The 228432-nt window shown below is 64.3% G+C and carries 233 protein-coding genes, 2 tRNA genes, 1 pseudogene and 1 riboswitch (2 of these 237 running past the window's edge); of the genes and pseudogenes, 126 read left to right on the top strand and 110 right to left on the bottom strand.

The window, feature by feature from the left end:
- Positions 1–803 carry the 5' portion of a hydrolase gene (locus tag PF049_11590; GenBank protein ID WBY16226.1) on the bottom strand. Its footprint begins 409 nt before the window's first position, so 803 of the gene's 1212 nt are visible here — the first part of the coding sequence; its start codon is at positions 801–803; its stop codon lies beyond the left edge, outside the window.
- A gap of 124 nt (positions 804–927) precedes the next feature.
- On the opposite strand from PF049_11590, the gene PF049_11585 reads away from it, so the two are divergent.
- Positions 928–3039, top strand: a complete 2112-nt coding sequence (locus tag PF049_11585) for a malate synthase G (protein ID WBY16225.1) — start codon at positions 928–930, stop codon at positions 3037–3039.
- A 39-nt stretch (positions 3040–3078) separates the two neighbouring features.
- Here PF049_11585 and PF049_11580 read toward each other — a convergent pair whose 3' ends face one another.
- From PF049_11580 to lptD, 5 genes are all read right to left on the bottom strand, one after another.
- Positions 3079–3591 carry an SRPBCC family protein gene (locus tag PF049_11580; protein WBY16224.1) on the bottom strand — a complete coding sequence of 171 codons (513 nt, stop codon included), beginning with the start codon at positions 3589–3591 and terminating at the stop codon, positions 3079–3081.
- Between the two features lie 203 nt (positions 3592–3794).
- Positions 3795–4613 carry a 16S rRNA (adenine(1518)-N(6)/adenine(1519)-N(6))-dimethyltransferase RsmA gene (gene rsmA, locus PF049_11575; GenBank protein WBY16223.1) on the bottom strand — a complete coding sequence of 273 codons (819 nt, stop codon included), beginning with the start codon at positions 4611–4613 and terminating at the stop codon, positions 3795–3797.
- Positions 4606–5658, bottom strand: a complete 1053-nt coding sequence (pdxA, locus tag PF049_11570) for a 4-hydroxythreonine-4-phosphate dehydrogenase PdxA (protein WBY16222.1) — start codon at positions 5656–5658, stop codon at positions 4606–4608. The genes rsmA and pdxA overlap by 8 nt, the downstream gene beginning before the upstream one ends.
- Before the next feature lie 34 nt (positions 5659–5692).
- The gene (locus PF049_11565; protein WBY16221.1) at positions 5693–7054 is read right to left on the bottom strand and encodes a peptidylprolyl isomerase; all 1362 of its coding nucleotides are present in this window, start codon (positions 7052–7054) and stop codon (positions 5693–5695) included.
- A 181-nt stretch (positions 7055–7235) separates the two neighbouring features.
- Positions 7236–9719, bottom strand: a complete 2484-nt coding sequence (gene lptD, locus PF049_11560; protein WBY16220.1) for an LPS assembly protein LptD — start codon at positions 9717–9719, stop codon at positions 7236–7238.
- A 175-nt stretch (positions 9720–9894) separates the two neighbouring features.
- On the opposite strand from lptD, the gene PF049_11555 reads away from it, so the two are divergent.
- The 6 genes from PF049_11555 (at position 9895) to PF049_11530 (ending at position 13649) form a co-directional block, all read left to right on the top strand.
- A complete protein-coding gene (locus tag PF049_11555; GenBank protein ID WBY16219.1) occupies positions 9895–11355 on the top strand; it encodes a leucyl aminopeptidase in 1461 nt (486 codons plus the stop codon).
- A 17-nt stretch (positions 11356–11372) separates the two neighbouring features.
- Entirely contained in the window at positions 11373–11552 is a 180-nt protein-coding gene (locus PF049_11550) for a DUF2256 domain-containing protein (protein WBY16218.1), read from the top strand.
- Positions 11549–11986: a DNA polymerase III subunit chi gene (locus tag PF049_11545; protein ID WBY16217.1), complete on the top strand. Its 438-nt coding sequence runs from the start codon at positions 11549–11551 to the stop codon at positions 11984–11986. The genes PF049_11550 and PF049_11545 overlap by 4 nt, the downstream gene beginning before the upstream one ends.
- Complete coding sequence (locus PF049_11540; GenBank protein WBY16216.1) at positions 11968–12588, top strand: hypothetical protein; 621 nt, start codon at positions 11968–11970, stop codon at positions 12586–12588. Before PF049_11545 ends, PF049_11540 begins: the two co-directional genes overlap by 19 nt.
- A gap of 107 nt (positions 12589–12695) precedes the next feature.
- Positions 12696–13118, top strand: coding sequence for a nucleoside-diphosphate kinase (gene ndk / locus PF049_11535; protein ID WBY16215.1), 423 nt, complete (start codon positions 12696–12698; stop codon positions 13116–13118).
- Between the two features lie 96 nt (positions 13119–13214).
- Complete coding sequence (locus tag PF049_11530; protein ID WBY16214.1) at positions 13215–13649, top strand: nuclear transport factor 2 family protein; 435 nt, start codon at positions 13215–13217, stop codon at positions 13647–13649.
- On the opposite strand, the gene purN is transcribed toward PF049_11530, so the two are convergent.
- Both purN and purM read right to left on the bottom strand, forming a co-directional pair.
- Positions 13615–14589 (bottom strand): phosphoribosylglycinamide formyltransferase, encoded by a 975-nt coding sequence (purN, locus tag PF049_11525; protein ID WBY16213.1) that lies wholly within the window; start codon positions 14587–14589, stop codon positions 13615–13617. The genes PF049_11530 and purN overlap by 35 nt on opposite strands.
- The gene (gene purM / locus PF049_11520) at positions 14582–15700 is read right to left on the bottom strand and encodes a phosphoribosylformylglycinamidine cyclo-ligase (protein WBY17915.1); all 1119 of its coding nucleotides are present in this window, start codon (positions 15698–15700) and stop codon (positions 14582–14584) included. Before purM ends, purN begins: the two co-directional genes overlap by 8 nt.
- 69 nt (positions 15701–15769) lie before the next feature.
- On the opposite strand from purM, the gene PF049_11515 reads away from it, so the two are divergent.
- The 4 genes from PF049_11515 to PF049_11500 all read left to right on the top strand — a co-directional run bounded on the left by PF049_11515 (position 15770) and on the right by PF049_11500 (position 18863).
- Positions 15770–17080 carry a heavy-metal-associated domain-containing protein gene (locus PF049_11515; protein WBY16212.1) on the top strand — a complete coding sequence of 437 codons (1311 nt, stop codon included), beginning with the start codon at positions 15770–15772 and terminating at the stop codon, positions 17078–17080.
- Positions 17081–17091: 11 nt separating this feature from the next.
- Complete coding sequence (locus PF049_11510) at positions 17092–17712, top strand: DnaA/Hda family protein (GenBank protein ID WBY16211.1); 621 nt, start codon at positions 17092–17094, stop codon at positions 17710–17712.
- A 63-nt stretch (positions 17713–17775) separates the two neighbouring features.
- Positions 17776–18510 (top strand): serine O-acetyltransferase, encoded by a 735-nt coding sequence (locus PF049_11505; protein ID WBY17914.1) that lies wholly within the window; start codon positions 17776–17778, stop codon positions 18508–18510.
- Positions 18510–18863, top strand: coding sequence for a DUF2794 domain-containing protein (locus PF049_11500; GenBank protein ID WBY16210.1), 354 nt, complete (start codon positions 18510–18512; stop codon positions 18861–18863). Before PF049_11505 ends, PF049_11500 begins: the two co-directional genes overlap by 1 nt.
- 121 nt (positions 18864–18984) lie before the next feature.
- Here the strand turns inward: PF049_11500 and PF049_11495 are convergent, their stop codons facing one another.
- Both PF049_11495 and PF049_11490 read right to left on the bottom strand, forming a co-directional pair.
- The gene (locus PF049_11495; protein ID WBY16209.1) at positions 18985–19914 is read right to left on the bottom strand and encodes an SDR family NAD(P)-dependent oxidoreductase; all 930 of its coding nucleotides are present in this window, start codon (positions 19912–19914) and stop codon (positions 18985–18987) included.
- 150 nt (positions 19915–20064) lie between these two features.
- Positions 20065–20739: an HAD hydrolase-like protein gene (locus tag PF049_11490; protein ID WBY16208.1), complete on the bottom strand. Its 675-nt coding sequence runs from the start codon at positions 20737–20739 to the stop codon at positions 20065–20067.
- A gap of 74 nt (positions 20740–20813) precedes the next feature.
- Between PF049_11490 and glmU the strand changes: the two genes are divergently transcribed.
- Together glmU and PF049_11480 are read left to right on the top strand one after the other, a co-directional pair.
- Entirely contained in the window at positions 20814–22172 is a 1359-nt protein-coding gene (gene glmU, locus PF049_11485) for a bifunctional UDP-N-acetylglucosamine diphosphorylase/glucosamine-1-phosphate N-acetyltransferase GlmU (GenBank protein WBY16207.1), read from the top strand.
- Positions 22169–22759 carry a hypothetical protein gene (locus PF049_11480; GenBank protein ID WBY16206.1) on the top strand — a complete coding sequence of 197 codons (591 nt, stop codon included), beginning with the start codon at positions 22169–22171 and terminating at the stop codon, positions 22757–22759. Before glmU ends, PF049_11480 begins: the two co-directional genes overlap by 4 nt.
- 79 nt (positions 22760–22838) lie before the next feature.
- Here PF049_11480 and PF049_11475 read toward each other — a convergent pair whose 3' ends face one another.
- The 7 genes from PF049_11475 to PF049_11445 form a co-directional block, all read right to left on the bottom strand.
- On the bottom strand, positions 22839–23096 hold the full coding sequence (locus PF049_11475; GenBank protein ID WBY16205.1) for an ATP synthase F1 subunit epsilon: 258 nt from the start codon (positions 23094–23096) through the stop codon (positions 22839–22841).
- Between the two features lie 27 nt (positions 23097–23123).
- Positions 23124–24581: a F0F1 ATP synthase subunit beta gene (atpD, locus tag PF049_11470; GenBank protein WBY16204.1), complete on the bottom strand. Its 1458-nt coding sequence runs from the start codon at positions 24579–24581 to the stop codon at positions 23124–23126.
- Positions 24582–24638: 57 nt separating this feature from the next.
- Positions 24639–24977, bottom strand: coding sequence for a hypothetical protein (locus PF049_11465; GenBank protein ID WBY16203.1), 339 nt, complete (start codon positions 24975–24977; stop codon positions 24639–24641).
- A 65-nt stretch (positions 24978–25042) separates the two neighbouring features.
- Positions 25043–25915, bottom strand: coding sequence for a F0F1 ATP synthase subunit gamma (locus PF049_11460; protein ID WBY16202.1), 873 nt, complete (start codon positions 25913–25915; stop codon positions 25043–25045).
- 9 nt (positions 25916–25924) lie between these two features.
- Entirely contained in the window at positions 25925–26218 is a 294-nt protein-coding gene (locus PF049_11455) for a putative quinol monooxygenase (GenBank protein ID WBY16201.1), read from the bottom strand.
- A gap of 7 nt (positions 26219–26225) precedes the next feature.
- A complete protein-coding gene (gene atpA / locus PF049_11450) occupies positions 26226–27755 on the bottom strand; it encodes a F0F1 ATP synthase subunit alpha (protein WBY16200.1) in 1530 nt (509 codons plus the stop codon).
- A gap of 11 nt (positions 27756–27766) precedes the next feature.
- Positions 27767–28321 carry a F0F1 ATP synthase subunit delta gene (locus tag PF049_11445; protein WBY16199.1) on the bottom strand — a complete coding sequence of 185 codons (555 nt, stop codon included), beginning with the start codon at positions 28319–28321 and terminating at the stop codon, positions 27767–27769.
- Between the two features lie 196 nt (positions 28322–28517).
- Here PF049_11445 and PF049_11440 point away from each other — a divergent pair, with 196 nt between their 5' ends.
- Complete coding sequence (locus tag PF049_11440) at positions 28518–29345, top strand: TauD/TfdA family dioxygenase (protein ID WBY16198.1); 828 nt, start codon at positions 28518–28520, stop codon at positions 29343–29345.
- Between the two features lie 28 nt (positions 29346–29373).
- Here PF049_11440 and PF049_11435 read toward each other — a convergent pair whose 3' ends face one another.
- Positions 29374–30999, bottom strand: a complete 1626-nt coding sequence (locus PF049_11435) for a trypsin-like peptidase domain-containing protein (GenBank protein ID WBY16197.1) — start codon at positions 30997–30999, stop codon at positions 29374–29376.
- 78 nt (positions 31000–31077) lie between these two features.
- Between PF049_11435 and PF049_11430 the strand changes: the two genes are divergently transcribed.
- Complete coding sequence (locus tag PF049_11430) at positions 31078–32130, top strand: methylated-DNA--[protein]-cysteine S-methyltransferase (protein WBY16196.1); 1053 nt, start codon at positions 31078–31080, stop codon at positions 32128–32130.
- Positions 32131–32142: 12 nt separating this feature from the next.
- On the opposite strand, the gene PF049_11425 is transcribed toward PF049_11430, so the two are convergent.
- The 4 genes from PF049_11425 to PF049_11410 are packed head-to-tail and all read right to left on the bottom strand — an operon-like array spanning position 32143 to position 36713.
- Positions 32143–32274, bottom strand: a complete 132-nt coding sequence (locus tag PF049_11425) for a hypothetical protein (GenBank protein ID WBY16195.1) — start codon at positions 32272–32274, stop codon at positions 32143–32145.
- Between the two features lie 23 nt (positions 32275–32297).
- The gene (locus tag PF049_11420; protein ID WBY16194.1) at positions 32298–33869 is read right to left on the bottom strand and encodes a cryptochrome/photolyase family protein; all 1572 of its coding nucleotides are present in this window, start codon (positions 33867–33869) and stop codon (positions 32298–32300) included.
- 19 nt (positions 33870–33888) lie between these two features.
- Positions 33889–34533, bottom strand: a complete 645-nt coding sequence (locus tag PF049_11415) for a glutathione S-transferase (GenBank protein WBY16193.1) — start codon at positions 34531–34533, stop codon at positions 33889–33891.
- 14 nt (positions 34534–34547) lie between these two features.
- Positions 34548–36713 carry a primosomal protein N' gene (locus PF049_11410; protein ID WBY16192.1) on the bottom strand — a complete coding sequence of 722 codons (2166 nt, stop codon included), beginning with the start codon at positions 36711–36713 and terminating at the stop codon, positions 34548–34550.
- A gap of 55 nt (positions 36714–36768) precedes the next feature.
- Here PF049_11410 and PF049_11405 point away from each other — a divergent pair, with 55 nt between their 5' ends.
- The 6 genes from PF049_11405 to PF049_11380 all read left to right on the top strand — a co-directional run bounded on the left by PF049_11405 (position 36769) and on the right by PF049_11380 (position 43160).
- The gene (locus tag PF049_11405) at positions 36769–37470 is read left to right on the top strand and encodes a DUF4197 domain-containing protein (GenBank protein ID WBY16191.1); all 702 of its coding nucleotides are present in this window, start codon (positions 36769–36771) and stop codon (positions 37468–37470) included.
- A gap of 95 nt (positions 37471–37565) precedes the next feature.
- The gene (gene fsa, locus PF049_11400) at positions 37566–38219 is read left to right on the top strand and encodes a fructose-6-phosphate aldolase (protein WBY16190.1); all 654 of its coding nucleotides are present in this window, start codon (positions 37566–37568) and stop codon (positions 38217–38219) included.
- A 6-nt stretch (positions 38220–38225) separates the two neighbouring features.
- Positions 38226–40049 carry a cobaltochelatase subunit CobT gene (cobT, locus tag PF049_11395; protein ID WBY16189.1) on the top strand — a complete coding sequence of 608 codons (1824 nt, stop codon included), beginning with the start codon at positions 38226–38228 and terminating at the stop codon, positions 40047–40049.
- A gap of 1 nt (position 40050) precedes the next feature.
- Entirely contained in the window at positions 40051–40713 is a 663-nt protein-coding gene (locus tag PF049_11390) for a nitroreductase (protein ID WBY16188.1), read from the top strand.
- Positions 40714–40743: 30 nt separating this feature from the next.
- Positions 40744–42225, top strand: coding sequence for a cysteine--tRNA ligase (gene cysS / locus PF049_11385; protein WBY16187.1), 1482 nt, complete (start codon positions 40744–40746; stop codon positions 42223–42225).
- The gene (locus tag PF049_11380) at positions 42222–43160 is read left to right on the top strand and encodes a D-2-hydroxyacid dehydrogenase (GenBank protein ID WBY16186.1); all 939 of its coding nucleotides are present in this window, start codon (positions 42222–42224) and stop codon (positions 43158–43160) included. The genes cysS and PF049_11380 overlap by 4 nt, the downstream gene beginning before the upstream one ends.
- 10 nt (positions 43161–43170) lie before the next feature.
- Here PF049_11380 and PF049_11375 read toward each other — a convergent pair whose 3' ends face one another.
- Both PF049_11375 and PF049_11370 read right to left on the bottom strand, forming a co-directional pair.
- Complete coding sequence (locus PF049_11375; protein ID WBY16185.1) at positions 43171–43572, bottom strand: hypothetical protein; 402 nt, start codon at positions 43570–43572, stop codon at positions 43171–43173.
- Positions 43562–43750 (bottom strand): hypothetical protein, encoded by a 189-nt coding sequence (locus PF049_11370; GenBank protein WBY16184.1) that lies wholly within the window; start codon positions 43748–43750, stop codon positions 43562–43564. Before PF049_11370 ends, PF049_11375 begins: the two co-directional genes overlap by 11 nt.
- A gap of 101 nt (positions 43751–43851) precedes the next feature.
- Here PF049_11370 and PF049_11365 point away from each other — a divergent pair, with 101 nt between their 5' ends.
- Together PF049_11365 and PF049_11360 are read left to right on the top strand one after the other, a co-directional pair.
- A complete protein-coding gene (locus PF049_11365) occupies positions 43852–44523 on the top strand; it encodes a S24 family peptidase (GenBank protein ID WBY16183.1) in 672 nt (223 codons plus the stop codon).
- Positions 44524–44601: 78 nt separating this feature from the next.
- Positions 44602–45243 (top strand): MBL fold metallo-hydrolase, encoded by a 642-nt coding sequence (locus PF049_11360; GenBank protein ID WBY17913.1) that lies wholly within the window; start codon positions 44602–44604, stop codon positions 45241–45243.
- 48 nt (positions 45244–45291) lie between these two features.
- On the opposite strand, the gene PF049_11355 is transcribed toward PF049_11360, so the two are convergent.
- Positions 45292–45690: an MAPEG family protein gene (locus PF049_11355; GenBank protein ID WBY17912.1), complete on the bottom strand. Its 399-nt coding sequence runs from the start codon at positions 45688–45690 to the stop codon at positions 45292–45294.
- Positions 45691–45920: 230 nt separating this feature from the next.
- Between PF049_11355 and rpmF the strand changes: the two genes are divergently transcribed.
- From rpmF to PF049_11330, 5 genes are all read left to right on the top strand, one after another.
- Positions 45921–46100 (top strand): 50S ribosomal protein L32, encoded by a 180-nt coding sequence (rpmF, locus tag PF049_11350; GenBank protein WBY16182.1) that lies wholly within the window; start codon positions 45921–45923, stop codon positions 46098–46100.
- Positions 46101–46163: 63 nt separating this feature from the next.
- Positions 46164–47225 (top strand): phosphate acyltransferase PlsX, encoded by a 1062-nt coding sequence (plsX, locus tag PF049_11345; GenBank protein ID WBY16181.1) that lies wholly within the window; start codon positions 46164–46166, stop codon positions 47223–47225.
- A complete protein-coding gene (locus PF049_11340) occupies positions 47222–48187 on the top strand; it encodes a ketoacyl-ACP synthase III (protein ID WBY16180.1) in 966 nt (321 codons plus the stop codon). The genes plsX and PF049_11340 overlap by 4 nt, the downstream gene beginning before the upstream one ends.
- A gap of 127 nt (positions 48188–48314) precedes the next feature.
- A complete protein-coding gene (locus PF049_11335) occupies positions 48315–48614 on the top strand; it encodes an integration host factor subunit alpha (protein ID WBY16179.1) in 300 nt (99 codons plus the stop codon).
- Between the two features lie 19 nt (positions 48615–48633).
- Positions 48634–49155, top strand: a complete 522-nt coding sequence (locus tag PF049_11330; GenBank protein WBY16178.1) for a MerR family transcriptional regulator — start codon at positions 48634–48636, stop codon at positions 49153–49155.
- A gap of 33 nt (positions 49156–49188) precedes the next feature.
- Here PF049_11330 and PF049_11325 read toward each other — a convergent pair whose 3' ends face one another.
- From PF049_11325 to PF049_11310, 4 genes are all read right to left on the bottom strand, one after another.
- A complete protein-coding gene (locus tag PF049_11325) occupies positions 49189–52611 on the bottom strand; it encodes an AAA family ATPase (protein WBY16177.1) in 3423 nt (1140 codons plus the stop codon).
- A gap of 9 nt (positions 52612–52620) precedes the next feature.
- Complete coding sequence (locus PF049_11320) at positions 52621–53361, bottom strand: thioredoxin domain-containing protein (GenBank protein ID WBY16176.1); 741 nt, start codon at positions 53359–53361, stop codon at positions 52621–52623.
- A 120-nt stretch (positions 53362–53481) separates the two neighbouring features.
- Positions 53482–54234, bottom strand: coding sequence for a thioredoxin domain-containing protein (locus PF049_11315; GenBank protein WBY16175.1), 753 nt, complete (start codon positions 54232–54234; stop codon positions 53482–53484).
- Positions 54235–54239: 5 nt separating this feature from the next.
- Positions 54240–54848: a DciA family protein gene (locus tag PF049_11310; protein ID WBY16174.1), complete on the bottom strand. Its 609-nt coding sequence runs from the start codon at positions 54846–54848 to the stop codon at positions 54240–54242.
- Positions 54849–54877: 29 nt separating this feature from the next.
- Here PF049_11310 and PF049_11305 point away from each other — a divergent pair, with 29 nt between their 5' ends.
- A complete protein-coding gene (locus tag PF049_11305) occupies positions 54878–55927 on the top strand; it encodes an A/G-specific adenine glycosylase (protein WBY16173.1) in 1050 nt (349 codons plus the stop codon).
- 15 nt (positions 55928–55942) lie between these two features.
- Here the strand turns inward: PF049_11305 and PF049_11300 are convergent, their stop codons facing one another.
- Positions 55943–56167, bottom strand: coding sequence for a hypothetical protein (locus PF049_11300; protein ID WBY16172.1), 225 nt, complete (start codon positions 56165–56167; stop codon positions 55943–55945).
- A gap of 104 nt (positions 56168–56271) precedes the next feature.
- Here PF049_11300 and PF049_11295 point away from each other — a divergent pair, with 104 nt between their 5' ends.
- From PF049_11295 to PF049_11285, 3 genes are read left to right on the top strand one after another with little or no spacing between them, the layout of a single operon-like run.
- Positions 56272–57621 carry a serine hydrolase gene (locus PF049_11295; protein WBY16171.1) on the top strand — a complete coding sequence of 450 codons (1350 nt, stop codon included), beginning with the start codon at positions 56272–56274 and terminating at the stop codon, positions 57619–57621.
- Positions 57622–57635: 14 nt separating this feature from the next.
- A complete protein-coding gene (gene nudC, locus PF049_11290) occupies positions 57636–58547 on the top strand; it encodes an NAD(+) diphosphatase (GenBank protein ID WBY16170.1) in 912 nt (303 codons plus the stop codon).
- Positions 58544–59254, top strand: coding sequence for a DsbA family oxidoreductase (locus tag PF049_11285; GenBank protein ID WBY16169.1), 711 nt, complete (start codon positions 58544–58546; stop codon positions 59252–59254). The genes nudC and PF049_11285 overlap by 4 nt, the downstream gene beginning before the upstream one ends.
- Positions 59255–59352: 98 nt before the next feature.
- On the opposite strand, the gene PF049_11280 is transcribed toward PF049_11285, so the two are convergent.
- A complete protein-coding gene (locus tag PF049_11280; protein WBY16168.1) occupies positions 59353–59598 on the bottom strand; it encodes a hypothetical protein in 246 nt (81 codons plus the stop codon).
- A 148-nt stretch (positions 59599–59746) separates the two neighbouring features.
- On the opposite strand from PF049_11280, the gene PF049_11275 reads away from it, so the two are divergent.
- Entirely contained in the window at positions 59747–60679 is a 933-nt protein-coding gene (locus PF049_11275; GenBank protein WBY16167.1) for a phosphatase PAP2 family protein, read from the top strand.
- Between the two features lie 28 nt (positions 60680–60707).
- On the opposite strand, the gene PF049_11270 is transcribed toward PF049_11275, so the two are convergent.
- Positions 60708–61097 carry a DUF1489 domain-containing protein gene (locus tag PF049_11270; protein WBY16166.1) on the bottom strand — a complete coding sequence of 130 codons (390 nt, stop codon included), beginning with the start codon at positions 61095–61097 and terminating at the stop codon, positions 60708–60710.
- Between the two features lie 48 nt (positions 61098–61145).
- Positions 61146–62603: a magnesium transporter gene (gene mgtE / locus PF049_11265; GenBank protein WBY16165.1), complete on the bottom strand. Its 1458-nt coding sequence runs from the start codon at positions 62601–62603 to the stop codon at positions 61146–61148.
- 135 nt (positions 62604–62738) lie between these two features.
- On the opposite strand from mgtE, the gene PF049_11260 reads away from it, so the two are divergent.
- Positions 62739–63200: a peptidylprolyl isomerase gene (locus PF049_11260; protein WBY16164.1), complete on the top strand. Its 462-nt coding sequence runs from the start codon at positions 62739–62741 to the stop codon at positions 63198–63200.
- A gap of 4 nt (positions 63201–63204) precedes the next feature.
- Entirely contained in the window at positions 63205–64131 is a 927-nt protein-coding gene (locus tag PF049_11255; GenBank protein ID WBY16163.1) for a hypothetical protein, read from the top strand.
- Here PF049_11255 and PF049_11250 read toward each other — a convergent pair.
- The 12 genes from PF049_11250 to PF049_11195 form a co-directional block, all read right to left on the bottom strand.
- Entirely contained in the window at positions 64128–65012 is an 885-nt protein-coding gene (locus tag PF049_11250) for a LysR substrate-binding domain-containing protein (protein ID WBY16162.1), read from the bottom strand. The genes PF049_11255 and PF049_11250 overlap by 4 nt on opposite strands.
- Before the next feature lie 93 nt (positions 65013–65105).
- The gene (locus PF049_11245; protein WBY16161.1) at positions 65106–66038 is read right to left on the bottom strand and encodes a hemolysin family protein; all 933 of its coding nucleotides are present in this window, start codon (positions 66036–66038) and stop codon (positions 65106–65108) included.
- A gap of 11 nt (positions 66039–66049) precedes the next feature.
- Positions 66050–66550: an rRNA maturation RNase YbeY gene (gene ybeY, locus PF049_11240; protein WBY16160.1), complete on the bottom strand. Its 501-nt coding sequence runs from the start codon at positions 66548–66550 to the stop codon at positions 66050–66052.
- Positions 66551–67582 (bottom strand): PhoH family protein, encoded by a 1032-nt coding sequence (locus PF049_11235; GenBank protein WBY16159.1) that lies wholly within the window; start codon positions 67580–67582, stop codon positions 66551–66553. It lies immediately after the preceding gene.
- A gap of 149 nt (positions 67583–67731) precedes the next feature.
- Positions 67732–69072, bottom strand: coding sequence for a tRNA (N6-isopentenyl adenosine(37)-C2)-methylthiotransferase MiaB (miaB, locus tag PF049_11230; protein WBY16158.1), 1341 nt, complete (start codon positions 69070–69072; stop codon positions 67732–67734).
- A 46-nt stretch (positions 69073–69118) separates the two neighbouring features.
- Complete coding sequence (locus tag PF049_11225) at positions 69119–69946, bottom strand: lysophospholipid acyltransferase family protein (GenBank protein WBY17911.1); 828 nt, start codon at positions 69944–69946, stop codon at positions 69119–69121.
- Positions 69947–70064: 118 nt separating this feature from the next.
- Positions 70065–70487, bottom strand: a complete 423-nt coding sequence (locus tag PF049_11220) for a Fur family transcriptional regulator (protein WBY16157.1) — start codon at positions 70485–70487, stop codon at positions 70065–70067.
- Positions 70488–70622: 135 nt separating this feature from the next.
- Entirely contained in the window at positions 70623–71063 is a 441-nt protein-coding gene (locus PF049_11215; protein WBY16156.1) for a MucR family transcriptional regulator, read from the bottom strand.
- Positions 71064–71217: 154 nt separating this feature from the next.
- Positions 71218–71649 (bottom strand): GNAT family N-acetyltransferase, encoded by a 432-nt coding sequence (locus PF049_11210; protein ID WBY17910.1) that lies wholly within the window; start codon positions 71647–71649, stop codon positions 71218–71220.
- A gap of 77 nt (positions 71650–71726) precedes the next feature.
- Positions 71727–72377 (bottom strand): tRNA (adenosine(37)-N6)-threonylcarbamoyltransferase complex dimerization subunit type 1 TsaB, encoded by a 651-nt coding sequence (tsaB, locus tag PF049_11205; protein ID WBY16155.1) that lies wholly within the window; start codon positions 72375–72377, stop codon positions 71727–71729.
- Between the two features lie 91 nt (positions 72378–72468).
- Positions 72469–73089, bottom strand: coding sequence for a malonic semialdehyde reductase (locus PF049_11200; protein WBY16154.1), 621 nt, complete (start codon positions 73087–73089; stop codon positions 72469–72471).
- A 29-nt stretch (positions 73090–73118) separates the two neighbouring features.
- The gene (locus PF049_11195) at positions 73119–73700 is read right to left on the bottom strand and encodes a NifU family protein (protein ID WBY16153.1); all 582 of its coding nucleotides are present in this window, start codon (positions 73698–73700) and stop codon (positions 73119–73121) included.
- 79 nt (positions 73701–73779) lie between these two features.
- Between PF049_11195 and PF049_11190 the strand changes: the two genes are divergently transcribed.
- The 7 genes from PF049_11190 to PF049_11160 all read left to right on the top strand — a co-directional run bounded on the left by PF049_11190 (position 73780) and on the right by PF049_11160 (position 85935).
- Complete coding sequence (locus PF049_11190) at positions 73780–76743, top strand: insulinase family protein (protein ID WBY16152.1); 2964 nt, start codon at positions 73780–73782, stop codon at positions 76741–76743.
- A 138-nt stretch (positions 76744–76881) separates the two neighbouring features.
- A complete protein-coding gene (locus PF049_11185; GenBank protein WBY16151.1) occupies positions 76882–78255 on the top strand; it encodes a 3-deoxy-7-phosphoheptulonate synthase class II in 1374 nt (457 codons plus the stop codon).
- Positions 78256–78473: 218 nt separating this feature from the next.
- Positions 78474–79715 carry an ergothioneine biosynthesis protein EgtB gene (egtB, locus tag PF049_11180; protein ID WBY17909.1) on the top strand — a complete coding sequence of 414 codons (1242 nt, stop codon included), beginning with the start codon at positions 78474–78476 and terminating at the stop codon, positions 79713–79715.
- Positions 79715–80701, top strand: a complete 987-nt coding sequence (egtD, locus tag PF049_11175; protein ID WBY16150.1) for an L-histidine N(alpha)-methyltransferase — start codon at positions 79715–79717, stop codon at positions 80699–80701. The genes egtB and egtD overlap by 1 nt, the downstream gene beginning before the upstream one ends.
- Positions 80701–81645, top strand: a complete 945-nt coding sequence (locus PF049_11170; GenBank protein ID WBY16149.1) for an NAD(P)-binding protein — start codon at positions 80701–80703, stop codon at positions 81643–81645. The genes egtD and PF049_11170 overlap by 1 nt, the downstream gene beginning before the upstream one ends.
- A 92-nt stretch (positions 81646–81737) precedes the next feature.
- Positions 81738–82412: a TIGR02281 family clan AA aspartic protease gene (locus tag PF049_11165; protein ID WBY16148.1), complete on the top strand. Its 675-nt coding sequence runs from the start codon at positions 81738–81740 to the stop codon at positions 82410–82412.
- 199 nt (positions 82413–82611) lie between these two features.
- Complete coding sequence (locus tag PF049_11160; GenBank protein WBY16147.1) at positions 82612–85935, top strand: autotransporter domain-containing protein; 3324 nt, start codon at positions 82612–82614, stop codon at positions 85933–85935.
- A 115-nt stretch (positions 85936–86050) separates the two neighbouring features.
- On the opposite strand, the gene PF049_11155 is transcribed toward PF049_11160, so the two are convergent.
- Both PF049_11155 and PF049_11150 read right to left on the bottom strand, forming a co-directional pair.
- Complete coding sequence (locus tag PF049_11155; protein WBY16146.1) at positions 86051–86443, bottom strand: I78 family peptidase inhibitor; 393 nt, start codon at positions 86441–86443, stop codon at positions 86051–86053.
- A gap of 56 nt (positions 86444–86499) precedes the next feature.
- A tRNA-Gln gene (locus tag PF049_11150) sits at positions 86500–86574 on the bottom strand.
- Between the two features lie 59 nt (positions 86575–86633).
- Between PF049_11150 and argE the strand changes: the two genes are divergently transcribed.
- On the top strand, positions 86634–87788 hold the full coding sequence (argE, locus tag PF049_11145; protein WBY16145.1) for an acetylornithine deacetylase: 1155 nt from the start codon (positions 86634–86636) through the stop codon (positions 87786–87788).
- 3 nt (positions 87789–87791) lie between these two features.
- Here argE and yghU read toward each other — a convergent pair whose 3' ends face one another.
- A complete protein-coding gene (gene yghU, locus PF049_11140; protein ID WBY16144.1) occupies positions 87792–88643 on the bottom strand; it encodes a glutathione-dependent disulfide-bond oxidoreductase in 852 nt (283 codons plus the stop codon).
- A gap of 104 nt (positions 88644–88747) precedes the next feature.
- Here yghU and PF049_11135 point away from each other — a divergent pair, with 104 nt between their 5' ends.
- Together PF049_11135 and PF049_11130 are read left to right on the top strand one after the other, a co-directional pair.
- On the top strand, positions 88748–89776 hold the full coding sequence (locus PF049_11135; protein ID WBY16143.1) for a DNA topoisomerase IB: 1029 nt from the start codon (positions 88748–88750) through the stop codon (positions 89774–89776).
- 48 nt (positions 89777–89824) lie between these two features.
- Positions 89825–91888, top strand: coding sequence for an NAD(+) synthase (locus PF049_11130; protein ID WBY16142.1), 2064 nt, complete (start codon positions 89825–89827; stop codon positions 91886–91888).
- A 41-nt stretch (positions 91889–91929) separates the two neighbouring features.
- Here the strand turns inward: PF049_11130 and PF049_11125 are convergent, their stop codons facing one another.
- Both PF049_11125 and PF049_11120 read right to left on the bottom strand, forming a co-directional pair.
- Positions 91930–92523, bottom strand: coding sequence for an NAD(P)H-dependent oxidoreductase (locus PF049_11125; protein ID WBY16141.1), 594 nt, complete (start codon positions 92521–92523; stop codon positions 91930–91932).
- A 23-nt stretch (positions 92524–92546) separates the two neighbouring features.
- Complete coding sequence (locus tag PF049_11120) at positions 92547–93281, bottom strand: pirin family protein (protein WBY16140.1); 735 nt, start codon at positions 93279–93281, stop codon at positions 92547–92549.
- Positions 93282–93390: 109 nt separating this feature from the next.
- Between PF049_11120 and PF049_11115 the strand changes: the two genes are divergently transcribed.
- On the top strand, positions 93391–94293 hold the full coding sequence (locus PF049_11115) for a LysR family transcriptional regulator (GenBank protein WBY16139.1): 903 nt from the start codon (positions 93391–93393) through the stop codon (positions 94291–94293).
- 18 nt (positions 94294–94311) lie between these two features.
- Here PF049_11115 and PF049_11110 read toward each other — a convergent pair whose 3' ends face one another.
- The 4 genes from PF049_11110 to PF049_11095 form a co-directional block, all read right to left on the bottom strand.
- A complete protein-coding gene (locus PF049_11110; GenBank protein ID WBY16138.1) occupies positions 94312–94986 on the bottom strand; it encodes a glutathione S-transferase in 675 nt (224 codons plus the stop codon).
- Positions 94965–95960 carry a rhodanese-related sulfurtransferase gene (locus PF049_11105; protein WBY16137.1) on the bottom strand — a complete coding sequence of 332 codons (996 nt, stop codon included), beginning with the start codon at positions 95958–95960 and terminating at the stop codon, positions 94965–94967. The genes PF049_11110 and PF049_11105 overlap by 22 nt, the downstream gene beginning before the upstream one ends.
- 4 nt (positions 95961–95964) lie before the next feature.
- On the bottom strand, positions 95965–97044 hold the full coding sequence (locus PF049_11100) for a branched-chain amino acid aminotransferase (GenBank protein WBY16136.1): 1080 nt from the start codon (positions 97042–97044) through the stop codon (positions 95965–95967).
- A gap of 661 nt (positions 97045–97705) precedes the next feature.
- A complete protein-coding gene (locus tag PF049_11095) occupies positions 97706–98293 on the bottom strand; it encodes a hypothetical protein (protein WBY16135.1) in 588 nt (195 codons plus the stop codon).
- A gap of 34 nt (positions 98294–98327) precedes the next feature.
- Between PF049_11095 and PF049_11090 the strand changes: the two genes are divergently transcribed.
- From PF049_11090 to PF049_11065, 6 genes are all read left to right on the top strand, one after another.
- A complete protein-coding gene (locus PF049_11090; GenBank protein WBY16134.1) occupies positions 98328–99065 on the top strand; it encodes a TlyA family RNA methyltransferase in 738 nt (245 codons plus the stop codon).
- Between the two features lie 118 nt (positions 99066–99183).
- A complete protein-coding gene (locus PF049_11085) occupies positions 99184–99738 on the top strand; it encodes a tryptophan-rich sensory protein (protein WBY16133.1) in 555 nt (184 codons plus the stop codon).
- Positions 99739–99822: 84 nt separating this feature from the next.
- Positions 99823–100071 (top strand): accessory factor UbiK family protein, encoded by a 249-nt coding sequence (locus tag PF049_11080; GenBank protein WBY16132.1) that lies wholly within the window; start codon positions 99823–99825, stop codon positions 100069–100071.
- A gap of 18 nt (positions 100072–100089) precedes the next feature.
- Complete coding sequence (locus PF049_11075) at positions 100090–100710, top strand: recombination protein O N-terminal domain-containing protein (protein ID WBY16131.1); 621 nt, start codon at positions 100090–100092, stop codon at positions 100708–100710.
- An 18-nt stretch (positions 100711–100728) separates the two neighbouring features.
- The gene (leuB, locus tag PF049_11070) at positions 100729–101787 is read left to right on the top strand and encodes a 3-isopropylmalate dehydrogenase (protein ID WBY16130.1); all 1059 of its coding nucleotides are present in this window, start codon (positions 100729–100731) and stop codon (positions 101785–101787) included.
- 24 nt (positions 101788–101811) lie between these two features.
- Positions 101812–102900, top strand: coding sequence for a glycosyltransferase family 2 protein (locus PF049_11065; protein ID WBY16129.1), 1089 nt, complete (start codon positions 101812–101814; stop codon positions 102898–102900).
- 25 nt (positions 102901–102925) lie between these two features.
- On the opposite strand, the gene PF049_11060 is transcribed toward PF049_11065, so the two are convergent.
- Complete coding sequence (locus PF049_11060; GenBank protein WBY16128.1) at positions 102926–104197, bottom strand: glycosyltransferase family 39 protein; 1272 nt, start codon at positions 104195–104197, stop codon at positions 102926–102928.
- Between the two features lie 237 nt (positions 104198–104434).
- Between PF049_11060 and PF049_11055 the strand changes: the two genes are divergently transcribed.
- Positions 104435–104668, top strand: a complete 234-nt coding sequence (locus PF049_11055; protein ID WBY16127.1) for a hypothetical protein — start codon at positions 104435–104437, stop codon at positions 104666–104668.
- A gap of 126 nt (positions 104669–104794) precedes the next feature.
- Entirely contained in the window at positions 104795–106012 is a 1218-nt protein-coding gene (locus tag PF049_11050) for an aminotransferase class I/II-fold pyridoxal phosphate-dependent enzyme (GenBank protein WBY16126.1), read from the top strand.
- On the opposite strand, the gene PF049_11045 is transcribed toward PF049_11050, so the two are convergent.
- On the bottom strand, positions 106009–106431 hold the full coding sequence (locus PF049_11045) for a hypothetical protein (protein ID WBY16125.1): 423 nt from the start codon (positions 106429–106431) through the stop codon (positions 106009–106011). The genes PF049_11050 and PF049_11045 overlap by 4 nt on opposite strands.
- Positions 106432–106587: 156 nt before the next feature.
- On the opposite strand from PF049_11045, the gene PF049_11040 reads away from it, so the two are divergent.
- The 8 genes from PF049_11040 to PF049_11005 all read left to right on the top strand — a co-directional run bounded on the left by PF049_11040 (position 106588) and on the right by PF049_11005 (position 114445).
- Positions 106588–107187, top strand: coding sequence for a 2-hydroxychromene-2-carboxylate isomerase (locus tag PF049_11040; GenBank protein WBY16124.1), 600 nt, complete (start codon positions 106588–106590; stop codon positions 107185–107187).
- Between the two features lie 89 nt (positions 107188–107276).
- Positions 107277–108539 (top strand): Glu/Leu/Phe/Val dehydrogenase, encoded by a 1263-nt coding sequence (locus PF049_11035; GenBank protein ID WBY16123.1) that lies wholly within the window; start codon positions 107277–107279, stop codon positions 108537–108539.
- Positions 108540–108601: 62 nt separating this feature from the next.
- Positions 108602–109282: a hypothetical protein gene (locus tag PF049_11030; protein ID WBY16122.1), complete on the top strand. Its 681-nt coding sequence runs from the start codon at positions 108602–108604 to the stop codon at positions 109280–109282.
- The gene (locus PF049_11025; protein ID WBY16121.1) at positions 109201–110142 is read left to right on the top strand and encodes a prolyl oligopeptidase family serine peptidase; all 942 of its coding nucleotides are present in this window, start codon (positions 109201–109203) and stop codon (positions 110140–110142) included. Before PF049_11030 ends, PF049_11025 begins: the two co-directional genes overlap by 82 nt.
- The gene (locus PF049_11020; GenBank protein ID WBY16120.1) at positions 110127–110753 is read left to right on the top strand and encodes a prolyl oligopeptidase family serine peptidase; all 627 of its coding nucleotides are present in this window, start codon (positions 110127–110129) and stop codon (positions 110751–110753) included. Before PF049_11025 ends, PF049_11020 begins: the two co-directional genes overlap by 16 nt.
- A 105-nt stretch (positions 110754–110858) precedes the next feature.
- Complete coding sequence (gene apaG, locus PF049_11015) at positions 110859–111257, top strand: Co2+/Mg2+ efflux protein ApaG (protein ID WBY16119.1); 399 nt, start codon at positions 110859–110861, stop codon at positions 111255–111257.
- Complete coding sequence (locus PF049_11010; GenBank protein ID WBY16118.1) at positions 111258–112844, top strand: DUF2868 domain-containing protein; 1587 nt, start codon at positions 111258–111260, stop codon at positions 112842–112844. It abuts the gene before it with no gap.
- Positions 112844–114445, top strand: coding sequence for a DUF3482 domain-containing protein (locus PF049_11005; protein WBY16117.1), 1602 nt, complete (start codon positions 112844–112846; stop codon positions 114443–114445). Before PF049_11010 ends, PF049_11005 begins: the two co-directional genes overlap by 1 nt.
- On the opposite strand, the gene PF049_11000 is transcribed toward PF049_11005, so the two are convergent.
- A complete protein-coding gene (locus PF049_11000) occupies positions 114426–115034 on the bottom strand; it encodes a hypothetical protein (GenBank protein WBY16116.1) in 609 nt (202 codons plus the stop codon). The two genes, PF049_11005 and PF049_11000, sit on opposite strands and share 20 nt — an antisense overlap.
- A gap of 88 nt (positions 115035–115122) precedes the next feature.
- Here PF049_11000 and PF049_10995 point away from each other — a divergent pair, with 88 nt between their 5' ends.
- Complete coding sequence (locus PF049_10995; GenBank protein WBY16115.1) at positions 115123–115848, top strand: hypothetical protein; 726 nt, start codon at positions 115123–115125, stop codon at positions 115846–115848.
- A 170-nt stretch (positions 115849–116018) separates the two neighbouring features.
- On the top strand, positions 116019–116810 hold the full coding sequence (locus PF049_10990; GenBank protein WBY16114.1) for a LysR substrate-binding domain-containing protein: 792 nt from the start codon (positions 116019–116021) through the stop codon (positions 116808–116810).
- Here the strand turns inward: PF049_10990 and PF049_10985 are convergent.
- A complete protein-coding gene (locus PF049_10985) occupies positions 116787–117533 on the bottom strand; it encodes a hypothetical protein (protein ID WBY16113.1) in 747 nt (248 codons plus the stop codon). The two genes, PF049_10990 and PF049_10985, sit on opposite strands and share 24 nt — an antisense overlap.
- 393 nt (positions 117534–117926) lie before the next feature.
- Between PF049_10985 and PF049_10980 the strand changes: the two genes are divergently transcribed.
- The 39 genes and pseudogenes from PF049_10980 to PF049_10790 all read left to right on the top strand — a co-directional run bounded on the left by PF049_10980 (position 117927) and on the right by PF049_10790 (position 147052).
- Positions 117927–118424, top strand: coding sequence for a TIR domain-containing protein (locus PF049_10980; protein ID WBY16112.1), 498 nt, complete (start codon positions 117927–117929; stop codon positions 118422–118424).
- Positions 118390–119880, top strand: coding sequence for an SIR2 family protein (locus tag PF049_10975; GenBank protein WBY16111.1), 1491 nt, complete (start codon positions 118390–118392; stop codon positions 119878–119880). The genes PF049_10980 and PF049_10975 overlap by 35 nt, the downstream gene beginning before the upstream one ends.
- 546 nt (positions 119881–120426) lie before the next feature.
- Entirely contained in the window at positions 120427–120798 is a 372-nt protein-coding gene (rpsL, locus tag PF049_10970) for a 30S ribosomal protein S12 (GenBank protein WBY17908.1), read from the top strand.
- A 253-nt stretch (positions 120799–121051) separates the two neighbouring features.
- Complete coding sequence (rpsG, locus tag PF049_10965) at positions 121052–121522, top strand: 30S ribosomal protein S7 (GenBank protein ID WBY16110.1); 471 nt, start codon at positions 121052–121054, stop codon at positions 121520–121522.
- A gap of 133 nt (positions 121523–121655) precedes the next feature.
- Positions 121656–123791, top strand: a complete 2136-nt coding sequence (gene fusA / locus PF049_10960; protein WBY16109.1) for an elongation factor G — start codon at positions 121656–121658, stop codon at positions 123789–123791.
- A 91-nt stretch (positions 123792–123882) separates the two neighbouring features.
- On the top strand, positions 123883–125058 hold the full coding sequence (gene tuf, locus PF049_10955) for an elongation factor Tu (protein ID WBY16108.1): 1176 nt from the start codon (positions 123883–123885) through the stop codon (positions 125056–125058).
- A 332-nt stretch (positions 125059–125390) separates the two neighbouring features.
- Positions 125391–125702 (top strand): 30S ribosomal protein S10, encoded by a 312-nt coding sequence (gene rpsJ / locus PF049_10950; GenBank protein ID WBY16107.1) that lies wholly within the window; start codon positions 125391–125393, stop codon positions 125700–125702.
- A gap of 270 nt (positions 125703–125972) precedes the next feature.
- On the top strand, positions 125973–126854 hold the full coding sequence (gene rplC / locus PF049_10945; GenBank protein ID WBY17907.1) for a 50S ribosomal protein L3: 882 nt from the start codon (positions 125973–125975) through the stop codon (positions 126852–126854).
- Between the two features lie 2 nt (positions 126855–126856).
- Positions 126857–127480 carry a 50S ribosomal protein L4 gene (gene rplD / locus PF049_10940; protein WBY16106.1) on the top strand — a complete coding sequence of 208 codons (624 nt, stop codon included), beginning with the start codon at positions 126857–126859 and terminating at the stop codon, positions 127478–127480.
- On the top strand, positions 127473–127781 hold the full coding sequence (locus PF049_10935) for a 50S ribosomal protein L23 (GenBank protein ID WBY16105.1): 309 nt from the start codon (positions 127473–127475) through the stop codon (positions 127779–127781). The genes rplD and PF049_10935 overlap by 8 nt, the downstream gene beginning before the upstream one ends.
- A 14-nt stretch (positions 127782–127795) precedes the next feature.
- On the top strand, positions 127796–128632 hold the full coding sequence (gene rplB, locus PF049_10930; GenBank protein ID WBY16104.1) for a 50S ribosomal protein L2: 837 nt from the start codon (positions 127796–127798) through the stop codon (positions 128630–128632).
- Positions 128633–128637: 5 nt separating this feature from the next.
- Complete coding sequence (gene rpsS / locus PF049_10925) at positions 128638–128913, top strand: 30S ribosomal protein S19 (GenBank protein WBY16103.1); 276 nt, start codon at positions 128638–128640, stop codon at positions 128911–128913.
- Positions 128913–129290 (top strand): 50S ribosomal protein L22, encoded by a 378-nt coding sequence (rplV, locus tag PF049_10920; GenBank protein ID WBY16102.1) that lies wholly within the window; start codon positions 128913–128915, stop codon positions 129288–129290. Before rpsS ends, rplV begins: the two co-directional genes overlap by 1 nt.
- A gap of 1 nt (position 129291) precedes the next feature.
- Entirely contained in the window at positions 129292–129987 is a 696-nt protein-coding gene (gene rpsC / locus PF049_10915; GenBank protein ID WBY16101.1) for a 30S ribosomal protein S3, read from the top strand.
- A 22-nt stretch (positions 129988–130009) separates the two neighbouring features.
- Positions 130010–130444, top strand: coding sequence for a 50S ribosomal protein L16 (rplP, locus tag PF049_10910; protein WBY16100.1), 435 nt, complete (start codon positions 130010–130012; stop codon positions 130442–130444).
- Complete coding sequence (rpmC, locus tag PF049_10905; protein WBY16099.1) at positions 130444–130656, top strand: 50S ribosomal protein L29; 213 nt, start codon at positions 130444–130446, stop codon at positions 130654–130656. The genes rplP and rpmC overlap by 1 nt, the downstream gene beginning before the upstream one ends.
- Before the next feature lie 10 nt (positions 130657–130666).
- Positions 130667–130948, top strand: a pseudogene (gene rpsQ / locus PF049_10900) (30S ribosomal protein S17).
- 150 nt (positions 130949–131098) lie between these two features.
- Complete coding sequence (rplN, locus tag PF049_10895) at positions 131099–131467, top strand: 50S ribosomal protein L14 (protein WBY16098.1); 369 nt, start codon at positions 131099–131101, stop codon at positions 131465–131467.
- A complete protein-coding gene (rplX, locus tag PF049_10890) occupies positions 131467–131787 on the top strand; it encodes a 50S ribosomal protein L24 (GenBank protein ID WBY16097.1) in 321 nt (106 codons plus the stop codon). The genes rplN and rplX overlap by 1 nt, the downstream gene beginning before the upstream one ends.
- Positions 131780–132358: a 50S ribosomal protein L5 gene (gene rplE / locus PF049_10885; protein ID WBY16096.1), complete on the top strand. Its 579-nt coding sequence runs from the start codon at positions 131780–131782 to the stop codon at positions 132356–132358. The genes rplX and rplE overlap by 8 nt, the downstream gene beginning before the upstream one ends.
- Before the next feature lie 42 nt (positions 132359–132400).
- Positions 132401–132706, top strand: coding sequence for a 30S ribosomal protein S14 (gene rpsN / locus PF049_10880; GenBank protein WBY16095.1), 306 nt, complete (start codon positions 132401–132403; stop codon positions 132704–132706).
- Between the two features lie 11 nt (positions 132707–132717).
- The gene (gene rpsH / locus PF049_10875) at positions 132718–133113 is read left to right on the top strand and encodes a 30S ribosomal protein S8 (protein ID WBY16094.1); all 396 of its coding nucleotides are present in this window, start codon (positions 132718–132720) and stop codon (positions 133111–133113) included.
- Complete coding sequence (gene rplF / locus PF049_10870) at positions 133113–133646, top strand: 50S ribosomal protein L6 (protein ID WBY16093.1); 534 nt, start codon at positions 133113–133115, stop codon at positions 133644–133646. The genes rpsH and rplF overlap by 1 nt, the downstream gene beginning before the upstream one ends.
- A gap of 1 nt (position 133647) precedes the next feature.
- Complete coding sequence (rplR, locus tag PF049_10865) at positions 133648–133992, top strand: 50S ribosomal protein L18 (protein WBY16092.1); 345 nt, start codon at positions 133648–133650, stop codon at positions 133990–133992.
- Positions 133992–134831 carry a 30S ribosomal protein S5 gene (gene rpsE, locus PF049_10860; protein ID WBY17906.1) on the top strand — a complete coding sequence of 280 codons (840 nt, stop codon included), beginning with the start codon at positions 133992–133994 and terminating at the stop codon, positions 134829–134831. Before rplR ends, rpsE begins: the two co-directional genes overlap by 1 nt.
- A 6-nt stretch (positions 134832–134837) precedes the next feature.
- Positions 134838–135014, top strand: coding sequence for a 50S ribosomal protein L30 (gene rpmD, locus PF049_10855; protein WBY16091.1), 177 nt, complete (start codon positions 134838–134840; stop codon positions 135012–135014).
- Positions 135011–135298: a hypothetical protein gene (locus tag PF049_10850; protein WBY16090.1), complete on the top strand. Its 288-nt coding sequence runs from the start codon at positions 135011–135013 to the stop codon at positions 135296–135298. Before rpmD ends, PF049_10850 begins: the two co-directional genes overlap by 4 nt.
- Before the next feature lie 28 nt (positions 135299–135326).
- Positions 135327–135863 (top strand): 50S ribosomal protein L15, encoded by a 537-nt coding sequence (gene rplO, locus PF049_10845; GenBank protein WBY17905.1) that lies wholly within the window; start codon positions 135327–135329, stop codon positions 135861–135863.
- Between the two features lie 107 nt (positions 135864–135970).
- Positions 135971–137335, top strand: coding sequence for a preprotein translocase subunit SecY (gene secY, locus PF049_10840; protein WBY16089.1), 1365 nt, complete (start codon positions 135971–135973; stop codon positions 137333–137335).
- A 50-nt stretch (positions 137336–137385) separates the two neighbouring features.
- Entirely contained in the window at positions 137386–138030 is a 645-nt protein-coding gene (locus tag PF049_10835) for an adenylate kinase (GenBank protein WBY16088.1), read from the top strand.
- A 60-nt stretch (positions 138031–138090) separates the two neighbouring features.
- Positions 138091–138840, top strand: coding sequence for an SRPBCC family protein (locus PF049_10830; GenBank protein WBY16087.1), 750 nt, complete (start codon positions 138091–138093; stop codon positions 138838–138840).
- A 335-nt stretch (positions 138841–139175) separates the two neighbouring features.
- On the top strand, positions 139176–139544 hold the full coding sequence (rpsM, locus tag PF049_10825; protein WBY16086.1) for a 30S ribosomal protein S13: 369 nt from the start codon (positions 139176–139178) through the stop codon (positions 139542–139544).
- 51 nt (positions 139545–139595) lie between these two features.
- Positions 139596–139985: a 30S ribosomal protein S11 gene (rpsK, locus tag PF049_10820; GenBank protein ID WBY16085.1), complete on the top strand. Its 390-nt coding sequence runs from the start codon at positions 139596–139598 to the stop codon at positions 139983–139985.
- A 122-nt stretch (positions 139986–140107) separates the two neighbouring features.
- Entirely contained in the window at positions 140108–141163 is a 1056-nt protein-coding gene (locus PF049_10815; protein ID WBY16084.1) for a DNA-directed RNA polymerase subunit alpha, read from the top strand.
- A 90-nt stretch (positions 141164–141253) separates the two neighbouring features.
- Positions 141254–141676: a 50S ribosomal protein L17 gene (gene rplQ, locus PF049_10810; GenBank protein WBY16083.1), complete on the top strand. Its 423-nt coding sequence runs from the start codon at positions 141254–141256 to the stop codon at positions 141674–141676.
- A gap of 91 nt (positions 141677–141767) precedes the next feature.
- Positions 141768–143138 (top strand): serine hydrolase, encoded by a 1371-nt coding sequence (locus PF049_10805; protein ID WBY16082.1) that lies wholly within the window; start codon positions 141768–141770, stop codon positions 143136–143138.
- A 64-nt stretch (positions 143139–143202) separates the two neighbouring features.
- Positions 143203–145383 (top strand): prolyl oligopeptidase family serine peptidase, encoded by a 2181-nt coding sequence (locus PF049_10800; GenBank protein ID WBY16081.1) that lies wholly within the window; start codon positions 143203–143205, stop codon positions 145381–145383.
- 157 nt (positions 145384–145540) lie between these two features.
- On the top strand, positions 145541–146128 hold the full coding sequence (locus PF049_10795; GenBank protein ID WBY16080.1) for a hypothetical protein: 588 nt from the start codon (positions 145541–145543) through the stop codon (positions 146126–146128).
- 147 nt (positions 146129–146275) lie between these two features.
- Complete coding sequence (locus PF049_10790; GenBank protein ID WBY16079.1) at positions 146276–147052, top strand: hypothetical protein; 777 nt, start codon at positions 146276–146278, stop codon at positions 147050–147052.
- Positions 147053–147076: 24 nt separating this feature from the next.
- Here PF049_10790 and PF049_10785 read toward each other — a convergent pair whose 3' ends face one another.
- The 15 genes from PF049_10785 to PF049_10715 form a co-directional block, all read right to left on the bottom strand.
- Entirely contained in the window at positions 147077–147760 is a 684-nt protein-coding gene (locus PF049_10785; protein ID WBY16078.1) for a trimeric intracellular cation channel family protein, read from the bottom strand.
- On the bottom strand, positions 147757–148449 hold the full coding sequence (locus PF049_10780) for a PepSY domain-containing protein (protein ID WBY16077.1): 693 nt from the start codon (positions 148447–148449) through the stop codon (positions 147757–147759). Before PF049_10780 ends, PF049_10785 begins: the two co-directional genes overlap by 4 nt.
- Positions 148450–148509: 60 nt before the next feature.
- On the bottom strand, positions 148510–149844 hold the full coding sequence (locus PF049_10775; GenBank protein ID WBY16076.1) for an amidase family protein: 1335 nt from the start codon (positions 149842–149844) through the stop codon (positions 148510–148512).
- Positions 149845–149881: 37 nt separating this feature from the next.
- Positions 149882–150310: a VOC family protein gene (locus PF049_10770; GenBank protein ID WBY16075.1), complete on the bottom strand. Its 429-nt coding sequence runs from the start codon at positions 150308–150310 to the stop codon at positions 149882–149884.
- On the bottom strand, positions 150307–151140 hold the full coding sequence (locus PF049_10765; protein WBY16074.1) for a hypothetical protein: 834 nt from the start codon (positions 151138–151140) through the stop codon (positions 150307–150309). The genes PF049_10770 and PF049_10765 overlap by 4 nt, the downstream gene beginning before the upstream one ends.
- A 7-nt stretch (positions 151141–151147) precedes the next feature.
- Complete coding sequence (gene lpdA, locus PF049_10760) at positions 151148–152554, bottom strand: dihydrolipoyl dehydrogenase (GenBank protein WBY16073.1); 1407 nt, start codon at positions 152552–152554, stop codon at positions 151148–151150.
- Positions 152551–152847: a hypothetical protein gene (locus tag PF049_10755; GenBank protein ID WBY16072.1), complete on the bottom strand. Its 297-nt coding sequence runs from the start codon at positions 152845–152847 to the stop codon at positions 152551–152553. The genes lpdA and PF049_10755 overlap by 4 nt, the downstream gene beginning before the upstream one ends.
- Positions 152848–152897: 50 nt before the next feature.
- The gene (gene odhB / locus PF049_10750; protein ID WBY16071.1) at positions 152898–154160 is read right to left on the bottom strand and encodes a 2-oxoglutarate dehydrogenase complex dihydrolipoyllysine-residue succinyltransferase; all 1263 of its coding nucleotides are present in this window, start codon (positions 154158–154160) and stop codon (positions 152898–152900) included.
- A 2-nt stretch (positions 154161–154162) separates the two neighbouring features.
- Entirely contained in the window at positions 154163–157012 is a 2850-nt protein-coding gene (locus PF049_10745; GenBank protein WBY16070.1) for a 2-oxoglutarate dehydrogenase E1 component, read from the bottom strand.
- Between the two features lie 103 nt (positions 157013–157115).
- Positions 157116–158006: a succinate--CoA ligase subunit alpha gene (gene sucD, locus PF049_10740; GenBank protein WBY16069.1), complete on the bottom strand. Its 891-nt coding sequence runs from the start codon at positions 158004–158006 to the stop codon at positions 157116–157118.
- A gap of 48 nt (positions 158007–158054) precedes the next feature.
- The gene (locus tag PF049_10735; protein ID WBY16068.1) at positions 158055–158309 is read right to left on the bottom strand and encodes a hypothetical protein; all 255 of its coding nucleotides are present in this window, start codon (positions 158307–158309) and stop codon (positions 158055–158057) included.
- A gap of 13 nt (positions 158310–158322) precedes the next feature.
- A complete protein-coding gene (gene mdh / locus PF049_10730; GenBank protein ID WBY16067.1) occupies positions 158323–159297 on the bottom strand; it encodes a malate dehydrogenase in 975 nt (324 codons plus the stop codon).
- 316 nt (positions 159298–159613) lie between these two features.
- Complete coding sequence (locus PF049_10725) at positions 159614–161593, bottom strand: EAL domain-containing protein (GenBank protein ID WBY16066.1); 1980 nt, start codon at positions 161591–161593, stop codon at positions 159614–159616.
- Positions 161594–161680: 87 nt separating this feature from the next.
- A complete protein-coding gene (locus PF049_10720) occupies positions 161681–162004 on the bottom strand; it encodes a hypothetical protein (protein ID WBY16065.1) in 324 nt (107 codons plus the stop codon).
- 147 nt (positions 162005–162151) lie between these two features.
- Positions 162152–163360 (bottom strand): cell wall hydrolase, encoded by a 1209-nt coding sequence (locus PF049_10715; GenBank protein WBY16064.1) that lies wholly within the window; start codon positions 163358–163360, stop codon positions 162152–162154.
- Between the two features lie 183 nt (positions 163361–163543).
- Positions 163544–163750: riboswitch (cobalamin riboswitch) on the top strand.
- 97 nt (positions 163751–163847) lie between these two features.
- Here PF049_10715 and PF049_10710 point away from each other — a divergent pair.
- From PF049_10710 to PF049_10695, 4 genes are read left to right on the top strand one after another with little or no spacing between them, the layout of a single operon-like run.
- On the top strand, positions 163848–165749 hold the full coding sequence (locus tag PF049_10710; protein ID WBY16063.1) for a TonB-dependent receptor: 1902 nt from the start codon (positions 163848–163850) through the stop codon (positions 165747–165749).
- An 11-nt stretch (positions 165750–165760) separates the two neighbouring features.
- Positions 165761–166594, top strand: a complete 834-nt coding sequence (locus PF049_10705) for an ABC transporter substrate-binding protein (GenBank protein ID WBY16062.1) — start codon at positions 165761–165763, stop codon at positions 166592–166594.
- Positions 166591–167553, top strand: coding sequence for an iron ABC transporter permease (locus PF049_10700; protein WBY16061.1), 963 nt, complete (start codon positions 166591–166593; stop codon positions 167551–167553). Before PF049_10705 ends, PF049_10700 begins: the two co-directional genes overlap by 4 nt.
- On the top strand, positions 167553–168278 hold the full coding sequence (locus tag PF049_10695) for an ABC transporter ATP-binding protein (protein ID WBY16060.1): 726 nt from the start codon (positions 167553–167555) through the stop codon (positions 168276–168278). Before PF049_10700 ends, PF049_10695 begins: the two co-directional genes overlap by 1 nt.
- Before the next feature lie 12 nt (positions 168279–168290).
- On the opposite strand, the gene PF049_10690 is transcribed toward PF049_10695, so the two are convergent.
- Positions 168291–168596, bottom strand: a complete 306-nt coding sequence (locus PF049_10690; protein WBY16059.1) for a hypothetical protein — start codon at positions 168594–168596, stop codon at positions 168291–168293.
- Between the two features lie 119 nt (positions 168597–168715).
- On the opposite strand from PF049_10690, the gene PF049_10685 reads away from it, so the two are divergent.
- Positions 168716–169051 carry a GCN5-related N-acetyltransferase gene (locus PF049_10685; GenBank protein ID WBY16058.1) on the top strand — a complete coding sequence of 112 codons (336 nt, stop codon included), beginning with the start codon at positions 168716–168718 and terminating at the stop codon, positions 169049–169051.
- Positions 169052–169070: 19 nt separating this feature from the next.
- On the opposite strand, the gene PF049_10680 is transcribed toward PF049_10685, so the two are convergent.
- The 3 genes from PF049_10680 to PF049_10670 form a co-directional block, all read right to left on the bottom strand.
- Entirely contained in the window at positions 169071–171356 is a 2286-nt protein-coding gene (locus PF049_10680; GenBank protein ID WBY16057.1) for a M3 family metallopeptidase, read from the bottom strand.
- Positions 171357–171509: 153 nt separating this feature from the next.
- On the bottom strand, positions 171510–172226 hold the full coding sequence (locus PF049_10675; GenBank protein WBY16056.1) for a hypothetical protein: 717 nt from the start codon (positions 172224–172226) through the stop codon (positions 171510–171512).
- Complete coding sequence (locus PF049_10670) at positions 172204–172911, bottom strand: lysozyme (protein WBY16055.1); 708 nt, start codon at positions 172909–172911, stop codon at positions 172204–172206. Before PF049_10670 ends, PF049_10675 begins: the two co-directional genes overlap by 23 nt.
- Positions 172912–173465: 554 nt before the next feature.
- On the opposite strand from PF049_10670, the gene uvrA reads away from it, so the two are divergent.
- Positions 173466–176408 carry an excinuclease ABC subunit UvrA gene (gene uvrA / locus PF049_10665; protein WBY16054.1) on the top strand — a complete coding sequence of 981 codons (2943 nt, stop codon included), beginning with the start codon at positions 173466–173468 and terminating at the stop codon, positions 176406–176408.
- A gap of 63 nt (positions 176409–176471) precedes the next feature.
- Positions 176472–178568: an AAA family ATPase gene (locus tag PF049_10660; GenBank protein WBY16053.1), complete on the top strand. Its 2097-nt coding sequence runs from the start codon at positions 176472–176474 to the stop codon at positions 178566–178568.
- Between the two features lie 697 nt (positions 178569–179265).
- Here the strand turns inward: PF049_10660 and PF049_10655 are convergent.
- Entirely contained in the window at positions 179266–179502 is a 237-nt protein-coding gene (locus tag PF049_10655) for a hypothetical protein (protein WBY16052.1), read from the bottom strand.
- A gap of 215 nt (positions 179503–179717) precedes the next feature.
- Here PF049_10655 and PF049_10650 point away from each other — a divergent pair, with 215 nt between their 5' ends.
- On the top strand, positions 179718–180323 hold the full coding sequence (locus PF049_10650) for a hypothetical protein (GenBank protein WBY16051.1): 606 nt from the start codon (positions 179718–179720) through the stop codon (positions 180321–180323).
- 252 nt (positions 180324–180575) lie between these two features.
- Here the strand turns inward: PF049_10650 and PF049_10645 are convergent, their stop codons facing one another.
- The 11 genes from PF049_10645 to rlmN all read right to left on the bottom strand — a co-directional run bounded on the left by PF049_10645 (position 180576) and on the right by rlmN (position 189988).
- Positions 180576–181148 carry a septal ring lytic transglycosylase RlpA family protein gene (locus tag PF049_10645; protein ID WBY16050.1) on the bottom strand — a complete coding sequence of 191 codons (573 nt, stop codon included), beginning with the start codon at positions 181146–181148 and terminating at the stop codon, positions 180576–180578.
- 204 nt (positions 181149–181352) lie between these two features.
- A complete protein-coding gene (locus PF049_10640) occupies positions 181353–181691 on the bottom strand; it encodes a hypothetical protein (protein ID WBY16049.1) in 339 nt (112 codons plus the stop codon).
- A gap of 291 nt (positions 181692–181982) precedes the next feature.
- Positions 181983–183203 carry an argininosuccinate synthase gene (locus PF049_10635; protein ID WBY16048.1) on the bottom strand — a complete coding sequence of 407 codons (1221 nt, stop codon included), beginning with the start codon at positions 183201–183203 and terminating at the stop codon, positions 181983–181985.
- A gap of 69 nt (positions 183204–183272) precedes the next feature.
- Positions 183273–184532, bottom strand: a complete 1260-nt coding sequence (locus PF049_10630; GenBank protein ID WBY16047.1) for a class I SAM-dependent methyltransferase — start codon at positions 184530–184532, stop codon at positions 183273–183275.
- 27 nt (positions 184533–184559) lie between these two features.
- Positions 184560–185300 carry a molybdopterin-dependent oxidoreductase gene (locus tag PF049_10625; protein WBY16046.1) on the bottom strand — a complete coding sequence of 247 codons (741 nt, stop codon included), beginning with the start codon at positions 185298–185300 and terminating at the stop codon, positions 184560–184562.
- On the bottom strand, positions 185297–186004 hold the full coding sequence (locus tag PF049_10620; GenBank protein WBY16045.1) for a cytochrome b/b6 domain-containing protein: 708 nt from the start codon (positions 186002–186004) through the stop codon (positions 185297–185299). The genes PF049_10625 and PF049_10620 overlap by 4 nt, the downstream gene beginning before the upstream one ends.
- Positions 186001–186777, bottom strand: coding sequence for an SDR family oxidoreductase (locus PF049_10615; GenBank protein WBY16044.1), 777 nt, complete (start codon positions 186775–186777; stop codon positions 186001–186003). Before PF049_10615 ends, PF049_10620 begins: the two co-directional genes overlap by 4 nt.
- Positions 186778–186963: 186 nt before the next feature.
- The gene (locus tag PF049_10610; GenBank protein WBY16043.1) at positions 186964–187368 is read right to left on the bottom strand and encodes a glycine zipper 2TM domain-containing protein; all 405 of its coding nucleotides are present in this window, start codon (positions 187366–187368) and stop codon (positions 186964–186966) included.
- Positions 187369–187500: 132 nt separating this feature from the next.
- Positions 187501–188178, bottom strand: coding sequence for an MOSC domain-containing protein (locus PF049_10605; GenBank protein WBY16042.1), 678 nt, complete (start codon positions 188176–188178; stop codon positions 187501–187503).
- A complete protein-coding gene (locus PF049_10600; protein WBY16041.1) occupies positions 188148–188753 on the bottom strand; it encodes a class I SAM-dependent methyltransferase in 606 nt (201 codons plus the stop codon). The genes PF049_10605 and PF049_10600 overlap by 31 nt, the downstream gene beginning before the upstream one ends.
- Positions 188750–189988 (bottom strand): 23S rRNA (adenine(2503)-C(2))-methyltransferase RlmN, encoded by a 1239-nt coding sequence (gene rlmN, locus PF049_10595; protein WBY16040.1) that lies wholly within the window; start codon positions 189986–189988, stop codon positions 188750–188752. Before rlmN ends, PF049_10600 begins: the two co-directional genes overlap by 4 nt.
- 208 nt (positions 189989–190196) lie before the next feature.
- Here rlmN and PF049_10590 point away from each other — a divergent pair, with 208 nt between their 5' ends.
- Positions 190197–190868 carry an outer membrane beta-barrel protein gene (locus PF049_10590; GenBank protein ID WBY16039.1) on the top strand — a complete coding sequence of 224 codons (672 nt, stop codon included), beginning with the start codon at positions 190197–190199 and terminating at the stop codon, positions 190866–190868.
- A 57-nt stretch (positions 190869–190925) separates the two neighbouring features.
- Here the strand turns inward: PF049_10590 and PF049_10585 are convergent, their stop codons facing one another.
- Genes PF049_10585 through PF049_10575 form a run of 3 tightly spaced genes read right to left on the bottom strand, consistent with a single transcriptional unit; the run spans position 190926 to position 193906 of the window.
- Entirely contained in the window at positions 190926–191429 is a 504-nt protein-coding gene (locus PF049_10585; GenBank protein ID WBY16038.1) for a hypothetical protein, read from the bottom strand.
- Positions 191426–191938: a GreA/GreB family elongation factor gene (locus tag PF049_10580; GenBank protein WBY16037.1), complete on the bottom strand. Its 513-nt coding sequence runs from the start codon at positions 191936–191938 to the stop codon at positions 191426–191428. The genes PF049_10585 and PF049_10580 overlap by 4 nt, the downstream gene beginning before the upstream one ends.
- Before the next feature lie 9 nt (positions 191939–191947).
- Positions 191948–193906 carry a lytic transglycosylase domain-containing protein gene (locus PF049_10575; protein ID WBY17904.1) on the bottom strand — a complete coding sequence of 653 codons (1959 nt, stop codon included), beginning with the start codon at positions 193904–193906 and terminating at the stop codon, positions 191948–191950.
- A gap of 92 nt (positions 193907–193998) precedes the next feature.
- Between PF049_10575 and dapA the strand changes: the two genes are divergently transcribed.
- Positions 193999–194880 carry a 4-hydroxy-tetrahydrodipicolinate synthase gene (gene dapA, locus PF049_10570; GenBank protein WBY16036.1) on the top strand — a complete coding sequence of 294 codons (882 nt, stop codon included), beginning with the start codon at positions 193999–194001 and terminating at the stop codon, positions 194878–194880.
- Positions 194880–196193 (top strand): hypothetical protein, encoded by a 1314-nt coding sequence (locus PF049_10565; protein ID WBY16035.1) that lies wholly within the window; start codon positions 194880–194882, stop codon positions 196191–196193. Before dapA ends, PF049_10565 begins: the two co-directional genes overlap by 1 nt.
- Before the next feature lie 24 nt (positions 196194–196217).
- On the opposite strand, the gene PF049_10560 is transcribed toward PF049_10565, so the two are convergent.
- From PF049_10560 to PF049_10550, 3 genes are read right to left on the bottom strand one after another with little or no spacing between them, the layout of a single operon-like run.
- A complete protein-coding gene (locus tag PF049_10560; protein ID WBY16034.1) occupies positions 196218–196727 on the bottom strand; it encodes a prolyl oligopeptidase family serine peptidase in 510 nt (169 codons plus the stop codon).
- A 19-nt stretch (positions 196728–196746) separates the two neighbouring features.
- Positions 196747–197088, bottom strand: a complete 342-nt coding sequence (locus PF049_10555; protein ID WBY16033.1) for a hypothetical protein — start codon at positions 197086–197088, stop codon at positions 196747–196749.
- Positions 197089–197601, bottom strand: a complete 513-nt coding sequence (locus tag PF049_10550) for a hypothetical protein (protein ID WBY16032.1) — start codon at positions 197599–197601, stop codon at positions 197089–197091. It lies immediately after the preceding gene.
- Between the two features lie 275 nt (positions 197602–197876).
- Here PF049_10550 and smpB point away from each other — a divergent pair, with 275 nt between their 5' ends.
- The 6 genes from smpB (at position 197877) to alaS (ending at position 206480) form a co-directional block, all read left to right on the top strand.
- Complete coding sequence (smpB, locus tag PF049_10545; GenBank protein ID WBY16031.1) at positions 197877–198359, top strand: SsrA-binding protein SmpB; 483 nt, start codon at positions 197877–197879, stop codon at positions 198357–198359.
- A 157-nt stretch (positions 198360–198516) separates the two neighbouring features.
- Positions 198517–199104 carry a DUF2062 domain-containing protein gene (locus PF049_10540; protein ID WBY16030.1) on the top strand — a complete coding sequence of 196 codons (588 nt, stop codon included), beginning with the start codon at positions 198517–198519 and terminating at the stop codon, positions 199102–199104.
- Positions 199104–201563, top strand: a complete 2460-nt coding sequence (locus tag PF049_10535) for a response regulator (protein ID WBY16029.1) — start codon at positions 199104–199106, stop codon at positions 201561–201563. Before PF049_10540 ends, PF049_10535 begins: the two co-directional genes overlap by 1 nt.
- A 119-nt stretch (positions 201564–201682) precedes the next feature.
- Positions 201683–202750, top strand: a complete 1068-nt coding sequence (gene recA / locus PF049_10530) for a recombinase RecA (GenBank protein WBY16028.1) — start codon at positions 201683–201685, stop codon at positions 202748–202750.
- Between the two features lie 172 nt (positions 202751–202922).
- A complete protein-coding gene (locus PF049_10525; protein WBY16027.1) occupies positions 202923–203756 on the top strand; it encodes a methyltransferase domain-containing protein in 834 nt (277 codons plus the stop codon).
- Positions 203757–203831: 75 nt separating this feature from the next.
- On the top strand, positions 203832–206480 hold the full coding sequence (gene alaS, locus PF049_10520; GenBank protein ID WBY16026.1) for an alanine--tRNA ligase: 2649 nt from the start codon (positions 203832–203834) through the stop codon (positions 206478–206480).
- 2 nt (positions 206481–206482) lie between these two features.
- Here alaS and PF049_10515 read toward each other — a convergent pair whose 3' ends face one another.
- The 8 genes from PF049_10515 to PF049_10480 form a co-directional block, all read right to left on the bottom strand.
- A complete protein-coding gene (locus tag PF049_10515; protein ID WBY16025.1) occupies positions 206483–206662 on the bottom strand; it encodes a hypothetical protein in 180 nt (59 codons plus the stop codon).
- Positions 206663–206728: 66 nt separating this feature from the next.
- Entirely contained in the window at positions 206729–208489 is a 1761-nt protein-coding gene (locus PF049_10510) for a cation:proton antiporter (GenBank protein ID WBY16024.1), read from the bottom strand.
- Positions 208490–208541: 52 nt separating this feature from the next.
- Positions 208542–210179 (bottom strand): GNAT family N-acetyltransferase, encoded by a 1638-nt coding sequence (locus tag PF049_10505; protein WBY16023.1) that lies wholly within the window; start codon positions 210177–210179, stop codon positions 208542–208544.
- Positions 210180–210209: 30 nt separating this feature from the next.
- Positions 210210–211424 (bottom strand): NADP-dependent isocitrate dehydrogenase, encoded by a 1215-nt coding sequence (locus tag PF049_10500; GenBank protein ID WBY16022.1) that lies wholly within the window; start codon positions 211422–211424, stop codon positions 210210–210212.
- Between the two features lie 91 nt (positions 211425–211515).
- The gene (locus tag PF049_10495; protein WBY16021.1) at positions 211516–212205 is read right to left on the bottom strand and encodes an NAD(P)H-binding protein; all 690 of its coding nucleotides are present in this window, start codon (positions 212203–212205) and stop codon (positions 211516–211518) included.
- 271 nt (positions 212206–212476) lie between these two features.
- On the bottom strand, positions 212477–213598 hold the full coding sequence (locus tag PF049_10490) for an acyltransferase (GenBank protein WBY16020.1): 1122 nt from the start codon (positions 213596–213598) through the stop codon (positions 212477–212479).
- A 410-nt stretch (positions 213599–214008) separates the two neighbouring features.
- Positions 214009–214083 (bottom strand) — tRNA-Val (locus tag PF049_10485).
- A 90-nt stretch (positions 214084–214173) separates the two neighbouring features.
- Complete coding sequence (locus PF049_10480) at positions 214174–214566, bottom strand: response regulator (GenBank protein ID WBY16019.1); 393 nt, start codon at positions 214564–214566, stop codon at positions 214174–214176.
- 96 nt (positions 214567–214662) lie between these two features.
- Here PF049_10480 and PF049_10475 point away from each other — a divergent pair, with 96 nt between their 5' ends.
- Complete coding sequence (locus PF049_10475) at positions 214663–215589, top strand: N-formylglutamate amidohydrolase (protein ID WBY16018.1); 927 nt, start codon at positions 214663–214665, stop codon at positions 215587–215589.
- A gap of 242 nt (positions 215590–215831) precedes the next feature.
- On the opposite strand, the gene PF049_10470 is transcribed toward PF049_10475, so the two are convergent.
- Entirely contained in the window at positions 215832–216617 is a 786-nt protein-coding gene (locus tag PF049_10470; GenBank protein WBY16017.1) for a SapC family protein, read from the bottom strand.
- A 127-nt stretch (positions 216618–216744) separates the two neighbouring features.
- Positions 216745–218181 (bottom strand): FAD-binding oxidoreductase, encoded by a 1437-nt coding sequence (locus PF049_10465; protein WBY16016.1) that lies wholly within the window; start codon positions 218179–218181, stop codon positions 216745–216747.
- 166 nt (positions 218182–218347) lie between these two features.
- Between PF049_10465 and PF049_10460 the strand changes: the two genes are divergently transcribed.
- A complete protein-coding gene (locus PF049_10460; GenBank protein ID WBY16015.1) occupies positions 218348–218905 on the top strand; it encodes a hypothetical protein in 558 nt (185 codons plus the stop codon).
- A gap of 132 nt (positions 218906–219037) precedes the next feature.
- Positions 219038–220432: a DEAD/DEAH box helicase gene (locus PF049_10455; protein WBY16014.1), complete on the top strand. Its 1395-nt coding sequence runs from the start codon at positions 219038–219040 to the stop codon at positions 220430–220432.
- Between the two features lie 72 nt (positions 220433–220504).
- Here PF049_10455 and PF049_10450 read toward each other — a convergent pair whose 3' ends face one another.
- Positions 220505–222811 (bottom strand): UvrD-helicase domain-containing protein, encoded by a 2307-nt coding sequence (locus tag PF049_10450; GenBank protein WBY16013.1) that lies wholly within the window; start codon positions 222809–222811, stop codon positions 220505–220507.
- 140 nt (positions 222812–222951) lie between these two features.
- Between PF049_10450 and PF049_10445 the strand changes: the two genes are divergently transcribed.
- On the top strand, positions 222952–223518 hold the full coding sequence (locus PF049_10445; GenBank protein ID WBY16012.1) for a hypothetical protein: 567 nt from the start codon (positions 222952–222954) through the stop codon (positions 223516–223518).
- Positions 223519–223609: 91 nt separating this feature from the next.
- The gene (locus tag PF049_10440) at positions 223610–224008 is read left to right on the top strand and encodes a GFA family protein (protein WBY16011.1); all 399 of its coding nucleotides are present in this window, start codon (positions 223610–223612) and stop codon (positions 224006–224008) included.
- 24 nt (positions 224009–224032) lie between these two features.
- On the opposite strand, the gene rsmD is transcribed toward PF049_10440, so the two are convergent.
- From rsmD to PF049_10425, 3 genes are read right to left on the bottom strand one after another with little or no spacing between them, the layout of a single operon-like run.
- Positions 224033–224575 carry a 16S rRNA (guanine(966)-N(2))-methyltransferase RsmD gene (gene rsmD, locus PF049_10435; protein WBY16010.1) on the bottom strand — a complete coding sequence of 181 codons (543 nt, stop codon included), beginning with the start codon at positions 224573–224575 and terminating at the stop codon, positions 224033–224035.
- Positions 224572–225354 (bottom strand): pseudouridine synthase, encoded by a 783-nt coding sequence (locus PF049_10430; GenBank protein WBY16009.1) that lies wholly within the window; start codon positions 225352–225354, stop codon positions 224572–224574. Before PF049_10430 ends, rsmD begins: the two co-directional genes overlap by 4 nt.
- 45 nt (positions 225355–225399) lie before the next feature.
- The gene (locus PF049_10425) at positions 225400–226566 is read right to left on the bottom strand and encodes an aromatic ring-hydroxylating dioxygenase subunit alpha (GenBank protein ID WBY16008.1); all 1167 of its coding nucleotides are present in this window, start codon (positions 226564–226566) and stop codon (positions 225400–225402) included.
- Positions 226567–226658: 92 nt separating this feature from the next.
- On the opposite strand from PF049_10425, the gene PF049_10420 reads away from it, so the two are divergent.
- Positions 226659–228413, top strand: coding sequence for an MFS transporter (locus PF049_10420; GenBank protein ID WBY16007.1), 1755 nt, complete (start codon positions 226659–226661; stop codon positions 228411–228413).
- Between the two features lie 13 nt (positions 228414–228426).
- Here PF049_10420 and PF049_10415 read toward each other — a convergent pair whose 3' ends face one another.
- Positions 228427–228432, bottom strand: the 3' portion of a protein-coding gene (locus PF049_10415) for a bifunctional folylpolyglutamate synthase/dihydrofolate synthase (protein ID WBY16006.1). The gene runs 1302 nt beyond the window's last position; 6 of the gene's 1308 nt are visible here — the last part of the coding sequence; its start codon lies off the right edge, out of view; the stop codon is at positions 228427–228429.

The following is a 228432-nucleotide window of genomic DNA, read 5'->3' as shown; positions in this document are numbered from 1 at the left end:
GCATGGTCGGGCACGACGTTGTTGGCTGCTCCGCCCTCGATTTTCGCCGGGTTGACGCTGATGTCGTCGCGCTGCAATTCCTTGAGCCGCACCGCCAGCGTGGCGGCGGCGACGATGGCATTGCGCCCGTCGCGCGGATTGCGCCCGGCATGGGCGCTCCTGCCCGTGACGGTCAGTGCGTAATTCCCGCTACCGCCGCGCGCATGCGCCAGCGTGCCTTCCGGCGTGGCGGCCGGTTCATAGGTCAGGGCAGCGTATTTCCCCTTCGCCAGCCGTTCGATCAGCGGGGCGGAGGAGAGCGAGCCTGTTTCCTCGTCCGCATTTATCATCACGTCGTAGCCGACGTCCTGCCACTCGCTCAGCCCCTCCAGCGCGATGAGCGCGTGGAGCATGACCGCGATCCCGCCCTTCATGTCCGCCGTGCCGGGGCCGTTCAGGGTCTCGTCGTCCAGCCAGGTCAGCGCCTGGAACGGGTGGTCGGCGGGGAAGACGGTGTCCATGTGTCCGGTCAGGATAAACCGCCGCGCCGCATCGGGGCGTACGGAGCAGACGAGGTGCTTGCCGTATTCGACCTCGTATTCCCTGCCGCCGGCATCCACCTGCGTGACGGGGGCGGGCTCTTCCAATGTGATCTCGCCCGGCAATACGGAGAACGCATCCGCCAGTTCTCCCGCCATTTCGCGCAGGCCATCCAGATTGCCTGTGCCGGAATTGATCGCCGCCCAGCGTTCCACCTGCGCCAGCATGGCGGCGCCGTCGATGGACTGGGTGGCGGTGGCGAGCGGACCTTCTATCGGTTTCATCCGCAACCGCTTAGCGGCAGGGCGGCAGCTATCCAACCCGTTGCAAATGGAGCGCAGCTATCGCATAGGCGCACACGTCCTCCCCAGACATCTGCAATCGCCGTTATTCTGTGTGAGGAATCTCTTGTCCCAATATGTCGTCAAAAACCGCCTGAAGGTCGATTCCGCGCTGGCCGCTTTCATCGAAAGCGAAGTCCTGCCGCCCATCGGGATGGAAGCCGATGCGTTCTGGCGCGGCTTTACCGGGCTTGTCGAAACCTTCGCGCCGCGTAACGCCGACCTGCTGGCGAAGCGGGACAATCTGCAATGGCAGCTGGACGACTGGCACCGCGAACGCCGGGGCAAGCCGCACGACAAGGACGCCTATCGCGCGTTCCTGGAAGAGATCGGCTATCTCGTCCCGGAACCGGGCGACTTCACGGTCGACCCGAAGAACGTCGATCCGGAAATCGCGCGCATGGCCGGTCCGCAGCTGGTGGTCCCGGTCCTGAATGCGCGCTTCCTTCTGAACGCTGCCAATGCCCGCTGGGGCAGCCTGTACGATGCATTCTACGGCACCGACGCGCTGGACGCCCCGCCGGCGAAACCGGGCGGCTACGACCCGGTTCGCGGCGACGCGGTAATCGCCGAGGCGAAGCGTTTCATGGACGAAGCCGTGCCGCTGGCGGATGGCAAGAGCTGGGCCGACCTTGAAAACGTGGAAGGTCGCGACATCCCGCTGGCCGATCCGTCGCAATATGTCGGGCGGAACGACAAGGCCGCCTTGTTCAAGCACAATGGCCTGCATATCGAGGTCGTGTTCGATTCCGATCATCCGGTCGGCAAGACCGATCCTGCCGGCATCGCGGACATCAATCTCGAAGCGGCGCTGACCTCGATCGTCGACCTGGAAGATTCGGTCGCGGCGGTCGATGCCGAGGACAAGCTGCTGGCCTATGGCAACTGGCTGGGCATCATTCGCGGCGACCTGACCGAAAGCTTCGACAAGGGCGGCAGGATCATGACCCGCGAACTGGCGGGCAACCGGACCTATACCGACAGCGAGGGACAGGAATTCACGCTGCCGGGCCGCAGCCTGCTGTTCGTGCGCAATGTCGGCCACCTGATGACCAATCCGGCCATCCTGCTGGAAAACGGCGAGGAGATTCCCGAAGGCATCATGGACGCGGTGCTGACCAGCGCCATCTCCACTCAGGACGTGCGCGGCCTGACGAAATACGGCAACAGCCGCGAAGGCAGCATCTACATCGTGAAGCCCAAGATGCACGGGCCGGAAGAATGCGCTTTCACCAATGACCTGTTCGACGCGGTGGAGGACATGCTGGGCCTCGACCGCCACACGATCAAGGTCGGCGTGATGGACGAGGAACGCCGCACCAGCGCCAATCTGGGCGCCTGCATCCATGCGGTGAAGGACCGCATCGTGTTCATCAATACCGGCTTCCTCGACCGCACCGGAGACGAGATCCACACCTCGATGCAGGCCGGCCCCATGATGCGAAAGGGCGCGATGAAGGACAGCGCCTGGCTGAAGGCTTACGAGGCACGCAATGTCGGCATCGGCCTCAGGCACGGCCTGTCGGGCCGCGCGCAGATCGGCAAGGGCATGTGGCCCGCGCCCGACCTCATGGGCAAGATGATGCTGGAGAAGATCGGCCACCTGAAGGCCGGCGCGAACACCGCATGGGTCCCTTCGCCGACCGCAGCGACCCTGCACGCGATCCACTATCACCGCGAAGACGTGTTCGGCGTGCAGAAGGGTCTGGGCGAGGTGCCCGGCCTCGAGCCGCTGCTGACGATCCCGCTGGCCGACGGTGCGAACTGGTCGGAAGACGAGGTGCGCGAGGAACTGGATAACAATGCGCAAGGCCTGCTCGGCTACGTCGTGCGCTGGATCAATGCAGGCGTCGGCTGTTCGAAAGTGCCGGACATCAACGATGTCGGCCTGATGGAAGACCGCGCCACGCTGCGTATTTCCAGCCAGCACATGGCCAACTGGCTGATGCACGGCATCGCCACCGAAGACCAGGTGATGGACAGCCTGAAGCGCATGGCGGTCAAGGTCGACGAGCAGAATGCAGGCGATCCCGATTACGAGCCGATGGCCGGCAACTGGGATAGCAGCATCGCCTTCGAGGCAGCCTGCGATCTCGTGTTCAAAGGCGCGGAGCAGCCCAGCGGTTATACCGAACCGCTGCTGCACAAATGGCGGCTGGCGAAGAAAGCTGCCGGCTGACTTCGGCCAAGGGGCAGGGCGGGGACTGGAGGGCGCGCGCTAGATCAGCGCGTTGTTCTCCACCGCCTTGGTCGCGGCCGCGCCGTGCTCTGCCTGCAGCTTCAATTTCTGTAGCGCGCTGTGGGTCGACGTTGCCATCATGGCGGTTTCGTGCCGGTATTCGCGCTTGCCGAGGCCGGGACGCAGCTCGACCGTATTGGTCAGCGTCAGGCGGCAGGCAGCCTCGTTCAGCGGTTCCAGCTCGTAAACCTCGTTCGACCGGACGAGATTGGGTAACGCGGGCTCGATGATGCAGTCGAATTCGTAATGCCGGGCGGGCCTGGCCTCGCGCACGTCGAATACGAAGGTCAGGTCCGGAAGCGTCTCCATGATCATCTGGAACCGGCCCTTGCCGATCTCCCGCACATCGTAGCCGAGCGCGCGCTTGGCGTTCCGGGGATCGGCAAGGTCGAGCAGGGCGTAGACGTCTTCGCACGGCTTCTCGATCTCGACCTCCCCTATATAGCGAACCGGCTCCTTCGGGCGCGGGGCAGACTTGAACAGTCCGAACATATTTCCCTCCGCCAGCCTGCCTGGCAGGGAGGAATTGCCGAACCCTTTAAAAAAATCTTCCACGTATTGAACCGGCTGGCGGGTCGCCGCGACCTGTGTGTGCGACCCGAACCTGCCAGCAATGGCAGGAACCTCGAGAGGGGTCGGAGGCGTCTTCGGACCCCCCGGCCCCCATTTTTTGCCTGAGGTCCGGACGTTGCGGGTCAGGACAGGACGCGGGCGAGGGCGACGAATTCGTCGACCGACAGGGTTTCCGCGCGGCGCGTTTCCTCGATGCCGACGCTGCACAGTGCCGCGACCGCGCCGGGCACGGATTTCAAACTCTGGCGCAGCATCTTGCGCCTTTGCCCGAACGCGGCCTCCGTCAGCCGCTCCAGCATCCGGGCGGAGACGCCGCCGGGCATCGCTGCGGGCGTTACGTGCACGATGGCGCTCATGACCTTGGGCGGCGGGGTGAAGGCGCTGCGATGCACCTTCATGGCCAGCGCCGCAGCGCTGCGCCACTGCGCCAGCACCGCCAGCCGCCCGAAGGCGGACGTGCCGGGCCGCGCAACGATGCGCTGGGCGACTTCCTGCTGGAACATCAGGGTGAGCGAGGTCCACAGCGGCGGCCAGTCTTCGCCGCCCAGCCACCTTACGAACAGCGCCGTGCCGACATTGTAGGGCAGGTTGGCCACCACCGCATGGGGCTCCTGCATCAGTTCGCGGTGATCGATCTTCATGGCATCGCCCTGGATCACGGTCAGCTGGCCGGGAAAGGCGGCTTCCAGTTCGGCAAGGGCGGGCAGGCAGCGGCGGTCCATCTCGATCGCGGTCACGCGGGCCCCAGCCCGCAGCAGGGCGCGGGTCAGGCCACCGGGGCCGGGCCCGATTTCCAGCACGGCGCGACCCTGCAGGTCACCGGGCAATGCCGCGATCCGGTCCAGTAATTGCTCGTCGAACAGGAAGTTCTGGCCCAGCGCCTTCGATGCAGAAAGACCGTGGCGCGCGATGACCTCGCGTAGAGGAGGCAGGTCAGCCATCGGCCCCGCCTGCGTCCTGCCTGCGGGCGGCGATCTCGCCTGCCATGACCAGCGCGGCGAGCGTTGCGCCCGGATCCGCCCGGCCCGTGCCCGCAATGTCGAACGCGGTGCCGTGATCGGGGCTGGTGCGCACGATGGGCAGGCCCAGCGTGACGTTGACGCCCTGATCGAAATCGAGCGCCTTGACCGGGATCAGCGCCTGGTCGTGATACATGCACAGCGCCGCGTCGAAGTCTGCTCGGCTGCGCGGGGCGAACAGGGCATCGGCCGGGTGCGGCCCGCTCGCCTCCACGCCTTCTGCGCGCAACGCCTCGATGGCGGGGGCGATGATCTCGATCTCCTCGCGCCCGAATGCACCGACTTCTCCCGCATGGGGGTTCAGGCCGGTGACGGAGAGGCGGGGGCGCTGGATGCCGTAATCGCGCCGCAGGGCATTCGCGACGATCCGTCCGCGCCGCACGATAAGGTCCACCGACAGGCGGGCCGGCACGTCTGCCAGGGCGCAATGCACGGTCAGCGGCACCGCCTTGAGCGAGGGACCGGCCAGCATCATGACCGAGGCACCGGGCGGCAGGTCGCAGGCAGCGGCGAGAAATTCGGTCTGCCCGGGATGGGCGAAGCCGATGGCGGCCAGCTGCGCCTTTGCCACCGGCAGGGTCACTATCCCCGAAGCCTTGCCCTCATAGGCCAGCCTTGCCGCATCCTGCAGCGATGCGAGGGCCAGCAGCGCTCCGTCGCCACCGGGCGCGCCGGGGGTATAGGGACCATCCGCCTGGCCCAGGACCGGCAAGGCATGGCCGAACACCGCGCCGGCTTCGGCGGGAGCGGCAATTCGCTCGAGGGGCGTATCCAGTCCGAGACGTTCGCTGGCAGCACGCAGCACTCCGGCCCCGTGCATCGCGAAGAAAGGCGGGAGGGGCTGCGCGGCCCCGCGTCCGTCCCGCGCGTGCCAGACAAGGATGGCCAGTTCCGGACCGATACCGGCCGGATCGCCGATCGAGAGGGCGAGCGGCAGCGCGGGTTTCGGCGGGGCGGGGGCAACCATGGTCACAAGGTCGCCCCCGCCATCACGGCCGAACTCAGTTGTACTGGATGTAGGCGTCGTTGCGCAGGTCGCGCAGGAAACGCTGGGCACGCTTGCTGACGCGGTCTTCGGTCAGCTGCGCCATCATCTCGTCACGGCTGGGACCGCTGGTATCCTGCGGATCGTCGCGGCCGCACAGGAGCAGGACGCGCACCCCGTCCTGCACCGAGCCGAACGGCGGCGTGGCCTGTCCGACCTGCAGGTTCAGGATCGTCGCCTGCAGCGCCTCGGGCAGGGCGCGGGCGCGCAGGTCGTTGGAGACGACATCGGCATTCACCGTCGCCGCCGCCCGTTCCGCATCGCCACAGCCACGAATGGATTCGACCATATTGCCGAATTCGGTCACGCGGGCATCGGCCTGCGCCTGCGACATTCCTTCGGGGAAGGTGATGGCGATCTGCTTCAGGCTGAGGACAGCGTCGCGCGGATCGGCGGTCAGCACCTGCTTCTTGTCGATCAGGTAGAGGATGGAATAGCCGCCGGGGACCGAAATCGGGCCGATCAGCTGACCGGGCTGCATTTCCTGCGCCACGGTCGAGAGTTCTGCCGGAAGCTGGCCGAGCCGCACGAAGCCCAGGTCGCCGCCCACGGCAGCGGTCGAGGCTTCGGAGAACTGGCGGGCATAGGCGACGAAACTTCCGCCGGCGCGCAGCTGTTCCATGATGCGGACGCCGTTCTGCTCCACCGCGGCAGCCGTTTCCGGCGTTGCCGACAGGTAGATTTCGCCAAGCCGGTATTCCGCCGTGCCCCGCGAAGCCTCCAGCCGGGCCATCATGTCCTCGACCTCTTCGTCGGAGACGTTGATGAACGGCTGGACGTTGCGGCGCAGCAGGCGCGACCAGGCAATCTCCGCCTCGATCTGGCGCTTGAGCGAATTGACGGAAGAGCCCACGCCGGCGAGATATTCGTCCATCTTGGCGATGTCGGTGCCGAAGTTCTGGGCGGCGACGCGCTGGTACTGGGCATCGACCTCTGCCGCGGCAACGGGCATTTCCTGCGCTTCTGCGGCCTGGATCTGCAGCGTCTCGTCGATCAGGTTGCGAAGGACCTGCATCTTCAGCTGGCCCAGATCCTCGTCGCTCAGCTGCACGTCGCTGCCATTGGCAGCCAGCGTCAGGGCCACGCGGTGATCGACATCGGTGCCGGTGATGACATCGCCGTTCACGCGCGCGGTGGCGCGGCGCATGTTGGGATTGGTCTCGCCCAGGAGCTGGATGTTGTCCGGGAGGTTCAGGGGGTTCGCTGCCGGGGCCGCGCCCGTGGCCTGTGCCTGCGCGGCGATTGGCGCGGCGACGAGGCCGAAGGCTGCGCCGGTCATGGCTGCCGCGGAAAGGAAGCTGGAAAGTCTGGTGGTCATGTATCGTCCGAATGATGCGACCTGCGCCTGCAGGCCTTACCGTGATGCGACAATTGCCCGGAAGCGGCTGAACCTTGTCTGAGCGGCGACCTGTTAGCGCACCGCGCCCGCGCTGCCAACAACCGCGGGCCCGGCAGCTGTGCACGCCTTTTTCGCTTCGATGCAGGCGGGCTGGCAGGGGTTATCGGAAACCCAGATTGCGGAGCGAGAAATAGACCTGGAAGGTGTTGCCGCGTTCCGCATCGCCCTGGTCGGTGAAATCACGCCGCCAGGTCAGTCCCATCTCCAGGCAGTCGTCCTGATAGGCGACGCCCAGCCTCGTGCGCAGCGGCTGGAACCCGTCCGACGACAGGGTGGGGTCTTCTTCCCGGTCGGTCAGGTTGAAGATGCCCGAACCGAAGACGGACCAGTAATCGGCAAAGGCGATGCGGGCGGCGGCGCGCAGTTCCTCGCGGTCCTGCAGGTCTTCCAGCCCGAATTCGCTGATGTCGCGGTCGAGCCTGAGATAGCCCAGCTCCACATAGGTGCGGCGGCTGCCGATGGTGGTGTCGATCTCGTTCCGGCGGACGGCGAGATTGTCCTTGTCCAGCCGGAATCGGTGGGTGAACGACACGAAATCCTTGTAGCGGACTTCGGTGCGGCCGACGAAATCCGACACGCGTTCGGACAGGCCGGTGCCGTCGACCAGGATGTCGCGGTCCGTGTCGAGGCGGTAGGACTGGCCCACCGTCGTCTTCACCCGCCAGCCGGGGCGGTTCAGCTGCCAGTCGAGGCCGTAGGTGATGCGTACCCCGTCCTCGATCCGGTCGTAGCCCGGAAAGCGATTGAGCGCGAAGAGGTTGGAATCCTCAAGGTCGATGGCGCGCGCATCCTCGTTCGGGACGGCCAGGTTCTTGATCCCCGGACTGGCGACGACCTGGACCCGCGGTGTCAGGACCTGCGTGCCGCCGAGCAATTCGCCGGCAAAGGGCCATTTCACGTCCACTGCGGCGAGGCCGATGCCGCGCGTCTGGAATCCCGGATCGCCGCGATAGAGGACGGACGGCGTCAGCGCGTTCTCGTCCGAATGATAGACATCGCCCCGCGCCAACGCGCTGAACTGCACCACCTGTCCCATCTGCGTGATGCGGCGAAGATCCCACTGCGCGCGGACGAAGGCGCGCTGCGTGTCCTGCCCTTCGTCGCGGAAGATGGCAAGCGAATTGGCCTGAACCTCCAACTGTCCGCCCAGCACCGGGTCACGCAGGCGGCGGCGATAGTCGATCGCCGGCAAGGCCAGCGGGACCTGCCCCTGGTCGCGGCCAAGGATGAGCGTCTGCGCCGAATAGCCGGCCACCAGCAGGTAGCTGTCGGCATCGATCCGCTCCAGCTCGACCAGCGACCGCAGGCGATCGTCCCGGCTGATGTCGTAGCGGCGCAGGAAGGTGCGGTCGCTGGCGACACGCAGCGATCCCGTCAGGCTCCAGTTCGGGTCGAACTGCGCCTTGCCATTGGCAAAGACATAGCCGCGAAAATCGTCTTCCGTGGTGGGCACGCCGGTAAAGTCGGAAATGCGGCTGCTATAGGTGCCGTAGCCGGTGATCTGGAACGCCCCGCGTTCGTTCAGCGCGCGGTACTGCGCGCTGACCATCGGCGCAGCCTCGGTAAAGACATAACCGCTGATCGTCGCATCCTGGTTCGGTGCGAGCCGGGTATAGTAGCTGCCCGATACCTCCACCCCGTTGGATTCGGAGATGCGCAGGTCGGGGACGAGGAAGCCCGACACCGGTCCGCCATCGGTACGCACGGCAAGGCCGGGCAGGGGGACGATGCGGCGACCGAACAGTTCCAGATAGGCGCCGGAGAACCGGACGCGGTCTTCCTGCGGGGAATAGACGACTTCGTCCGCGGTGATGCGCCAGCTGGGCTTGCGGTCGCAGCCTTCGGGATCGACCACGGCGCACCCGCTATAGGCAGCGCGGGTGAGGACGATGCTGCCATCCTGGCCGCGTTCGCCCTGGACGGCTGCCAGACGGCCCCCGGCGCGCAGGGCCAGCAGCAGGTCGTCCATCGACCCTGCCTGGAATTCCTCGGTCAGCTCGATCCTGCTGGTGTAGAGCTGGTTGCCGTCCTCGTCGACGAAGCGCACATCGCCCGTGCCGGTGATGCCGCCCGTATTGCGGTTCCAGACAACGCGATCGGCGCGCACGGAGCGGTCGCCCTCCGACAGCAGCACATCGCCCGTGCCCACGATTTCGCCGGTATCGGGCGTCCATACGACTTCGTCGGCCGTAACCGTGCGCGCGCCGTTTCGCAGGATGACATTGCCGGTGGCGGTGACGCTGTCGTCGTTGGAATTGTAGCGCAGCGTGTCCGCCTCGAACGCGACCTCGTCTTCCGGAACGGGGGGAAGGGCGGGCGGCGCGTCCTCGCCGGGCAGGCGGGCGACAACCACGGGTTCGCCCCCTTGCGGAAAGCCCGTTTCCTGCTCGCCGGCATAGACCGGATCGCGGGCATCGGGCACTTCCACAGGCTCGTCAGCGGTGGCCATTCCCGGCGCGGCGCCTTCCTGCGCGGCCAGGGGCGCGGCGGGCAGCGCAATCAGGGCGGCAATCGCGCAGCCATGCGGCAGGAAGCGCGCGGCGCCATGGGGGCGGCCGAGCGGCAGGCCATGCGCTGTGGACACGGCTTCGGCGCGAAGGGCTTGGTTCGCTTCGCTGCAAGGACGGGTGCGGACGGGGGGCATGGCTTGCCTATCGCACCGTGCCCGCCTAATCGCAATCGGGTTTGAAACCGCGCGTGTCGAAGCGCGTTCAGCAGGGGAAAACCTGCAACATCCCGACGATTTTTCCGGAGTACCCATGAACATCACTTTCGCCGACAGCCTTCCTTCCGACATCAGCCTGCTCGCCCGCGTGGTGGAGCATGGCAGCTTGCCCGGCGACCTCGAGCGAACCGTTACCGAAGGCGCGCAGGCCGCGCGGTTCCGGGGCGGAGCCGGGCAGGTCTTCGAAAGCTTCGTGGAACGTGATGGCAAGGTCGTGCGACTGGCGCTGTCCGGCGCGGGCAAGGCGGATGCGGACGACCGCATGGCCAACCTGGAGAAGGCGGGCGCTGCCCTGGCTGCGAAATATTTCGCCAGCGGGGTGGAAACGCTGGTCCTCGACGCCGGCAATTCGCCGCTCGATGCGGCAGGGCTGGGCGCAGTACTGCTGGGCCTGCGCCTGCGCGCATGGCGGTTCGACGAACATCGCACCACGATGAAGAAGGAACAGCAGCGCAGCCTGATGAACGTCGTGGTGGTGGGCGCACCCCATGGCAGCGATGCCGCGCTGGCCGATGCCGCTGCCGTGGCGGAAGGGGTCGAGTTCACCCGGATGCTGGTGACCGAACCTGCGAACAAGGTGTATCCCGTCAGCTTCGTCGAGAAGGCGAAGGCCGCGTTCGAAGGCACGGGCGTGGAACTTACCGTGCTCGACGAAGGGGCGATGGACGAACTCGGCATGGGCGCGCTGCTGGGCGTGGGCCGCGGGTCGGAGCGCGAATCGCGCCTGCTCGCGATGCAGTGGAACGGCGGCGAGAAAGGCGCGCGCCCGACGGTCTTCGTTGGCAAGGGCGTCACCTTCGACACCGGCGGCATCTCGATGAAGCCTGCCGCGGGCATGGAAGACATGAAGTGGGACATGGGCGGATCGGGCGCCGTCGCAGGCGCGATGCTGGCGCTGGCCAAGCGCAAGGCGAAGGCGAATGTCGTGGGCGTCGTGGGCCTGGTCGAGAACATGCCCGACGGCCGTGCGCAGCTGCCGGGCGATGTCGTCACCTCCATGTCGGGCCAGACGATCGAGGTCATCAATACCGACGCCGAGGGGCGGCTGGTCCTGTGCGACGCGCTGCACTGGGCGCAGGAACAGTACGATCCGGCTGCCATCGTCGACTTCGCCACGCTGACCGGCGCCATGATCATCGCGCTGGGCAGCGAGCATGGCGGCGTCTTCTCCAACGACGACGAACTGGCGGACAAGCTGCAGGCGGCAGGCGCAGCCGTGGGCGACAAGCTGTGGCGCTTCCCGCTGACCAGCGAATACGACAAGCTGATCGACAGCCCGATCGCCGACATGAAGAATGTCGGCCCGCGCGGAGCAGGCTCGATCACGGCGGCGCAGTTTCTCCAGCGCTTCATCACCGATGACCGCCCGTGGGCGCATTGCGACATTGCCGGCATGGTCTGGGCCGACAAGCCGGGCCGTACCTGGGGCAAGGGTGCAACCGGCTATGGCGCGCGGCTGATCGACCGCTACGTGCGCGACGTTCTGGAAAGCTGATCGGACGCTCGCAGGCCATGGGAAAGATGCGCAGGAAAGGCGACTTGCCGAGCAAGATCTGCGCGTCCTGCGGCCTGCCGTTCAACTGGCGCAAGAAGTGGGAGCGTGACTGGGACAATGTGAAATATTGCTCCGAACGCTGCCGCCGCTCCGCCAAGTCGGGCACTTCGTCGGCGGCTTCGGAGGCCGGATCGTGAGGGTGGACTTCTACCTGCTGGATGCCGATCCGGTGACCGCCGTCGTCCCCCTGCTGGCGCGAAAGACGCTGGAGGCGGGCAAGCGCCTGTCCATCGCGGCGCGGGACGATGTCTTGCGCACCGCGCTCGACCGCGCCCTGTGGGAACGGGAGGGCGATGCTTTCCTCGCCCACGGTTTCGCATCGGACAGCAATGCAGCGCGCCAGCCGATCCTGCTGGGCGAAGAGCCGACGCAGGCGAACGAGGCCGGTTTCGCGATGCTGGCCGACGGCATCTGGCGCGAGGATGCGCGCGCGTTCGAGCGCGTGATGCTGCTGTTCGGGGAAGAACGCAGGCAGGCCGCGCGCGAATTGTGGAAGGCGTTCTCGACCGAGGACGGCCTGGAAAAGAATTTCCTGAAGCAGGAGGGCGGCCGGTGGCAACGCCTGGGCTAGCCCGCCCGATCGCGCTGCTTGCAGCGGGCGCCCTCGCTCTGGCCGCGTGCGACGGGGTAGAGGAACCGGCCCCCCGGACCGGGACTTACGAAACCGATCCCGAAACAGGGGAGGTGCGCGCATCCGCACCCTTGGGAGACGGGAACGCGACCATGCTGTCGGGCCCGGCCATCGCTGCGCCGCTGCCGGTCGATCTTCCCGTCATGCCAGGCGCGGAGGTGACGCAGGCGACCCATGTGTCCTCTCCCCGCGGTCTCGAAATCGCATTGATCGAGATGGTCACGGACGAAAACCCTTCGGCGGTCGCCGCCTTCTACCGCTCGGCCGCTGGCGAAGCCGGCCTGGAAAGCGCGTTCGACATGGGCGGTTCGGCAGCCGTCACCTATATCGCGCTGGGCGAGGGGCGGGAACGCCTGACCATGCACGCGGCCCGGGCACGGGTCGCACCCGACGGCAGCCGCGCGCCGATCGTGGATGCAGGTGACGAGGGAGCGCCCGGCAATCGTTCCGATGGGTCCACCGTCACCTACCGCGACGCAACGGCGGTGCAATTGCACATCGTCGGCGATGCTGCGGCAGACGAGGCTGCGCCCGGTTCCTGACCCGCCCGTGCGCCATTCGCCAAGAACGCTTGCCCGAATGGCGCCCCGGCGCTAATGGCGCGGCCCATATCTCCCCCGACAATTCAACCAAGCCCAAGGAAATACTCATGGCGGTTACCCGCACCTTTTCGATCATCAAGCCCGATGCCACGCGCCGCAACCTGACCGGCGCCGTCACCAAGATGCTGGAAGAAGCCGGCCTGCGCGTCGTCGCTTCCAAGCGTATCCACATGTCGAAGGAACAGGCCGAAGGCTTCTACGCGGTCCACAAGGAACGCCCCTTCTTCGGTGAACTGGTCGACTTCATGATCAGCGAGCCGGTCGTCGTGCAGGTGCTGGAAGGCGAAGACGCCGTGACCCGCAACCGCGACATCATGGGCGCAACCAACCCCGCCGAAGCGGACGAGGGCACCATTCGCAAGACCCACGCGCTGTCCATCGGCGAAAACACGGTCCATGGTTCCGACTCGGAAGAAAATGCCGCTACGGAAATCGCGTTCTTCTTCGACGACAGCGAAATCGTCGGCTGATTGGCCGGACAGCATATCAAACGATATAGGGGGAATGGCGGAAATCCGCCGTTCCCCGCATTCGCGTGAACGCAGCCTTTCTGCTAGGTTCTCCTCATGTTCGGGAGGTCCAGGAAAGAGAAGGCGAAGCGCATCATCGCGGCTGTCACAGGCGGCGATGTCGAAGCCGTGCGCCGGCTTGTGACCGAGGATTTCGTCTTCGTCGATTCAAGGCAGGTCGAACTGCGCGGCCGGGATACCTTCCTGCAATTCGTCGAACGCTTTGCAAAACTCGATCTGGATGTCCGGATCGAATATGGCGAACTTGGCGTGTCCGGTGACCAGATCCTGATGTCGGGCGACCAGACGGCCCGCGACGAACGCCTCACCTGCCGGATCCAATGGCAGATCAGTTTCCGCCGGTCGCGCGTCTGCCGCATCCAGACGTTTCGCGGTGACGAGCCCGTTTCGATCGTTCGCGCAGTCGAGAAATACGGCGACGGTCCGCACCCCTCCGTCAATACGCCTCAGGCTCCCGCCCGGGCTGTGTAGCCGCGAGCCGTTTGGGCGCGACGCTGCGCCAGCTTCGCTCCAGCCAGTATTCGACCTGGCTCCAGTCCACATCGGCGCGGTTCAGCACGATGCCCACCCACCCGCTCGCGCCGTAATAGGCAGGCTTGTAGAACGTGGCCGGGTCGCGTTCGCACAACTGCGCCAGCTCTTCCTGCCCGCTGGTCTTCGCCAGGACCGCGATATGCTGAACCCCGTGATGGCGATCGCTAAAATGGGCGAAGAACTTGCCCGACTTGCCCGCCAGCTTGAAGGCAGGTGAGCCGTGACTGGTCGTTTGCTCCGTCCCCGGCAGGGCGAGAGCAAGCGCGGCAACCCGTTCCAGCAGGTAATCGGCATCGTACCCGCGCGACACGTATTCCGACAGCACGCGGGGATAGAGCTGGTGCTCGGCAATCTTCACCCGGCGTGCGAGCGTATCGGGCGTGTCGTCCGCGCCGATGGCGACGCGTACCTGTCCCAGAACCTCGCCGGCGTCCAGTTCCGGAATGACAAGGTGCACCGATGCCCCGCCATGCGTGTCGCCGGCCGCAATCGCGCGCGCATGGGTGTCGAGACCCGGATAGAGCGGGAGGAGAGAGGGATGGATGTTCAGCATCCGGCCTTCCCATTTACGCGCCATCTCGTCACCCAGGATGCGCATGTATCCGGCCAGTGCGACATGGGTCGCGCCCGCGTCCCTGATCTCTGCGTCCATCGCGGCGTCGTGATCGGCCCGTGTCATGCCCCGGTGGGAAAGCGCGAAGGTCGGGATGCTCTCTGCCCCGGCAAGCGCCAGCGCCCCGGCCTCGGGGTCGTTGCTGGCGACCAGAACGATTTCGTAGGCGGCACCGGGCAAGCGGCTGGCATAGAGCAATGCGGCCATGTTCGTGCCGGTCCCGGAGACCAGCACCGCCACCTTCGCCCGGGGATTGTCAGCCAAGATGCGTCGCTTCCCACGCTGCGCCTGCGGACCACGTGCCCTCGCTCCCGCGGACGGTGCAACCGGACTGCCCCTCCACGATCTCGCCGATCCGCACCACCGTCTCGCCGGAGCCGGACAGGCGCTGCGTCACGGCATCCACATTGGCCGGCGTAACGGCGAGGACCATGCCGATGCCGCAATTGAAGGTGCGGGCCATTTCTTCAGGCGCGATGCTGCCCTGTTCCTGCAGGAACGCCATCAGGCCGGGCTGCTGCCAGGCGTCCGCATCGACGACGGCATGGGCATTGGCGGGCAGGACGCGGGGGATGTTCTCCAGCACGCCGCCGCCCGTGATGTGGGCCAGCGCATCGATCTCGCCTGCGCGGATCGCAGGCAGCAGGCTGGCCACGTAGAGGCGCGTCGGCGCGAGCAGCGTGTCGATCAGCGCGCGCTCTGCATCGAACGGGGCGGGCGCTGCCAGATCCCAGCCCTTGTCCGCAGCCAGCCGCCGGACGAGCGAGAAACCGTTGGAATGCACGCCGGAGGACGCGAGGCCCAGCAGGACATGGCCGGGGGCCACACGCTGGCCGGTCAACTGCTCGCCGCGCTCCACCGCTCCGACGCAGAACCCGGCGAGGTCGTAATCGCCCGGGGCATACATGCCGGGCATCTCTGCCGTTTCCCCGCCGATCAGCGCGCAGCCACTTTCCTTGCAGCCGCTGGCGATGCTGGCGACCACACGCTCCGCCACGCCGTTTTCCAGTTTTCCGGTCGCGAAATAGTCGAGGAAGAAAAGCGGTTCCGCGCCCTGCACGATCAGGTCGTTGACGCACATCGCGACGAGGTCGATTCCCACCCCTTCATGCCGGTCGTGGTCGATGGCGAGCTTCAGCTTGGTCCCGACGCCGTCATTCGCGGCAACGAGAAGCGGGTCCGTGTAGCCAGCCGCCTTCGGATCGAAAAATCCGCCGAAGCCGCCGATTTCCGCGCCTGCACCGGGGCGGGCGGTCGCCTTTACCAATGGGCCGATCGCCTTCACCAGGGCGTTGCCGGCCTCGATCGAGACCCCTGCCTGCGCGTAGGTGTAGCCGTCCTGGCGGCTTTGCTTGTCTGGATTGTCCCCGGTCATGTCCACGCCCATACGCATTCGCGCTTGGAATCGCACGGCCCTTTCGGCAAAAGGCTGGCGATTTTCCCCATGACACGGTCCATCGCCCTTCCATCCGTCCCGATGACGCCCCGACTGCGAGCCTTCGCGCTTGCCGGGCTGTCCGCGATGGCCGTGGCCGGCATTGTCGCGGCGAGCTGGGGTCCGGGCTTCGTCAACGCGCAGGTAGAGGGCGACCGCGGCATTTCCGCGGTGGTGGCGAGCAACGATATCGATGTGGGCGGGATCGAGGTCGACGTGACCGGCGATTCACCGGAAGATGCGCGCAGCGAAGGCTGGCGAGTGGCGCAGCGCGAGGCTTGGGCCAAGATCGGCGGCCCGACGCTATCCGATGGCCAGTTGCAATCGCTCGTTTCCGCCATCGTGATCGAGCGTGAGCGTGTCGGTCCCCGGCGCTATGTCGCCACGCTGGGCGTCATTTTCGACCGGGCGCGCGCCGGCGGTTACCTAGGACGCGGCGACCGGCGCGCCCGTTCCGCGCCGCTGCTGCTGCTGCCGATGACGGTTACCGGCGGATCGCAGCTGATCTACGAACAGCGCAATCCATGGCAGCGCGCATGGGCGGAATACCAGGCCGGATCCAGCCGGATCGACTATGTCCGTCCGTCGGGCGCGGGCGGCGATTCCCTGCTGATTACCGCGGGCCAGTTGAACCGGCGCAGCCGAGCATGGTGGCGCAATATCCTGAACCAGTTCGGCGCATCGGACGTGATCGTTGCCATTGCCAGGCTGGACCACGAATATCCCGGCGGCCCCGTTAGCGGGCACTTCATTGCACGCCACGGTCCCGACAACGAGTATCTCGATAGCTTCACCCTGCGCGTCGGCAATCCGCGGCAGATCCCGGCCATGTACGAACAGGCGATCGAGCGGTTCGAGACGATCTACGAAAAGGCGCTGGCCGACGGCGTGCTGAAGCCCGATCCCACGCTCAACCAGACCGGCGGGCGCATCGATCCCGCGATCCAGCAACTGATCGATGCCGGCCGGCGGGCAGAGCAGGAAGCCGCCGCCACACGCCGCGCGGCAAAGGCTGCGCGCAACCGGGAAGCGCAGGCGGATACGCCTTCGGACGAACCGACAGCGGCGCCGGAACCGGTAGCCGCCGCGTCCTATGTCGTCTATTTCGCGACGCCCGATGCGGGCTCTATCGACGCCTCGCTGGCCGGGGTCCGCTCCACTCCGGGCGTGCGCGGCGCGGCGACGACCTCGCTGGCCATCGGGGGCACATCGGTGATGAGCGTGACCTATACGGGATCGCTGTCCGAACTGGCAGCGGCGCTGCGGGGCCGCGGCTTTGCGGTTACGCAGGGTTCGAACGCGCTTTCCGTCAGGCGCTAGGCCGGCGGCTGATGGCTGCCCCTTCCCAGATCGCGCTCCCGCTTGCGCCCGGCGCCGACGGACAGGCCGACCGGATCATCGTCGGGTCCGCCAACCGCAAGGCCGTCGATGCGCTGGCCGATCCCTCGGCCTGGCCCTACCGCACCGCCATCCTCACCGGACCTGCACGCTCGGGCAAGTCGCTGCTGGCGCGCTGGTTCGAACTGGCGGGGAAGGGCGCGGTTATAGACGGCGCGGATACAATCGACGAAACGGAGCTGTTCCACCGCTGGAACCGGGCGCAGGAAGAAGGCGAGGCGTTGCTCCTGGTCGCCGGGGACGAGGCGTGGGACATTGCGCTGCCCGACCTCAGGTCCCGTCTCGGCGCAGCGCTTCACATCGGCATCGGCCAACCCGACGATGCCATGCTGGCGGAGCTGATCGAACTGCACGCGGCGCGCCATGGCTTGGCATTGGGCGAGGGCGCTCTTACCTATCTCGTGCCGCGCGTAACCCGCAGCTTTGCCGAGATAGAGCGGGTAGTGGCAACGATCGACCGGCTGAGCCTCGAGCGCAAGGCACCGCCGACCATGGGCATCTGGCGCGACGCGCTGGAGGCCGTGCAGGGCCCCGAACAGGCCCGCCTGTTGTGAGGTCCTGCGGCGCAGCTTGCGCCGGGGGTGAAAAAGTGGGAGATTCCGGAGGATGAGACGCCCATGCTGAATGGCCTGATCCGTTATCTGGACTCGGTTCGCGCGCGCGATCCGGCCCCGCGCTCGCGCTGGGAAATCCTGCTGTATCCCGGCGTGCTCGCCCTTGGCCTGCACCGCGTGGCGCACTGGCTGTTCGAGGCGAAGCTGTATTTCCTCGCCCGCTTCGTGAACCATTTCTCCCGCTTCCTGACCGCGATCGACATTCATCCCGGCGCGAAGATCGGGAAGAACCTGTTCATCGACCACGGCTTTACCGTCATCGGGGAAACCGCCGTGATCGGCGACGATGTGACCATCTACCAATGCGTGACGCTTGGCGGGACGAACCCCACCAACGGCATTGGCGGCAAGCGGCACCCGACCATCGGCGACAGCGTCATCATCGGTTCCGGCGCGCAGGTCATCGGCCCCATCACGGTGGGCCGCCGCGCGCGTATCGGGGCCAATGCGGTCGTCACCGACGAAGTGCCGGAAGGCGCGACGATGATCGGGCTGAAGGCGCGCAGCACGCTGATCCCGGCCGAGGAATGGCTGCGCGAATTCCTCCCCTATGGCACGCCCTGCGACGATCCGTGCGAAGAGCAGTTCGGGGAGAAAGTCGCCGAGGGCAGTCGCCGGGTCGAGGTTATGGAGGCCGACCTCGCCGCCTTGAAGGCGGAGCTGGAGGCGCTGAAGGCCGAACGCCTGCCGCCACCAGCCGATGGGGGCATCGGCCGCCGTAGCGGGACTGCCGACTGATGGTACCCAGCCCCGGCGCAAAGATTGTCGCCTTCCCTGCCGCCCGCGCAAACCAGGTCGGTTTCCAGCGCGACGAATTGCAGCGCATCCTCGACCTTTACGGCCGCATGGTCGCAGCCGGCGAATGGCGCGACTACGCAATGGATTTCACGAAGGATGCCGCCATCTTCGCAGCCTTCCGCCGCGCGGCGGAACGCCCGCAGGCGCGGGTGGAGAAACGACCGTCGCTGCGCAACCGGCAGGGGATGTGGACCCTGTTCGGCGAGCATGGCCAGGTGCTGAAGCGCGGGCACGACCTCGCCGGCGTTCTGGCCCCGATGGAACGGCGCCTGCTGAAAGCGGTCGACGACTAGGCCTGTAACAAGGCGCAGCACTGCGAACGCGTTGCCGCCACGAAAAAGGCCCGCGCTCCCTTCCAGGGGGCACGGGCCTTTCTCTTTAAGTGGGTCCCTGCCGGTCAGGAACCGGCGGGCCTCAGCCCCGTGCGCTGTCGGGACCGGTGCCGGTCACCTTCTGCATGGCGGTCAGGATCGCGCCCGACTGCTCGTTACCGGATTTCGGCGCCTTGAGGTTGGAGAAGTCGCTGATCTTGTCCCAGTTCTCGGCGAAACCTTCGACCGTACGCTCGCCGTCGGGCAGCCAGACGGCGTCGTTCATCACGGTCCAGCTGGAGTGGAAGCCACCGGCGCCTGCGCCGACGATGGCGTTGGACGGGCTGTCTTCACTCACCAGGAACAGCGCAGCGGGGACGACATTGACCGGGTCGAACAGCTTGAACGCTTCTTCGGGGAACAGGTCCTGCGTCATGCGCGTGCCGGCGACGGGCGACAGGGTGTTGACCTTGATGTTGTACTTCGCACCTTCGAGATACAGCGTCTTCGTCAGGCCGGCGAGGCCCAGCTTGGCCGCGCCGTAATTCGCCTGGCCGAAATTGCCGAACAGGCCAGTGCTGCTGGCGGTCATCAGGATGCGGCCATAGGCCTGCTCTCGCATGGTTTCCCACACGGCCTTGGTGGCGAACGCGCTGCCGGTCAGGTGGACCTTGACCACGAATTCGAAGTCTTCCGGGCTCATCTTGGCGAAGCTCTTGTCGCGCAGGACGCCGGCATTGTTGATCAGGACGTGGACGCCGCCCCACTTCTGCTTGGCATCGGCGACCATCTTTTCCATCTGGTCGAATTCGGTGACGCTGCCGCCATTGGCCATGGCTTCGCCGCCGGCCTTTTCGATTTCCTCGACAACCTGCGCCGCCGCGTCGGAAGAACCGGTTCCGTCGCGCGAACCGCCCAGGTCGTTGACGACGACCTTCGCACCGCGGCGGGCGAGTTCGAGGGCGTATTCCTTGCCCAGGCCGCCGCCTGCGCCGGTGACGATGGCGACTTTGTCTTTGAACGAAATGCTCATGGGGTGTCTCTCCACTTGAGGGTGATAAATGGCTTGAGCGCGTGCCTTACGCACACGTCAATCGCCGGCACGGGTGGCAGGTTCCATGCTGCGTTGCAACAGCGGAAAGACGGGGCCTGCTTGCCGTAAGGTCAGGCCGCGCGGGGCGTGTTACAATGCTTCAAGCGCGGGCAACAAATCCTCGAATCGCTCGATTACGGCGTCCGCCCCCAGCTCGGCTGGCGGCTTGTCGCAATAGCCATAGGCTGCCGCGACGACCGGCACGCTTGCCGCCTTCGCCGCGTTCACGTCGTATGTGCTGTCCCCGACAAAGGCGAAGCGGGCATCCGGTGCGCCGCACGCGCGCCGCGCCTCGATCACCGGGTCGGGCCTGGGCTTCGCATTGCCTTTCCCCATCGTATCGCCGCCGATGATGGCGACGAAGCGGTCCGCCATGCCAAGCTGGGTCAGGACAGAGCGGGCGAACGCTTCGAACTTGTTGGTCACGACGGCCATGGTCACGCCCTTGGCCGCCAGCGTGTCGAGCGTTTCCAGCACGCCCGGATAGGGCCGGGAATGGACCGCGTTGTTGTCGGCGTAAAAGGCCAGCATCTGCTTGTAGAGCGCATGGAATTCGTCGTCCGCCATGCCGCCCTGCCGGTCCACCGCGCGTTTCAGCATGATCTTCGCGCCCCCGCCGATCAGGTCCTTGCTGCTGTCCACGGGCACGGGCGAGAAGCCGCCGGCTTCCAGCGCGTGGTTCACCGCCGCCCCCAGGTCGCGGAAGGTGTCCAGCAGCGTGCCGTCCAAATCGAAGCCGATTGCGGCGAAAGGAAAATCGTTCATGCGCGCTGGCCTGACGCAAGCTTCTTCATTCCGCAAGGAAAGGGTGGCAAAGGGAGCAAAATTCAGGAGTTCGCATGACCGATTTCGCCGCCGTCATCCTCGCCGCGGGCAAGGGCACCCGCATGAAAAGCGACCTGCACAAGGTTCTGCACCCGATTGCCGGGCGCTCCATGCTGCATCACCTGATGGCCTCGGTCGACACGCTGTCACCGGCACGCAAGCTCGTCGTCGTCGGGGCCGGGCGCGAACAGCTGGAGGCGGCGCTGGGGGACGATGCGCAGACCTGCCTGCAGGAACCGCAGCACGGCACGGGCCACGCGGTGCAGCAGGCGCGCGAGGCGCTGTCCGGCTTCACCGGCGCGGTGCTGGTCATGTATGGCGACGTGCCCTTCGTGCGGCCGGAAACGATGCAGGCCATGCTCGACCGACTGGAGGAAGGCGACGCCCCCGCCGCGGTCGTCCTGGGCTTCGAGCCGGAGGATGCGGGCGCCTATGGCCGGGTGCTGACCGATGACGAAGGCCGCATCTCCAAGATGGTCGAATACAAGGATGCGAGCGAGGAAGAGCGCGGCTGTACGCTGTGCAATTCGGGCCTGATGGCGGCGAAGGCGGACGACCTGTTCGCGCTGCTCGACCGGGTGGGCAACGACAACGCGCAGGGCGAATACTACCTGCCCGACATCGTGAATATCGCGCTGGCCGACGGTCGGACCTGCGCGGCGGTGACCACCGACAGCCCGGACGAGGTGCAGGGTATCAACAGCCGCGCGGAACTGGCGCGGGCAGAGGCGCAGTGGCAGGACGTGCGGCGCGAGGATGCCATGGCCGACGGGGTCACGCTGAAGGCACCGGAAACCGTGTTCTTCAGTTACGATACGCGGCTGGGCCGCGATGTGGTCGTGGAACCGAATGTCGTCTTCGGTCCTGGCGTCAGGATCGCGGACAAATGCACGGTGCGCGCCTTCAGTCACCTGGAGGGCGCAACGCTGGGCGAGGGCTGCGAGGTCGGCCCCTATGCCCGCCTTCGCCCAGGCGCGGTTCTGGAAAAGGGCGCGAAGGTCGGCAATTTCGTCGAGATGAAGAAGGCGGTGCTGGGCGAGGGCGCAAAGGCGAACCACCTGACCTATCTCGGCGATGCCACGGTGGGTGCTGGCGCGAATATCGGTGCAGGCACCATCACCTGCAATTACGATGGCTATTTCAAATACCAGACGAAGATCGGCGAGCGGGCCTTTATCGGATCGAACAGCGCACTCGTCGCCCCGGTATCGATCGGCGCGGATGCCATCGTCGCGGCCGGCAGCACGGTGACGCGGGACGTGGACGACGGAGAACTGCGGATGGAACGGGCGGAACAGGCGGTAAAGCCGGGCTGGGCCGACAGGTTCCACGACGCGATGAAGAAGAAAAAAGCAGCCGCGGCGAAATCGTGAAGCGGCTCTGCGGCATCGGGGCGGTCCTGGCGCTGGCCGCCTGCAGCGATCCTGGACCGGAAGCTGACCGTGCGGACGCCGCACCGGGCGCAGTCGTGGAAAATGGCGAAGGGGCGGAGCGCCCTGAGCGCGGCATTGCAAAGACGGCCGGTGTCCAGACATCAGTGTCTCAGCAAGTGGCTTGCAGCCAGTCGGAGCAGACGATCTTTTCCTGCGAAACCCCCGGCGGGCGGACCATTGCCGTGTGCGGCAGCGAAGGCGAGGTCCAGTACCGGTTCGGCGAACGCCTGGCGGAGATCGTGCTCACCGGCGGTCGCTTCGCGCAAGTGCCCTATGCCAGCAGCGGCGAGGCGCAGGTCGCGTTTACCAATGGCGAGACGCGCTACATCGTCTTCAGCCGGATCGTCCGGACCAATTTCGAACCGGGGGAGCCGAACCATCCGAAGATCACCGACGGCGTGATGGTGGTTCGCGGCGGCAAGATTATCGCGGAACGGATCTGCAAGGCCGAGACGGTCGACAGCATCGATGTCGCAGCAGGGGAGACTTACGGCGGAGTGTCGCGGGAAATCTTCATTCCGGACTGACCGGCTACGTCCTCATGCCCCCTTTCAGGCGAGAGCGAAGGGCGGCTATCGGGAGAGGCCACAGCCAAGGCCGACTTCCTCAGCCGTCGACATGTTCCGCAAGCACGGTCAGGCCCTTGTCGCCGACCTCGGCAAAGCCGCCGCGCACGGCGATTTCCTCGGGCGCAGCGCCTTCGCTGCGATAGACCTGCACCGCGCCGTCACGAATGACGGACATGAAGGGAGCATGCCCCTCCAGCACGCCGAAATCGCCATCCGCACCGGGAACGACCACCATGTGGACTTCCTCGGAACGGACCTGCTTTGCCGGGGTGACGAGTTCGAAATGGAGGGGCATGTCGCTTGGTTTCCAGTTGCGGAGTGCTTAGGCTTCGTCAGCCATCTTCTTGGCTTTCTCGACCGCCTGGTCGATGCCGCCGACCATGTAGAAGGCGTTTTCCGGCAGGTGGTCGTATTCGCCGTCCACGACTGCCTTGAACGACTTCACCGTGTCTTCAAGCTGGACGAACTCGCCCGGAATGCTGGTGAAGACTTCGGCCACGTGGAACGGCTGGCTGAGGAACTTCTGAATCTTGCGCGCACGGGCGACGGTCAGCTTGTCCTCTTCCGACAGCTCGTCCATCCCGAGAATGGCGATGATGTCCTGCAGCGACTTGTACTTCTGCAGCGTTTCCTGGACCTTGCGAGCGGTCTCGTAGTGCTCCTGGCCCACGACGCGCGGCTCCAGCACGCGGCTGGTGGAATCGAGCGGGTCGACGGCCGGGTAGATGCCCAGCTCCGAAATCGCGCGGTTCAGCGTCGTCGTGGCGTCGAGGTGGGCAAACGAGGTTGCAGGCGCCGGGTCGGTAAGGTCATCGGCGGGAACGTAGATGGCCTGCACCGATGTGATCGACCCCTTGGTGGTGGAGGTGATGCGTTCCTGCAGATTGCCCATGTCGGTCGACAGCGTCGGCTGGTAGCCCACGGCCGAAGGAATACGCCCGAGCAGGGCCGACACTTCCGAACCGGCCTGTGTGAAGCGGAAGATGTTGTCGACGAAGAACAGTACGTCCTGGCCTTCCTCGTCACGGAAATATTCCGCCATGGTCAGGCCCGAGAGAGCAACGCGGGCACGTGCGCCCGGAGGTTCGTTCATCTGGCCGAAGACGAGGGCCACCTTGGACCCTTCGGGCGTTGCGACGCCGTTCGCGTCCTTCTTGATGACCTCTGCATCGAGGAATTCGTGGTAGAGGTCGTTCCCTTCACGGGTACGCTCACCCACGCCGGCGAAGACGGACACGCCGCCGTGACCCTTCGCGATGTTGTTGATCAGTTCCTGAATGAGAACGGTCTTGCCGACGCCGGCGCCGCCGAACAGGCCGATCTTGCCGCCCTTTGCATAAGGGGCGAGAAGGTCGATCACCTTGATGCCCGTTACCAGGATGGCCGCTTCGGTCGACTGGTCGATGAAGGCCGGGGCTTCGGCGTGGATCGGCATCGCCTTTTCCGCGCCGACGGGGCCCAGCTCGTCGATCGGCTCACCGATGACGTTCATGATACGGCCCAGCGTCTTGGGACCGACGGGCACGCTGATCTGCGCACCGGTGTTGATCACTTCGCTGCCGCGCGTCAGGCCTTCGGTCGCGTCCATCGCGATGGTGCGGACGGTGTTCTCGCCCAGATGCTGCGCGACTTCGAGGACCAGCGTGTTGTCGCCGTTCTTCGTTTCGAGAGCGGTGAGGATCGGCGGCAGTTCGCCTTCGAACTGCACGTCGACGACGGCGCCGATGACCTGGGCAATCGTGCCGTTGGTGGTCTGGTTGAGTACGGGTGCGGTGGCCATTGGTTCAGTCCTGCCTGGCAATTGATGGGCGGATAAGGGGCGCTTCAGCGGAAATGGTTACTGGGCGCAAACAGTTTCGGGATCGGAGAGCGTCCACTCGTCTTCGCCCGGGGTGAGAGTTGCGGAATCGCGGAGATATTCATCGTCGCCGAGACCGTATTCGCAGATGACGTCTTCGCTGCCGATGCCGGCGCGCTTGCAGACGGCCGTGTTGACCGATTCCGCTTCGGGGCAGGCTTCTGCAAAAACCGTGGTGAACAGGGCTTGGTCGGGTGCGGGCAGCGTGTTCACCGGCTCGGGCGCGACCGTTTCGGCCGGGGCCGGTTCGGCAGCAGGCTCTTCGCCGCAGGCTGCGAGAAGGAATGCGGGGGCGAGGATGAGGGCTAACTTGGTCACGGTGGTATCTACGTCCTGTAATCTTCGTGTTGGTCGGGCCGTCCCGGGGGAGGGCGGCCCGCTGGTTACAGCGCCTCGGCGCCTGCGATGATTTCGATGAGTTCCGTCGTAATCGCGGCCTGGCGGCTGCGGTTGTACTGGATTGTGAGATCGTTGATCAGGTCGCCGGCATTGCGCGTGGCGTTGTCCATCGCGGTCATCGACGCACCCTGTTCGGACGCCTCGCGTTCCAGCAATGCGCCGAAGATCTGCGTCTTCACATAGCGCGGCAGCAATTCCTCGAGGATTTCTTCCTCGCCGGGCTCGTATTCGACCACGGCATCGCTCGCCGCCGTTTCCTCGGGCGAGGGGACGGGGATCAGCTGGTCGACCGTCGGATCCTGCGCCAGTGCCGACTTGAACACCGGATAGACGAGGTGGGCGACGTCGAATTCGCCTTTCTCGAAGCGTTCGATCAGGTCGTCCGCGATGCCTTCCGCCTCGTCGAAGCCGGGGGTCTTCACTTCGCTGGTGTCGAAATGGCCTTCGATGCGGTCCGCGTAATCGCGGCGGATCGGGGCACGGCCCTTCTTGCCGACGAGGTAGAACTGCACGTCCTTGCCTTCTGCCAGCAACGCCTTCGCCTTGGCCTTGGCAGCCTTCACGATGTTGGAGTTGAGACCGCCGCACAGGCCCTTGTCGGTGTTGACGACGACCAGCAGGTGACGCTTGTCGCTGCCGGTTCCGGCCAGAAGCCGCGGCGCGCTGTCGCCGCCGCCGACCTTGCCCGCGAGCGAGGCCATGACGTCCGACAGACGTTCGGCATAGGGGCGCGCAGCTTCGGCAGCGGCCTGCGCCCGGCGAAGCTTCGCCGCCGCCACCATCTGCTTGGCCTTGGTGATCTTCTGGGTCGATTTGACCGACCCGATCCGATCTTTCAGTTCCTTGAGGCTTGCCATGTCCTGCCTTTAACCTTCCAGCGGCTTCACTTCGACGAGTTCGGGCTCTGCGGCGAGCCAGTTCTCGTATTTCGCGAAGACGTCCTTGGTATAGTCCTGAGCGTGGTGGAAATCGAATGCAGCTCGATCCGCCCACTCCTCGAAAATCATGATCGTGCTCGACCCGTCCGCCGCGCGGCGGGGTTCGAACCGTTCGCAGCCGGCTTCGCCACGGGTCGCGGGCACGATGGCGGCCACCGCTTCGCAGGCGGCCTCCATATGCTCCGGCTTGACCGGGATCGTGGCGAAGACGGTGTAGCTCACTGCGCGATCAGGCGAATTGCTTTGCGAAGGTGTCGAGCGCCTTCACGGTTGCATCCTTGGTGTCGCCTTCGAACTTCTTGCTCGTGCGGATGTCCTTCAGGATGTCGGCATGTTCGTTGCGCATGAAGCTGAGCATGGCGGTTTCGTATTCCGTCACCCGGTCGACCGCGACATTGTCGAGATAACCGTTGGTGCCGGCGAAGATCGAGACGGTCTGCTCTTCGAACGGCATGGGCGAGAACTGCGGCTGCTTGAGCAGTTCCGTCAGGCGCGCACCGCGGTTCAGCAGTTTCTGCGTCGATGCGTCGAGGTCCGAACCGAACTGCGCGAAGGCCGCCATTTCGCGGTACTGCGCCAGCTCCAGCTTGATCGAGCCGGACACCTTCTTCATCGCCTTCGTCTGGGCGGCACCGCCCACGCGGCTGACCGAGAGACCGACGTTAATGGCCGGACGCACGCCCTGGTAGAACAGGTCGGTTTCGAGGAAGATCTGGCCGTCGGTGATCGAGATCACGTTGGTCGGAATGTAGGCCGACACGTCGCCCGCCTGCGTTTCGATGATCGGCAGCGCCGTCAGCGAACCGCCGCCATTGTCGTCGTTCATCTTCGCCGCACGCTCCAGCAGGCGGCTGTGCAGGTAGAAAACGTCGCCCGGATAGGCTTCGCGGCCCGGGGGACGACGCAGCAGCAGGGACATCTGGCGATAGGCCACGGCCTGCTTCGAAAGGTCGTCGTAGACGATGACGGCGTGCATGCCGTTGTCGCGGAAGAATTCACCCATCGCGCAGCCGGTATAGGGCGCGAGATACTGCAGCGGAGCGGGCTCCGACGCGGTGGCGGCGACGACGATCGAGTATTCCATCGCGCCGTTTTCTTCCAGGCTCTTCACGATCTGCGCGACGGTGGAACGCTTCTGGCCCACGGCGACGTAGATGCAGTACAGCTTCTCGCCCTCGTCGTCGCCCTGGTGGGCTTCGCGCTGGTTGATGAAGGTGTCGATGGCAACGGCCGACTTGCCGGTCTGGCGGTCGCCGATGATCAGTTCGCGCTGGCCGCGGCCGACCGGGACGAGGGCGTCGATGGCCTTCAGGCCCGACTGCACCGGCTCGTCGACCGATTTACGCGGGATGATGCCCGGCGCCTTCACCTCGACGCGGCGACGCTCGACATTCTCGATCGGACCCTTGCCGTCGATCGGGTTGCCGAGGGCATCGACCACGCGGCCCAGCAGGCCCTTGCCGACGGGAACGTCCACGATGGTCTCGGTCCGCTTGACGCTGTCGCCTTCCTTGATCTCGGCGTCGGAGCCGAAGATCACGACGCCGACATTGTCGGCTTCGAGGTTGAGGGCCATGCCCTGCACGCCATTGGCGAATTCGACCATTTCACCGGCCTGGACCTTGTCGAGGCCGTGGATGCGGGCGATGCCGTCGCCCACGCTGAGCACGGTACCGACTTCGCTGACTTCGGCCTGGGTGCCGAAATTGGCGATCTGGTCCTTGATGACCTTGGAGATTTCTGCGGCGCGGATTTCCATGGGTTCGTCCTTTAGGCCTTCATGGCTTGTGCAAGAGAATTGAGGCGGGTGCGGATCGAGCCGTCGATGCGCTTCGACCCCAGTGTAACGACGAGACCGCCGAGCAGGTCCGGGTCGACACTGTGCGACAGCTTGACCGTGCGGCCTTCGCGGGCGGTGAGTTTCTGGCGCAGCGTTTCGAGCTGCTCGTCCGTCAGCGCGTGGGCGCTGGTGACCTCTGCGGTGACTTCGCCGCGCTGTGCCGCCGCGATGATGCGGAACGCGCGGATCATGCCGGGCAGGGCCGACAGGCGGCGGTTCTGCGCCAGCACGGCGAGGAACTTCTTCGTGAGGTCCGACAGGCCCAGCACGGTGGCCACGCCTTCGATCGCCTGGCCCTGCTGGGCGCGGCTGATCTGCGGATTGCTGGTGACGGCCCGCAGCTCGCCCGATTCGGCGAGAGCGGCGTCCAGCTTGTCGAGATCGGATTCGACTGCGGTCACGACTCCGTCTTCGGCTGCCAGATCGAACAGCGCGGAAGCATAACGGCCTGGCAGGCTGGCCTGAATACCGGCGGAAATCTCCACTGGGCGAAGTCCTCTCGGAAAAGCGGGAATAACATTGCGAACGCCTGCGCACCGGGCACGGGTGACGTGTCCTTGCGAAGCTGGCGCGCGCCTAGCAGCCCCCCCACCGCGATGCAAGGTGCGAGCGGGGACATCTTCCCTGCCCGAGCGAAAAGGCGTAGGCACAGGGCCGGGATTATACGGGAGGAGAGGACCGATGAAGCTGACCCCGATGGCGCCCCGATGCGGCGTGGAGATTTCCGGCGTGACGCTGGCGCAGGCCGAGGGCGACACGCTCGATTCGATCAGGCAGGCAATCTGGGAACACGGTGTGGCGGTGTTTCGCGATCAGGATTTCTCGCCCGACGATCACATCGCCTTCGCCCGCCGCTGGGGCGGGATCGACGTGAACAATTATTTCCCCCTCCATGGCGAACAGCCGGAAATCGCCATCGTGAAGAAGGAAGCCGACGAGTCGACCAATATCGGCGGGGCGTGGCATACCGACCATTCCTACGACCAGGTGCCGGCCATGGGATCCATCCTGGTGGCGCGCGACCTTCCCCCGCAAGGCGGCGATACCGAATGGGCGCATATGGGCGCGGCCTATGACGCGCTGCCGCAGGACCTGAAGGACGAGATTGAGGAGCTGGAGGCGTTCCATACCGCCGACCATGTCTACAAGGCGGACGGGATCTACGCGAAGACCGACATGGGCAAGAATTTGCGCGGACAGGACCTGAAGACGGGAGCCGTTCACCCGGTGGTGGTCCGCCACCCGCAAACGGGGCGCAAGCTGCTCTACGTCAATGGCAGCTTCACCATCAATTTCGTCGGCCGGACGCGCGAGGAAAGCCTGCCCCTGCTGCAGAAGCTGCTGGATGCGGCGCTGACCGGGGACAACCAGTGCCGCCTCCAATGGCGGCCGGGCACGGTCGCGATCTGGGATAATCGCACGACGTGGCACAACGCGCTGAACGATTACCAGGGCCACCGGCGCGAGATGCACCGGATCACGCTGAGCGGGGAACCACTGGCGGCCTGAGCGCTTCGCAGCCCGCCAGTCCGCCCGCTTATCGGCTGCCGATCTCGCACTGGTAGACCAGCCGTTCGTTGGGCCTTTGCGGCAGGCTGGCGATGACCGCGCCCTGCAGGTCGCCAAGGCGCGAGGATGCCCCCTCGGCCTCGCAGGACGGGGTGGAGTAGGCACCGCGTGCCTCGCGCGCGGCGGCCATGTCGTTCCGGGTCAGCAGGTACCGGTCGACGCGGTAGGTCCGGCTGCCCGGGGCATAGCTGTTGACCGAGACGACCGCTTCCTCGTTCGGGACGAAGACGCGGCTCCATTCGCCGGAGGTCTGCCCGTATTGCGTTCGCCCGTTGACGCAGCCATCCGGGGTCCAGCTGAATTCGACCGTTTCTGCAGGAGCGCCGGTGATGCGGCTTCGCTCTGGCTGGAGGCGGCAGCTCAGCGTGATTTCACCCTCGGGCGTTGCCGGACCTGCCTCGCCGCTATCACCGTCCTGCCCCTCGGCCATGGCGGCGGCGACGCGGCGATCCACCGCGTCGAGACCGGGCCGCGTGAACCAGAGGGCGAGCGCCGCAACCAGCAGGGCAGCGGCCGCGACGGCGAGCGCGATGGCGATGCCGTCGCGCGGCGGGTCGGCTTCGTAGGTGCCCTCATCAATATCGGTGTCCGTCTGGAGGCTCGGGATGCCTTCCCGGCGCGCAGCCGAAGACCAGCGCTGCCAGGCTGCGAAACCGCAGGCCACGCCTGCCAGCAGAAGGACCAGCGCCAGCGCCATACGGTCTTCGCGTTCGGCCTGGACTTCCTGCGTCGCTTCAAGCTGCGCGCGGGCGAGGCGTTCGCGCTGGGCCTCGCTCCTGTCTTCCAGCTCCGCCTGCGCCAGCATCTGCTCGCGCGCGGCCCGTTCGCGTTCCTCCGCATCCAGATCGGCGAGACTGCGGCAGGGGCTGGCATTGACGCGCGGCGAGATGTCCGCTGCCGAGAGGAAAGGAAGCAGCTCGCGGTTGGACACGGCGAAATAAAACTCTCCATCCGCACCTTCGCTGTCCGCCCCGAAACTGTTCACGCCGAGCACGCGGCCACACGCATCCAGCAGCGGTCCGCCCGAATTGCCCCGCGCGATGGGCGCTGTATGCAGCAGCGTGTCGAATTCGCGGCTGGGCCGCTCGCCCGACAGGAAGCCCCGGCTTTTCACCGGCGGCTGGCTGCGGATGATGTCGCCGATGTCGAGGCCCTGCGCGCGGTCGACATTCATGGGATAGCCCACCGCCGTCGCCTCGCCGCTGCCCGGGCGCTGTCCGGCCAGCGTCAGGGGCGGCAGGCGCAGGTCGCCGGTAATCTCGATCAGGGCGAGGTCGGCGCGCGGGCTGAAATGGACGAGCCTGGCATAGGTGCTTTCCGCCCCGTCGCCCGGCACGATGCCGATGCGAAGCTCCGGATCGGCCTGCGCCTGCATCACGACATGGGCATTGGTCACGATCTGCGTCGGACTGACCGCAAAGCCCGTCCCGTGGCTGATCGGGCGCGGTGCGTCATCGGGGTAGCCCTCCGTCCCTTCCAGGATGACGACACGGACCACGCCGCGCGCCGCAGCTTCGATATCGGCAGGCTCTGCCAGCGCCGGGGCCAGTGGCGCGGCCAACAGGATCGCGAACAGCGCGAAAAGTCTTTTCATGCCCCCGCTTCTATCGCCGCGCGCTTTGACCGCAAGCTTCGGGATGCCACGCGTGTCTCGCTGCGCTAGGGAAGGGGCATGACGCAGGACACGCATGAACAGGCCGAAACGGACGATGCGCGCTGGGCCGCCGTACTGCGCCGCGACCGAGCGATGGACGGCCGGTTCGTCACCGGCGTGCTGTCGACGGGTATCTATTGCCGCCCGTCCTGTGCCGCGCGCCATCCTGCGCGCAGGAATGTGCGCTTCTTTGACGGTGGAGCGCAGGCGCGCAAAGCCGGCCTGCGCGCCTGCAAGCGCTGCCTGCCCGACGACGTCGCCCGTAACGAGGCCGCCGTGCTGGCGGCCCTCGAGACGATCAGGCAATCCCGCTCACGCACGTCGCTGGCGGAACTGGCGGCGGCATCGGGCTATTCCCCCGGCCACTTCCAGCGCCTGTTCAAGCGGGCGACGGGCCTGTCGCCTGCCGCCTATGACCGGGCGTTGAAGGAAGAGCGGGCGAAGGATGCGCTGGGCAAGGCGGAGCGGGTGAGCGACGCAATCTACGATGCGGGCTACGAGGCCCCCAGCCGCTTCTATGCAGCGATGGAGGACAGGATGGGCATGACGGCTAGCGACTGGCGGAACGGCGGCAGGGGCCGCGTCATTCACTGGAGCGTGGTGGATACCAGCATCGCCCCCATGCTGGTTGCCGCGACCGAGATCGGCGTATGCTGTCTCAGCTTCAATGAAGGCGAAGCGGATTTGCGCGCCCGTTTTCCCAATGCCGAACTGCGCGAAGGAAGCGAGGCGTTTCGCAACTTGTTCGAGCGGGTGGCAGAGGCGGTCGAGTGGCCCGGCAGCGGCGCGGACATCCCGCTCGACGTGCGCGGCACGGCCTTCCAGCAGCGTTGCTGGCAGGCCTTGCGCGAAATCCCTGCCGGCGAGACGCGCAGCTACGGCGAACAGGCAGCCATGCTCGGCAATCGGAAGGCAAGCCGCGCGGTCGGCAGCGCCAATGGCGCGAACAATATCGCGGTCCTGATACCCTGCCACCGAGTGGTGCAGGCGGATGGTTCGATCGGCGGTTATGCTTACGGGCCGGAGATCAAGGCCGAATTGCTGAGGCGCGAGGGTGCAGGGGCGGACTGAAGCCGGATACGGTCAGTCTTCTGCCCGTTCATCCTCGATCTGCGCGGCCTGTTTCTCCATCGGGATGTCGAGATGGATGATGGTCCCCGAACTGCCGCGGATCACGTTCAGCTTGCCTTGCAAGCCATCGACCAGTGTCGTCACGATGCGCGCACCCAGATTGCCCTCTAGTCGGTACGCGCCCAGCGACTGTCTGCAGGCGTCAGCGTGTCCAGAAATGCCTCGGCCCGGTCGAGATACGCCTGCCGCTTGTCCTCGTCCATCCGGTCCCAGTTGGAATAGATGCGCCCGATGCGCGGATTGCTTTCCAGCCGGTCGCGGTGACGGTCCATGAAGCGCCAGTAGAGTGAATTGAACGGGCAGGCATCCTCCTCGGTCTTCTTGCTGACCGAGTATTTGCAGTCCGAGCAGTAATTGCTCATCTTGTTTATGTAATTCCCGCTCGCAGCATAGGGCTTCGTCGCCAGTTTTCCGCCATCGGCGTAGAGGATCATGGCGGCGACATTGGGCAGTTCGACCCATTCATAGGCGTCGGCATAAACGACCAGGTACCAGTCCTGCACTTCGCGCGGATTGATCCCGGCGATCAGCGCGAAATTGCCCAGCACCATCAGGCGCTGGATATGATGAGCGTGGGCATTGTCGCGGGTGGATCGGATTGCGTCGGCGAGGCAGAGCATGTCGGTCTCGCCGGTCCAGTAGAATTCGGGCAAGGCGCGCTGGGCGTTCAGAGCATTGTCGCTTTCCAGCCCCGGCATGAAGCGCCAGTAGAACCCGCGGACATATTCGCGCCAGCCGATCAGTTGGCGGATGAAACCTTCGACCGAATTGATCGGCGCCTTGCCGTCTTCATAGGATTTCTGCGCCCGCTCGCACAGTTCCAGCGGGTCGAGCAGGCCCAGGTTGATGCTGGTCGAGAGCATCGAGTGGAAAAGATCGTCCTGCCCGTGGACCATCGCGTCCTGGTAGGGGCCGAACTTCTCGATCCGCTCGGCAAAGAAGGCATCGGCGGCCTTTTCCGCCTCGCCGCGGGTGACGGGCCAGCGGAAGGTCTCGAGGCTGCCGAAATGATCACCGAATTTCTCCTCGACCAGGGCGATGCATTCCTGCGTGATCTCGTCGGGTTCGAACAGCGGACGCTGCGGAGACACCAGTCCTTCCCTTGGCGGCTTGCGGTTCTCGCTGTCATAGTTCCAGTCGCCGCCTTCGGGCTCCTTGCCGTTCATCAGAAGGCCGGTCTTGCGGCGCATTTCGCGGTAGAAATTCTCCATCCGCAGCGTCTTGCGATCCTCCGCCCATTCGTTGAATTCGGCGAGGGTGCAGACGAAACGGTCGTCGGTCAGGATCTCGACTTCGCAGTCGAACTTGTCCGGCCATTCCTCAATGGCCTGCTGCACGCGCCATTCGCCCGCTTCGACAACATGGATGGCGCGCGGGCCATGACGCTCCACGGCGCGGGCGACTTCGCCGGTGAAGCTGCCGGCATTGTCATCGTCCGTCAGCTTCACGTAGTCGACCTGCCAGCCGGCATCTTCCAGCTCGGCAGCGAAATGGCGCATGGCGGAGAAGATCAGCGCGATCTTCTGCTTGTGGTGCTTGACGTAGGTCGCCTCGTCCCGGACCTCCATCATCAGGATGACGGTGTCATTCTTCGTCCGTCCGCGCAGGGACGCGAGCGTGCGGGTCAGCTGGTCGCCGAGGATGGGAACAAGGATCGGGCCGGAACTGTCGTCGCTCATGCGCCCCTAACGCAACTGCCTAAGAAAGGTTCGGCTCCACCCCCGGTTCGCACTTGGCCCACATCCGCCGATAGGCCTCGCGCTCGCCGATGCGCTTCAGATAGGCTCGCGTGTTCGGCTTGTCGTCCAGCGTGGTGCCGCGCATCATGCGGGCGGTGGTGAGGCCATAGACCATCATGATGTCGGCCAGCGTCAGCTGCTTGCCCCCGAAGAATTCCGCCTCGCCCAGCCGCTGTTCGACCTGGTCCCAAGCCTTGGCCGTGCGATCGGCCACGAAATTGCCGGGCATCGGGTTCTGCGCGTCGGCCATGGACAGCATCAGCTGCATCATGCCGTTCGTCATGAAGGTGCCGTTGGTGTAGTGGAACCAGAACAGGTGGTCCGCGAAATCGGGGTGCTCGGGCCGCAGGCAATGTTTCTCCGCGCCGTATTTGCGATCGACATATTCGCAGATCGCTCCGCTTTCGGCGAGCACGAGGTCGCCGTCCTGGATGACCGGTGCCATGCCGGCCGGGTGCAGCGCCTTCAGCTCGTCCGGCGCGAGGCGATTGTCCGCCCGGCGGTCGTAGCGCTTGAACTCATAGTCGATCCCCAGCTCCTCGCACAGCCAGACGACGCGCTCGGACTGCGAAATGCCGAGATGGTGGACGGTCAGGGTGCTCATGGATGGGGGTCCTCTCAAACGAAGCTATAGGGATCGATGTCGACGCTTACGCGCACGCCGCGGGGCAAGTCCAGCGGGTCCAGCCAGCCGCGAATGGCCTTCTGCACATTGGCGGAACGCCGTGCATTGACCAGCAGGCGGTAGCGGTAGCGGCCACGCAGCAGCGCCATCGGAGCAGGCGCGGGGCCGAGGATGGCGACATCTGGCAGGTCGGGCCTTGCATGGCCGATGGCCTGCGCCGCCTCGCGCGCTTCCTTCTCGTCCTCGCTGGAAATGATGATCGCCGCCCAGCGTCCGAAGGGCGGGGCGCCTGCATGGCGGCGGGCATCGGTTTCCGCCGCGTAGAAGGCATCGCGGTCGCCCGCTTCCAGCGCGGCGATGACCGGCGCATCGGGGTGGCGGGTCTGAATGATCACCTCGCCCGGTTTCGCTCCGCGTCCGGCACGCCCCGCGACCTGCGCGACCTGCTGGTAGGTGCGCTCCGCCGCGCGCAAATCGCCGCCTTCCAGCCCGAGGTCCGCGTCGACCACGCCGACCAGCGTCAGTTCGGGGAAGTGGAAGCCCTTGGTCACCAGCTGCGTGCCGACAATGACGTCGATCGCGCCGCTCTCCGCCTGCGCCACGAATTCCGCCGCGCGTTCAGGGCTGCCGAGCGTATCGCTGGTGACGAGCGCGACGCGCGCTTCGGGCAAGATTTCGCGTACCTCGTCGGCGATCCGCTCGACCCCCGGCCCGCAGGCGACCATGCAATCGGGCTCGCCGCAATCGGGGCAGGTTTCGGGCGGGGCGGTATCGTGGCCGCAATGATGGCAGGCGAGGCGCTGGGTAAAACGGTGCTCGACCAGCCAGGCGCTGCAATTGGGGCACTGGAAGCGATATCCGCAGTTGCGGCACAGCGTCAGCGGCGCGTAGCCGCGCCGGTTGAGGAACAGCAGCGATTGCTCCCCTTTCTCCAGCCGATCGGCCACCGCATCGGCGAGGCGGGGGGCAAGCCAGCGGCCGCGTTCGGGCTTTTCCTGCGTCAGGTCGAGGAGCTGGATGTCGGGCAGTTCCGCCCCGCCGAAACGGCTCGGCAGCTCCAGCTTCCGGTAGATGCCGCTCTCCGCCATCTGCAGGCTTTCCAGCGCCGGGGTGGCGCTGGCCAGCACCACGGGGATCTGTTCGAAATGCCCCCGCATGACGGCGACATCGCGGGCATTGTAGCGCACACCGTCATCCTGCTTGAAGCTGACTTCGTGCGCCTCGTCCACGACGACCAGCCCCAGATTGGCGTAGGGCAGGAACAGGGCGGAGCGTGCGCCGACCACCACCTGCGCCTCGCCCGTGCTGATGGCGCGCCAAGCCCGCCTGCGCTCGGTCGATTTCAGGCTGGAATGCCACACGACGGGCGGGGCGCCGAAGCGGTCCTCGAACCGGCGCAGGAACGCCTCGGTCAGCGCGATTTCGGGCAGAAGGACCAGCACCTGCCGATCGGCGCGCAGGGCCGCGGCGACCGGTTCGAAATAGGTTTCTGTCTTGCCCGATCCGGTCACCCCGTCGAGCAGGATGGGCGCGAATTGCCGCGCCTCGACAGCCTCCACGATGTCTCCCGCCACTTCCTGCTGGTCGGGGGACAGCACCGGTTCGGCAAAGTCTGCGTTGGCACGGGGATAGGGGCGGTCGATATCGACCTCCACCGGCTCCAGCACCCCCTGGCTCACGAGGCCGCGCAATACGCCGTCGGACACGCCTGCCATCTCGGCCAGTTCGCGAATCGTCGCCTGTTCGCCTTCCAGCCGCTCCATCGCCCGTTCGCGTTGCGGCGTCATGCGTTCGGGCATTCCCCCCGTCAGCCGGTATTCGGTCATTGTCGCAGGGCCGCGCAGCGCGCCGCCGCTGGACAGGACCATGCGCGCGACCGAGCTCATCGGGGCACAGTAATAATCCGCCGTCCACTCGATCAGGCGCCTGAGTTCCGGGCGAAGCGGCGGGACCGGCACGACGTCCAGCAGCGGCCGCAACTTCGCATCGGGAACGGACTGCGATGGCAGAGCGTCCTCTTCCCAGACCACGCCCAGGATCTGGCGCGGACCGAGCGGGGCGACCACGACGCTGCCCGGCCCGACCCGGATCCCCTCGGGCACACGGTAATCGAGGACGCTCAGCGCGGCGTTGAAGACAAGAAGGCGGACGCGGTTCATGCGCCTGCCATATGGGAGCCGCAATGGTGGGGCGGCAAGATGGAGTATCCCTGAAATGACCGAGCTTTTGACGAAAACCACCGGACGCCGTGCCTTTCTGGGCGGAATCGGCGTCGCATCGGGCGGCCTGCTGATGTCCGGCTGCACCACCGGGCTGGGCGGGTTCGGCATGGTCGACGCGGTGCGCCGCCTGCTGTTCCTTTCCAGCGAGCAGGCCTTCGCCCGCCTGACCGCGCCGGGCGGGTACTGGGACGATCAGGTCGCGCAGATCGGGCTTGGCAATCTGCTGGGCGCACGCGGCGACGTTCTGTCGAACATCCTGACCTCCGCCCTCTTCAAGTCGCGGCTGGAACGCGAATTTGCAGGCTTCGCGCTCGAGGCGAGCGACCGGGCGGCGCCCATCGTGCTCGATACCGTGCGCACGATCGGGTTCCAGAACGCGATCGACCTTGTGCGCGGCGGACCCAGCGCGGCGACGTCCTACCTGCGCGGGAATACGGGAACGCGCCTGATCGATGCGATGGTGCCCGAACTGGGCGATGCAATGCGCGTCGCCAGCGATCCGCTGGTGGGGCAGGCGATTGCCGCCCTGTCCGGCGTCGATATCGGCGGCGTGGCGACCCGCGTCGCCAATGGCATCGACGATGCGATCTGGGGCGAGATCGGGCGCGAGGAAGCGGCCATCCGCGCCAATCCGCAGGCGACCCGCGATCCGCTGATCATCGGCGTGTTCGGCGCGGCGGACCGCCTGCTGTGATCCTGCACGCGGGGATGGACCACAGGACCACCTAGCCCGCGCTGGTCCGCCCCGCTAAGGCTGGCAGGGAATCGCCATCCGGAGCACGCACGCACATGAAATTCTTCGCCGACACCGCAGAAATCGACGCCATTCGCGAGCTGGAGGAAACCGGCCTGCTGGATGGGGTGACGACGAACCCGTCGCTGATCCACAAGTCGGGCCGCGACTTCATCGAGGTGACGAAGGAAATCTGTTCGATCACCGATGGGCCGGTCAGCGCCGAAGTGGTGGCTCTCGACCATGCGACCATGATGAAGGAAGCGGACAAGCTGCGCGCGATTGCGGACAATGTCTGCATCAAGGTTCCGCTGACGATCGACGGGCTGAAGACCTGCAATGCGCTCACCCGCGATGGCACGATGGTCAATGTGACGCTGTGCTTCTCGGCCAACCAGGCGCTGCTCGCGGCAAAGGCCGGGGCAACCTTCATTTCGCCGTTCGTCGGGCGGCACGACGATAACGGCACCAACGGAATGGACCTCATCCGCGACATTCGCCAGATCTACGACAATTACGCCTTCGACACCGAAATCCTCGTCGCCAGCGTGCGCCATGTCGGCCATGTCCTCGACAGCGCGCTGATCGGGGCCGACGTGATGACCGCGCCGCCCAAGGTGATCATGGCGCTCGCCAATCATGTCCTGACGGACAAGGGGATCGAGGGCTTCCTGAAGGACTGGGAAGCGACGGGGCAGAGCATCCTGTAATCCTGCATGAGTGAAGAGACCCCTCTCGACCTGTTCAAGCGGGCGCTGACCGGCAGCGCCCGTGCCATCGCGCGCGAGCCGGAAGTCGAAGTCGCGTGGAGCGCGGACAGCCCGTCATCGGTTGGCAACAATTTCCGCGTTCCGCTGCCGGGCCGCTCGCTCCCGCCCGAACAGGCGACCGAGGCGCGCGGATTTGCCGACAGCTTCGCACTGAAACTGCGCCACCACGACGTGGCGCTGCACGACCGGCAGGCCCCGTCCGAACCGATCGCCCGCGCCGTCTATGATGCGGTCGAGCAGGTGCGTTACGAGGCATTGGGCTCCAACCGTTTCAGCGGGATCGCGGCCAATCTCGATGCGGCGGTCGAACTTCGCACCGCCTCCGATCCCATCGCCCGCGCGCAAAGCGAGAGCGAGGTTCCGCTCCAGACCGCAGTCGCCCTGATGCTGCGCGAGGCATTGACCGGGCGCGCCGTGCCGCAGCGCGCAAAGGCGGGCGTCGACCTGGTCCGCAATTTCATCGAGGAGCGTGTAGGGGGCGACTTCGCCGATCTCGCTTCGCAGGCGGGCGACCAGAAGGCGTTCCAGTCGCTGGCGCTCGACATGTTGAAGAACCTCGAGCTGACGCGTCCCGAGGATGCGCCCGACCAGTCCGACGACGATGATGGCGAGGACGAGGACGGCCAGGAAGAGGACGAAGGCGAAGACGAGGAAAGCGGCGGCGAGGACCAGCCCAACCCGGCGGAAATGGCGGGCGAGATGGAAGAGGGCGAGGATAGCGGCGAAGGCGAGTCCGAACTGTCCGGCGAAGAGGAGATGCAGGACGGCGACCTCGGCGACGAGGGCGAGGAGGGCATGCAGCCCGTTCGCCCGAACCGCGCGTGGACCGATATCCCCGACAGCTTCGACTACACCGCCTTCACCGACAAGTTCGACGAGGAGATCGAGGCGCCCGAGCTGTGCGATGCCGAGGAGCTGGACCGGCTTCGCGCCTATCTCGACAGCCAGCTGACCGGCCTGCAATCGGTGGTGACGAAGCTCGCCAACCGCCTCCAGCGCCGCCTGATGGCGCAGCAGAACCGCAGCTGGGATTTCGACCAGGAAGAAGGCCTGCTCGACGCAGCCCGCCTCGCCCGCGTGGTCATCAGCCCGGGCCAGTCGCTGAGCTACAAGACCGAGCGCGATACCGAGTTCAAGGACACGGTCGTCACCCTGCTGATCGACAATTCGGGCTCGATGCGCGGGCGGCCCATCTCCATCGCGGCAATCAGCGCCGACATCATGGCGCGCACGCTGGAGCGCTGCGGCGTGAAGACCGAGATCCTCGGCTTCACCACCCGCGCATGGAAGGGCGGGCAAGCCCGAGAAGCATGGCTGGCAGACGGCAAGCCGCAGGCACCCGGCCGCCTCAATGATTTGCGCCACATCCTCTACAAGAAGGCCGACGAGCCATGGCGCCGCGCGCGCCGTAATCTCGGCCTGATGATGCGCGAAGGGCTGCTGAAGGAAAACATCGACGGCGAGGCGCTGCTCTGGGCCCACGACCGCCTGCTCCGCCGCCCGGAGGACCGCCGTATCCTGATGGTGATTTCCGACGGCGCGCCGGTCGACGACAGCACGCTCAGCGTGAACAGCGCCGGCTATCTCGAAGCGCACCTGCGCAAGGTTATCGAATGGATCGAGAAGCAGTCACCCGTGCAACTCGCCGCCATCGGCATCGGCCACGATGTGACGCGCTACTACAGGCGCTCGGTAACGATCATGGACGTCGAGCAACTCGGCGGCACGATCATCGAGCAGCTGGCGGATCTGTTCGAGGTGGAGAAATAGAATGAACGTCACCGAAGCCGTCACCACCCGCCGCTCGATCCGCGCCTTTACCGACCAGCCGGTCGAGTACGAGACCATCCGCCGCGTCATGGACACGGCGCGCTGGGCGGCTTCGGGGTGCAATTACCAGCCGTGGGAGGCGACGATCCTGACCGGCGAGCCGCTGGCAGAACTGCGCGGCATCCTGGGCGAGGCGCCGATGGGGCAGGCGGAATACGACTGGACCGCGCCGGGGCAGGTAGAGGAATACAAACAGCGGCTCAATGCGGTCTCGAAGGGCATGTTCGGCGCGCTCGGCATTGCGCGCGACGACCATGCCGGGCGGCAGGAGGCGATGCTGCGCAATCGCGACAGCTGGGACAGCCCGGCGCTTCTGCTGTGCTATTTCCCGCGCCTGATGAAGGAGGCGCAGTGGTCGGACACCGGCATGTGGCTCCAGACCGTTGCCCTGCTGCTGCGCGAGGAAGGGCTCGATTGCTGCTTCCAGGAGTTCATGGCGCTCTACGCAATGCCGATCTGCGATTTCCTCGGCCTCGACCACGAGAAGACCATGTTCTTCTGCGGCATGGCCATCGGCTACCGCGACCCGGACGCCCCGGTGAACAATTTCGAGCGTGAGCGCGTTACGCTGGACGAGCAGGTGAAGTTTCTCGGCTGGGATTGACTGTAACTGCCAGCTTGGCAAAGCCGGGGCATGACCACGCCCCCGCTCAAACTGTTCAACTCGCTCACCCGGCAGGTGGAGGAATTCACCCCGATCCACGCAGGCGAGGCGCGCGTCTATAGCTGCGGGCCGACGGTCTATAATTACCAGCATGTCGGCAACATGCGCGCCTATGTCTTCGCCGATACGCTGGGCCGCACGCTGAGCTGGGCGGGCTACGACCTCACCCATGTCGTCAACATCACCGATGTCGGCCATCTGACGAGCGACGCCGATGCGGGCGACGACAAGATGGAGAAGGCCGCCGCCAGCGCAGGGAAAAGCGCGTGGGACATCGCGGCCTATTACCAGCGCGTGTTCGAGGACGATCTGGCGCGGCTTAACATTCGCAAGCTGCAGCATCCCAAGGCCACCGATTACGTCGAGGCGATGATCGAGTGGGGCAAGGGGATCGAGGACAAGCACTGCTATCGCCTCGAAAGCGGGCTTTATTTCGACGTGACCACCGTGCCGGAATACGGGCGATTGGCGCGCGCCGTCACCGAAGAGGGGGAAGCGCGGATCGAGAGCGTCGAGGGCAAACGCAACGCCGCCGACTTCGCCATCTGGCGCTCCACCTCGCCGGGTGAGGATCGACAGATGGAATGGGACAGCCCGTGGGGCCGCGGCGCGCCGGGTTGGCATATCGAATGCAGCGTGATGAGTGCCGAACTGCTGGGCCATCCATTCGATATCCATACCGGCGGGATCGACCACCGCGAGATCCACCATCCGAACGAGATTGCCCAGAACCAGGCGCATAATTGCAGCGAGAAATCGGGTGCAAATATCTGGATGCACAACAATTTCCTCGTCGACCGACGGGGCAAGATGTCGAAGTCGACCGGCGACTTCCTGACGCTGCAGGCACTGGTCGATCGCGGTTATCACCCGCTCGCCTACCGGATGCTGTGCCTGCAGGCGCATTACCGCAGCGAGCTGGAGTTTACCTGGGAGGGTTTGGGCGCGGCGCTGGTGCGGCTGAAGCGGCTGGTCATGGGTCTGAGGCAAGCACAGGACCAGTGGTCGCAGGAAGCAGGCCTTGCTCCGCCGCCGCCGACGCGCGCCGACGGTTTGCGCGCGCAAGTCACCCACCCGAAGCTGGCACCGCTGCTCGAGAAGTTCGAGAACGCGCTGGCGGACGATCTCAATACCGCCATCGCCCTGACCGCGCTGGAAGAGGTGCTGGCGACCAGGAAAGTGCCCAAGGACCAGAAGAGCATCCTGGCACTTGGCATGATGTGGCCGCTGGGCCTGATGATCTTCCCGCGCGAGGAATTGCGCCTGCGGCCGGCAGGCGCGCAAGTGACCGAAGCCGAGATCGAAGCCGAACTCGTCCGCCGCAAGGAAGCGCGCGCCGCGAAAGACTTCGCGCTGTCCGACGCCATACGCGACGACCTCGCCACGAAGGGCGTCGAGGTCATGGACGGCGACCCGCTCGGCTGGGACTGGAAACTGGAGCATTTCGCATGACCACCGCCCTCCTGTCCGCCCTCATTCGCCCGATGCTGGAGGCGCGGCTGCCCGACTGGGTGGAGCCGCACTGGTTCGCCTCGAAGGAGGAAGCGCTGGAGAAGGCGCCGCTGGCGGAAATCGGCTGGTTCGATCTTAACGAGAAGGAGCCGATGGCGGCGATCGCGAAGGCTGCGACGAAGCTGAAATGGCTCAATTCGATCTATGCCGGGCTCGATTTCATGCCGCTTGGCGCGTTGCAGGAGCGCGGCGTCGTCGTGACCAACGGGGTCGGCATCAATGCCATTACCATCGCCGAATACGTGGTCATGATGATGCTCGCCCATGCCAAGGGCTACCGCAAGGTCGTGCGCGCGCAGGACCGGTACGAATGGCTGCTCGACAGCCCGGGCAAGCGCGAACTGGCGGGCGAGCGGGTCCTGCTGCTCGGCATGGGGGCCATCGGCAGCCTCGTGAAAACGCGGCTGGAGGCGTTCGACATGGAGGTCGTGCCCGTGCGCCGCTCCGGCGCGGACGGCGCATTGACGCCCGAGGAATGGCGCGGGCGGCTTGGCGAATTCGACTGGGTCATTCTGGCCGTGCCCGCCACCGACGAGACGCGCGGCATGATCGGCGCGGACGAGCTTGGCGCGATGAAGGACACGGCCGTGCTGGTGAATGTCGCGCGCGGGGATGTCGTCGACCAGGATGCGCTGGTGTCAGCGCTGGACGCGAAGAGCATCGAGGCGGCCCTCCTCGACGTGACCACGCCCGAACCGCTGCCGCAGGATCATCCGCTGTGGTCGCTGGAGAACGCGCAGGTCACCATGCATCTGTCGGGCCGGGCGCAGACGAAGATGTTCCAGCGCAGCGTCGACCGGTTCGTCCTGAACCTGGAGCGGTGGCACCGGGGCGAACCGGTCGAGCCGCGCATGGACCTCGCACTCGGCTATTGAACACCGCCGCCTAGGCGTCTTCCAGCAGGAGCAATTCGCAGGCCACCTCCATCCGCGGGGCAGGGAGCAGCGTGTGGTCGACCGCGGTAACGATGGCATCGGCCGCCAATTGGCGGGGTATGGCGAATTCGTGGGTCGGTAGGTCGGCAACCAGGGACTCGCCGGCCTCGACCGCCTGCGCGCCGTCGAACACCAGCAGCATTTCGTGCCGCGTCCCGGTAAAGGTGATGCTGGCCCAGGCTTTCTCGGTGTGACGTTTCACGGACCCGTGGCCATCAGCCAGAGCGAGCACGGCATCGCGCAGGCGGTCCGACAGGGTCCGGCGTACCTTGCGGCGCGGCGTCCCCTCTGCCCCGGCGCGTTCGTCGGCACGGGCGTCGGCGCGGGCGGGTATGATCGCTTCAAGCTGCATGCATCGCCTCCCGGTATCCGCGGATGAAGGCGTCGCAGCGCATTTCCATCATCGGGCGCGGCTCGCGGCCATTGCGCAGGTCCAGCACGAAACGCGGATCCTGCGCCGCCAGGCGACCGAACTTGGTTGGCGGCATATCCGTGTCGCGGAGGAATTTTTCGATACGTCGGATGAGCATTTATGACCCTCAATTCAGCAAGTGATTCGCTATCCCTGAGACCATTGGTCGAACGTGAAATCCTACTTGTCTAGGAAAAATCTTTCGTCTAGGTAGGAAAAATGCCCAACGCATCCTTTGATAATCCGGCCTCCGATCCGCGGGGTCGCCTGCTCCAGCTGGCGGAGGAGCGGGACGCGAGCCTGTCCTCACTTTCTGCCTTTATCGGTCGTAATGCCAGTTACTTGCAGCAATTCATACGGAAGGGCAGCCCGAAGAAGCTGGAGGAGGGCGACCGCCGAAAACTGGCGGAATTCTTCGGCGTGCACGAATCGGAGCTGGGCGGGGCAGAGGAAAAATCCTATGCATCCTTCGCGGCGCTGCGGGACGACGATTTCATCGCGGTCCCGCGCCTGCCGGTCAGCGTGGCGGCCGGGCCGGGGCAATTCGCAGCCGGCGAGACCCCGTTCGACAATTTCGGGTTTTCCGGCCGCTGGCTGCGCGACAACGGCCTCGATCCCAAGATGCTGAGCGCGGTAACCGTCGAGGGCGACAGCATGGAGCCGCTGCTGCGCGCAGGGGACGAGGTCCTGGTCGACCGCACGCCGCGCCCTTTTCGCGATGGGGTCCATGTCGTGCGGATGGGCGACACGCTGCTGATCAAGCGGATCGCCAGTCCGGGCAAGGGGCGCCTGACCCTGCTGAGCCAGAACCTGAGCTATCCGCCGGTGGAGGTGTCGATGGACGAGGTCGAGATCATCGGCCGCGTCGTGTGGAAGAGCGGGCGGATCTGACGCTTGCGAAGCCGCGCTGCAGGCTCCACATCACGGGTCATGACCGATACGCCCAGCACCGACAAGCCTCTACCGCCGATGAAGGCGGGCATCATTCCCGTGACCCCGCTCCAGCAGAATTGCTCGCTGATCTGGTGTACCGCCACGAACAAGGGCGCGCTGGTCGATCCCGGCGGCGATTTGGACAAGCTGAAGGCAGGCGTGGCGAAATCCGGCGTCGAGCTGGAGAAGATCCTCATCACCCATGGCCACATGGACCATTGCGGCGAAGCGGGCGTGCTTGCGAAGGAACTGGGCCTGCCGATCGAGGGCCCGCACGAGGCTGACCGGTTCTGGATCGCGCGTCTGGAGGAAGACGGTGCGCGCTACGGCATGAATTCGCAGGTCTTCGAACCCGATCGCTGGCTGGTCGATGGCGACACCGTGACGGTCGGCGACCTGACGCTGGAGGTCATCCATTGCCCCGGTCACACGCCGGGCCACGTGGTCTTCTTCCACCGGCCGAGCAAGTTCGCAGTGGTGGGTGACGTGATCTTCCAGGGCAGCATCGGGCGCACCGATTTCCCAATGGGCAATCACCAGGACCTGATCGATGCCATCACGCAGAAGCTGTGGCCGCTGGGCGACGATGTAACCTTCATCCCCGGCCACGGCCCGACCAGCACGTTCGGTCAGGAACGCAAGACCAACGCCTTCGTCAGCGACGCCGCCCTGTCGTAACCGGGCTGTCCTGATTGCCGCAAGCCCGCATGTCGGTGTGGCGGGTGCTCAAATAATCCGCATCGCGATCAGCGCGGCGAAGATGCCGAGGCCCAGCTGCACCAGCAGCGTGACGATCGTACCGACCATCCGGCCCCATTGCAGTCCGCCGCCATCCATGCCGAAACCGTGCAATACGCGTCCCAGCGCATAGGCGAGCGCGACCCAGGGCAACCAGACGCCGCCCTTCGCGGTCAGTTCGATCGCGGCGACCAGCACCAGGACCAGCGGGGTGTTCTCCGCGAAATTGAGTTGGGCCCGCATGCGCCGCGACAGGGCCTCGTTCCCGCCATCGCCGACGGAAATCGCGTGGGCGCGCCGCAATGCGGCGATGCGGATCGACAGCCAGATATTGGTCAGCGCAGCTGCTGCGGCCAGCGCAAGCGTCGTTGGCAGGATGAAGCCCATGATCACGATACCCCCGTATTTCCCGCGAGTGCCCCGCGGTGATTGCACCGCGGCAGGCCTAGATGGCGCGGGCAGAGGTTGCAACGCACGGCAATTGCGCTATAGGCCGCGCCTTCGCCGCATTACCGTCGGGCCATTCCGCATGCATCCTTTCCGGGTTGTGTCGGTGCGGTCCTTCACCTACATGCGGCTCCGCAACAGTTTGATAGATTTCGAGGAACGGTGCCGAGATGGCTGTCCCCAAAAGAAAAGTATCCCCGCATCGCCGTGGCAATCGCCGCGCTCACGATTCGCTGAAGGTCGAGGCACACCACGAGTGCAACAATTGCGGCGAGCTGAAGCGCCCGCACAATCTGTGCCCGCATTGCGGTTTCTACAACGGCCGCGAAGTCCTCGCGCCCAGCCTGTAGCTTGCCCTTGAAATCCGCCAGTATTTCGGGCGGATTTTCGATTCAGTCCAGCCGGAGACCGTCATGACCCTGCCTCGTATCGCCGTGGATGCGATGGGCGGGGACGAGGGCGTGCGCGTCATGATCGAAGGCGCCGCCGAGGCGCGCCGCCGGCATGACAGGTTCAAGTTCCTGCTGGTGGGCGACAGCGCCCGGATCGAAAGCGCACTGGACGCGCATCCCAATCTCAGGTCCGCCAGCGAAATCCTGCATTGCGACGATGTCGTGGGCGGCGACGAGAAGCCGACTCAGGCACTGCGCCGGGCCAAGACCACGTCGATGGGGCTCGCCGTCAATGCCGTGAAGCAGGGCGATGCCGGTGCCGCGGTCAGCGGCGGGAATACCGGCGCGCTGATGGCCATGAGCAAGTTGGCGTTGCGGACCATGCCCGGTATCGACCGTCCCGCGCTCGCCGGTGTCATGCCGACGCTGGAGGATGACGACGTCGTCATGCTCGACCTCGGCGCCAATACCGAAGCCGATGCCCGCAACCTGGTGCAATTTGCGGTGATGGGGGCGGCCTATTCGCGCATCCTGACAGGCCGTGCCCAGCCGCGCGTGCGCCTGCTCAATATCGGTACCGAAGAGATCAAGGGCACGGACGCCCTGCGCGATGCAGCGACCCAGCTGCAAGAGGCGACCGCGCTCGAAATGCGGTTCGACGGGTTCATCGAAAGCGACAAGATCAATCGCGGCGAAGTGGACGTCGTCGTGACCGACGGGTTCTCCGGCAATATCGCGCTGAAGGCGATCGAGGGGGCGGCGCGTTTCGTGACCGACCTCCTGAAGACAGCCTTCACCAGCTCGATCCGGTCCAAGGTCGGGTTCCTGGTATCGCGCCCCGCGACGGAATTGCTGCGCCACCATCTCGATCCGAACAACCACAATGGCGCCGTCTTCCTCGGCCTGAACGGCGTCGTCGTGAAGAGCCACGGCAGCGCTTCGTCGGCCGGCGTCGCCAATGCAGTGGCGGTGGCTGCGCGGCTGCTGGAAGACAAGCTGACAGAACGGATCGTGCACGACCTGGGCGAGCTCGATGCGCGCATGTGGGCCGGCAGCGGCCGAGACGGTTCGCCGGCCAAATGATTCGCTCGGTGTTCCGGGGCAGCGGGTCCGCATTGCCGGCGAAGGTCGTTTCCAATGCCGAATTGTCGAAGACCGTCGATACCAGCGACGAATGGATCGTGGAGCGCACCGGCATTCGCCAGCGCTATATCGCGGGCGAGGACGAGACGACTTCCACGCTCGCCATCGGCGCGGCGCGGGCGGCACTGGACGATGCCGGGATCGATGCAAGCGAGATCGACCTGATCGTCCTGGCCACGGCGACGCCCGACAACACGTTTCCCGCGACCGCCACGAAAGTGCAGGCCGCGCTCGGCTGCACCGGCGGCATGGCGTTCGACGTCCAGGCCGTCTGCTCGGGCTTCCTCTATGCTCTCGCGACCGCCGATTCGCTGCTCAAGTCGGGCATGGCGAAGCGGGCGCTGGTGATCGGCGCGGAAACCTTCAGCCGGATCCTCGACTGGGAAGACCGCGGAACCTGCGTCCTGTTCGGTGACGGCGCAGGGGCTCTGGTGATCGAGGCGGAAGAGGGCGAGGAAGCGAATCGCGGCGTCATCGCCTCTCGCCTGCACGCCGATGGCGACCAGCACGACCTGCTCTATGTCGATGGCGGTCCATCCACCACGCAGACCGTCGGCCATTTGCGGATGAAGGGGCGCGAGGTTTTCCGCCACGCGGTGGTCAACCTGTCCTCGGTCCTGCGCGAAGTCATCGAAGATGCTGACATTGCGGCGGCCGATATCGACTGGGTCGTGCCGCACCAGGCCAATGCCCGTATACTGGATGCAACGGCGCGCAAGCTTGGCCTGCCCGCGGAGAAGGTCATCGTGACCGTCGACCGCCACGCCAATACCTCCGCCGCTTCGGTGCCGCTGGCCTTCGATACTGCGCGCAGGGACGGTCGGATCAAGGACGGCGATCTGGTCATGTTCGAAGCGATGGGCGGCGGTTTCACATGGGGCGCCAGCCTGATGCGGCTCTGACCCCGGACGGTCCCGAGAGACGCTTCGGGCCTTTTATCCTGCGCGGATTGCGCCGAATGCGGGAAAAGGCTATCTTTTCAGATACTGACGCACCCCGGGTCGCACCGATGTGATGAAGGAGAACGGCATGGCGCGTAATGTGGGAACGCTGACCCGTGCGGACCTGGCGGAAACGATCAACCGCAAGATGGGCTTCAGCCGGGCGGAATCGCTTGGTCTCGTGGAATCCATCCTCGCGCATATGTGCAGCGCGATGAGGGATGGCGAGAACGTGAAGATTTCCGGCTTCGGCAGCTTCGTCCTGCGCGACAAGAAGGAGCGCGTGGGCCGCAATCCGAAGACCGGGGTGGAGGTTCCGATCACGCCGCGCCGTGTCATGACGTTCCGTGCCAGCCAGATATTGAAGGACAGGATCGCGAAGGGTTGATCTTCGCCATGGAGCAGGGATGAGCGGGACTTTCGAAGATGGCAAGGACGACGGCGCTCTGCGCACGATCGGCGAGGTCGGCAAGGCGCTCGGCCTGAAACCGCATGTCCTGCGCTATTGGGAAGAACAGTTCCCGATGCTCGAACCGCTCAAGCGTAGCGGCAACCGGCGCTATTACCGCCCCGGCGATGTGGCCCTGATCGAGACGATCAACCGTCTGGTGAATGTCGAAGGCTATACCCTGAAAGGTGCGCGCACGGCCATAGAAGACGGCCGCGCCGCGGTGGAGGCCGCGTCGGATGCGCCGGTTTCCGAAGCACCCGTTCTTCCGCAGGACGCGCCGCCCGATGGCGGGGATGGCGTAGCCAGCGAAGCTGCACCGGAGACGGGCCCGGACATGGGCACGGTTCCGGTCGCCGGAGCGCCGGAGAGGGCGCCTCGCTCTGCCGCAGCCAGCGTCGAGGCGCGCGGCGTGCCGAGCGAGCTGATCGCCGAACTCAAGGATATTCGCGCGCGCCTGCAGGCTGCCATCGCCGAGTGATCCTCCGCTGCCGGTCGGTGCCCGCGGCGCGGCCTATTCGGCGGCCAGGAGTTCCGCCTCGCCAAGGTCCACGCTGACCAGGCGGCTGACCCCCCTTTCCACCATCGTCACCCCGAACAGTCGGTGCATGCGGCTCATCGTCACCGCATTGTGCGTCACGATCAGGTAGCGCGTATCGGTCTCGCGGACCATCGAATCGAGCAGGTCGCAGAAGCGATCGATATTGGCATCGTCGAGCGGGGCGTCCACTTCGTCCAGCACGCAGATCGGGGCCGGATTGGTCAGGAACAGCGCGAAGATCAGCGCCGTGGCCGTCAACGCCTGCTCCCCGCCGGACAGCAGGGTCAGCGATTGCAGTTTCTTGCCCGGCGGCTGCGCGTAAATCTCTAGGCCAGCCTCCAGCGGATCGTCGCTGTCGATCAGGGCGAGATGCGCCTGGCCGCCCTCGAACAGCTTGGTGAACAATTCGCGGAAATGGCTGTCGACCTGTTCGAACGCCGATCTCAGGCGTTCGCGCCCTTCGCGGTTGAGGTTCCCGATACTGCCGCGCAGGCGATTGACCGCCTCCGCCAGTTCCTCCTGCTCCGCCGCACTTGCGCCGTGCTCCGTCTCTATGCGCTCCAGTTCCTCGGCAGCGACGAGATTGACCGGCCCGATACGCTCGCGGCTGGCGGCAAGCGTTTCCAGGCTCCGCGTTTCGTCCTCCTGCGGCCCGACGTCGCCCGCATCGAAGCCCAGCTTCTCGGCCAGCAGGGGCGGGGGGCACTGGAAACGCTCACCCGATTCCCTCGCCATTTCCGCGCGGCGCGTCTCTTCGTTTTCCGCGCGGGCAGTCAGTCCGGCACGGTTCTCGCGCGCCTGGGCCAGCGTCTCGCCTGCCTCGGCCACGGCGCGCTCGGCGGCGCCGGCTGCGGCCTCGGCGGAGGCGACCGACGCTTCTGCTTCCGCGAGAGCCGTGCCAAGACGCTCTCGCACGGCATCGCCCTGTTCGATTTCGCGCATCAGCCCCTCGGGCTTGGCAGCGATTACGGCGCGCTCGCCCGCTATTTCCTCGAACCGCTGGTCCATTCCGGCCAGCCGGCGGGCGGCCTCGCCAGAGCGGGCCTGCCAGTTCGCCATGTCGCCGCGCTGCGCGGCAGTCCGCTCGCGTGCCACGGCAAGCGCTTGGTCGTGCGCTGCCAGCCGGGCCATGGCCGCCTGCATGGCGGAACGTGACGCCTCGCTATTGGCCTGCACGGCCTCCAGCTTTGCGCGGCCCGCTTCCGGATCGGTCAGGGCGCTGCGTTTTTCCTTCGCGTCTGCGAGGTCGGCATCGGCCTGTCGGCGCTGCCCCGCCAGATCGGTGAAAGCGTTCTCCAGTTCTTCGAGCCGGGCCGCGATGCGCTCACGCGCGGCCTCTGCCTGGTCCAGCGCACGCAGGGCCTGCCGCTCCAGCTCCGCAGCTTCGCCGAGGGCCCGTTCCGAGGCGACGAGGCTGCGTTGCAATTCGGAGAGGCCGGCCTGCGCCGTGTCCTGCGCCGCCTTTGCCGCTTCGCGCTCCTCGCGCCGTGAGGGCAGGAGGGCTTCCAGTTCGGTAATCCTGTTGGCCGCTTCCAGCCTTGCAGCCTCTGCCGCGCCCTGACCCCGCGCGACGAGGCCGTCCCATCGGCGCAGGGCTCCGCCGGTCGTCACCATCCATTCGCCGGGAGCCAGAACGCGGCCGTCATCGCTCTCAGCGACGTGGACCAGCGCGACGCGGGCGGCGAGCTGTGGCGGGCAATCGCGTATATGGGCGGCCAGCGAACCGGCCACCGGGGGCGGGGCATCGCGTCCGGTCCAGAAACGGCCTTCGGGATCGCCCTCGGGCTTGCCGAGCGGGGCCTTCGCATCCCGTCCCAGCACGGCGGCGAGCGCCCGCTCGTACCCGGGCGCGACGTTGACCCTGTCGAGTGCAGCGGGCAGTCCCTCGCGGCCCTTCGCCTGTTTTTCGCGGGCTTTCCGGTCGCGGTCCAGCGCCTGGTATTCGCGTTCGATCCCGGCCAGTTCCGCCATGGCGGCCGAGAGCGCGCTGGCCGCCTCGTCGCGTTCGGACTGGAGCGCTTCCTTGCGCGCCCGGTCTGCATCGAGCGCGGTGCGAAGATCGGACAGGCGGGCCGTCGCGGCATCCACGTCCGCGCGCGCCCTGCCGACCGCTTCGTCCGGATCGGCGCCGCCCAGCAGGGCAGCCTTCGTTTCCGCATGCCGCGCAGATTCTGCGTCCAGGCGCGCAATCCGGGTTTCCGCCTGCTCGATCGCCGCCGCGGCAACGCGCCATTCCGCCTCGACACCCGCATGGTCCGCCGTGGCCTGCGCCAGCGCGAGTTCGGCGGCGCGCGCCCCGCGTTCGCTGTCTTCCAGTGCAGCGGCAAGGGCAGGGCGCTCCTCCTCGTCGCGGGCCAGCGCCGCCTCGTTCGCGGCAAGGTCCTTCTCCAGCCGGGCCAGTGCCTCGGCCGCGTCCCGGGTCAATCGGTCCGCTTCGCCGCGATCCTCTTCCAGGCGCTCCTTCTGCCGGTCGAGATCGGCCAGCCGCTGCTCTGCCGCTTCGAGCTGGCTGGTGAGCGCGGCCATGCGGTGACCGTGGGCGGAGGCATCGTCGCGCCGATCGGCCAGTTCCTCTCGCGCGGCGGAGAGGGCAAGGGCTGCCTCTCGCTGGCGCGCCTGCGCGGTGTCGGCCGCTTCCTTCAGTTCAGCGACCTGCGCGTCTGCGGCCTGCGCCTGCTCGCGCGCGGCCTTTGCTGCGGCAGCGGCATCGCGCCACCGGGCAAACAGGACGCGGCCTTCCGCGATGCCGATCTGGTCCGACAGCTTCGTATAGCGTTCCGCCTGCCGCGCCTGCCGCTTCAGACTGGCGATCTGGGTGTCGAGCCCCGCCATCAGGTCTTCCAGCCGGGCGAGATTGGCCTCGGTCTGGCGCAGCTTGCCCTCGGCATCGCGGCGGCGGACATGCAGGCCGGCGATCCCCGCCGCCTCTTCCAGCATCTGCCGCCGCTGCGTCGGCTTGGCGGCGATAACCTGCGCGATCTTGCCCTGGCTGACGAGGGCAGGGGAATGCGCGCCTGTGGCCGCATCGGCAAAGGTCAGCGATACGTCCTTGGCCCGGACATCGTTGCCGTTCACGCGGTAGGCGCTGCCCGCGCCGCGTTCGATCCGGCGGGTGACGTCCAGTTCCTCGCCGTCGCTGTCCACGGCCTGCAGCACGACTTCCGCGAAATCGCGGGGCGGACGCGACTGCGTGCCTGCGAAGATGACGTCTTCCATCCCGCCCGACCGCATGGACTTGGGCGAATTTTCGCCCATCACCCAGCGGATGGCCTCGAGGAGATTGGATTTACCGCAGCCATTCGGGCCGACCACGCCAGTCAGCCCGGGCTCGATGCGCAGTTCTGCAGGCTCTACGAAGCTCTTGAAACCACTGAGCTTGAGCCTGCGTATCTGCATCCGGCTGCCTTACCGGGCCCCGGCTTCCTGCAGCGCGACCTCGAGCTGGTCCCAGCCCCTGGCATCGGTCTGCTGGCCGTTGATGAAGAAGGTCGGCGTGCCGGTCACATCGTTCTGGCTGGCCTGCGTATTCGAATTTTCCGCAATGCTCTGCACCTTGTCGGTATCGGCAAGGCACTGCCGCGCCTGGTCGCGGCTCAGCCCGCGGGAAGCGAAGAAATCAATGAGACCGACCGCCTCGGCCACGCCGACCAGACGCTCGTCCTCAGGCCCGGTCATGGCCGCTTCGATGGCCTGCCCGTTCGCCTGCGCGCCGCCCATGATGGTCTGGAAATTGCGCCACACCTGCTCGGACAGCGGGTGGAAGCTTTCGGGGCTGCCGCAACGGGCCAGCACCGCCACCGACAGGTCGATGGGATCGCGGACCAGATTGCGCAATTCGTAGGAGACGCGCCCGCTTTCCACATATTCGGACTTCAGCGGTTCGACGCCGGTTTCGATGAAGTTGGCGCAGGCCCCGCAGGTGTAGGACGCATATTCGATCAGCTTGATCGGTGCGTCGGGATTGCCGACGATATACCCATCGGCATCCGACACGGCGACCGTATCGAGCCAGGACTGGCCTTCCGGCGCGGGAACTTCCGCGACAGGCTCTCCCGAGAGCGAGCCGGCGGTTTCGGCCTCGTCACCGCAAGCCGCCAGCGCAAGAGCGAGGGGAAGGGCGATCAGCGTGGTGCGAAAAGGGTTCATCGTTGTCCTCTCCTGAAAGGGGGAAGTTAGCCCGTTACGGGCAGGGAAGGGATGGCAGGCGCCGCGGTTTTGCACAGCCTGCGAGCGGGTTTGGCGGCGAGTTATGCAGTCCTCCGGCCGCTACTCAAGGGAAAAGGCGCTGTCGGTGGAAAGTTCGCTCGATTCGCCGAGCCCGTCGTCTTTCCCCTGCTTTCCGTCCAGCCGCGCCTGGATTTGCGGCTGCAGCGCGTCCCAGCCATGCACCCCGTCCAGCAACGCGCCGTCGATGGCGAAGCTGGGCGTACTGCGCACACCGTACTCCGCCGCGTCCGAACCCGTCGCCGCGACCAGCGCTCCCATCCGCTCGGTATCGGCCAGGCACTGGTCCAGCGCCGGCCGGTCATAGCCGCGCTGCTCGAAAATTTCGTAAAACCCCAGGTCGCTGGCGATATTGCGCAGCCGCTGCGGAATGGGCCCGTTGACCCAGCGCTGTTTCTGGGCCGCGGTCGCAGTGCCCGCCTTTTCCAGCCAGTCGTCCTGGGCGAACATCAGGGCCGCGTGATTGCGCAGGAACTTGTCCTTCGGCCCGCACCATGCCGCCATCGCCGCGGCAAGGTCGATGGGATTGCGGATGACGTGCCGCATCTCGACCCGTGTCTTGCCCGATCCGACATAGGCCAGCTTCATCACCTCGCCGCCCGTGCGCGCGTAATGGCCGCAATGCGAGCAGGTGTAGCTGGAGAAATCCGCGACGGTCATCCCGGCATCGGGATTGCCGACCGTATGGAACGCCTCGCCGCGCTCTATTGCCTGCGTCCAGTTCTGGCCCGCGCCCATCATGGCAAGGGCTGCGACAGCCAGCAGGGATGCGCCCGTGCGTCGACCGATTTTCATGGGAATTACCTGTCCTGTTCCTGATCCGCCTTGCGCCCGTCCCCGAGGCTGCGAGCCAGCCCTTCGAGCACGGCGCGCAGTTCGGGATCACCGACATCGCGCAGGCTTTCCCCCAGTTCCATCGGGATCGGCTTGAGCGAGGGCGGGGCCTTCGGCTTGTCTCCAGCACGCGGTGGCTGAACGTTGCCTTGCCGTATCTTGACCCGGGCCACCGCCTTGTAGCCGAAGAAGCGGTTCACCCGCTCGATGATCTCGGGAATGACGTGCTGGATCAGCGGCGCGTGGGCCGGCATCACGACCAGTTGCAGGATGCCTTCCGCCCGTTCGCCGGGGGGGAAGCGAATGGCTTCCGGAGAGCTGACCTGCGCATGGGCATTGCCCACGATTTCCGGCCAGCGGGTGACGATATTGGATTGCACGAAGCCGAAGCGGCGAAACGCGGTGCGCCCGACCTGCGGGGTCAGGTCGCCGATTGCCTTCGCCCCGCGTCCGCGCGGCCTTTCATAGGGCCGCGCCTTGGCGCGCGGTTTCGCAGGCGTCTTCGCCCGCGCGCCGGCGGCTTTGCCGGACGGTTTCGTGCCCTTGCCGGAGGTTTCGTCAGCATGCCGTTCCATCGTGCGAAAAGCCATGCCATAGGCACCGCGTGACCGCCACCGGCAAACAGGACTTGCGCGCAATTCCGGACGCGCTGCTGGAATGGTACGATGCCAATGCCCGCGACCTCCCCTGGCGCAGCCCGCCGGGCGACGCGCCCCCGGACCCGTACCGCGTCTGGCTGTCGGAGGTCATGCTGCAACAGACGACCGTTGCGGCGGTCAAACCCTATTTCGAGAAATTCACGGCGACCTGGCCCAGTGTCGACGCCCTGGCAAAGGCGCAGGATGCCGATGTCATGGCGGCGTGGGCGGGGCTGGGCTATTATTCGCGGGCCCGCAACCTGGTGAAGGCGGCGCGGGCCGTGGCGCAGACGGGCGCGTTTCCGGGCACGGAAAAGGGCCTGCGCGCGCTGCCGGGCGTGGGCGAATACACCGCCGCCGCAATTGCCGCGATCGCTTTTGGCCAGCGGGCGGTGGTGGTCGATGCGAATGTCGAACGCGTTGTCGCCCGCCTGTTCGCTATCCGCCAGCCCTTGCCCGCTGCGCGCATGGCAATCCGGGCAGCGACGGACCGGATTACGCCGGACGAGCGGCCGGGCGATTTCGCGCAGGCGATGATGGATCTGGGATCGTCCCTCTGCACGGTGCGGGCTCCGAAATGCCTTTTATGCCCGCTTGCCGCCGCGTGCGAAGGACGGGTGCAGGATCCCGAAACCCTGCCGGTAAAGGCCCCGAAGAAGGCGAAGCCCGTCCGGCGCGGACAGGCTTACTGGATCGAGCGGGATGACCGGGTCTGGCTGGTTGCGCGGCCCGGCACGGGGATGCTCGGCGGGATGCGGTCGCTGCCGGACGACGGATGGAATGCAGGCGGCGACGGGTCGGGCATCGCTCCGCTGGATGCGAAGTGGACCTCGTTGGGCACGGTATCCCACGGCTTCACGCATTTCGCGCTGGAAATGGACGTGCTGGCGGCCACGGCCGAAACCGATCCCCCGGGGCAGGGCACATGGTGGCCGGTGGCGCAGCTGGACGATGCCGGACTGCCGACGCTGTTCGCGAAGGCGGTGCGGCTGGCCCTGTCGGACGCCAGAAGCTGACCGCCCGGATCGAGGTCAGATGATACCGCCGCCGATGCTCAGCCGGATGGCCGCAATGATGCCGACGACGATGCAGAAATTGCGCCCGGCATTCCCGTTGCTCGACAATTGTCCGGCCACGATGCCCAGTACCAGGACGGGCAGGGCAAGCCAGTTCGCCCAGCCGAGGAAGGGGATGGTCCCCAGGATGACGATGGGCAACACGAGCACGCCCAGCAAGATTGCAATGATGTTTCCCATGTGTGTTATATGGGTAAAGCACCGCGCCTTTTCAAGAGCAGATTGACCGTGCAGTCCCCATGCCGCAGGAAGCGTATCGAAAAGCGATGAGAGAGGAATTGCCAATGGCTTACCGGACATTCGACGACGGCTTCGATCAGGCGCAGGTCAGCCGCCGGGCCCTGCTTCGCGGCGGGGCGCTGGCCGGGGCCGGTGCGCTGCTGGCCGGTATTCCGATGTGGCGCGCGGCGCTTGCCCACAATCATGCAGGCGGGGTGATGCACACGATGGCGTGGCCCGGCGTGACCGAGGAAGTCACCGGCTATGTCGCGCAGGGCAAGGTCGCCAACATGCTGGCGACCTTCGGCTGGGGAACGGGCGATGCGTTACAGACAGTGGGCGGCGGGAAACTGACCATCGGCCAGCCTGCGATGGCCGACGCGGACAGCCTGTATCGCATCTATTCCATGACCAAGCCCGTGACCGGCATGGCGACGATGATGCTGATCGATGACGGCAAGCTCGGCCTCGACCAGCCGCTGGCCGAAATCCTCCCGGCCTATTCCGACATGATGGTGCAAAAGACCTATGACGGGTCGATCACCGATCTCGTCCCGGCAGAGCGGCCGATCACGATCCGGCAATTGCTGACCCATACGGCAGGGCTTGGCTATGGCATCATCCAGAAAGGTCCGATCTCCAAGGAATACGAACGGCTCGGGCTCGTGCCCGGAGAGGTCAGCCGTATCCCGATCCCGGGCATCGGACGGGCCAAGCCGGTGGAGGGTCTTGCCAATTTCGCCGACCGGCTGGCCGAGGTGCCGCTGGTCCTGCAACCGGGCACGAAATGGAGCTATTCGGTCAGCCTCGACCTGCTGGGCCGCGTGATCGAGGTCGCCAGCGGCACCGATTTCGCCAGCTTCCTGCAGGACAATATCTTTACCCCTGCCGGCATGGACAGCACGTATTTCCAGGTGCCGCGCAGCGAAGTCGGGCGTTTCACGACCAATTACGGCATCCTCAACGGCACACCCCTGCCGATCGATCCGGCGGCGGCCTCGATCTATCTCGACGAACCGGCCTTCCCGTTCGGCGGCGCAGGCCTGGTCAGCAGCCCGCGCGACTATGACCGTTTCCTGCGGATGCTGCTGGGTTACGGCAAGATCGACGGCAAGCGCGTGATGGGCGAGCTGGCCGTGCGGGTCGGTACGCGCAACATTCTGCCTTCCACCGTCCGGACAGAAGGGACGTGGATCGAAGGGCAGGGCTTTGGCGCAGGCGGCCGCGTGACGGGTGGCGCGTTCGGCTGGGGCGGCGCTGCAGGAACGGCGGCATTTGCCGATTTCGGCAGCGGCCTTCGCGCGCAGCTTTATACCCAGTACATGCCGAGCGAGAGCTATCCGATCCAGAACCAGTTCCCTGATCTTGTGCGCGCAGACCTCGCCGCCATGACCGGCAAGGGCGGGGCCGAGTGAACGGTCCTGATACCATGACGAACAAACCTGTTGCTTTTACCGGTTCGCGGCTCGACCGGGCAGACAATTTGCGCGCCGATCCCGATGCGCTGGCGGGAATGATGAACTGGAAGGCGCGGCTGCTCGCGCTCGACGGTCTCATGCCGCAAATGGACGATGCCGGTGGCCTTCTTTGGGGTTCACTGGCCGACGCGCCGGAGGATGCGGAACTCGTTTTCCTCGGGCTCGACCCGGCGGGCGACGGCCCGGCGAAGCCCTGTTTCGCCGCCGTCCCGCAGCAGGGTGATGCGGCCCCGCGCATCAGCAACCCGCGCGTATGGGCCGCGATGATGGCGCTGTCGGCCGACGATCTCGCCATTTACGGCGGCGCGCGCAGCATCGTGAACTGGCACGCAAGGCACCGTTTCTGCGCCCAGTGCGGCAAACCGACGCGCATTGCCAAGGGCGGCTGGCAGCGCGATTGCCCGGCAGAGGCGGGCGGATGCGGAACGCAGCATTTCCCGCGCACCGACCCCGTCACCATCATGCTGGTCGAACGGGACGGGGAACTCATGCTGGGCCGGGGAAAGGGCTGGCCGGAGAAAGCCTATTCCGCGCTTGCCGGGTTCGTGGAACCGGGGGAAAGCATGGAAGAAGGCGTCGCCCGCGAAGTGCTGGAGGAATCCGGCATCGTCGTCCATTCCGTCAGCTACATCGCCAGCCAGCCCTGGCCGTTCCCCTCGCAGCTGATGATCGGCTGCCACGCGCTGGCAGAGCCGGGCGACATCGATGTGGACACCACCGAGCTGGAGGATGTGCGCTTCTTCACCCGCGAAGAGGTGCAGGCCGCGATGAACGGGGAAGAAGGCGCCCCGTTAGGCGCGCCTCCGCCGCAGGCCATTGCCAATCACCTGCTTGGCTGGTGGCTGGAAAGGACAGGATCATGACCGAAACCGACACCAAAGGCGATACCGGCAATGCCCGTCGGATGACCATCGACATCTGGTCCGACGTGATGTGCCCATGGTGCCTCGTCGGATGGGGAAACCTGTCGCAGGCGCTGGACCAGCTTGACGGCGAGATCGACGCCGACATTCGCTGGCACGCGTTCGAGCTCAATCCCGACATGGCGGAGCAGGGCGAGGACCGCACCGCGCATATCGCCCGCAAATACGGCCGCACGATCGACCAGTCGAAACAGGTGCAGGGCCAGATGCGCGAGGCGGCGCAGGCAGCCGGCGTGTCCCTCGATTACGAAGGCGAGGAGCCGGCGCCCGAAGCGATGATGTGGAACACCTTTGCCGCGCACCGCCTGCTGTCGTGGACGCTGCAGAACCGGGGCGCGGAAAAGCAGACGGAACTGAAGCTCGCGCTGTTCAAGGCGCATTTCAACGAACGCCGCCGCATCGGTGATCGCGACGTCCTGCTGGATGTGGCCGAAGGCGTCGGGCTCAGCCGGGAAGACGCCCTGTCGGCCTTTGCCGACGATACAACCGCCGCGCAGGTCCGCTCGGAAGAGCGGCAGGCGTTCGAGGCGAATATTACCGGCGTCCCCGCCATGGTGATCGAAGGCAAGTTCCTGGTGCCCGGAGCGCAGCCACCCGAAGCCTATGTCAATGCGCTGCGCCGCGTGGCGGCAAAAACCGACGCCTGACAATTCGCGGCAGGAGCAACGCACAATAGAAAGACGCCTCGCAATCCATCGATTGCGAGGCGTCTTTCACGTGTGATCGCGGTGATTTCGGTTCAGGGTCAGTCCTGATTGCCGCTCTTGATCGCGGACATCGTCTTGGGACCCTTGCGCGCGTCCTGTTCGGGATTGTCGGAGCCGATTTCCGGCTCGCGGTTGTCCGGATCGGTCGCGCGGTTGTGCTCGTCGCGTTTGCCGACGCGGACATTCACGCCGCCGCCCGAACTGCTGCCCTGCGAAGGGGTCGGCAGGTCGGTCATCTCGTCGATCAGGTCGTTGTCGGGGTGCGTGCTCTGGCGTTCGGGCATATGGTTTCTCCTTTCCCCACCAACGGTTCCGGGCGGGGCAGGGTTCCGAGAAGAGGGAAGGGTTCGCGTGCGTCGGGCCCTTCCCGCCGGCTGATCTACACCGCTTGTTAAGCGCGTTTTCCTACGAAGCGGCATGTTCGCGAGAAACATGACAATCAGGCTGGATCGCCTGTCGGGAACGGGCGCTGTCCCGCGACTGGATTCAGGCACGCGCCTTTCCGCGCTGATGGCCGCCGCGCTCGGATCGTCCATGATCGCGCTTGCCGTCATCACCGCGAAGACCGGCATCCGGTTCCACTCGGAATTCCTGGGCATCGCCGGCCTCGCCGTGGTGACGGCGGTCCTGTCGCTCTATTGCGATTTTCGCGGGCTCGGCTGGCGCATTGCCGACCTTGCCAGGCTGATGACTTTCTTCATCGCCAGCCTCCTGCTGTGCGGCCTCGTGTCGAATGGCGGACTGGGCCTGCGGATGCCCGTGGCGGACCCGTTGCTGGCAAGCCTGGACGCGTATCTGCCGCTGGACAGCCGCAGCATGGTCTATTTCACAGCGTCGCAGGATATGGCGGTCAGGGTCCTGAAATGGGCCTATGACAGTTCGGCGGTTCTCTGCCTCGCCGCTGCCGCATGGATGGTCGCCAGCGGCGAGGGACTGCGGTTCTGGCGGTTTGTCGCGACGGCGGTCGTGACCATGCAGGCAACGGCCATCGCGTCGATGTTCTTTCCCGCTCGCGGCGCAATCCTGCATTACGATATGAAAGGCCCCGGACTGGAAGGGTTGCCGATCGGCGCCGGCACCTATGCCGGACAGACATTCGATATGTTCTATTCCGGCGTAGGCCGGGTCGTCAGGATCGAGGATCTGAACGGAATCGTCACCTTCCCGTCGTTCCACACCGTTCTCGCGCTGCTGATCGTGCAGGGTGCCTATGCAACGCCTGCAAGGTGGCCCGCCATCGTCTGGGCGGCGCTGACCATCGTGTCGACAATCCCGATGGGCGGGCATTACGTGACCGACCTGATCGGCGGTTTCGCAGTCTGGGCGGTATCGTTGAAAACCGTGGAGCGTATCTCGGCCCGGTGAGGTCGGGCTCGGCAGGATAGAGACGGGGCTAGATCAGGCCCAGGCGCTGGAGCTTCCCGGCCAGCCTGCCGGGCAGAACATCGCCGATATCCTCGCCGTCTTCCAGGTCGCGGGGCGGCTCGATCTTGAGATAGCGCCAGCCCTGGTGCGCACGCTTGGGCACGGGCATCACGCGAATGAGGCGCGGTTCGAGGTCGATCGACCAGCGCCCGGTCTTCGTCTCCGAAAAGCCCGTGATGGGGCTGCGGGCGACGATGTTGTGCTGGTGGATCCAGAACAGCGAGCCACCGATGCATTCCTGCCACCGGGTCGGGCGATAGCGGGTGGCGAGGTTGGGGCTGCGGCGCCCGGCATACCAGTTTTCGATATCGTCGAAGCTCTGCGCCCCGAAGGCTATCTTGGTCAGGTTGAGCGGCATGGGCTCCAAGATAGGGCGCCCGGCCCCGACCTCAAGGCGCTGGTCCCGTCAGGCAGCCAGTCCGGACAGCACCGCGAGGCCGAGGAACGCGAAGAAGCCCATGGAGTCCGTGATCATCGTCACGAATACGCTGCTGGCGAGGGCGGGGTCGGTATCCAGCCGGTCGAAGATCACCGGAACCAGCACGCCTGCCAGTCCCGCCACGACGACGTTGATGATCATAGCCGCTGCGATCACGCCGCCCAGCATGGGGCTGAAGATCACCCAGGTCGCCAGCCCGATCAGGACGGCGATGGTCGCACCGTTCATCATCGCAACGCGCATTTCGCGCCACAATATGCGCTTCGTATTCGCCTGCGTCAGCTGGTTCATCGCGATGGCGCGAACCGTCACGGCCATCGTCTGCGTGCCGGCATTGCCGCCGATGCTGGCGACGATCGGCATCAGCACGGCAAGCGCGACCAGCTTCTCGATCGCAGCGCCGAAGGCGGCGATGATCAGCGAGGCGATCAGCGCGGTGCCCAGATTTGCGATTAGCCAGCGTACGCGGCTGCGATAGGCGTCGCGCAGCGGTTCGTTGATGTCGCCTTCGCCCGCGCCCGACATCAGCAGTGCATCCTCGCCCGCTTCCTCGGCGATGATGTGGACCACGTCGTCGACCGTCATCTGGCCGACCAGGCGCTCGTTCTCGTCCACCACGGCAGCGGAGATCAGCGCGTATTTCTGGAACATCAGCGCGACTTCTTCCTGGTCCATCGATACCGGGATCAGGGTCTGGTCGCGCTTCATCACATCGGTCAGCGCGACATTGCGGGGCGCGCGCAGGATCCACGACAGGTTGCACGTGCCGACCGGGTGATGCGCGGCATCGACCACGAAGATTTCGAAGAATTCCGTCGGCAGGTCGTTTTGCGCCCGCAGCATGTCGATGAGGTCGCCGACTTTCAGATGTTCCGGCACCGCCACGAATTCGCGCTGCATCAGGCGCCCGGCGGTTTCTTCCGGGTAGGACAGGGCGTTTTCGATGACGGCGCGGTCGCCCGCATCCATTTCCGCCAGGATGGCGGCCTGCTCCGGCTCGTCGAGATCCTCGATCAGCTGGACGGCGTCGTCGGTGTCCAGCTGTTCGGCAATCAGCGCGACCGCGTCGGCGGGCATCGCCTCCATCATGTCTTCGCGCACGAAGTCGTTGAGTTCGGCCACGACATCGCTGGTCATCAGGTCGCTGATGGCCACTGCCAGCTGCGCACGTTCGTCGCGGTCGAACAGTTCCAGGAGGTCGGCCACATCGGCCGGATGCAGCGGTTCGACAAGGTCGTAGACCGCCTGCTTGTCGCCCGCGTCCAGCGCATCCTCGACCGCGCGGACATAGGCTGGCTTCAGCCGGTTTTCCTCGTCGTGACGCTCGTCGTCGATCCGGTCGTCCGGGCGGCCCCGGCTCTCCGCGTCCTCGAGATCGAGATCGGCCACATTGGTGCCGTAGTCGAGAGGCTCGGGCGAGGTCATGCGCCTCGCTCTAGGCAGCGGGCGCGCAAAAGCAAGCGCGGGGATTGCTGGCACGCCATCTTGCTTGCCGGGGTAGCGGCGCGCGGCACGGGTCGCTAAGGCCGCGGCAAGATTGCATCAAAGGAGACCAATCCAATGGCCGATACACTGACCTTCACTCTCGACACCGGCGACGGCAATGGCGGCGACGTCGTGATCAAGCTGCGCCCCGATCTTGCCCCGAACCATGTCGAGCGTATCGCCGCGCTGGCAAGCGAGGGGTTCTATGACGGCGTGATCTTCCACCGCGTCATCGACGGTTTCATGGCACAGGGCGGCGATCCGACCGGCACCGGCATGGGCGGCAGCGAGAAGCCCGACCTGAAAGCGGAATTCAATTCCGAACCGCATGTGCGCGGCACCTGCTCCATGGCCCGTTCGCAGATGCCGGACAGCGCCAACAGCCAGTTCTTCATCTGCTTCGGCGATACCGAATTCCTCGACGGCCAGTACACCGTATGGGGCCAGGTGACCGAAGGCATGGACCATGTCGACGCACTGCCCAAGGGCGAGCCGCCGGCGAACCCGGGCAAGATCGTCAAAGCGACCGTCAGCTGATCCGATGGGCCGGGCGCGTGCTGCACTGATTCGCCGCGCGCCCGTCCTTGCCGTGCTGCCGCTGCTGGCGGGATGCATCACGGCCTATCCCGACCTGACCCAGTCCCGCAGCCCGTGCCGGACCGAGCCGGGCGGCTGGTGCGATTTCGTGCGCGAAGCGGCGGTAGAGGCGTATCCCTACGCCATGCTCAGTTCCAACGCCTATGCGGACGAGGACACCTATACCGCCCTGCCTTACGCATTCCTCGAGCGGGAGCAGGCCGGGAATGACAATAGCGGGTTCGCCTATTCCGTGTTCGACCGCCACGCGGTCGAGGGCACGCGCCGCATCCTGAAGGCGCGCGTGATCGCGTTTCGGGGGACGGAGTTCGGCTCTACGTCCGACATCGTGTCGGGCTCGCTCGGCGATGCGCAGCGCGACCAGGCACGCGCGGTCTATGCGGCGGAGCGGGCGGCGCTGGACGCGGAAGGCTATACCGCCATCCCGATCGAGACGACCGGTCATTCGCTGGGCGGGGCATTGGCGACGCAGATCTCGATCGACAATCCCGGCGTTCGCGCCTTCGTGTTCAACACCTCGCCTTTCTTCAGCGGTGATCCCGGCCGCGGCGACATGAACCGGCTCGCGATAACGGAACGCGGCGAGTTCCTGCGCGTCCTGCGGCGATACAAGGCCCCGCCTGCATCGGAAGCCATCGTCATCAATTGCAATCCATCGGACAGTGCGGGCGAGAAACACTCGATCCGGCGGCTGGCCGACTGCCTGACATGGATCGCAGCCTACGCCGACGACGCCGCGTTCGAGGCGCTGGCGCCGAACGGCATCGCGAAACCGGAAATCGAATGCGGCGAGGCGGACAAGCGGCATCCGGGGCCTAGTGCCGAACCGACACTTTGCCCGCACGCGCCGAAGGAAGAAGAAGGGGCCTAGAGCCCGGCCTTTGCCAGCCAGTCGTGGAACAGGCGCACGGGCCTTTCCTCCAGCGCCGTGGGCTTGCAGACGAACCAGTAGCTGTAAGGGCTGTCCACATCGACATCGAACAGGTCCGTCAATCGCGGGTCGGCGGCCCTGCGACGATGGTCGTCATGCATGATCGCGATGCCCAGGCCCTGCGCCGCCGCTTCCAGCATCAGCTGGCCTGAATCGTAATGGTCGATGGCGACAGGCTCCAGGTCGCGCAGGCCGATTTCCTCCTTCCACGCGGTGAAGCTTTCAGGCAGCTCGTTGTGGATCAGGAAAGTCTGCTTCGCCAGTTCGGCCTCGATCGGCTTGTCGCTGATGGAGGCGGCAAGTTCGCGGCTGGTGATGGCGTGAACCTTGTTCTCGTCCAGCCTGATCGCGTGCAGCCCGCGTTCCGGGCCTTCCGACAGGATGATCGCGGCATCCAGCGTGTCGCCGACGCGCGCTTCCAGATGGGCGCCGGTATCGATGTCGATATGCAGCAGCGGATGCAGGCGGCGCAGTTCGCCCAAATGCGGGAACAGGCGCTGGCTGCCGAACAGGGGCAGGACGCCCAGCCGCAGGCGCAGCAGCGACATGTTGTCGGACTGGCTCTCCACCGCGCGGGCGAGTGCCTCGAATTGCGGCGCGACCGCTTCGTAGAAGGCGTGGCCTTCATCGGTCAGCTGCATCGACTGCCGGGCGCGGGTGAACAGTTTCTTGCCGACGAATTCTTCCAGGCTGGCGATCCGGCGGCTGAGCGCGCTGGGGCTGAGCCCGAGCTCCTCCGATGCCGCGCGTGCAGAACCGAGGCGAACAGTGCGCATGAAAGCTTCCAGAGCACGCAGGGGCGGTAATCGGCGGAGGGGCATGGGCGCAATCTAGGGCAAGGCCAGCGGTTGTCGAGGCGTATTCGGGCGGATTTTGCCAACATCGCGAAACCACGATGCGAAGACGCCCGGGGCCTAGCTTTCCTCGTCTTCCTCGGCCTGTTCCGGCTGGTGCAGGCGGACCCGGGTGACGTGGGTCTCGTCGCCTGCCAGCACCTCGATCTTCCAGCCGCTGGAATGCTCCACCACCGTGCCGACGGGGGGAACCTGCTCGGCCAGGATGAAGGTCAGGCCGCCCAGCGTATCCACCGCTTCCTCGACATCGGCGAGGCGCGGGTCGAGGTCGCGGGCGACATCTTCCAGCTCTGCCCGGGCATCGCAGTCCCACATGCCATCGCCGATGGGCACGACCCATTGTACGGGAGCCTCGTCATGCTCGTCCTCGATCTCGCCGACGATTTCCTCGACCAGGTCCTCGATCGTGATGATGCCGTCCGTGCCGGAAAACTCGTCGACCACGATGGCAAGGTGCATCCGGCGGGCGCGCATATCGGCCAGCACGTCCAGCGCGCCGCGTGCCTGCGGTACGTAGAGCGGTTGCCGCATCAGGACGGTCCAGTCGTCCGGCGGGACCTTGCCGGTGGCAAGGTAGGGGAAGACGTCCTTGATGTGGATCATCCCGATCACGTCGTCCAGCTGGTCGCGATAGACCGGCAGGCGCGAATGGCCGTGTTCGGAGAATATGCCGATCAGCTTTTCCCACGGGGCGGTGGCCTCGACCGCGATGATCTCTCCGCGCGGCACCGCCACGTCGTCGGCATCGTGTTCGCTGAAATGGAGGAGGTTGCGCAGCATCTGGCGCTCGACACCGGACAGGTCGCCATTCGACGGCTCTTCCTCGTCGGCCTCGCTCTCGCCCTCGTGCTGGTCGATGGTTTCTTCCAGCTGCTCGCGGAGCGAACGCTCCCCTGTATCGAGGCGCAGCAAGCGGCGCATTGCGGGCAGCAGCCGGCCGCTACTCTCGGCTTCTCCCGCGCCGGAGCTTCTATCGCTGTCTGTGTCGGGCATGGCCCTCTTGGTCACTCCTGAAAGTTGCGGTCCCCATATGGGTCCGCGATACCCATTAACGCAAGCGCTTCGATTTCCAGTTTTTCCATCGCCTCTGCCTGCGCGTCGCTGTCGACATGGTCGTGGCCGGCGAGATGGAGCAGCCCGTGGACGAGAAGGTGGGCGGCATGGTCGGCCAAGACGATGGACTTGTCGTCCGCTTCTTTCGCGCAGACTTCCCGCGCCAGGGCGATATCGCCCAGCATTTCCGGCGGTCCGTCGCCATCTTCCAGCGCGAGGAGGCTTTCACGATCCAGCATCGGGAAGGAAAGGACGTTCGTCGGCTTGTCCCGCCCGCGCCATTCGCGGTTGAGGGTGTGAACCTCCTCGTTCGAGGTGAACAGGATACTGGCCGTCAGCCGGTCATGGCCCAGCGCCGGTTCGACCGAGATCGCGGCGCCTGCGGCCCGTTCGGACAAGGCGGTCCAGTCGGTGCCGGACGGCCAGTCTTCTACATCGATATCGAGATCCACTTACTCGGTCGGCCTTTCATAAGCCTCGACAATGCGGCCCACGATCGGGTGCCGCACGACATCGGCGGCGCTGAACCGGACGGTTCCGAAGCCTTCTATGCCTTCCAGCTTTTCGACCGCGTCGGCAAGTCCGCTCATCCGGTCGCCGCCGGGGATATCGACCTGCTTGGGGTCGCCGCACACCACCATGCGGCTGTTCTGGCCGAAGCGGGTGAGGAACATCTTCATCTGTTCCTTCGTCGTGTTCTGCGCCTCGTCCAGGATGACGAAGGCATCGGCCAGCGTGCGCCCGCGCATGAAGGCGATGGGGGCGATCTCAATCTCGCCGCTGGCGATGCGGCGTTCCACCTGTTCGGGCGGCATGCAGTCGAACAGCGCATCGTAGAGCGGGCGCAGATAGGGATCGACCTTGTCCTTCATGTCGCCGGGCAGGAAGCCGAGCTTTTCCCCGGCCTCCACCGCCGGACGGGACAGGATCAGGCGCTGGACGCTGCCGGTGATGAGCTGGCTGACCGCCTGCGCCACGGCGAGATAGGTCTTGCCCGTACCCGCCGGGCCCAGCGCAAAGATGATGTCGTCGCGCGACAGGCTGCGCATGTATTCGATCTGTTTCGCACTGCGCGGAACGATGGTTTTCCGGCGGGTGCGGATCATGATCGGGGCGCTGTCCTGCTTGCCCGAAATGATCCCTTCCAGCGTCGGTTCGTTCGACATGGCAATCAGGGCCTCGATCGCGCCGCCATCGAGATCCTGTCCACGGGCCAGCCGGTCATACATGCTCTGCAAGACGTCGCGCGCACGGGCGACGGCGTCCTCGGGTCCCTCGATCTCGACCTTGCCCCCGCGCGCGGCGATGAACACGCCGAGGCGATTCTCGACCTGCACCAGATTGGCATCGAATTGTCCGAACAGGGGGCCGAGAAGCGACTGGTTGTCGAACGACATTTCCGTGCGGGCACGGCGAATTTCGCGGCTGGGGACGGGATCGGGTGAAATCACCGGATCGGCGGCGGATGTCGGTTTACGGCCCATATGCGGCTTGGCGCGGTCCTTTCGTGTGAGGACCTTGAATGTAGGCGCTTACGGGCGGCTGGCAAGCGGCATCGATGCAGGTGGCTGGGGAAAGTCACCTGGCTGTCACGATAGGCGGCGCGGGACGGCCCGATGGCCGCCACGCACCGTCAGGCAGCCACGGGTTCGCGCGGCCGCGCAGCCAGCGAGTTGGGATTGGCCTGCACCAGCTCCACCCCGACCACATCGCCGAGCGCGAAATTCCCTTCGAACCAGGCGCTTTGCAGCCAAGGCGTCTTGCCCAGCCACTGGCCGGGCAGGCGGCCCTTGCGTTCGATCAGGACGTCGCACGTCTTGCCGACGCTGGCCTCGTTGAAGGCGAGCTGGTGGCGGCCGATGGCGGCCTGCAGGCGTTGCAGCCGGTCGTCCATGACTTCCATCGGAACCTGTCCGTCCATGGTCGCGGCAGGCGTGCCGGGGCGGGGCGAATATTTGAAGCTGAAGGCGTGGGCATAGCGCACTTCATCGACGATCCGCAGCGTGTCCTCGAACTCGGCCTCGGTCTCGCCGGGGAAGCCGACGATGAAGTCGCCGCTGATGGCAAGGTCGGGCCGGGCGGCGCGGAAGCGTTCCAGCAGGCGGACATAGCTTTCCGCCGTGTGGCTGCGGTTCATCGCCTTCAGCACGCGGTCATTGCCCGATTGCACCGGCAAGTGGAGATAGGGCATCAGCTTGCCGACTTCGCCGTGCGCGGCAATCAGGTCGTCGTCCATGTCGGCCGGATGGCTGGTGGTGTAGCGGATGCGCTTCAATCCATCGACGCGGTCGAGGGCGCGGATCAGGCCGGCCAGACCGACCGTGCGGCCTGCCTCGTCCTCGCCGCTCCACGCGCTGACATTCTGGCCCAGTAGGGTGATTTCCTTCGCCCCGGCTTCCACCAGTCCCTGGGCTTCGCGGACCAGGTCACCATAGGGGCGGGAGATTTCCATTCCGCGGGTGTAGGGCACGACGCAATAGGTGCAGAACTTGTCGCAACCCTCCTGCACGGTCAGGAACGCGGTCGGCGCGCTCTTGCGGCGGCGGGGCAGGGCGTCGAACTTGGCGATGGGCGGCATGTCGGTATCGGTCGCCCGCTCGCCTGCCACGGCCCTGTCGAGCATTTCCGGCAGACGGTGATAGGCCTGCGGGCCGACCACCATCGACACGGCAGGCGCGCGTTTCATGATCTCCTCGCCCTCTGCCTGCGCGACGCAGCCTGCGACCGCGATCATCGGCGCCTTTTCCTGCGTCTTGCCCTTGGTCAGGCGGCCGATGTCGGAATAGATCTTTTCCGCCGCGCGCTCGCGGATGTGGCAGGTGTTGAGCACCACCAGGTCAGCATCCTCGCCCTCCGGCGCAGGAGTGATGCCTTTTTCGGCCAGCAGCTCGCCCATGCGTTCGCCGTCATAGACGTTCATCTGGCAGCCGAAGCTCTTGACCCTGTAGGTCCGCGGTTGGTCGGTCGGTTTCATGAGACTGCCGCCCTTAGTCGAATGCGGCGGCGTCTTCAATCCGCAGCTATGCGGCAGGCGGATCTTCGGCAGGAACATCGGCGGCCAGTTCCGGCGCGCTGTAGCGGATGGGTTCGACGTTGAACTTGAACGGGCGTACCTCGTGGCCGAGGCACTCGGTCAGCTTCGCCTCGATTTCCTCGCGCGCCTTGGCGGCGATGGCCTTGCGCCCGCGATACTCCTCGGGACTGAACGGGTCGAGATAATGCAGGTGCAGGTCGAACGTGCCCCGGCGGCTGAGCACGCGCTTGAAATTGTTGACGCCGCTTTCGTTGTCGATCCAGCCCAGCCATTCCGCCTGCGGCCCGTAATCGATGACGACCGGCTGGACGAGGACGCCGGGCGGCGGCGGCTCCAGCACGCTCAGCATGCTGGACTTGAACGGCAGCAGCGAATGGCCGTCGGTCGTCGTGCCTTCGGGGAAGACGGTGACGGACCAATTGTCCATCAGCGCCTCTCGCAGGGCATTGATCTGCTCCGCGACGCCCAGCCGGTTCTCGCGCTTCACGAAGACGGTCCGGTTCATCCGGCACAGCCAGCCGACAAGGGGCGCTTCGGCCAGCTCGGCCTTGGCGACGAAGGCGGTCCCGCTCGCGCCTGCCAGCGACAGGATGTCGAGCCACGAGACGTGGTTGGCGATGAAAAAGACGTCGCGCCTCAGCGGCGTACCGTGCACCTTCACCTTCGCGCCCGAAATCCGTGCGGCCAGCCCGAGGAACCACATGGGAAAGGGCGAGCCATAGGCGAAGACGCGGTAAAGGTAGTGCAGCGGCACGAAGACCAGCAGCGCCAGCCCGATCAGCGCGGTCCGTATGGAGAAGCGCACCCATTCCATGAAATTGAGCGGCGTCGGCACGCCCTTTGCCGCGGCGGCGCGGTGGCGCCATTCGTTGCGCAGCGGATCGTGCCGGCGTTTCGGGCGCGGGCCGGTGGCCGCCTGCTGCCCGTCGATGTCAGTCGTCCCGTTCGAGGCGGACACCGTAAAGCTCCATACGGTGATCGACGAGGCGATAGCCCAGTTTCTCGGCAATCTGCTTCTGCAGGGCCTCCAGCTCGGGATCGACGAATTCGACGACCTTGCCGCTTTCCACATCGATCAGGTGATCGTGATGCGCCTCAGGTGCGGGTTCATAGCGCGCGCGCCCGTCGCCGAAATCGTGGCGGTCGAGGATGCCCGCCTCTTCGAACAGGCGGACGGTGCGATAGACGGTCGCGATGCTGATCTTGGGATCGATGGCGCTGGCCCGGCTGTGCAGCAGTTCGACATCGGGGTGGTCGTCGCTGTCGGACAGGACGCGGGCGATGACCCGCCGCTGTTCCGTGATGCGCAGACCCTTGTCGGCGCAAAGCTGTTCGAGATCGATTGCGTCGGGCAAGTAAGGGCTCCCTGGATCGGACCGGCAGACGGCGCCCGGATGAAAAAGGCGCCCTGACCCCTTAACGGGGCAGAGCGCCTGTCTCAACCTTATGTCGCAAGGCGGGGGCTGTCATGCCCGCCATGCGGCACCGGATCAGTCGGTTTTCTTCTTGCGACCGCGCTTCTGGCCCGGCTTGCGGCCCAGACCGATCTTCTTCGCCAGTTCGCGGCGTTTTTCCGCGTAGTTCGGCGCGACCATGGGATAGTCGCTCGGCAGGTTCCAGCGTGCGCGGTATTCTTCCGGAGACATGTCGTAATTGGTGCGAAGATAGCGCTTCAGCATCTTCAGCTTCTTGCCGTCTTCCAGGCAGACGATGTAGTCCGGCTTCACCGATGCACGGATGGAAACCGCCGGTTCGGGCGTTTCCTCTTCCACCTGCGCGCCGTTGCCGAGACCCGCGAGCGCGGCGTGCACTTTCGTGATCAGGGCCGGAACGTCGTCCACTTCCACGTTGTTGTTGCTGACATGGGCAGCGACGATGTCGGACGTCAGCGTAATCAGCGTCTCCGACATATCGAGTTCTATTGTTTCCATGAGAGTTATCCCTTGCGATCGATATTTTATTGGGATGCCGGATATTCCCGTCCATCCTCACTGTGGCCCATGTAACACAAAACGTCATCTTGCAATGGACAGGCCGTTAAGAACTGGACGGCCGTCCAATATAATTAGTCTTCAAAGGATGAAGCTAAAGTGTGCGGGCGAAAGTAATCGCATCCAGACGGCTGCCGTCGGACAGCTTGTAATAGGCCTTTCGCCGGCCGATCGGGGCAAATCCTGCCGCGCCATACAGGCTGATCGCCGGATTGTTTTCTCGCATTTCAAGGAAGATGCGTTCCGCGCCCCGTTCGCGTGCACTGCCTGCCAGGATGTCGAGCAGGTGCGCGCCGAGGCCCGACCGGCGATGCTCCGGCCGGACGGCGATCAGCAGCAGCTCCTCCTCGCCAGGTGCAGCGCGCGTCATGGCGAAACCGGCGGTTTCGTGCGGGCTTTGCGGTTCGGACCCGTCGGCGGCAACCAGCACGTAACGGGTGGAAGGCATGGCGAGCGAGGACGCGACCTGCCGCTCGTTCCATGCCTCGCCCCAGCGCGGGTCGAAGCTCGCCTCCATCACCAGCATGATGGCCGCCAGCGGGTCGAGCGGTTTGCCCGCCGCTTCCTGCAAGGGTCCGCCCGGGTCCTGGCCGGAAAGATCGCTCATGCCGGTGGTGCGGCGACTTTTCGCGCAGGCTTCGCATCGGCGGCGCGGCCATAGATGGCCGATACCGTGCCGGTCAGGTGATGGGTAGCGAGCAGGGGGAAATGCCGTGCGTCGGGGCCGAGGTCGATGGACAGGCGCCCGCCGGCTAGGATACTTGCTGCCTCCGAAGCGCGATTGCCGACGATGACCGCATGGCGACAGGCGGCGGCGGCTTCTTCATGGGGCAGGGAACACACATCGTCCTCGGCGCGGCGCTGCTCGTCGAAATTCTGGACGAACCACTGCGAATGGCCGCCTTCCATGCAGACGCTGACGGGCCTCAGCTTCGGTTGCCAGCTACGCGCCGCAACCAGGGCGAGGGTCGGGTAACCGAGGACCTGTGCGCCCCAGGCGATGCCGAGCGCCCTTGCGGCGGCAATCCCGATCCGGATGCCGGTGAAACTGCCCGGTCCCCGCGAAACGCAGATGCGGTCGGCGCGTCCCCGCTCCGGCAGTTCCGCGATCATCGGCACCAGGCGTTCGGCATGACCGCGACCCAGCACTTCGTGCCGGTGATCGACCAGCGTCATCCGCTCGCCTTCAAACAGGGCGACAGAGCACGCCTCGCTCGCGCATTCGATCGCCAGTGTCCGCATCATAGCTGTCATGGCCAGCGCCGATGCCCCACCGGTCGCGGTTCATCAAGGGGGCAGGGAATGGAGCAGCGGTGCCGGAGGCACCGGTCACCCCGGCCGGCCGTCAGACAATCCAGTTGAACTTGTCGAAATCCGGGCGGGGGCTGCGGTCGAAAATCGTGGTCTTGTCGCCATAGCCGATCGACATGATCCAGTCCGCCTTCACGCGCGGGCCGTCTTCTTCCTGCCCTGCGAAATAATGCTGGGTTACCTTGTCCAGATCGACACCCGACATCGGGCCGCAGTCGAGGCCTAGGGAGCGCGCCGCGATCAGCATATACGCACCTTGCAGGGCGGAGTTGCGCGCCGCGCCTTCACGACGTCCGTCCTCGTCGCCTTCGAACCAGCTTTTCGCATCGGCATGCGGGAAGAGCCACGGCAGTTCATCATGGAAATCGACATCGTAGCCGATGATGACGGTGACCGGCGCGGCCTTGATCTTGTCGGCGTTCCCTTCCGAGGCGAAACCGGCGAGAGTATCCTTCTCTTCCTGGCTGCGGACCCAGACGAAGCGGCCCGGCTGCATGTTGGCAGAGGTCGGTCCCATCTTCGCAAGTTCGTAGATCGTCTCGATCTGCGCCTGCGTCACTTCCTTGTCGAGCCAGCCATTGTAGGTCCGCGCTTCGCGGAAGATCTGGTCGAGGGCGTCGGCGGAAAGGGTGTGGCCGTGAAACTGCTTGGTCATGAATGTCCCGCTGTGTCTAGAATGGAAAATCAGGCTGCGCGGACTTCAACGACCTCCGGGACGTAATGTTTCAGCAGGCCTTCGATTCCATGCTTCAGCGTGGCGGTCGAACTGGGGCACCCGGCGCATGCGCCCTGCATGCCCAGATAGACGATCCCGTCCTTGTATCCGCGATAGGCGATATCCCCGCCATCGCCGGCCACGGCGGGCCGCACACGGGTATCGAGCAATTCGTGGATCTGGGCAACGATATCGGCATTGGCGGGGTCTTCCTCCACCACCATCGCGTCTTCTTCGGGCGGTACGGAGATGCCGCCTGCGGATCCGGGCATGAAGAGCGGAGCCTGGCTAACGAAATGGTCGAGCAGGATGGCCACGACCTGCGGTTTCAGGTCGCTCCAGTTGACCCCGGGCGCGGCCGAGACGGAAACGAAGTCGCCCCCGAACATGACGTTGGTGACATCGCCCGTGTCGAAGATGGCCTGGGCCAGCGGGCTGGCGGCGGCCGCCTCGGGCGAGGTAAATTCCCTCGTGCCGGAATCCATGACCTGCTGCTGCGGCAGGAATTTCAGCGTGGCGGGGTTGGGCGTCGTTTCGGTCTCGATAAACATGCCCCGGATGTAGGAAGCGGGCAGGGGCGGGGCAAGCTATTCACTCGTGCTTCACGCGTTTGCTGCCTATATGCGGGCCATGACTGTATTTTCGCGCGCCGCACGGCCCCTCGCGTTCCTCCTCCCCCTGACACTGCTCGCCGTTCCCATCGGGGCGCAGGATGGCCCGGTCATCGACGTACCGCAGCCGCAGGCGGTCCAGGGCGAAGGCGAAGTTCCGTGGCTGTACGAAGGCAGCAACATTCCGGTCGACCGCGAATGGACGTTCGGGGCGATGGACAACGGCCTGCGCTATGCCGTGCGCCGCAACGGCGTGCCGCCCGAACAGGTCAGCATCCGCATCCGCGTCGATGCAGGCTCGCTCCACGAACGCGACAGCGAACAGGGCTATGCCCACCTGCTGGAACACCTGCTGTTCCGCGAGAGCAAGTATCTGGGTTTTGCCGAGGCGATCCCCCGCTGGCAGGCCATGGGCGCGACATTCGGCAGCGATACCAATGCCGAAACCAGCCCGACGCATACCGTGTACAAGCTGGACCTGCCCGGCGCGACGCCCGAAAAGCTGGACGAGAGTTTCCACCTGCTGAGCGGCATGGTCCGCGAGCCGGTGCTGGAAAGCCGCCAGCTCGGGGCAGAGGTGCCTATCGTTCTCGCAGAAAAGCGGGAACGCGGCGGTGCGGCCCAACGCGTGGGCGACGCGACGAGGGAAACGTTCTTTGCCGGACAGCGCCTTGCCACGCGCTCGCCGATCGGGACCGAGGAAACGCTGACCGGCGCTACCCCGGCAGCGGTGCAGGCATTCCATCGCCGCTGGTACCGGCCCGAAAACGTCGTCATCTCGGTTGCGGGCGACGCCGACCCCCGCGTGCTTGCAGGGCTGGTCGAGAAATATTTCGGTGACTGGAGCGTGGAGGGGCAGCCCGAAGCGGCGCCCGATTTCGGCGATCCGGTTGCGCCGGAGGGCGCGGCGGGCTCACCCGCAGTGGGCGAGACCACGGTGCTGGTCGAGCCCGACCTCCCGCGCAGTTTCACCTACGGCATCATGCGGCCCTGGCGTCCGGTGCAGGATACCATCGTCTATAATGAAGGCCTGTTGATGGATGCGCTGGCACAGGCGCTGATCAACCGGCGCCTGGAAGCGCGGGCGCGGGCCGGGGGGTCCTACCTCTACGCGCAGGTCCAGCAGGACGACGTCAACCGGTCCTCCGATGCGACCTTCGTGACCTTCGCACCGCTGACCGACGACTGGCAGACCGCGCTGGCCGACGTTCGCTCCGTGATCGCGGACGCCGCCGCCACCCCGCCGAGCGAGGCGGAAATCGCCCGCGAATATGCCGAGTTCGACGTCAATTTCGCTGCCCTGGTGGCGGAGCGTGACGTGGCCCCCGGCTCGCGGCTGGCGGACAATATCGTGCAGGCGGTGGACATCCGCGAGACGACGGCCTCGCCCGAGACGGTTCTGAAGGTTTTCCGCGACATGCGCCCCCGCGTGACACCGGACGCCATCCTGCAGCGGACCCGCGCCCTGTTCGAAGGCGATGTCGTGCGATCGGTCTACACGACCCCCGCCACCGGCGAGGCCGATCGCGCCGCGGTGCAGACCGCCCTGCGGCAGGATGTGACCGCCGACGGCAGCGCGCGGTTGGCGGAAAACGCCATCACGTTCGACGAGCTTCCGCCCCTCGGCACGCCGGGCAGCGTGGTATCGAACACTCCTGTCGGCCTGTTCGAGATCGAGCGGGTCGAACTGGCAAACGGCGTCACCGCGCTCCTGTGGCCCAATGATGCGGAACCCGGCCGCGTGACGGCGAAGGTCCGTTTCGGCGCCGGGTACCGCGCCTTCGAACCGAAGGACGCCGCCTATGTCGGGCTCGGCCGGATGGCGCTCGTCGGCAGCGGTTTCGGAAAGGTCGGCGAGGAAGAGCTCGACCGGCTTGCGACGGGCCGCAAGCTGGGCTTCGACTTCGATATCGAGGATGCGGTGTTCTCCTTTGCCGCGCAGACGCGGGCCGAGGATCTGGCCGACCAGCTCTACCTGTTCGCCGCGAAGCTCGGCGATCCGCGCTGGGATGCCAATCCGGTGATCCGCGCGCGGGCCGCATCGCGCCTCGCCTACGATACCTTCGCGACGAGCCCGGGCGGATTGCTGGGCCGCGACCTGGAATTCCTGCTGCGCGACCGCGACCCGCGCTTCGCAACGCCGACGCCGGAGGCTCTCGCCCAGGCGACGCCCGAAGGGTTCCGCGAGGTGTGGGAGCCGCTTCTGGCGCAAGGTCCGGTCGAAGTCCTGATCTTCGGCGAATTCGAACGGGAAGCGACGATCGGCGCATTGACCCGGACATTCGGCGCGCTGCCGGAACGCGCGCCCATCCCGGCGGAAATCGCGAACCGCGGATCGACCTTCCCCGATGCGGGCGAGACGACCATTCTGGAACATCGCGGCGATGCGAACCAGGCCGCCGCAGTCATCGCATGGCCCAGCGGCGGCGGTGTCGCGGACCTGCGGGAATCGCGGCAACTCGAAATCCTGACGTCGGTCTTCAACAACCGGCTGATGGACGCCATGCGCGAACGGGCCGGGGCCAGCTACGCCCCGCAAGTCCGCTCGTCCTGGCCGGTCGACATGGAGACGGGCGGCAACATCCTGGCAGTTGCCCAATTGAAGCCGGAAGACGTGCCGGCCTTCTTCACCGCCGCCGATGCCATCGCCGCCGACCTCACGGCCAATCCGCCGAGCGCGGAGGAACTGGCGCGTGTGACCGAACCCCTGCGGCAGACCATCATGCGGGCGAGCACTGGGAACACCTTCTGGCTTTACCAGCTGGAAGGCTCGACCCGCGACGCACGACGCGTCCAGCTGGTGCGCAGCCTGCTGAGCGATTATTCGCAGACCACGCCCGAACGGATGCAGGCCCTGGCCGCGAAGTATTTCGGCGGGCGCGAGGGATACCGTGTCGCGGCCATTCCCGAAGGGCAGGAACTGGCGCGTGCGCCCGGCAACCGGGGTGCTGCCGAGCCGACCGCCGCCGCTGCCGGTCGATAGGACAAGTCGATAGGATAAAGCGCCGCCTTGCCCGTCCGAAGACTGGCAAGGCGGCGCTAAACCTTTCCTTCCCTTGCCTATCCATGGCGCGCGGCGGTATTGCTGCGTCCGATTTATTGTAACCGAGAACGATCAGCCATGGCGCAGAACTGGACACCCGACAGCTGGAAATCGCACGAGGCGCGGCATCTTCCCAAGTATGAAGATGCAAGCGCCCTCGCCGATGCAGAGGCTACGCTGGCGTCCTATCCGCCGCTGGTCTTTGCCGGGGAAGCGCGCGCGCTGAAGGCCGACCTGGCGGAAGTCGCGAGCGGGCAGGCGTTCCTGCTGCAGGGCGGCGATTGCGCGGAAAGCTTTGCCGAGTTCCACCCGAACAACATCCGCGATACCTTCCGGGTCATCCTGCAGATGGCGGTGGTGCTGACCTTTGCCGGGAAGCTGCCGGTGGTGAAGGTCGGGCGCATGGCCGGCCAGTTCGCCAAGCCGCGCAGCTCCGATACGGAAACCAAGGACGGCGTGACCCTGCCGAGCTATTTCGGCGACAACGTGAACGGGATCGAGTTCGATGCCGCGAAGCGCCGCAACGATCCGCAGCGCATGGTCCGCGCCTATTCGCAGGCCGCCGCCACGCTGAACCTGCTGCGCGCCTTTGCCGGTGGCGGCTACGCCAATCTGCGGCAGGTCCACCAGTGGACGCTCGACTTCATGGGCCGCTCCCCGTGGGCCGACCGCTTCGCCGAGACCGCCGACCGGATATCGGAAGCGCTCGATTTCATGGAGGCGTGCGGCGTCGATCCGGCGACCGTGCCCCAGCTTCAGGGGACCAGCTTCTACACCAGCCACGAGGCGCTTCTGCTGCCTTACGAACAGGCGATGGCACGGCAGGATTCATTGACCGGCGACTGGTTCGACACCAGCGCGCACATGCTGTGGATCGGCGACCGCACGCGGTTCGACGGGAGCGCGCACATCGAATTCGCGCGCGGCATCGGCAATCCGCTGGGCATGAAATGCGGGCCGAGCCTCGAACCGGACGATCTCATCCGCCTGCTCGATACGCTCAATCCGGGACGCGAGGCCGGGCGCATCACGCTCATCAGCCGCTTCGGCCACGACAAGGTGGAGGCGGGCTTGCCGCGCCTTGTCCGCGCAGTTCAGCGCGAGGGCCATCCGGTCGTCTGGAGCTGCGACCCGATGCACGGCAATGTCGTCAAGGCGGATAGCGGCTACAAGACGCGGCCCTTCGACCGCATCCTTGCCGAAGTGCGCGGCTTCTTCGCCGTCCACCGCGCCGAGGGCACGCATGCCGGCGGCATCCACCTGGAAATGACCGGGCAGGACGTGACCGAATGCGTCGGCGGCGCGGTGGCGATCACCGATGAAGGCCTGAACGACCGCTATCACACGCATTGCGACCCGCGCCTCAACGCCGCGCAGTCGATCGAACTGGCCTTCACGATTGCCGACATGATGAAGCTGGCAGCGGCGGAGGAACAGGCCGACGCCGCTTGATCTATCGGCCTGATCTGCGGGCCTGATCTTCGGGCAATCGTGATCGCCTCCGGACTTATCGGAGGGAAAATTTCCGAAGCAAAGCGGGCACTTTACCGTCTTTCGGCCCTTTTAATGGGGCCGGGAGACGTTCATGGTGATGTCTGGACCGGTCGCCGAGGGAGACCCAGCCAGTGAATGCCCCCAACAGTGCCGCCGCCGCGCGCCCCTTCCACGAGGTGGGGGCCGGACTGGCGGAGCAATTTGCCGCGACCCGCAGCCTGACGGAGGCTCTGGCCGCGCCGCTCTCGGAAAGCGATGCGACCATCCAGTCGATGGAAGACGCCTCGCCCGCGAAATGGCATCTCGCCCATGTCACGTGGTTCTGGGAAACGTTCCTCCTGCGCGACAACCTCGAAGGCTACACGCTTTACGACGAGGACTGGCCTTTCGTATTCAATTCCTACTACGAGGCGGAAGGCGAACGGATCGCGCGTTTCTCCCGCGGCCTGCTGTCGCGCCCGACCGTGGCGCAGATCCTGGACTGGCGCGCCCATGTCGACGAGGCGATGCAGCCCCTGCTCGACCGCGAGGAATTGCGGCCCCTGATCGAACTGGGCTTCGCGCATGAGCAGCAGCATCAGGAATTGCTGCTGACCGATATCAAGCATGCCCTGTCGCGCAATCCCCTCGGCGTCGCCATGTGGGACGGCGCACCTTCCACGCGGGAAGGCACCTCTGACGAGCGTGGCTGGTGGAAGCATCCCGGCGGCATTGCGCTGATCGGTCACGACACGGGCGATACAGGGGCAGGCTTCGCTTTCGACTGCGAGGGACCGCGCCATCGCACCCTGCTGGAACCCTTCGCGCTGGCAGACAGGCTGGTCACGAACGCGGAGTGGGAAGAATTCATCGCCGATGGCGGCTATTCCAATCCCGCTTTGTGGCTGTCGGATGGCTGGGCGTGGGTGAACGGCAACGATGTCGCATCCCCCGACTACTGGCGCGAAGGCGAGCATTTCACGCTGCAGGGCTGGCAGGCGCGCGATCCCGATGCGCCGGTCACGCATATCTCCTATTACGAGGCCGATGCCTTTGCCACATGGGCCGGCGCGCGCCTGCCCACGGAATTCGAATGGGAAGCCATCGCCCGCGGCCAGCATGCGGATACCGCTCCGGCGCATGATCCGGCAGGCGGCAACCAGCTGGATCATGCGGGCCCTGTCGCCCCCCTCGGCACCGATGCCCTGTTCGGCGATTGCTGGCAGTTCACGGGCAGCGCCTATCTTCCCTATCCGCGATTCCAGCCCGCGAAAGGCGCGGTCGGGGAATATAACGGCAAGTTCATGAGCGGGCAGTTCGTCCTCAAGGGCGCAAGCTGTGCAACCGTGCGCGGTCACAGCCGCGCCTCCTACCGCAATTTCTTCTACCCCCACCAGCGCTGGCAGTTCACGGGCTTGCGGCTGGCAAAGGATATCTGATGGCCGACAATCACGGGCTGAAACTCGTCGACCGCGACGACGACGGCATCGACCGCGCCTTTCGCGCCGACGTCCTGGAAGGGCTGCGGCAGGATCAGAAGGCGATTCCCGCGCGCTGGCTGTATGACGATGCCGGATCGCAATTGTTCGAGGATATCACCCAGGTCGAGGAATATTACCCGACCCGGTGCGAGCGCGAGATACTGGAAGCCCGCGGCGACGAATTTGCCGCCGAAGTGGGGCCGGGCCGGGCCGTGGTCGAATTCGGCAGCGGTTCCTCGGTAAAGACACCCCTGCTGCTGGGCGCGATCGATCCGGCGGCCTATGTCCCGCTCGACATTGCAGGCGATTTCCTGCGCGCTGCGGCCGCCGACCTCGCCGCGAAATTCCCCGGCCTGCCTGTCCATCCGGTAGAAGCCGACTTCATGCGCCGGGTCGAATTGCCGGCAGAGGTAGCCGGAATGCCGAAATTGGGATTCTTTCCCGGTTCGACCATCGGCAACATGGTGCCACGCACCGCCGTGGACCTGCTCAGGACGATGCGCGAGACACTGGGGCAGGGCAGCCTGCTGCTGATCGGGATGGACCTTGTGAAGGATCCCGAAATCCTCGAGGCGGCCTATGACGATGCGAAGGGGGTGACGGGCGAATTCAACCTGAACCTTGCCCGCCGCATCAACCGTGAACTGGGCGGGACGATCCCCGTAGAGGACCTCTCCCACGAGGCGCGCTGGAACGACGACTTCGCCCGGATCGAGATGCATCTCGTTGCGGACCGGGACGTGACTTTCGAAGTCGCAGGCGAAAACTTCGCGATGAAGGCGGGCGAGACGATCCACACGGAAAACAGCCACAAGTTCAAGCGTCGCAGCGCGAACACGCTTCTTCTAGCAGGAGGCTGGACCCCGGTTCGCCGCTGGCTCGACGAGGGAGAAAAGTTCAGCGTCGTCCTCGCCGAAGCCTCCGTGCCGAGAAGCGCGCCCTGATGAGCGAGGATGCCGTGGGCGACATCGCGATTATCGGGGCAGGCATGGCGGGCCTCGCCTGCGCTGTACGATTGAAAGAGGGCGGGGTTTCGCCCGTCCTGTTCGACAAGGGGCGCGGGCCGGGCGGACGCATGGCAACCCGGCGGGCCGAGATCGATGGCGAAACCGTCCGCTTCGATCACGGAGCGCAGTATTTTACCGTCAGGGATCCCGGTTTCATTGCGGCGGTCGCGGACTGGCGCGAAGCCGGCGCGGTCGCGGACTGGCCGGCGGCCGGGGGCGACGCGGTGGTCGGCACGCCCGGCATGAACGCGCCCATACGGTACATGGCAGAAACGCAGGACGTCCGCTGGGCGGCCCGCGTCGAACACATTGCCCGGGACGACGACATCTGGCAGCTCAGCATCGATGGCAAGGCGCATCGCTTCGCCCGTATCGTGATCGCCGTACCTGCCGAGCAGGCGGCGGAGTTGCTTGCGGGACATCGCGATGGCTGGGAAGCAAGGGCGCGGGACAGCGCCTCGAAACCCTGCTGGGCAGTCATGACGGCTTTCCGTGAAAAATTGCCCCTCGGCGATGTTTTCAAGGGAGACGACGTGCGCTGGGCTGCGCGCAACTCGGCGAAGCCCGGCAGGGATGAAGGGGAGCACTGGGTCATCCATGCCTCGCCCGGCTGGTCCGCGCGAAACCTCGAAATGAAGCGGGAAGAGGCGAGCGAGGCTATCCTCTCCGCCTTCTTCGACGAGGCAGGTGCCGCCCCGCAATCACCTCACCATCTGGCGGCGCATCGCTGGCGCTACGCGATGACCGATCCGGCACCCGGAGAAGCGAGCTTTTGGGACGGTGAGGAAGGCATCGGCGTGTGCGGCGACTGGCTGTCAGGCCCTCGCGTGGAGAATGCGTGGATATCGGGCGATCATCTGGCGACGGCGATCCTGGCCTAGTCCCGCCAATTGCGGCCGCCTGAGCAGCAGCACCTGAACTGCCGCGAAATCCGTTCATACCAATGCCACCGCCGCGCCCCTATATAGGGGGCGTGGACCTGAAAAACCTCTTTGCCGCCATCGCCGAACGCATTGCCGCGATACCCCAGTCCCAGCTCCTGATGCTGGCCGTCGGCGCCATGCTGGTCGGCTGGATCGGCAGCATGATGCGCCGCGGCGGCGTACCGCTCGCAGGCCTGGTTCGGGGTGCGAGCACGATCGTCCTGGTCGGGGTCCTTGTCACGGTGGTCCTGCAGATCGCCCGGCTGGATCCGCGGCTCGATGTGGCCATGCCCGGCATGGGCCTGCCCGAGCAGACGGTCGTGGGCGAGGAAACCCGGATACCGCTCGCGCAGGACGGACATTTCTGGCTGCAGGCGGAAATCAACGGCGTGCCGGCGGATTTCCTGGTCGATACGGGCGCAACGCTGACTGCCGTGTCGCAGGCGACGGCCGACGCGGCCGGTCTCGAGCCCAATCGCCAGCGCCTGCCGGTCCAGATGACGACGGCCAACGGCACGATGACGGTTTCCATGACGTCGATCGGTGAACTGCGCTTCGGCAATGTGGCCGCGCGCGGCCTTGATGCGGTTATCGCGCCCAACATGGGGACGACGAATGTGCTGGGCATGAACCTGCTCAGCCGGCTGGCCGGATGGCGGGTCGAGGATAACGTCATGATCCTTACGCCGAACAATCCTCAGGACGATCTGGTCCGCGCTTCGTAATGAGTACTGGAGCACAATAATATTACACGCAATGTTCATGCTGCGGTGCACAAAACGGGCAAAAGCGGACTTTAATCTATGGAAGTTGCTTTTTGAGGGGCTTTCCAAAAGATGAATAAATCGTAAGGTTTCCTTCTTGGGTGGTGCCGAGTCGCCGGGCCCCGGCGGCATAGTCACCTCAGAAAAAGGGGAATATCTCATGACGACTGCCAACGGGCTGCGCCGCAGCCTTCTACTGGCCACCAGTTTCGCGGCCATTTCCGCCACGGCCCCCGTCGTCGCGCAGGAAGTGGACGAAGACCAGTTCCGCGTCGCGCCGGAACGGGCTTCGGTGGTGAACACGGTTGCGAACCCGGCGTTCGACACGAACGCGCAGGCGACCGAATTCCAGGTTGAAAACTATCGCCATGTCGTGCCCGGCGTGGTCGATCCCAACCTGCCACCGCCCGACGGTGTCCTTGATAACACCGGCGTCAACGGCATCGGCATGATGTACCGCGATCCGGGTTTCGTCTGCTCGGGCTCGCTGGTCAATCCACGCATGGTGATCTTCGCCGCGCACTGCGTGAACGACGTTCCGCAGGAAGAATACGGTGTCGACACCGGCGGTACGCCGATCGCGTTCTCCTTCGGCGACGATGCGCTTCCCGGCTTCATCAGCTGGTTCAACAACGACTTCGAAACGAACGAAGAGCTCGCCGTTTATGACGTCGAGCATGTCTGGTACGACGAGCGCTCGCTCGAAGGCGACAATATCGGGTTCCTGGAGGCCGATATCGCGATCGCGACCCTCGACACCCCGGCACACGATATTCCGAAATGGGCACTGCTCTTTACCCCGCTTAGCGAGCAGGCGCATGCGACGGTTACGGGTTATGGCCGGTCCGGCAGCGGATCCAGTGGTGATTTCCAGGGAATCGACTGGCGCCGCCGCGCGGGTGAGAACTTCGTCTCGTGGCTGGGTTCGATCGACGATCGCAACGAATTCCTGTTCGGTGATGCAGGTGGCGACAATCCCAGCTCGCTGTACTGGACGGCGTTCACCTGCCGCGAACCGAACGACGACGTCGGCTGCGAATACGACTTCAAGATTTTCGGCGACGACGATGTGGCCCTGCCGCTCGAATCGACGACGGCAGGTGGCGATTCCGGCGGTCCGCTGATTATCGACGAAAAATTCGACATGCCGGTCATCGCGGCTGTCCTGTCGGGCGGCTCGCGCTTCTTCGGCCCGCAGGTCTTCAGCAGCTTCGGAACGGTCAGCTTCTACCAGCCGCTGTTCCAGTACTGGAACCTGATCGTCGAGAACAATCCCTACACCTTTGCCTCGGCGCAGAAGGGTGACGGCAACTGGTTCGACAAGAAGCACTGGGTTCGCGATCTCGATCCGTCCTACATGGTCGAAGTCGATGGTGAGCTGGTCAATGGGGTTCCCACCACGCTCGGCACGGAAACCGCTGGCGGCGCCGCCGGTTTCGGTGACGTCTGCTTCTTCGACGACTGCCAGACATTCGATTACGATCCCGTCGTGGTCGCGGACGGTGTCAATTACGCTATCGTCCCCAACGGTCCGCTGACTTCGAACTTCGTACCGAACAATGTGACAGCCGATCCGTCGAATGGCGTTCGTCCGCAGTATTTCGAAGTGAGCCTCGAACAGGAAGGCCGCACCTTCCTGGCGGGCGATGTCGAAATCGACAAGCTGGATATTGCCGGGCAGGCAGAGCTGGTCGTCCGTACCAGCGGCACGCTCAGCGTCCTCGGCGATTACACCCAGTTCGGCGGAACCACGAACAACCTCGGCAATATCGTCGCCAACGATTTCCTGTTCGGCGCCGGCGTCGTCAGCGGCACCGGGAATTTCTTTGCGGACTTCTCGACGGTCGGTGCGGCGCTTGTCGCTCCGGGTTCGACTACGCCGTTCTATAACGGTATCGGGCGGGCTGCGTACGGAACGCTGACCTTCAACGGGAACCTGATCATGACCTCCGGTAGCGTCTACAGTGTAGACGTGAGCGCCACGAGGAACGACCAGATCCGGGTGCGCAATGGTATCCTGTCACTGTCGAGCGATGTCTCGGACGGGGGAACGCTGTTCCTGCGTCGGCCCGCCAATGCCGCCAAACCGCGGGATGGGCAGCGTTTCGTCATCGCGCAGGCGCGTGACGGCATCGAAGGCGAATTCGGCGACGTGGTCAGCCTGCTCGGCAACCTCAATGCCGAACTGACCTATACCGACACGCTTGTCGCCGTGCAGCTCAAGGCGGGCAGCCTCGGTGCTTTCGTCGAAAGCGGTCTGGACGGACTGTCGGACGGCGATGCTGCGATTGCCGCATCTTTCGCGAAGGGTCTCGATGACCTGCGCGATGCCGGGTACTACGACAATCTGTCGAACCTCTTCGGCTATGTCGACCTGATGGATGCAGGCTCGCTCGCCTCGACGCTTTCGTCCTTTGCGCCGAGCTTCAACAGCGAGGCTTCGGGTCTTCAGGAGCGTCAGAGCCGTGTGCTGTTCAACGGCGTGACCGATCGCCTGTCGGTGATGGGCGGCGCTGCCGGTGGTTCGCTCAGCATTACGGGCGCGCCGCGTGCCGCGATCGGCGGCTCGTACGAAAGCGCTGCTGTCAGCACCCGCCTGGGTGTTGCCGGGCTTGCCCCGACCAGCGAGGCGCAGATGGCGCTTCCGGAAGGCGTGACCGGCTTCGTGACCGGCGGCGTGATCAGCTCGGCCAACAGCTTCGGCGTCAACGACACCGCAGCCGACGGCCAGCGTTCGAGCTATTTCGGCATGGGTATCGAGCACGAGATGGCGAAGAACCTGACCATGGGCGTGGCCTTCGGCCGCGCATCGGGTCGCAGCAATATCGGCGGCGACTTCGCCGATAGCGAGCTGAACCAGGTGGCGGGCTATGCGTCCTACGATCTTGGCGGCGGGGCCTATCTGGGCGCTGTCGGCACGATGGAAAATGCCGAGCTGGAGACCACGCGTTCCGGCTTCGACGGGACCAATGGCTACCAGCTGCTGGGCGCCTCCAAGGTCAGCAAGATGACCGCTATGGCAGAGGCCGGCGTCAATGTCGGCATCTCCAGCGGCCTGACGCTGACGCCGCGGGCGCAGATGGCTTGGTCGCGCACGCATCTGGACGGCTTCGACGAGATCGGCGGCGAGACCGCCCTTCAGATCGACGACCTGAAGACCGAGCAGCTGCAAGCGCGCTTCGGCGCCAAGCTGGCCGGCGAGCAGGGCATTGCCGGCAAGTGGGCGATCGTCCCGCAGGTGCAGGCCGACTACGTTCGCGTGTTGGGCGGCAGCAATGACGGCATGACGGTCCGGTTCGCCGGGGCCAGCGATGTGCCGATCGCCCTGCCGTTCGCAGGCGGCGACACCAGCTGGGGCGAGGTCCGCGGCGGCGTGAAGCTGACCAACGGCACGGTCCAGTTCGGTGCCAGCTTCGAGACCGCCATCGGCCGCGAAGACTTCCGCGACGACCGCGCCATGGCCGACCTGACGGTCCGCTTCTAGGGCGCCCCGAACAGCCAACCCCGCGCCCGGCAAACGGCGCGGGGGGGGGGGGGCAAGCGAAAAGGGCCGCGGAAAATCCGCGGCCCTTTTTGCCGTTTTACGATCGGAGAGTGATTCAGCCGCAGCGGGCCTGCGCGACGCGGCCTTCCTCGTCGGTCAGCACGGTCAGGCGGTCGGTCCGGTAATCCATCGTCATCGCTTCACCCGGGCCGACCACGCGCTGCACTTTCGCGCCGCTTTCCTTCATCATCGCGGCCAGCGTTTCTGGCGATGCTGACTGCCCGACATAGGCGGCGAGGCCATCTTCGCGGCAGGCACCGATGCCGTCCAGGAACGCGCGCTCTTCCTCTGTATATTCCCGCTCGCCGCCGGCACTGGGCTCTTCCCGTTCCATCGTGTCTTCTCCAGCAGGTCCCTGCGAGCCGCCCTGGTCCGGATAGGCTGCGCAGCCTGCCAGCGGCATGACGGCCATGGGAAGAGCGGCGATCAGGATCTGGATTGTCTTCATGGCAGGCAGCCTAGCGCAAAGGCAGCGCACTGCAAGATGAACGGACCGGAGAAAAGTGGCTGGGGTGGCAGGGATCGAACCTGCGAATGGCGATACCAAAAACCGCTGCCTTACCACTTGGCTACACCCCAGCAGGCGGATGCCCCTATAGCGTGTGGTGCGCAGATGGGAAGGGTGTAGAAGCATTGCCATGACCGATCTTCCCACCGCCCGCCGGATACTCGACACGCTGGTCGGGTTCGACACGACCAGCCACCGCAGCAATCTGGCGCTGATCGCATGGGTCGAGGACTATCTGCGCGGCCACGGCGCCATGTCGGAGCGGGTGGCGAACGAGGAGGGGACGAAGGCGAACCTGTTCGCGACCTGCGGACCCGCTCTGCCGGGCGGTGTGATCCTGTCGGGCCATACCGATGTCGTCCCGGTCGATGGGCAGGACTGGAGCGGCGATCCGTGGACCGTGCGCGAAGCAGACGGCAGGCTGACCGGGCGCGGCGTCACCGACATGAAAGGCTTCATCGCGCTCGCCCTGGCCTTCGTTCCGCGCTTTGCAAAGGGCGAGCTGCCGGTGCATCTGGCGCTGAGCTATGACGAGGAAGTCGGCTGCCAGGGCGCGCCTGCCATGATTGCCCGGATGGCAAAGACGATCCCCGCGCCGCGCCTCGCCATCGTCGGCGAGCCAAGTTCGATGCGGGTCGTGACAGGGCACAAGGGCATCGCCGTGCACGAGGTAACAATCCGCGGGCACGAAGCGCACAGCTCGCTGACCGAGCAGGGCCTGTCCGCCAACATGGTCGCCATCGACCTGATGCACGAGCTGTCGGTGCTGGCCGCGCAATTGCGTGAGCGCGCCGATCCCGAAAACGGCTTCGACCCGCCGCAGGCCACGCTGACCGTCGGCGTGATGGAGGGCGGGGAAGCGGCCAATATCCTGGCAGGCCATGCGCGCTTCGTATTCGACCTGCGCTGCCCGCCGGGGGAGGATCCGGACGCCATCCTCGCGCCGTTCCTGGCGAAGTGCGAGGAAATGGACGCGAGCATGAAAGCGCGCTTCCCCCATTGCGGCGTCAGCGTCGAGCGTCATGCGGGTACGCCGCCGATGACGCCGCTCGGCAGCGAGGACGCGGTGGCGTTCGTACGCCGCCTGACGGGCGAGAATGCCGCGCCGGTGCAGGTCGCCTATGCGGCAGAGGGCGGCCAGTTCCAGCGGGCCGGCTTTCCGACCGTCATCTGCGGACCCGGCAGTATCGAGCAGGCGCACCAGCCCGACGAATGGATCGCGCTAAGTCAGCTAGAGGCGGGCGTCCGCTTCATGGACCGTCTCGCCTCCGAACTGGGCGGATAGCGCCTAGACCGACTTGCCTTCGAAATCGGCGGCCGAATGCCGGTTGGGCAGCTTCGCGTCCTCGTCGTCGCCCCAGCTTTTGTTGACGATGAGCGCGCGGCGGGCGGCCGGACGCTCCCCGATGGTGTTCGCCCAGCGCGCGACATTTTCGTATTTGTCGATGCTCAGGAAGGTCTTGGCATCGTTATAGATCACGCCCTTGAAGAACGGCGCCAGCCAAGGCCAGGCGGCCATGTCGGCAATGGTGTATTCGTCCCCGGCAAGGAAGCGGGTCTGCGCCAGCCGCTTGTCCGCGACATCGAACAGGCGCTTCGTTTCCATGGCGTAGCGGTTGATGGGGTATTCGTATTTCTCCGGCGCGTAGGCGTAGAAATGACCGAAGCCCCCGCCGATGAAGGGCGCGCTGCCGACCTGCCAGAACAGCCAGCTGAGCATTTCCGCGCGGCCTGCGGGCGTCTCGCTCAGGAAAGCGCCGTATTTCTCGGCAAGGTGCAACAGGATCGCACCGCTTTCGAAAACGCGGATGGGATTGGGGCCGGTCCGGTCGACCAGCGCGGGGATCTTCGAATTGGGATTGATGTCGACGAAGCCGCTGGTGAACTGTTCGCCTTCGCCGATATTCACGATCCACGCGTCGTATTCGACCGGGAAGCCTGCCTCGATGAGCTCCTCCAGGATCAGGTTCGCCTTCACGCCGTTGGGGGTCGCCAGCGAATAGAGCTGGAAGGGATGTTCGCCGCTGGGCAGTTCCTTTTCCTCCCGCGCGCCGGAGACCGGGCTGTTGATATTGGCGAACCGGCCGCCATTCTCGGCATCGTGGATCCAGACCTTGGGCGGGGTGTAGGTATCGCTCATTTCGGGCATCTCCTGCGTTTCATGCGGGGCTTGCGGATTTTCGTTTCGTCGCAAATGGCCCCATGCAGGTGGAACCGCAAGGCGGGCACGCAGGTTTGCTTCGCATGGCTACCCAACCCGACCACCTGATCTTCGTCGACGACCAGTTGCCCGGCATCACGCGCAAGGGAGCCGGCAAGGGCTGGGCCTATTACGACGCCAAGGGTCGGCTGATCCGGGACCGCGCCGAAAAAAAGCGGCTGAACGCCATCGCCCTGCCGCCCGCCTATGTCGATGCCTGGTTCTGCCCTGCACCCAACGGGCATATCCTTGCCACCGGATACGATGCAAAGGGCCGCAAGCAGTATCGCTACCACCCCGATTTCCGCGCAATGCGGGAAAGCGAGAAGTTCGACCGCTGCCTGGCCTTCGGCGAATTGCTGCCCCTGATCCGTAAGCGCGTGCTGGAAGATCTCGAAGGCGACGCACCGACCCGCACCCGCACGCTGGCGGCCGTTGTGCGGCTTCTGGACATGGGTTTCATCCGCATCGGCAACCAGGCCTATGCAAAGAAGAACAAGAGTTTCGGTGCATCGACCCTGCGCGACCGTCACGCCAGGATCGACGGAAGCAAGGTTTCGATCAGTTTCATCGGCAAAGGCGGCAAGCAGCGCGACCTGACGCTGGACGACGAATTGCTCGCCCGCGCGGTGGAAGATGCGCGCGACGTCCCGGGCTATCACCTGTTCCAGTATGTCGATCCCGACGGATCGCGGCACGAGATCGGCAGCAGCGACGTCAATGCCTACTTGCGCGAGACGATGGGCGAGAAATTCTCGGCCAAGAACTTCCGCACCTGGCATGCAAGCGTGCTCGGCTTCGCGCGGCTGGCAGACGCGAAGGAGCGGCCGACCATCACGATGCTGTTGGACGAAGTCTCGGGCCGTCTGGGCAATACGCCCGCGGTGGCCCGCAAGAGCTACATCCACCCCGCTGTGATAGACGTGCTGGCGCGCGAGGATGATGGCTGGGAATCCTGGAAGGCACGGTTGAAGCTGCCGCGCGCGACCAAATATCTTACACGTCACGAGAACGGACTGATCGCCATGCTGCGCGAATGCCCCGATTGCGAAGATCTGCTCGCCGCCGCGTGATCCTTACCGCGCTTGCGCTCGGGCGCTTGTTCGGGAACAGGGGGCATCATGAGTGAAACCGGCGCGCATCCCTTCTTCGACATGCACACGCACGGATTCGTGCGGGTCGCGACCAGCACGCCCCATGTGCGCACGGCGGACATCGCCCACAACACCGCCGCCATCATCGAGCAGGCACGCGCGGCCGATGAAGAGGATGTCGACCTGCTCCTTTATCCGGAATTGTGCCTGACGTCCTATGCCGTCGACGATCTGCACATGCAGCAGGCGCTGCTCGATGCGACGGAGAATGCCGTGGCAGAAGTGGTCGCGGCGTCGAAGGAGATCACCCCGGTCCTGATCATCGGGGCAGCCCTTCGCAAGACCGGGCGGATCTACAATTGCGCCTTGGCCATTGCGAACGGCCGCCTGCTGGGTGTCGTGCCCAAGAGTTTCCTGCCGAATTACCGCGAGTTCTACGAGAAACGCTATTTCGCGCGCGGGCACAATGTGCAGGGGCAGGACATCACCGTGAACGGGGAAACCGTGCCGTTCGGGACGGACCTGGTCTTCGGGGCGGAAAACCTGCCCGGCTTCACCTTCGGGATGGAAATCTGCGAGGATTTCTGGGCCCCGCAGCCGCCCGGCACGCTCGCCGCGCTCGCCGGGGCGACGATCCTGTGCAACCTGTCCGCCAGCCCCATCACCATCGGGCGGAGCGAGGACCGGCACCTGCTGTGCAAGGCCAGTTCCAACCGCTCCATCTGCGCCTACGCCTATTCCGCCAGCGGCCATGGAGAAAGCACGACCGACCTTGCCTGGGACGGGCAGGGCATGGTCTACGAACTGGGCGAGCTGATGGTCGAGAGCGTGCGCTTCGACTTCGATGCGGAGCTGTGCGTGACCGATATCGACACGGCGCGCATCCTTTCCGAACGCATGCGCAACGGCACGTTCAACGACGGTGCGGAATATGCCGGCCGGCCGGAAGACTGGTTCCGCCGCGTGGGCTTCACCCACCGCTACCGCGGCGGCGATATCGGCCTCCGCCGCGCCGTGCGCCGTTTCCCCTTCGTGCCGAACCGGCCGGGCAAGCTGGACGAGGATTGCTACGAGGCTTTCAACATCCAGGTCGACGGCCTGATGCGGCGGATGCAGGCGGCGAAGCCCAAGTCGCTGGTCATCGGGATTTCGGGCGGGCTGGACAGCACGCACGCCCTGCTGGTGGCGGCCAAGGCCTGCGACCGGCTGGGTCATCCGCGCAGCATGATCCGCGGCTACACCATGCCCGGCTTCGGCACGTCCGACGGCACGAAATCGAACGCGTGGAAGCTGATGGAGGCGAGCGGCATCACGGCGGAGGAAATCGACATCCGCCCGTCTGCCCGCACGATGCTGGAAAATATCGGCCATCCCTTCGCAGATGGCGAGCCGGTTTACGACACCACGTTCGAGAACGTGCAGGCGGGCCTGCGCACCGATTACCTCTTCCGCCTTGCCGGACAGCATGACGGGTTCGTGGTCGGCACGGGCGACCTGAGCGAACTGGCTTTGGGCTGGTGCACCTATGGGGTGGGTGACCAGATGAGCCATTACGGCGTCAATTCGGGCGTGCCCAAGACGCTGATCCAGTACCTCATCCGCTGGACGGAGCGGACCGACCAGTTCGGCGGCGCGCTGGACGATGCGCTGGAAGCCGTGCTGGCGACCGAGATCAGCCCGGAACTGATCCCCGAAAGCGAGGATGGCGAAATCCAGAGCACGGAAGGCACGATCGGCCCCTACGAGCTCAACGACTTCTTCCTCCACCACCTGCTGCGCTATGGCCAGCGGCCCAGCCATGTCGCCTTTCTTGCCTGGCATGCATGGCACGACGCGCAAAGCGGGGTATGGCCGATGCATTTCCCCGACGATCGCCGCAACCAGTACGCGCTTGGCGAGATCCGCAGCTGGCTGCGCAAGTTCCTTTGGCGGTTCTTCGAATTCAGCCAGTACAAGCGCAGCGCGATGCCCAACGGTCCGAAGGTCACGGGCGCAGGGGCGCTCAGCCCGCGCGGCGACTGGCGTGCGCCCAGCGACGCGGTGGCGAAGCTGTGGCAGGCGGAACTGGACGAGAAAGTGCCGGAGAACTAGGCGCGAGCGACTAGCTCCCCGGCACTCAATCACTTGCAGGATCAGGCGGCGAGCTTTTCCGCTTCCTGCTTCGCTTCGGCGATCTTCTCCTCGCCGCCTTCGCCCATGATGGCATCGGCGGCGACATGGCGGACATCGGTGATACCCAGGAAGCCGAGGAAGAATTTCAGCCACGGCGTCATGAAATCGATCTCGCTTTCCACCGTCGTCCCGCCGCTGGCGATGGCGAGATAGGCGGTCTTGCCGGTCAGCTTCCCCTGCGGCCCGCTGGGCGTGTATTCGAACGTGGTCCCGGCCCGGGCGACGAGGTCGGCCCATGCCTTGACCGTGGCGGGCATCGCGAAATTATAGATCGGCGTGCTAAACACGATTTTGTCCGCCGCCTGCAATTCCTCGATCAGCGTATCGGCAATCGTCGCCAGCGCATGCTGGTCGTCCGTCCGATCGCCATAGGGCGCGAGATTGGCGGCGAAGCGATCGGCATCGACGAAGGGAATGTCGTTGTCCGACAGGTCGCGCACGGTGACATTCGCGCCCTCTTTCGCCGCCAGGCTGTCGACCACGCGCTGGCCGAGATCGTTCGATACGGATTCGCCGCCGCGAATGCTGGCCTTGATGTGCAGAATATTGGTCATGAAAAGTCTCCTTGTATCGTGGTTCAGGCCGCGTCGACGAGGACGAGTTCGCTGTCCTCAACCGCGGTGATGGTAATGCTGTCCTCGCCCGTGATGGCGACACCGTCGCGGGCGTTTGCCCCGACGCCGTCGGCGCCGTCCTCCACGCGGATCTTGCCGGTGGCGGGCACGAGATAGAGGTGCCGCGAGGCATCGCGCGGGGTGTAGGTGACGCTGGTCCCGGCCTTCACCGTCGCGCCGAGGACTTCCGCATCGGTGCGAATGGGCAAAGCGCCGCTGTCGTCGTTCCCGGCTTCGTCGTCATTCGCCGCGCCGCTGGCGAGGGCGACGAACTGCCCGCTGCGTTCTCCCTTGGGGAACTTGCGCGCGCCCCAGCCGGGCTGCCCGCCGCGTTCGCTCGGGATGATCCACAGCTGGAACAGCGTGGTTTCTTCGTCCTCCGCATTCCATTCCGAATGCTGGACGCCGTTGCCCGCGCTCATCACCTGCACGTCGCCCGCCTCGGTGCGGCCTTCATTGCCCATGCTGTCGCGGTGGGTGATCGCCCCGGTGCGGACATAGGTGATGATCTCCATGTCGCTGTGGGGATGGGTGGGGAAGCCGCTGTTGGGCGCGATCCGGTCGTCGTTCCAGACGCGCAGCGCGCCCCAGTTCATCCGCGCCGGGTCATGGTAACCGGCGAAGGAAAAATGGTGATGCGCATCCAGCCAGCCGTGATTGGCGGCGCCGAGCGTATTGAAGGGGCGAAGTTCGATCATGCGATATCTCCTCGTGTTATGAGCGGAAGGTAGGCCTTGCCGTTCCATCGGAAAACTGGGATAAAACACGCCATGATGTTCGGAGAATCAGAACGGTGAGCAAGGGCCTGTGAAACTGACCGATCCAACGCTGGACCAGATCCGGATATTCCTCGCTGTCGAGGAGGAGGGCAGTTTCGGCGGCGCCGCCCGGCGCATGGGGCGCGCCGTCTCTGCCATCAGTTACGGCATCGCGCAGATGGAGGCGCAGCTGGGCGTCGCACTGTTTGCCCGCGAAGGCTCGCGAAAGCCGGTGCTGACCGATGCCGGCCGCGGCCTCCTGCCGGAGGCGCAGGCCATCGCCGACCGCGCCGATGCCCTGCTTGCGAAAACGCGCAGCCTGCATGCCGGGCTGGAAAGCGATATCGGGCTGGCGCTGGACGTCATGGTGCCGGGCGAAGTCACCGCCCATGCCTTGCGCGAGTTCCGAACAATATTCCCGACCGTGTCCCTGCGCTTGCAGGTAGAGGCTCTGGGCGCGGTTGCGGCCTGCCTGCTGGACGGGCAATCCGAACTGGCCATCGGCGGCCCCGTCATCGGCGACCATCCCGACCTGGAAAGGCAGGCCATCGGGGAGGTCGAGCTGGTCCCTGTGGCAGCCCCCGGACACCCACTTGCCCAAGGCGGCATCGCGACGGGGCAGAGCCGCGAGCATCTGCAGCTTGTCCTGTCCGACCGGTCCAGCCTGACCGAGGGGCGGGAATTTTCCGTACTCAGCCCCCGAAGCTGGCGGCTGGGCGATCTCGGCGCGAAGCACGCCCTGCTCAAACAGGGCATCGGCTGGGGCAACATGCCGCGCCCGATTGTGGCAGACGATCTGGCGAGCGGGGCGCTGGTGCTGCTGGACCTGCCTGAAAAACCGGGCGCGGCCTATGCGCTGAATGCGATCTGGCGGCGCGATACGCGGCCCGGCCCGGCAACAAGCTGGCTGATCGACACGTTCCGCGAACGGCTGGCCCGCTGCCCGGACTAGATAAGGATCAAGCCCCGGTCAGACGGTGCCGAACACCACCGGCGTATCGCCCGGCTTCCAGACGTCGTGTTTGGTCATTACCGACCGGAACAGGTCGGACGCCAGATGTTCCTCCAGCCATGCCTGCACATGGGGGATGGGCTGGGCGTCGAACCAGTCGCGGTCGGTATTGGCGAACTGGCGGATGAAGGGAAACAGGGCGATGTCGGTAAAGCCGCGCCGTTCGCCGCCGATCTGGGCCTGGCGCGCGAGCAGCAGGTCGAGATCGCTCAGGATGGCCAGCGCCTCGCCACGGTGGTCGACTTTTCCGTGATCCGGTTCTTCCTCGTAGCGGTTGGGATATTTGTAGCGGTCGAGGTGATGCTTGAAATCGCCGTCGAACAGTCGCAGCAAGGCCGCGTTCTCGCTTGCCAGCCAGCCTTCGGGATCGCTTTGCCCCAGCGCCCAGCGCATGATGTCGAGGCTTTCTTCCAGCACCGTGCCGTCCGGCAATTGCAGGACCGGGACGGTTCCCTTGGGCGATGCTTCGAGCAGGGCGGCGGGCTTGTCCGCCAGCTTCACCTCGCGCAAGATCGCCTGCATCCCGCTGATCCGCAGACCCATCCGCCCGCGCATGGCGTAGGGGCAGCGGCGGAAGCTGTAGAGGATAGGGTGTTCGCTCGCCTGACCGGTCATGGGAATTTCGGGCCCCATTCGCTTTCCCAGTCGCCGCCGTCCTTCAATTCCTTTTCCGGCAAGACTGCGCCGACATGCGCCTCGCCGCGTTTGCGAGCGAGCTCTTCCTGCCTGTGCCGCTCGGCATAGCGGGCGCGGTCCTCGTCCGTCCGCTCGTCGATGCAGCCGGCGCAGGAGATGCCCTCGACGTAATGCTCCGACTTCGTGTCGTCCTCGTTCAAGGGGCGGCGGCAGGCGCGGCACAGCGTGTAGCTGCCGGTTTCGAGCCCGTGCTTCACCGTCACCCGCTCGTCGAAGACGAAGCATTCGCCTTCCCACCGGCTCTCTTCCTCGGGCACGGTTTCGAGATATTTCAGGATGCCGCCTTTCAGGTGGACGACGTCTTCCACCCCTTCGCCGCGCAGGAAACTGGTGGATTTCTCGCAGCGTATGCCGCCGGTGCAATACATCGCGACACGCGGTGTCCTGCCCTGGCCGAGCAGTTCGTCGCGCCGCTGCCGGAACCATGTGGGGAAGTCGCGAAATGTCTCTGTCCCGGGATCGATCGCGCCCTTGAACTTGCCAGCTGCGACTTCGTAATCGTTGCGCGTGTCGATCAGGATCGTGTCCGGATCGGCCAGAACCGCGTTCCAGTCCTGCGCATCGACATAGCGCCCGACGCTGGCGGTGGGATCGACCGACGGTTCGCCCATCGTCACGATCTCTTTCTTCAGCCGCACCTTCATGCGGTAGAACGGCATTTCGGCCGCGCGCGAGAATTTCAGCTCCAGCGTCTCGCAGCCGGGCAGTGCGCGGATATGATCGAGTATGGCGGCAATCGCGTTGTCGTTGCCAGCGATCGTGCCGTTGATTCCCTCGGGCGCGAGCAGGATCGTGCCTTTGACGCCCGCAGACATGCAGGCCGCCAGCAGCGGTTCGCGCAAGGCAGCGGGATCGTCGAACGCGGTGAAGCGGTAGAGCGCGGCTACCTGTATCGGGAGGCTTGTCGCCATCGACCTACAGCTTCGTCACCCAGCCATGGGTGTCCCGCGCGGCGCCTTTCTGGATCGCCACCAGCCGCTCGCGCAGCTTGGTGGTGAGCTGGCCGGGGCCGCCGCTGCCGATGGTAAATTCGCCGTCAGGGCCGGCGACCGTGCCCACGGACGTCACGACTGCCGCGGTGCCGCACGCCATCGTCTCGGTCAGGCGGCCCATGGTCGCATCGGCGCGCCACTGGTCGATGGAATAGGGCTCCTCGCGCAGTTGAAGGCCTTCCTCGCGGATAAGCTTGATCAGGCTGTCGCGGGTGATGCCGGGCAGGATCGTGCCGGTCAGCGGCGGGGTGACCACGCTGCCGTCGTCGAACACGAAGAACAGGTTCATGCCGCCCAGTTCCTCGATCCACTTGCGCTCCACCGCGTCGAGGAAGACGACCTGGTCGCAGCCCTGCTCGATGGCTTCGGCCTGCGGGACGAGGCTGGCCGCGTAATTGCCACCGGTCTTCGCGGCGCCCGTGCCGCCCGGCGCCGCGCGCACATAGTCGCGGCTGACCCAGATCTTCACCGCCGGTGCGCCCGACTTGAAATAGCCGCCGACCGGGCAGGCGATCAGGATATATTTGTACTGCTTCGCCGGACGCACGCCGAGGAAGGCTTCGGAAGCGAACATGAAGGGCCGCAGATACAGCGCGCCGCCTTCGATGGTGGGGACCCAGTCCCGGTCCGCCGCGACGAGCTGGCGGATGGAATCCATGAACAGCTCCTCGGGCAATTCGGGCATCGCCATGCGCCGCGCGCTGGCGTTGAACCGCGCCGCATTCGCCTCGGGACGGAACAGGGCAAGGCCGTCATCCGCCTGCTTGTACGCCTTCATCCCTTCGAACACTTCCTGCGCGTAATGCAGGACAGAGGCGGCGGGATCGAGGCTGATCGGCTCGCGCGGACCAATGCTGGCCTGGTGCCAGCCACCTTTTTCCGCATCGTAGTCGATTACTACCATGTGATCGGTGAAATTGGTCCCGAAACCGGGGTCGAGCAGCACCTGGTCACGCGTGGCGGACGGTACGGGCGCGGGGTGGGGGAGGGCCTTGAAATCCATAGTGCGCGCGTAATGGGACACGGCGGTTGAAGCAAGGTTATCGAGGGGGATTGCGTGTTTGCGAACCGACCTCCGTCGGTTCGTCCTCGCTAGACGCGCAGCAAGCTGCGTCCGCTGCGGGCGGGCAGTCGCCCTTGCGGCGCGCTGGTCGCGTGCCGGGATTCGCGACAAAACTTCTGGCTTGGAATGGTTCGGGGTCGACAGGCCTCGCAAGGCCGACCGGCCGCCCCCGGCGACGCGCCCGTCAGGGTGCGTGAATGAGGAAGCAAGGGGCACGGACGCGCCCCGCCCGCAGGGTCCAAACAGAAAATGAAAAGGGCAGCTTCTCGCCCGTAGGAGAAGCTGCCCCAAGCATGGTCAGCGGCCGTAAAATGCCGCTCACAAAGCCTTACTCGGCTAGAGAATGTTACCGAATATGCTCCGTGCGGGATTTCACCGACCTCGCAACTGAACCATGAGACATCGGATCACCTCCTTTCAAGCTATGAAGCAAGACCCCGCCGTTTCACCGGGGGCCGAGCAGGGCGTTCTGCGCCGAACTCGAGAGGGAATGTGAGTCTTCCGGACGGCGAAAACAAGCCTTGAAGAAATGTTTTCCCACGTCATACTCGCGCATCTGTTTTCCAGGCGACCGGTTGGTCTGCCGCCTTGTGCAAATAGCCTAGCGGCAATCCTCGATAACCCGTGTCACTTCGGCCCATGCGGGCACGTAGAGTGTCTCCAGCCCGCTCGTCTCGACGGCGAAGCGTCCGCGCGAGAATGCCATGGCATCCAGCAGCCGGTCGCTTGCCTGCAGCGTCGCGATGATCATCGGGCGGCCATCGGGCGACGGCGTCGCCGTCAGCATCCGGTCCGCCGTTTCGGTGCGGATGCGCATGGGAAGCTCGCTGGCGGCATTGCCGGCGCGCACGATCCGCACGGTGCGGTCCGTCTTGCGGCATTCCAGGCCGAGGCGAGCCGCCTCTCCGGCGGGACCGAACAGGGCGTAGCTGAGGCCTGCGCCGTCGGTGTAACTCCAGTCGCCCGGCGTCTGCGGTGCATCCAGCCAGTTCTCGTAAACCGGTGCAGGCGGAGGCGGCGGCGGCGCGGGCGCTGGCTGTACGGGCTGCGAAGGCGGGGGCGGTGTCGGTTCCGGCGCGGGCGGGGTGCAGCAGGCAACGCCAATGCAGCCGACGAGCAGCGCAGCCTTCGCGGCGCGGCTACGCAGAAGGGGACGATGTGCGGGATTTCGATTCTGTGCAGGTGACATAGTGTCTCAATGCGCGCTAACCGCCTTCGGGTCCATGCTAAAGAAAATACGCCTCGACCAATTGCTCGTCTCGCGCGACCTGGCGCCCAGCCGCACCCGTGCCCAGGCGCTGGTGATGGCCGGCGCGGTCTATTCCGGCGAGGTAAAGATGACAAAGCCCGGCCAGCAAATGGCAGAGGACGCGCCGCTGGAAGTGCGCGGCCGCGACCATCCGTGGGTGGGCCGCGGCGGGATCAAGCTGGCGCATGCGCTGGCCCATTTCGGCCTCGATCCCGCAGGCGTCACCGCGATGGACATCGGCAGCTCTACCGGCGGGTTCACCGACGTCCTGCTGACGAACGGGGCGGCGCATGTCTTCGCCGTCGATTCCGGGACCAACCAGCTCGCCTGGAAACTGCGGCAGGACGACCGGGTGACCGTGCTGGAGCAGACGAGCGCACGCATCCTGACGCCTGCCCATATCGACCGGCCCTGCGACTGGGTGGTGTGCGATGCGAGTTTCATCAGCCTGCAGAAGGTGCTGGAACGCCCGTTCGAACTGGCCGCGCCCCGGTGCCGGGTGGTTGCTCTCATCAAGCCGCAATTCGAGGTCGGGCGCGAGGAAGTGGGCAAGGGCGGCGTGGTGCGCGACCCCGCGCTTCACCAGCGAACCTGCGACGAGGTGCAGGCCTGGCTGGAGGCGACCGGCTGGCGCGTGGAAGGCATCGTGGAAAGCCCGATCAAGGGGCCGGAAGGCAATATCGAATTCCTGATTACCGCGACCCGGGGCTAGTCCGCCCACGGCTCCGGCACGATTCCACAATGGGACAGATCGCCCGCAGCGCTTGCGCCTGCCTGTCCCACGGGGCAAACCCCGCGCCGTTGGTCGCACCGAATCGACTGGAGGATACATGACAGGTCTCGCCTCACGCGGGCAGCTGCGCGCCAGTTTGCTGCGCTGGTCGTTGTTCACGATCCCTGCCTGCGTCCTGCTGGGCTTCCTGTCCGGCTTCCTGTTCCAGTCGGGCCCCGAAAACCCGTGGTTCGCGATGCTGGAAAAACCCGCCATCTATCCGCCGCCGTCGCTGTTCGGCATCGTGTGGACGATCCTGTATGTCATGATGGGGTTCGCGCTGGCACTGGTCTGCGCCGCATGGGGCGCGCGTGGGCGGACGCTGGCGATCACACTCTTCATCCTGCAATTCCTGGTCAATCTCGCCTGGACGCCGACCTTTTTCGGTGCGCAGGAGATTACGCTGGCGCTGGTGGTGATCGGTGTGCTGGACGTTCTGCTTGTCGCGACCATCATCGCGTTCTGGCGGGTGAGGAAACTGGCGGCGATCCTGCTGCTGCCCTATCTCGCCTGGGCGCTGTTCGCGACCGTGCTGAATTACCAGTTCCTGCAGCTCAATCCCGATTACGATGCGCCCATGCCCAGCAACGCGGCCCAGCGTATCGAACTTTGAGCGTATCGATTTCTGGGCGCATCGCTTTCTGACAGTGGGCGCAAAGCCCTTGCAGGAGCGGTGCCGGCACGCCAGATAGTTTCCATGCAGAGCCAGAACCCCATGATCGCCGATTTCGTGAAGCTGATGAACGGAGCGGCCGGCACATTTGCCGGCATGACCCGCGAGGCGCGGGAAACGGCGCGGGAGCGCGTGAAGGAAACCGTCGGCGGCCTCGATTTCGTCAGCCGCGAGGAATTCGACGCGGTCAAGGCGATGGCCACCAAAGCGCGCGAGGAAAACGAGGCGCTGGCCAAGCGGATCGAAGCGCTGGAAGCCAAGCACAAGCTGTAACGAGGCAAGGGCGCGCCCGTGGACCTGCGCGCGCCTGCGATCCTGCTGGCCGCGCGCGCGCACGGCGAAACCGCCGTCATCGCGCGGCTGCTGACAGAGCAGTATGGCGTGGTCGCCGCCTATGTTGCCGGCGGGCGGGGCCGCGTGCTCAGGCCGGTGGTCATTCCAGGCAATCTGGTCGAGGCCCAATTGCGCGCGAAATCGGACAGCCAGCTGCCCTTCGCGAAGATCGAATTGCTGGAAAGCCGCGGCCCGTGGCTGAGCGAGCCCTTGCCGGCCGCCGCGATCCAGTGGGTCACCGCGCTGACCGCCAGCGCGCTGCCCGAACGCAGTCCGTACCCCGCGCTTTTCAACGCCTTGCAAGGCGTCCTTACCGCCATTTGCCAGGCGCCGAGCGCGCGCGGCTGGGCACGCGGCCTGCTTGTCTACGAGGCGCTGCTGCTGCGTGAAATGGGCTATGGCGGGATGCGGCCAAAGGCGGAGAGCCTAGGCGATATTGTCGCGGCCATGGAAAAACTGGAGGCGCCGATCGCCCAGTATTTGCTAACCGGGCGCACCCGGCAGGCGACCGGTCAGGTCCAGGGCCAGACGATGGCGGCCCGCAGCGCGCTGTTGGCGCGGCTGCGGCGAATGATTTGAGATACAGGCGGCAAGATCATGAAAATAGCGGTTTTTCCCGGTGACGGTATCGGCCCCGAGGTCACGGCGGAGGCCGTGCGGGTGCTGGAGGCGCTGGACCTGCCGGGCCTGACCCTGTTCGAAGGCGATGTCGGCGCGGCTGCCTATCGTCTCCATGGCCACCCGCTGCCCGAAGAGACGCTGACCATGGCGCGCGAGGCCGATGCCGTGTTGTTCGGCGCGGTCGGCGATCCGTCCTGCGACGACCTGCCGCGCGAGCACCGGCCCGAACAGGCGGTGCTGGGCCTGCGCTCGCAGCTCGGCCTGTTTGCGAATTTGCGGCCTGCGACCATGTTCGAAGGGCTGGAGGATGCCAGCGCCCTGCGGCCGGAGATCGCCCGCGAGATCGACCTGCTGATCGTGCGCGAACTCAACGGCGACGTCTATTTCGGCGAGAAGGGCACGCATACCCTGCCGGACGGCCAGCGCGAGGGCTGGGACCGCATGGCCTATTCGGCAGGCGAGGTGCGCCGCATCGCGCATACCGCTTTCCGCGCGGCGCAGACCCGCAGCAAACGCCTGACCAGCGTCGACAAGGCGAATGTGCTGGAAACCAGCCAGCTCTGGCGCGACGTGGTAATCGAGGTTGCGGCGGAGTATCCGAACGTGACGCTCGACCATCTCTATGTCGACAACGCCGCGATGCAGCTCGTCCGGGCGCCGGGGCAGTTCGATACGATCGTGACCGGCAATCTGTTCGGGGATATCCTGTCCGACCAGGCCAGCATGTGTGTCGGCTCCATCGGCCTGCTCCCCAGCGCCAGTCTGGGCGAGCGGGAGACGCAGCACGGCACCTTCGGCCTTTACGAACCCATTCACGGCAGCGCGCCCGACATTGCCGGGCAGGGCAAGGCGAACCCGCTCGCCGCGATCCTGTCCGCCGCCATGATGCTGCGCCATTCCTTCGGCCGCGCTCAGGACGCCGACCGGATCGAAAACGCGGTGGCGTGCGTCCTGGCAGACGGGGTTCGCGGGTTCGATCTCGGCGGCGAGGCAGGGACAAGGGACCTCGGCGACGCGGTGCTGGCGCGTCTCTGAGGAGCCTTGTAACAGGCAGGGGCCATGCCCCAGCTTGCCGTCATCCTGCCCACGCTGAACGAGCGCGAAAACCTGGCGTCGCTGGTCGAGCGGATCGAGACCGCCCTGGCCGGTATCGCGTGGGAAATCGTCATCGTCGACGACGACAGTGCCGACGGCACGGCGGACCTTGCGCGCAGGCTGGCGGCGGCGGATGCCCGTATCCGGGTGCTCCACCGCATCGGGCGGCGGGGGCTTGCCTCTGCCGTGCTGGAAGGGGTGCTGGCGACGCCCGCGCGCTTCGTCGCGGTGATGGATGCCGATCACCAGCATGACCCGGCCTTGCTGGAACGTATGCTGGACTCGGTTGCGAACGGCCATGCGGACATTGCCGTTGCCTCCCGCTTCATGGAAGGTGCCAGCGCGGCGGGCCTTGACGGGGCGGGGCGCGCAAAAGCCTCCGGCCTTGGCAACCGGCTGGCGCGGGCCGTCACCGGCGTCCGGCTGAGCGATCCGATGAGCGGATATTTCCTGATGCGGACCGATGCCCTGCGCGCGCTTGCCCCGCGTTTGTCGGGCATCGGGTTCAAGCTGTTGCTCGACATCCTGTCCGCCGCGCCGGGGCAATTGCGCGTTGTCGAGGTTCCCCTCCGTTTCGCGGAGCGGCGCAGCGGGACCAGCAAGCTCGACAACGCGGTCGCCTTCGAATTCCTCGTCGGCCTCTACGACCGCTACCTGGGGCGGATCGTGCCGACGCGCTTTGCCATGTTCGCCAGTGTCGGCGCGCTGGGTGTGGCCGTGCATGTCGCGGTGCTGGCGCTGCTGCATGTGGCGCTGAGCAGTGAGTTCGTGTTCGCGCAGGCGCTGGCGACCCTTGCCGCGATGACGTTCAATTTCTGGCTCAACAACCTCCTGACCTATGCCGATCGCAGGCTGCGGGGAGCGGGGGCGCTGCTGCGCGGATGGGCGGGATTCTGCCTGACTTGCTCGGTCGGAGCGCTGGCCAATGTGGGGCTGGCCGGTTTTCTCGAGGCGCGGGGCCTCTACTGGCTGCTGGCGGCCGGCGCCGGTATCGTCATCGGGGCGGTGTGGAATTACGCCCTGTCCAGCCGGTTCGTCTGGGGCCGGTTCTGACGACAACAGGCCGGAGCCGCCCGCGTCAGGTCCAGCTTTCCAGCCAAGACCATTTCTCGAAGCTGCGGATATTGTCCAGCGGCGCAGCACTCAGGATCGGGTAGTAGAAGGCGAACAGCGTCAAGCTTGCCCCGACCGTGCCGATCATGGGCCAGCGCAGGCCCCGCTGCCACACTGCGTCCAGTGCCAGCGCCAGTGCGGCGAGCAGGAAACAGCTGGCCGCGAAATAGTGGTAGTAGAACTGCGTCGGCTTGGCTGCGACGATCCAGAAGCCCAGCGCCGCCGCATACAGCACGAGCACGGCCAGCGCGTCCATCCGCCGCCTGACGAGGCCTGCCCAGGCACACCATGCGAGTGCCGGCAGGGCGATGAGCATGGTCAGCGGATTGCCGATCAGCATGACCCCGCGCTGCGCCCCGTCGACGCCTTCGTAAAGATACCAGATCGCCCGCCAGTTCAGCACCCAGTCGGCCCACATGCTCTGATAGGTGTGCGGTGCCTTCACGCTCTGCTGCAGGTCCAGCATCGTGCGCTGCAGGCCGGGCAGGGACGTCTCGGCGAAGGGCGAGGGGGAAACCAGCAGCGCCGGTGCGAAGCTGGCGCAATAGACCAGCAGCGGAACGGCACCGAGCCACAGGGCCGCCTCGGCCAGGGTGATGCCGGGCACGGGCGCGCCCCGCCGGCTCATCAGCAGCCGCCTGCGACCGGCGCTCCAGCGCGCGGCCAGGAAGGTCAGGCCGAACAGCGGCGCGAAGGGGATCATCGTCCACTTCACCGCGAGCGCGGCCCCGATCGCGATGCCGCACAGGGCAAGCCGCCAGCGGCCCGTCTCCGGTTCGCGCACCGCGCCCGCCGCCTGCCACAGGGCCAGGGCGAGGAACGCGATAAACAGCCCGTCCAGCATCGCGATCCGCGCATGGACGAACAGGTGGAACCCGCTTGCAAGAAGCAAGGCGTAGCCGATCGTGGCCGCCCTCCGCTCGCTGGCGAACCACAGGGCCCGGGCAAAGGCGAACAGGGCGATGGTGCCCGCCACGGCCGAGGGCAGCCGCCATCCCAGCGGCGTATCTCCGAAAGCGGCGATGCTGGCAGCGATGATCAGCTTGCCGAGCGGCGGATGCTCGGCATTGGGCCAGCCTTCGAGGTCCAGCAGGATGCGGGCTGCGGGGACGTAGTGGATCTCGTCGAAATACAGCTGCGAAGGCGTGGTTATGCGCCAGAGCACGCCGCAAAGAAAAATGGCGCAGATGGCCAGTATCGGCCCCAGCGGGTCTTTCTCGTGTGTCGCGGGCGCCATGGACCGGAATGAATACCAGCAGCCGACGCCGCTGCAACCGCATTGATTCAGCAGGGCATGAAACAGGTCGCGGCTCTCGAAGTGTTCGCATATTCGACAGGACAGCTCGCCCCGCTTCGATAACAGACTGGCGAAAACATACTATTTTTCATCGCGAATCGGGTTTATGGCCATGCACAGGCGAGCTTCGACCGTGGGCTTGTCGGTCGCTCAATCCCCGATTTTCGGAGTATTTATATGACGTTCAAATCCATCGGCCTCTCCATGGCCGCTCTTGGCCTGGCGATTGCGCCGGTCACCGCGCAGGCAACCGTGGCCGACCGTTCGGCTCCTGTTGCCGAAAGCAGCGAACTGGGCGGCGGCGACGCTACTCCGACGCTCATCATTCTGGCTATCGGCGCCATCGGCATCACCCTGCTGGCCGTGCTGGGCGATGATGACGACGATGACGATATTCCCGTCAGCGTGTAATTCGCTGTCACTAGAGCCTCGACCGAGGCGTGAAAGCGGAGCTTCTTCGGAGGCTCCGCTTTTTGTTTGCCTGCACGGCAAGCCGGTCTTGCCGCACTGCGTCCCCCTGCCTAAGCCGCACGGGAGATGAAAAAGACCACCGGAACAGACCGCACCGTCACCCGCAACTGGCGCCCGGCCACGCAAGCCATACGCGGCGGCACATGGCGCAGCGAGCATGGCGAGACGAGCGAGGCGCTGTTCCTCACCTCCGGCTATACCTACGACGATGCGCAGACCGTGGCCGACCGGTTCGCGGGCGATGCTCCGGGCATGACCTATTCGCGCCTCCAGAACCCGACCGTGGCGATGCTGGAGGAACGCATCGCCCTGATGGAAGGGGCAGGCGCGTGCCGCGCACAGGCGAGCGGCATGGCCGCGATGACCGCTGCGCTGCTGTGCCAGCTTTCCGCCGGGGACCACTGCGTTGCCGCGCGCGCCGCCTTCGGCAGTTGCCGCTGGCTGGTCGACAATCTGCTGCCGCGCTTCGGGATCGAGACCAGCGTGATCGACAGCGCCGACAACGATGCTTGGGAAGCCGCGATCCGTCCCAACACCAAGGTTTTCTTCTTCGAGACGCCGGCCAACCCGACGCTGGACGTGGTCGATCTCGCCCATGTCTGCGCGCTGGCGAAAGCGCACGGCATCACGACCGTGGTGGACAATGCGTTTGCCAGCCCCGCGCTGCAGCGCCCGATGGAATTCGGCGCAGACGTGGTGGCCTATTCCGCGACGAAGCTGATGGACGGGCAGGGCCGCGTGCTGGCCGGGGCCATTTGCGGCAGCGAGGAATGGATCGAGGACGTGCTGCTTCCCTTCCAGCGCAATACCGGGCCGAACTGCGCCCCGTTCAACGCATGGGTCGTGCTGAAAGGACTGGAGACGCTGTCCCTGAGAGCGCACCGGCAGAGCGAGAACGCGGTCGCGCTGGGCCAATTCCTGGAACCCCGGCTGGAAAAGGCGGGCGGGCGCATCCTGCATCCCGGCCTTCCCAGCCACCCGCGCCATGACCTTGCGAAGGCGCAGATGGAGGCGACGGGTCCCATCTTCGCTTTCGATGTGGGCACGCGTGCCCGTGCCTTTGCGGTGCTCGATGCGCTGGAACTGGTCGATATCAGCAACAATATCGGCGATGCACGCAGCCTGATGTGCCATCCCGCCAGCACAACCCATGCCGGGATGGCAGCCGAAGCCCGTCAGGACATGGGCGTGACCGAGGGCCTGCTCAGGATCAATGTCGGGCTGGAGGATATCGCCGACATTACCGAGGACCTGGACGCAGCGCTGAAGGCCGCCGGGATCTAGCTTTTCCAGCCGCGCCTGCAGGCCAGCGCGCGCAGTTCCCGGCCGAAGGCGAGGGCGGTATCACGTGCCGCGCACGATTTCGCATCGTCCGTCAGTGCGGCCAGCACATCCAGCCCGCCATTCTCCATCAGTTCGATGATCAGTCCCTCGTCCCGGGTCATGCCGGTGGCGCAGCACGGGGCGAGGTGGATGGTCCGGGCCGATGTACGGCCCAGATCGACGAGGAACGCGCGCCCCAGCACCAGCAGTTTGCGGAAATGCGGTCCCGCCGCATCCATGGCCAGCATGCTGGCACGCGAATCGAGCGGACCGTGAACGGCCATCCTGCGCACGAGTATCAGGCCGAGCGTCGCATGACGCGTATCCGGCAGGGGCAGGGCGAGAGGAGAAGCGGGCGTGTGGGACGATTGACCGGGCATGGAGTATCCTTTCCGGCATGATGGTATGCTAATGCGAATGAATTGCAACAAACGATGTCGCAACGCCGGTGGAGAACGGACGGCCGACCTCGACCTTTCCTTTCGGGCAAGGCTGGCACAGAACGGGCCGGCAATAATCACGCAAGGGGACGCAATATGGCCAAAACGGTAGAGTTCATTTTCGATTTCTCGGCGCCGAACGGCTATCTCGCCTGGTATCCGCTGAAGGATATCGCCGCGCGCACCGGCGCCGACATCGCGATTACTCCGGTTTATCTCGGCGGAATGCACAAGCTGACCGGCAATGCCCCGCCGATGATGCGCGATGCGGATGTGAAGGGGAAAGTCGAATATGCGCGGCTGGAATTCGAACGCTTCCTTGAAAAGCATGGGCTGACGCGGTTTCGCATGCATCCGGACCTGCCGTTCAATTCCATCCTAGTGCAACGCGCGCTGGTCGCGTGCGGGGCGGACCGCCGCGGGACCATGCTCGATTGCCTGCTGCCCGCAATCTGGGAAGACAATATAGCAGTCGGCGATCCCGAAGCGGTGGCTGCGGTGCTGGAACGCGGCGGCTTCGATGCCCGTGCCTTGCTGGAGCGGACGCAGGACGCCGGTGTGAAGCAGCAGCTGGCGGACAATACCGGGCAGGCGGTAGAGCGCGGCGCCTTCGGCATCCCGACTTTTTTCATCGGTGACGAGATGTTCTTCGGCAAGGAACGGCTCGGCCAGATCGAGGAAATGCTGGGCGGCTGACCGCGCTTCATGGAACCCGCCGCGTTCCCCCGCGCTATGTCTTGCAAGGGCCCGCTCCCGGGCGAAGACGATGCGAATGGGAATACCACATGGGAAACATGCTGAGCGCCGCGCGCGAGAGAATGCACCGCGCGGCGGACGAACTGGACCTGGCGCAGGAAACGGTCGAGCGGCTCGATTATCCGACGGAAACGCTGGCCTTCTCCATCCCGCTGCGGCGCGATGACGGATCGCTGGAACAACTCAAGGGCTGGCGGTGCCGCTACGATTCGACGCTCGGCCCGACCAAGGGGGGCATCAGGTTCCATCCCAGCGTGTGCGAGGACGAGGTCCAGACGCTGGCCTTCCTGATGACCATGAAATGCGCGCTGATGGGATTGCCCTTCGGCGGGGGCAAGGGCGGCGTCAGCGTGGATGCCGGGGACCTTTCGCTGATGGAGAAGGAACGCCTGGCGCGCGGCTATGTCCGAAGCGCCGCCCGCATCCTGTCCCCCGACCGGGACGTTCCCGCGCCCGATGTCGCGACCGGCACGCGGGAAATGGCGTGGATGGTCGATGAATATGGCGCTCTGACCGGCGGCATCGAGCCGCATGCCTTCACCGGCAAGCCTGTCGCGCTTGGCGGGATAGAAGGGCGCACGCCGGCAACCGGGCGCGGCGGCCTGATCGCGCTGGAAGCCATGCGGGAAAGCCTGGGGCTGGACGGCAGCGACGGCCTGAGCATTGCGCTGCAGGGTTTCGGCAATGCAGGGACGTGGTTCGCCCGGGCCGCCGTGGATGCGGGGCACAGGGTCGTCGCCATCTCCGACAGCAGCGGGATGGTCAGCGATGCGCAGGGACTGGACATCGATGCGGTGATCGAGGCGAAGGAAAAGGGCGGCTCCGTCACCGATTACGGCAGCGGCGAGACGTCCGATGACGGCAGCGCCATCGTGGAGGTGGAGTGCGACGTGCTGGTCCTTGCCGCGCTCGGCGGGGTGATTGCGGATGCGGACGATGTCGGAAAACTGTCGTGCAAGGCCATCGTGGAAATCGCCAATCGCCCGATCCTGCCCGCGGCCGACGAACCCTTGCGCGAGGCAGGCATCGACGTCGTGCCGGACATCCTCGCCAATGGCGGCGGCGTCACGATCAGCCACGCCGAATGGATACAGGGCCGCACCGGCCTGGGCTGGGACGCGGAAGAGGTGGACGATTACCTCGAGGAAAAGATGGAAGACGCGGCAGAACAGGTCCGCGACCTGATGGAAGACAAGGGGCTCGACATGCGCACCGCAGCCTATGGCGTCGCGCTGAGGCGCCTGTGCGCCGCCATCAGCGCCACCGGCAAGGCGGAGGATTTCGGCGGGTAGGCAGGCGGGGTTGCCCTTGTGTCGCCGCGGGTTAGGATAGCCGCCTGATACAAGGAATACAGATGATCTGCCTGCCGACACTGCTGCGCATGCTTGCGTCTCTCATCTGCACCGCATCCTTCGCTGTTCAGGCCCTTGCAAGCCAAGGGCAGCCGGAGCCAAAAGAGGGGCCGCAGGTGGCCGATGCGATGGCTCCGAGCGATCCCGATATCTCGCTCGAAGCCATGACGCAGGCCGCGTTCCTTTCCGCTCCGCGGCTTTCGCCCGATGGCAGCATGCTGGGCCATTTCGTGAGCCGTGACGACAAACGCATGCTCGCTATAGTGGATAGCGACAGTGGGAAAATGATCCGGCTATTCGGGCCGGCCGATGGCCTCGGGTTCACGAGGTGGCGCTGGGCTGGCAATCGCCGGGTACTCATCCATGGCAGTTTCTGGAGCTTGGGCTCGCTGCTCTATGGCGGCATCCCGTTCACGACGACCGAGGTGTTCGATCTCGACACGGGCAAGAGCAGCTTTGTCGGTTTCAAGGACCAGGGTTTCGAGGGGGACGATATCCTGCATGTCGATCCTGCCGGACGCTTCGTGCTTTTGTCGGTCAGCAAGAAATTTTCGATCCGCCGGACGTCTGGCGCTTTCCGCTGGATGGATCGGGCGCCGATATGGCGGTCAAGGTTCAGCCCTCCGCTAATGGCATCGATGAGTGGTGGGCCGACGATGCGGGCATGGTTCGGCTCGGCATGAAGTTTGTCGGCTCGAAGAAAGCGACGTTCTATTATCGCAGCGGTCCGGGCGAGGATCTCGATCGCGTTACCAAGATACGGTTCGACGATGAATCCGATCTGGAAAATTGGGGTGTGGTCAAGCTCACGCCGGGAACCGATCTGGGATACGCTTTGGTGGAGAACGCACAAGGCAGGCAGGAACTGCGGCGATTCGATTATGCAACCGGTACGATGGGCGAGCTCGTCTATTCTCACCCGGTATGGGATGTGACCGGTACCGTGTTTGGCGATGACGGCAGTCTCGATGCGGTCGAGTACGTCGACGACACCGAACAGCGCGAGTGGCTCGATCCCCAGGTCGCGAACATACGCGCGCAATTGGCGCAGGCTCTGGGGCCGGGCGATACGAAAATCCTGCAATGCACACCTGCGGGCAAAATGCTGGTGTGGCACGGTTCGGCTTCCGATCCGGGTGTCCTTTATATCTTTCATCCATCGCGCGGGCAGCTCGCTGTGTATTCCGAACTTTTTCCCGGTCTTGACGAGACGCGCACGGCTGCGCCCAAACCGATCCGCTACACAGCGCGCGACGGGACGGTTATTTCGGGTTACATGACAATCCCTGCTCCAGCAGCCGCGCTAAGCGATGGCGCGGGGCCGCATCCCTTGATCGTCCTGCCGCATGGGGGACCTTACGGAGTGCGCGACACACTAGACTATGATCGCAATGTGCAGGTTCTTGCGACCCGCGGTTATGCGGTGCTGCAGCCAAATTTTCGGGGCTCGTCGGGCTTTGGACGATCGTTCGAAGACCTCGGAGTAGGGCAGATCGGTCGGGCCATGAGGACGATCTCGACGATGCGGTGCATTGGGCCGTAGAGGAGGGCCACGCCGATCCCGGCAAGGTTTGCATTGTTGGCGGAAGCTATGGCGGGTATGCGGCGCTTTGGGGCGCCATCCGCAACCCTGAAATCTACCGTTGCGCGGCAAGTTGGGCGGGGCCGACCGACCTCGACGAACAAATCAAATATTCCAGGGGCGAATTCATTTCCCGCCGGGCGGGCAGGAGATGGAGCAACCGGCTCGAAGGGGAAAATACGGGCGAGCGCTTCGAGCTCGACGAGGTCAGTCCTGTAAAGAAAGTCGAGTCCCTCACGCGCCCGGTGCTCGTAGCGCATGGAACACGCGACCGCATCGTCCCGATCGAGCAATTCGAAGCTTTCGAAAAGGCAGCAGAGAAAGCGGGAAAGACGATAGAGACCTTGAAAATCACCGGTGCCGATCACGGTTTCGGCACGGCGGAAAGGGAAGTTGAATGGCTGGAAGCGCTACTTGGCTTCCTCGCCGAGCATAACCCGACTTCTATCCACACGCCCGATGGTTTCGCAGCGGAGCGTGCAGTCGTTCATGCAGAGAAGGAAAGGCTCAAGGTGCAAAAAGATGCGAAAGGCGAGACCAGCGACGCTAGCGAGGCGATCATCGCGAACTGAGCGCGGCGATGTAAAGCCGATCCGCCATCATCCCACGCTTGGTGGAAAAATAGCCCTAAGCCCCCCTTGCGCGTGGTGGCCAACCGCTTACCCTCTCGAATCGTGATGAAAGACCTATTCCAGCACGCCGCGACCACGCATGACGTCACCGTTCGTGTGTCGGTCAATTTCCTGCCCGAACAGAGCCAGCCGGATGCCGGAAAGTGGTTCTGGGTCTATCACATCCGGATCGAGAACGGGTCCGAACAGGCCATCCGCCTGATGACGCGGCACTGGCGCATTACCGACGGGCGCGGGATGGTGAACCATGTCGATGGCGACGGGGTGGTGGGCGAAAACCCGCTGCTGCAGCCGGGGGCCTCGCACGATTACGTGTCCGGCTGCCCGCTGACGACGCCGCACGGGTCGATGGAAGGGTTCTACACGTTCGAGACCGATAACGGCCCGCTGGAAGTCCGCATTCCCTTCTTCCCGCTCGCAGCGCCTGCCACGGCGGACAGGTAATTGGCGAAAGCCGCCGCGGGGAAGGGTGCGCGGACACGTCCGGGCCGCGGCATCGCCCTGGCAGAGGACGATGCCCGCCATCTTCTGCTGGTCCGCGCGGCCGAAATGCGCGACCGCGACGAACAGCTTCTGACCCGCGAAGACCGCACGCAGGCCGATGCCTTCGCGCGCGAAGCCGCGTCCGGGGAGGGCCGCCGCGCTCCGCAGGTCTTCCTGGCCGCAAGGTCGCGCTTCGCGGTCCAGCGGCTGGAGGCGCGGCATCCCGGCATTGCGCGCGCGCTGAAATTGTCCCGCTTCCCCCGCTGGCTGTTCGTCATCCCCGGCGCGGCCTTCGTGCTGGGCGTGCTCAGCAACGAGCTGGACGGGGGCAGCCGGATGGAATTGCTGGCCTTTCCCCTGCTGGGCGTGATTATCTGGAACCTCATCGTCTATGCGGGCATCCTGCTGGGCCCGATCATCCGCCTGGTCCGCGGCAGGGACGACGAAGACCGCCAGCCGCGCCGCCAGTGGTGGCAAATCCTCGGCAATCCGCTCGCCGCACTGGGAAGCAATGGGAGCGGGGGCGGCGCCAGCACCTTGTCCCAAGGCGTGCTGGGCGATTTCGCGCACGACTGGGCCCGCGCCTCCGCAAAGCTCAACGCATCGCGCATCGCGCTGATTTTCCATCTCGCCGCCGCCCTGTTCGCGATCGGACTGGTGGCAGGCATATTCCTGCGCGCGCTGACGACCGAGTACCGCGCAGGCTGGGAAAGCACCTTCCTCGGCGCGGGCGAGGTCGAGGCGCTGCTTTCCCTGCTGCTTGGTCCGGCATCCCTGCTGACCGGCATCGCGATACCCGATGAAAGCGGCATCGCCGCGCTACGCTGGACGGGTGAGGGCGCCGAAGGCATCCGCACGGGCGGGGCCAATGCCGGCCCTTGGATCATCCTGTGGACCGCGACCGTAATCGGCGTGGTCGCCGTTCCTCGCCTGCTGCTGGCGTGGTGGCAGGCCGTTCGCGCCAGTATCACCGCAGGCCGTATCCGGGTTCCGGGACGGGACGATTTCTATGTTCGCCGCCTGCTGCGAAGTGTCGGCAAGGGCGCCTCCGGCGGCGGCATCCGGGTCACGCCCTACGCCTATACGCCGGATGGCGGCGCGCGCAGTTCGCTACAGACTGCCCTGCGCGACGTCATCGGCGAAGGCGCCGAGGTCACGATCGACCCCGCCTGCCCCTATGGCGCGGAAGAAGACTGGCTGGCGCGCATCCCGCCGGACGAGGACGCGGACCTGCATATCGTCCTGTTCAGCCTGTCGGCCACGCCCGAAGCGGAGAACCACGCGACCTTCGTACGCCTGCTGCGCGAATTCTACGATTCCGCAGGGCAGGGCGTGCGCGTTGCAGCACTGGTCGACGAACAGCCTTTCCGCGCCCATTTCGCAGGACGGGCCGGGCTGGATCGGCGGATCGAGGAGCGGCTGGAAAGCTGGAGCCGCATGATGGCGGGCGTGAACGCCCCGATGCTGTCGCTCAGCCTCGACGGCCATCCCCCGCGCGACGTCGTGGAGCGGCTGGAGAATACGCTCCTCGGACAGGAGGCGCGCTGATGGCGAGCACACCCCTTTCCCCCGGCCCCATTCCCGAAGCGCCGATCCCCGAAGCAGCCGGCACGACCGTCAATCTCAGCCTGATCAGCCATACCAATGCGGGCAAGACCACGCTGGCGCGCACCCTTCTGGGCAAGGATATCGGCGAGGTGCGCGATGCCGCGCACGTGACCGATCTCGCCAGCGGGCACGTGCTGGTCCAGGCGGGCGGCGACACGCTGATGCTGTGGGATACGCCCGGTTTCGGCGACACGGCGCGCCTGCTCGACCGTTTGCGGATGAGCGGCAATCCCGTCGGCTGGTTGCTGACGCAGGTTTGGGACCGGTGGCGCGAGCGGCCCCTGTGGTCGAGCCAGCAGGCGGTGAAGAACGCGCGGGAGCAGGCCGACGCCATCCTCTACCTAGTCAACGCGGCAGAGGATCCCGCGGCGGCGTCCTATGTGGCGCTGGAAATGGAAGTGCTGGCATGGATCGGAAAGCCGGTGCTGATCCTGCTCAACCAGATGGGCAGCCCGAAGGAGGATTCAGGCGGCGAGACGCAGAAATGGCTCGCCCATGTCAGCGCCCATTCCGAGGTTGCAGGCGCGCTGCCGCTCGACGCCTTTGCCCGGTGCTGGGTGCAGGAAGGCGTCCTGCTCGACCGCGTGGCCCCGCTGCTGGGCGAAGAGAAGCGCCCCGCGATGAAGCGGCTGGAAGCGCGGTGGAAGGAACTAAACCGGGAACGCTTCGATGCCTCGATGGCCGCGCTTGCCGCGCCGCTCGCCGCAGCCTTGGTGGACAGCGAGAAGGTCGAAGGCGGGGGCTGGCGCGACGGGCTGGCAAAGGCGCTGACCGGCGGGAAGAACGACGCCCGCGCCGCGACGAAGGCGATGGAGGCGCTGTCCGAACGGCTGGCTGCCGGAACGCGCGAAAGCACGGAACGCCTGATCCACCTGCACAATCTGTCGGGGAGTGCGACGCGCAAGGTGCTGGAACGGCTGAGCGAGGATTTCCGCCATTCCGACAAGGCGCCGGAGGGCTTCTCGGCCCTGCTGGGCGGCATTCTGTCGGGCGCGGCCACCGGGGTCGCCGCCGACGTGATGGCAGGGGGCCTGACGCTGGGCGGCGGCATGATCGTGGGCGGGGTGCTGGGCGCAATCGGCGCGGGCGGCCTTGCCAAGGGCATCAACCTCGCGCGTGGCGAGGACGGCGCGCATGTCCGCTGGAGCCGCGATTTCTTCGCCCGCATCCTGGGCGCATCGCTGCTGCGCTATCTCGCCGTGGCGCATTTCGGGCGCGGGCGCGGAGAATGGGAGGAGGGCGAGCATCCCGAATACTGGATCACCCATGTCGAAGGCGTGCTGACCCGGTACGAGGAAGAGATTTCGGCGCTTTACGCCAAGGGACAGAGTGTCGGGCGCACGGCACTGGAAAAGGAATTGCGCACCCTGCTGGAAACCTGTGCGACGCGGCTTTTGGTCCGCCTGTATCCGGAGGCTGCGAAGATTCTTGGCACGGCGCCGGAGCCTGACGGGGGCGAACCGCAAGACGGGGGCGACCCGGCCGACGAAAACGCGCCGGAAGGGCCGCCATCCCCCGTTGTCAGGGATTGGTCGCGGTAAGGATCTTGCCGAGCGAATCCCACGCGCTGCGCGGCGTCCAGTTGCGATTGGTGCCGAGGAAGGAATGGTCGTCCAGTTCGAGCAGGCCGATGATCGTCTCCGCCACGATTCGCGCACCCACCGGGCCCAAGCCTTCGCCTTTCTCGAAACCGCCATTCGTGCGCTCGCGGCCGATTTCCTCCGCCTCTGCCAGAAGATAGAGCCATAGCGGAATGCCCTTGCGGCCAAGGCCCAGGTCTTCGATTTTGTCGCGTACCTTGTCGATCTCGTCCGCCGGGCGTTCCATCTTCTCGGCCACCTTCTCGCCGCCGGGCAGCAGGAAGACATTGCCGCGCATCAGATTGCGGATGGCGAGCGATTTCTCGTCCGCCGACCCCTGAACGAAGGGCAGCGCCAGCAGGATGGAGGCGAGTTTGGTGTCGAGCTGGTCGGCCCGTTCGACCGAACGGTTCTGCGGCGTGTCGAAGATCTCGTGCATGTCGACGACCGCATCGGGCGAGGACAGCGGCGAGAACCCGCTGCCCAGCACGCTGCCGAACAGGTCGTGCTTCGCGCCGTGCTTTTGCGTCTGAACCTTCAGCGGGATCATGGAGTGGCCGAAGCGGTAGGCCGCGACGGAGAACTCGACCGGGATATAGGGATGGCCGCCGCAATAATAGCGCCGGCCGCAGCCCAGTATGTCCTCCCACCGCGTCTCCGCACAGGGCGGTCAGGAAATCGAACACGACCGCGTGCTGGTAATGCCACGTGGCGATCTGGCGGGCTTCCTCGAACAGTTCCGCGCGGCGCAGCTCGGGATGCTCGCCCTTCAGAGTGTCGACCACGTGGTTGTGGAACCGGATCATGGCGAGCTGGATCTGGCTGATGATGCGGTTCTCGTCATTGCGCGGGTCGCCGATGATGGCGCGCCCGTTGGGGGCGCGCGGCAGGTCGTCCGGCGCGCCTTCCAGCAGCTTCGCGCCGCGGAAATCGTCATCGTCGTCGGTGTAGAGATAAGGCTGCGCCTCGGGCCCCAGGCCGTACACGCAATCGAGGTCCAGCGTGGGCGTGCGGATATTCGGAATTTCCTCTGCATCATTCACCACCTGGCGGAAGCTGGTCGTCGCATCCAGCGTGATGTCGTGGTCGAGGAACTGGCCGAAGAAGATCATGCCGACAGGGACGGATGCGGTTTTCTTCTTCGCGCTGCCCGAATCCATCGGCCCGCCCGGCCTGCCGACGGCAGACAGGCTGGCCTGCCCGACATAGCCGGGGGACAGATCAGGGAACATGCGCCCGAAACGGTCCTCTCTTCCGCCGCCCTGATAGTTGCTGCTACAGTAACGCTGCATTCCTGCAAGCGTCATCATGCCGTGATGTGTACGGGAACCCATGTCATTCTCCTTTGGTTAACTGAACAGTAAGCATACTCCTTGCGACTCGGTTTCTTGTTTCTTATGGAACCGTAATACAGTACGGTCGCGGGAGCGGCGGTACAGGTTTGAGGTGTTTTCTATATTTGCGACTTCACGCCCCTTGCGTGCGATGAGCGGACGGCTTGCCGTGCCTTGCGCGCGCGCCTAAATCGGCCGCCATGAAGCGCACCCATCTCCCCCTCAACGCCCTGCGCGTGTTCGACGCTGCCGCCCGGCACCTCAGCTTCACCCGCGCGGCGGACGAGCTGGCGGTGACGCCTGCCGCCGTGGGCCAGCAGATCCGCGCGCTGGAGGATCACCTCGGCACCGTCCTGTTCCGCCGCACGTCCAAGGGGCTGAAACTGACGGAGGAAGGCTGTGCCGGTCTCGATTCCCTGCGCGAGGGGTTCCTGAAGTTCGAGGAGAGCGTGCAGGCGATGCAGGCGGGGCAGGCGAGCGATCGCTACACCATCGCCGCGCCCCGCGAATTCTACGCCCAGTGGCTCGCGCCCCGGCTGGCGGCCTTCCGCAGCGCCAATCCCGGCATCCATTACCAGCTGGTCGAGAACGAGGACGCCGACTTTACCGAGGCCAATCTGGACGTGGCGATCCGGCTGGTCGACGGGCCGGGCGAGCTGGAGGGCGTGGAACTGGCGCCCGCGCGCCGCGTGGTCGTCGCTGCCCCCGGCAGCAAGACGGAAGAATGGATCGACTGGCCCGGCGCCCCGCTGCCCGATGGCGCGGCCGCCACGGTGCAGGTCGGCAATGCCGGGCAGGCGCTGTCGAGCGCGGTGGCAGGGCTGGGCAAGGCCGTGCTGCCATATTTGCTGGTGGAAGAGGCGCTGGAGGCCGGCAAGCTGGAGGCGCTGGAAGGCCCGGACGAGGGCCGCCGCGCCTACTGGCTGGTCGCCCCCACGCCGCAATGGCGCCAGAAGAAGGTGAAGGCGCTAGTCCAGCACCTGGCAGGGTGACGCCGCCAGATCGCCCGCCGGCATGGAGGCGACGGGCGCGCGGGCGATGGCATCGCACATCGGCGCCATCTGGCTGAGGCGATCGGCCCGCGCCGCGGCGCGTGCCTCGGCCCGCGCTGCCCAGCGCGCCTCCAGCCAGCGCCGCCGCATCGCATCGAGCTTGCGGTCGATTTCGTCCAGCATTTCGTCGGAGCGCCTGTCCGCTGCAATGGCCTCGTCGCGCGTCATCCGCGTGGGCCGGGCAGGGCTGCTCCCGCCCCCACTCCCGTTTCGAGCGCCATAGGTATCCGGGCGGCGGTTCTGCAGGAGGAAGCGCAGCAGGTGGTTGTCCGGCTTGTCCCACGTGCCGAGCAGTTTCCCGCCCGAAACGATGGGCGTGGGCGTGCCGATGGCGGTGCGCTCCATCGCAATGTCCTCCAGCCGCTGCACCCCGCGCTTTAGCGCCTCGTCCCAGGCAGCGGCAAACCCCTCCGCCCCCGGTTTCGCGCGCAGCTTGTAAAGCGCCTCCATCGATTTCCCGATGGCGCGCGCGGCGGTGGAGACGACCCCGGTCGCGGCCAGCGTGGCGATGAAGCGCCGCTGCCGCTCCGGCGTAATGGAATTGGAGCGCGGCGCCGCATGGAGATAGGGCGCAAAGCCGAGCAGCGGATCGTCACCTTGCGGCTCGGCCGCAACATGCGCGGCGGCGGACGTGGCCTGGCGGGGCGTCTGCCGGAGGCACATGGTCTGCACCGCAGTGGGAGCGTGATCGCGTGGAGTCGAAGGTCTGTGCGAGGCGCTACGGTCCTCGGCAGACACTTCAGACAAGGAATCGCGGGTGGGGGTGGGGCGGTCTGAACTCATGGCCCGCCCTAGAATGCACATTCCCGCGATGTAGGAAAATGGTTTCTGGCTGGTGCTTCATTCGAGCCGCAGGCGAAGCCAAGCGACGCGGATGTGTCGCGCCCGGCGTTTGAGGGGCGAAGATAGAAAACTACGGAAAAATAATGTATCCTAGTCGGGGTAATACCACTGAGCCAGAATTGGGTCCGATCTGGTGATAAAAACTGGAAAACTTTGTCTTGCGATTGAAGGATCGGTCTCCATATGTTCCTTCAACAACAGAGGAGTCCTGTGATGGCGCGTAATGTTTTTTTCAGTTTCCATTTCGACAACGATTACTGGCGGACTCAGACGGTCCGCAACATCGGATCAATCGATGGTCAGTCTTTCTGTAACAAGAATAAGTGGGAGGAAATCAAACAGGAGGGGGCTGCGGCTATCGAGAAATGGATCGACGAGAACATGACAGGGAAATCCTGCGTAGTCGTTCTAGTCGGTTCGCAGACATCCGAGAGGAAGTGGGTTCAGAAAGAAATTTCGAAGGGATGGAATAAAAACAAAGGTGTCGTAGCGATCAGGATTCACAAGCTGCTAGACAGTGATGGCAAAGCAGGGTCTTTCGGATCGAATCCGCTTGATGAAGTTTCATTGACGTCTTCGGGAAAGAAGCTTTCTTCGGTAGCGAAAATTTACAATCCCTCCGGTTCAACCAGCAAAGAAGTATACAAATCCATAGCCGATAACATCGAGGATTGGATTGAAGAAGCAATTAAAATCAGAGGGGAAAATTGAATTGAAGCGAGAACGTTTCCTCGAAAACTTCTCGAAAGAGGTTGAGGCTGGCAACGCTGCGGTCTTTGCTGGAGCTGGATTCTCGTGTGCGGCGGGATTTGTTAATTGGTCGGATCTGCTATCCGACATAGCTAACGACCTTGATCTTGATTCAAAGAAAGAGGCCGACCTTGTTGCCGTAGCTCAATATCACGTTAATCGGCACGGCAATAATCGTGGTCATTTGACTCGTGCCGTATTGGAAGAGTTTCCTTCTGAAAGATTGCCGACGGGAAATCACCGGCTATTGATGCGCCTGCCAATTTCGACTTGGTGGACTACCAACTATGATAAATTGATTGAGCGGGCGGGCGAGCTGGAAGGGAAGATCGTCGATATTAAATATGAGGTGAGCCAGATGGCTCACACAAAGCCGCGCAGAGATTTGACGGTATTTAAGATGCACGGGGACATAGATCATCCAGGAAAAGCGGTGCTAACCCGTGATGATTACGAGGAGTATCCTAGGGAGAGGGATACATTTCTAAACGCACTTTCTGGCGACCTGATTTCGAAAACTTTTCTGTTCATTGGTTTTAGCTTTACGGATCCGAATTTAGAGCGTGTTCTGAGCCACGTTAGGATAAGGCTTAGGGAAAACCAGCGCCCGCATTATGCGATATTCAAAACTGTAGATAAGGCGGACTATGATAGCGCCGACGAATATCAGTATGCGCGCGTCAAACAGGAACTGGTTCTCGAAGATCTTCGACGTTTCAACATCAATCCCGTTATGATCGACGAATATTCAGAAATCGACAAAATAATTAGGTCGCTTTACGGTCGACATGTCGCGAAAAACGTTTTCGTGTCTACCTCCGCAGCTAGTTTCGAGCCTTGGGGTGAAGCCGCGGTCACAGAGTTCATGGGTCATTTGGGCACTTTGCTCGCACAGCGGGGCTTCAGAATAGTCACCGGGTTGGGAGTGGGGACTGGAAGTGCTCTCGTAAGTGGCGCGATAGTAGAGATATCCCGAGATCCTAAAAAGAAGCTCGACGACGACATAATTATCCGGCCGTTCCCACAGCTCTTTCAGGACGGACTTGAGCGGGAGCAAATGTGGAGAGACTATCGCAATGATATGATTCAAAGGGCCGGCATCGCCTTGTTTCTATTTGGAAATAAGAACGTTGATGGTGAAATTCGCAATGCCACCGGGATGATCGAGGAATTCAAAATTGCTAGGGAGAATGGCTTGATGGCGCTGCCAATCGGGGCGACAGGCTGGATAGCTTCCGAGTTAGCTGAGCAAGTGATTAACGAATTGGATCAGGAACTTGCTAACCCGATTATCGACAAACTTCGCCGGATTGCTGAACCCACCGAGGACTTGATGACGCTGATTGGGGCAATTATCGATCTACTAGAAGAGCTGTCAAATTTCGCTGGGGATGAGCCTCGGCACATTTCGTTGTGAGGCCCATGTCGACCCTCACCTTGACCCATCCCCCCTTTTTCACTATGTGCGCCGCTATCCGGTGAAGGAATCGCTTCGCGCGTATCCTACGCCGGTCAGATAGAGCTGAACATTGCCGGTCATGTCCCGGGGGCCTGTCGCAGCAGCGGCCAGGCTCTTTTCTATTGCAGCGAACCTTCCGGATCGCTCGGGGCAGCCGTCAGAGTAACCCGGTGGCCGTGCGGGCCGTTCGGGTGGAGCGTTTCAGGCTCGTGCTGGTGGCAGGGTGACGCGCAACAGGCGCGGCGTTCCTGTCAGCCGGACCCCGGATCAGGCCTGCCTTGCAGGTCTCCGACTCCCGGGGTGGCGGCATCTTGCACGAACCCGGCAGCCTCCATCCTAACGAACCCGCTAGTCGCCGCCAGAAATCGGCCTCGGTCCTGCGTTTCGCGTATGGCTTTGGCCGGAACCTCATCAGGAAAAGTCGCTTGCGCTTTTCCGCCCGGATGAGGTGACCCGATCCGGCAAATCGCCGGGTCGGAAAACAAGGTGAAGAGAAAGACATCTATGCCGACGATCAACCAGCTGGTCCGCAAGGGCCGCGTTCCGCAGAAGACCAAGTCCAAGGTCCCTGCCATGGAAGCGAACCCGCAGAAGCGCGGCGTTTGCACCCGCGTCTACACGACGACCCCGAAGAAGCCGAACTCGGCTCTGCGTAAGGTTGCCAAGGTTCGCCTGACCAACCAGCGCGAAGTCATTTCGTACATTCCGGGCGAAGGCCACAACCTGCAGGAGCACTCCGTCGTGCTCATCCGCGGCGGCCGTGTTCGCGACCTTCCCGGCGTTCGCTACCACGTCCTTCGCGGCGTGCTGGATACGCAGGGCGTCAAGGACCGCAAGCAGTCCCGCTCGAAGTACGGCGCCAAGCGGCCCAAGTAGTTCGGTGCGCCCTCGGCGTGCGCCGAGGGCTACGGCACCGGCCCGCTCCCCCTCCCGACCACCCAAGGCATTATCCGCAAGGGTGGTCGGGAGGGGCAGCGATCCGGAGCCGGGCCAAGAGTTCAACGCGGGTCCAGGCCTCTCCTCCGCCCTTCTGCCCATATGGGTAATATCCGGGTGGAAGGGCGGGGGAGAGGGCTGGAGCCGCAGGACGCTCACGGAGGTGAGCGGCCACTCCGAAGGAGTTAAGAATATGTCACGTCGTCGTCGCCCAGAGAAGCGCGTCATCCTGCCCGATCCCAAGTTCGGCGATCAGGTCCTGTCGAAGTTCATGAACAACCTCATGCTCGACGGTAAGAAGTCCACTGCGGAAGGCATCGTCTATTCCGCGCTCGATACGGTCGAGGCCAAGGCCAAGGCCGATCCGGTGCAGATGTTCCACGATGCGCTGAACAACATCAAGCCGCAGGTCGAGGTCCGCAGCCGCCGTGTCGGTGGTGCGACCTACCAGGTGCCGGTCGAGGTTCGCCCCGAGCGCGCCCAGGCTCTCGCCATCCGCTGGCTGATCGGTGCGGCCCGCGGCCGTCCGGAAACCACCATGTCGGCACGCCTGTCGGGCGAGCTGATGGATGCGGCCAACAATCGCGGCAACGCGGTGAAGAAGCGGGAAGACACGCACCGCATGGCCGACGCCAACCGCGCCTTCAGCCACTACCGCTGGTAGGGCGGCGCTGGTAAGGCGTTTAACTTGCGGGCCGGGGCGACATGCTCCGGCCTTCAAGCTGTCACATACGTAACTATATGTGGGATTGACGGCCGCAGCAGGTGCGGCTCCCCACCGACCCGAGGAAGAGATTATGGCCCGCGATTATCCGCTGGAGCGCTATCGTAACATCGGCATCATGGCGCACATCGATGCCGGCAAGACGACCACGACCGAACGCATCCTCTACTACACCGGCAAGTCCTACAAGATCGGCGAAGTCCATGACGGCGCCGCCACGATGGATTGGATGGAGCAGGAGCAGGAACGCGGCATCACCATCACGTCGGCTGCGACGACCACGTTCTGGCAGGCGGAAGATTCCTCCATGGACGCGATGGGCGATCCCAAGGCGCTTCGCGATGGCTCGCCCAAGCACCGCATCAACATCATCGACACGCCCGGCCACGTCGACTTCACCATCGAAGTCGAGCGCTCGCTTCGCGTGCTCGACGGTGCGGTTGCCGTGTTCGACGGCGTCGCCGGGGTCGAACCGCAGTCCGAAACCGTATGGCGCCAGGCCGACAAATACGGCGTCCCCCGCATGTGCTTCATCAACAAGCTCGACCGCACGGGTGCCGATTTCTATTACTGCGTGCAGTCCATCATCGACCGCCTCGGCGCGACGCCGCTGGTGCTGTATCTCCCGATCGGCGCGGAAAGCGATCTTCGCGGTGTCGTCGACCTCGTGAACATGCGCGGCATCGTCTGGGAAAACGACGGCCTGGGTGCCGAGTACAAGTTCGTCGAAATTCCCGACGACCTGAAGGACAAGGCTGCCGAATATCGTGAAACGCTGGTCGAGACTGCTGTCGAGCAGGACGACGACGCGATGGAAGCCTATCTCGAAAGCGGCGAAGCTCCCGATGCTGCAACGCTGAAGAAGCTGATTCGCAAGGGCACGATGGAACGCGCCTTCGTCCCGGTACTGTGCGGCTCCGCGTTCAAGAACAAAGGCGTCCAGCCCTTGCTCGACGCCGTGGTCGACTACATGCCGTCGCCGCTCGACGTCCCCGCCATTAAGGGTGTGAAGCCCGACAGCGACGAGGAAGACGAGCGTCCGTCCAGCGACGAGGCCCCGTTCTCCGCACTGGCGTTCAAGATCATGAACGACCCGTTCGTCGGTTCGCTGACCTTCACCCGCATCTATTCGGGCAAGCTTGAGAAGGGCTCTGTCCTGAACAGCGTGAAGGACAAGAAGGAAAAGATCGGCCGCATGCTGCTGATGCATTCCAACAACCGCGAGGACATCGAGGAAGCGTTTGCAGGCGACATCGTCGCGATCGCCGGTCTCAAGGAAACCACCACCGGGGACACCCTGTGCGCTTCGAGCGCGCCGATCATCCTCGAGCGGATGGAATTTCCCGAGCCGGTCATCGAGCTGTCGGTGGAGCCCAAGACCAAGGCCGACCAGGAAAAGATGGGCGTCGCTCTCAACCGCCTGGCTGCCGAGGATCCGTCCTTCCGCGTCACGACCGACCACGAAAGCGGCCAGACGATCATCAAGGGCATGGGCGAGCTTCACCTCGACATCCTGGTCGATCGCATGAAGCGCGAGTTCAAGGTCGAGGCGAATGTCGGTGCGCCGCAGGTGGCCTACCGCGAATCGCTGAGCCGCGAAGTCGAAGTGACCTACACCCACAAGAAACAGTCGGGTGGTTCGGGTCAGTTCGGTGAAGCCAAGGTCGTCGTCTCGCCGGGCGAGCGTGGCCAGGGCGTCATTTTCGAAGACGAGATCAAGGGCGGTAACATTCCGCGCGAATACATCCCGTCTGTAGAGAAGGGCATGCGCGAACAGGCCGAAAGCGGCTATCTTGTCGGCTTCCCGATCATCGACTTCACCATCCGCCTGATCGACGGCAAGTATCATGACGTCGACTCGAGCACGGTGGCCTTCGAAATCACCGGTCGCGGCGCCATGCGCGAAGCGGCGCAGAAATCCGGCATCAAACTGCTGGAGCCGGTGATGAAGGTGGAAGTCGTGACCCCGGAAGACTATCTGGGTGACGTGATCGGCGATCTGAACTCGCGACGCGGGCAGATCCAAGGCACCGACAGCCGCGGTAATGCGCAGGCGGTCGAGGCTTTCGTCCCGCTGGCCAACATGTTCGGCTACGTGAACGAGTTGCGTTCCTTCACCCAGGGGCGTGCACAGTACACGATGCAGTTCAGCCACTATGACGAGGTTCCGGCCAGCGTCGCACAGGAAGTCAAGGAGAAGCTTGCCTAAGCGAGGCAAGACAGCTAGGGGCGGCGCCTGATTTCTCGGGTGCCGTCCATTCTCCCGAAGAATAGTATTTTCAGACAGAGGTATTGAGAAAATGGCGAAGGAAAAATTCGAGCGTAACAAGCCGCACTGCAACGTCGGCACCATCGGCCACGTCGACCACGGCAAGACCACGCTGACCGCAGCTATCACCAAGGTGATGGGTTCGGCCGTGGATTTCGCCAACATCGACAAGGCTCCCGAAGAGCGTGAGCGCGGCATCACCATCTCGACCGCACACGTCGAGTACGAGACGGACAACCGTCACTACGCGCACGTCGATTGCCCGGGCCACGCCGACTACGTGAAGAACATGATCACCGGTGCTGCCCAGATGGACGGCGCTATCCTGGTCGTGAACGCAGCTGACGGCCCCATGCCGCAGACGCGTGAGCACATCCTGCTCGCTCGCCAGGTCGGCGTTCCGGCGCTGGTCGTCTACCTGAACAAGGTCGACCAGGTCGATGACGAAGAACTGCTCGAGCTGGTCGAACTGGAAGTTCGCGAGCTGCTGAGCGACTACGACTTCGACGGCGACAACATTCCGATCATCAAGGGTTCGGCCCTTGCTGCTCTGGAAGGTCGCGACGAGGAAATCGGCGAAAAGTCCATCAAGGAACTGATGGCTGCCGTCGACGAGTACATCCCGCAGCCGGAGCGTCCGGTCGACCAGGACTTCCTGATGCCGATCGAAGACGTGTTCTCGATCTCGGGTCGTGGTACGGTTGTCACCGGCCGTGTCGAAACCGGCGTCGTGAACGTTGGCGACGAAGTCGAAATCGTCGGCATCAAGGATACCACCAAGACGACCGTGACCGGCGTCGAAATGTTCCGCAAGCTGCTCGATTCGGGTGAAGCCGGCGACAACATCGGTGCCCTGATCCGCGGTGTCGGCCGTGAAGACGTCGAGCGTGGCCAGGTCCTCGCGAAGCCCGGTTCGGTCAACCCGCACACGGAATTCAGCGCAGAAGTCTACGTCCTTTCGAAGGATGAAGGTGGCCGTCACACGCCGTTCTTCGCGAACTACCGTCCGCAGTTCTACTTCCGCACCACGGACGTCACCGGTGAAGTGATCCTTCCCGAAGGCACCGAAATGGTGATGCCGGGCGACAACGTGACGATCGACGTCAAGCTGATCGCTCCGATCGCCATGGACGAAGGCCTGCGCTTCGCAATCCGCGAAGGTGGCCGCACGGTTGGCTCGGGCGTCGTCTCGAAGATCACCAAGTAATCCCTTGCGCCTTCCGCCTGCGGGCGGGGGTGCGCGGATAAATCGGGCCCGGTTCCCCATTGCGGGGGCCGGGCCCTTTTTATGGGAGCTGGCGACGAACGGGCACAGTCCGCCGCGTTGCTGGCGCTCCAGGTGCAAAATGACGGAAGACGGGGGTTGCCAGAATCCCGTGTCCTCCGTATACGCGCCGCAACCGACGGGGATTCGTCCCTGTCATGACGAGATTTTGGGAAGGCCGCCCGCCTTCGGGAAACCGGAGAGACGCGGGGCGGGCCTTTCTTTTTTGGCGGTTTGGGAACAGGCCGCTTGGCTCTTTCGCATCGGTGTAGGTAATGGAAGCTCAGAATATTCGTATTCGCCTCAAGGCGTTTGATCATCGCGTTCTCGACCAGGCAACTGGCGAAATTGCGGAAACCGCACGCCGCACGGGTGCGCTTATTCGTGGTCCCATTCCCATGCCGACGCGTATCGAGAAGTTCACCGTGAACCGCGGCCCGCACATCGACAAGAAGTCGCGCGAGCAGTTCGAGGTGCGCACCTACAAGCGGCTGCTCGACATCGTGCAGCCGAACGCCCAGACGGTCGATGCGCTGATGAAGCTTGATCTTGCCGCTGGCGTGAACGTGGAAATCAAGCTCGCTTGATTGTCTCCGGTCATTCGGTCGTGACCGCAAAAACGGACCGAGGTTTCAGGAGCTCTTATGGCTCCGCCCGCACGGACAGTGCAGGCAAGACATAGGGATACCGCCGGGATCTGTTCGCGAGGACATACACCCGGGTCTGCGTCCCCCGTCTCGCTCGACCGGACCTTCCGGAAGAGCAATCAGCCCGGACGGGGCGACGTATAGTTACAATTCGGGCTGGCACGCACTGTGGAAATGGTTCCGCTGTGCCTCTGTGTAGGAGTTATGACGATGCGCACTGGCGTGATCGCTAAGAAAGTCGGGATGACCCGCCTGTTCCAGGAGGATGGCCGGCACGTGCCCGTCACCGTCCTGGCGCTGGAAAACTGCCAGGTGACCGCTCACCGCACGGCCGAACGCGACGGTTATTCCGCGCTTCAGGTCGGCGCTGGCGAAGCCAAGCAGAAGAACGTTGCCAAGCCGCAGCGTGAAGCCTTCGGCAAGGCCGAAGTCGGCCTCAAGATGAAGGTCGCAGAATTCCGCCTCGACAGTGACGAGGGTCTTCTCCCCGTCGGTGCCCGTATCAGCGCGGATCACTTCGTCGCCGGCCAGAAGGTCGACGTGACCGGGCACACGCAGGGCAAGGGCTTTGCCGGTGCCATGAAGCGTTGGGGCTTCGGTGGTCTGCGTGCGACGCACGGCGTTTCCATCTCGCACCGCTCGCACGGTTCGACGGGTAACCGCCAGGATCCTGGCCGCGTGTTCAAGGGCAAGAAGATGGCCGGCCACATGGGCGACCGTCAGCGCACGCAGCAGAACCTCGAGATCGTCCGCACGGACGCCGAGCGTGGCCTGCTGTTCGTGCGCGGTTCCGTCCCCGGCGCCAAGAACAGCTGGATGATGGTCCGCGATGCGGTCAAGGCCAAGCACGGCGAACTGCCGTTCCCCGGCGTGATGTATCGCAACCAGGAAGAGTTCGCTTCGGAAGAAGTCGATCCCGGCCTGATCGCCAGCGAAGCCGAGCAGGAAGTCGGCACCGCCGTCGATGCGGAAACGCAGGAAAAGCTGATGGCACAGCAGGATGCTGGTGCCGATGCCGAAACCGGCGCAGCCGAAGACAACAGCACCACGCCGAGCGTCGACAAGGACGCCGGTGAAAGCAAGGAGTCCTGATCGTGAAGGTCAAGGTCCAGAAACTAGACGGCAAGGCGTCGGGCGACATCGAGCTGAGCGATGACGTTTTCGGTGTCGAGCCGCGCGCAGACATCCTGCACCGCGTCGTGACGTGGCAGCTGGAAAACCGTCGCGGTACCGCACGTCCCACGCGCGAGCGTTCCGACGTCGCCCGTACCGGTGCGAAGTTCGGCGCCCAGAAGGGCGGCGGCCGGGCCCGTCACGGTGACCGTGCTGCCCCGATCTTCATCGGCGGTGGTAAGGCGCATGGCGCCCGCAAGCGCGATTTCAACCAGTCGCTCAACAAGAAGGTCCGTTCGCTCGGCCTGAAGATGGCCCTTTCGAGCAAGGCGAAGGACGGTCTCGTCGTCGTCGACACGCTCGAGCTGAAGGACGCCAAGACGAAGGCCCTCGCCGGTCACTTCGAGAAGGCCGGCTTCAGTGGCAAGGTGCTCTTCATCGACGGCGACAGCGTCAATGACGGTTTCTCGAAGGCTGCAGGCAACCTGCCGGGCATCAACGTGCTGCCGGCCATGGGCGCCAATGTCTACGACATCCTGAAGCACGACACGCTGGTCCTCACCAAGGACGCGGTCGAAAAGCTGGAGGCCCGTTTCAATGGCTAAAAAGCAGGAAATCCAGGCCCGTCACTACGACGTGGTGCTTGCCCCTCACATTACCGAGAAGTCGACCCTGCTCTCCGAGCACAACGGCGTTGTCTTCAAGGTGGCGAATGACGCGACCAAGCCGCAGATCAAGGAAGCGGTCGAGGCCCTCTTCGACGTGAAGGTCACGAATGTGAACACGCTTGTCCAGAAGGGCAAGACGAAGCGCTGGAAGGGTAAGCCCTACAAGCGCACCGACATGAAGAAGGCCATCGTCACGCTGGCCGAAGGTGACTCGATCGACGTCACCAGCGGTATCTGAGGGACACGAGAACCATGGCACTCAAGAACTACAAACCGACAAGCCCCGCGCGCCGCGGCCTGATCCTTGTCGACAAGACGGGCCTCTACAAGGGCAAGCCGGTCAAGTCGCTTACGGAAGGCAAGCGCAAGACGGGCGGCCGCAACAACAAGGGCCACGTGACCTCGCGCGGCATCGGTGGCGGTCACAAGCAGAAGTACCGCTTCATCGATTTCAAGCGTCGCAAGTGGGACATGGAAGGCACCGTGGAGCGGATCGAATACGATCCCAACCGCACGGCCTTCATCGCCCTCGTGAAGTATGAAGACGGCGAGCAGGCGTACATCATCGCACCGCAGCGTCTCGACGTCGGCGACAAGGTCGTTGCCGGCGAGAAGACCGACACGAAGCCTGGCAACGCCATGCTTCTGGGCCAGATGCCGGTCGGCACGATCTGTCACAATGTGGAGATGAAGCCGGGCAAGGGCGGTCAGATCGCCCGTTCGGCAGGCGCCTATGTCCAGCTGGTCGGCCGTGACCGCGGCATGGTCATCGTTCGTCTGAACTCGGGCGAGCAGCGTTACCTGCGTGCGGACTGCATGGGCACGGTTGGCGCGGTCTCGAACCCCGACAACCAGAACCAGAACTTCGGCAAGGCCGGTCGTACCCGCTGGAAGGGCAAGCGTCCGCTGACCCGCGGTGTCGCGAAGAACCCGGTCGATCACCCCCACGGTGGTGGTGAAGGCCGGACCAGCGGCGGTCGCCATCCGGTGACCCCGTGGGGCAAGCCGACCAAGGGTGCCCGCACTCGCAAGAACAAGCAGACGGACAAGATGATTATCCGTTCGCGTCACGCCAAGAAGAAGAGGTAACGGACATGGCTCGTTCCGTCTGGAAAGGTCCGTTCGTCGAGCTTAGCCTTCTGAAAAAGGCTGAGGACGCACAGGATCAAAGCAATGCGAAACCGATTAAGACCTGGTCGCGCCGCAGCACAATTCTGCCGCAGTTCGTTGGTCTGACGTTCAACGTCTACAACGGTCACAAGTTCATCCCCGTCTCCGTTTCGGAAGAGATGGTAGGCCACAAGCTTGGTGAATTCGCGCCGACGCGCACGTTCCCCGGCCACGCCGCCGACAAGAAGGGCAAGCGATAATGGGCAAGGCAAAATCCCCGCGCCGCGTCGGCGAGAACGAGGCTCTCGCAGTCGGCACCACCATTCGTGGTTCCGCGCAGAAGTTGAATCTCGTCGCCGAACTGATCCGCGGCAAGAAGGTCGAGGAAGCGCTGAACATCTTGGCGTTCTCCAAGAAGGCCATGGCGCGCGATGCGACCAAGGTCCTGGCATCGGCCGTGGCCAATGCGGAAAACAACCACGATCTCGACGTCGACGCTCTCGTCGTCGCCGAAGCGAGCGTGGGCAAGTCGATCACCATGAAGCGGTTCCATACCCGCGGTCGTGGCAAGAGCACCCGCATCCTGAAGCCGTTCAGCCGGCTGCGGATCGTGGTGCGCGAGCAGGAAGAGGCGTAAGATGGGCCAGAAGAGCAATCCGATCGGTCTGCGCCTGCAGATCAACCGCACCTGGGACAGCCGCTGGTACGCCGAAGGGCGTGACTACGCGCAGCTGCTCAAGGAAGACATCGACATCCGCAAGCACATCGTGAAGTCGCTGCCGCAGGCTGCGATTTCCAAGGTCGTGATCGAGCGTCCGGCAAAGCTCTGCCGCGTTTCGATCTATGCCGCCCGTCCCGGTGTCATCATCGGCAAGAAGGGCGCGGACATCGAGAAGCTTCGCCAGAAGCTGTCCACGATGACCGCCAGCGAAGTGAAGCTGAACATCGTCGAGATCCGCAAGCCGGAAGTCGATGCGAAGCTCGTCGCCCAGGGCATTGCAGACCAGCTCATCCGCCGCGTCGCATTCCGCCGCGCGATGAAGCGCGCCATGCAGTCGGCCATGCGCCTTGGTGCCGAAGGCATCAAGATCGTGTGCGGCGGCCGCCTCGGCGGTGCCGAAATCGCCCGCGTCGAACAGTACCGCGAAGGCCGCGTGCCGCTGCACACGCTGCGCGCCAACATCGATTACGCTGAGACCGAGGCTCTGACCGCTTACGGCATCATCGGGATCAAGGTGTGGGTCTTCAAGGGCGAGATCCTCGGCCATGACCCGACCGCGCAGGACCGTCTGATGATGGAATCGCAGACGTCCGGCGTGCGCCCGGCTCGCTGATTGCAGGACATAGGAAAGAACCATGCTGCAACCGAAGAAAACCAAGTACCGCAAGGCTTTCAAGGGCCGGATCAAGGGCGACGCCAAGGGTGGCACCGCACTTAATTTCGGCTCCTACGGTCTGAAGGCTCTCGAGCCGGAGCGTATCACCGCTCGCCAGATCGAAGCCGCGCGTCGTGCCATCACCCGTCACATGAAGCGCCAGGGCCGTCTCTGGATCCGCGTCTTCCCCGATGTGCCCGTGTCCAAGAAGCCTGCCGAAGTCCGTCAGGGTAAGGGCAAGGGCTCCGTCGAATACTGGGCAGCACGCGTGAAGCCGGGCCGCATCCTGTTCGAACTGGACGGTGTTTCGGGCCAGATCGCTGCTGAAGCCTTCAGCCGCGCTGCCATGAAGCTGCCGGTCAAGACGAAGGTCGTTGCCCGTCTCGGCGACACCTCGCACCTCGGAGGCGAATAATGAGCAAGATCGAAGATCTGCGCCAGAAGAGCGACGACCAGCTTTCGGAAGAGCTCGTCGAACTGAAGCGTGAAGCGTTCAACCTGCGCTTCCAGTCGGCAACCAACCAGCTCGAGGCTCCGGCCCGGGTTCGCGAAGTTCGCCGCACCATCGCCAAGATCAAGACTCTGCAGACCGAGCGTGCGAAGGCCGCTTCCGCAGAGAAGGCTTGAGGAGTAGACAATGCCGAAACGTATCCTGATCGGGACTGTCACCTCCGACAAGACCGACAAGACCGTGACCGTGCTGGTCGAACGCAAGGTGAAGCACCCGCTTTACGCGAAGATCATTCGCCGTTCGAAGAAGTATCACGCGCACGACGAAAACAACGAATACAGCCTGGGCGACGTGGTCCGGATCGAGGAGACCAAGCCGATCTCCAAGACCAAGTCCTGGCTCGTCAAGGACCGGGTGACCGCTGGCGGTACGCAGGCGGTGGAAGCCGACCTCGACGTCGCTGCGGCGAAGCCGACGAAGGCCGAAAAGCCTGCGGACGCGCCCAAGGAAGACACGACTGACGCGAAAGCGGAAGCCGACAGCTGATTTGAGTGGAACTGCCGGGCGCCCGCCGCAAGCGGGGCCGTCCCGGCAAGCCAATGAGAAGGAACCGGATCAATGATCCAGATGCAATCCAATCTCGAAGTCGCGGACAATAGCGGCGCGAAGCGCGTCCAGTGCATCAAGGTGCTGGGCGGGTCGAAGCGTCGGTTTGCCTCCGTCGGCGACGTGATCGTGGTTTCCGTGAAGGAAGCCCAGCCGCGCGCGAAAGTGAAGAAGGGCGACGTTCACCGCGCCGTCATCGTGCGCACGAAGAAGGATGTTCGCCGCCCCGATGGCAGCGTGATCCGCTTCGACAGCAACGCCGCTGTCCTCGTCAACAAGAGCGAGGAACCGATCGGCACCCGTATCTTCGGCCCGGTGGTTCGCGAACTGCGCGGCCGCGGCTTCATGAAGATCATCTCGCTCGCTCCGGAGGTTCTGTAATGGCATCCGCACGCATCAAGAAGGGTGACAGCGTCGTCGTCCTGTCCGGCAAGGACAAGGGCAAGACCGGCACCGTCACGAAGGTCCTGCCGAAGGATGGCAAGGTCGTCGTGGAAGGGGTCAACATGATCTCACGCCACCGCAAGCCCAGCCAGGCCAATCCGCAGGGTGGCATCGACCGCGTCGAGGCGCCGATGTTCCTCGCCAAGGTGGCCGTGGCCGATCCGAAGGATGGCAAGCCGACCCGCGTCCGCTTCGAAGAGAAGGACGGCAAGAAGGTCCGCATTGCCGTGAAGTCGGGAGAAACGATCGATGGCTGATTACACGCCCCGCATGAAGTCGCGCTACGATGACGAGATCGTCAAGGCGATGACCGAGAAGTTCGGCTACAAGAACCGTCTCGAAGTGCCCAAGCTCGAAAAGATCACGCTCAACATGGGCGTGGGCGAAGCGAGCCAGGACAAGAAGAAGGTCCAGGTCGCGGCCGAGGAAATGGCCCTGATCGCCGGCCAGAAGCCGGTCATCACCAAGGCCAAGAAATCGATCGCACAGTTCAAGCTGCGCGAAGGCATGCCGATCGGTGCGAAGGTAACCCTGCGCCGTGAACGCATGTACGAATTCCTCGACCGCCTCGTCACGGTGGCAATGCCCCGTATCCGTGACTTCCGCGGCCTCAACCCGCGTTCCTTCGACGGCCGTGGCAATTACGCCATGGGCATGAAGGAGCAGATCGTCTTCCCCGAAATCTCGTACGACAAGATCGAGACCGTCCGGGGCATGGACATCATCGTAACCACCACGGCGAAGACCGACGAGGAAGCGCGCGAGCTTCTGAAGCTGTTCGGTTTCCCGTTCCCGGCTGAAAAGTCGGAAGAGAAGGAAGCGGCGTGAGCCGTCTCCTGACCAACAAGTAAGGAAGAGAGCTTAAGTCCAATGGCGAAACTGAGTTCCATCAACAAGAACGAGAAGCGCAAGAAGCTCGTCAAGCAGTACGCTGCGAAGTACGAGAAGTTGAAGGCAATTGCCGACGACAAGTCGCTCGACGAAAGCGAGCGTCTGATGGCGCGTCTCAAGATGGCGGAAATTCCCCGTAACGCGAATCCCACGCGTATCCGGAACCGCTGTTCCACCACCGGCCGCCCGCGCGGCTATTATCGCAAGTTCGGCATCAACCGTATCGAACTGCGTAACCTCGGCAACAAGGGCCTGATTCCGGGCCTGACCAAGTCGAGCTGGTGAGGATCTAGAATATGGCTATGACCGATCCCCTGGGTGATATGCTCACCCGTATCCGCAACGGCCAGCAGGCGAAGAAGGACTCCGTCCTGTCGCCTGCGTCGAAGCTGCGTGCGAACGTACTCGAAGTCCTTCAGCGCGAAGGCTACATCCGTGGCTATTCCGAAGACGAGAGCGGCAAGCACCCTGCGCTTCGCATCGAGCTGAAGTATTTCGAAGGCGAACCTGCCATCAAGCATGTCGCCCGCGTCTCCAAGCCGGGCCGCCGCGTCTATTCGGGTTCGAAAGATCTCCCGACCGTGCGCAACGGCCTCGGTATCACCATCGTCTCGACCCCTCGCGGAGTGCTTTCGGACAACGAAGCGCAGGCCGAGAATGTCGGCGGCGAAGTCCTGGCGGAGGTGTTCTGATGAGCCGCATCGGCAAGAAGGCCGTCACGATCCCCAGCGGTGTCGAGGCCAAGATCGAAGGCGACACGCTGACCGTGAAGGGTCCCAAGGGCACGCTGTCCATGGGCATGTCCGACCTCATCGATTACAAGATCGAAGACTCGGAAATCCAGGTCAATCCCGCCAATGACACGAAGCAGGCACGCTCCTTCTGGGGCATGCAGCGCACGCTGGTCTCCAATCTCGTCGAAGGCGTGACCGAAGGGTTCACCAAGACGCTGGAAATCAGCGGTGTCGGCTACCGTGCGCAGGCACAGGGCAAGACGCTGAAGCTGCAGCTCGGCTACAGCCACGACGTCGACCTGACCGTGCCGGAAGGCCTCGAGGTCAAGACGCCGGACCAGACGACCGTGATCGTCTCGGGCATCGACAAGCAGGCCGTGGGCGAATTCGCCGCGAACATCCGCCAGTGGCGCAAGCCCGAGCCGTACAAGGGCAAGGGTATCAAGTACCAGGGCGAATACATCTTCCGCAAGGAAGGGAAGAAGAAGTAAGATGGCAAAGCTTTCTCTTTTCGAACGGCGTCGCCGCCGCGTCCGGACCGCGCTCCGCAAGCGTTCGGGCAACAAGCCGCGCCTGTCGGTGCACCGTACCGGCCAGCACATCTACGCCCAGATCATCGATGATGCCGAAGGCAAGACGGTCGCAGCTGCTTCCACCCTCGGTGGCAAGGGCTCGGGTGCGAATATCGATGCCGCCAAGACGGTCGGCAAGGATATCGCTGCCGCCGCCAAGAAGGCCGGCGTCACCACTGTCGTGTTCGATCGCGGCGGGTTCCTGTTCCATGGCCGCGTGAAAGCGCTGGCCGATGCCGCCCGTGAAGGCGGGCTGGAGTTCTGATCATGGCAGACGACAACAAGACGCCCGAAACCAAGGGCGAAGACACGAAGCCGGTTGAAATCGAACAGGCTGCTTCGGCCGAAAGTGGTCCCGAAGTGAAGAAGGAAGAACCGGCGATCGCCGATACGCCTTCCGAGGCGGCGGACAACCAGAGCCCGGCGCAGGGCGACGACGGCAATGCCCGTACGCAGGCAAATGCCCGTGGCGGCCGCGACAACCGCGGCGGTGGCCGTGACAATCGTGGCGGCGGACGTGGTGGCCGGGGTGGCCGTGACAACCGCCGCGGCGGCCGCGACGAGCCGGATGACGGCATCACGGAAAAGCTGGTCCACATCAACCGCGTCTCGAAGACGGTGAAGGGCGGTAAGCGCTTCGGTTTCGCCGCTCTCGTTGTGGTCGGTGACGGCCAGGGCCGCGTCGGCTTCGGTAAGGGCAAGGCCCGCGAAGTTCCGGAGGCCATCACCAAGGCAACCGCAGCAGCGCGCAAGAAGATGATCCGCGTCTCGCTGAAGGAAGGCCGCACGCTGCATCACGACGGCAATGGCCGTTTCGGTGCCGGCAAGGTGACCATCCGCACTGCACCTCCGGGTACCGGCATCATCGCCGGTGGTCCGATGCGTGCCGTGTTCGAGAGCCTGGGCGTGGCGGACGTTGTGACCAAGTCGGTCGGTACGTCCAACCCCTACAACATGATCCGCGCAACGTTCGATGCGCTGTCCGACCAGACGTCGCCGAAATCGGTGGCGCAGCGCCGGGGCAAGAAGGTTGCCGACCTGCTGGGTCGTGGCGGTGCGAGCGAGGCCGAGGCGAAAGCCGACGCCGAAGCCGTGGTGGAGTAAGACACAATGGCGAAAATCAAGATCAAGCAGATCGGTTCGCCGATCCGTCGTCCCGAGAGCCAGAAGAAGATCCTCGTCGGTCTCGGCCTCGGAAAGATGCACCGGGTTGTCGAACTTGAAGACACCCCCGAGGTTCGCGGCGCGATCGCGAAGCTCCCGCACATGGTTGCGGTCGTCGATTGACGACATGGCGCGTCCTGCTGCGGGGGGAAAACTTTCCTCTCGACACGCAGCAGGGCGCGCCCCTCATGGGCTTTTACGCGACCCGCTGGGTTGCGGCGCCCGATGAACAAGGGGCTTTCGCTGCCGCAGTCGAGCAGCTAAGGGAAGCGCCCGAACTTTCCGGCATACCCAAGGGTTGCGGTGCGAACATCGTTTCCGAAGACATTGCCGAATTGCCCCATGGGCAGGTTCCACCCGAAAGGCGCGGCCTGACCACTTTCCGGATGGCAACATCCAGCGCGTAGAAAAGCGAAAGCGAGTGCAGACATGACTATGAAACTCAACGATATCCGTGACAATCCCGGTGCCCGCAAGAACCGTATCCGCGTTGGTCGCGGTATCGGCTCTGGCAAGGGCAAGACCGCGGCTCGCGGCCAGAAGGGCCAGAAGAGCCGTTCGGGCGTCGCGATCAAGGGCTTCGAAGGCGGCCAGATGCCGCTTCACATGCGGCTGCCGAAGCGCGGGTTCAACAACCCGTTCGGCAAGGATTTCGCCGAAGTGAACCTGGGCATGATCCAGAAGTTCATCGACGCGAAGAAGCTCGACGCCAAGAAGGATATCGATCACGCGGCACTGAAGGCTGCCGGCCTGGCCCGTGGCGGCAAGGACGGCGTACGCCTTCTGGGCAAGGGCGAGATCACGTCCAAGGTCAAGCTGGTCGTCGCCGGTGCGTCCAAGGGCGCAACCGCTGCGGTCGAAAAGGCCGGTGGCAGTGTCGAGGTCGTCGAGGTGAAGACTCCCTCGGCCAAGCCGAGCAAGGCCGAGACGAAGACCGGCACGGCTGCGGACAAGTCCAAGAAAGCCAAATAATCGACAAAATCGAGGGCGGCGGGTTCGACATCGGGCCCGCCGCTCCCTATGTCCTGTCCCGCAAGGCCGGGAGGGACCGGCGATAGTTCAGGATACAAGACGTTCCGATGGCATCACGCGCCGACAATATCGCGAGCAATATGAGTCTCGCCAATTTCTCCAAGGCCACCGAGCTTCGCCAGCGCATCTGGTTTACGCTCGGCGCCCTGATCGTGTTCCGCTTCCTCAGCTTCGTACCGCTGCCGGGTGTCAATCCGCAGATTCTGAGCACGCTGTACGACCAGACGCGGGGCGGGGTCCTCGACCTGTTCAACACCTTCTCGGGCGGCAGCCTGGAGCGCATGAGTCTCATCGCGCTCGGCGTGATGCCCTACATCACCGCCTCGATCGTGGTGCAGATGGCCGCGGCCCTGCATCCCACGCTCGCCGCGATGAAGAAGGAAGGCGCCACCGGGCGCCAGAAGATCAACCAGTACACGCGCTACGGCACCGTGTTCCTGACCGCGATCCAGGGGTATTTCCTTGCGACCGGCCTCGAAACCTTCGGTGCTGCGAGCGGAATGCAGGCGGTGGTCGAGCCTGGTCTCACCTTCCGGATCGGCGCCGTCATCAGCCTCGTTGGCGGGACCATGTTCCTGCTGTGGCTGGGTGAGCAGATCACCGCGCGCGGTATCGGTAACGGCGTCTCCCTGATCATCATGGCCGGCATCGTCGCGCAGTTTCCGACCTTTGCCGCCAACATGTTCGAAGGCGGCCGCACGGGTTCGATCAGTGCCTTCATCATCGTCGGCTTCATCATCATGGTGGTCGCGCTGATCCTGTTCATCTGCTTCGTGGAACGCGCGCAGCGCCGCCTGCTGATCCAGTATCCCAAGCGTGCAACGCAGCGCGGCATGATGCAGGCAGACCGTTCGCACCTGCCCCTGAAACTGAACACGGCAGGCGTCATCCCGCCGATCTTCGCCAGTTCACTGCTTCTGCTGCCGCTGACCATCAGCCAGTTCGCCGGCAATTCCGTCGATACCGGCAGCACTGCGGGCGGGTTCATCGTGATGCTGAACCAGTACCTTCAGCACGGTCAGCCGATCTACATGACGCTGTATGCCATCGGCATCATCTTCTTCGCGTTCTTCTACACCGCCGTTGTCTTCAATCCTGAGGAAACGGCCGAGAACCTGAAGAAGAATGGCGGCTTCATTCCGGGCATCCGCCCCGGCAAGCGCACTGCCGACTACCTCGACTACGTCCTGACGCGTATCACCGTGGTCGGTGCGATCTACCTGACGCTGGTCTGTGTCATTCCCGAATACATGATCGCGCAGACGGGCATTCCGCTGTTCCTGGGTGGAACGAGCCTGCTCATCGTGGTCAACGTGACTGTGGATACGATCAGCCAGGTCCAGTCGCATCTGCTGGCGCACCAGTATGGTGACCTGATCAAGAAGGCGAAGCTCAAGGGTCGCAAGCGCTGAGCGATGCCGTTGCTGGCCAGTCATTCAGTTTCGATGGGGGATTCTAAGGCGTGAATATCATTCTTCTCGGTCCTCCGGGTGCTGGCAAGGGCACGCAGGCGCATCGCATGGTGGAACATCACGGCATGCGCCAGCTGTCGACCGGCGACATGCTGCGCGCTGCGGTCAAGGCCCAGACGCCTGTCGGTCGGAAGGCGAAGGTCGTCATGGATCGCGGCGAGTTGGTGTCGGACGACATCGTATCGGAACTGATCGACGCGGAACTGACTGCGCTTGCGCCGGAAACCGGCGTGATCTTCGACGGCTATCCGCGGACGCAGGCACAGGCTGAACAGCTTGACGGTCTGCTCGCCAAGCATGGCCGATCCCTTACGCGGGTGATCGAGCTCGGTGTGGACGAGGATGCTCTGGTTGAACGCATTACGGGCCGGTTCTCCTGCGCCGAATGCGGGACGCTCTATCACGACACGGCAAACCCGCCGAAAACGGACGGCGTGTGCGACCAGTGCGGTTCGACCGAGTTCAAGCGCCGCCCGGACGATAACGAGGAAACGGTTCGCACGCGGATGCAGGAATACCGCGCGAAGACGCAGCCGATCCTGCCGCATTACGAGGCGCAGGACCTGGTTGCACGGGTCGATGGTATGGCCTCCATCGAGGACGTCAGCCACGCGATCGACGCGCTGCTTACCTAAGGCCCTTCCTTGTCCCGCCGGCTTGCGATAACCGGTGGGAAGAGGGAGGTCATGGGACCGATGACATTCAAATATTTTCCGGCGGCAATTTCACTGGCCGTCGCCGCGCTTTCCGCGCCGGCCCATGCCGAGGTCGTCGAGGCATCGGACAGCGGCTTCACCACGCGCGCCGGCGTCGTGGTCGAGGCCGATACGCAGGCGATCTGGCTGGCGCTCATCTCCCCCGGGGGCTGGTGGAACGATGCCCATACCTGGTCGGGCGATGCTTCTAACATGACGTTGGAGCCGCAGGCCGGAGGCTGCTTCTGCGAGCGTATTCCTGCCAGCGAGGAAGACGGGGCGATCGGACTGGAAGGCAGCGTACGCCACATGAGCGTGGTCCAGTCCTTTCCGCGCAAGGTCCTTCGCATGCGGGGCGGGCTGGGGCCCTTGCAAGGGGAGCCTGCCGATGGCGTCCTGACGATCACGCTGAAGCCGGTGGATGGCACCACTCGCATTTTGTGGGAATATGTCGTCGGCGGCCACATGCGTTACGAAGTTCCGGTCATCGCGAAAGCTGTCGATGGTGTCATGAACCAGCAGCTCGCCGGACTGGCGGCCCGGTTTGGCGGACCGGTAGGGGCAGGGGGCGATAGCGAAGAAGCCGTGCCGGATGACGAAGATACGGCACCCGGGGACGAGGCCGCGGCGGATGACGAGGAAGGCAGTGCCGACGAGCCTGCCGCCACGCAGGACCCGCCCGCACCCGCTACCAGCGCAGAAGATGTCGCCGAAGCGCTCGATGCGCTGGCGGCGGAACTGGAGGACTGATCTCGGCCCGATCGCGGGCGTTTCGCGGCGGGCTGTTTTGACAGGGCCGGGCAGGGCGGTTAGAGAATGTCACGAACTTGGAGCCTTGCGCGCGGCACCCATATCGGTGCTCGCGTTTTCAGGGTGCGCTGGCTGTTGACGTTACGTCGGAATCGCCTTAAGCGCCCTCGTCATTCGACAAAAATGTTGGGTTGTCCGGTCGGTCGTCGATTCGTCGCGTGCCAATCCGGGCTTTTTCCATTTCGGGAATCCACCATTTCTGCCGGATTGAATTGTAGCGATGAGATAAGGGCGTTCAGGCATCTGCCAAGTCCTTGTGGAGCATGGAGAATTAAGTGGCTCGTATTGCCGGGGTAAACATCCCCACCAACAAGCGCGTGATCATCGCGCTGACCTACATCCATGGAATCGGTCGCACGACCGCCGTGGAAATCGCCGACAAGCTGGGTATCGATCACAAGGTCCGCGTTCAGGACCTGACCGACGCGGAAATCCTGCAGATCCGTGAAACGATCGACGCCGACTACCAGGTCGAGGGTGACCTTCGCCGCAACACGGCGATGAACATCAAGCGCCTGATGGACCTGCGGTCCTATCGCGGCCTGCGCCACCGTAACGGCCTGCCCGTTCGCGGCCAGCGCACCCACACCAACGCCCGCACCCGCAAGGGCAAGGCGAAGCCGATCGCAGGCAAGAAGAAGTAAGCGCGACCGCGCCTTTCTTACCAGCTACCCGAATACGAGGAACGACACACAATGGCACGCGAACCAGGCCGCATCAGGAAACGCGAGCGGAAAAACATTTCCAGCGGCGTTGCGCACATCAACGCCAGTTTCAACAACACCATGATCACCATCACCGACGCGCAGGGCAATGCGATCAGCTGGTCCAGCGCCGGCATGATGGGCTTCAAGGGCAGCCGCAAGTCGACGCCCTACGCCGCCCAGGTTGCCGCGGACGATGCCGGCAAGAAGGCCGCCGAACACGGCGTCCGCACGCTGGAAGTCGAAGTGAAGGGCCCGGGTTCGGGCCGCGAGAGCGCGCTGCGCGGTCTTGCAGCTGTCGGTTTCACCATTACTTCCATTCGCGACGTCACGCCGATCCCGCACAACGGCGTGCGGCCATCCAAGCGGCGCCGCGTCTGATCCGCACTTGTCCGGCGGCCCTTCGCGGGGCCGCCGCCAACACCTGACGGACCGGACGCGCCTCCCGCAGCGCTCCGGTCTGACCCGCATCCGAACGCCCAATGGCGAAATAGGGGAAATCCATGTCCGTCAATACCAAGAACTGGCAGGAACTGAAGAAACCCAACCAGCTCGAAATCAAGGAAGGCGGCGACAAGAAGCGCAAGGCCACCTTCATCGCCGAACCGCTCGAGCGCGGTTTCGGCCTGACGCTGGGCAATGCGCTGCGCCGCGTCCTGCTCTCCTCCCTCCAGGGCGCAGCCATCACCTCGATCAAGATCGAGAACGTCCTCCACGAATTCAGCAGCCTTGCCGGCGTGCGGGAAGACGTCACCGACATCGTCCTGAACGTGAAGCAGATCGCCCTCAAGATGGAAGGCGAAGGTCCCAAGCGCCTGCAGCTTTCCGCAACCGGCCCGGGTGAAGTCACCGCCGGCGACATCGCCGTGTCGGGCGATATCGAGATCATGAACAAGGATCTCGTGATCTGCCACCTCGACGAAGGTGCGAACCTCAACATGGAACTGACGGCGGATGTCGGCAGCGGCTACGTGCCTGCGGTGCAGAACCGCCCGGCCGATGCGCCGATCGGCCTGATCCCGGTCGACAGCCTGTATTCGCCGGTCCGCCAGGTCAGCTACAAGGTCGAGAAGGCCCGCGTCGGCCAGGAACTGGACTTCGACAAGCTGAGCCTGAACGTCGAGACCGACGGTACGGTCGCTCCGGAAGATGCCGTGGCCTATGCCGCGCGCATCCTGCAGGACCAGCTGACGCTGTTCGTCCACTTCGAGGAAGGCATTCCGCAGCCGTCCAGCGCCATGATCGGCGTCGCGGCTGAGCCGCAGGAATCGGACGCCAACCAGCTCAACCGCTACCTTCTTAAGAAGGTCGACGAACTGGAACTGTCGGTCCGCAGCGCCAACTGCCTCAAGAACGACAACATCATCTATATCGGCGATCTGGTCCAGAAGACCGAAGCCGAGATGCTGCGCACGCCGAATTTCGGCCGCAAGTCGCTCAACGAGATCAAGGAAGTGCTGTCCAGCATGGGCCTGCGCCTCGGCATGGACATCCCTGGATGGCCGCCCGAGAACATCGAGGAAATGGCCAAGAAGCTCGAACAGGAGCTGCTGGGCTGACACCCTCGCTTACGGGAATGGGCCGGACCCGAAATTCCGGCCCGTACCGGGCTACCTCATACGGGCCCCTTACGAACGGAGTAGAATGAAATGCGTCACAAGATTTCCCAGCGCAAGCTTTCGCGCAAGTCGGGCCACCGCAAGGCCCTGTTTCGCAACATGGCTGCCGCGCTGATCAAGCACGAACAGATCGTCACCACGCTGCCAAAGGCGAAGGAACTGCGTCCCTATGTCGAGAAGCTGATCACGCTGGCAAAGCGTGGTGGCCTGTCGAACCGCCGTCTTGCACAGAGCAAGCTGCTCGACGAGACGCAGCTGAAGAAGCTGTTCGACGTCCTAACAGAGCGTTATTCCGACCGTGACGGCGGTTACACGCGCATCATCAAGGCCGGCTACCGCGCCAGTGACGCCTCGCAGATGGCGGTGATCGAACTGGTCGACCGCGACGAAGACGCGAAGGGCCGGGACAGCGGCCCGGTCATGACCGAGGACGACGAATACGAAGACGCGTAAGCCGCGCCTTCGAGACGAAAACGGGAAAGGGCCGCCGGAGACAATCCGGCGGCCCTTTCCTTTTTTCCGGGCGCAGCTAGGGTCCGCTGCCATGATCCGCACGACCATTGCCAGCGCTGCCGCGCTGCTCCTCGCCGCTTCTCCCGCTGCTGCACAGGATGCACAGGAAAGGCTGGATGCCCGCTACGACCGGGCCCTGGCGGCAGGGTACAAGGCGCTGATGCTGTGCAGCGCGATCGGGCATGCGGAACTGTTCGGCGCACGGCGAAGCGCAGAGAGCGTCGAGCGTTACGAGCTGTCCGGTATTTACCCCAAGCTGGATCCCATCCTCGCCGATCTCACCGCTACCATAGAGCGCGGCGCTGATGGTGTGATTGACCACGTGACCGTGCCGTTTGCGCAGGACATGCCGCCGCGCATCGCGCTGCACATACCGGACAAGGGGTGCATCGACCTGCCTGTCGGCAGCGCAGTTCCCGGCGGTCTCGACCGGTTCGAGTCATCGACCGAGATCGACCGCAGTGATGATTTCGACGGTGTAGCGGCGACCCGGGGCGAAGCGCTGGCGCGGACCGCTTTCGATCCGGTCTACGGCGAAGGCGCACGCACGACCGCAGCCGTTGTCCTCCAGCGCGGCGAACTGGCGAGCGAAGCTTATGGGCCCGATCATGGGCCCCGCGTGCCCCAGCGCACCTGGTCCGTCGCCAAGAGCATTGCCGCGACCATCATCGGTGGTTTCCAGCAGGGCGGCTTGATAAATACCGCCGATAGCGCGGGGCTGGGGGAGGCCGACGACGATCCCCGCCGTGCTATCACGGTCGACCACCTGCTCCGCATGGCATCGGGCCGGTATTCCGATACGCCCGGGAACCGGACCGACCCGCTCTATTTCGGTGGCAGCCTGGTGGCGGAAACGGCGGCGCACTGGCCGCTGATCCACCCGCCGGGCACGGTCTATCGCTATGCCAACAACGATACGCTGATGGCCATAGGCGCACTCGCCAGCTTCCGGGACCAGCCAGGTTTCGATGCGTTTTTCCCGGCGCTCGGCATGAATTCGACGATTGCGGAGCGCGATGCGGAGGGCGATTACATCTTGTCGAGCCAGGTCTGGTCCACCGCGCGCGATCTGGCGCGGCTGGGACAACTGCACTTGGACGGTGGCGTTCTGCCATCGGGAGAGCGCATCCTGCCCGAAGGCTGGACTGACTACGTCTCCTCCCCCGCCGGCCCGCAGCCGGAGGGGCGCCCGTTCGGCTATGGCGCGGGCTGGTGGCTGCTGAATGCGAGCGAGGGCGTTCCGCCCGATACCTACGCCGCCATGGGCAATCGCGGACAGTTCGTCGTCGTCGTGCCCAGCCGCGATGTCGTCATCGTGCGGCGGGGCGAGGATCCGGCCGGGCAGGGCGGGTTCGACATCGCCGCCTTCACCCGCGACGTGCTGGCCGCGCTGGAGGATTGAACGCCGCCGCCCGGTGGCTACATCCAATACCACACAGAACATGTAACGAGAGGTTGCCCCTTCCATGATCCGCAAGACCATTCTCGCAGGCTCTGCCAGCCTGCTCGCGCTGACCGTGCCGATGACGGCTCTCGGCGCGCACGACCACACCCAGACCGAGGAAGCCAAGCCCAGCATGACCGTGCCCGAATATCCCGAAACCCGCCGCGGCGACGTGGTCGATACGCAGTTCGGGGTGGATGTCGCCGATCCCTATCGCTGGCTGGAAAACGACGTGCGCGAGGACGAGGAAGTCGCTGCATGGGTAGAAGCGCAGAACGAGGCGACAGACGCCTTCCTGGCGCAAATCCCCGGCCGCGAGGCGCTGAAGACGCGCATCACCGAGCTGACCGACTACGAACGGTTCGGCTTGCCGCAGGAAAAGGGCGGGCGCTATTTCTACACCCGCAATGATGGCTTGCAGAACCAGAGCGTGCTGTATGTCCGCGAAGGGCTGGACGGCGAGGCGCGCGTCCTGATCGATCCCAACGAATGGTCGGAAGACGATGCGACCGCGCTGGGCGGATGGGAGCCGAGCCCCGATGGCACGAAGCTGCTCTACGCCATCCAGGACGGCGGCAGCGACTGGCGCACCGTGCACGTGATGGACGTGGATGAGGGTGTTACGATCGGGGATCCGGTGGAATGGGTGAAGTTCTCCGCGCTCGACTGGGCGAAGGACGGCAGCGGTTATTACTACAGCCGTTTCCCGGCGACGGGGGAGGGCGAGACGTTCCAGGCGCTCAACACCGATCACAAGGTCTATTTCCATCGCCTCGGCACCGCACAGGCGCAGGACGAGCTGGTCTACGAAACGCCCGACCAGCCGGAACTCAATCACATCGCGCAGGTCAGCGATGACGGGCGCTATGTCGTCGTCACCAGCTCCAGCGGGACGGACGATCGCTACGAAGTGACGCTGATCGACCGCGAGGATACCGATGCCGAGCCGCGCACCATCGTGCCGGGGTTCGAGCATTCCTATTCCTATGTCGGCAATACCGGCAGCACCTTCTTCTTCACCACCAATGACGGAGCGCCGCTTGAGAAGGTCGTGAAGACCGATATCGCGGCGGCGACGCCGGAATGGACGACCGTCATCCCCGAAGCGGAAGAGACGCTGGGCGGCGTGTCGCTGGTCGGCGGAAAGCTGGTGGCCAGCTATCTGCGCGATGCGAAGAGCCAGATCGACATCTTCGACCTCGACGGTAACCCGCTGCGCGAGGTGGCGCTGCCCGGCATCGGATCGGCCGGCGGTTTCGGCGGGGATACCGACGCCGACGAGACGTTCTATTACTTCACGAGCTACAACCAGCCCGCTGCGATCTATCGCTACGACATGGAAACGGGGGCAAGCACCCCTTGGGCACAGCCCGAGGTCGCGTTCGATCCCGATGCCTTCGTGGTCGAGCAGAAATTCTACGAAAGCAAGGACGGCACGCGGGTTCCGATGTTCATCGTCCGCTCGAAAGAGGTGGCCGAAAGCGGCGAGGCCGTGCCTACGCTGCTGTACGGCTATGGCGGCTTCAACATCTCGCTGACCCCGGGCTTCAGCCCGTCGCGCCTTGCCTGGGTCGAGGCAGGGGGCGCCTATGTCGTCGCAAATATCCGCGGCGGCGGGGAATACGGCAAGGCGTGGCACGATGGCGGGCGCCTGCAGAACAAGCAGAACGTGTTCGACGACTTCATCGCCGCGGGCGAGTATCTGATCGAGCAGGGCATCACGCCCGAAGGCGGCCTGGCCATCAATGGCGGCTCCAATGGCGGCCTGCTGGTGGGTGCCGTCACCAACCAGCGGCCCGACCTGTTCGCCGCGGCCAGCCCTGCGGTGGGCGTGATGGACATGGTCCGTTTCGACCGCTTTACCGCCGGGCGCTACTGGGTCGACGATTACGGCTATCCGAACAAGGAAGCCGATTTCCTGAAACAGATGACCTACTCGCCGTATCACAATGTTCAGGATGGGACCGATTATCCGGCTGTCCTGGTAACCACGGCAGACACGGACGACCGGGTGGTCCCGGGGCACAGCTTCAAGTACACGGCTGCGCTGCAGGCGGCGGACCTGGGCGACAGGCCGCAGCTGATCCGGATCGAGACTCGCGCCGGACACGGCAGCGGCAAGCCGACCGACAAGGCCATCGAGGAAGCGGCCGACGTGCTCGGGTTCCTCGGCTGGTTCACCGGACTGGAGTTTGCCGACTGACGATAATAGTAACGCGGTGTCGCAGGAATGTTCACAAAAGTAACGTTTTGTATGAACAACTCCTGTCGGCCCGCTTCAGGCTCGCCTCACCGGGCCCTTGCTAGACCCGTAATCAGTCGAGGGCATTCCGCCTTCGCCTGATTACGAGGAGCAAGACATGAACACCGTTTCCAAAGCCCTGCTCGGTACCGCTGCCGCTGGCGCGATGGCGGTAACGTCTGCAGCCCCGGCATCCGCCCGCGACCGTTACGACAATGACGGCATTTCTGCAGGCGAAGTGATTGCAGGGGCCGTGATCCTCGGTGGGATTGCCGCTGTCGCATCGTCGATCGGCAAGGATCGTGACCGTTACCGCGGCGATTATCGTTATGACCGCGGCTACCGTGACAATTACTATCGCAGCCGCGGCAATCCGCGGGCTGCCGTGGAGCGCTGTGTCGCTGCCGCCACGCAGGAAGCGCGGCGCTATGGATACAGGGGCGTTCGCGTGACCGACATCAGGGATGTCGACGATACGCGCTATGGCTGGCGCGTGAAGGGCCGCATCGCGGTCGAGGAAGACAGCTATCGTGGCCGCTATGGCTACCGCGACCGGAACTATCGCTACAATTCGCGCTATGACCGCAATCGCTACGGATACGGTCGCAGCGGTTACGGCGACAAGGACCACGGCCGGTTCACCTGCGACATCCAGCGCGGCCGTGTGGTCGACATCGATTACAGCGGCATTTCCGGTCCGCTATGATCGGTAGCGAGGCCGGATGATTACGGCCCGCAAATCCCGGGCCGGGCGGTTCAGCCGGAAGACAGGCTGGACCGCCTAGCTTTTCGATCATGACTGGCGGCATGTTGTGCACGCCATCCACGCGATTTGCCAAGGGGGCAAACCATTATGACCGTCCGTTCCGCATTCATCGCCGCAGGGGCGACCCTGTCCATGGCCGCCACGCCCGTCGCCGCGGCAGAGCTTCCCGTGTCGACGCAGCGCAGCGCCGTGGCGCCGGCAGCGGCCTATGATGCCGACGCCGAGAATGCCCAGCGTCACCGTTATCGTGGCTATCGCGGATACCGGGGCTATCGCGGCTACCGGAACCGGACGAGCGCCGGCGACATCATCGCAGGCGTCGCCATCCTGGGCACGATAGCCGCGGTCGCCAGCGCAGCCAGCAAGAACCGCGACCGGGACCGGTATCCCGACCGCCGCTATCGCACCTCCGGCCCGTCCTACGACACGTCCAGCGGCCTCGACCGCGCGGTCGACCAGTGCGTGCGTGAGATCGAGCGCGATGTCCGCATCGGCGAGATCGACGGCGTGGACCGGAACGGGTCCGGCTGGAACGTGACCGGCACGCTCTACAATGGCGATGGGTTCAGCTGCCGGATCGGCAATGACGGACGCATTGACGGGATCGACTACGGCGCGCGCGGCGGCTTCACAGGGGCCGGATATGACGGTGCGTTGCGCACCAGCGCCGCTGCAGACGGGCAATGGGACGATGCAGTCTATGCGCGTGCCCGGACCTCTGCCGGCTATGCCGAGCCGGACCTTTCCAGTCCTGCTGACGAGGACCTGCCTGCCGGCGTACAGCAAGGTCCGCAGCCAGCCTATCCGGGCGGTCCGGTAGCGGACGAGTACCAGTATGCGGACGAGGGCAATTACGGCGGCTGAGCGCCGGCGTTCGGCCCCGCGCGGCTAGCCCTGTTCCTCCGACAGGGGAGGGGCTTCCCCTTCGGCATCCGTCGCCACCAGCCGTTCGTTGTATGCAGGCAGCGCAAGGTTGAAACGGATCGCGGCGCTGCGAAGGATCAGCCCGGCGACCGTTGCCAGCGGCCAGACCAGCGTCCGCGGGCCACCCAGCATTTCTCCCGCCACGCATAGCGTTGCCGAGAGCGCCGCTGCGGTGACGTAGAGCTCGGGCCGCATCAGGATGGACGGGCGCCCCGCAATCACGTCTCGCATCACCCCGCCGACGCACCCTGTCACGACCCCCATCATCATCGCCGGAACCGGCGGAATGCCGTAGGTCAGAGCCTTCGCGCTTCCCAGCACGGCATAGGCGGTCAGGCCGATGCCGTCGGAATAATCGAGCAGCTTGCCATCCCACCACCGCGTCGGCGTGTACCACACCAGCAGCGCCACGATCATGCAGGTGGCGGCGACCCATGCGTCGTTGATCCAGAACACGGGCGCGCCGATCAGGAGGTCGCGCACCGTGCCGCCGCCGACGCCGGTCACCAGAGCGAAGAAGGTCAGCGTGACGAACGTCTGCCGTTCCTTCGCGGCAATCAGAGCACCGGACAGGGCGAATACGGCCACCCCGGCAATATCGAGCCAGTCGAGCAACGGCGTCAGGATGACTGTGGGATCGGGAATCATGGTCCGGTCTTCGCCCTGCGGCGCCGGAACATCAAGACGCAGCCCAGCATCGTACCCACCAGCGCCAGCAGCGCGAACAGGATCAGCACGGGATGCGAGCTATCCTCGCGCGTTTCCAGGTCCATGATGTGCAGCCCCCAGGCAAAGTCGAACATCCGCCACCAGCCGGTGCGCACGGCGGCGATGTCGCCGGTCGCTTTCTCCACATAGACCCTCGTGCCGCTTGCCAGCACCACCTGGTAGCCATCGACGGGGCGGCGAAAATCGAAAGGCGGCGCGTCTGCGGTAAATGCGTTGACGACCTCCACCGCCTCTCCGCCCACGATATTCTGCCGGACGATCGCGGCTGCTTCCTCTGCCGTTCGCGCGCCGGCCGGGCTGTTGTCGGACAGGTTGTAAGCGATCTTGCGACCGTCGCTGAGCGTGGCGATATATTCCAGTCTCCCGCCGCGCATGCGCTGGGTGATTTCGGTCACGTTGTCTGCGGGCGGCATGGCGAGCAGCTGTGTGCCGGGCGGAATGGGCTGGGCGGCCATGGGCTTGCGAAGATGCTCGCCGCGCACTTCCTCGATCGGGCGCGAAACCATCAGCAGCCCGGTCGCGGTCCACATCACGACGGGCACGCCGATCAGCCAGCCGAGCCAGACATGCCACCGCGCGAAACGCTGCATCCAGAGGCGTTTTGCCATGAACTACTCCGAAAACGGGCGGTCGCTGCCGCGCCTCGCCTGCCATGCCCGGCGTGATATTCAGCCGTGCAGCCGCGCCCCTATGGCCTCGGCAGCGGCGATGCAATCGAAGTCGCTCCAGCGCGGACCGATGACCTGCATTCCGCAAGGCAGGTCTCCGCTTGCCCCCACGGGCAGGACGGTCGCCGGCAGGTTCGGGAAAGTCGCGATACCGGCCCATGCCAGCCCCTCCGCCGCGTCGCGCTCCTCTCCGTTGATCGCGATCTTGCCGCGAAAGAGCGGCTCGTTCCTGTGCGGGAAGGCGAGGATATTGGCGGGCGGGGCAAGCACGAAGTCGTAACTTTCGAAAAGGCGCGCCCAGCTTCGCTCGCACCGGACCTGCGCGTCCATCAGGTCGAACCAGTCCGCTGCGCTTGCCTGATGGCCACCGGGCGACGGGGCCCCGCGTGCCATGGTGATGTTGAGCATCTTCAGATAGGCGGCGTGATCGCCCGCCAGGTCCGGCAGATCGGTGTAACCCACGTCCACGGAGGCTCCCACACCGCGCAGGACATCCAGAGCTGCCTCGATCGGCTGGCGCACATCGTCGTCTATCGGGCTGGCCGGGTGGTCGAGCAGGGCGAGGAAGCGCATTGTCTCCAGCGACTTGTCCCGCCGCAGCAGGGGAATGGTGGCAGTCAGTTCCAGCATCGCGGCCAGGTCGGCCGCGTTACGGGCCAGCGGTCCTGCCACGTTCAATGCCCCGTCATGCCGGCCGCGGTCGGCAAAGGCGGGATCGGTGTGCCCTTCCGAACTGACGAGACCCCAGCTCGGCTTGTGGCCCCAGATGCCGCAGAAATGGGCGGGCACGCGCACCGAACCGCCGATATCGGTGCCGAATTCGGCAGCGACCATGCCGCTTGCGACCGCTGCAGCAGCGCCACCGGACGATCCCCCGGCGCTCCGGTCGACGTCATGCGGGTTGCGCGTGCGACCATGGAGGGGGTTGAAGCTTTGCCAGTCGGCCAGGCCGGGCGGGACGTTGGTCTTGCCCAGCAAGACCGCGCCTGCCGCTTTCAGCTGGCGCACCACGGCGGCGTCGGCCTGCGCGATACGCCCGGCGTGGTCCTTCAGCCCCCAGCACGTGGGCAGGCCCGCCACGTCGAAGCTTTCCTTGATCGTCAGCGGAACTCCGAACAGCGTCTGGTGCGGCAGGGGCGTCTGCCGATCCATTGCCTTTGCCGTATCGCGCGCCCTGTCGAAAGCGCGCACCACCACCGCATTGATCGGACCGTCGCGCGCTTCGATCCGGGCGATGGCGCGGTCCGTGGCCTCCGACGGGGAAAGCCGGCCTTCGCGGATCAGGGAGGCGGTTTCCAGTGCGCCGGGCTGGTCGGTCAGGCTGGGAAAGGTCATGGGCGAGACTCCGTCAGGGGGACAGGCTGGGTTGGCGTCAGCGGGCAAACAGGTTCGACGGGTCGGCCATGGCCTTTATCTCGATCGCATTGCCGCTGGGATCGCGGAAGAACATCGTCGCCTGCTCTCCCGGCTGGCCTTCGAAGCGGATGGTCGGGGCGATGATGAAATCGACACCCTCTGCCGTCAGCCGCTTCGACAGGATGCGCCATTCTTCCATCGACAGGACCGCGCCGAAATGGGGAACAGGCACGTCCTCCCCGTCGACGTGGTTGCTCGCGCCTGTGCCGCCCTCGCCGGTTCCGGCGGGGGCGTGGTGCGCCACGATCTGGTGGCCATAGAAGTCGAAGTCGATCCATTCGTCGCTGCTGCGGCCCTCGGGGCAGCCAAGGATGCCGCCGTAGAAGCCGCGCGCGGCATCGAGGTCGTGAACAGGGAAGGCAAGATGGAACGGGGGCAGGGTCATGACGGGGTCTCTTCTTGGGGCGGCACCGAAAGGCCGAGGGCAAGGCCGAAGCCGAGGATGGGGGATGCACCATATCCGATGAGGATGCCGGGATAGTGCGAGATGAGCGCGATGATGGCAAAGCCGAACCACGCGCCCGCCAGTGCGAAACGGGTATGGGTGTAGAAAGGGGCGGCAAACAACACCAGCGCAAAGCCGGCCGCCATGGCCAGCATCAATCCGATTCCAGCGGCCATGGAGATCTGCATGGCATCGACGATAACCCGTTCGACAAAGGGTTGGGGCGGTAGCTCTCCCCGCACGGCCATGATCAGGGATGCAGCGAACCCCACGATGCAGACAAGTCCTATGCGCCAGTCGCGGGTCCGGTCGTGCAGGCCGGCGGCGGCGAATACGGCGGCAAAACCGAATGCTGCATCCGGCTGGAGCGAGGCAGCAAGAATGGCGGCCAGCAGAATGGGCGCCGCGAACTCCCGGTCCCGCGCAGCCAGCACGGCAATCGCGGGGAAGGCGAGCGAGCCTGCGTGAAGCGACAGCGGACCCACCGGCAGCCAGCGGGCGATCCCGTTGACCCATGGCCCGGTCACAAGGGGGACGAAACACAGCGCGAGCAGAAAGACGACCATGATGCGGTGCGCGCGTAGGGTGCGCGGCGACCGTCCCGCCAGAATCCACCCTGATGCGATGATCAGCGCGCCTGAATTGATGGCGATGTATCGCCCCGGTGCCCCGGCTGCCCACAGATATAGCAGGCCGGCGCCGACAGGGACCAGCACGGCAAGAAGGGCCGGGAGTTTCCTCGCCAGCCCTCCTGTCCTGCTGTCGGTCATGGGCCGGTCAGATGTGGATCGGCTTGCCCTGGACCGCCATGGCCGCTTCCTTCAGCGCCTCGGCATGGGTCGGGTGGGCGTGGCAGGTATAGGCGATGTCCTCGCTCGTCGCGCCGAATTCCATGGCGACCGCAGCTTCGGCAATCAGCGTACCGGCCAGGCTGGCGACGATGTGGACGCCCAGCACCCGGTCGGTGTCGGCATCGGCGATGACCTTCACGAAGCCGTCCGTGTCGCGGTTCGCCTTGGCGCGGCTGTTGGCCATCATCGGGAACTTGCCGATCTTGACGGTGTGGCCCGCTTCCTTCGCCTCTTCCTCGGTCATGCCGACATCGGCGAATTCGGGCATGGTATAGACCACGCCCGGGATCAGGGCGTGGTTCACGATGCCCGTCTGGCCGGCGATGTTTTCCGCGACCGCAATGCCCTCGTCCTCGGCCTTGTGCGCCAGCATCGGACCAGGGATCACGTCGCCGATGGCCCACACGCCGTCTACCTTTGTGCGGAAATCGTGGTCGGTTTCGATCTGGCCGCGCTTGTTCAGCTCCAGCCCGATGGCATCCAGTCCGAGCTTGTCGGTGTTCGGGTGCCGCCCGATGGAGACCAGCACATGGCTCGCCTCGATCGTCTCGGCATCGCCGCCCTCTGCCGGTTCGACCGAGACATGGACTTTCTTGCCCTTGACCTCGGCGCCGGTAACCTTGCTCTTCAGCTTCAGGTCCATGCCCTGTTTCTTGAAGATCTTGCCCGCTTCCTTGCGCATGTCCTTGTCCATGCCGGGCAGCAGCATGTCGAGATATTCGATGACGGTGACCTTCGCGCCCAGCCTGCGCCAGACGGAACCCAGTTCCAGCCCGATCACGCCGCCGCCGATCACCACCAGGTGCTCCGGCACTTCGCCGATTTCGAGCGCGCCGGTGCTGTCCACGATCCGGCCCTTGGCGTTATCCACCTCGACCCCGGGCAGGGGCGTGACGCTGGAGCCGGTGGCGATGACGATGTCCTTCGCCGTTACCTTCTCGCCGTTGATTTCGGCGGTATGAGCATCGACGAAGGTCGCATGGCCTTTTTTCCAGTCGACCTTGTTCTTCTTGAACAGGAATTCGATGCCGCCCGTCAGTTCGCCGACGGCCTTCGTTTTTTCCGCCATCATGGTCGGCAGGTCGAGTTCGACCGAGGTCTTCATGCCCCACTTGGCCATGTGGCCGCCCTCGGCTTCCTCGAACAGTTCGCTGGCATGGAGCAGCGCCTTCGACGGAATGCACCCGACATTGAGACAGGTGCCGCCCAGGGTCTCGCGGCTTTCCGCGCAGGCGGTCTTCAGGCCCAGCTGTGCCGCACGGATGGCCGCGACATAGCCGCCGGGGCCAGCGCCGATGACAAGGACGTCGTAATCGTATTTCGTATCGCTCATTGTGCCTCTGCCTCGTCCGTGCGTTCGCCGTCGGCGCCGCCGGAAAGATATTGCTGCGCGCACTGCGCCACTATCGTTTCTATCTGGGTAGTATCGCCGGAAATCAAACCGCCGATATCGAGTTCGTCCTGTGCGCGCCGCGCGGTGCAGTCGCAGACCGTGTCGGCCGCTTCTGCGGCGATGGGCAGGCCATTGACCTGCGCGATGCACTGGGCGCGGACCTGCGCCATCATGCCGCCGCTGCCTTCCTCCGCCGCCTGGTCGCATGCAGCCAGCGCAACGGCCGCCACCATGGACAGGGCGAGGGAAGCAAGGGGGGCTGCCGAAGGCCGCTCCTGCCGCATCACAGGTCGATCAGCATCCGGGTGGGATCCTCGATCGCTTCCTTGATGATCTTCAGCGCGGTCACGGCCTCGCGCCCGTCGATCAGGCGGTGGTCGTAGGACAGGGCCAGATACATCATCGGACGGATCACGATCTCGCCATCGACGACGACCGGGCGATCCTCGATCCGGTGCAGGCCGAGAACGGCGCTCTGCGGGGGATTGATGATCGGTGTCGACATCAGGCTGCCGAACACGCCGCCATTGGAAATGGTAAAGGTGCCGCCCTTCATGTCGTCCATCGTCAGCGTGCCTTCGCGGGCGCGACTGCCGAAATCGGCGATGTCTTTCTCGATTCTTGCGAAGCCCTTGGCCTGCGCATCGCGGATGACCGGGACAACCAGGCCGTTCGGGGCGCTGACCGCAACCGAGATGTCGACATAGTCGTGATAGACGATCTCGTCCCCGTCGATATAGGCGTTGGCCGCCGGCACGTCCTTCAGCGCGAGACAGGCGGCCTTGGCAAAGAAGCCCATGAAGCCGAGCTTGATATCGTGCTTCTTGGCGAACAGGTCCTTGTACTTGCCCCGCGCTTCCATAACCGCGCTCATGTCGCAATCGTTGAAGGTGGTGAGCAGCGCGGCATTGTCCTGCGCGCCCTTCAGCCGCTTGGCGATGGTCTGGCGCATGCGGGTCATCTTGACCCGCTCTTCCGCCCTCGCACCGCGGCTTTCACCGCCGGAAGATGCCGTGCCTACCTGCTGCGCCTGCGCAGGCGCGGCATCGGCAATGGAGTTGTCGTCGCCCTTGTTTTTCGCGGCGGCGATCACGTCTTCCTTGGTCAGGCGGCCATCCTTGCCTGTGCCCTTGATCGTGGTCGGATCGACGCCGTGTTCCAGGACTGCGCGGCGCACGGCCGGGCTCAGCGTCTGGGAGGCATCGGAAGCGGGCGCAGCGTCGCCGGACTTGCCTTCGCGCTTCGCCTGGCCCTCTTCTGCCTGCTGTTCCTTGCGTGCAGCTTCTTCGCCGGTAGCGGCGGGCGCGCCGCCTTCTTCCACCGTCGCGATGACCGCACCGACTTCGACCGTGTCGCCGACCTCTGCGCCGAGCGAGCGGATCACGCCTGCCACGGGGGAGGGGACTTCGACTGCGACCTTGTCGGTTTCGAGGCTGACGATGGGTTCGTCCACCGCCACGGCATCGCCGACATTCTTGAGCCATTCGCCGATTGTGCCCTCGGTGACGCTTTCACCAAGTTGCGGGACCTGAATTTCGGTAGCCATTATTATCCCTCGTTCCTGCAGTCGCGTTCGCCGTTTCGCTGGGCTTCGCCGCCATCGGCGAGACCCAGAGCGATGCTGACGAGCGCATCCTGCTGTACCTTGTGACGCGCCGCATAGCCGGTTGCTGGCGATGCGGCGACTTCGCGGCCGGCATAGCAGGGACGCATCCCGCCCTTGCCGGCTTCACCCAGTGCTTCCTCGATCTTGCCGTCGACGAAGAACCATGCGCCGTTATTCTTCGGCTCTTCCTGGCACCAGACCACCGTTTCCAGGTTCGTCATGCGCTTCAGGCGCACGGCCAGCGGTTCGCCGGGGAAGGGATAGAGCTGTTCGATCCGAACGATGGAGACATCGTCCAGCCCTTCCTCGTCGCGCTTCTCGATCAGGTCGTAGGCGACCTTGCCACTGCACAGGACAAGGCGCTTCACCTTCTCGTCGGCAATGTCCTTCGTATCGGACTTGATCCGCATGAAGTGATGGTCGCCCATGAACTCCTTCGCCGGGCTTTTCGCCATCGGGTGGCGCAGCAGCGACTTGGGGGCCATGATGACCAGCGGCTTGCGGAACGGGCGCAGCATCTGGCGGCGAAGCACGTGGAAATAGTTCGCCGGCGTGGTGATGTTGCAGACCTGGATATTGTCGTTCGCGCAAAGCTGGAGGAAGCGTTCGAGCCGTGCCGAGCTGTGCTCCGGACCCTGGCCCTCATAACCGTGGGGCAGCAGCATCACGAGGCCGTTTGCGCGCAGCCACTTGACCTCGCCGGCGGCGATGAACTGGTCGATCATGATCTGCGCGCCATTGGCGAAATCGCCGAATTGCGCTTCCCACAAAACAAGCGTCTTAGGGTCCGCCATGGCGAAACCGTATTCGTATCCCAGCACGCCATATTCGGACAGCGTGCTGTCATAGACCTCGAACTTGCCGTGGGGCAGGGTGGTCAGCGGGATATATTTGCGCTCGTCCGTCTGGTCGACCCAGACCGCGTGGCGATGGCTGAACGTGCCGCGGCCGCTGTCCTGCCCGGACAGGCGCACGCCGAAGCCTTCGGTCACCAGGCTGCCGAAAGCGAGCGCTTCCGCCGTGGCCCAGTCGAAGCCTTCGCCGGTGTCGAACCATTCCTTCTTCGCCTTCAGCACGCGGCCCAGCGTCTTGTGAATGGTCAGGTCGTCCGGCACCTGCGTCAGCGTCTTGCCGAGGCTGTCGAACAGTTTCTTCTCGATCGCGGTGTCGGCATTGCGCCGCGCGGTTTCCGCATCGGCCGGCTTGTTCATGCCCGCCCAGCGGCCGCCGAACCAGTCCGCCTCGTTGGGCTTGTAGCTTTTCGCGGCGGCGAAATCGTCTTCCAGCTGGCTGACGAAATCGGCACGCAGCTGGTCTGCCATGCCGTCGTCGATCACGCCTTCCTCGCGCAGCCGCTCGGAATAGATCTTGCTCACCTTGGGATGGCCGCGGATTTCCTTGTACATCAGCGGCTGGGTGAAACTCGGCTCGTCGCCCTCGTTATGGCCGAAGCGGCGATAGCACCACATGTCGATCACGATATCGCGGCCGAATTTCTGGCGATACTCGATCGCCAGCTTGCAGGCAAAGGTCACCGCTTCCGGATCGTCGCCATTGACGTGCAGGATCGGCGCCTGGACGCCCTTCGCCACGTCGCTGGGATAGGGGCTGGAGCGAGCGAATTTCGGGCTGGTGGTGAAGCCGATCTGGTTGTTGATGATGAAGTGGATGCAGCCGCCGGTATCGTAACCGGGCACGCCCGACAGGCTCAGGCTTTCCCACACCACGCCCTGTCCGGCAAAGGCCGCGTCGCCGTGGATCAGCACCGGCAGCACCTGCTGGTGCTTCGCCAGGTCGTCGCGGATCGCCTGCTGCGCGCGCGCCTTGCCGAGGACGACGGGATTGACCGCCTCCAGGTGGCTGGGATTGGGCACGAGGCTCATATGGACCTCGATCCCGTCGAAGGCGCGGTCGGTGCTGGTGCCGAGGTGATACTTCACATCGCCCGAACCGCCGACATCGTCGGGATTGGCGCTGCCGCCCTGGAATTCGTGGAAGATGACCTTGTAGGGCTTGGCCATCACGTTTGCGAGCACGTTCAGGCGGCCGCGATGCGCCATGCCGTAGATGATCTCGCGCACGCCGTCCGCGCCGCCATACTTGATGACCGCTTCCAGCGCGGGGATCATGGATTCGCCGCCATCGAGGCCGAACCGCTTGGTCCCGACATATTTCTTGCCGAGGAATTCCTCGAACTGCTCGCCCCGGATCACGGCGGCGAGGATTGCCTGCTTGCCTTCGGGCGTGAACTGGATCGTGTCTTCGGGCGTCTCGAACTTGTCCTGCAGGAACCGGCGTTCCTCGGTGTCCGTGATGTGCATGTATTCGAGGCCGACATTGCCGCAATAGGTGTCGCGCAGCACCTGGTAGAGGTCGCCCACCTTCACCCATTCGAAGCCGAACACGCCGCCGACATAGACTTCCTTGCCTTCCTGTCCGGCGAAGCCGTGCCATTCCAGGCTGAGGTCTTCCGGTTCTTCCAGCCCGGAAAGGCCCAGCGGGTCGAGGTCGGCCGCCATGTGGCCGCGCACGCGGTAGAGGCGCACCAGCAGCATGGCGCGGATGGAATCGCCGGCGGCCTTCTCCACCGCGCCTGCGTCCATCGCCTTGCCCGCCTTCTTCGCGGCGGCGGCGACGGCCTGCTTCATCTGCGTCGGGTCAAGCGCCTGCGTCAGGTCGGCATCGGCGTCGACCGCTTCTGCCAGCCAGCGCGGATTCGCCCAGGACGGACCCGGCTGCGGCCCTTCCTGGTCGCCCAGTTCGGGGAGGAAATCGTGTGCTTCGTTGCCCATGTCAGGCCGACCTTTCGCACCGGCTCCGATGCCGGCTATTCACTCAATGCCTTGGCGCCGCGGAAGGCTCCCGGGGAGGAGAAAACCTTTCCGCGTCGCGAAATCAGGCCATTTCCTTCAGCATGGCATCCAGCGTGGTGCCGAGCTCGCTGGGCGAGGGCGAGACACGGATGCCCGCATCTTCCATCGCCGCGATCTTGTCGTCCGCGCCGCCCTGGCCGCCCGAGACAATCGCGCCAGCATGACCCATGCGGCGGCCCGGAGGCGCGGTGCGGCCCGCGATGAAGCCGACCATGGGCTTCTTGCGGCCCTTGGCAGCCTGTTCCTTGATGAAGGCTGCGGCTTCTTCTTCCGCGCTGCCCCCGATCTCGCCGATCATGATGATCGACTTCGTTTCGTCGTCGTCGAGGAAGAGGTCGAGCACGTCGATGAAGTTTGTGCCGTTGACCGGGTCGCCGCCGATACCGACGGCCGTCGTCTGGCCGAGGCCGACCATGGTGGTCTGGTGGACGGCTTCATAGGTCAGCGTACCGGAGCGGCTGACCACGCCGACGCTGCCCTTCTGGAAGATCTTGCCCGGCATGATGCCGATCTTGCACTCGCCGGGCGTCAGCACGCCGGGGCAGTTCGGGCCGATCAGGCGCGACTTGGACCCTTCCAGTGCAGCCTTCACGCGAACCATGTCCAGCACGGGGATGCCTTCGGTGATGGCGATGATCAGTTCGATCTCGGCATCGATAGCTTCGCAGATCGCGTCGCCTGCGAAGGGCGGCGGCACGTAGATGCACGAAGCGGTCGCGCCGGTTTCGGCCTTGGCTTCGCGCACGGTGTTGAACTGCGGCAGGCCGATATGGTCGGTGCCGCCTTTGCCCGGCGTCACGCCCGCAACCATTTGTGTCCCGTAATCAAGCGCCTGCTGCGTGTGGAAGGTGCCGGTGTTGCCGGTCATTCCTTGCGTGATGACCTTGGTGTTCTTGTCTACCAGGATGGACATTCAAACTCTCCGTAAAACTAATTTGCCGTCGGATCTTAAGCGCAGCGATTAACCGACCGCCTTCTGTGTAGCGTTCTCGCGAAGCCGTCTGCCAAACGAGAAGGCCACTATCGCCACGGGAACCAGCACAATGCCGACGATCAGAAACAACAACGAATAGTAAGCTGAAATACCGACAATCGCGAAATAACATGCCGCAGCTATGGGTCGGGCTTTCTCGAGATATCGGCCGAGTAGCGCGATAGGCGCAACAAAGCCGAAAATCGCCGCTATCGCGAGGGCCGTTTCCAAAGTGGCGTTCACTATAAGGCTCTCTTCACGCCAGCGAGCTATCCAGCCCCTTACACGCTTCGAGCAGCTCCTCGACCGCGTCGGTCGAGACCTTGAGGTTGGCCTTTTCCTCGTCCGACAGTTCGATCTCGACCACGTCTTCGGTGCCGCCCGCGCCGATCACGGTCGGGACGCCGACATACAGGCCATCGAGGCCGTACTTGCCTTCGACATAGCTGGCGCAAGGCAGGATGCGCTTCTGGTCGCCGAGATAGGCTTCGGCCATGGCGATGGCGCTGGTCGCCGGGGCGTAATAGGCGGAGCCATTGCCGAGCAGGCCGACGATCTCGCCGCCGCCCTTGCGGGTGCGGTCGACGATTTCGTCGATGCGGTCGGCGGAAACGTCCTTGATCCTGGCGTAGTCGTCGACCGGAATGCCGTTGATCGTGGTGTAGCTCTTGACCGGAACCATCGTGTCGCCGTGGCCGCCCAGCACGAAGGCGTTCACGTCCTTCACCGAGCAGTCGAACTCCCATGCGAGGAAGGTGGCAAAGCGCGCGCTGTCGAGCACGCCGGCCATGCCGACCACCTTGTTGTGCGGCAGGCCGCTGAATTCGCGCAGCGCCCAGACCATCGCGTCGAGCGGGTTGGTGATGCAGATCACGAAGGCGTCGGGGCAGTTGTTCTTGATGCCTTCGCCGACCGCCTTCATCACCTTGAGGTTGATGCCGAGCAGGTCGTCGCGGCTCATGCCGGGCTTGCGCGGGACACCGGCGGTGACGATCACGACGTCGGCGCCGGCGATGTCGGCATAGTCGTTCGAACCGGTGATCTTGGCGTCGAAGCCTTCGACCGGGCCGCACTGCGACAGGTCCAGCGCCTTGCCCTGCGGCATGCCTTCCGCGATGTCGAACAGGACGATGTCGCCCATTTCCTTCTTCGCGGCGAGATGGGCGAGCGTACCGCCGATCATGCCGGAACCGATAAGGGCGATCTTCTTGCGACCTGCGTTTTGAGCCATAGGGGGTAAGCGTCCTTCCAACCGCGCGGGACGACGTTACGGGCATGGCGCATGATACGCGGCCCATCAGCCGGTGACGCGCCAATTCGTCCCGCGAGGGAGCGCGCCCGGCAAACTCGGGTCATTCGACTAGGCCGCAGCCTGCACGATTGCAACCACCAAAGCCGCGGTTTCGCAGACTATCTTTGCAAATGGTTCGCAGTTGCAATAAGGCACCGAAATACAGACGCCAGACGCCTGCCCAATGCGATTACAAACGGGAATTGCAACGGGTTCCTGATGGACCTCGATGGCATGCGGCGAAGCGTTCGGCCGATCAGCCGGTTGCCTGCAAACCTCTGCCGATCGCAGACCCGTGCTCGCCGCGTTCCTGTGCCAGCAGCATGGCGGCAAGATAGTCCGGCACGGCGCGGCTGAAATAATATCCCTGGCCCAGCGTGCAGCCGGCGGCGCGCACGGATTCGACCTGCTCGGCCTTTTCCAGCCCCTCGGCCACGATTTCCATGTCCAGCTGCGACCCCAGTTCGGCCACGGCATGGATGATGGCCTGCGTCTTGCGGCCGATATCGGGGCCGGACACGAAGCTGCGATCCACCTTGATTTTCGAGAACGGATATTTGTTGATATAGCCGAGCGAGGAGTACCCCTTCCCGAAATCGTCCATCGCGAACCGCACGCCCTTTGCGGAAAGGTCGCCGATGAACCGCTCGGTCGCGCTGTTGTCGTCGACCAGCACGCTTTCGGTGATTTCGAGTTCGAGACGGTGCGGGGCAAGCCCGGCCTCGCGCAGGGCAGCCACGATTCCCAGTGCCGCACCGGGAGCCTTGATCTGCAGGGGCGACAGGTTGACGGCGACCGTCACGTCTTCCGGCCAACCGGCACAGGCCTTCGCTGCCTGCTTCGTGATCCAGTTCCCCAGGGTGACGATGACGCCTGTCTCTTCCGCGACGGGAATGAACTGGTCGGGCCGCAGCTCACCCTTGACCGGGTGGAACCAGCGGACCAGCGCTTCGAAGGTGCGGATCTTGCCGGTCTGCAGGTCGACGATCGGCTGGAAGAAAATCGACAGTTCGTCGCGCTGGATCGCGGCGCGCAGTTCAGCCTCGATCTCGCGCCTGTTGGCCAGATCGCGGGTCATGGACGGATCGAAGAACCGGCTGCGACCGCGCCCGCCCATCTTGGCATCGTACAGCGCCAGGTCGGCGTGCTGGAGCAGCGTGTCCGCATCCTCACCGTCTTCCGGCATCAGGGCGATGCCGATGGAGCAGCTGACTTCCAGCCGCTCGCGGTCGAATTCCATCGGGCGATGAAGTTCGTCCAGGATCCGCACGGCCAGCGCCTCGCAGGCGGAGCGGTCGTCGACTTCGCTCACGATCACGAATTCGTCCCCGCCAAACCGCGAAACCGTGCTCCCGGCCGGCACGACCGATTGCAGCCGGTCTGCCGTTTTCGCCAGTACCCGGTCTCCCGTATGGTGGCCCAGAAGGTCGTTCACTTCCTTGAAGCGGTCGAGATCGAGCCAGAACAGGGCGATCTGCCGCTCCCGCGGGACATTCATGATGGCCTGCACCAGCGCATGGTTCAGTCCGGCCCGGTTGGCGAGGCCCGTCACCACGTCGGTCCTGGCGAGGCGTTCCATCTTGGTCGCCATGGTGCGGCTGGCCTGCGCGTGCGCGATCGACTGGTATAGGGTCAAGAAGGTATTGCTGGTGATCGCCACCATGGCGAGCATCGCAAAAGGTATGGTTGCCGCCAACACGAGATAGGCGGGCGTGGCCGCTATCGCTGCGCCGGTGCCGATGGGTGCGAAACACAGGACCATCTGGCCCAGCGCAATCACGGGACGGCCTGCATTGCGTGCGGAAATTCCGGTCCCGTAGCACAGGGCGTGACCGACCAGCAGGACCTCGACGCCCGCGCCTGCGCCCATCACGATCGCCATTCCCGCCAGCAGGCCGAACAATCCCGCATAGGCGAAGGCGCCGATCTCGTAGAGCAATTCAAGCTTGTCGGTGCTGTGCCGGGCGTTGTCCGGGTTGATGGCGAACGCCACGGCAACGCGGACCAGGGCAGAGACCGTCATCGCAACCGCGACTGCAGTAAAGACCGCATCCTGCACGAACCAGGCCGCGGCCAGGCTGACGAGAATGCCGTTGAACGCACCGATCGCAAGGCTGGATGGCTGGGTGTAGAGCGACGACACGAGGGTCCGGCGGACCTGCTCGTTCATCGCGTCCGCGCCCAGCTTGCGGCTCACCATGTCACGCAGCCATTTGATCTTCTGCGTCGTTCGCATGACGCCCGGATTAGGGCGAAAGCGTCATTTTTCAGTTAATCGACCGACAATGATTTTGCAAAATGGGTCATCGCTCCGGCGTGCCGGTCAGGCGCAGGCGTCCAGCATCCTTTGCCGCATGGCCAGGCGGTCGGCCATGGGCCGGTCCAGTGCACGGCAAATCGAATGCCATTTCTCGAATTCGTCGCGCGCATTGCTCAGCAGTGCCCGTTCCGCCTTGGCAAAGGCGTGGTCTGCCGCACCCAGGCCATGAACCTGGAACTGCTCGAGCGCCGCGCGCAGCAGTTTGTCGGTGTCGACGATCGCGCCGTCCAGATTGTCGTTCGCGGCCCGGCCCCGCGCGCGGCGGGCCAGGGCGCGGGCGACGGGGGACCATGTCCGGCGGCGGGCGGCGGCGAAACGAATCGACATGATGTATGGCTTTCTGCGACGTGATCTATCGGGCTGCGAGGCGATGGAGCCTGTCGGCAGCCGGGGCGGGAACTGTCTTAGGGATAGGGGGCTAAGCACCTGTTTCCGCTTAAGGTTATGCGACCATTAAGTTTTGGGTGCAGGTGGTTATTGGCCCGCATTCCCGCCATTTCCGGCGCCCGGTTTCCATTGTCCGGCATTGGCGTATTCGGGGCGTACGGCCCCTGCGCCCGGCAGTTTCTCTGCGGTGAACTGCGCGTCTCCGCCCGCGGCCTCTACCTTCGCGGTGTAGACCGGTGGCGGCGCGCGCCGTCCCGCCTCCGCTGCGGCCTTCGCGCGGGCTTCCTCGTAAGCGCGGGCCAGCGCGACCGGATCGGTTGCAGATGCCGTCTGCGCCATGTCGGCAGCCGATGCAGGCAGGGGCTCCGCACTGCGGGGCGAGGGGCGCGGAATGCGTTCGCCGCCGACATAGGCAGTGCGGAACGCGCCGGGCCGGCCCGCGCTGCCTTTCCAGCGATAGAAGCGGTGCGCGCCGATCGTGCCGATATGGTCGAGGCTGCTGGCCCAGTAGGGATTGATCCACGTCGTATGATAATGCGTGGCATAGCCAACGGGCGTGTAGACATCGCCTGCCAGCGCCTCTGCCGCGACGCGCCGCGCACGGGCCCAGCCGCTGGCCGACGGCTTGCGCGCCATGCTGCCGTCGCAGGTGAAGGTGAACTGGCAGCCGGTCCGCCGCTCGCTGCCCTGGTAGACGACGCCGCACACACTGGCGGGGTAGGTCGGATGCATCACGCGATTGAGCACGACCTGGGCGACCGCCTTCTGTCCGCCCGTGCTCTCGCTTGCCGCTTCGTAATAGACCGCCTGCGTCAGGCATTGGAGCGCACGCGCCTTGTCGAGGCCGGTCCCACCGGAACGGAAGGCTCGTGCCGCCGGCCCGGCATCGCGGATTTCGACAGCCTGTGCCGGGTCGCCGGACATGACTTCGAGCGGATTGAAGACGTCCACCCCGTCGGCCAGCGTTCCCGATCCGAAACCTGCACCGGACCTTGTATCGAGCGGCCGGGACTGGACAGCGAGATCCGGTGTATCGTCGAGGTAGTAGAACGCCGATCCGGGGAAGCTGCTGCCGGCTTCTTCAAACGGCATGGGGGTGACAGAAGCCGGTTCGGCCTGTTCGGCTTCCGGTCCGAAGGCGCGCCATTCGCCCGGTGCTGCAAAGGCCGGAACACCGACTGCCGCCGCCAGGATGAGCGCGGCCCGCGACTTTGGCCCCAGCCGCTTGCGATCGACCCTGCGCGAGGCGCGGGGACCTGCAAGGGTGGGGGCAGGAGCGGTGGAGCGAGGGGTCAAACGGATATCCGGTGCTTGGCTTCGTGGGGGCAGACGTATCTAGGGGCGACCAGCCTCCCGCGCGAGCGCGGGTTTGGGCCCCGTCCCCTAGAGGGACAGACCGGATTGCGCGCTTAAGATTCAGGGTAAGGACCGGGTTAACGCCTGCCGCGGCCGCTTGCGCCGGACGCCTGCCGGGGCTAGGGGCGCAGGCCTGTCATGGGTGCCGTGTGAAAGCGCGGCTAAGAGGGAAAGGGGTGAGCGGGCCGTTCGGCCGGCAAATCCCCTGCTGCCCCCGCAACTGTGACCGGGAAGGCGCGCTCCCAAAATGCCACTGTCCACCGGGCGGGAAGGCGAGGGCGGGCCGATGATCCGGGAGCCAGGAAACCTGCCTGTCGACAGTCGCTTGAGCCGCGGGCGGGGTGTACCGACGGCAACGGATCGATGGGCAGACCGCGAGGGTCTGTCCGCCGTCATGGGCGACGCTTGTGCTTTTGACGGAGGTATCGTGCGTAAATTTCTGTTCCTAATCGGTTGTTCAGCCATCGCCATCGCGCCGCTCAGCGCGCAGGAGGGCGAACCCGACATTCGCAACGACTATTCCGAATTCCTCGAGGATCGCCCGGCGACCACTATCACCGTCACCGGCGTGGCGACCGAAATAGAGGATACCGGCCAGCCCGTGACCATCATCGAACGCGACGAGATCGAGAGCGTGCAGGGCGCCGATATCACCCGCGTCCTGCGCCGTGCGCCGGGGGTCACGATCACCGGCAATGGCGGGCTGGGCTCGCTTACCAGCGTGCGCGTGCGCGGCGCCGAGGGCGACCAGCTGCTGGTGCTGATCGACGGGGTCGAGGTGGGCGACCCGGCCTCCACGGCTGGCGGCTTCGATTTCGGCAACCTGATCCCCGGAACGATCGAATCGATCGATCTCCTGCGCAGCTCCAACTCGACAGTTTGGGGCAGCGACGCAATCGGCGGTGTCCTCGCAGTGAAGACACGCGCGGCGACCGGCCTCGAGGCCAGCGCCGAGTATGGCGAGCGCGACAGCCTCTACCTTCAGGGTTCGGGCGGCTTCGAGCACGAGCGCGGCTTCCTGGGACTCGCGGGAAGCTACATCAGCACCGACGGTTTTTCCGCTGCATCCGGCGGCACCGAGGCCGACGGATTCGAGCAATATGCGATCACCGGGCGCGGGCGGATCTATCTCGACCGGACAAGCGAGATATTCGTCTCGGGTCGCTATGCCGAGGGCGAGCTCGATCTCGACGGTTTTCCGCCGCCCAATTTCGCACTTGCCGACACACTCGGCACGCAGGAAACGCAGCAATATTCGGGCGCCGTCGGAATTCAGCGCGATACTGGCCCGCTGTTCCTGCGGACGCTCTATTCCTTCGCCGACACCGAACGGGCCAATTTCGATCCAGCCTTCGGCCCCGGCCCATCCTTCACCTCGGACGGGAATCAGGACCGGGTGGAAGCGCGCGGCGAATGGCGACCGATCGGCCCGTTGCTCGTCAATTTCGGCGGCGAGTACGAATGGAGCTCTTTTTCCGACGGCATTGACGGGGCATCCACCAGCATTTTCGGCATCTATGGCCAGATCGGGATCGAGTTCGGCCCGCTGTCCGGGCGCATCGGTGCCCGGTTCGACGATCCGGAAGATTTCGACGGCACAACCAGTTTCGGCGGCGACATCAGCTACGAGATTGCGCCGAACCTGCGCGCACGGGCCAGTATGGGAGAAGGCTTCAAGTCCCCCTCGCTGTTCCAGCTGTTCTCCGATTTCGGCAACCCGGCGCTCGAGCCTGCGCGCAGCACCAGCTACGATGTGGGCCTCGCCTATGGCGACCGGTCGCAGGATGGCTACGCAGCCCTGACGGTGTTTCGGCGCGATACCGAAAACCTCATCGATTTCGCCAGCTGCTTTAGCGTGGTCGACCCGTTGTGCGACGATGGCCGGTTCGGTTTTTACCTCAATGTCGGGGAGGCGCGCTCGGAGGGGTTCGAGATCGAGGCGGGCAAGCAGCTGGACGAGCGTCTGTCGACCCGGCTGGCCTACAGCTATACCGAATCGCGCGACCGCACGCCGGGTGGGGCGAACGAGGGCAACCGGCTGGCGCGCCGGCCCGAACATGCGCTGACCGCTTCGATCGACTGGACGGGGCCGGCCGACTTGACGCTGGGCGGCGACGTACGGCTGGTGAGTGACAGTTTCGACAATATCGGCAACACGGCGCGGCTGGATGGCTACGTGGTGACGGACCTGCGGGCGAGCTGGCCGCTGGCGCCCCAATTCGAACTGTTCGGGCGGATCGAGAATCTGTTCGACGTCGATTACGAGGTGAGCGCGGGATACGGCACGCCGGGCAGGACCGGCTATATCGGCGCGCGGCTGCGCCTGTGAAGGCGCGATTGGTGGGCGTGGCTCTGCTGGCGGGCATCGTTCCGCTGGCAGGGTGCGCGCCTGCCGACAGCAGAGCCGAGGCGCGGATTGCCGAAAGCGAAGAAGCGCGCCCGTCTCCCGTTGGCCCTTCCGTCGTCAGCCTGAACCCGTGCGCCGATGCGATCCTTGCCGAAATCGCGCCTGAGCGGCTGGCCGCAGTATCGCATTACAGCCACGATCCGCAGGCGACCTCGATGGATGTCGATCTTGCGAGGCAGTTCCCGGCCACGGGCGGCACGGTCGAGGAAGTGCTGGCACTCGGTCCCGACGTGGTGGTCGCGTCGAGCTTCCTTGCGCCTGCCACGCGGGCAGCCTTCGCCGATCTCGGCATTCGCGTCGAAACGGTAGGCATCGCGTCTTCGCTCGAAGAGAGTGTGGCGCAGGTCCGTTCCCTCGCGGAGGTCGCACAGGCCGGGCCCGCCGGAGAGGCGCTGGCCGGGCGAATGCAAGAGAGATGGGCGGAGGCGGCCCGGGTTGGCCCGCAAGTCTCCGCCGTCCTCTGGCAGCCGGGCGGCATCGTGCCGGGCGACGGCGCGCTGGTCTCGCACATGATGCGGCAGGCGGGATTTGCGAGCCATTCCGCGGCGCGGGGCCTGGGCCAGGCGGATTACCTGCCGCTGGAAGCGATGCTGGCGGATCCTCCGGACCTGCTGCTGGTTGCGGGCCGGGAACGCTCGCAATCGCATCCAGCCTTGGAGGCTTTGCCGGAAATGCGGGTGGAGCGGTTCGATCCCGCGCTCCTCTATTGCGGCGGACCGACGATTCCCCGCGCGCTGGCGCGGCTTGGCGAGGTGCGCGGAAAATGACGCGCGCCGCCCTGATTCTGCTGGGCTTGCTGGCCATCGCCTTCCCGCTTTCGCTGCTCGCCGGGCGCGTCTGGATCGATCCGGCGAGCACCCCCAATGCCGCAATCATTCTGGCCGAGTTGCGGCTGCCGCGTGGGCTGCTGGCGATGGTCGTCGGGGCGGGTCTTGGCGCTGCCGGGGCGGCCATGCAGGGTTATCTGCGCAATCCGCTGGCCGATCCCGGACTGTTCGGCATAGCGCCCGGCGCGGCGCTGGGAGCGGTGGCGAGTTTCTGGCTGGGCTATCAGGCCAGCTGGTGGGCTTTGCCTGCGCTGGCACTGGCAGGCGGCGCGGGGGCAATGGCACTGCTGGCGCTGATCGCAGGACGAACGGGCGGGATCGCCCTGTTCACGCTGGCCGGCCTCATGATCGCCAGCCTGGCCGGGGCACTGACCTCGCTCGCCATCAGCCTTGCTCCCAATGCCTTTGCCATGAGCGAGATCGTGACCTGGCTGATGGGCGCACTGACCGATCGCGGGTGGCGCGATGTCTGGCTGGCCGCTCCGCTGACGCTCGCGGGGATTGCGCTGCTGGCCTTTGCGGGCCGCGACCTCGACGCGCTGACACTGGGCGATGCGGCAGCGCGAAGCATGGGGGTTGATACTGCGCGCCTGCTCTGGCTGCTGATTGCAGGCATCGGGCTGACCGTCGGGAGCGGTGTGGCGGTGGCAGGGATCATCGGGTTCGTCGGCCTGATCGTGCCGCACCTGGTCCGCCCGCTGACCGACAGACGTCCGTCCTCGCTCCTGCTGCCAAGCGCGCTGGCGGGCGCGCTGCTTGTGCTGGTAGCGGACAGCATCGTGCGCGTCCTGCCGCTGGTGACGGAGCTGCGGCTGGGCATCGCCCTCAGCCTGATCGGCGCGCCGTTCTTCCTGTGGCTGCTGCTGAAGATGCGGCGCGGCGCGCTGGGGGGCGTGTAATGTTATCGGCGGAGAAATTGAGCCTTGCGGGGCGCCTGGACGGCGTGTCGGCCGCGCTGGAAACGGGTAAGGTGACGGCGATCTGCGGGCCGAACGGGGCGGGCAAGTCGACCCTGCTGTCCTGCCTTGCCGGGACAGAATTGCCGCAGGCGGGCCGCGTCATGCTGGGGCAGGAAGATCTGAACCGCCTGCCGGCACGCGAACGCGGAAAACGTCTCGGCTATCTGCCGCAAGCCCCTGAAATCGCGTGGGACATGGCGGCAGAGGCTCTGGTACGGCTTGGCCGCCTGCCGCACCGTGACAGCGGCGATGCGGCTGTGGAGCGCGCGATTGCGGCCCTCGATCTGGAGGCATTGCGCCACCGCCCGGCGTCGCAATTGTCGGGCGGCGAAAGGGCGCGCGTCCTGCTTGCCCGGGTGCTGGCCGGCGAGCCCGAATGGTTACTGGCCGACGAACCGCTGGCCGCACTCGACCTGGCGCACCAGATATCGCTGCTGCGCGTGTTCCGCGCGCGCGCCGACGCCGGGACAGGCGTCGTGATGGTGGTGCACGACCTGTCGCTGGCGATGAACCATGCCGACCGGGTGATTGTTCTCGGCCGGGGCCGCGTGGTAGCCGATGGCCGTCCGGAAGACGCCCTGTCGCCCGAAAACCTGCGCGCGGTCTGGCAGGTCGAGGCGCGCTGGCTGGGGGAAGCGCGCGCCCGTGCGTTGACCGTTTCCTAGCGTCTTAGTCTTTTACCGGGCGCAATACCGCGTATCGCCGGCGCGGCACATCTTTACCGCGTGGCGCCACTCGGCCATTTCCCGCTCATATTGTGCGAGGCGCGCCTCCTGTTCGCGGCGCTGCTCCGCCCAGCGTGCGTCGCGTTCACGGACATAGGCCAGTTGTTCGCGGTTGAGCTGGCGGATCATCGCCGCATCGCGTTCGCGAGCCTCGCGGCTCTGCATGTCCGGATCCCTCGGATCGTCGGCCAGTGCGGCGGCCGGACATAACGCCAGGCCAAGGGCGATGGCCCCGGCAATCGAATAGCGATTTTTCATGATGCGAACCCCTTACCGTCCTCCATCCGGCACTAGCCCCGGTGCGTTGCCGCATTCCATACACAAAAGGTAAACCGCGGTGTCTCCGTCGTGGCAGGATCACGTTTCGCCGCAAGTCGATGCGCGCCGGGCACATCGGGCACTGGCCGGGCGTTGAGGGGCGTATGGACAGGCAGGCGCTGCAGGACAGGTGGTTCGAACTCACCCGCGAGGTGATGCCGTCGCTGGCGGAGGAGCGCGGCTGGCCGGTGCGGTTAGATCATTGCTTCCAGCGCATCCTGCTGGACCATGCCGCGGGCGGCCCGTGGCGGGAGCATATCGAGGCTCCGGCTTACGCCAAAGCAAGCGACGCGCAACTGCGCGCAGCAATCGAATTGGGCGAAAAAGCAGTGGCGGGCGAGGCGGACCTTGCCGCGCTCAACCGTCAGTCATTGGAATGGCGCGGCAAGCTGTAACGCCCGCCGCGCCTGTTCCTTACTTCGTGCCGACGCTGCCTGCCGGGAGCGCGCCGTCCGACGTGTCGAGCGCGTCGGTATCGCCTGCGACCAGCCCGCGCGCTTCCAGCATCGGGGTGACGTCGGGCTGGCGACCGGCAAAGTTCTCGAACATCTCGAAATAGTCCATCGTGCCGCCACGGCTGAGCACAGTGTCGCGCTGGTGCTGGCCGTTTTCGCGCGTCAGGCCGCCATTTTCCAAGAACCACTTGCGGCTGTCGCGGTCCAGCATCTCGGTCCACAGATAGCTGTAATAGCCACTGGAATAACCCGTCGGGCTGCTGAAGATGTGGTTGAAATAGCTGCTGCGATAGCGCGGCGGGACGAGGCCGATTTCGAGGCCCAGTTCCTCCAGCGCGTTGCGCTCGAACGCGTCGACCTGCTCGGGCGTGGTGATCGCGGCTGCCTCGGCCGGCGACAGGGCATGCCACTTCATGTCGAGCAGGGCGGCTCCCACCACTTCGCCGAAATCGTAGCCCTGGTTGAACTTCGCCGCGGCCTCGATCTTCTCGATCAGTTCCGCCGGGATCGTCTCGCCCGTCTGGTAGTGCTTGGCATAGTTCTGCAGCACTTCGGGATAGGTCGCCCACAGCTCGTTCACCTGGCTGGGATATTCCACGAAGTCGCGCGCGGTCGCCGTGCCCGAAAGCGAGGCGTATTTCTGATCCGCGAAGAAGCCGTGCAGCGCATGGCCGAATTCGTGGAACATCGTGTTGACGTTGTCGAAGCTGACCAGCTGCGGCTGGCCTTCACCTGCCTGCGGGATATTGAGCACGTTGTAGATGACCGGCTTCGTTCCGTAGAGATAGCTCTGGTCGACGAAGTTGCTCATCCACGCGCCGCCACGCTTGGACGGGCGCTGGAACGGGTCGAAATAGAAGATGCCGAGCTGGGTGCCGTCTTCCTCGAACACGTCGTAGGTCGTCACGGTCGGGTGATAGACCGGCAGGTCGGTGCGCTGCTTGAACGTCAGGCCGTAAAGCTTGTTCGCGGCGAAGAAGACGCCGTTTTCCAGCACGTTCGTCAGCTCGAAATACGGCTTCACCGCGTTCTCGTCGAGGTCGTAGCGTTCCTTGCGGACCATCTCGGCATAGCGATACCAGTCCCACGGCTTGACCTCGAAATCGCCGCCTTCCTCGGCGATCTTTTCGTTCAGCAGGGCAGCCTCGCGCCGCTGTGTCGCGGCGAGGGCGGGGACCATCTGTTCCATGAAGTCGAGCGCGGTCTGCGGGTTCTTCGCCATGCGGTCGTACATGACGTAGCTCGCCCAGTCGGGCTGGCCGAACAGGGCGGCCTTCTGCGCGCGCAGCGAGGCGATTTCGGCGATCAGGGCGCGGGTGTCGTTTTCCCCGCCCTGGTCGGCGCGGTTGTAGGATAGCATGAACAGCTTCTCGCGAACATCGCGATTCTCAAGGGCCGGCAGGCTGGGCTGCTGCGTGGTGTTCTGCAGGGCGATGGCAAACTTGCCCGGCATGCCCTTTTCCGCCGCCAGCTTGGCCGCCGCATCGATTTCGCTGTCGGACAGGCCGGCCAGCTCCTCGCGCGTGTCGACGATCAGGGCATTGTCGACGGTCGCTTCGCGCACGCGCTGGCTGAATTCGGTGGTGATTTCGGACAGGCGGGTATTGATCGCCTTGACCTCGGTCTTCTGCGCGTCGGTCAGCATCGCGCCGGCCTGGACCATGCCCTCATAGGTCTCTTCCAACAGGACCGCATCCTCGCGCTCCATCGCCATGGCAGCGCGGTTGTCGTAAACCTGCTTCACCCGGGCGAACAGCACCGGGTCGAGCGTGATCGCATCGGAATGCGCGCTCAACTTCGGGCCGATCTCGGCCTGCACGGCGTCGAGCGTGTCGTTGGTGTTGGCGCCCGTCAGCGCGAAGAACATGGTGGCGACGCGCCCGAGCTGGCGACCGGAGGTTTCCAGCGCCATGATGGTGTTCTCGAAGGTCGGCGCCTCGGGATTGTCGCGGATCGCGGCAATCTCGACATTGTGGAGCGCCATCGCCTGTTCGAAGGCGGGCAGGTAATCATCGTCGGAAACTTGCGTGAAATCGGGTGCCTGCAGCGGCAGCGAACTGGCGTTCGCGAAATAGCCGGTCGCTTCGGGCATTGCGGTATCGTCTGCCATCGTGGCCTCCATCGTGTCGCCCGCCGATGCCATCCGGGTATCTGTCACGGTGGAACAGCCGGCAAGCAGCGCTGCGCCGAGCACGGTGGGCGCGGCGCCCGTGAACAGGGAGCGGTTGAAGATACGGGTTTTCATGAAAAGGTCTCTCTCCGAAAGGATTATGTCTGCACCGCGCCGCGGGTCCGGGCCGCGCGCGGGGTTGATCCGTGTGTTAGCCGGGGCAGGTTGAACCGCAGATTGATTGCAAATGCAACCGGGCTGCGGGGTGCGGCTTTCAAGAGCGGGCGGTTATTCGCCCGGCGTGCCTTGCGCCTCGACCAGTGCCTGCCGGTTGATGGTGCGGATTTGCGGGACGCCGCCGGTCTCGCCGGTCGCCAGCCAGATGCCGCCAAGCGCCAGGAACGCACCCTGGTCGGGGACCACGGTGACCCGCGAAAGGTCGGCCTTCGCAAGGACGGACAGGACATCGGGCGCGAAGATGGCGTCGAGATCGTCTTCGATGCGCGAACCGTCCGGAAAGGACGTCCGGTTTCCCTCCCGGTCGATAAAGGTCAACTCCGGTGCCAGCATTTGCGCCAGCGCAGCCCGGTCATCGGCAGCAGCGGCCCTGCTCATCCTTTCCAGCGCCAGGTTGAGCTGGCTGGGGCTGGTCCCCACGCCGCAGCTGATCGTGCCGCCTTCTACCGCATCGTACGCGCGGTCGAATTGCACATCGGGAGAAGGGGCCGCATCCCAGACAAGCAGGAGACAGCTGTTTGCCCCCCCGGAGCGTCCGGGGCCTTCGTTTGATGTTTCGCGTACCGCGCGGCGCTGCGCATTCTGCGCATTGTCCGAACCTGCGGTCATACCGGCCAACTGGTCGCCCTGCGGGGCTTGCGAACAGCCCACTACCATCAGGAGGGCGAGCGATGCGACGGCGGCGGAAAGGCGTCGCTGGCCCTTCGGTATGCCGGTACGGGTCTGGCTGGAAAGATGTGTTGAATCAGGCAGGGCGCGGGTTCTCATAATTTGCGTCCATGAAGATCGCGGCACGCCTTTCGCTGCGATGGATAAGGCCGCCGGCAACCGCGCCGCCGGCAGTGGTGTAGTTCAGTTCATCGGCAATCGCGCCGTAATCCGCATTGGCGATTGAAGTGTTGAGACGCGGACTGCGGCTTTCCGATACCCCGCCTTCACCGACATTGAAAACAAGATCGACCAGCGCATCGAACTCGTGCTGATAGACGTTGAGACCGTCCAGCAGTCGCACGACGCCCACTTCGGCCTTTTTCAAATCGCTGGTCAGGAACTGCATCGCACGCTCGTGCGAGATGGTATCGCCCACGGAAAGATTGTCCTCCGGCAGAACCAGATGCCCGACGCCAACGGTCGGATAGCCCGCAACATCGCGGTAGACGGTGTATCTGACACCCTCTTCCTCGACGAGCGCCTGCTTGAACTTCTCACTCGACGTGATGTGCGCGGCATTGATCCGCATCACCTCGGCATTGCGGGCCGCCATGTCGTCGTAGGAAAATTCATCGGCGAGTTCTGCCAGCGCTGCATTCAGCGTCGCAGAACTCGGCGCCGTGTTCCCGATGGTGGCGAGGGCCATGCCGGCAGCGGCCAGGCTGACCGGAACGCCGCGGAGCGATCCGCCACGCCAGCTTTCGCGGACACGCCGCGACCTGTTCTTCAGCCCGGATTTCATTCGGTCACGTTTCCCCCGGCGGCGATTGCCGAAGTCGGGTCCGCCATGGCCACGTGTCCTGCGATGTGTTTCGGAATAGGAGGTTATGACCTGCCCCTTCCGGAGCGCTTTTGACTGCGCGCTCTCCCTGCTTTCTGGTTCTGCATTTCTATCCGTTCGTTGTTCGTTGCGTCAGGCCTTACTCCGATCGAGTGCCTCCGGCCCGCGTCGCAACGGAGTTTTGCCTTGATATTACTGGATTAACTCATGGACGGCCGGAAAAGGTCCACGGTTCACCGCGCCCGGGGGACCGGTCGTCCTCTTGAACGTGCGCCAGCGGGTGATGGAAGAAGGGCATCGGGATGCGCCCGAACCGGTACGCGGGGCGTTCCGCTTGGACCGATCGAAAGGCAAGCCCGTGTGGAAACGAGGCGCAACTCCGGTGGTTGTCCGCCGCGCAATCCTCCCCATCTAGCGCACCTGCACACGTTTTTGCGGCCCGTTTCGCGGGCCTGATCCAGCCTAACGCCGTCGGTCCTTGACAGGCGTGAACACAACAGGAACACAGCGTCCCCATGGCACTTACAAAGATTTCCGTGCGGGGCGCCCGCGAACACAACCTCAAGGGCGTCGATATCGACCTGCCGCGCGATGCGCTGATCGTGATCACCGGGCTTTCCGGCTCGGGCAAGTCGAGCCTCGCTTTCGATACCATCTATGCCGAGGGGCAGCGGCGTTATGTCGAGAGCCTGAGCGCCTATGCGCGCCAGTTCCTGGAGATGATGCAGAAGCCCGATGTCGAGCATATCGACGGGCTGTCGCCGGCCATCTCGATCGAGCAGAAGACCACCAGCCGCAACCCGCGCTCGACCGTGGCGACGGTGACCGAGATCTACGACTACATGCGCCTTCTATGGGCGCGGGTGGGCGTTCCCTACTCACCCGCGACCGGCCTGCCGATCGAGGCGCAGACCGTGTCCAACATGGTCGACCGGGTGATGGAGCTGCCCGAAGGCACGCGGCTCTATCTTCTCGCCCCCGTCGTGCGCGGACGGAAAGGCGAATACCGCCGCGAGCTGGCCGAATGGCAGAAGGCCGGCTTCACCCGCGTGCGGATCGACGGCGAACTTTATGCCATCGAGGACGCGCCCGCGCTCGACAAGAAGTTCAAGCACGACATCGAGGTGGTGGTGGATCGCCTCGCCGTAAAGGAAGGGCTGGAAAGCCGCCTTGCCGACAGTTTCGAGACCGCGCTGAAGCTGGCCGATGGCCTCGCCTATGTCGACCTGGCGGATGGCGTAGTGCCCGGACGCGAGGAGGAAGGGGCCGGCGGTGGCGCGATGAAAGGCGCAGGCCTCCCCGCCAACCGCATCGTCTTTTCCGAACAGTTCTCCTGCCCCGTGTCGGGCTTCACCATTGAGGAAGTCGAGCCGCGCCTGTTCTCCTTCAACGCGCCGCAGGGGGCCTGCCCGACCTGCGACGGTATCGGCGAAAAACAGCTGTTCGACCCGCAGCTGGTCGTGCCGAACGAGGCGCTCAGCCTGAAGAAGGGCGCGGTCGTGCCCTGGGCGAAGTCGAATCCGCCATCGCCGTATTACATGCAGGTGCTGGGCAGCCTCGCTAAGGAATACGGTTTCGACCTGACCACGCCGTGGGAAGAGCTGGGCGAAGCAAACCAGTCCGTCATCCTCCACGGCACGAAGGGCAAGCGCGTGCCGCTCACCTTCAAGGACGGGCGCAAGCAGTACACGGTGAACAAGCCGTTCGAAGGCGTGATCGGCAATCTCAACCGCCGGATGCTGCAGACCGAGAGCGCGTGGATGCGCGAGGAGCTGTCCAAGTTCCAGACCGCGCAGCCTTGCGAGACCTGCGGCGGCAAGCGGCTGAACGAGAAAGCCCTGTCGGTGAAGATCCCCGGGCCGCCGACAGAAGATGGGGCCGGCGTCACCGACATCGCCACGCCGACCAAGATGAGCGTCAGCGATGCAAAGGACTGGTTCCTCGGCCTCGACGAGCACCTGACCGAGCAGCAGTCGCAGATCGCGCGCGCCATCCTGAAGGAAATCAACGAGCGGCTGGGCTTCCTCGACAATGTCGGGCTCGATTACCTCAATCTCGACCGCACCAGCGGCACGCTCAGCGGCGGGGAAAGCCAGCGCATCCGCCTCGCCAGCCAGATCGGCAGCGGGCTGTCGGGCGTGCTCTACGTGCTCGACGAGCCGAGCATCGGCCTGCACCAGCGCGACAACGACCGGCTGCTGGAAACGCTCAAACGCCTGCGCGATCTCGGCAACACGGTGATCGTGGTCGAACATGACGAGGACGCCATTCGCCAGGCGGATCACGTGGTCGATCTCGGCCCCGGCGCGGGCGTTCGCGGGGGCGAGGTGGTGGCGCAGGGCACGCTGAAGCAGGTGCTGAAATCGAAGAAATCGCTCACCGCCGACTACCTCACCGGGCGGCGCGAGATCGCGGTCCCTGCCGAGCGGCGCAAGGGCAACGGCCACGAACTGACGGTCCACAACGCGCGGGCGAACAATCTGAACGGCGTCACCGCCAGCCTGCCGCTCGGCACCTTCACCTGCATCACCGGGGTCAGCGGCAGTGGTAAGTCCAGCTTCACCATCGACACGCTCTACGCCGCCGCGGCGCGCACGCTCAACAATGCGCGCGTGGTGGCGGGCGCGCACGACAAGGTCACGGGCCTCGAATATTGCGACAAGGTGATCGAGATCGACCAGTCGCCCATCGGCCGCACCCCGCGCTCCAACCCTGCAACATACACTGGCGCCTTCACCCAGATCCGCGATTGGTTCGCCGGCCTGCCGGAGGCGCAGGCGCGCGGGTACAAGCCCGGCCGCTTCAGCTTCAACGTGAAGGGCGGCCGGTGCGAGGCATGCCAGGGCGATGGCCTGATCAAGATCGAGATGCACTTCCTGCCCGACGTCTACGTCACCTGCGAGGAATGCGGCGGCAAGCGCTACAACCGCGAGACGCTGGAGGTGAAGTTCAAGGGCCACTCCATCGCCGACGTGCTGGACATGACGGTGGAGGACGCGGAAACCTTCTTCAAGGCCGTGCCCCCCATCCGCGACAAGATGCACATGCTGAACGAGGTGGGGCTGGGCTACGTCAAGGTCGGCCAGCAGGCGACCACGCTGTCGGGCGGCGAGGCGCAGCGGGTGAAGCTGGCCAAGGAACTGAGCAAACGCAGCACCGGCCAGACGCTCTACATCCTCGACGAACCCACCACCGGCCTGCATTTCGAGGACGTCCGCAAACTCCTCGAAGTGCTCCACCGGCTGGTGGACCAGGGGAACAGCGTGGTGGTGATCGAGCACAATTTGGACGTGATCAAAACGGCTGACTGGATCCTGGACCTCGGCCCGGATGGCGGTGTGCGGGGCGGGGAGGTCGTTGCGGAGGGGACGCCTGAGTCGGTCGCGGCGGTCGAGGCGAGCTGGACGGGGCGCTATCTTGCGCCGATGTTAGCGCGGCAGGCTGAAGCGGCGGAGTAGGTTGACATGACCTTAAGGCCTGATAATGAAACAAAGTGACAATTTTTTAAAAAGAAAGAAAAAATGAAAATCGAAACTTTGCAGATCGACAATTTTAGGGGAATTCGTTCCGCTCGTTTCGATAATTTAGGTGATACAGTCGTAATCGCGGGGCCGAACGGATCGGGAAAATCCTGCGTTTTTGACGCGATCCGGTTTCTGAAGTCCATATATGGTGGATACCAGCAGAATGAGGTGCAGCAGTGGTTTGGCGAGTTTCAAGTCAACCCTTCTAGGCTTCAGCAAGATCTTATAAAGCTCTTCAATGACAAAAATAAGCCGTTGCAGATTACAAGTGCATTCACGCTATCTGACGACGAGAAGAGCTATATAAATACCAATGCGCATGACCTCCTGTCACAAGCAGTTTGGCGGACGATACTGCCAGATGCTTTTAACTACGGGTTCTATACGCAGGTTCGCTATTCGGCGCAGTTTCGAGAAAGACAGCCTGAGGTCGATCAAAAAGTCGCAGAATTGATGCCAAAGTTCAAAGATGAACTTTCTCAAGACAAGCACATCGGCGAAATTATCTCGCATCCCCATTCTGGCATACAAGTCAGAGATTCCATTCTTCTGTCTGTGCTGTTCAACACTTACGATCCGCCTCATATCGGTGTCATCGACTATCATGGACCGATGCGGCTCTACACGCGGGACAATGTTCAGAATGTAACCCTGCATTTCGATCAAAGCCGTCAAGAGCAAAAGCGTCAAAGTTCGCTCTACAACTATAATTCAAAGTACGGCAACGTTAAGACAGAGCTTGCCTCTGCGTTTATTCAAGACATGCTCTCTGCCGCGAGTGAAGGGCGCGTTTCTAAGACGCCACCCTTAACCGACACTCTTAAAGAGCTGTTCGACACTTTCTTTCCCGATAAGAAGTTCCTGGGACCCCAGCCGACTGGTGAAGGAAACCTCAACTTCCCGGTTCAGGTTGGTGCAGAGGCAACTCACGATTTGGACGAGCTAAGTTCCGGTGAGAAGGAAGTCTTGTATGGCTATCTTCGAATGCGAAATACGGCGCCTAAAGACTCGATAATTCTGCTAGATGAGCCCGAGCTGCATTTGAACCCGCGACTAATTCGGGGACTGCCGCAATTTTATCGCAAGCACCTTACGGTAGCGCTCAATAACCAAATGTGGCTCGTATCGCACTCTGATGCCTTGCTGCGAGAAGTCGTTGGCAAGACGGGATACGACGTGTTCCATATGGTGCCCTCGACGTCTGCCGTTTCCCAGCAAGGCCAATTGAAGACGATCAAGGTCGGCGACGCGATGGATGCTGCGATTGTCGACTTAGTTGGCGATGTCGCCGCTTATAAGCCTGGCGCGAAGGCGGTCATCTTAGAAGGCGGAGGCGACGCGGAATTTGATATTCAATGTGTGTCAACGCTTTTCCCTGAGTTTGCAGCAGAAGTGAATCTACTTTCGGGTACTAACAAGGTTCGTGTTAAGGCGCTGCTGGAAACCCTAGCGTCGGGTGCCGAGAAAGGTATCGACACGAAATTTTACGCAATTGTCGATCGCGATACGGACGAATTTGACCCTTCTGCAAAGGAGAAGGTCGATCTGTTCTCGTGGGATGTTTATCACATCGAGAATTATCTTCTGGAGCCACAGTACGTATTGAAGGCCATGCATTCCCTTGGCTTAGGGAAAGAGTTCACCGAAGATAAGGTGTTGGATCAACTTCGAGAGTGCGCTCGTGAAATTCGACCCGAACTGCTGCGCATGAAGCTGCAAGATCACGTGAATGACACAATGATCCGCGCAATCAATATAGGTGTCGACAAGAGCGCAGAAGATTTGGCCAAATCGATCAATGCGTCGATTCAAGGATCGGTTAAAAGAATTAATGAATTAACGACTGGCGCTGCTTCTGAAGAGCGCCTCGCTGAATTTGTAACTCAGGAAAACGACCGCTTGGATGCGAGCTTTGCGGATGGATCGTGGCGAGGCACAATTCCAGGCCGACCTATCCTGAAAAGGTTCGTTTCAAGGGTCGAGCTTGGTGTCGCGTACGAGCCCTTTCGAAACCTCATCATTACTCGAATGGCAGATGATGGGTTCGAACCAGAAGGAATGCAGCAAGTATTGCGGAAGGTTCATTCTTGGTAAATGTAGGGCCACGGCGCCTCCATTGGAACCAAAGTGGTGTCCTACTACCCAAATCCGTACACCTAATCCGGTTCACTCAAACCCATGAGGTGAACCATGAACGTTCTCGCCACCATCGAAGCCGCCCCACCGCCGGTCCTCGCGGGGAGGGGCACACCGCGTTCTCGCCCCGGTGGGTCGAGTTGTCCAAAAATTTTCCAGTACTCGGCCATGTCCGACTCGCATGCCTCGCAATGCGGTTTGGTCGGTAGTGCTGTCCTACACGCCGCGCATCGTATAACTGGTCCGGTTCCCTGAAAACCGATCACAGGTGAACCGATGTCTTTTCCGATCTATCCGAGCAACCATCCGCTTCCTTTCGCTGCCGCGCGTGCGTGGCTGGGGCATGTGGACGCTGGCCGTATTGGCGCGCGTCCGGTGCAGAGTGCTGCGTTGAAGGCGCGGCATGCGCGTAACGAGCTGGTGGTTTTGGGAAGAGTCAGTTTGTTTTGACCCTGCGGGCGGAGCACGTCCGTGCTCCTTGCTTCGCCGCATAAGCGGCGGCGGGCGGTCGCCGTTCTGCCTTCGGCAGTGCTTCGCAACGCGGTCGGCTGGTCGCCGACCGTTCTTTCGCTTCCCATAATTTGTTCGTGTGCTGAGTCTTAGTTCGCTTGCTCGCGCACGCTGATCGCGGCGCGATGGGCGCTCTGTCTCGGCGCTAGTCGGCGACGGGATCGCCAGTTCCCTCGCGGGCCACCGGTGCGTCGCGCCCCATGGTCCAGTTGGTCTGCATCCGCACCTTCGGATTGGGTGCGCACCAGATTTCGCCCGTGTCGTCGATCGCGGTGACCCAGATCAAATTGTGCTCCGGCCCGTAATCGATGACCGCCATGGCCAGGCCCTTCCCGCGGTCCAACACGATGACGGGGAGGGGCGGGTCGAGCTGGGTAAACATGGCGGGTGTCCTCCGGACCGATCTGCAAAATTGCAGGAATGCACCTGCCTCCAACGGGCGAAACGGGCGGATGGCTGCCGGAAAACCGCTTGCTTTTTGTTGCTGTCCTACAGGGCGCTCGCGCGGTTAGGGGCGGGGGGACCCGCCGGCGCCTGCCCCTTCCAGCGCTGCCGCGCGGGTCCATGCCCGCTTTCTTGCCCAAGGACATCGCCCCCATGACAGACACGCCCGACACCTCCGCAACCCCTCCGGCCAAGCGCGATCACAAGGCCCGCAATCACAGGTCGTGGTCGCGGCGTAAGATGGTCGTCTTCCTGCGCGAACTTGCCGCCTCGCAATCGGTCAGCCAGGCGGCGAAGGCGGTGGGCATGTCGCGCCAGTCGGCCTACGTCTTGCGCAACCGGCTGCGCGGCACGCCTTTCGACCTCGGCTGGGAAACGGCGCTGGAGCTGGGCTTCTCTCAATTGGCGCAGGCGGTCATGGACCGTGCCGTCAATGGCGAGGAGGTGCCGCATTATCACGGCGGCGAACTGGTCGGCACGCACCGCAAATACGACAACCGCCTGGCGCAGTGGATCCTGCAAAACCCGTGGGAGCTGGGACGCATGCAGGTCGCGCGCGAATATACCTCACCCGGCTTCGAGGCCTTGCTGGAGCGGATCGAGTGGGCGGGCTTCGACTGGGAGGAGGGGGAGAGCCTGCCGGTGACAGGCGGGCCGATCACCGACCGGGAAGAGGGCCGCAAGCTGGAAAGCGGCTTCCTGAAGACCAGCTGGTATGCCGACATCGTGGAATACCGGAAGAAGCGCGGGCGCAAATAGCGCAGGTCGCGGCCTCGCCGGTGCGGGTCCGGGCGGCCTGCGGCGTGTTGGATTTGTAGGAAATATTCATGCGCGGCGCCCTGTTTCGGCGGCGGCCGGTGCACGGCGCTGGACCTCGCGGAAATGCGCGCTTTGCAAGGGATGACACGCAGGGGCGCGGTGTCACTTGTGTCACCCGGCGCGGGGGATTTTCGGATGGAGCGCGCCGGAACCGTCCTACAGGGGGGCGGGTAGGGGTTGCGCGCCTCCCGGTCAGCTGGTGATCAGCTCCAGCTCCACCGTGCCGTGGCCGCGCTGGACCAGGCCGATCTTTTGCGCTGCGGCCCGGCTGAGATCGAGCACGCGGCCCGGGGTGAACGGCCCGCGATCGTTGATGCGCACGATGACCGAGCGGCCATTGCCGGTATTGGTCACGCGCACCTTGCTGCCGAAGGGCAGGCGTTTGTGGGCGGCGGTCATCGCGTTCATGTTGAACCGCTCCCCGTTCGCGGTGCGGCGGCCATGGAAGCGGCGGCCGTAATAGGATGCGATTCCCGAGCCGAGCGAGCGGCCGCTGGCTGTGTCCACCGGTTCCGGCTCGGGCGCTTCCTCGATCGGCGGATCGATGGTGGTGAGGTCGACGACATTGCCGGCGGGCGCCGGTGCGTCGGGCAGTTCGTCGAACGGGGCGAAGGCTTCGTCCAGGTCGGGGGCAATCCCCTGCTCCACAGGCGCGGAGACATATTCCGAACCGGGCGCGGAGGCCTGGGCAGGCATGGCGAGCATAGCGGCGGCACCAACGGCAAGCGCGGCGCGCAGGCGAATCTGGGAGGTCTGAACCGTCATAGTAGAGGCGGCTTAGCCCTTACGTGCGCGTCAAGTACAGTTAACGGCCGGCAAACGGGCGCGGGCACGCAACGACTCCCGCCGAAACGTGGCAAAAGGGCGATAAACCGTGGGAACGGTGGAAAAAGGAGCGCTGAATGGAGGAAATTGAGCCTTCCCAGAGCGAAAAGACAAATGGGGCCGGCATTGCTGCCGACCCCACTCTCACCGTGCGTGGTCGCTTCCTTCATGGCATTCCTCGCGGTTTGCCGCGTCCGAACCGCTCTTGGCGCCAGGTGTTTTCCCGTTCATCCGCACCGCGCGTTTCGGCGTGGCGGGGTGTCCGGTTCTGTCACCGGCGCTCGCACCGGCATCCGGTCCGATCCGGGTGGTGGGCCTTCGGGTCTCGCGTCCGCCGACTGGCTTTCGCGTGTTCCGCCGGCTCCGAACCATCCGGTCCTTCCCGAGACTGGCTTCCCCATTGGTCGAACCTTCGAGCGGCGCGATCTTGGTGCAGGGCACGTCGACCGTTCCTTCGGTTTTCGACCGGTTTGTCCAGCCCATGGCCTCCAACTTCGTCAGGGTCTCAACACTTCCATCGCATCGGGCCGAGGCCTTCCGCAATGTCCGCTCTTCCCGGACGTGGACAGTGGAGCCCACGCCGAAAGACCTATGAAAACACCGAAATATCAATCCCTAAGGATGTCTATCTCGAAACGTTTTCGCTCTCTCGATGGTTGGAGACTGCGCCTCGGAAACGAGTCGGGCAAGGGGACCATGCGCGAGTTATCCACGCGGTCCGGTTTTCGCTGTGGACAGCGGTGGATAACTCGGCAGCCCGTCGCGGGCGGTCGGTTACGTAGCGGAATCCCGGCGCGCCAGCAGCTTCAGGCGAAGCGCGTTGAGGCGGATAAAGCCTTCGGCATCCTGCTGGTCGTATGCTCCGGCATCGTCTTCGAACGTGACGTGGGCTTCGGAATACAGCGAGTGTGCGCTCTTGCGGCCGACCACCCCTGCGACGCCCTTGTAGAGCTTCAGCCGAACGGTTCCGGAGACCTTGTCCTGGCTATGGTCGATCGCGGCCTGCAGCATCTCGCGTTCGGGCGAGAACCAGAAGCCATTATAGATCAGCTCCGCATAGCGGGGCATCAGCTCGTCCTTCAGATGCGCTGCGCCGCGGTCCAGCGTGATCTGCTCGATGCCGCGATGGGCGCGGGCATAGATTTCGCCGCCCGGGGTTTCGTACATTCCGCGCGACTTCATGCCGACGAAGCGGTTCTCGACAAGATCGAGCCGGCCGATGCCATGCTTGCGGCCGAGATCGTTGAGCGCGGCGAGCAGGTTTGCCGGGCTCATCGCTTCGCCGTTCAGGGCGATACCGTCACCCTTCTCGAAATCGATGGTGATGTATTCCGGCGTGTCCGGCGCGTCCTCGGGATCGACGGTGCGGGAGTAGACATAACCCGGCGTTTCTTCCCACGGGTCTTCCAGGACCTTGCCCTCCGAAGAGGTGTGGAGGAGGTTCGCGTCGGTCGAGAACGGGCTTTCGCCGCGCTTGTCCTTGGGAACGGCGATCTGGTGCGCCTCTGCCCATGCGATGAGGGCGGTCCGGCTGCCGAGGTCCCATTCACGCCAGGGCGCGATGACCTGGATGTCGGGATCGAGCGCGTAGGCGGAAAGTTCGAACCGGACCTGGTCGTTGCCCTTGCCGGTCGCCCCATGGGCGATGGCATCGGCGCCCGTCTCGTGCGCAATCTCGACAAGACGCTTGGAAATGAGCGGACGGGCGATCGAAGTTCCCAGCAGGTAGTCGCCTTCGTAACGCGCATTGGCGCGCATCATGGGGAAGACGTAGTCGCGCACGAATTCCTCGCGCACGTCCTCGATGAAGATGTGCTTGTCCGGAATACCCATGGCGCGTGCCTTTTCACGCGCAGGCTCGATTTCCTCGCCCTGGCCGAGATCGGCGGTGAAGGTCACCACCTCGCAGCCGCGCTCCACCTCCAGCCACTTTGCAATGACGCTGGTATCCAGCCCACCGGAATAGGCGAGGACGACTTTCTTCACTTCGGACATCGGAAACTCCTGACTGGCGCGAGCCGGTATCAGCCGCGTCGGAAGCGGGCAAGCGGTCTTGGCCGTCGCTCAGCCTGCCAGAAGATCGGCCTCCCGCTTGGCCATGTAGTCGCGGGTGACGGGCAGGGCGCGCCGGCTGCGGGTGAACTGGATCTGGTAATTGCACATGCCGCCGTGCTCGAACGCCGCAGTCGCGCCGCTGAGATAGAAGGTCCACATGCGGTAGAACCGCTCGTCATAGATGGCGACGATGGCATCACGGTGCTGGACGCAGCGCCGGTACCATTCGCGCAAGGTATACGCATAATGCAGCCGCAGGGTTTCGACATCGGTCGCGATCAGGCGCACCTTCTCGCTCGCACGGACAGTCTCGCTCAGCGCGGGAATGTAACCGCCCGGGAAAATGTATTTCCGGGTGAAGGCGTCGGTCGTGCCCGGGCTGCCCATACGGCCGATGGTGTGGAGCAGCATGACCCCGTCTTCCCGCAGGAGACGCCCTGCCGCCTCGAAAAAGGTCTGGAACTGCGGGCGGCCGACATGTTCGAACATGCCGACCGAGACGATCCGGTCGAAGTTCTCGCCGCTCGCCGCCAGATCGCGGTAATCGACGAGGCGGAAGTCGATGCGATCGGCGACGCCGGCTTCGCTGGCGCGGGATTTTGCCAGTTCCAGCTGTTCGCGCGACAGGGTGATACCAGTCACGCGCACGTCGAACCGGCTGGCAAGGTAGATGGCCATGCCGCCCCAGCCGCAACCGATATCGAGCACGCTGTTACCGGGCTCGATCGCCAGTTTGGCCGCGATATGCGCCAGTTTCGCCTCCTGCGCCTCGCCCAGGGTCATGCCCGCCTCGCGGCGCTCTTCCGGCCAGTAGGCGCAGCTATATTGCATGTGCTCTTCATCCAGCATCAGCCGGTAAAGATCGTTGCCGATGTCGTAATGATGGGCGACGTTGCGCTTCGCGCCGACGGAATTGTTGACCTGTTCGGCAGCAAAGGCGGCAGTGTTCTGCACGCGTTTCACAAGGCCGGGCCTGCCGAAACGGCCGCCCCTGTCCCATGGCGAATTCGCGCGCAGCAGGTACACGAGACCCATCACGTCGCCGCGTTCGATCAGGAGGCGGCCATCCATGAAAGCCTCGGCTGCGCCAATGCGCGGATCGAATACGATGTCGCGGGGAACCCTGCTGTCGGTCAGCCGGATGGCGACGTCGGGGAAACCGTCCTCGGGCGTGCCGTATTGTGCCGTCTCGCCGCCGGAATAGGTGACCGTGAGACTGCCCTGTCTCACGCCTTTCCTCAAGAAACGGTGCAACAGAGTGTGGCTCATGGATTACCTCTTCATGATGCGATCAATTCAAATGCCGGCATACCACTGGTAACCGGAGCGATCCTCCCAATATCCGCCCTTTCCGGCACCGATCCCGTCGAGGCTGGCGACGGCTTCGATAGCGGTCAGGTACTTGGCATGCTTGTAACCGAGCTGGCGTTCGATCCGCATGCGCGCCGGTGCACCGTTCCTGACGGGCAGCGGCTCGCCATTGAGCCGGTGCGCGACGATCGTCTGCGGGTGATAGGCATCGAGCATGTCGACACTCTCGTAATAATCCGCCCCGTTCAGATTGTCCGCACAGCGAAACACGATGAAGCGCGCGCCGTCCTGCACGCCTGCCGCATCGAGGATGAGAGAAAGCTGGGGGCCGGTCCACTGGCCGATGGCGCTCCAACCCTCGACGCAATCATGCCGCGTGATCTGCGTGCGCTGGGGGAGGGCGCGAAGGTTTTCCATGGAAAGGGACAGCGGGTTGTTGACCAGTCCGCGAACCTCGATCCGCCAGTCCGCGAAACCGGCTGCGGCCTGATCCTGGTAATCGCCGTTCTGCGGATCGGTCGAGCCATTGCCACGAAAGAATGGGGAGATGTCTTCCGGCCCGTATTCCGGGGCAAGAGCGGTCCGTCCGCCCAGCGCATCATGGATGCCCTTGTGCCAGTTGGGCGCCGCTTCGAGCAGCGCCTTGCCGGGTCCGGTTTCCCCGATCTTCTGGCATCCGGCGACGAAGGCGGCACCGATGCCGACGATTACGCTGCGCCGCTTCATCGCGCGCCTCCCTTTGCAGCCTTGTCATCCTCCATGCGTCCGCCTGCGATCATTCCCCATATTTGCCGGAGCGGTTTGTTAACGACGACCAGCAGCACGTGCACGACGAAGAAACCGAAAATAAGCCACGCGAATATGAAGTGAAGGCTTCGCGCGCTCTGCCGCCCGCCGAGGATGTCGGTCAGCCATCCGAGCCACGGCTCGACCCCCGGGCTCATCGCCATGCCGGTGAAGATCATCATCGGCAGGAATATGCCCAGTACGAGGCCGTAGGCGACCTTCTGGAGGAAATTGTACTTGCCGGCACCATGATCGAAATCGAACCGTGCGTGCGCCTTCACATCGGCCCAGACATTGGCCGGCCTCCATTCGCGGCGCGTGGTTGCGATGTCTTTCTTGAAATGCCTGTTGGCCAGCATGCTCGCCCACATGAAAAGGAGAGCCAGGGCAAAGGGCCAGGACATGAGAACGTGCCAGTCACGCGCCTGTGCGAGGCTGTAGAAGTCTGGAATGGTCATCCAGCCCGGGAAGCGCGGAACTTCGAGCCAGGCCTGCTCCGGAGCGAAGCCCCAGTCGCCCCAGTACAGCCGCCGGTGTGCGTTCGAGATGTTGAGGCCGGACATGAAGAGAACGACCACGCAGACAAGGTTGGCCCAGTGCCAGATGCGCGTGGCAAGTCCGTGTTTTCTCGCCGCGCCTCTCATACGGATTCTTTCTTTTCTGCCTGCTGCCGTGCGAGGAAGATGACGTCGCGCGGCTGGTCGAGCAAGTGCTGGCCGCTATCGACGAACAGCGTCTCACCACTGGCTAAGTGCCCCTCTGCAAGGAAAAGGGCGGCATCGCACATATCGCCCAGCGACGTCTTTCGGTGAAGGAGGTTCATGCGGTGGGAAATCTCCGTCTCCTCGCGCGCCTGATCATGGCTCGCGAGAATGGCACCGGGGGCAAGGCCGTAGACGCGGTCAGCCGGATGACGGCGCGCCATGGACAGCATCGGAATGGCGCCCGCGACTGCGTGCTTGCTCATGGTGTAGCTGAAGAAATCGGGATTGGTGTTTTCCAGCTTCATATCCGTCAGCTGGATTACCCGGCGGCCTGCGACGCTTTGCGCTTCGCTGAGAAAGGTCTGGGCCAGCTGGACAGGGGAGCGCGCGTTGACGGTCATGGCAGCGTTATACGTCCGGGGGTCCAGCCCGGTTACGGCATCGTTCTCGAAAACGGCGGCGCAATTGATGAGGGCACGCCAATCGGTCAGCCGCTGGGCAAGGGAGTGCATCGCGGCCACCGCGGCATCGCCGTCCGCGAGATCGAAACCGATCGTCTCTGCATTACCCAGCCGGGCTGCGAGAGCCTCGGCTTCTTCGCGGCTGGATCTGTAATGGATGACCACATGCCAACCCGCGCTGGAAAAGGCTTCGCACAGTGCCGCACCAATGCGCTTTGCGCCTCCCGTGACCAGAACCGAGGGTGCGGTCATGTCACATGGGTCCGATGCAGACCTTTGCACGGCGAGCAGCGGGTGAACCGGGTGAGGTGCAGTGCCATTCGGCCCTTTGAGCAAAAGTGCGCGCTTCAGGGAAGGACGTGCAGCGTTTGCCGATGAAAAAAGGGCGCACCGCCCATTGGCGACGCGCCCTTTCGTGGATTGCGAAACGTCAGGAAATCAGCGGCACTGGAGACTTCCGCGATCGATCTCGCGTCCCAGCAGGCCACCAGCCACGCCGCCGATGATGGCGCCCAGCGTCCTGTCGCCGCGACCGGCGATCTCGGAACCTGCGAGCGCACCGACACCTGCGCCGATTACCAGACCGGTCGTGCCGTTGTCGCGGCGACAGTAATACTGTCCGCCATCGCCGCGCCATACGCGGTCATTGCGACTGATGCGGCGCGGCTCGACGTAACGGCCGCGGGAATCGTAAATCCGCGAACGTTCCTTCGCACGCTTGCCATGGGCCGGAGCCCAGCTGGGGGGATCGGCCTTCGCCGGGGAGGGCGCGACAATACCGGTCGCGGAGGCGCCGGTCACGGCCAGGGCCGAAGCTGCGATGAGAGCGGTGAAAGTCTTCATGTGTATTTCCATTGTTGCGATTGCGATGTGAGGGAAACGCCGCGTTTCGCCACTGTTTCCACAACGCCCGATGAACGATGGAAATCCATGGGGTTTGCGAGCCGAGCGGTGCTTGCGCAGCGTCGAATTGCGTCAGGAAATGGCCTTGCGCACCCGGTCGCGTAGCTTGTCGGACAGTCCCTCCAGTGCAGCGATCGCCTCCAGTTCGTCGCGCTGCGGCTGACTTTCCTTGTCATAGATCTTGGCGAAAACGCGCGCGACCGGCCAATCCGCGTGACCTTTTTCAATCCGGTGCAATTCGTCGCCCGCTCTCGCGAAGCCCTCTTCCAGAACGCGGTAATACCAGCCGGACCGGTGGGATCGCACGACCTCTGCCGCCATGCCTTTCACGCCGAAACGATGATCGATCTTCCAGCAGGGCTGGCGCGGCTGGCTGACTTCCAGCACCGCCGTTCCCAGGCGGAACCTGTCCGCGATATGCACATCGCTTTCCGTCAGTCCAGTAGCGACGATATTCTCCCCGAAGGCGTTGGCGCTATCGAGCAAGGGGTGAGGGCCCAGCTTTTCTCGCCACCAGTCGTAATGGTCCCGGGGATAATGATGGATCGCCATGTCGATCCCGCCATGGACCCGCGTATCGGCAACCATGTCGCCCACGATTCCGAAGTCGCGAATTTCCGCATCGCCGCTGACCGGCAGCTTCGCGATGGCACTCATTTCCGCGCCATTGAAAGGTTGCGGCTGGCCGATACAGATCGATCGAACGGTCACGCCGGCCATCATGATTTCCTGACCGTGAGGCCCAGCCATTCGCGAACGACACCATCGCTTCCGTTGCCGGTGTAACGGTCCGATTGGACGATGGAGAACGCGGCATCGCCATACTGCTTGTGCAACCAGGTTGCCGAGGGCAGGCTGGTCCAGCGGCCCAGCGGATCGCGGCCCTCGTCCGGATGGTCCTTGTCGCCCAGCTTGAAATTGGCGAAATGCAGGCCGCCGGGGCGCAGGGCTTCGTAAATTTTTGCCAGTATGCCGGGGAGGGCATCGCGCGGTGCATGAAGCAGCGATGCGTGCGCCCAGACGGCATCGTACCGGGCCTTCCCGGCGAGCTCATCGAACCGCATGACCCGCGCCGATATGCCGAAGCGTTCTTCAGCCTTGCGGACCATGGCCGCGGCCCCGTCCGTCGCATCGACGCGGAAGCCGCGATGAATCATGCGGGATGCATCGAGACCGCATCCGCACCCGAGTTCAAGGATATCTCCATTCGGCGGGAGCAGCTCGAGAAAGGGATCGAGATGCCGGTGATGAAACTCCGCCGTGCTCGCCGTGTAATGCGGTGCAGCCGCCTCGTAGTAATCGAGGGTTGCCTGGTCCCAGATCACGCGGCGTCGGCTTGGGCCGCTTCCCTGTCGCGCTGGGCCCGGCTCTTCTTCTCCGCAGCTGTCTTCAACTGACCGCACGCAGCGTCGATGTCCCTGCCTCGCGGAGTACGAACGGGGGCACTGATGCCGCCTTCGAACACGATATTCGAAAACGCACGGATCCGTTCCGGGGTGGAGCATTCGTAGATGCTGCCCGGCCACGGATTGAACGGGATCAGATTGACCTTGGCTAGCAGGTCGTATTCCCTCAGCAGGCGGACCAGTTCGCGGGCGTCGTCGTCGCTGTCGTTCTTGTCCTTCAGCATGACATATTCGAACGTGATCCGGCGGGCATTGGAGGCGCCGGGATAATCGGCACAGGCCTGCAGCAGTTCCTCGATACCGTATTTCCGGTTGATCGGCACGATTTCGTCGCGGATTTCCTTGGTTACCGCATGAAGGGACACGGCCAGATTGACGCCGATCTCTTCTCCGCAGCGCTCCATCATCGGCACGACCCCGCTGGTGGAAAGCGTAATCCGCCTCTTGCTCAGCGCAAGGCCTTCGCCGTCCATCACCAGTTTGAGCGCGTCGCGGACATTGTCGAAATTGTAGAGCGGTTCGCCCATGCCCATCATGACGATGTTGGTCAGCAGGCGGCCGTCGGACTGGTAGTCGGCCTCGTCCGCATCGTCGGCAAAATCCATCTTGCCCTTCGGCCATTCGCCAAGGGCGTCGCGCGCCAGCATGACCTGGCCGACGATTTCGCCCGGCGTGAGATTGCGGACGAGCCGCATGGTTCCCGTGTGGCAGAAGGTGCAATTGAGCGTGCAGCCGACCTGGCTGGACACGCAGAGCGTTCCGCGATCCGCATCGGGAATGAACACCATTTCGAAATCATGACCGTCGTCGGTCTGAAGCAGCCACTTGCGGGTTCCGTCATTCGAAACCTGCGCTTCGACGACATTGGGCCTTCCCACGATGAAGTGCTTTGCCATCCATGGACGCATTGCCTTGCCGATGTCGGTCATCGCCTCGAAATCGGTGACGCCGCGGTGGTAGAGCCAGTGAAACACCTGCTTCGCGCGCAGTTTCGCCTGCTTGGGGTCAAGGCCCGCAGTCTCGAAAAGTTCGCGGACCCGCGACTTGGGCAGGCCAAGCAGATCGATCCGCCCATCTTCACGCGGAGTGATATCGCGCGGGGCAGGGACCGGATCGACCTGTCCGGGGATGGGCATGACGGCTGTATCGGGCATCGCCCGAATATAGGGCAGATCGCTCGGAAAGTCATCATGTGGACTGCTTCAAGCGGTGCTGTCGGTAGTTTCCTAGCTGAGACAGAGCGACACAATGTGTCTCTTTTGCCACAAATTCTTGTTGTCTCAGGTTCATGAAACTGCGGGGCTTTGTCGCCGTTGGGTGCTGCACAGGGGAGAAAACTCTCAACGAAACTGGAGTACTACAATGAAAAAGGTCGCAACCCTGCTGCTGGCAGGTTCCACCATCGCCATCGCTGTCCCGGCGGCAGCACAGGACAATTCCGCATTCACCGGCCCGCGCGTCGAAGCCGTCGTCGGTTATGACAATCTTCGTGCCGGCAGCGACATCGACAACGATCTGCAGGGCAATATGGATGACCAGGACGCCGACGGCGTGACCTACGGCGCGGCTGTAGGTTACGACGTGGCCGTCGGCGGCGTCGTTCTGGGCGCAGAAGCCGAACTGACGGAATCCTCCGCAGGCGTGGACATCAATCCCGGCGGCGATCCCAACCTGTTCGGCCTGGGCAATGTCAATGCAGGCCGCGACATCTATGTCGGTGCCCGTGTCGGCGCGCTCGTCGGTGACCGTGCGCTGGTCTATGCGAAGGCCGGTTACACCAATGCCCGGTTCGACATCCAGGGTGCGCGCGGCAACGAAATCGACAGCCGCAGCCTCGACACCGACGGCTATCGCCTCGGCGCCGGTGCGGAATATGCTCTCACCGAAAACACCTTCGTAAAGCTGGAATACCGCTATTCCAACTATTCCGAAGGCGAGATCGATTTCGAGCGTGAAGACGTCGCCGACACCGATCGTTTCGACGTCGACACCGATCGTCACCAGATCATGGCGGGCGTCGGTTTCCGCTTCTGATCGCGGGCAAACCGTAGTTCTCGAAGGGGCGGGCAGAGATGCCTGCCCCTTTTCGTATCAGCCGATATCGGCGCAGCCCACTGTGGCGGCATCCATCGCCGTCGCCGCCCCGCCAAGATCGTAGGTATTCGAAAAGCGCCGGCTACGCGCATCGACCGCGCTGATCGTCATGGACCCGGCGGCGCGAATGGCGGCTACGATCGCAGCGTCGGAGGACGCGCTTTGCGCCCAGGCGTTCGAACGGTCGCCTTTCAGAACAAATTGCTTGTCGCTGATCCGCAGCCTTATCGGCCGATCCTTGGCGAGATTTCGTGAAAGACGGAAATGCACCTGTCCGCGAACCTTGCGGGTGGGCCATGTTCCGACGCTGGCGAAAGGTTCGTGATCGCGTTGCAACCGGCTGGGCGCAGCCTTCGCGATCGCGTAGCAGCGCGGTGTTTCCGCGTCCCGGAACGCGCCCCAGTCGCCGAAGACGCCGAGGCTGTCCTTCGCGTGCAGCGGAGCGATGGCCGTGCCCAGCAGCACCGAGCCCGTCGCAATGGTGAACAGGCTGCGGGTCACGCGCCCATCCTTTCTGCAAAGTGGGGATAGGAAATCGCCATGACTTCGAGTTCCTCCACCCCGGCGGGCAGGCGCAGGGTCCTTACATCGCCGACACTTGCCCCTCGCAGGGCCCGGGCCATGGGGCTTGTCCAGCCGATCTTGCCTTCCGAGGGAAGCTGTTCGTCATCGCCAACCAGCGTCAGGGTCCGCCGTTCATCGTCCTCGTCCGCCAATTCGACGGTGGCGCCGAAGAGCACCCGATCGCGGTGTTCCTGCGTGGCGGGATCGATAATGCGCGACCATTTCATGCGGCGCGAAAGATGCGCGAGTTCGCGGTCGATCTCGCGCATTCGCTTACGACCGTACAGGTAATCGCCATTCTCGCTGCGATCGCCGTTTCCAGCGGCCCAGCTGACAATCTCGACGATCTCCGGTCGCTCCTTCCCGATCAGATGGTCATACCGCGCCTTCAAGGCGGCATAACCATCTGGCGTGATGGGATTGGTCCGCTGGTCCCCCATGGCCATTCCTGAAGCCTAGCGCAGGAACTCGTTTGCCATACGAGCACGCCCGAACTCGGCGCGATCGGGATAGAGATGTTCGTACACCGCGGCATTCTCGATCACACGCTGGACGTAGTTCTTCGTCTCGAAGATCGGGATGCGTTCGATCCAGGTTAGCCAGTCCACGCTGCCATTGCGCGGATCGCCATTGGCGCGCAGCCACTTGTTCACATTGCCCGGCCCGGCATTGTAAGCCGCGATCGCAAGCGGGTAGCTGCCGTCATAATAGCTCATCATGCGGGCGAAATACGCGTTCCCGAGCTGGACGTTGTAGCTGGGTGAGCTGATCAGATCGTCCTGGCGGTAGCTCATGCCCAGCATCCCGGCCTGCTCCCGCGCCGTGCCCGGCATCAGCTGCATCAGGCCGCGCGCGCCGGCATGGCTGATCGCGTTCTGGGCGAACTGGCTTTCCTGCCGTGCAATGGCGTGGACGAACGTCCAGTTCGAACCCGGCGGCGTCTGGAGCGTCGGGAAACCCTGGGCCACGAAATCGGGAAGGCCATCGGCGCCCGCAGCTTCCGTCACGTTGACGGCCAGATCGCGGCGACCGGTTTCGCGTGCAAGCTCGCTCACCAGCACGTGTTCTTCGGGCGTATCCGCACTTTGTGCGACTTCCTGGTAGAACCGGATGCCGGTGCGCCACGGTGCACCGCGCGCAACTTCGCGCACAGCGTTGGCCAGGGCAGAGCGATTGAAGGCGTCGCGCTGTTCCGCCGTGGGCTGGGCGGTCGGCTGGGCAGCAAGGGAAGGAACGCCGCGGCCGAGCTGCGCAAGGGCGAGTTGCCCATAGAACCGCTCAGGATAACGGGCAGCCATCTCGTAATAGCGCGTCGCTTCGGCCATGTCGCCGGCCCGCTGGCTGGCAAGACCGGCCCAGTAGAAGCCCTTCGACCGTGTCTGGGGGGTCTGGGCTGCCGCACCATAGCGATAGAACAAGGGCGCCGCTGTACGGCCGTCACCCATCCGCCAGAGCGCATTGGTGCCGCCGGCCCACATCAGCGACGTGTAATCGTCGCGCGTGCGATAGCTTTCCTTGCTGACATCCGTGTCGGCGGCGAAAACATCGTCGACTTTCTGTGCGATGCGCACGGTGTCGCTGGCGCTTGCTTCCCGCGCAACGCGCAGCATCTCGCTGATCATCGTTTCGGAATCGTGCGGCACGCTGTTGAAGTTCGGACGGTTCACCAGCACGTCGACGGCGCTGCTGGTCCGGCCGTCGATCCGGTGATAGCGCGACATGTTGTAGACATAACCGGGATCGGCACGCAGATTGCCCGGCGCACCATAACCCGCCGCCATGGGCGACTGGCCCTGCAGGGTGGCAAGGCGGGCGGCGAAGCCGTCTCGGCGCATCGGTGTGACATAGGCGATCTGGCGCGCCCCAGCCTCTCCGTCACGCTGCCAGAGCAGGGCGTTCATCCGGGCATCGTGATCGTCCGGCGTAAAGCGACCGGCGAAAATGCCCATCATGTACGCCTCTGCCGGACCGCTCATATTGCCGCCGCGCCATGCTGCGCGCGCGACATCGAAAGCCTCGGGCCGGTTGAGCGTGGCGAGGGCCAGGGCATAGCGCGCCCTCGCGGAATTGGTGACCGGAGGCAGGGCGTCGAAGAATGCTACCAGCTGCTGCGGCGTGGGCGTGGCGTTATCAAGCGCATTTTCCGCCCGTTCCTGCAGCGTTTCGGCCTGCGGAAAATCGGGATAGGTGAGCAGGAAGCCTGCATACTGGTCGAACGACAGGTCACGCTGCCCGATCAGGTATTCCCACCTGTTCACCGCATCGGCCATCCGGACGGGCTGCTGCGCGACGAGGCTGGCGCGCGCGCTGTCCCATCCTGCCGCGTTCTGCGCGGCGGCCTGGGCGGGAGCAAAAAGGGCGGTGGTCGCTGCCAGAGTTGCAGCGTAGAGGGGAATGCGTGTCATGCTGGACATCATGTCCGGCGGCTCCTTATCAGGGACTGAATGGGCGGTGGATTCTTCGTCTAATTCTGCATTGCACTTAAGACATTAGAGGAACTGAGCAAATGTTCTCCGGCTCGATACCCGCCCTTGTGACTCCTTTTCGCGACGGATCGTTCGATGAAGCTGCCTTTCGCCGTCTTGTCGACTGGCAGATCGACAATGGATCGAATGCGTTGGTACCCTGCGGAACCACCGGGGAAGCATCGACGATCTCCAATGCAGAACATCACCACGTAGTCGAAGTCTGCGTGGAGCAGGCGGCGGGGCGCGTGCCGGTCATCGCGGGCTGCGGATCGAACGATACGCGCAATGCCCTGCTCCATATGCAATTCAGCAAGAAGGCGGGGGCGTCCGCCGGTCTTTGCGTTGCCCCCTATTACAACCGCCCCAGCCAGCCAGGCCTGATCGCGCATTTCAGCCATCTGGCCGAAAACAGCGACTTGCCGATCGTCCTTTACAACGTGCCGAGCCGCACGGTCACCGACATAGAAGACGAGACGGTCGTCGAACTGGTCCGCAAGTTCCCGGACCGCATCGTCGCGATCAAGGATGCCAGCGGCGACCTGTCGCGCGTGGCCGACCACCGCATGGGGCTGGACGCAGATTTCTGCCAGCTTTCGGGAAATGACGAATTGTGGCTGCCCCACTCCGCTGCGGGCGGGGCTGGCTGCATTTCTGTGACCGCGAATGTTGCGCCGGCACTGTGCTCCCAGTTCCACGAGGCCATCGCGGCGAACGACCTGGTAAAGGCGCGCGAACTCAACGACCGCCTTTTCCCGCTGCATTACGCGATGTTCTCCGATGCCAGCCCGGCGCCTGTGAAATACGCACTCAGCCGGGTGCATGACTGGGTCCAGCCCGATGTCCGTCTGCCACTGTGCAGCGCCAGCGAGGCGTCGCGCAAGGCCGTCGACGAGGCGCTTGTGCACGCAGGAATCCTGTGATGCGCCGCGCCTGCATCGGTATACTCGCCCTCGCGCTGGCCTCCTGCGCGACCGTGCCACAGCCGGACGAGACGCTGGATTCGCTGGCGCAGGACTACGTGGTCCTGCAACTCGCCATCGGCGAGAAAGAGGACGGGTACATCGACGCCTATTACGGTCCCGACGAACTGCGGGAACGGTCGGTCGCAGAGCTTTCGGCGAAGGATGTGCCGCAGCTCGAAATCCTTGCAGCGGCCTTGCGCAAGCGGATCGACCGGTATGCCGATGACGGTGTCCAGGGGACCAGCATGGATGAGCGCCGGGCCCGCTTTCTGGTCGCCCAGCTGACGGCGGCGCATACGCGCCTGCGAATGATGCAGGGTGAGCAGATCCCGTTCGTTCAGGAGGCCGAAGGACTTTTCGGCGTCACGCCCGAAACGCCTGCGCTCGGAAGCTTCGATCCCGTCCTTGCCCGGATCGAGCGATTGGTTCCCGCTGCCGAAGGTTCGAGCGCCCCTCTCTGGAAGCGTCTCGACGACTATTACGCCCGCTTCAACATCCCGGAGGATCGCCTGCAGGCGGTGTTCGATGCTTCCATTGCGGAGTGCAAGCGCAGGACGCTGGAACACATCGCCATGCCGGAGGGCGAAAGCTTCACGCTTCGCTTCGTGACCGACAAGCCGTGGAGCGGATACAACTACTATCAGGGGGGCTACGCCTCGAAGATCGAGGTCAATACCGATCTGCCGATCAGGCTCGACCGCGCAGTCGATCTTGGGTGCCACGAAGGCTATCCGGGACATCACGCGTTCAACGCGCTGCTCGAGAAGAACCTCGTGAACGATCGCGGATGGACGGAATTCTCGATCTATCCGCTTTATTCCCCGCAATCGCTCATTGCCGAAGGCAGTGCGAATTACGGCATACCGCTGGCCTTTCCCGGCGAAGAGCAAGTGCGTTTCGAGACCGAGGTGCTCGCCCCGTTAGCCGGCTTGCCGACGGAAGACCTGGCGGAATACGCCGCCCTGCGGGATGCTTTGAAGGACCTGGGGCCAGCACGCTACACGATCGCCGCAGAATACCTCGCGGGCAAAATGTCCGGCGAGGAAGCGATCGAACTCCTGCAGCGCTACCAGCTTGTCTCGCCGGAGCGGGCGGCCCAGTCTCTGCGCTTCATCGACACCTATCGCAGCTACATCATCAATTATGGCCTCGGCCGCGACATGGTGAGCTCGTGGATCGAACGCGGCGATGCCGATGCGACGATCCGGTGGGAGCGAATGGAACGTTTGCTGAGCGAACCCAGCCTGCCAAGCGACCTGCTGGCGGAATAAGAGGACGGGGCGTCAGCGCTCCATTCACTCGGCAGGATTGTGACGCTCGACGAAGGCGACGGTCGCGGTAAGCATTGCTTTCCGGGTCTCTTCGGCCGAGAGCCAGTGATCTTCACCGTCCAGCGCGACGAGCGTCACATCCTTGCCAGCGTCTTTCAGCGCATCCTGCATCAGCACGCTCTGGCGAAATCGGACTACCGTGTCGTCACGTCCATGGACAAGCAGGACGGGGGCATCGGTCTTCGCGGCACGGTGGCGCGGTGATAGGGCCTTCAGGTCGGGATCGGAGCCGAGCATTCTTTCGGCATTCCGGCTGAAGACATCTTCCAGCCCCGTGAGTGTCGAACCGAACATATCATTGAGATCGCTGACCCCGTTCACCGATACGGCGCAGCGATAGATTCCCTGCTGCAAAGTGACGCCCGCCAGCGCTGCATAACCGCCATAGCTTGCCCCGACGATGCAGGCGCGGTCCGGATCGCCAATCCCGGCATCGGCCAAGGCTTTCAGGCCGTCGGACAGGTCGGTCTGCATCTTGCGTCCCCATTCCCCGTCACCGGCAGCGCGAAACGCGTCGCCGCGATCCGTCGCGCAGGCGTATTCCGTCTATCCGGCTGCTGAGAGGGCGATAAATGAGCCGGTCGACAGCCGTTTGCTGCCACAACTCGGAAGGCTGACCACCGGTTAGCGACGTTCTCCAGTAACGCGTCCGGCCTCCACGGTAATCGGAATAGATGGCAGCGGTGCCGTCTGGCGAAAGACCGTGGATCCCAACGCGGACAAGGTCCTGCGTCCCCGATGCAATGACATCGTCGGACGCGTTCGAAATCGTCCAGCGGCCGCTGTCCAGATCGACGTCCAGCTTTGCCGCGACCTTGCCGTCATCGGCAATCACCTAGTCGCGATCCTGCTGTCTGGACGAGAACAGGCCGGGGGTGGGTGGATAACCAACGAGTTCCACCGCTCCGCTTCGCAAGTCCACTTCGAACAAGGAGGGGTGACCATCCAGAATGCGGTCCTTCACTCCCGACAGGTCGCCCTTTCGAAATCCGCCGAAATACCCCTTCCAGCTGTCGCCGACCTGCCGGATGCCATAAAAGCCTAGGATGGCGTTTGCCACGTAACGCTGGTCTGCGAAAACCGAGATTACCTGGCACCGGTCATCCAGAGGTATGACATTGGCGCGCAACCATTCGTTCCGGACGCTCCCGAGGCCCAGTTTAGGAGCCACGGTTTCGCTCCTGACAAGAAGGATCGCTTCATCGCCGACCCAGTCGATCGAGCGCACCTTCGTATCGCCCGCCAGAAGCCGTTTCACAGCCTTGCCCTCGCGGTCCAGGATCACGACAACCCGCTGGCCGGCATTCGCCATCAGCATGGCAGTGTGCGCCCCGCTCGGTGAAAGCACGGCCTGTTCGATCTGCGGAAGCTCTGCGTAAACCTCGACCGGAATCGTCGGCGCCGTTTGCGCTGCTGCAGGCAGGGCGGTAGCAAACAGTGCAAGGGGGGGCAGTCAGCAGTGCTGGAAACCGGATCGACATGGACGTGCTCGTTTTTTCGTGATGATGCTTCCGGCTTCATGATGGCTTGCTTCGCCACTGGCAAACCAAATGACGGCATGATGCACCGGATCGGTGCGCAGGGGTTTTCCTTTTGCCTTCGCGCGCCTACATCGCCCAGCCCATGGCAAGACCCAAACCCGAGACTTTCGACAAGCAGAAAACCGTCGCGGAAAACCGGCGGGCGAAATTCGATTACGCCATCGAAGACAAGTTCGAGGCAGGCATCGCGCTGCAGGGAACGGAAGTGAAGGCGCTGAGGGCAGGCGAGGCGACGATCGCCGAAAGCTATGCCGAAATTCGCGACGGGCAGGCCTGGCTCATCAATGCCAACATTCCCGAATTCAGCCACGGGAACCGCAACAATCACGAGGCGAAGCGCCCGCGCAAGCTCCTGCTTCATGGCCGCGAGATTCAGCGGCTGCTGGGCGCGGTGGAGCGCAAGGGCATGACGCTGGTCCCGATGTCGATCTATTTCAACAAGACCGGCCGTGCGAAGGTGGAGCTGGCTTTGGCCAAGGGGCGGCAGGCGAAGGACAAGCGCGAGTATATCAAGGATCGCGACTGGAAACGGGACAAGGCGCGGATCATGCGCGACCAGGGCTGACCGCATTCCCCGGCAAGCTTGGAATTCGGTGCGGTGCAATTCACCTTCTGGCCATTGAGACCGTGCTATCCATGTGGGCCATAATGTTTCCCGACGCGTTTCCTCCCCACACCCCTTGCACCTGCGCGTCCGCGCGCGCAAAGGCGGCGATGAGACCATGAGCATTCGCAGCAAGACATTCCTCGCCGACTGGCTGCGCGACCATATGCCGTCGCGCGAAGAGATGGCGCAGAACAAGTATCTTGCCCCTATCGCGCACCGTTTCCTCAGCCCGGAATTGTGGCGGTTTACCCGCCGTTCTGTCCCGCGCGGCGTGGCGCTCGGGCTTTTCTGCGGGTTCATCATTCCTCTCGGGCAGATATTCCTTGCCGCCTTCATGGCCCTGCCTGCGCGCGCGAACGTGCCGCTGGCGACGCTGGTGACGTTCATCACCAATCCCTTCACCTTCCCGTTCTGGGTGGTCATTGCGAACCGTGTCGGCAGACTGATCCTCGACATCGACCGGGAAGTCGGCTCGTCCATGATCCAGGAGCAGGTCAATTCCGAAAGCTGGCGGACCTTCAGCGGGTTCTTCGAAGCTGCCGGGCTGACCGTTTTCGGTTTCTTCGTGCTTGCCGTCGTATCGGCAGCAGTGGGATATCTGGTATCCGGCTGGTTCTGGCGCTGGCGGGTGGGAAAGAAGCGCTCGCGCAAGCTTCGCCGTATGGAGCAGCGTTTGAACCAGCGGCTGCAGGCGGACAAGTGATGCCCACGGGGGAAGACAGGACAAATCTGGTATCGGGCGCCATGCCGTGGGGCTGGCTGACCCTGGGCGGTGCACTTGTCGCCAGCGTCCTCGCTGTCTGGTTCGCCAGCGGGCTGGCCTTGCTGACCGTCGCCTATGCTGGCGCGCTCGCGACACTCATCATCCTGGGCATAACGCTTTACAGGCTCCGTCCCGCTCCGGTGGCTCAGGCGCTCGCGCCGCCGGACTGGTCGGTAACGGTGAAGGCAATCGACCGTCCCGACATTGCGGTCGCCATTACGGACAAGGCCAACCGCCTCGTATGTGCCAGTTCTCTCTACGTTACCCAGTTCGGGGAGAACCTGGCGCCGCCCAATCTCCAGATTGATCCGCAGTCACAGGAATCCCTGCTGGTTGCCGCGCGCGAGGCCTGGCGTGATGGCGAAGCGCGGATCGAGCGGCTCGACAGCCGCGATGGCAAGCGGCACTGGACCGCATCTGCGCGGCGTGCCGGTCGGGGCGACGACTACCTCGTCTGGGAGTTCGCCCCGAGAGGGCAGGACGATGTTGCGACCGATTTCGCGCGGCTGATGTCAGGATCGCTCGGCGCGGTCCTGTCGCGCGCCGGTGTCGAGGGCGCGCTTGTCGGACCCGACGGTATCATCCACGCCGCGGGCCCCGGGTTTGCGAAGCGGGCTTCGGGCGATCCGGCCGCCACGCTCGCCGGACAGGAATTCGTGCAATATCTGCGCACCGACGAGCGCGACAACATATTCTTCGAGCGGGAAGGGCGCCGGGGCACGCCGCACCGGCTGGTCCATGTACCCTTGAACCCGGTGGACGAGGAAACCGGCGCCAATGCCAGCGATGCCCCGTCGCTCATGCTGCTGCTGGAGCATGGGGTCGGCATCGGTGACAGCGAGAATGTGGAAAGCGCCGCGCCCCAGCTCGAAGCGCTGCTGGGCGCGCTCCCGCTCGGCCTGGCGATGGCCGACCGCGACGGGCGCCTGCTGTTCGCCAACTCCGCATTCCTGCGCGCGGCCGACCGGGAAGAGCGAGGCCTGCCGCAATATCCCTCCGACCTGGTCGTACCGGAAGACAAGAGCGCGCTGGCCGACGCAGTTCGCCGTTTCGCGCGCGGGTCCGCCACCAGCGCCGATATGGCGATACGTCTTCGCCACGCACCGGACGATCCGGTGTCGATGGGTCTTGCCGGCGTTCGCGGCCTCGGCGACCCGGCCGTTCTGCTCAGCCTCGCCGATACCAGCGAGGAAACCAGGCTGAAGCGCCAGGTCGCCCAGGCAACGAAGATGCAGGCCGTCGGGCAACTGGCAGGCGGTGTCGCCCACGATTTCAACAACGTGCTGACAGCCATCATCGGATATTGCGATCTGATGCTGCTGCGCCATTCTCCCGGCGATAGCGATTATGACGATATCCAGCAGATCCGCGCCAATTCGAACCGTGCTGCCAGCCTGACGCGGCAATTGCTCGCCTTCAGTCGCCAGCAGACCCTGAAGCCCGAGGTCCTCCAGTTGCCCGACGTGGTGAGCGAGGTCAGCCAGTTGCTGAAGCGACTGGTGGGAGAGAAGATCGAACTCGTCGTGCGCCATGACCGCGACCTGGGTCCGGTCCGCGCCGATCCCGGGCAATTGGAGCAGGTGATCGTCAATCTCGCGGTCAATGCCCGCGATGCCATCCAGTCGCGAGGAGACGGTTCGGGCAAGGTATCGATGGCCACGCGCCGGATTACGGCAAAGGATGTCCGGGCAATGGATTCCGACATCCTGCCGGTCGGTGACTATACCGCCCTGGTCGTGCAGGACACGGGCGGCGGCATTCCCGAGGATGTCCTCGGCAAGATTTTCGAGCCGTTCTTCACGACGAAGGAGCAGGGGAAGGGCACCGGCCTCGGCCTGTCGACTGTTTACGGGATCGTCAAACAATCGGGCGGGTTTATCTTCGCCGATAACATGGAAGCAGGGCTTGGCGGGAAGCCGGGGGCGCGCTTCACGCTTTACCTTCCTGTCCATCGCGGCGCCGTCGAGCCAGTGTCCAGGCCGCCTGAAACGCCTGCTGCCGGCTGGGCTACCGGCGGGCGCGTGCTGCTGGTCGAGGACGAGGACATGGTGCGCGCAGTGGCAGAGCGCGCGCTGGCGCGTGCCGGGTTCGATGTCACCCCGTGCAGCGATGGCGAGGAGGGGCTTGCCGCCTTTGCCAACAACGATCCCTTCGACCTCGTCATTTCCGATGTCGTGATGCCGGGTATGGACGGCCCGACCATGGCGAAGGGCATCCGGCGGGTGTCGCCCGACCTGCCGATCCTCTTCATGTCGGGTTACGCAGAGGAACAGCTACGCAAGGATATCGATGTGCCGGACATGCATTTCATATCCAAACCCTTCAGCGTGCAGCAGATTTCGCAGAAAGCCGGCGAAATCATCGGCGCTCGGCAGACGCACCGGGAGCCTGCTTCGTGAAAATTTTCGTTCCACTCTTGTTCTTCTGGAACAGAGCGAGTACATGGTTTCCACGGACAGGCTGAAATGGTCCGTCGATAAGGGCGATCCGGCCCTAGGAAACTGTGGGAGAGCGTGCGATGTCCGCCAATCTGAAGCTGGTTGATAAGGAAAAGACCGTGGATCGTCAGAAGGCGCTCGACGCCGCACTCGCGCAGATAGATCGCGCATTCGGCAAGGGCTCGGCCATGAAGCTGGGCAGCCGTGAAGCCATGAACGTCGAATCGATTTCGACCGGTTCGCTGGGCCTCGATATCGCTCTGGGTATCGGGGGGCTGCCGAAGGGCCGCGTGATCGAGGTGTACGGGCCGGAAAGCTCGGGCAAGACGACCCTGGCGCTGCACGTCATTGCCGAAGCGCAGAAGAATGGCGGCACGGCCGCTTTCGTCGATGCCGAGCATGCGCTCGATCCCGTCTATGCGAAAAAGCTGGGCGTGGATGTCGACGAACTGATCGTCTCGCAGCCCGATACGGGAGAGCAGGCGCTCGAAATCACGGATACGCTGGTGCGTTCGAATGCGATCGACGTGCTGGTGGTCGACTCGGTAGCCGCGCTGGTCCCCCGCGCCGAAATCGAAGGCGAGATGGGCGATTCCCATGTCGGCCTGCAGGCGCGCCTCATGTCCCAGAGCCTGCGCAAGCTCACCGGGTCGATCAACCGTTCCAAATGCATGGTGATCTTCATCAACCAGCTGCGCATGAAAATCGGCGTCATGTACGGCAACCCGGAAACGACCACCGGTGGTAACGCGCTCAAGTTCTATGCCTCTGTCCGACTCGATATCCGCCGTACCGGCCAGATCAAGGACCGCGACGAAGTGGTCGGCAACTCGACCCGGGTGAAGGTCGTGAAGAACAAGGTGGCCCCTCCGTTCAAGCAGGTCGAATTCGACATCATGTACGGTCAGGGCATCTCGAAGCTCGGCGAAATTCTCGATCTCGGCGTGAAAGCCGGCGTGGTCGAGAAGTCGGGAAGCTGGTTCAGCTATGACAGCGTGCGGATCGGTCAGGGCCGCGAGAACGCAAAGACCTTCCTTCGGGAAAACCCCGAAATGGCCGAGAAGCTCGAAGCTACGATCCGGGGCAAGACGGAGGAAGTCGCCGAGGAAATGATGACCGGCCCCGAGCCCGACGACGGCGAGGACTGATATTCGGATGTCCGGAGGTTCGCTGCCGGACATCGAGACAGGGTAACGGCGCGCAAGTCCATCGGGCTTTCGCGCCGTCCTTGTATTGACTTACTTGTATTGGCTTACCCCTTGCGCGCCATTACTGCCTTTCCACATCATCACATGGCCAGATTCTTCAGGGGACGCCGAATTGACCGACAAGAACGACTGGCAGGGAAGGGTCGGCGCGAGCTGGGCTGACGAGTACGAACGCACGGACAGGAGCTTTTCCGTGCTGACCGACCGCTTGCTCGGTCTTGCGAGTTCCGGCGGATTTTCCCGCGCACTCGACATCGGTTGCGGCGCAGGTGAGCTGTCGCTTGCCCTTGGCCGCGGTCACCCTTCCGCTGTCATCCGCGGCATCGACATCAGCGAACGCTTGATTGAAGCGGCACGCCGCCGCGGATCGCGGCGCGGCAATGTGGGGTTCGAAATTGCCGATGCTGCCAGGTGGAAGCCCGTGACCCTCGACGCCGCTCCGGACCTGCTCGTGTCCCGTCACGGGGTCATGTTTTTCGAAGATCCGGCAGGGGCCTTCTCGCACCTTCGCTCTATCGCGGCGCCATCCGCAAGGTTCGTTTTCAGCTGTTTCAGAAACCGTGACGAGAACAATTGGGCTACCGAGGTTTCGTCGCTGCTACCCGGCTCCCCCGCTGCTTCGCCGGACGGCCCAGGGCCCTTCGCCTTGGCGAACCGCGAGAAAACTGCGGGCCTGCTCGAACAGGCAGGCTGGGAAGATGTCAGGCTGGAGCCTTTCGATTTTCCCTACATAGCGGGCGGCGGCGACAACCCGGTAGAGGACGCTGTCAGCTATTTCCTTTCGATCGGTCCCGCTGCGCGTGCGGCCGCCGACCTCACTCCCGAGGCGCGGGCAGGCTTCACCGACGATCTTCGTCACCTGCTTGGAAAGCACCGCGATGGTGGCCTCGTCATGCTGAAAGCGGCAGCTTGGCTCGTATCAGCTACGGCCCCTGAAAGGCCCTAGGCCGGAGCGGAGTCGGCGAAGGGGTGCGATCGCGGCTTGCCGGGGCAGGGCGCAGCGCCTAATTTGCACCTCATCATGCATTCGACAAACGACATCCGCCGCAGCTTCCTCGAATTCTTCAAGCAGGCTGACCACGCCGAAGTGCCCAGCGCACCGCTGGTGCCGCATAACGACCCTACGCTGATGTTCGTCAATGCGGGGATGGTTCCGTTCAAGAATGTCTTCACCGGCATGGAAAGCGCGCCTGCACCGCGCGCGACCAGCAGCCAGAAATGTGTGCGGGCCGGCGGAAAGCACAACGATCTCGACAATGTAGGGTACACGGCCCGGCATCATACCTTCTTCGAGATGCTCGGCAATTTCAGCTTCGGGGACTATTTCAAGGAACAGGCGATCCTGAATGCCTGGACCCTGCTTACGAAGGAATGGGGCATCGATCCCGGTCGCCTGACGACCACCGTTTTCCACACCGACGACGAGGCGTTCAATCTCTGGAAGAAGATTGCGGGACTGCCGGAAGATCGGATCATCCGCATCGCCACCAAGGACAATTTTTGGGCCATGGGCGATGACGGTCCCTGCGGGCCATGCTCGGAAATCTTCTACGATCATGGCGATCACATCTTCGGCGGACCGCCCGGATCCCCGGACGAGGACGGCGACCGCTTCGTCGAGGTCTGGAACCTGGTGTTCATGCAGCACGAACAGCGCGGCGGTGAGATCATCGGTGACCTGCCGAACAAGAACATTGATACGGGCATGGGCCTGGAACGGATCGCTGCGGTCCTGCAGGGCCAGCACGACAATTACGATACGGATACGTTCAAAACTCTCATCGGTGCATCGGAGGGGCTGCTCGATGTGAAGGCAGAAGGGGCGGAGCAGGCCAGCCACCGCGTGATTGCCGACCACCTTCGGTCCACCAGCTTCCTGATCGCCGATGGCGTCCTGCCGTCCAATGAAGGGCGCGGCTACGTCCTGCGCCGTATCATGCGGCGCGCGATGCGCCATGCCCATATCCTGGGTGCGAAAGAACCGTTGATGCACCGTCTCGTGCCGACGCTGGTCGCAGAAATGGGGCAGGCCTATCCTGAATTGACCCGCGGACAGCCACTGATCGAGGAAACGCTGGAGCGGGAAGAAGCCCGGTTCCGCCAGACGCTCGACAAGGGGCTTCGCCTGCTGGACGAAGCGACCGGCGCGATGTCCGAAGGCGATCGTCTGGACGGGGAAACCGCGTTCAAGCTCTACGACACATACGGATTTCCCTACGACCTGACCGAGGACGCCTTGCGCGACCGCGGCATCGGTGTCGACCGCGAGGGTTTCGACACCGCGATGCAGCGCCAGAAGGAAGCCGCCCGGGCAGCCTGGAAAGGTTCGGGTCAGGCCGCCGACAGCCAGATATGGTTCGACATTGCCGAGCGCGAAGGGGCGACCGAATTCACCGGCTATTCCGCGACGAGCGGGGAAGGACGCGTCGTCGCTCTGGTCGCGGACGGGGCCGAAGTCACCTCGGCCAAGGCCGGCGACGAAGTCATAGTCCTCACCAACCAGACGCCATTTTACGGTGAAAGCGGCGGTCAGCAGGGCGATACCGGCATGGTATCGGCGCCCGGCGGACTTCAGGTTCGCATCAGCGATACGGGCAAGCCGCTTGGCCGCTTGCACACGATGCAGGGACGCGTCGAAGCCGGGGAAGTCCGGGTCGGGGACGTCGTCCATCTCGATGTCGATGCGCAGCGGCGCGACAGGGTGCGCTCGAACCACTCGGCCACGCACTTGCTCCATGCAGCCCTCCGCAACCGGCTGGGCGATCACGTCACGCAGAAGGGGTCGCTGGTCGCGGAAGACCGGCTTCGCTTCGACTTCAGTCACCCGCAGCCGCTGACGAGCGACGATATTGCCGCCATCGAAGCGGAGGTGAACGAGGAAATCCGCGCGAACGAGCCGGTCAGCACCCGCCTTATGAGCCCGGACGATGCCGTAGAGGCAGGCGCTCTCGCACTGTTCGGCGAGAAATATGGCGATGAAGTGCGCGTCCTTTCGATGGGCCGCAAGGGCAGCGGCGACCTCAACTATTCGGTCGAGCTATGCGGCGGCACCCACGTCAACGCGACCGGCGACATCCAGCTCTTGCGCATCGTATCGGAAAGCGCCGTCAGCTCAGGCGTCCGCCGTGTCGAGGCGCTGACGGGCGATGCTGCGCGGCTCTGGCTGGTTGAGCGGGAAAACGCGCTGAAGGAGGCTGCCTCCGCACTCCGCACGAATCCTGAGGACGTCGCGGGCCGCGTTGCCGCGTTGCTTGACGAGCGGAAGACGCTCGAGAAGGAACTTGCGGACGCGAGAAAGCAACTGGCCCTTGGCGGCGGCGGCGCTAGCGGACCGCAGCAGGAAACCATCGGTGATGTGGCTTTCAGCGGGCAGGTTATCGAAGGACTAAATCCGAAGGATCTGCGCGGGCTCTTGGACGAAGCCAAGCAGCGAATGGGATCCGGTATTGCGGCCATCTGCGCCGTGAACGACGGGAAGGCGGCCTTTGCCGTCGCGGTGACCGACGATCTGGTCGCAAGCCATAGTGCCGTCGATCTGGTGAAGGCCGGCGTCGAGGCCCTCGGAGGAAAGGGTGGCGGTGGCCGCCCGGACATGGCGCAAGGCGGCGGTCCGGACGGTGACAAGGCTGACGCGGCAATAGATGCGGTGCGAAGCCTTATTGCGAAATAGGCTTATCCGCCGGAACGGCGTGCTTCCGGTTCGCTGCCGCGGGGAATATCGGTCCCGCCTGTATCGGCCGGCTTATTGCCATTGCGGCTGGGCGGTTCAACCGTCGATTGCGGGTCCGCCACGTTTTGCGGCTTGAACTTCTCGCTGTTCGGGGTCGGTTTCGTCGGGTCTGGATTGGACATTGATTTCTCCTTTCCCCCTAAACGCATGAGCGCTGTCGGAGGTCCGAGAAATCCGGGCCGTTCCGGTTAGCCGTCGGCCGTACTGGTCCGCAGTTTGGGCTTGTGATCAAGCGCCGCGCCTTCCTGGATCGCTGCACGAAACTCGTCGCGCTTCTCGTGGATCGACGCGATGACCGGACCCATTGCGACGCCGATATCGGCTAGCACCGCTTCCGAGAGCTGCAGCGAGCTCTCGAGTGTTTCGGGCACTGCATGACTTGCACCTGCCCGGTACAGGGCTGCCGCGTGCTCGCCATCGCGGGCGCGGGCGACGATCAGAAGGTCGGGATAACGTGCGCGCAGATTGCGGGTCAGCCGCTCGGCCAGCACGGGCTCGTCCATGGTCAGCACCAGCGCAGTTGCATGTTCGATGCCGAGATGATCCAGCGCCTTGCCACGGACCGCGTCGCCGAAGGTTGCCCGGAATCCTTCGCGCCTTGCCTCTTCGATAAGGTCTGAATTGGAATCGAGCGCGATATAGGCGCGGTCGTGACGCTTCAGCATATCGGCCACCAGTCGCCCGACGCGGCCAGCGCCAATGATGATGACCTTGTCTTCCCCCTCATCCTCTTCCGGCAATTCGGGAATGGGCTCGACCCGTCGTCCGATGGCCCGGCCAAGCATGGCGAGAAGGGGCGTGATAGTCAGGCCGATGGCCGTGACAATCTGCCAGAATTGCGCGGTGCCGGGCTGGATCAACATCGCCGACCCGGCAGCGGAGATCACGATGAGCGTGGTCTCCGACGGGCTGGCCATCAGGATGCCGGTTTCTGCCGCGGTGCTGCGCCGCGCACCCATGCTGCGAAGGAGAAGGCCGGTCAGCAATGCCTTGAAGGTGAGAACCAGGACGACTGCCGACAGGATGGGGAACAAATTGCTCCAGATGCTGAGCAGGTCGATGCTCATGCCTACCGTGATCAGGAATACGCCGAGGGCCAGCCCCTTGAACGGTTCCATGATGTCTTCGACTTCCGAGTGGTACTCGGTCTCGGCAATCAGCAGGCCGGCGATCAGCGCGCCGACGATGGGCGACAGGCCGACCAGCGCCGTCGCAAGGCTCGCGCCGATAACGACAAGGAGGCTGGCCGCGAGAAACAGTTCCGGGCTTTTCGTGCGAGCAGCCTGCGCGAATAGCCGGGGAAGGGCGATACGTCCGAATACCAGCAGGACGACGATGACAAGGCCGCCCTGCCAAAGCGTGTCGACGAGGCCTGTCAGGCCGTCGCTCTGTGCGTAAGGAGCGAGCGCGCCGAGCAGGAAGATGATCGGCACGATGGCGATATCTTCGAACAGCAGCATGGACAGCGCGGCGCGGCCCACGGGCGACTTCGTGCCGGAGATCGGCAGGACGATGGCGGTCGAAGACATGGCGAGGGCGAGCCCCAGCGCCATGGCGCCCGACCAGTATTGCCCCATCATCGCGAGCACGATGGCAATGATGCTGCCCCCCAGGAGCAGCTCCAGCGAACCGAGGCCGAAAACCAGCTTTCGCATCTGCCACAATCGCTTGAACGAAAGTTCCAGTCCGATGGTGAACAGGAGCAGGATGATTCCGAACTCTGCGAAGGGCTCCAGCGCCTCCGGATCCGAGATCGTTATGTGTCTCAGCCAGTCCACATCGTAGGTCAGCTTCCCCAAGCCGAACGGCCCCACCAGGATGCCGATCAGGATGAAGCCGATCACGGGAGTGATGCGAAACCGTGCGAATACCGGAATGACGATGCCAGCCGCGCCGAGAATGACGAGAGCGTCGGACAGAACGGGGGATAGGGTAATCTCGCCAGCCATGCCTCAGCCTATAGCGCGCAAGACGGGCCGATTGCACGGCCCGATCACCGTGTTAGCCACCGCCGGGCGAATGGCGACCCATGGGCTGGGCCTCGCCGTCCTGGTCTTCCCCGATGCGCGGCGAAACCTGCCCCACACGCTTGTCCCATTCGATGCGGTAAAGATCGAACCGGCGGTCGGCGAGATTCTGCACTGTCCCTTCGGCGCGGGCCCAGCTGAGATCGGCCAGATTGACGTCGCTGATGGTCAGCGTCTCGACATTCTCGCTCGCCTCTGCCGCGATGCCGTCACGTGCGAAGGGAAAATCGCACGGCGTCAGGATGCAGCTCTGCGCATACTGGATATCCATGTTGGCGACGTTTGGCAGATTGCCAACATTGCCCGACATGACGACGTAGCACTGGTTCTCGATCGCCCGGGCCGCCGCGCAATAGCGCACGCGCATATAGCCCTGCCGGCTGTCGGTGCAGAACGGCACGAAGATGATGCGCGCGCCTTCGTCGACCAATCGGCGGGCGAGCTCGGGAAATTCGCTGTCGTAGCAGATGAGGACGCCGATCGGCCCGCAATCGGTCTGGATCGCATCGATGCTGTCGCCGCCCTTGATGTTCCACCAATACGCTTCGTTGGGCGTGGGGTGGATCTTTTCCTGCGAATGGATCGAGCCGTCGCGCAGGCAGACATAGGCGATATTGTGGATGTCGCCGTCATCGAGGCGGGTCGGGTGCGAACCGCCGATAATGTTGATGTTGTAGTTGAGCGCCATCTCGCTCAGCGCGGTGCGGATTTTCGGCGTGTACTTGCTCAGCGCCTCGATGGCTTCCATCGGGCTGAGTTCCTCTTCCTCTGCGCTCAGCAGCATCAGGGTAAAGAGTTCGGGAAAGACGATGAAGTCCGCCTCGTAATCCGCTGCCACATCGACGAAATACCGGACCTGCCGCATGAATTCGTCGAAGTCGGACACCGCGCGTGCCTGCAGCTGGCAGGTCGCGATGCGAACGCTTTCCACGTCGCGCGGCACGCGGTGACTCTTGGGTGCGTCGCTGTCGACATAGGGGTTGCGCCAGACCATGCGGACGGCGAACGCCTTGCTCTGCTTGTCCTCAGGCAGGTAGTTCTCGATGATCCCCTGCGGTTCGAACCCGTTGGCGAGCTGGAACCGCAGAACGGGGTCGTGGATCTTCGAATCGAGGACCATGTCGAGATAGTCCTGCGGCGTTTCGGCGTGGTCCCTCTTGCGGCGCATCGCGCGCGCGAGCCCCGGCATCCGGCCACCGAAGACGATGCCGTCCAGTTCCAGCCGCTCGGCCAGGGCGCGGCGCTCTTCATACAGCCTTCGCCCGATGCGCGTGCCCCGGGTCTTGGGATCGACGCACATCTCGTAACCGTAGAGCCACGAGCCTTTCGCGTTGTGGCGGCTGCCGAATCCGTTGCCGGTCAACTCGTCCCAGCTGCCGTTCGAGAAGGCGACACGCTCCGACAACCGCATCGACGCGCAATAGCCGACGAGCTTGCCATCCAGCTTGGCGACGAAGCAGCCTTCGGGATAATTGTTGAGCTGCCCGCGGATTTCGCCATGCGTGTAGGCGGGCAGGTCGGTATAGGCCCGGCGCACGAGGTCGGCGATGGCGCGCACGTCTGCCGGGCGCGCCTGCCGGACTTCCAGCCGGGCCTTGTTGCTTGTCGCCATGAGAAGGCGGCTTTCTTCTGGTCTTCAAGCTTACTGGGCCATCTCTTTTTCGAGATTGGTCACGATCGCCTCGAAGAACTGCTCGGTCGTCAGCCAGTTCTGTTCCGGCCCGATCAGCAGCGCGAGATCCTTGGTCATCTGGCCATTCTCGACCGTCTGGATGCAGACGCGTTCCAGCGTTTCCGCGAACTTCACCACTTCAGGCGTGCCGTCGAACTTGCCGCGATACATCAGGCCGCGCGTCCATGCGAAGATGCTGGCAATCGGATTGGTGCTGGTCGCCTTGCCTTCCTGGTGCTGGCGATAGTGGCGTGTGACGGTGCCGTGTGCAGCCTCAGCTTCCACGCAATCGCCCGATGGCGTCATGAGGACGGAAGTCATAAGGCCGAGCGAACCGAAGCCCTGGGCCACGGTGTCGGACTGCACGTCGCCGTCGTAGTTCTTGCAGGCCCAGACGAACTTGCCGTTCCACTTCATCGCGGCGGCGACCATGTCGTCGATCAGGCGGTGTTCGTAGTGGATGCCGGCCTTGGCGAACTTTTCCTTGAACTCGTTCTCGAACACTTCCTCGAACAGGTCCTTAAAGCGGCCGTCATATTTTTTGAGGATGGTGTTCTTGGTCGAGAGATAGACCGGCCAGCCGCGGTCGAGGCCGTAATTCATCGAGGCGCGGGCAAAATCGCGGATCGAGTCGTCGAGATTGTACATCGCCATCGCGACGCCGCTCGACTGGAACTCGAACACGTCGAGGTCGATCTTCTCGCCGTCCTCGCCTTCGAAGACGAGACGCAGCTTGCCGGCGCCGGGGATCAGCGTGTCCTTGGCACGGTACTGGTCACCGAAAGCGTGACGGCCGACCACGATGGGGTCGGTCCAGCCCGGTACGAGGCGCGGCACGTTGTCGATGACGATCGGCTCACGGAAGACCACGCCGCCCAAAATGTTGCGGATCGTGCCATTGGGGCTGACCCACATCTTCTTGAGGTCGAACTCTTCGACGCGGGCTTCGTCCGGGGTGATGGTGGCGCATTTCACGCCGACGCCATGTTCCTTGATGGCGTTTGCGGCATCGACCGTGATCTGGTCGTCAGTGGCGTCACGGCTCTCGATCGAGAGGTCGTAATATTTCAGGTCGATGTCGAGATAAGGCAGGATCAGCCGCTCGCGAATCCACTGCCAGATGATCTTCGTCATTTCGTCGCCGTCGAGTTCGACGACGGGGTTCTTCACCTGAATCTTTGCCATGTCGGATGATGCCTTTTTTCGCGGAATGTTTCGTTGCGCTGCGCCTTAGCAAAAGGGGCAATTGACGCAAGGGAAGGGCGCGCATCGTCGCCTAGAAGGGGAGAAATTCCTCGATCAGGGCCGGCGGCGTTTCGAGATGCAGGGATTCGCGTCCAGCGATGAACGGCGTTCGCCTGACGAACCGGTCATCGGCTCCGCATTCCAGCATGAACCGGGCAAGGTCGGGGCGCCGTGTGCGAAGCGTGCCGGGCGGCAGCGAATTCTCACCGATTTCGTATTGGCCCGATTCCTTGCGGTTCAGCAGCCAGCCCGGACGAACAGCGGTCCATTCGATGTCGGAAGTGGCACGCAATACCCGCTCCATCGCGCCTATCTGGCGAAAGATGCCGGTCAGGGGAAGCGTGGCAGCGCGAAACCATAGGGGGGCTCCTTTGCCAGGCGCAGCGAAAGCGGCGGAGATAACCACCAGGCGTTTGAGCCCTGCCTTTCGCATCCCTTCGATAATCCGCACGGCGCCCTCCGTATAGAGAGGTGGCGGATCGGCCAAAGTCTGCGGATCCCGGCCAAGGCCTAGCGCGGAGATCACCACGTCGCAGCCATCCATCAAAGGCGCCAGGTCGTCCTCGAGGACATTTGCCTCACGCGCTTCGAATGCCGGGTCGTCGCAGAACCCATCGTCGAATTCCCGCTCGACTCCGCGAACGGAGTGACCGCCCTGCAGGGCTTGCTCGAGAATGTGCTTGCCGGTTCCGCCTGCCGGGCCAAGGAGCAATATCTTCATGCACGCCGAACGGTCGACGCGCCCGTTTGTGCCGCCACACAGCTAGCGAGCTGGGTCCCTGACAATCGGATATTCGCTATATCTAGGGACCTATTTGTTGGCATGGCAAAAAGGATGGAAGTCAAGAAAGCTGGTCGGCGAAATTCGAAAGAGACCGCTACAAGAGACTTTTTGTCGGCGTATTGACAAAGGTTCTCGACGATTCACCATCTGCTGATGGGGTTACGCGCGCGGGTTTGAACAGATCGAGGTGGAATGCCAAAAAACGGAATCAGGTCCGACGAGACGAAAATCGTCTAATGTAGGGCTCACTAAGCTCCTCTGCTTTGAAAGCGAACTTTTTCATCTTCTGACAGGGTTTCTCGACAAAATGCCATGAGAAAGCTGCGAGCGGAACAAGAAAGACCATCGTGATCCCGAAATTCCAGTACCATTCGGAAAAATCTGGCAATAGCTGGACGACCGCTTGCTGCACTACGAAACCGTAAAGGAAAATGCCGTAGGAATAGTCCGCGTATTTGAGAAAGAATGGTTTAGGAAGATTGGTCAACCCGAGCCAGACAGTGGTGTACGACGCTGCTATAACAGCGAACCAGTCCAAGCCGAAATACAGTGCCGCGATACTAATGGTAAAAGAGATCGCGCCTAGAAGCTGGCTGTAGGGAAGTCGTTCCCTCAACATATACATGGCAACCCCGGCTCCGAATGCGGCAACCAGCAGGATGCCGGAAACGCTGATCCTGAACCGGTCAATCATCACCTCCTGGCTTTCGCTCGGGGAGACGAACTGAGCGAGCGCGTCATAACTGTCCCACAATATCAAGCCTGCGACGAACGCGAGAAATAGCCATGGCTTGTTCTTTCCGAGGAAGAACACAAATACCGCCAGACTGACATAGCAAACCAATTCGAAAGGCACGGTCCAAAGCTGTCCGTTGACCGTCCGCGGGATGGGGTTGCCCGGAAACATGCCAGGCAGTTGGTACTGTATGTGGCCGATCGAGTTGAAGAAATAACGGAAGAACAGGTCGTCTGTGAAGTATTCTCGAAGAGGCACAGTGGTAAGCAGGGGGCCGATCAGAATCGCCGAGATGCACACTTCGACAATCAATGCCGGAAAAATTCGGATCATTCGGAGACCGAGAAACGAAATCAGCGTTTTGCATCGCAACAGGCTGCCAGCAACTAGGAATCCGCTCAAAGCGAAGAACATTGGAAGGATGACTGCGACAAAGGGCTGTAGGAATAAAGGCACAGCATTGCGTGCTTCAGACCCGTAGACGATCGGGTAGCTGTGCCAGAGCACAACGGCGATCGACAGAATGATCCTCATGAAATCGAAGCCGGAAGGGCGAAAATCGACCTCTTCCAAACGTTTTTGAACGGAACCCACGTACTTAACCCCACTAAAGCGACCTGCCTTTGCCCGTCTCGGGCGCCATTCGCAAGGCCAAGTGGAAAAGCTAGCGGATCTTATGACCGCTCGAGTTTGGAAGGGAGCTATCGGATGCGCTTTCCATTCCGAATCTCACCCTAAAATTATCAAACGTCGTGGGCTCTATGATCGGAGGCGGATTACAGGAGAGTGCCCGTGGGAAAGCGGACCGAACCGGGCCGAGCCATTTTTCTGGCCAACGGGCACTGTAATCATGTTATTTTCAAGAGTATCTGGGCAGCGAATTGCCGGCAACGGGTTGCCTCGAACCAGCAGTCGTCATGCCCAGAATGCGGTGTTTAGGAACGCGTGTCTGATAAGGCGCAGATACGAAAAAGCCCGCCATCCCGGCGGGCTTTCGGAAGCGATGGTGGGCGTAGGAAGAGTTGAACTTCCGACCCCTGCAATGTCAATACAGTGCTCTACCACTGAGCTATACGCCCGCACCATCGTTTGCCGTCTTCCGGCACATGGCCGGTATGCGGAAGGGGCATCTAGCGACGTCGCCCATTCCGCGCAAGGGCTGAAATTGACTAAAGCGTCGCTTCCCGCCGATCGTCGAAAACCCGCTCTACTTCCATCACCAGATCGCGCAGGTGAAACGGCTTCGACAGCACCTTGGCACGCGGCTGGTCGGCGCTGGCTTTGAGCGAAACGGCGGCGAAGCCGGTGATGAACATCACCTTCGTCTGCGGACTGACAGCGTTGCATTTTTGCGCCAGTTCGATGCCATCCATTTCCGGCATCACGATGTCCGACAAAAGGAGGTCGTAATGCGATTCCTCCAGCAGCGGCAGCGCGAGCGTGCCCCGATCGACCGAGTCGACTTCGTAACCGGCATTTTCCAAGGCGCGGACGAGGTAGGTGCGCATGGCCTCTTCATCCTCGGCGAGGAGGATGCGGCGGGATCGGATACGGTCGGTCATGCAGCGAGCCTATAGAGACCGTGCGTTAAAAAATCTTTCGCCGAAATCGGGCCGACCTGCTTTGAGACACCTGATTAATATGCAACATTCCGTCCGATGACGACCGAAGGCAGCTTTCCCGAAGGTTTGCCGCCGCACTCCGCTGCCGGAGGAGCGGCGCCGTTTACGCTGACGATGAGGCAGGAGATCGCTTCTCCCGTGCTGATCGCCGTGCCCCATGCCGGGCGTCGTTATTCGCCGGACCTGCTGTCCGCGATGCGCGATCCCGATTTTTCCGCGATCCGGCTGGAGGACAGGCTGGTCGATGTGCTTGGGCGCGAAGTGGCCGCGCAAACGGGGGCATCGCTGCTGGTTGCGCATGCGCCGCGCGCAATGGTCGACCTCAACCGCGCAGTCGACGACATGGACTGGAGCATGGTGGCAGAGGGGCGGCCGGCAGGGGCTGCGAACTCCGCCGCCAACCGGCGCGCGCGGGGCGGGCTCGGTCTCGTCCCCCGCCGTCTCAACGGTCTTGGCGAGATTTGGAAGTCGCGCCTTCCCATGGCGGAGGTCCGGCGGCGGATCAGCGAAATACACGAACCCTACCATGCAGCCTTGAAGACCGCTCTCGACCGGATCCGCAGCAAATGGGGCACCGCGCTGCTGATTGACCTGCATTCCATGCCGCCCCTGCGAGCACGGCATCCCGGCGACAGGCCGGCTCAATTCGTGGTCGGGGACCGCTTCGGGGCGTCCTGCGACGGAATGCTGTCCGCAGCGGCCATGCGCTATTTCGGGCAGGCCCAGTGGCGTGCAGGGCACAACCGCCCCTATGCTGGCGGGTATGTGCTGGATCGCCACGGTTCGCCAAAGGTCGGCGTCCACGCCATGCAGATCGAAGTCTGCCGCTCGCTTTATCTTGAGCAGGACCATTCGGCACCCAATGGAAGGGTGCCAGAGATTGCCGGTGTTTTAGCCGGCTTGGTCAGAACCCTTTCGGACGATTTGAAACCGGACCGCTACTGGCCGCAGGCTGCGGAATAGCCCTCTCTGCCGCAGAGGGGACATAGGCCATTTCCCATGTAAAAAGACCACCTCGCTTCCAACGGGAATCGAGGTGGTCCAGGTTCAGGGAGGGAATGCAAAATGCTGCATTCATCCGGACCGGCCTGAGGGGGAGGTGGCCGCATCCGGACCTCTTTCAGATGGTATTGCGGCGGCGAATTTCAACCGAAACCGCCGCCGCAAAAATCGTTTTGTCGCAACCGGATGGCGGCGCAGGAAAATCAGCCCTTGGCAGCTTCCGAGGGGAGCTTGGGGCCCTTGCCCTGCTGCACCTGGCGCGCAAAAATCTGGCGCATCAGGTCGAGCGACAGGATATGCGCGTGGATCACCGCCAGCATGCCGTTCTCGTTCCAGGCCTTCAGAGTTTCGGCGTCGAGCGCGCGCAGCTTTTCCTGGTCGACCATCTGGAAGCCCCGATAGACATAGGGCTGGTCCGTGTTCTGGTCCTGCGAGATCGAGATCTCGCTGTCCATCAGGAGGTCCTTTTCCTTCAGTGCATCGACGAACGCCTTGGTCTTGATACCGGCCTGTTCGAATTTCTCGCAGAAATCGAGGATGTTCTGCGTTTCGGGCGTTGCTTTGCCGTCTTCGGTGAAGAACTTCTCCCCGTCGTCGAATTCGCCCACCGTGTCGGAGGTCGGATCGAAACAGAGCGACAGGTTTTCCGCCTTTTCTTCCAGCTTCGCCAGCATGAAGGGGTAGCGGCGGATATAGGCCGGGATGTAGATCGGGTCGTTCACCTTGCCATTGTCGTCGACAAAGGTGTTTACGCCTTCGTTCAGGCCCATCAGGGCGATCGGAAGAGGGTCGTTGCCCTGCGAGAACACGATCGGGAAATCGCGCTGTGCCTGCGCGAACTCGTCTGCGGTCAGGGGAATGGCGTGCTGGCCGACGAGCCATTTCGCGGTGTCGCTCTTGCGATTGCTCCACTTGATGTGGTCGCGCGAATTGAGGGGCATCAGGTCTTTGTAGAAAAGGGGCAGGCTCGGCTGCGGCGCGCTGGCCATGATCGGTCTCCGGATCGTATCAGAATGATTGGATTATGGTCGTCGCACCGGCGCCTGGGACGCCTGTGCAAGATGGCTCGAAGCCATACGCATAAGGGCCATGCTGTGCAAGCTGCCGGGCCGCGGATCAGGCGGGTTCGGCAGGGACAAGCTTGCCCGGGTTGAGAAGTCCGTGCGGATCGAGCGCTTTTTTCACGCTGCGGAGTATGAAAAGCGACGCCGGATCGCCCAGTCGGCCCAGCTCGCTGCGCTTCATTTGCCCGATGCCATGTTCCGCACTGATCGAACCGCCCCATTCGGTCACAAGGTCGTGAACCTTGCGGCTGATAGCTGCGCCTTGCCCTTCCTCCCATTCGCCGCGCACGGCCCCGCTTGGCGCGAGAACATGGAAATGCACGTTTCCATCGCCAAGGTGTCCGAAGGCGACGGCCGTGGTTCCCGGAAAGCACTTTTCCATTTCCGGCTGGGCGTATTCGACGAACTCGGCCATTTTCTCCACGGGCACGGAAATGTCGTGCTGCATGGCCGGCCCCAGCGCGCGCTCTGCGGCCGAAATGCCGTCACGCAAGTGCCAGAAGGCTTCGGCCTGCGTTTCGTTGGCGGCGATCGTGGCGTCCGAAAGAAGTTCCGTCTTCAGCGCATCGGAAAGGAAAGCTTCCGTACGCGCATCGATCCGGTCGCGGCCCGTCTCGTCCGCCGCCAGCTCGATAAGGGCGTACCAATTATACGCTGCGCTGAGCGGATCGCGCGTCCCGGGATGATGCGCCAGCACCGATTCAAGCGTATGCCGCGGCATGACCTCGAACCCTTCGAGCAGGTCGGGAACTTCCCGCTGCGCATGAAGCAGCAGCGACCGCGCGCCGGTGATCTTGTCCAGCCCGACGAACATGACCCGCCGCGTCGCCAGCGCAGGCAGCAATCGCAGGGTCGCAGCCGTCACGATACCCAAAGTGCCTTCGCTGCCGATCAGCAATTGCTTCAGGTCGAAGCCGCGATTGTCTTTTTTCAGCGGGGTGAGCGAATCGAAGATGTCGCCGTTGGCCATGACCGCCTGCAGCCCCAGGACCTGCGCTCGCATGGTGCCGTGCCGCAGGACCTGCGTCCCCCCGGCATTGGTGCTGACGAGCCCGCCGATCGTCGCCGAGCCTTTCCCGCCGAGAGTGAGGGGGAAGCGCAAGCCCTTCTCTTGTGCCGTTTCGTGAAGAAACTGGAGTATCACGCCTGCCCCGCAGGTGACCTGGCTGCTGCCGGGTTCGATCGGCTGGATCGCGTCCATTCGCCGCGTGGAAAGGAGCAGCGCGTCGCCACTGGCATCGGGGGTGGCGCCGCCCGACATGCCGCTGTTCCCGCCCTGGGGAACGATCGGAATGCCGAACCGTGCGCATAGTTTCACGAGCTTCGACAGATCGCCGGCATTTTCGGGCTGGGCGAGGGCAATCGCGCGGCCGGTGTAGCGGCCACGCCAATCCGTGAGCCAGGGCTCCAGCAAGTCTTTGTCGACCGTCAGGCCCCGCGTGCCGAGCAGCGCAGAAGCCTGCTCGAGAAATTCATCTGATCTCGCCATGATGCACCTGTGCCACAGTTGGCCGTAATTTAGGACCCTCTTGCGCGAGGGAATTCATCAATTAAGCCAGCATTCAATCGCACATCGTAATGACCGGACACGTCAACGCCCGCGCATCCCGCCGGGATCATTAACGGAGAACAGCGGACCAGCACCCGCGTCGGCCATGCCCGGTTTCATCGATCTCTTTGCTCCCCTTGCTTTGTTGCTGCCCATGCCGGTCGCCGACGACGCGGTGCCTGCGAGCGACACGACCGAGGTGATGCCGGCAAGCCCTGCCGAGAGGAGCGAGGGCGTAGAGGCTGGCCCCTGGACTGCGACCACGCCGCTCAATGCGCTTCAGCCGTGGTACCAGGTCCGCATCCAGCGCCGGGTGATCGTTCGCGTGTCGCCGCGCCGCGCCGACAGGCAAAGCCTGATCGCCACCCTGCCGAGCCGCGCTCCCGAAGCCTATGTCGAACGCAAGATGGGCAATTGCCTGCCCATCCGCGATGTCGTCGCCGTCCAGGCCGATGCTGCCCGGTTGCTGCTTTACACGCGCGACCGCCGTATCATTTCCGCATCGCTCGAGAAAAGCTGCCGTCCGCGCGACTTCTATTCCGGCTTCTATGTCGAGCCGAGCAAGGACGGAAACCTCTGCGTGAAGCGTGACAATCTGCAATCGCGCAGTGGCGTATCCTGCCAGATGAGCAGGATACGGCAATTGATTCCCGCCGGTATCTGAGCCAGCGGCCCGAATTCTTGACTTTTTGACCGTTCGGGCGCAAAGGCCGCGCGCGGCAGCGCATGTGACGCAGCTATTCTTACTTTCGGGCGCATTCCTGTCCCGATGCACCCATCTATACCGGACCCTTGCATGAACTTTGCCGACCTCGGCCTATCCCCTGAATTGCTGAAAGCGGTCGAGAAGGCCGGCTATACCGAGCCGACCCCGATCCAGGAGCAGGCCATCCCGCCCGTGCTGATGATGAAGGACATCATCGGCATCGCGCAGACCGGGACCGGCAAGACCGCCAGCTTCGTGCTGCCGATGATCGACATCCTTGCAAGCGGACGCCGCCGAGCCCTGATGCCGCGGTCCCTGATCCTGGAACCGACGCGCGAACTGGCGGCACAGGTGGCCGAGAACTTCGAGAAATACGGCGAGAACCACGACCTCAAGATGGCGCTGCTGATCGGCGGCGTGCAGATGGGTGACCAGGTCAAGGCGCTGAACGAGGGCGTCGATGTCCTGATTGCGACGCCGGGCCGCCTGATGGACCTGTTCGAGCGCGGCAAGATCATGCTCAATGGCTGCGATCTGCTGGTCATCGACGAGGCCGACCGGATGCTGGACATGGGGTTCATCCCCGATATCGAGTTCATCTGTTCCAAACTGCCGGAGCAGCGTCAGACGATGCTGTTCAGCGCCACGATGCCGCCTCCGATCGAGAAGCTGGCAAACAAGTTCATGGACAATCCCAAGCGGATCGAGACGGCCCGCGCAGCGACCACGAACAAGGACATCACGGCATTCCGCGTCGATGTGGGCCCGCGCCAGAAACGCGACACGCTGGAATGGCTGCTTCAAAACGACCACGTCGATACCGCCATCATCTTCTCAAACCGAAAGACGACGGTGCGGGAACTGAACAAGCACCTGCAGCAGATCGGTTTCGCGAGCGGCGAGATTCACGGCGATATCGACCAGGCCACCCGCAACAAGGAACTGGCGCGGTTCAAGTCCGGTGAGATCAATATACTGGTCGCCAGCGACGTCGCCGCACGCGGGCTCGACATCAAGGGTGTCAGCCATGTCTTCAATTACGACACGCCCTGGCATCCGGACGATTACGTCCACCGTATCGGGCGTACCGGGCGGGCAGGGGCCAAGGGCCGCGCCTTTACCTTCGTCACCCCGGCAGATGCCGAGGCGATCGACAATGTCGAGAAGCTGACGAAGAACAAGATCGCCGTCTTCGGCAAGGACGACGTTCGCGTCGAACTCAAGGACAGTTCCGGCGGCAATAGCAAGTCGGATACTTCTGACACAGAGGAACGGGCTGAAGAAAAGCCCGAGCGTTCGCGTGCCCGGAAAGGTTCGAATGACGGCGAAGACTCGAGAGACCAGCGCCGTGCCAAAAGTGAGGCGAAGGCCGAGCAGAAAGCCGACAAGCCCCGTTCGCGTTACAAGGAAGACAAGGAAATCATTCCTGCCGGTGAATGGAACGGCCCGACGCCCGGCTTCCTCAGGGTCGGCTTCGACCGCTGATCGCGGCGACGCAGTAAGCGGAAGGGGGCGGCGGCGTATTGCCGCGCGAACGGGACTGCTGCGACGAGACGGCTAGCCCACTACCTCGACAAAACTGTCGATCACGCGCTTCTCGCCGACATCCTCGAAATTGATGACCAGCTTGTTGCCTTCCTGGTCGATCACCGTTCCGCTGCCGAACTTGTCGTGCCGAACCTGGGCGCCGATACCGACATCGGTGCGCGCTTTCGCCGCGAAACTGGCCGCGCTGCGGCGGCTTTCCTGAACCCGCACGGGCTTTGCATCGTACCCCGTCATGAGCGCGCGCTGCCATCCCGGGCCGCGGGCGGATGAACGCTCTGGCCGGTTCTGCGACACGTGGGCGAATGGGTCGTCCTGATCGCTATATTGCGCGCGCCAGAGAGAAGCGCCGCCGGTCATCGTCGTTTCGGTCTCGATGTGTTCTTCAGGCAGTTCCTCGACGAACCTGCTGGGTATCGAGCTTGTCCACTGACCGTAGATACGGCGGTTCGCCGCATGGATGATCGTGCATTTGCGCCGCGCCCTCGTAATGGCGACATAGGCGAGGCGACGTTCTTCCTCCAGGCTGGCAAGACCGCCCTCGTCGAGCGAGCGCTGGCTTGGGAATACGCCTTCCTCCCAGCCGGGCAGGAAGACATTATCGAATTCCAGCCCCTTCGCCGCATGCATGGTCATGATGGTGACCTTCTCGTCGTCGGCATTGGCATCGTTGTCCATGACAAGGCTGACATGTTCGAGGAAGTCGCTGAGCGTGGCGTATTCTTCCATCGCGCGCCCGAGTTCGGAAAGGTTTTCCAGCCGTCCTTTCGCCTCGACCGACTTCTCGTTCTCCAGCATCTGGTTGTAGCCGGTTTCGTCGAGCACCTGCCGTAACAGCTCCGCCGGCTCCAGAGCTTCCGCCCGTTCGCGCCAGCTCAGGATCTGGCCCATCAAGCCTGCGATCGTATTGGCAGCACGCTTGGGCAATTCATCGCTGTCGGCCAGCTGCAGCGATGCAGCCGCGAGCGGCAGGCCGGTTCGCCGCGCATGGCTGTGCATCTTCTCCAGCGTCTTTGCGCCAAGCCCGCGCTTGGGCTGGTTGTAGATCCGCTCGAACGCAAGGTCGTCTTGCGGCTGCGCGATGATCCGCAGATATGCCAGCGCATCCCGAATCTCGGCCCGTTCGTAGAAACGAAACCCTCCGATGATGCGGTAGTTCAGGCCGATCTGGATGAACCGGTCCTCGAATTCCCGGGTCTGGTACTGGGCGCGAACAAGGATGGCGACCTGGTCGAGGCTGGCGCCCTCGCGTTCCAGCCGCTCGATCTCCTCGCCGATGCGGCGCGCTTCTTCCGGACCGTCCCAGACACCGATGACGCGCACCTTCTCGCCCGCGTCGAATTCGGTCCACAGCGTCTTGTCGAGCCGTTGGCTATTGGCCCGGATCAGCCCGCTCGCCGCGCCCAAGATGTGCGGTGTGGACCGGTAATTCTGTTCCAGCCGCACGACCTTTGCGCCGGGAAAATCCTTCTCGAACCGCAGGATATTGGCGACTTCTGCCCCGCGCCATGAATAGATCGACTGGTCGTCGTCTCCCACGACGCAGATATTCTTCCGATCCTGCGCAAGCAGTCGCAGCCAGAGATACTGGACCGCGTTCGTATCCTGGTATTCGTCCACCAGGACGTATTTGAACCGTTTCTGGTAGCTTTCGAGCACCTCCCGCTCGCGCCGGAAAATGTTCAGCATATGCAGCAGAAGGTCGCCGAAATCGCAGGCATTCAGCGCTTTCAGCCGCGCCTGGTAAAGGCGGTACATCTGCGCGCCCTTGCCATTGGCGTAGCTTTCATTTTCCACCGCATCGAGGTCGTCGGGGTTCAGTCCGCGGTTCTTCCAGCGATCGATCAGTCCAGCCAATTGTCGCGCGGGCCATCGCTTCTCGTCGATTTCACTCTCGACGATCAACGCCTTCAGCGCACGCAGCTGGTCGTCGGTGTCGATGATGGTGAAGTTCGATTGCAGACCGACCAGTTCGGCATGGCGGCGTAGCATCTTGGCGCAGATCGAATGAAATGTACCCAGCCAAGGCATTCCTTCCAGGGCGCCGCCGGTCAGACCGCCCACGCGCTCCCGCATTTCCCGCGCGGCCTTGTTCGTGAAGGTGACGCAGAGGATTTCACTAGGCCAGGCGAGGCGCATCGCCACGATATGGGCGAGCCGCGCCGTGAGGGCAGCCGTCTTGCCCGTACCCGCGCCGGCCAGCATCAGGACCGGCCCTTCCGTGGTGAGCACCGCTTCGCGCTGGGGGCTGTTCAGCCGCGCGGCGTAGGGGGGAATATCGGTTTCGTCAGCGACGGGGAGAGCGGAGTTTTCGGTCATGGGGTCGGTGAACAGGTAGGGAACGGTTGCCCGTCCGGCAAGCACGGATCATCGGAAACGGGCTGCATTTCTCGGAACATCGCGGCGACGCACAGGTTGGTCCGGCAGAAATGAACGATCCATCAACGGAGTGTAACCCGATGAAAAACCTTCTTGCAGCGACTGCCGCAGCCGCCCTGACCCTGACCGCCGCACCCGCTTTCGCGGACGATCTCATGGAAGGCGACATGGTCGAACTGACGACCGTCCAGCAGACAATGTATGACGGCTGGCCCGCCGAGCGCCAGACCACGTATGATGCGTGGCCGATGGAAGCCAAGACCTATTACTGGACGTTGACGCCCGAACAGACCGAAGCTTGGTGGGTGCTGACGAACGAACAGCGCGTTCGCGTCGTCGGAATGAACGAGATGCAGCGCTCGCAGGCCTGGACCTCGATCCTGTCGCAGATCAACGGCACCGCAGCGGCGCCTGCAGCGCCAGCCGCACAGGCAAATGCATCCGCTACTGCCACTACCACCGGCAATGTCCGTTTCGTGAGCAACGAGATGGCGCAGAGTGCGCCTGCGCCGGTGACCGGTGAATATCCGGTATGCAGCGCGAACCAGCAGGACAATTGCATGAACGCATGGGAAGCGGGTCGCCGCGGTCCCGGCGTGAACCGTCCGCTCGATTACTGGCCGGGTCAGCCCGCCAGCGAAATGTAAGCGGCGCGGCCAAGAGTGACAGCGAGGGCGGCGGTACGATGGTATCGCCGCCCTCATGCTGTATGGACGAGGCAAAGTCGGGGAGGACGCCATGTTGACAGGGGGCTGCCATTGCGGCGCGATCCGCTACGAAATCAGCGGTGACATCATCAACCATGCCTTGTGCCATTGCACGGATTGCCAGCGGTCATCGGGCGCACCCATGGTCGGCTGGATCATGGTCGAGGACGGACAATTGAGGCTGGAAGGCGAGGTCGCTACCTACGCCAGCTCGGAAAACGCGCGCCGCCATTTCTGCATCCAGTGCGGCACGGGCCTGTTCTATTCCAATCACGAAATGCTGCCGGGCCTGGTTGACGTTCAGTCTGCGACGCTCGACGATCCGGAGGAGGTTCCGGCGCAGGCGCATATCCAGGTGGCCGAACGGATCGGCTGGATGAAAGAAGCGCACAGACTGCCCGAGTTCGAGCGATATCCACCGCAGGATTAAAGGGGCTGTAGCGGGGTAGGGGGCCTAGGACAGCTGCAGGAGGGTTAGCTTGGCCTTGCCGACCTTGCGCTCTTTAACCGTTTCCAGCAGCTTGATTTCGACATCTTCCGTGACGCCGGTTTCCACCGCGACAAGGGTCGCCGCGCCGATCCAGCCCAGCCGGATCATGCGGTCGAGAGCGACATTGGCCGCACCCGTCCCGTAAGGAGGGTCCAGCAGCAGCAGATCATGCGGTACCTTTGCTGGGCCAAGCGACATGACAGATGCAGCGCTGACGGTCGCCCGGGTCCGCGCCTCGAAAGAATCTATGTTCGAGCGAATGGCGTCCAGAGCGGGCTTCTCCTGTTCCACGAACAGACAATGCCCTGCGCCGCGCGACAGCGCCTCCAGCCCGAGCGCGCCGGACCCTGCGAACAGGTCCGCGACCGAGAGGCCTTCGAAGGTGCCCAACCTGCTGGCCAGCATGTTGAACAGGGTTTCCCGCGTACGATCGGCAGTCGGGCGCGTGGCATCGCCCTTGGGCGCGACGAGTTTGCGGCCCCTCCAGTCTCCGGCGATGATCCTCATAGCCGTCCGTTCTTCAGGTCGGACCGGAAGCGGCCGCTATCCTGCCGCGCAATCTCCTGCGCCGCTCCGCGAGGCAGGTCTGCCAGATCGAACGGACCGTAGGACGTGCGGATGAGGCGGCTGACCTTCAGTCCGAAATGTTCGAGGACGCGGCGCACTTCGCGATTCTTGCCCTCGGTAATGGTCAGGACGATCCACTGGTTCGCGCCCTGTTTTCCGCCGCGTTCGAAATCGGCGTCGATGCGGCCGTAATTCATGCCGTCGATCGTGATGCCTTCGATCAGGCCGTGCAGCTCGGCTTCGGAGACATCGCCATAGGTGCGGGCGCGGTAGGTTCGCGGGATGCCGGACGAGGGAAGCTCCATCTCCCGCTTGAAGCCGCCATCATTGGTCAGCAGCAACAGCCCCTCCGTATTGAGGTCGAGGCGGCCGATCGGCATGACCCGAGGCGCGTTTTTTGGCAACGCGTTGCGCAGCGCGTCGTAGATCGTGGGCCGCCCCCCCGGATCACGCTCTGCCGTCAGCAGGCCGACAGGTTTGTGGAAGGCGAACAGGCGCGTCGGTTCGGCTTTCCCCACGGGCTTCCCGTCGACTGTGATCCCGCGCAGGCTCTCGAGGAAGGTCGCAGGCGTATCCACGGTCTTCCCGTTGAGCGCGACCCGGCCTTCGCCGATCATGCGTTCCACCTCACGGCGGCTCGCAACGCCTGCACGGGCGAGCAGTTTCGCAATGCGGTCGCCATCCGGGCGGTCGGGGGCGCGGGTTTCTTTATGAGCCATGTGGGTCAACCATGCTGGCGCGGTTAGGCGCTCGGCCCGGTCAAATCAATTGGCGGCGCGCAGGGCTTCTTCGACCGCGTCGGCAAACGCGCGCACCCCGCCTTCCAGCGTGCCCAGCGTAACATGGTTCACCGCGCCGCTGGACAGGCCCTGCTGGCCAAGCTCGGCAGCGCGGAAATCCTCGCTGGCGAAGACGCCCCCGTCCAGCAGCGCCCAGCTTCGCTCCCAGTGATCGCGGGCCTTGTCCGTGGCGGGCGGTTCGGGGATTAGCATGAAGTCCTCCACCAGGGTCAGTTTCTCGGACTGCGGCATCAGGACCATGATGTTGATGTAATCGGGGCTGGGGATGACGATCGTCGCCGGAAGCAACTGATACGCGAAGGTAACCACGCGGCGCAGCGAGGCCATGTCGTCCAGATCGACGCCGTCCATCTCCTCCAGTCGTCCGACCGCACTGCGCATGTGCGGGCCGACCGTGTCGCCGGCGGTAATGCCGTCCTTGAAGAAGGGGCCGATCGTCTTCGCGTGCAGACGGGTAACATGGTAGCTTTCGAGGAAGGCATCCATGATTAGCTTCCAGTTCCCGTGCACCGGGTGCATCTTGCGCCGGAAGAGGTGAAGATCGGCAGTGCCGAAGGCGCCGATATCCTTGCTCACCGCGCGCGCGTCGGCAAAGTCGGCATCCGCAAAGGGTGAAAACCAGATCAGGCCGCCTTCTTCCATGCTGGGCAATTCGAAGAGACCCATGTCCGCCTTGTCCATGCCGGGAAAGGTTTCGGGCCGGGGCAGGGCAAGCAGCGTCCCGTCGAGGCGGTAGGTCCACGCATGATAAGGGCATACGAGCCGCTTGGCGCAGGCGGCCTCCTGTCCTTCGACCAGCCTCGTTCCGCGATGGCGGCAGACGTTGAGGAAGACATGGGCCTTGCCGTCGGTGTCCCGTGTCAGCAGCAGCGGCCGGCCCGTCGCATCATGCGGCACCGCCATGCCCGGTTCGGGCAGAAGGGCGGATGGCGCGACGACCTGCGGAAGGCGTTCGAACAGGGCCGACTTTTCCCGCTGCCACCGCGCAGGATCGGTGTAATCGCTGGCCGGCACCGTCTGCACCGCCTCCGGGCGCCTGGGATCGGTCGATCCGTCCGCGATCATGCGGGCCAGTCGCGCCTGCCCTTCGGTCGGCTGCCGCCCCTCATTCAGTGTCTGCACATCGGCCATCCCCGATCCTCCTCTCTCTCACGCTTTGCGGATCAAGTCTTACCCGATAGGGGTTGCCGCTCAAAGCGCCGCGAAAAAAGGGAACGACGTCGATGGCCGAAGCAACTGCGACCAAGGACAGCACCGGGGGAAAGCCGGGCTGGCGCACGCTCGCACGGTCGCTGAAGAATCCGAAGAGCGGTTACATGGCGCTGTTCGGCTTTGCCAGCGGCCTGCCCTTCGCCCTGTTTCTCGGCACCCTCTACGCATGGCTGACGGAAGCCGAGGTCAGCGTGGAGACGATGGGCGTCTTTTCGCTGATCGGCCTTGCCTACGCCTTCCAGTTCCTGTGGTCGCCATTGCTCGACAAGGTGAACATTCCCGGCCTCAGGCGGCTCGGCAAGCGCAAGCAGTGGATCGCCCCGATGCAATTGCTGCTCGGCATCATCCTGGTGACGATGAGCCTGCTCGATCCCAAGAGCCAGCTCGGCGTCTTCAGCCTGCTCGCCGGGATCGGGGCCTTTGCCAGCGCGACGCAGGACATCGCCATCAATGCCTGGCGCATCGATGTGGCGGACGAGGAAGCGACGATCGATATCCTGTCCACTATCACCCAGATGGGCTTCCGCCTCGCCGCGCTGGTCGGTGGTGCGCTGGGCCTGATCATCGCCGAGCGTATCGGCTGGCCGCAGACTTACATCATGATGGGCGGCATCATGCTCGCCATTGGCGTTGCCGGCCTGTTCGCGCCCGATGCGGACGTTGCGCGGCGATCCGCCGAAACGATCGCCGCAGACAATGAAGACGTGGCCGAACTCTACCGTCCGGGCGAGATCGAGCCGAAGATGCGCAACCGCGCGCTGCTTGCGGTCGGCCTGCTATGGGCCTGGGCCATCGGTACGGTTCTGGTCTTCATGATCCGCTCCATGACGGCAGAGCCGGACCTGCGCCCCAATCCGACGGAGTTCACCGCGACCTATGGCCCGCTGATCATCATCGCGACCATCGTCGTGCCGGCCTTCATCGCCGCCTGGCTGGCGAAGATGAAGAACGAGAATCGGCATGTCATCAGTCACACCGCAGCGACCTTCGGTGCGAAGGACGTGACCTTTGCCGACCATCTCTATCGCGCGCTGGTCCTGCCGTTGGTGGAGTTCGTCGGCCGGATGGGCTGGAGCCTTGTCCTGATACTCGCGCTGGTGCTGACCTACCGCATTACCGATGCGATCTGGGGCACGTTTGCCTATCCCTTCTACCTGGGCGAACTCGAATATACCGGCGACGACGTGGCTTTCGCCTCGAAATTCTTCGGTGTGGGGGCCGTCATCGCGGGCCTTGCGCTGGGCGGCTGGCTGATCACCGTCCTCGGGCGCATGTTCACCCTGACCCTTGGCGCTTCGCTCGCTGCGGCAACGAACCTGCTTTATGCCGATCTCGCGGTCGGGGGCGCTGCGATGCAGGCAGGCAGCGACCTCATCGGCTTCACGCGCCTCATCAATTTTATGGCCCCGTTCGGTTCGGAAGGGCTCGCCCGGCTCACCTTCACCATCATGTGGGAGAACCTGGCCATCGGCATCGCGGGTGCTGCCTATATCGCATGGCTGTCCAGCATCGTGAACAAGCAGTACGCCGCCGTGCAATACGCCTTGCTGGCATCGCTGACCCTGCTGGTCGGCACGCTGGGCCGGGGCGCGCTGGGCGAGATGATCGAAGACCGCGGATATTACTACGTCTTCATTTTCACAGCCCTGATCGGTGTCATCGCAGTCGTCCTGTGCATCCTGGAATGGATACGCGAGGCGCGTGCGGGAGCGGCGAGCGGTGTGGTCCAGCCCGATGCAACGCCCGAAATCGCGACCGACGCCTGAACCGGTGGGGGGCTCAGTC

Source organism: Erythrobacteraceae bacterium WH01K, from assembly GCA_027941995.1.
GTDB lineage: Bacteria > Pseudomonadota > Alphaproteobacteria > Sphingomonadales > Sphingomonadaceae > CAJXSN01.
The sequence above is the reverse complement of the archived record's forward strand: the minus strand, read 5'-3'. Positions and strand labels throughout refer to the sequence as shown.

Coding starts and splice junctions, on each gene's coding strand:
- PF049_10980 (WBY16112.1), top strand. CDS start 117,927: ATGGCGCGTAATGTTTTTTTCAGTTTCCATTTCGACAACGATTACTGG.
- uvrA (WBY16054.1), top strand. CDS start 173,466: ATGGCACTTACAAAGATTTCCGTGCGGGGCGCCCGCGAACACAACCTC.
- PF049_11340 (WBY16180.1), top strand. CDS start 47,222: ATGATTCGCTCGGTGTTCCGGGGCAGCGGGTCCGCATTGCCGGCGAAG.
- PF049_10475 (WBY16018.1), top strand. CDS start 214,663: ATGACGACCGAAGGCAGCTTTCCCGAAGGTTTGCCGCCGCACTCCGCT.
- PF049_11000 (WBY16116.1), bottom strand. CDS start 115,034: ATGATCCCGCTGAAGGTTCAGACGCAAAAGCACGGCGCGAAGCACGAC.
- rplO (WBY17905.1), top strand. CDS start 135,327: ATGAAACTCAACGATATCCGTGACAATCCCGGTGCCCGCAAGAACCGT.
- tsaB (WBY16155.1), bottom strand. CDS start 72,377: ATGACAGCTATGATGCGGACACTGGCGATCGAATGCGCGAGCGAGGCG.
- PF049_10935 (WBY16105.1), top strand. CDS start 127,473: ATGGCTAAAAAGCAGGAAATCCAGGCCCGTCACTACGACGTGGTGCTT.
- PF049_11335 (WBY16179.1), top strand. CDS start 48,315: ATGGCGCGTAATGTGGGAACGCTGACCCGTGCGGACCTGGCGGAAACG.
- PF049_10630 (WBY16047.1), bottom strand. CDS start 184,532: ATGAGCCACACTCTGTTGCACCGTTTCTTGAGGAAAGGCGTGAGACAG.
- PF049_11550 (WBY16218.1), top strand. CDS start 11,373: ATGGGAAAGATGCGCAGGAAAGGCGACTTGCCGAGCAAGATCTGCGCG.
- dapA (WBY16036.1), top strand. CDS start 193,999: ATGTTCTCCGGCTCGATACCCGCCCTTGTGACTCCTTTTCGCGACGGA.
- PF049_10620 (WBY16045.1), bottom strand. CDS start 186,004: ATGAGAGGCGCGGCGAGAAAACACGGACTTGCCACGCGCATCTGGCAC.
- rsmD (WBY16010.1), bottom strand. CDS start 224,575: ATGAGGATCATCGCCGGAGACTGGAGGGGCCGCAAACTCGTCGCGCCC.
- PF049_11515 (WBY16212.1), top strand. CDS start 15,770: ATGACACGGTCCATCGCCCTTCCATCCGTCCCGATGACGCCCCGACTG.
- PF049_11260 (WBY16164.1), top strand. CDS start 62,739: ATGGCCGATACACTGACCTTCACTCTCGACACCGGCGACGGCAATGGC.
- PF049_10770 (WBY16075.1), bottom strand. CDS start 150,310: ATGACCCTGCCCCCGTTCCATCTTGCCTTCCCTGTTCACGACCTCGAT.
- PF049_10785 (WBY16078.1), bottom strand. CDS start 147,760: ATGATTCCCGATCCCACAGTCATCCTGACGCCGTTGCTCGACTGGCTC.
- PF049_10995 (WBY16115.1), top strand. CDS start 115,123: ATGTCCTCCCACCGCGTCTCCGCACAGGGCGGTCAGGAAATCGAACAC.
- PF049_11045 (WBY16125.1), bottom strand. CDS start 106,431: ATGCCCGGTCAATCGTCCCACACGCCCGCTTCTCCTCTCGCCCTGCCC.
- PF049_11320 (WBY16176.1), bottom strand. CDS start 53,361: ATGAACCCTTTTCGCACCACGCTGATCGCCCTTCCCCTCGCTCTTGCG.
- atpD (WBY16204.1), bottom strand. CDS start 24,581: ATGGCCACCGCACCCGTACTCAACCAGACCACCAACGGCACGATTGCC.
- atpA (WBY16200.1), bottom strand. CDS start 27,755: ATGGAAATCCGCGCCGCAGAAATCTCCAAGGTCATCAAGGACCAGATC.
- rplN (WBY16098.1), top strand. CDS start 131,099: ATGATCCAGATGCAATCCAATCTCGAAGTCGCGGACAATAGCGGCGCG.
- PF049_10645 (WBY16050.1), bottom strand. CDS start 181,148: ATGACGGTTCAGACCTCCCAGATTCGCCTGCGCGCCGCGCTTGCCGTT.
- rpsS (WBY16103.1), top strand. CDS start 128,638: ATGGCTCGTTCCGTCTGGAAAGGTCCGTTCGTCGAGCTTAGCCTTCTG.
- PF049_11120 (WBY16140.1), bottom strand. CDS start 93,281: ATGATCGAACTTCGCCCCTTCAATACGCTCGGCGCCGCCAATCACGGC.
- rpmF (WBY16182.1), top strand. CDS start 45,921: ATGGCTGTCCCCAAAAGAAAAGTATCCCCGCATCGCCGTGGCAATCGC.
- PF049_11050 (WBY16126.1), top strand. CDS start 104,795: ATGAAAAAGACCACCGGAACAGACCGCACCGTCACCCGCAACTGGCGC.
- PF049_10480 (WBY16019.1), bottom strand. CDS start 214,566: ATGACCGACCGTATCCGATCCCGCCGCATCCTCCTCGCCGAGGATGAA.
- PF049_10695 (WBY16060.1), top strand. CDS start 167,553: ATGTTATCGGCGGAGAAATTGAGCCTTGCGGGGCGCCTGGACGGCGTG.
- PF049_11250 (WBY16162.1), bottom strand. CDS start 65,012: ATGCCCCTCCGCCGATTACCGCCCCTGCGTGCTCTGGAAGCTTTCATG.
- PF049_11330 (WBY16178.1), top strand. CDS start 48,634: ATGAGCGGGACTTTCGAAGATGGCAAGGACGACGGCGCTCTGCGCACG.
- PF049_10535 (WBY16029.1), top strand. CDS start 199,104: ATGCCCACGGGGGAAGACAGGACAAATCTGGTATCGGGCGCCATGCCG.
- PF049_10690 (WBY16059.1), bottom strand. CDS start 168,596: ATGAAAAATCGCTATTCGATTGCCGGGGCCATCGCCCTTGGCCTGGCG.
- PF049_11555 (WBY16219.1), top strand. CDS start 9,895: ATGAACATCACTTTCGCCGACAGCCTTCCTTCCGACATCAGCCTGCTC.
- PF049_11310 (WBY16174.1), bottom strand. CDS start 54,848: ATGGAACGGCATGCTGACGAAACCTCCGGCAAGGGCACGAAACCGTCC.
- fsa (WBY16190.1), top strand. CDS start 37,566: ATGAAATTCTTCGCCGACACCGCAGAAATCGACGCCATTCGCGAGCTG.
- argE (WBY16145.1), top strand. CDS start 86,634: ATGACCGATCTTCCCACCGCCCGCCGGATACTCGACACGCTGGTCGGG.
- PF049_10500 (WBY16022.1), bottom strand. CDS start 211,424: ATGGCAAAGATTCAGGTGAAGAACCCCGTCGTCGAACTCGACGGCGAC.
- PF049_11360 (WBY17913.1), top strand. CDS start 44,602: ATGAAGGCGGGCATCATTCCCGTGACCCCGCTCCAGCAGAATTGCTCG.
- rpmD (WBY16091.1), top strand. CDS start 134,838: ATGGCGAAAATCAAGATCAAGCAGATCGGTTCGCCGATCCGTCGTCCC.
- PF049_11430 (WBY16196.1), top strand. CDS start 31,078: ATGACGCAGGACACGCATGAACAGGCCGAAACGGACGATGCGCGCTGG.
- PF049_11035 (WBY16123.1), top strand. CDS start 107,277: ATGGGAAACATGCTGAGCGCCGCGCGCGAGAGAATGCACCGCGCGGCG.
- PF049_11025 (WBY16121.1), top strand. CDS start 109,201: ATGGCGGTCAAGGTTCAGCCCTCCGCTAATGGCATCGATGAGTGGTGG.
- PF049_11530 (WBY16214.1), top strand. CDS start 13,215: ATGTTCGGGAGGTCCAGGAAAGAGAAGGCGAAGCGCATCATCGCGGCT.
- PF049_11030 (WBY16122.1), top strand. CDS start 108,602: ATGATCTGCCTGCCGACACTGCTGCGCATGCTTGCGTCTCTCATCTGC.
- PF049_11170 (WBY16149.1), top strand. CDS start 80,701: ATGAGCGAGGATGCCGTGGGCGACATCGCGATTATCGGGGCAGGCATG.
- PF049_10650 (WBY16051.1), top strand. CDS start 179,718: ATGACAGACACGCCCGACACCTCCGCAACCCCTCCGGCCAAGCGCGAT.
- PF049_10725 (WBY16066.1), bottom strand. CDS start 161,593: ATGCGAACGACGCAGAAGATCAAATGGCTGCGTGACATGGTGAGCCGC.
- rpsK (WBY16085.1), top strand. CDS start 139,596: ATGGCACGCGAACCAGGCCGCATCAGGAAACGCGAGCGGAAAAACATT.
- PF049_11410 (WBY16192.1), bottom strand. CDS start 36,713: ATGAACCGCGTCCGCCTTCTTGTCTTCAACGCCGCGCTGAGCGTCCTC.
- ndk (WBY16215.1), top strand. CDS start 12,696: ATGGCGGTTACCCGCACCTTTTCGATCATCAAGCCCGATGCCACGCGC.
- PF049_11235 (WBY16159.1), bottom strand. CDS start 67,582: ATGGGCCGTAAACCGACATCCGCCGCCGATCCGGTGATTTCACCCGAT.
- PF049_11105 (WBY16137.1), bottom strand. CDS start 95,960: ATGGCGACAAGCCTCCCGATACAGGTAGCCGCGCTCTACCGCTTCACC.
- PF049_11215 (WBY16156.1), bottom strand. CDS start 71,063: ATGGAAACAATAGAACTCGATATGTCGGAGACGCTGATTACGCTGACG.
- PF049_11500 (WBY16210.1), top strand. CDS start 18,510: ATGGTACCCAGCCCCGGCGCAAAGATTGTCGCCTTCCCTGCCGCCCGC.
- PF049_11255 (WBY16163.1), top strand. CDS start 63,205: ATGGGCCGGGCGCGTGCTGCACTGATTCGCCGCGCGCCCGTCCTTGCC.
- PF049_11280 (WBY16168.1), bottom strand. CDS start 59,598: ATGCCCGAACGCCAGAGCACGCACCCCGACAACGACCTGATCGACGAG.
- PF049_11475 (WBY16205.1), bottom strand. CDS start 23,096: ATGCCCCTCCATTTCGAACTCGTCACCCCGGCAAAGCAGGTCCGTTCC.
- PF049_11245 (WBY16161.1), bottom strand. CDS start 66,038: ATGCCCGACACAGACAGCGATAGAAGCTCCGGCGCGGGAGAAGCCGAG.
- PF049_10610 (WBY16043.1), bottom strand. CDS start 187,368: ATGAAGACTTTCACCGCTCTCATCGCAGCTTCGGCCCTGGCCGTGACC.
- PF049_11490 (WBY16208.1), bottom strand. CDS start 20,739: ATGAACGATTTTCCTTTCGCCGCAATCGGCTTCGATTTGGACGGCACG.
- PF049_10580 (WBY16037.1), bottom strand. CDS start 191,938: ATGGCCATGGGGGACCAGCGGACCAATCCCATCACGCCAGATGGTTAT.
- PF049_11355 (WBY17912.1), bottom strand. CDS start 45,690: ATGGGCTTCATCCTGCCAACGACGCTTGCGCTGGCCGCAGCAGCTGCG.
- PF049_10540 (WBY16030.1), top strand. CDS start 198,517: ATGAGCATTCGCAGCAAGACATTCCTCGCCGACTGGCTGCGCGACCAT.
- PF049_10815 (WBY16084.1), top strand. CDS start 140,108: ATGTCCGTCAATACCAAGAACTGGCAGGAACTGAAGAAACCCAACCAG.
- PF049_11285 (WBY16169.1), top strand. CDS start 58,544: ATGACCGAAACCGACACCAAAGGCGATACCGGCAATGCCCGTCGGATG.
- PF049_10675 (WBY16056.1), bottom strand. CDS start 172,226: ATGAGAACCCGCGCCCTGCCTGATTCAACACATCTTTCCAGCCAGACC.
- PF049_11580 (WBY16224.1), bottom strand. CDS start 3,591: ATGTTCGGACTGTTCAAGTCTGCCCCGCGCCCGAAGGAGCCGGTTCGC.
- PF049_10470 (WBY16017.1), bottom strand. CDS start 216,617: ATGGCCAGCGCGCCGCAGCCGAGCCTGCCCCTTTTCTACAAAGACCTG.
- PF049_11365 (WBY16183.1), top strand. CDS start 43,852: ATGCCCAACGCATCCTTTGATAATCCGGCCTCCGATCCGCGGGGTCGC.
- PF049_10640 (WBY16049.1), bottom strand. CDS start 181,691: ATGGGCTGGACAAACCGGTCGAAAACCGAAGGAACGGTCGACGTGCCC.
- PF049_11090 (WBY16134.1), top strand. CDS start 98,328: ATGCTAAAGAAAATACGCCTCGACCAATTGCTCGTCTCGCGCGACCTG.
- PF049_11460 (WBY16202.1), bottom strand. CDS start 25,915: ATGGCAAGCCTCAAGGAACTGAAAGATCGGATCGGGTCGGTCAAATCG.
- PF049_11295 (WBY16171.1), top strand. CDS start 56,272: ATGGCTTACCGGACATTCGACGACGGCTTCGATCAGGCGCAGGTCAGC.
- PF049_11135 (WBY16143.1), top strand. CDS start 88,748: ATGGCTACCCAACCCGACCACCTGATCTTCGTCGACGACCAGTTGCCC.
- PF049_11420 (WBY16194.1), bottom strand. CDS start 33,869: ATGAGCGACGACAGTTCCGGCCCGATCCTTGTTCCCATCCTCGGCGAC.
- rplP (WBY16100.1), top strand. CDS start 130,010: ATGCTGCAACCGAAGAAAACCAAGTACCGCAAGGCTTTCAAGGGCCGG.
- mgtE (WBY16165.1), bottom strand. CDS start 62,603: ATGACCTCGCCCGAGCCTCTCGACTACGGCACCAATGTGGCCGATCTC.
- PF049_10460 (WBY16015.1), top strand. CDS start 218,348: ATGCCCGGTTTCATCGATCTCTTTGCTCCCCTTGCTTTGTTGCTGCCC.
- PF049_10565 (WBY16035.1), top strand. CDS start 194,880: ATGCGCCGCGCCTGCATCGGTATACTCGCCCTCGCGCTGGCCTCCTGC.
- rplF (WBY16093.1), top strand. CDS start 133,113: ATGAGCCGCATCGGCAAGAAGGCCGTCACGATCCCCAGCGGTGTCGAG.
- rsmA (WBY16223.1), bottom strand. CDS start 4,613: ATGGCTGACCTGCCTCCTCTACGCGAGGTCATCGCGCGCCACGGTCTT.
- PF049_10745 (WBY16070.1), bottom strand. CDS start 157,012: ATGGGCAACGAAGCACACGATTTCCTCCCCGAACTGGGCGACCAGGAA.
- PF049_10625 (WBY16046.1), bottom strand. CDS start 185,300: ATGAAGCGGCGCAGCGTAATCGTCGGCATCGGTGCCGCCTTCGTCGCC.
- PF049_10465 (WBY16016.1), bottom strand. CDS start 218,181: ATGGCGAGATCAGATGAATTTCTCGAGCAGGCTTCTGCGCTGCTCGGC.
- odhB (WBY16071.1), bottom strand. CDS start 154,160: ATGGCTACCGAAATTCAGGTCCCGCAACTTGGTGAAAGCGTCACCGAG.
- mdh (WBY16067.1), bottom strand. CDS start 159,297: ATGGCTCAAAACGCAGGTCGCAAGAAGATCGCCCTTATCGGTTCCGGC.
- PF049_11100 (WBY16136.1), bottom strand. CDS start 97,044: ATGGATTTCAAGGCCCTCCCCCACCCCGCGCCCGTACCGTCCGCCACG.
- egtD (WBY16150.1), top strand. CDS start 79,715: ATGGCCGACAATCACGGGCTGAAACTCGTCGACCGCGACGACGACGGC.
- PF049_10615 (WBY16044.1), bottom strand. CDS start 186,777: ATGACCGCACCCTCGGTTCTGGTCACGGGAGGCGCAAAGCGCATTGGT.
- rpsN (WBY16095.1), top strand. CDS start 132,401: ATGGCGAAACTGAGTTCCATCAACAAGAACGAGAAGCGCAAGAAGCTC.
- PF049_10605 (WBY16042.1), bottom strand. CDS start 188,178: ATGGCTGGGCCTCACGGTCAGGAAATCATGATGGCCGGCGTGACCGTT.
- rplX (WBY16097.1), top strand. CDS start 131,467: ATGGCATCCGCACGCATCAAGAAGGGTGACAGCGTCGTCGTCCTGTCC.
- PF049_11495 (WBY16209.1), bottom strand. CDS start 19,914: ATGAGCATTTCGTTCAAAGACAAAGTCGCCATCGTCACCGGCGCAGGC.
- PF049_11275 (WBY16167.1), top strand. CDS start 59,747: ATGACAATCAGGCTGGATCGCCTGTCGGGAACGGGCGCTGTCCCGCGA.
- glmU (WBY16207.1), top strand. CDS start 20,814: ATGACCGATTTCGCCGCCGTCATCCTCGCCGCGGGCAAGGGCACCCGC.
- rplR (WBY16092.1), top strand. CDS start 133,648: ATGGCAAAGCTTTCTCTTTTCGAACGGCGTCGCCGCCGCGTCCGGACC.
- PF049_10635 (WBY16048.1), bottom strand. CDS start 183,203: ATGTCCGAAGTGAAGAAAGTCGTCCTCGCCTATTCCGGTGGGCTGGAT.
- PF049_10680 (WBY16057.1), bottom strand. CDS start 171,356: ATGAAAACCCGTATCTTCAACCGCTCCCTGTTCACGGGCGCCGCGCCC.
- PF049_11225 (WBY17911.1), bottom strand. CDS start 69,946: ATGGAATGGGTGCGCTTCTCCATACGGACCGCGCTGATCGGGCTGGCG.
- PF049_10700 (WBY16061.1), top strand. CDS start 166,591: ATGACGCGCGCCGCCCTGATTCTGCTGGGCTTGCTGGCCATCGCCTTC.
- PF049_11055 (WBY16127.1), top strand. CDS start 104,435: ATGACGTTCAAATCCATCGGCCTCTCCATGGCCGCTCTTGGCCTGGCG.
- PF049_11005 (WBY16117.1), top strand. CDS start 112,844: ATGGCGAGCACACCCCTTTCCCCCGGCCCCATTCCCGAAGCGCCGATC.
- PF049_11390 (WBY16188.1), top strand. CDS start 40,051: ATGAACGTCACCGAAGCCGTCACCACCCGCCGCTCGATCCGCGCCTTT.
- PF049_11435 (WBY16197.1), bottom strand. CDS start 30,999: ATGAAAAGACTTTTCGCGCTGTTCGCGATCCTGTTGGCCGCGCCACTG.
- secY (WBY16089.1), top strand. CDS start 135,971: ATGGCATCACGCGCCGACAATATCGCGAGCAATATGAGTCTCGCCAAT.
- PF049_10990 (WBY16114.1), top strand. CDS start 116,019: ATGAAGCGCACCCATCTCCCCCTCAACGCCCTGCGCGTGTTCGACGCT.
- alaS (WBY16026.1), top strand. CDS start 203,832: ATGCATTCGACAAACGACATCCGCCGCAGCTTCCTCGAATTCTTCAAG.
- PF049_10765 (WBY16074.1), bottom strand. CDS start 151,140: ATGACCGACAGCAGGACAGGAGGGCTGGCGAGGAAACTCCCGGCCCTT.
- PF049_10670 (WBY16055.1), bottom strand. CDS start 172,911: ATGAAATCCGGGCTGAAGAACAGGTCGCGGCGTGTCCGCGAAAGCTGG.
- PF049_10575 (WBY17904.1), bottom strand. CDS start 193,906: ATGTCCAGCATGACACGCATTCCCCTCTACGCTGCAACTCTGGCAGCG.
- apaG (WBY16119.1), top strand. CDS start 110,859: ATGAAAGACCTATTCCAGCACGCCGCGACCACGCATGACGTCACCGTT.
- PF049_10430 (WBY16009.1), bottom strand. CDS start 225,354: ATGGCTCATAAAGAAACCCGCGCCCCCGACCGCCCGGATGGCGACCGC.
- miaB (WBY16158.1), bottom strand. CDS start 69,072: ATGAAACCGACCGACCAACCGCGGACCTACAGGGTCAAGAGCTTCGGC.
- rplV (WBY16102.1), top strand. CDS start 128,913: ATGGGCAAGGCAAAATCCCCGCGCCGCGTCGGCGAGAACGAGGCTCTC.
- PF049_10775 (WBY16076.1), bottom strand. CDS start 149,844: ATGACCTTTCCCAGCCTGACCGACCAGCCCGGCGCACTGGAAACCGCC.
- yghU (WBY16144.1), bottom strand. CDS start 88,643: ATGAGCGATACCTACACCCCGCCCAAGGTCTGGATCCACGATGCCGAG.
- tuf (WBY16108.1), top strand. CDS start 123,883: ATGGCGAAGGAAAAATTCGAGCGTAACAAGCCGCACTGCAACGTCGGC.
- PF049_10780 (WBY16077.1), bottom strand. CDS start 148,449: ATGGCAAAACGCCTCTGGATGCAGCGTTTCGCGCGGTGGCATGTCTGG.
- PF049_10510 (WBY16024.1), bottom strand. CDS start 208,489: ATGGCTGGCGAGATTACCCTATCCCCCGTTCTGTCCGACGCTCTCGTC.
- rplB (WBY16104.1), top strand. CDS start 127,796: ATGGCACTCAAGAACTACAAACCGACAAGCCCCGCGCGCCGCGGCCTG.
- cobT (WBY16189.1), top strand. CDS start 38,226: ATGAGTGAAGAGACCCCTCTCGACCTGTTCAAGCGGGCGCTGACCGGC.
- PF049_11370 (WBY16184.1), bottom strand. CDS start 43,750: ATGCTCATCCGACGTATCGAAAAATTCCTCCGCGACACGGATATGCCG.
- recA (WBY16028.1), top strand. CDS start 201,683: ATGTCCGCCAATCTGAAGCTGGTTGATAAGGAAAAGACCGTGGATCGT.
- rplQ (WBY16083.1), top strand. CDS start 141,254: ATGCGTCACAAGATTTCCCAGCGCAAGCTTTCGCGCAAGTCGGGCCAC.
- PF049_10720 (WBY16065.1), bottom strand. CDS start 162,004: ATGTCGATTCGTTTCGCCGCCGCCCGCCGCCGGACATGGTCCCCCGTC.
- PF049_10425 (WBY16008.1), bottom strand. CDS start 226,566: ATGGCCGATGTGCAGACACTGAATGAGGGGCGGCAGCCGACCGAAGGG.
- PF049_10455 (WBY16014.1), top strand. CDS start 219,038: ATGAACTTTGCCGACCTCGGCCTATCCCCTGAATTGCTGAAAGCGGTC.
- rpsL (WBY17908.1), top strand. CDS start 120,427: ATGCCGACGATCAACCAGCTGGTCCGCAAGGGCCGCGTTCCGCAGAAG.
- PF049_10505 (WBY16023.1), bottom strand. CDS start 210,179: ATGGCGACAAGCAACAAGGCCCGGCTGGAAGTCCGGCAGGCGCGCCCG.
- PF049_11185 (WBY16151.1), top strand. CDS start 76,882: ATGGCGCAGAACTGGACACCCGACAGCTGGAAATCGCACGAGGCGCGG.
- sucD (WBY16069.1), bottom strand. CDS start 158,006: ATGTCCATCCTGGTAGACAAGAACACCAAGGTCATCACGCAAGGAATG.
- lpdA (WBY16073.1), bottom strand. CDS start 152,554: ATGAGCGATACGAAATACGATTACGACGTCCTTGTCATCGGCGCTGGC.
- PF049_11415 (WBY16193.1), bottom strand. CDS start 34,533: ATGAGCACCCTGACCGTCCACCATCTCGGCATTTCGCAGTCCGAGCGC.
- PF049_10440 (WBY16011.1), top strand. CDS start 223,610: ATGTTGACAGGGGGCTGCCATTGCGGCGCGATCCGCTACGAAATCAGC.
- PF049_11505 (WBY17914.1), top strand. CDS start 17,776: ATGCTGAATGGCCTGATCCGTTATCTGGACTCGGTTCGCGCGCGCGAT.
- PF049_10805 (WBY16082.1), top strand. CDS start 141,768: ATGATCCGCACGACCATTGCCAGCGCTGCCGCGCTGCTCCTCGCCGCT.
- PF049_10495 (WBY16021.1), bottom strand. CDS start 212,205: ATGAAGATATTGCTCCTTGGCCCGGCAGGCGGAACCGGCAAGCACATT.
- PF049_11300 (WBY16172.1), bottom strand. CDS start 56,167: ATGGGAAACATCATTGCAATCTTGCTGGGCGTGCTCGTGTTGCCCATC.
- PF049_11315 (WBY16175.1), bottom strand. CDS start 54,234: ATGAAAATCGGTCGACGCACGGGCGCATCCCTGCTGGCTGTCGCAGCC.
- PF049_11195 (WBY16153.1), bottom strand. CDS start 73,700: ATGTTTATCGAGACCGAAACGACGCCCAACCCCGCCACGCTGAAATTC.
- rpsG (WBY16110.1), top strand. CDS start 121,052: ATGTCACGTCGTCGTCGCCCAGAGAAGCGCGTCATCCTGCCCGATCCC.
- PF049_11325 (WBY16177.1), bottom strand. CDS start 52,611: ATGCAGATACGCAGGCTCAAGCTCAGTGGTTTCAAGAGCTTCGTAGAG.
- rpsH (WBY16094.1), top strand. CDS start 132,718: ATGGCTATGACCGATCCCCTGGGTGATATGCTCACCCGTATCCGCAAC.
- PF049_11380 (WBY16186.1), top strand. CDS start 42,222: ATGACCACCGCCCTCCTGTCCGCCCTCATTCGCCCGATGCTGGAGGCG.
- PF049_10755 (WBY16072.1), bottom strand. CDS start 152,847: ATGGTGGCGGCCGTTGCGCTGGCTGCATGCGACCAGGCGGCGGAGGAA.
- purM (WBY17915.1), bottom strand. CDS start 15,700: ATGACCGGGGACAATCCAGACAAGCAAAGCCGCCAGGACGGCTACACC.
- PF049_10830 (WBY16087.1), top strand. CDS start 138,091: ATGACATTCAAATATTTTCCGGCGGCAATTTCACTGGCCGTCGCCGCG.
- PF049_10685 (WBY16058.1), top strand. CDS start 168,716: ATGCGCGCCGGGCACATCGGGCACTGGCCGGGCGTTGAGGGGCGTATG.
- PF049_10790 (WBY16079.1), top strand. CDS start 146,276: ATGACCGTCCGTTCCGCATTCATCGCCGCAGGGGCGACCCTGTCCATG.
- PF049_11510 (WBY16211.1), top strand. CDS start 17,092: ATGGCTGCCCCTTCCCAGATCGCGCTCCCGCTTGCGCCCGGCGCCGAC.
- rlmN (WBY16040.1), bottom strand. CDS start 189,988: ATGCCCGATACAGCCGTCATGCCCATCCCCGGACAGGTCGATCCGGTC.
- PF049_10655 (WBY16052.1), bottom strand. CDS start 179,502: ATGTTTACCCAGCTCGACCCGCCCCTCCCCGTCATCGTGTTGGACCGC.
- PF049_11060 (WBY16128.1), bottom strand. CDS start 104,197: ATGGCGCCCGCGACACACGAGAAAGACCCGCTGGGGCCGATACTGGCC.
- PF049_10420 (WBY16007.1), top strand. CDS start 226,659: ATGGCCGAAGCAACTGCGACCAAGGACAGCACCGGGGGAAAGCCGGGC.
- smpB (WBY16031.1), top strand. CDS start 197,877: ATGGCAAGACCCAAACCCGAGACTTTCGACAAGCAGAAAACCGTCGCG.
- PF049_11375 (WBY16185.1), bottom strand. CDS start 43,572: ATGCAGCTTGAAGCGATCATACCCGCCCGCGCCGACGCCCGTGCCGAC.
- PF049_11095 (WBY16135.1), bottom strand. CDS start 98,293: ATGTCACCTGCACAGAATCGAAATCCCGCACATCGTCCCCTTCTGCGT.
- fusA (WBY16109.1), top strand. CDS start 121,656: ATGGCCCGCGATTATCCGCTGGAGCGCTATCGTAACATCGGCATCATG.
- PF049_11110 (WBY16138.1), bottom strand. CDS start 94,986: ATGGGGCCCGAAATTCCCATGACCGGTCAGGCGAGCGAACACCCTATC.
- PF049_10800 (WBY16081.1), top strand. CDS start 143,203: ATGATCCGCAAGACCATTCTCGCAGGCTCTGCCAGCCTGCTCGCGCTG.
- PF049_11080 (WBY16132.1), top strand. CDS start 99,823: ATGCAGAGCCAGAACCCCATGATCGCCGATTTCGTGAAGCTGATGAAC.
- PF049_11160 (WBY16147.1), top strand. CDS start 82,612: ATGACGACTGCCAACGGGCTGCGCCGCAGCCTTCTACTGGCCACCAGT.
- PF049_10660 (WBY16053.1), top strand. CDS start 176,472: ATGAAAATCGAAACTTTGCAGATCGACAATTTTAGGGGAATTCGTTCC.
- PF049_11125 (WBY16141.1), bottom strand. CDS start 92,523: ATGACCAATATTCTGCACATCAAGGCCAGCATTCGCGGCGGCGAATCC.
- rplE (WBY16096.1), top strand. CDS start 131,780: ATGGCTGATTACACGCCCCGCATGAAGTCGCGCTACGATGACGAGATC.
- rplC (WBY17907.1), top strand. CDS start 125,973: ATGCGCACTGGCGTGATCGCTAAGAAAGTCGGGATGACCCGCCTGTTC.
- PF049_10795 (WBY16080.1), top strand. CDS start 145,541: ATGAACACCGTTTCCAAAGCCCTGCTCGGTACCGCTGCCGCTGGCGCG.
- PF049_10985 (WBY16113.1), bottom strand. CDS start 117,533: ATGTGCCTCCGGCAGACGCCCCGCCAGGCCACGTCCGCCGCCGCGCAT.
- PF049_11565 (WBY16221.1), bottom strand. CDS start 7,054: ATGACCACCAGACTTTCCAGCTTCCTTTCCGCGGCAGCCATGACCGGC.
- PF049_11270 (WBY16166.1), bottom strand. CDS start 61,097: ATGCCGCTCAACCTGACCAAGATAGCCTTCGGGGCGCAGAGCTTCGAC.
- plsX (WBY16181.1), top strand. CDS start 46,164: ATGACCCTGCCTCGTATCGCCGTGGATGCGATGGGCGGGGACGAGGGC.
- rpsC (WBY16101.1), top strand. CDS start 129,292: ATGGGCCAGAAGAGCAATCCGATCGGTCTGCGCCTGCAGATCAACCGC.
- PF049_10590 (WBY16039.1), top strand. CDS start 190,197: ATGAAAAAGGTCGCAACCCTGCTGCTGGCAGGTTCCACCATCGCCATC.
- cysS (WBY16187.1), top strand. CDS start 40,744: ATGACCACGCCCCCGCTCAAACTGTTCAACTCGCTCACCCGGCAGGTG.
- PF049_11155 (WBY16146.1), bottom strand. CDS start 86,443: ATGAAGACAATCCAGATCCTGATCGCCGCTCTTCCCATGGCCGTCATG.
- PF049_10445 (WBY16012.1), top strand. CDS start 222,952: ATGAAAAACCTTCTTGCAGCGACTGCCGCAGCCGCCCTGACCCTGACC.
- pdxA (WBY16222.1), bottom strand. CDS start 5,658: ATGGTTGCCCCCGCCCCGCCGAAACCCGCGCTGCCGCTCGCCCTCTCG.
- rpsJ (WBY16107.1), top strand. CDS start 125,391: ATGGAAGCTCAGAATATTCGTATTCGCCTCAAGGCGTTTGATCATCGC.
- nudC (WBY16170.1), top strand. CDS start 57,636: ATGACGAACAAACCTGTTGCTTTTACCGGTTCGCGGCTCGACCGGGCA.
- leuB (WBY16130.1), top strand. CDS start 100,729: ATGAAAATAGCGGTTTTTCCCGGTGACGGTATCGGCCCCGAGGTCACG.
- PF049_10560 (WBY16034.1), bottom strand. CDS start 196,727: ATGCAGACCGACCTGTCCGACGGCCTGAAAGCCTTGGCCGATGCCGGG.
- PF049_11065 (WBY16129.1), top strand. CDS start 101,812: ATGCCCCAGCTTGCCGTCATCCTGCCCACGCTGAACGAGCGCGAAAAC.
- PF049_11405 (WBY16191.1), top strand. CDS start 36,769: ATGACCGAGCTTTTGACGAAAACCACCGGACGCCGTGCCTTTCTGGGC.
- PF049_11190 (WBY16152.1), top strand. CDS start 73,780: ATGACTGTATTTTCGCGCGCCGCACGGCCCCTCGCGTTCCTCCTCCCC.
- PF049_10515 (WBY16025.1), bottom strand. CDS start 206,662: ATGTCCAATCCAGACCCGACGAAACCGACCCCGAACAGCGAGAAGTTC.
- PF049_11440 (WBY16198.1), top strand. CDS start 28,518: ATGAAGCTGACCCCGATGGCGCCCCGATGCGGCGTGGAGATTTCCGGC.
- PF049_11130 (WBY16142.1), top strand. CDS start 89,825: ATGAGTGAAACCGGCGCGCATCCCTTCTTCGACATGCACACGCACGGA.
- PF049_11200 (WBY16154.1), bottom strand. CDS start 73,089: ATGACCAAGCAGTTTCACGGCCACACCCTTTCCGCCGACGCCCTCGAC.
- PF049_11210 (WBY17910.1), bottom strand. CDS start 71,649: ATGCTGGTGATGGAGGCGAGCTTCGACCCGCGCTGGGGCGAGGCATGG.
- PF049_10450 (WBY16013.1), bottom strand. CDS start 222,811: ATGACCGAAAACTCCGCTCTCCCCGTCGCTGACGAAACCGATATTCCC.
- PF049_11040 (WBY16124.1), top strand. CDS start 106,588: ATGGCCAAAACGGTAGAGTTCATTTTCGATTTCTCGGCGCCGAACGGC.
- PF049_11085 (WBY16133.1), top strand. CDS start 99,184: ATGACAGGTCTCGCCTCACGCGGGCAGCTGCGCGCCAGTTTGCTGCGC.
- rpmC (WBY16099.1), top strand. CDS start 130,444: ATGAGCAAGATCGAAGATCTGCGCCAGAAGAGCGACGACCAGCTTTCG.